The organism is Curtobacterium sp. MCPF17_050, from assembly GCF_003224435.2.
Lineage (GTDB): Bacteria > Actinomycetota > Actinomycetes > Actinomycetales > Microbacteriaceae > Curtobacterium.
Genome location: NZ_CP126250.1, coordinates 2,901,667 through 3,128,155 on the forward strand (window position 1 = coordinate 2,901,667; position 226,489 = coordinate 3,128,155).

Sequence of the window (226,489 nt, forward strand, 5' to 3'; positions counted from 1 at the left end):
CCGGTAAGCAGGTCCTCGCCCTGGTCGAGATCAAGGCGCGCTTCGACGAGCAGAACAACATCACGTGGGCCCGCAAGCTCGAGAAGGCCGGCGTGCACGTCGTCTACGGCCTGGTCGGGCTGAAGACGCACTCCAAGCTGGTGCTCGTCATCCGCCAGGAGGGCGGCACGCTCAAGCACTACAGCCACATCGGCACGGGCAACTACAACCCGAAGACCTCGCGGATCTACGAGGACATGGGCCTCTTCACCGCGGACGACACGGTGGGCAAGGACCTGACGCGCCTGTTCAACGAGCTGTCGGGCTACGCCATCGAGAAGAAGTTCAAGCGACTGCTGGTCGCGCCGCTGCACCTGCGGAAGGGGCTGGTCAAGCGCATCCAGACAGAGGCGCAGAACGCCCGCGACGGGAAGCCCTCGGGCATCCGCATCAAGGTCAACTCGATGGTCGACGAGCAGATCATCGACGCGCTCTACCTGGCGAGCCAGGCCGGTGTCCCCGTCGACGTCTGGGTCCGGGGGATCTGTTCGCTGAAGCCGGGACTCGAAGGGGTCAGCGAGACCATCCGCGTCCGGAGCATCGTCGGACGGTACCTGGAGCACTCCCGGGCCTTCGCGTTCCACAACGACGGCGACCCGGTCGTCTTCATCGGCAGCGCAGACATGATGCACCGCAACCTCGACCGTCGCGTCGAAGCCCTGGTGCGGCTCACCGCTCCCGCGCACATCGACGAGGTCCAGGGGATGTTCGACCTGGCGATGGCCGAGACCACCAGTTCGTGGCACTTGGAGTCGGACGGCGAATGGACCCGCCGCTCGACGGACGAGGACGGTCGACCGCTCGACGATGCCCAGAACGTGCAGATGCGGACGATCTCGGCGCGGAAGCGCTCGACGCGGTGAGTGGAGGGCAGGCAGGCCCGGTCGTCGCGGCCGGGGCCGTGGTGTGGCGCGAGCAGGACGGCGTCCCGCTCGTGCTCCTCATCCACCGGGAACACCACAAGGACGTCTCGTTCCCCAAGGGCAAGGTCGACCCGGGCGAGAGCGTCCCGGAAGCAGCTGTACGTGAGATCGACGAGGAGACCGGGTACCGCGTGTACCTCGGCGCTCCCCTCGGTCGTGCCGAGTACGTCCTGCCCAGCGGGCGCGACAAGGTCGTGCACTACTGGTCGGCACGGGTGAGCCGGAAGGAGTTCGAGCGAGCGGGGGCCTTCCGTCCGAACGACGAGGTCGCCGCCGTCGAGTGGGTGTCGATCGACGACGCCCGCGCGCGGCTCACCTACGAGCGGGACGTCGCGATCCTCGAACGCTTCGCCGAGCGTGCGGCAGCGGGCGAGCACGACACCTTCGCCCTGATCGCCCTGCGGCACGCGAAGACCGTCCCCGGTTCGGACTGGGACGGGCCCGACGCGACCCGCCCCCTCCTGCCGGTCGGACGAGCGCAGGCGAAGGCCGTGGCGGCACCGGTCGCGGCGTTCGGCCCGAAGAAGATCGTCAGCAGCACCGCCGCGCGGTGCCTCGCGACCGTCGAGCCGCTGTCGACCAAGACGAAGCTCGGCGTCTCGGACACCCCGGACATCAGCCAGGACGCCCACGAACGCGGCACCGCCGACATCAAGGGCGTCGTGCGGAAACGCCTCGACAAGGGCAAGTCCGCCGTGCTGTGCTCGCACGGCCCCGTGCTGCCGGACATCATCTCCCGGATCGCGAGCGACACCGCCGATGACCGGGCGCGGTTCGACCTCCGCCGGGCCGCCATGCTCTCCGTCGGGGACTTCGCCGTCCTGCACATCGCCGGCCGCAAGCTCGTCGCGGTCGAGACGCACCGCAACACCGTCAGCGCCTGACCCAGGGCCGGAGCAGCCCGTCAGCGAGCAGGACGGGCAGCCCGGAACCAGTCGTCCGTCATGACGGGCAGCCCGGAACCAGCCGTCCGTCATGACGGGCAGCCCGGAACCGGGCCGTCCGACAGGCCGGGCTGCCACCCGGCCGGGCCGTCGGACAGGCGAAGAGTCCAGCGTGGCAGGACCCGCGTCCGGCACGGACGCCGACCATCGGGACCCACCTCAGCCGGTGACAGGCCCGCGGTGTCCCCCCGAGCCTCCCGGCTGGAGGGCAGCTTGCCCCTGATCCTGCCCGCGCACGCCGACCCGCGTGCGCGACCCGCACCGGGTGAACCCCGCGTTCACCTCCCGTTCACCGGAGAGCGTCATCCCGGTCACCTCTCGTCCCTACAGTCACTCCCGGGTCAGCACCGGCCCGGGGACCACACAGCGGTCCCACTGCACTCACCTCCCGAAGGGACCCCTGTGAACATCAAGCGAATCGGCTCGGTCGCGGCAATCGCGATCGCCGGCGCCGTCGTGCTCTCCTCCTGCGCGGCGAACGAGGACACTGCGGGCAGCGACACCTCGTCGTCCGCCGCCTCCTCGGGTGTCGACTACTCGAACCTCTCCGGCACCCTCACCGGCTCGGGCTCCTCCGCGCAGCAGACCGCCGAGGCCACCTGGGCCGCCGGCTTCCAGGAGCAGGCTTCCGGCGTCACGGTGAACTACACGCCCGACGGCTCCGGTGCCGGGCGCGAGAACTTCATGTCCGGTGCCGCTGACTTCGCCGGCTCCGACGCCGCGCTGAAGGAAGAGGAGCTCTCCGGCGAGTTCAAGAACTGCGCCGCGGACTCCAAGGGCATCGACATCCCCGTCTACATCTCCCCGATCGCGATCGCCTACAAGGTCGACGGCGTCTCGGACCTCACCCTCGACGCCAAGAGCATCGCGGGCATCTTCTCCGGCAAGATCACCAAGTGGAACGACGACGAGATCGCCGCGCTGAACGACGGTGTCGACCTGCCGTCGTCGAACATCACGGTCGTCCACCGTTCGGACGACTCGGGCACCACGCAGAACTTCTCCGAGTACGTCGCAGCGAACGCCCCCGACGTCTGGACCGAAGAGCCCAGCCAGACCTTCCCGTTCCAGGTCGGCGACAGCGCGAAGGGCACCTCCGGTGTGGCCTCGGCCATGCAGGGCGCCTCGAACGCCATCACCTACATCGACGACTCCGGCGCCGGTGACCTCGACAAGGCGAAGCTGATGGTCGGCGACACGGCCACCGAGCTCTCCGCCGAGGGCGCTGCCCAGGTCGTCGCCGACTCCGACATCGCCACGGGCCGCGAGGAGAACGACCTCGCGATCGACATCGACCGCAAGGACACCGCTGAGGGTGCCTGGCCGCTCGTGCTCGTCTCCTACGCCATCGCGTGCCAGGAGTACGAGGACAAGGACAAGGCCGACCTCGTGAAGGCGTACCTCGGCTACGTCGTGTCCGAGGACGCGCAGAAGGCCGCGGCGACGGAGGCCAAGTCGGCCGCCCTGTCGTCCGACCTCGCGGAGAAGGCCGCAGCGGCGGTCGCCTCCATCAAGTAAGTCCCGCAAGCGCCCGGACGCCGGTCCCACCCACCTGACCGGCGTCCGGGCTCTCGCCCGTCCCGACGCGAGCTGCCTCCGCGCCCGTCGCGATCCCCACGAACCACCTCTCCCCCGAACCCTCGCGCTCACCCCGACGCGATCCTCCGACAGGAGCCCCATGACGACCGCACCGGTCCGAGACCAGGACACCGCCACCCCGTCGAAGCCCAAGGCCGTCGTCCGCATCGGCGATCGGGTGTTCTCCACCGCCTCCGTCGTGGCGGGCAGCCTCATCCTCTTCGTCCTCGCGCTCGTGGCCGCGTTCCTCGTGTGGCAGAGCATCCCTGCGTTCTCCGCGAAGGCCGGCGACCTGCCGAACGACGCCGCGAACTTCTGGGACTACGTCGGCCCGCTCGTCTTCGGCACGGTGTGGTCCGCGTTCCTGGCGCTCGTCATGGCCGTGCCGCTGTCGCTCGGCATCGCGCTCTTCATCTCGCACTACGCGCCGCGCCGCCTGGCACCGGTGCTCGGCTACGTCATCGACCTGCTGGCCGCGGTCCCGTCGGTCGTCTACGGTCTTTGGGGCATCGTCGTGCTGGCACGGTTCGTCCGCCCGTTCTACGAGTTCCTCAACGAACACTTCGGCTGGATCCCGCTGTTCTCCGGTCAGGTCTCCGGGACCGGGCGCACCATCCTCACCGCGTCGATCGTCCTCGCGGTCATGGCGATCCCGATCATGACCGCCGTCATGCGCGAGATCTTCCTGCAGGCACCGACCCTGAACGAGGAAGCGGCCCTGGCCCTCGGCGCGACGCGCTGGGAGATGATCCGGATGTCGGTCCTGCCGTTCGCCAAGTCCGGCATCGTGTCCGCGATCATGCTCGGGCTCGGTCGTGCACTCGGCGAGACGATGGCGATCGCGCTGGTCCTGTCGGTGTCGACGAACATCACCTTCAACCTGATCGGGTCGCTCAACCCGTCGACCATCGCGGCGAACATCGCGCTGCAGTTCGCCGAGGCCTCGGGGACGGCGCTCAACGCCCTGGTCGCCTCCGGCCTGATCCTCTTCGTCATCACCCTGGTCATCAACATGCTCGCGCGGTACACCGTCCGCAAGCGAGTCTCCTGACGGGAAAGGTCGCACCCCGATGTCCCTCGCACTCCGTCAGCCCGCCGGCAACGTCTTCGCCAACGGGAAGCTCCACAAGTCCGTCCCGTGGCTGCTCCTCATCGGCAGCTGGGTCGCTCTCGGCCTGGTGTTCGCCCTGCTCGCCGCCAGCGGCGCCACGGAGGACTTCAACATCGTGGCCGCGGTCTTCCTCGGCACCGTCCTGTTCGACGTCCTCATCGTCGTCCTCTCCCGGATCGTCGAGGGTGGGCGGAAGGCCGTCGACCGGCTCATCACCTCGCTCGTCGTCACCGCCTTCGTGATCGCGGTGCTGCCGCTGATCTCTCTCCTCTACACGGTGCTCGCGAAGGGCCTGGCCCGCTTCGACGCCCAGTACTTCTCGTACTCGATGCGCGGGGTCATCTCCGAGGGCGGCGGCGCGGTCCACGCACTCGTCGGCACCCTGGAGATCACGCTCTTCGCAGCGCTCATCAGCGTGCCGATCGGCCTCCTGACCTCCATCTACCTGGTCGAGTACGGCAAGGGTCCGCTCGCCCGGGGCATCACGTTCTTCGTGGACGTCATGACGGGCATCCCGTCGATCGTCGCCGGCCTCTTCGCCTACTCGCTCTTCGCGTTGATCCTCGGCCCGGGCTCGCGCTTCGGCCTGGTGGGCTCGATCGCCCTCGCGGTGCTGATGATCCCGATCGTCGTGCGCTCCACCGAGGAGGTCCTGAAGATCGTGCCGATGGAGCTCCGCGAAGCCTCGTACGCGCTCGGCGTCCCGAAGTGGCTCACGATCGTGAAGGTCGTGCTCCCCACGAGCCTCGCCGGCATCACGACCGGTGTCATGCTCTCGATCGCCCGCGTCATCGGCGAGACAGCGCCCCTGCTCGTCACGGCCGGCTTCACCTCGAGCATGAACTACGACCTGTTCGGGGACCCGATGATGACGCTGCCGGTGTTCGCGTACACGCAGTACTCGCAGCAGGGCGCCAACCCGGTGCCGTTCGTCGACCGGGCCTGGACGGCAGCGCTGCTCCTCATCCTCATCGTGATGGTGCTCAACCTGCTCGCCCGCTTCATCACCCGCCTCTTCGCCCCGAAGCTCCCGCGCTAGCGCGGGACACCGGCATCCCCCTCCACCCGACTTCCCGCCCCGGCGGTTCGACCACCCAACCAGAAGGATCCACGTGTCCAAGCGCATCGAGGTCGACGGCCTCAACGTCTACTACTCGAAGTTCAAGGCCGTCGAGGGCGTCGACATGACGATCGAGCCCCGCACCGTCACCGCCTTCATCGGCCCGTCCGGCTGCGGCAAGTCGACCTTCCTCCGCACCCTGAACCGCATGCACGAGGTCATACCCGGTGCGTACGTCGAGGGCTCGGTCAAGGTGGACGGCGACGACCTGTACGCCCCCGGCGTCGACCCGGTCATCGTCCGTCGTCAGGTCGGCATGGTCTTCCAGCGCCCGAACCCGTTCCCGACGATGTCCATCAAGGACAACGTGCTGGCCGGCGTCAAGCTGAACAACAAGCGCATCTCGCGGTCCGAGGCCGACGACATCGTCGAGCGCTCGCTGCAGGGTGCCAACCTGTGGAACGAGGTCAAGGACCGCCTCGAGAAGCCCGGCATGGGCCTGTCCGGTGGTCAGCAGCAGCGTCTCTGCATCGCCCGCGCGATCGCCGTGCAGCCGGACGTGCTCCTCATGGACGAGCCGTGCTCAGCGCTCGACCCGATCTCCACCCTCGCCATCGAGGACCTCATCGAGGAGCTGAAGAAGGACTTCACGATCGTCATCGTGACCCACAACATGCAGCAGGCCTCGCGCGTCAGCGACAAGACCGCGTTCTTCAACATCGCGGGCACCGGCCAGCCCGGTCACCTCATCGAGTTCGACGACACCGCCACGATCTTCTCGAACCCGTCGGTCAAGTCGACCGAGGACTACGTCTCGGGTCGCTTCGGGTGATCAGCCGCCGGTCGGTCCGCTGACCACCAGCCGGGAGGCCCGGTGCGCGTCCGCCACGGACGGCACCGGGCCTCCTGCCGTTGCGTCCACAGGCCCGGCCCTGCGTCCCACGAGACACACCCGTCTGAGCGGCACGCCCCCGTCCACTCGAGACGCCCCCGTCCCGACGCGACGCCCCCGTCCCCACGGGACGCCCCCGTCCCGGCGCGACGCCCCCGTCTGCGCGGCACGCCCCGTCTGCACGAGACACTCCGTCCATACGGGACGCCCGCGTCTGCACGGCACGCCCCCGTCCGTACGAGACGCCCCGAGCGCAGCGAAGCGCCGCCGTTTTCGGCGGCGTCCGGCCCACTCGGCGGCGTCCGGCCCACTCCGGAGCGTCTCGCTCACTCGGCGGCGTCCAGCCACCCGGCGGCGCGGCCCACCCGGCGGCGTCCGGCCCACCCGGCGGCGTCCGGCCCACCCGGCGGCGTCCGGCTCACCCCGCCGGCGTCCGGGCCGCCCGGCGGCGTCCAGCCCCCGGCGGCGTCTGGCTCACCCGGCGGCGTCCGGCCCGCCCGGCGGCGTCTCGCGTGCCTGGCGGCGTCTCGCCGCTCGGCGGACCGCCCGCACCACGGACGGACGGACGGGAGGCTCCCCTCCAGCTGGTGGGGAGCCTCCCGTCCGTCCGTGGCGCAGGCGCGTCGGCGCTCAGGCCTCCGAGGTGGGCACGGCCACGACCGGCTCGGAGGTCGGCTGGTCCGACCCGCCCGCCGGCTCGACCGTGATGCCGATCGTGTCACCGGCGACCATCGTGCCGCGGAGCACGGCGGACCGGACGCCGCCGTCGACGTCGTGCATGAGCCCGGCTGCCTCGATGGTGCCGCCGGACTGCTGCGAGCCGATGTACCAGAGCTCGTAGGTCTTGCCCTTCGGCGCGGCCTTGACCCCGTCGAGGATGACCGCGGAGCGTCCGAGCTGCCCGGACCACACCACCGTGGCGGTCCCGCCGCCCTTGACCTTCGCGGAGCTGCGCTGGAAGTCCGGCGCCGCGTAGATCTGGTCGAGGCCGGAGGCGGCCTGCGTGGTGGCGGGGGCGCCGCCGTCGTCCGAGAAGAGCGACGGGCCGACGCCGAGGCCGACACCGAGGAAGACGACGGCCACGGCGGCGGCGGCGCTGAGGGCGGCCGCGGGACGCTGGAACCAGCGGGCGCGGGCCTTCGTCGCGGCGCGACCGGAGTCGGAGGCGAGGTCGGCGACGGGCGCGGGCCGGGCCTCCTGGACGGGCTCGACGACGCGCTCTTCGTCGGAGGTGGCCTCCTCGAGCGCCGGCAGCTGCGGCGTCTGGGCGATCTTCGCCATGAGCGAGGCCTTGAGGTCGGCGCGGGGCGTGACCGGGGGCACGGCGTAGGCGAGGGCGAGGGCGGTCTCGCGCAGCGAGTCGGCCTCGAGTCGGAGCTCGGGAGCGGTGCGGAGGGCCTGCTCGACCGAGTGGCGCTCCTCGTCGCTGAGCGCGTCGAGGGCGTGGGAGCCGGTCATCAGCTCCGGGTCGTCGTGTCGTTCGGTCATGAGTTCACCCCCATCTCGTCACGGAGTCGGATCATCCCGTCGCGGAGACGGGTCTTGACGGTGCCGATCGGCACCCCGAGTCGCTCGGCCATCTCGCTGTGCGAGAAGCCGCCGTAGTAGGCGAGTTGCACCGCCTGCCGCTGGAACTCGGTGAGTCGGGAGAGCGCGCGGCTGACGCGTTCGTGCTCGAGTCGGATCTCGACCGACTCGGAAACGGAGTCGAAGTCCGTCTCGAAGTCGCGGATGCCGATCTTCGTGTCCCGGTCGCGGGAGGACTGCGATGCCCGCACCCGGTCGACCGCTCGGCGGTGCGCCATCGTCAGCACCCAGCTGGCGGCGCTGCCGCGGGCCTGGTCGAAGCGCGTGGCCTGCTGCCAGACCTCGAGGAAGACCTCCTGCGTGACCTCCTCCGACTGCGCCCGGTCCTTGAGGAGCCGCGTCACGAGTCCCAGGACCCGGCCGGACAGCTCGTCGTACAGGTCGGAGAACGCAGCCTGGTCGCCGGTCGCGACCCGACTGAGCAGGTCGTCCGCCGACACCGGCACGGGAGCGGCGGGAGTCCAACCATCGATGTCGCCTTCCACGAGAGTGAGCATTGCAGGTTTTCCTCCTTCCCGTGTGTACGGCGTCCTCCGCGCGCACTGGACAGAGCGCTCGGCGACGGCGGTCGCGGTGGTCATCAGTCGGGTCCCGTTCGGATCGGGTGACGGCAGCGGTCGCTGCGCGGGTGGTGCCGGGTTCAGGTGCCGAGGCCCCGTGCGACCCACAGGGAATTGACCCGGGAGCGGGCCCGGGTCGCACGGGGACCTCGTGTGATCGTCGTGCGACGGTCACGCTGATGATTCGGCACCCTCGCGCCGTCGGTTTGGGTGAGGATCGCTTCGGATGTCCGCTGCGGTCGGCGGACAGTCCTGCGGGCGCCGCGGCGGTGGTCGGCGTGCTCTGGACGGGCGTCGGCCGCACCGCGCCGACGCGTCCGTTGCAGGCCCGGTTGCGGGTGCTGACGAGAGGCCCGGTCGCGGGTGGTGCGAGCGAGGCACCGCGGACCGGTTGCGGGCTGGGAGCGCGAGCGGACCCGGAGCGCTGTCCACGGCGCGCGCGGTGGCGGATCTGTCCCCCCAGAGTGAACACCTGGGTACGGACGGGGAGGTGTCTCGTACACTTGATCTCGCCGGGCCGCAGCAAGCCCCGGGCTCCAATATTCGCCGCTCCGAGCGGCCTCGCGCCGAGAGGCGCTTCTGCGGCCCGGTCTTTTCATGTCCGGACTCGGACCCGGGCGACCCGCGTCCGCCCGACGCGGCGCCGTCCTGACGGACGTCTCGGCCGCCGAACGGTGCTCGTGTCCGTCACCGTGCAGGCCAGCGGCAGGATACGAGGGTGGTCAGTCCAGGCTGTCGCGACGCCACAGCGCCGCAGCGGCGGACAGGTCCTCGGCCAGCTCCGCGAGCCGGTACGCGCGCGTCGTCAGCGCCGATGCCCGCTCCTGGGCCGTGCGGTCCGAATCGTCCGCGACCGAGGTCGCCCCCGCGGCGGTCAGCCGCGCGAACGCGGCCCCGCGCTCGAGCGCCACCGCGAAGTCGCCCGTGTACAACCCGTGCAGGATCCGGTCGGACAGGGTGAGGATCTCCGCCGGCCCGGTCGGTTCCTCGGCACCCGCGACGGCCTGGTCGATCGTGCCGATGAGCTGCGTGCCGCGCTCGAAGAGGTAGGCGATCTCCTCGGGGTTCTGCCGGATGACGGTCCGCACCAGGTAGATGCGCCAGAGCGCTCCCGGCAGGGTGTGCGCGCCGACGCGGGCCCACAGTTCGGCGATCGCGTCGATGCCGTGCACGTCCGTGTACGTGACCAGCCGCTCGACGACGGCGGGGTCCGGGTCCTCCCGCACGCGGTGGAGGAGCGCGTTCGCCGTGTCGTGCGCGACGCGGTTCACCAGCGCCGGGTCCTCGCCGCCCTGGATGGCGGCGAACTCGGCGTCGGTGAACTGGACGGGTCGGTGGTGTTCACGAGGCACCGCGACAGTGTAGGCGCTGCTCTCCCGATACCCTTGGTCGCGAGGGCCTCTAGCTCAGTTGGTAGAGCACCGGACTTTTAATCCGAGGGTCGTGGGTTCGAGCCCCACGGGGCCCACCTCTGGTCGGGACGCCCACCGCCCTCTTCATCCGAGGGTCGTGGGTTCAGCCCCACGGGGCCCACCTCCTCGTCGCCTCCCGTTCGACGGCGCCGCCCCGTTCTGGGGTCGGCACGCGTCTCGCGAACGGGACATGATGCTCGTTGTGGGGGTACCACGCCGCCGCGCGCGTGTGGTGTGGTGCTGTCATGCCCAGCGCCACCATGGACTCCGCACAGCACGACGACGTCTTCACCCGCACCCAGATCGTCGATGCGATGATCCGCGTGCTCCACGAACTGCCCCTGCACGAGGTCACCCCCGCTCGCGTCGCCGCAGAGGCCTCGATGAGCGTCGAGACGATGACCGGCTCGTTCCCGAGCTGGGACGGCCTGCTCCTCGCGAGCATCGACCGGTGGAACGACCAGCGCACGACTCCCCTCATGCCCATCGCCGCCGAACTGGGCACGGTCCGGTTCCTCCGCGCGATCGTCATGAAGAACATCGAGAACCCGTCGCTCATGCGGTTCCTCACCGCGACGCTGAACATCGCCGCAGCACCGAACCACCCGCTCGCGCCGATGCTGCACAGCCGGTGGCGCCGGTTCCAGGGCTTTGTGCAGGAGTCCCTCGTGCAGGACATCGCCGTCGGCCGCGAACCGCACACGATGGAGCCGGCTCGCGGAGCCGAGCAGCTGATCGCGACGTACGAGGGCCTGCAGCTGCAGTCGATGGTGCGTCCCGAGATGGACCTGCTCGAGTCCTTCGACCGAGCCGTGACGCGTCTCCGCGAGGGATGGTCCCGGGCCTACGTCCCGCCCGTGTGGGACCTCACGCGCGCGAGCTGATCCCGGGGTACAAGTCGCCCCCAGGTGATCCATGGTGGCCGCACTGTCCACATCGGTGCCCCGCTCAGCAGTCTGTTGGATTCGCCCGGATATGGTCGTTCTGGTTCCGCTCACCGCGGGACGTCAGCACTGAACGAACCACACCGAACGGGGTACACCGTGATCGAGCCCATCGACGCCACGCAGACCAGCTCCACCGGTGACGCGCGCCGCCTCGTGGAGCTCGCCGCCGCGACCGGGACGAGCATGAGCGACGAGCTCCTGTTGGACACCCTCCGACGCAACGCGAAGGTCAGCATCCGGCACATCCGCGCCGACTTCGCGGAGGTCGCGACCGGCACCGCCGTCCTCGGGTACGTCTGCCGACAGCGCAAGGACTTCCTCGCGCTGCGCGGTGACGACCCGGCATGGGCGCAGGAGATCGGCCGCTACCCGAGCGAGTCACTCGCGGTCGAGGCCCTGCGCATGCGTCGAGCCTGACCCGACCGCCGCAAGCGACCGGCCGGCCAGGCTGACCGCGTCACCCAGGTCAGGACCAGACGCGTCGGATCCCCCACGAGCCGGTCCACGTCTCGTCGGCCTCGAGCCACCGCAGCCCCTCCCCCGAGTTGAGCGCGTCCGCGGGTGCGGTCATCGGCTCGACCGCCACGGCGAGCCCCTTCCCGTCACCGCGGGGGAACTCGCGGGACGTGAAGACCTGCACGTAGGGGAACGACGCGTCCTGCCACAGCTCGACGCCGTCGCCCTCGGGCCCGTGCAGCGACGTCCGGCGGATGCCGTCCGCGTCCGGCTGCACGTCCGTGTACGCCGTGTCCAGGTCCGCGTCACCGGCACGGAGCCCCTGGCGCAGGTCGACGTCCGTCCCCTCGACCGGGCGGGTGCCGTTCGGGATCTTCCGCTCGTCGACCGTGAAGGCGGTCGCGGCGTCGAGGCGGATCACCAGGTCCTCCGCCGGGGTGTCGCCGGCCCGGAGGTACGGATGCGACCCGACCGCGAACGGCGCCGGGCGACCGGAGCGGTTCGTGATCGTGTGGGTGATGCGGATGCCGTCCTCCACCAGCTCGTGGTGCACACGCGTCTCGAGGGTGAACGGCCAGCCGTGCTGCGGGTGGATCGTCGCCTGCTGCTCGATCGACGACTCGGTCTGCTCGACGACGCGGTACGGCGCGAAGCGGAGCAGCCCGTGCGAGGCGTTGCCGTACTTCGGCTCCGAGATGTCGAGCTGCTGCGCCGCCCCGTCCAGCTGCCACACGCCACCGGCCACGCGGTTCGGCCACGGCACGAGGACGATGCCGTTCGCCCCGGCCGGGGCCTCGCTCGCGGGGAAGGGCTCGGTGAGGTCGAACCCGGCGACCCGCAACTCGCGGATGCCGGCGGCGACCTCGGTGACGACGGCCTCGACGACGCCGTCGGGCCCCGCGTGCCGCAGGTGGTACTGACCGCCGGTGGGTGCCGCTGTGCTCATGGGTGCTGCTTCCTCTCCGATGTGCGGGTCGTGCCCGCTGGTCCGTCCGCGACCACCACGTGGACCCCGGCCGCCCGGATCGGGTCGACCGCGTCCGCGCTGGCTCCCGCGGTGACGACGACGTCGACGTCCTCCAGCGTGCTGACCACGCCGATGTCGGCCCGGCCGAACTTCGACCCGTCCGCGACCACGACGGTACGCCTGCCCGCCGCGGCGAGGACCCGCTTCGCCTCGGTCTCGGGCAGGTTCACGTTCGTCAGCCCGTGCTCGACGTCCAGCCCGGTCCCGCTGAGGAACACCAGGTCGGCGGACAGCATCGGCAGCACGGTGGCGTTGAAGGGCGCGACGAGCGAGTGCTGCATGGGCCGGAGCGTGCCACCCGTGACGACGACGGTGAAGCGCGGCACCGCCCGTTCGAGCGCGAGGGCGGTGGTGAGCGAGTTCGTCACGACGGTCAGGTCGACGAGGTCCTCGCGTGCGACGAGCGCCTCGGCGACGGCCGCCGGGGTCGTCCCGACGTCGAGGACGATGCACTGCCCGGAGCGCACGAGGTCAGCCGCGGCCCGGCCGATCGCGGCCTTCGCGGTGCTGTTCTCGACGGCCGTCACCTCGAGCGGACGCTCGCGTGAGCCGGCCCCGAGGCGGACCGCACCGCCGTGCACCCGGCGGATCCGGGCCTCCCGGTCGAGGGTCGCGAGGTCCTGCCGGACCGTCACCTCGCTCGTCCCGACCGCAGCGGCCAGGTCAGCGGTCCGGACCATGCCGCGGGCGCCGTCGAGGATCGCCACGATGCGCTCCTGGCGCAGCAGTGCGGGCAGCACGGGAGGCTCGTCGGTCGTCACAGAATGAGTTTCGTCTGCTTCCACTTGCTTTCGCAAGTCTTCGTACCGGAGTACAGTGATGCGGTGATCACGAAACGTGCGACGACGCTCGCGGACGGCCGCGACCTCTTCTACTTCGACGACGCGGACTCGACGCTCCCCGCCGAGCGGAGCATCGACCAGCGCGTCCTCGACCCGCGGCCCGAGACCGCGCGGATGCGGCAGGACGTCCTGACCGGTGAGTGGGTCTCCATCGCGGCGAGTCGGCAGAACCGGGTGTTCCTGCCGCCGGCCGACCAGGACCCGCTCGCACCGCAGACCGCTGCGAACCCCTCCGAGATCCCGAGCCGGTACGACGTCGCGGTGTTCGAGAACCGGTCCCCGTCGTTCGGCCCGCTGCTCGAGGCGGACGACGCTCCGGCGTCCCTCGAGTCCCTGTCGGACGTCGGTCTCGACCGTCAGCTCCGGAGCATCGGCCGCTGCGAGGTCGTGTGCTTCTCCCCGGAGACGAGCGGCTCGTTCGCGTCGATCTCCGAGTCGCGGGCCCGGACGGTCGTCGAGGCCTGGGCCGATCGCACCGCCGCCCTCTCCGCCATGCCCGGCATCCAGCAGGTGTTCCCGTTCGAGAACCGTGGCGAGGCGATCGGCGTCACGCTCCACCACCCGCACGGGCAGATCTACGCGTACCCGTACGTCACGCCGCGCACGCAACGGCTGCTCGCGTCGATCGAGCGCTTCGGCCCGGACCTGTTCGAGCAGCACCTCGCGAACGAGCGCGCGTCAGAGCGCGTCGTCCTGCAGGGCGAGCACTTCACCGCCTTCGTGCCGTTCGCCGCACGCTGGCCGATCGAGGTCCACATGCTGCCGCACCGCCACGTGCCCGACTTCGCCGGCCTGACCGAGGCCGAGAAGGACGAGCTGGCACACATGCACCTGCGGCTCACCCGCGGGCTCGACGCGCTCTACGACACCCCGACGCCGTACATCGCCGCGTGGCACCAGGCGCCGGTGCACACCGCGCGCGACACCGTGCGGCTCATGCTGCAGATCACGTCCCCGCGTCGCGCGGCGGACAAGCTCAAGTTCCTGGCCGGCAGCGAGGCCGCCATGGGCGCCTGGATCGGGGACCTCGTGCCCGAGAAGGCGGCCGAGTTCATCCGAGGAGGGATCGAACGCGCATGACGTTCCAGCAGGTCTACGGGTACGAGCCGGCGGTGCGGTACTCCGCTCCCGGTCGCGTCAACCTCATCGGCGAGCACACCGACTACAACGACGGGTACGTGCTGCCCTTCGCGATCGACCGCCGCACGGTGGCGTCGATCGCCCAGCGGGAGGACCGGCTGATCCGGGTCGCGTCGGCATTCGAGCCGGACGCGGTGCACGAGCTCTCCCTCGACGAGCTGTCCCCCGAGAGTATGGACGGCTGGTCGGCCTACGTCTTCGGCATCGCCTGGGCGCTCCGCGAGCAGGCCGGGGCCGACCTGTCCGGCACGACCGGGTTCGACGTCTTCATCGACTCGGACGTGCCCGTGGGCGCCGGCCTGTCGTCGAGCGCCGCGATCGAGTGCGGCGTCGCGCTGGCGTTCACCGACCTGTGGGAGCTCGGCCTCGACCGCAAGGTCCTCGCGAAGGTCGGGCAGTACTCCGAGAACCACGCCGTCGGTGCCCCCACCGGGATCATGGACCAGTCCGCCTCGCTCCTCGGCGAACAGGACGCCGTCGTGTTCCTCGACTGCCGCACGCTCGACACCGAGGTCGTCGACCTGGCGCTCGAGGCGAACGGCCTCGAGGTGCTCGTCATCGACACCCGCGTCGAGCACGCCCACGCCACCGGTGGGTACAAGGCCCGCCGCGAGTCGTGCGAGCGCGGCGCCGAGGTGCTCGGCGTCCCCGCGCTCCGTGACGTGTCCGTCGAGGACCTCCCGCGCGCGCAGGAGCTCCTGGACGAGGAGACCTTCCGCCGCGTCCGGCACATCGTCACCGAGGACCAGCGCGTCCTCGACACCGTGGAGACGCTCCGCGCGGACGGGCCCCGCGCGATCGGGTCCCTGCTGGTCGCGTCGCACGAGTCGATGCGCGACGACTTCGAGATATCCGTGCCCGAGCTCGACCTGGCCGTCGACACCGCGATGGCGCACGGTGCCGTCGGCGCCCGGATGACCGGTGGCGGCTTCGGCGGTTCGGCCATCGCGCTCGTCGACCGGGAGGCCCGTGAGCGCATCGCCGCGGCCGTCACCGCCGCCTTCGCCGACGCCGGGTACCGCGAGCCGACCGTGTTCACGGTCCACGCGGCGCAGGGCGCCCGGCGCGACGCGTAGCGGCGCGGCCGCGCTGCGCGCCCGGCGCGCGGCCGCGCCGCGCCGCGCGCCCGGAGCGGCGCGCAGCGCACGCTTCGCGCTGAGCGACAGTGCGCGGCCCGGCGGCCGCGCGGGCTGTCGCTGACCGCGAAGGGCCGTGCCAGGCCGGGCCGGGCCAGCCGGGCCGAACCGGGCCGGCACCGGCCGGCACCGGCCGGGCCCGGCACGCCGGGCCGGGCCCGGCCAGCGGTGCCGGACGAGGCCGGCACCGGGCTGACCGTGCCAGCCGGGCCGGCACCGCGCCTCCCGGCCGCCACGCTCCTGCGGACCGCGGCGTCACCTGCATGCGCACAACGAGAACCGGCTCGCGCCACGGACGTCCGTGGCGCGAGCCGGTTCTCGTTGTGCGGGGCCGATCTGCGCCGTCTAACGGGCGGCGGGCCTACCGCGTCCGCGCACCTACTTCAGGTGGCGCTCCGCGGCCTCGACGACGTTCTTCATGAGCATCGCGCGGGTCATCGGTCCGACCCCGCCCGGCGTCGGCGACAGGAAACCGGCGACCGACGCGACCGCGGGGTCGACGTCGCCGCGGAGCTTCGCCTTCCCGGTCGCCGGGTCGACGATGCGACTGATGCCGACGTCGATGACCGCGGCACCGGGCTTGACCCAGTCCGGCTGTACGAGCCCGGCGACCCCGGCCGCGGCGACGATGATGTCGGCGCGACGGCACTCGGCGGCGACGTCCTCGGTGAGCGAGTGCGTGAGGGTGGCGGTCGCCTCGAGGCGGGTGAGCAGCAGCCCGAGCGGACGACCGACCGTCAGGCCCTGCCCGATGATCGTGACGTGCTCGCCCCGGATCGGGACACCGTACGCCTCGAGCATCGCGACGATGCCGCGCGGGGTGCACGGCAGCGGGGCGTCGATCGTGCCGGCACCACCGGGCACCGCGAGCACGAGCTCACCGAGGTTCGTCGGGTGCAGGCCGTCGGCGTCCTTCGCCGGGTTCATCAGCTCGAGCATCGGGATCGGGTCGATGCCCTGCGGCAGCGGGAGCTGCACGATGAACGCGGTGACCCGCGGGTCGTCGTTCATCTGCAGGATCGCAGCCCGGATGTCGGCCGCACTCGCGGACGAGGGCAGGTCGATGCGGACCGAGTCGAGCCCGATCTGCGCCGAGTCCTTGTGCTTGCCGGCGACGTAGGAGACCGACCCGGGGTTCTCGCCGACCATGATCGTGCCGAGCCCGGGACGGAAGCCGTGGTCGTGCAGGCGGTCGATCCGGACCTTCAGGTCGTCGAGTGTGCGCGCGGCGAGAGCGGTGCCGTCGATGCGGACGGCACTGCCCTCCCCCGCCCAACGCTCACGAGGGAGCGCGGCGCTCACGCGTAGAGCGGGAACGCGTCGGTCAGGGCCTTCACCCGCGCCGAGAGCGCTTCGATGTCCGGGTTCGGCATGAGGGTCAGCGCGATGATGTCCGCCACCTCGGTGAACTCGGCGTCGCCGAACCCGCGGGTCGCGAGCGCCGAGGTGCCGATGCGGACACCCGAGGTGACCATCGGCGGACGCGGGTCGAACGGCACCGAGTTGCGGTTCACGGTGATGCCGACCTCGTGCAGCAGGTCTTCTGCCTGCTTGCCGTCGACCTCGGACTCGCGCAGGTCGACGAGCACCAGGTGCACGTCGGTGCCGCCGGTGAGGACGTCGATGCCCGCGGCCTTGGCGTCGTCCTGCGTCAGCCGGTCGGCCAGCGCCTTCGCACCGCGCAGCGTGCGCTCCTGGCGGTCCTTGAACTCGGGCGTCGCGGCGAGCAGGAACGCGGTGGCCTTGGCGGCGATCACGTGCATGAGCGGGCCGCCCTGCTGCCCCGGGAACACGGCCGAGTTGAGCTTCTTGAAGAGCGACTCCTCGTTGGACAGGATGATGCCCGAGCGGGGACCGGCGAGCGTCTTGTGCACGGTCGAGGAGACGACGTGAGCGTGCGGGAGGGGCGACGGGTGCAGGCCCGCGGCGACGAGACCGGCGAAGTGCGCCATGTCCACCCAGAGCGTCGCACCGACCTCGTCGGCGATCTCACGGAACTTCGCGAAGTCGAGCTGACGGGGGTACGCCGACCACCCGGCGATGAGGACCTTCGGCTGGTGCTCGATCGCCTTCGCGCGGATGTCGTCGTAGTCGACCTCGAACGTCTCCGGGTCGACGCCGTAGGACACGGCGTTGTAGATGCGGCCGGAGAAGTTGAGCTTCATGCCGTGGGTCAGGTGGCCGCCGTGGGCGAGCTCGAGGCCCAGGATGGTGTCGCCGGCGGAGGCGATGGCGTGCAGGACCGCGGCGTTCGCGCTGGCGCCGGAGTGCGGCTGCACGTTCGCGTACGCGGCACCGAAGAGGGCCTTCGCGCGGTCGATGGCGAGCTGCTCGGCGATGTCGACGAACTCGCAGCCGCCGTAGTAGCGCTTGCCCGGGTAGCCCTCGGCGTACTTGTTCGTGAGCACCGAGCCCTGCGACTCGAGGACGGCGCGGGGCACGAAGTTCTCGGACGCGATCATCTCGAGGGTGTCGCGCTGACGGCCGAGTTCCTGCTGGAGGACGGCCGCGATCTCCGGGTCGACCTCGGCGAGCGGGGCGTTGAAGGTGGTCCGGGCTGCGTCGGCGGACGCGGCGGCGGGGGTGAGATCGGTGATGGACACGGGACTCCTCGTTGTCTGGCCGCCGCGCACACGCGTACGACGGGGTGGACGGGTGGGCGCGGCCCAGGCGTACGGCTGCGCTCCGTGTCAGGTGTCGCTCCCCGATGGTGACCCATCCAACGCCAGTCGCGACCGTTCGATCGTACCGAGGCCGCAGGTTCGTGTCACCCTTGTCCCCATGACCATGCTGAGTCCGGACCTCGACGAGCGCACGTCGGTGCGGGCCGACGTCCCGTGGACGACCGTGGTGTGGGACGACCCGGTGAACCTGATGTCGTACGTCACCTACGTCTTCGAGTCGTACTTCGGGTTCCCGCGGGCGAAGGCCGAGCGCCTCATGCACCAGGTCGACTCCGACGGTCGGGCGGTCGTCGCGACGGGGCACCGCGAGGAGATGGAGCGACACGTGGAGGCCATGCACGGGTACGGCCTGCAGGCGACCGTCGACCGGGCCCCCGCCGCGTGATCCCCTTCGTCCGTCGCGCCGACGGCGTGCACCTCGGACTGGCCTCCGGCGAGCGCGCCGTGTTGACGTCCCTCGTGGAGCAGTTGCGCCAGGTCCTCGACCACGACCTGGCGACGGACCCGGTGGCGACGCGGATGTTCCCGGACGCCTACCCGGGGGACGACGAGGCCAGCGCCGAGTTCCGCCGGTACACGCAGGACGACCTGCGCACCGCCAAGTCCGCCAACGCGGCCGTCGTGCACGAGTGGCTGACGGGCACCCGGGACGGAGCGCTCACCCGCGCCGACGAGCAGGCCTGGCTCCGGTCGCTGACCGACCTGCGGCTCACCATCGCGGACCGCCTGGGCATCGTGGACCGGGACACCGCGGACAACGGCCTGGACGGGGACGATGGCAGCATCGGCCTGCGGGACGTCTACGACTGGCTCGGGTACGTGCAGGAGCACCTGGTCGTCACGATCTCCTCCCGCTGACGGCCAGGAGGCCCGTTCCACCACCGCCACGTGCCTCCCGTCCGGTCGCGCGCGGACGCGCGCACGCCCCCGGTACCCTGATCCGGTGACGACCCCGACGCCCGAGACCCCCACGCACTGGACCCTGACGCTGGTCTGCGACGACCAGCCCGGCATCGTGCACGCCGTCTCCGGAGCGGTCGTCGCCGCCGAGGGCAACATCACCGAGTCCCAGCAGTTCTCCAGCGCCGACACGGACACCTTCTTCATGCGCCTGCAGGTGATGGCACCGGTGGACCGCCAGACGTTCCAGGAGGCCCTCGCCCCCGTCGTCGAGCGCTACGGCATGCGCGTGCAGCTCGACGTCGTCGGCCGGCCGATGCGCACGCTCGTCCTCGTGTCGAAGGCCGGCCACTGCCTCAACGACCTGCTGTACCGGCAGCGTGGCGGGCAGCTGCCGATCGACGTGCCGCTCGTGCTGTCGAACCACACCGACCTCGCCGAGCTGGCGTCGTTCTACTCGGTGCCGTTCGAGCACCGACCGGTGTCCGACGCCGGGTCGAAGGCCGCGATGGAGCGCCGGATCCTCGAGGCGGTCGAGGAGCACGACATCGAGCTCGTCGTCCTCGCCCGGTACATGCAGATCCTCTCCCCCGAGCTCTGCGCGGCCCTCGCCGGTCGTGCCGTGAACATCCACCACTCGTTCCTGCCGGGCTTCAAGGGCGCCAACCCGTACCGGCAGGCGCACGCCCGCGGGGTGAAGCTCATCGGGGCCACGGCGCACTTCGTCACGAGCGACCTCGACGAGGGCCCGATCATCGAGCAGAACGTCGTGCGGGTCGACCACACCAAGGAGCCCGCCGAGCTTGTGTCGATCGGTCAGGACGAGGAGTCCCGCACCCTGACCCAGGCCGTGCGCTGGATCGCCGAGGACCGCGTGCTCCTCGACGGCGCCCGCACGATCATCTTCAAGTAGGTCCGCCGATGCGCGACGCTCCCCGCAGTCCGGTCGACCCGGGCGACGACCCCGTACCCGCGTCGGCGTCCACGCCCCGTCGTCCGGTGGACGTCTGGACGGTCCTCCGGTTCCTGGTGTGCGCCTTCGGCCTGCTCTCCCTGGCGTACTGGGGCTACCTGGCGTGGCCGTACCCGTTCCCGGCGGTGTTCTTCATCGTCGGCGCCCCGCTCTTCGCGGCCGTCGTCTGGTACCTCTTCCGGTCACCGCGCTCCCCGATCGAGACCGACGTGGTGGGGAAGACCGTCGTCGAGACCGCCCTCGTCGTCGCCGCCGGTGCCACCTGGATCTCGCTCGGCCATCCCGTCGTCGGGCTCGTCTTCGTCGTGGTCGCGGCGGTCAGCGGCGTGGTCGCGTTCCGGCGGGAGACCGCATGACCGACACGGGCCGCGGGGCCGGTCGGGAGGCCCGGACCGCGCTGGTGCGCGCCTCCCACCTGGTCGACGCGGCCGGGTCCGTCGAGGACGGGTGGGTGCTCGTCGGAGGCGACACGATCCTCCAGGTCGGGTCCGGAGCCGCACCCGCGGCGGACGAGGTCGTCGACCTCGGCGACGCCATCGTTGTGCCCGGGTTCGTCGACCTGCACGGACACGGCGGCGCGACCGAGGCGTACGAGGACGCGTCCTCCGCCCGCGCCCTGGCGGTGCACCGCGCGCACGGCACCACCCGGTCGGTCCTGTCGCTCGTCACGAACCCCGTCCCCGCACTCGTCGCGTCGCTGGTGCAGGTGCGGGCCGTCATGGCGACGGACCCGCTCGTGCTCGGCGTCCACCTGGAGGGGCCGTTCCTCTCCCCGCACAACAAGGGCGCCCACAACGAGGACCACCTCCTCGCGCCCACCCCGGCGGACGTCGACACCCTGCTCGAGGCCGGCGAGGGCGTCCTCCGGCAGATCACCGTCGCGCCCGAGCTGCCGGGAGCGATCGACGCCGTCCGCCGGTTCGTCGCCGCCGGCGTCACGGTCGCGGTCGGACACACCGTCGGGACCCTCGACCAGGCGCGTGCCGCGTTCGACGCCGGCGCCACCGTCCTGACGCACGCGTTCAACGCGATGCCCGGGCTGCACCACCGCGCTCCGGGACCGATCGGGGCGGCGGTCGGGGACGACCGGGTCACGCTCGAGCTCATCCTCGACGCCGTGCACGTGCACCCCCTCGTCGCCGAGACGCTGTTCCGCGCCGCCCCGGGTCGGGTCGCGCTCATCACCGACGCCATGGGTGCAGCGGGAGCGGCCGACGGTGACTACCGCCTCGGCTCGCTCGACGTCACCGTGACCGACGGGGTGGCGCGCGTCGCCGGGACGGACACCATCGCGGGGTCGACCCTGACGCAGGACGTCGCACTCCGGAACGCCGTGGCCCTCGCCGGGCGCACGCTGCCCGAGGCCGTGGCGGCGCTCACCAGCATCCCGGCTGCGGCGCTCGGGCTCGGGGACCGGCTCGGCCGACTCGCGCCGGGGTACGCGGCGGACCTCGTGGCGCTGTCGCCGGCGCTCGAGGTGCGGCGGGTGTGGGGCGGCGGGCGGGCGCTGCGCTGACGGTCGGCGGGGACGCTACCGCCGCGCCGGGGTCCTCGCCGTCATGCCCACGGAGAGCAGCGGGGCAGCGAGCCTCACTCAGCTCCCTGCCGCGAGACCAAAATGACTGAGAGCTAGCTGACAAGAACCCTCGGTCTCCGTCTTCAGGCTCTACTTGGCAATGAAGGCAGACCAGTCAGTCGTCGTCTCGACGCCGTCAGCGCCACCCCTGTGGATTGTGAGCCATTCATTAGACGACCCATCTTCCTTGCCCCAGCCCAGGGCCCGTTCAATCTGCCTACGAGTCGGCTCGGAACCGTGGGTAACCACAAGTACCCGGGGCTTGGGATCTCGATCCGAAAACTCGTCACGAAGGCGCGAATTCACTGGCTCGTCCCGGAATGAGTAACCAACGATCAGCCAACTGTCAGCCGTGACCAGTGAGTCGGAAAACATCGAATAAGCAAGGCTGAAGGGGAACTCACGGACGTGAGCAGCCTTATCTCGCTGATTGGCGAGTACGACCACAGGTCGGATATTGGTATCAAGCGCACGCACCGCCTTCCACTGGTTGTGCGTCTCCAAAAAACCGCGGTCGAGCTTGGCGAAGATCGTCCGGTCGGTGTTCGACCAGAAGGTCACCGATCCGTGCAGATGGAGCAGTCTCACGCGCCGATTGGAGGGGAAATCGGACTTTGTCGAACGTAGCGCCGGCACCTTCACGGAAGAGTCCTCCGTTGTCACCGAGACTTGCTTGTAGCCGTGGCCCATGTCGGCCAGGTCGCCCTGGCAGACATTGATCAGGCCGGATAGAAGCAGCGTGTCGTAGTTGAGATTGGCGAACGTGACGCGACCTTCGAACGAGTCGACCACCGCCTGAACGAAGTCATGGAGGTCTTGGGAGTCATGCTGGTAGGCGTGTGACCGCTCAAAAATGACCTGCAAGACGTGCGACAGCCCGTTGTCTCGGACCTCTTCAGCGAACTGCGCGACGCGTTTGATTGCGTCCTTTAGCTCCTCATCCTGGGGCTTTGTCAAGTCCGCAAGGTGCTCGAGATTGCTCATCGTCCTCGACTCAGCCCCGAACGCGCCCACTAATATCTCAAAGTCCTCCTCGCTGGTGACTCCGTTTGGGAGGGCGCGCTCAGCGATTTCCTTCATCGCTCGCACGACATCGCCTCCCTCATCCGAAGCAGCCGCGATCCGACTCACCATCTCCGTGGTGATCGCTCGTAGGTTGAGTGCGGGGTTGAATGCGATTGACAATCCGTTACCTACGAGGACTGCGACGTCGCGTGACCTGCTCATGGAGTTCCCCTCATTAGTGCTTGCTGGCACGCTATCGGGAGTCGAGCGGGATTCGCGTCTTCGTCGTGTACCCTGTTCGAGGGATAAGCCGGTGACCGCGATGATGCATATTCGTTGCGCATTCCACTTCGAGCCGCGCGACAGCGCGGGCAACACCTCGACGCGGAGCACCGAGGCGAGAACTGCGCGCTGCACATTGATCGGAGCGTCGAGGAACGCCTATGCGGGGTCAGGGGCACGCAGCACGGATGATGACACGGACCGGCCGACGCGATCGCCCGTGCGGTCGCCTACGCGGTGGATGAGCGACCCGACGTCGACGTGAACGAGATCATCGTGCGTCCGGTGGGGCAGCGCTGAGCCTGCCGTCCCGACGGGAGGTCGGGGCGCGGTTCCGTGACGGTTCGTGACGCGCGACCACGACGTGGCCGATGGCGCTGCATAGGCTCCCCGCACCGGCGGACCAACCGCCGCCACCCGGAGGAGCCCCGATGCCCGAGCAGTCCATCGCCGAACAGGTCCACACGTTCAACGAGGGCTTCACCGCCCAGATCGGTCCGGAGTTGAGCGCGGTCTTCGACCGGGAGCAGGCGGCTCTCCGTGCAGCCGGTGTGCCGAGCGCCGCGGCCGGCGTGGGCGACACCGTCCCCGACGCCGCGCTGCTGACGGCGACCGGCACCGACACGTCACTGGCCGCCGAGCTCGACGGCTCCCCCGCCGTCGTGGTGTTCTACCGCGGCGCCTGGTGCCCGTACTGCAACCTGACGCTCCGCACGTACCAGCAGGACCTCCTGCCGGAGCTCACCGCCCGCGGGGTGCGGCTCATCGCGATCTCGCCGCAGACGCCGGAGGGCTCGGAGCAGGCGATCGCGAACGGCGAGCTGGCGTTCCCCGTCCTGTCGGACCCGGCGAACGCCCTGGCTGCGCAACTCGGCATCGTCACCGAGCCGGACGGACCCGCGCGGGAGGCCCACACGCAGCTCGGCTTCGACGTCGCCGACAGCAACGCCGACCACACGGCGCAGATCCCGTTCCCGTCGGTGTTCGTCGTCGACGGCGACCGGGTGATCCGGTTCGCCGACGTGCACGTCGACTACACGACCCGCACCGAGGTGGCGGAGGTCCTCGACGCCGTCGACCGCGTCGCCAGCTAGCGGCTCGCCGGGCGTCAGGCGTCAGGCGTCGGGTGTCGGGGGCGCTCGGTCGTCGGGCCGCTCGTAGAGTGCAGCCATGGACCACTCCGACGTCGTGGACGCCCTCGGCACATGGACACCGGACACGACGAAGGACCGGGACCCGGCCTGGCGGGACGCGCTCGCGGGGTGGGTCGGACCGAGTCTCGACCTCGTCGGGGACACCGCGTGGGGCGCGATGGTGCGGGACGCCGTGGGGCTGCCCGTCACTGATCCCCTCGCCTGGGCGAACCGGCGGATCGACCTGCCAGATGGCGGATGGGCCGTCGCCGGCATCCGGTTCCGCGGACGCGACGTCGAGAAGCCCTTCGTGGACGTCATCGCGACGACGGCGACACCGGACGCAGCGGGCCTCGACGACCTCACCGTCCTCATGGACCACTACGCCGCGTTCGCACCCCGGTGTCTGCGGGTCCACCTGCCGGGCGACGTCTCGACGCCCGGCGCCGCTGCTGCCACCCCGCGTGGTGCCACGCTGCGCGCAGACCTGCTGGTCGTCGCTGGCGGGGTCGACGAGATCAGCGCGCAGCCGCCGACCCGTCGGTACGAGGACGTGACGCTCGTCCGGACGAGCCCCGAGGACGCCGCCGGACTGGTCGGCTCGGTCTACCGGGAACGCATCGCCGACCAGCCGGCCTCCGCCGACTGGGCGACACCGGCCGACGCGGAGTCCCTTGCCGAAGCGGACGAGCAGGGCCTCCTGTTCGAGGTCGTCGTGGCGGGCACCGTGGCCGGCCTGGTCGCCGCCGAGCGGGACGACTCGTACGGGCTGACCGGGTTCAGCGTGCAGGAGATCGTGCTCGACGCCGGTCACCGGGGTCGAGGTCTCGGGACGGCGACCGGGCAGCACCTGGCCCGCGCGCTCCCGGCCAGCCCGACGGACGTCCTCTGGGGCCACATCCACCCCGGCAACCGTGCGTCCCTGGCGAACGCCCGGTCCATGGGTCGGCAGGTCGTGTCCTCGCTCGTCTGGGTCACGCCGTCCGGTGCGAGCGGCATGCCCGAGCGCTGAGCCCTGGAGCTGGTCCGGCCGCCCTCAGCGGTCGGCCGGCCCCGCCGTCCCGTGGATCCACGACGCGATCATCGCCGTGGCCGTCGAGAACTCCGTCAGCGCCGGACGGTTCAGGAACGCATGACGGGTACCCGGCAGGACGTGGTGTGCCACGTCGACACCGGCGGCACCGAGCTCCGCCGCGAAGAGGTCACCCGAGGCCGCCATGTTGTCGTGCTCGGCGTTGATGAACAGCGCCCGCGGGAACCCCTCGAGCTCGTGGCCACCGGGGAAGGCGAAGCGGTCCGACAGCCCAGCACCCCGACCGACGTAGTTGCGGTTCATCACGTCCAACGCCCACGGCGCGTGGGTGATCCGGCGGTGCCGACGCGAGCGCCGCCGCGCGTCGTGGTGTCGGGGGTGCACCGGGTGGAAGAACCCGTAGGCGAACACCGCTCCGGCCGGCGGGGAGGACCCGTCGTCGAGTGCGCGGAGCGTCGCGGCGGCCGCCAGGCACGCTCCGGCACTTGCGCCGCCGAGGACCACGCCGTCCGGGGACCGGGCGGCGACCGTCCGGTACGCCTGCAGCACGTCGTCGAGGGGCAGCGGGAACCGCACCCGGGGACGCCCCGCCCGCTGCCGGACCCATGCCAGGCCGGGGACCGGCGCCAGGCGGTGGTCCACCGTGGCCACCGGGACGCCGAGCCGGGCCAGTTCCTGCGCGACCGCGTGCGCCTCGGGCTGGTCGAGCCCGCCCCGGAAGAACCCGCCGCCGTGGAGCCAGAGGAGCGTCGGGGTGTCCGCGGTCCGGGCGGGGGACGCCTCGTACCACCAGATCGGGACGGCGTGGTCGGACTGCCCGGTGGTGCCGCTGACCGCAGGCCCCCCGGCGTGCGTCAGCTGGCGCCGCCTCACCGGTCGCGCGGCCGGTCGCGCTCCGCGGTCGCCCACGTCGTGTCGGCGGTGTCACCGACACGGAGCGACAGCGTGCCACCCCGGTTCACGAACGAGGCCGGCACCCACGACTTCGTGAGGGTCTTCCCGTCGAGCCGCGCGCCCTGCACGTACTGCTCCGTCCCCGAGGACCGGATCACGATCCGCTGCCCGCTCGACCGCCGGATGTCGACGGTGCTGAACGTCGGGCTCCCGATGAGCATCTCGGCCCGGCCGGGCGTCTGCGGGAACAGACCGATGGAGGCGAAGACGTACCAGGCGCTCATCGTGCCGAGGTCGTCGTTGCCCGGCAGGCCGCTCGGCCCGGTGCGGTAGGCGTCGTCGACGACACGGCGCACGGTCTCCTGCGTCTTCCAGGGCTGCCCGAGTGCGTTGTACATCCACGGCGTGTGGATGTCGGGCTCGTTGGTCGGGTCGAACCGCGTCGCGTCGCCACCGGTCACGGCCCAGTTGCCCGAGGCGTCGTGGAAGAACGCGTCGAGCCGGGCGACCGCGGCGGCGTCCCCACCGAGGGCGGACGACAGCCCGCTGACGTCCTGCGGCACGAGCCACGTGTACTGCGCGCTCGTCCCCTGCGCGAAACCGGTGCCGGTCGACGGCGACCACCCGGGCGACCACGACCCGTCGGCCTGGCGCGCGGCCTGGTACCCGACGGCCGCGTTGAACGTGTTCTCCCAGTACTCGCCCCGGGCGGCGAACATCCGGGCGTCGGAGCGCAGCCCGAGCGACGACGCCCAGTACCCGAGGGCGCTGTCGGAGATGGAGTCCTCGAGCGTCTCGGCCGCGCCGCCCCAGCACGAGCAGTCGTCGTTCGCGGCGTAGTGCCGCTGCAGGTACTCGTCGAGCGCGGGCCGCTGCGCCAGGCACTGGCCCGGGCACCCGATGTCGCTCTCGGCGTCGGCGTTCTCGACGGTCGCTTGCTTGCGGAGCGAGGCGTAGGCCGCACGGACGTCGAAGTTGCGGACGCCCATGGCGTACCAGGTGGCGAGGGTCGCAGCCGAGGGGTCGCCGGTCATCACGTGGGTCGGTGCGCCGAGGTGCAGCCACCGGTCCCACACGCCGCCGTTCTGCTCGGCGAACCGCAGCATCGACTGCGCCATGTCCCCGGCGACGTCCGGCCGCAACAGCGCGAGCAGCTGGATCTGCGCCCGGTACTGGTCCCATCCGGAGTACGTGCCGTAGACGGCGCGGTGTCCGCGGTCGATCCGGTGCACCCGCATGTCCGGCCCGAGGTACCGTCCGTCGCGGTCGTTCAGCGTGTTCGGCTGCATGAGTGCGTGGTACACGGCCGTGTAGAGCTGCGTGGTGCGGTCCGCGGTGCCGCCGCCGACCCGGATGCGCGAGAGTTCGCGGTTCCAGGAGGCGCGGGTGTCGGCCGCCACGCTGGCGACGGTGGCGTGCTTCCGCACCTCGGCGTCACGGTTCGCGACGGCGCCGGCGGCGCTGACGTACGAGATGCCGATCTTCGCGTGCACGGTGGCACCCCGGCGCGCGTCGAACCCGACCCACGCGCCGGAGCCGCGTCCGGCCCGGTCGGCGCCGGAGAGGTACCCCTCCCCGCCGGAGGCGCGCGTGCCTCCCGGCTGGACGGCACCGTCCTTCCAGGTGCCGGTGCTCGTGAACGGCTTGTCGAAGGTGGCCGTGAAGAACAGGCGGTAGTAGCTGCGCCGGTCGGGGTTCGTCGCGCCGCCGCCGTTCGCGCGGCGGCTGCAGAAGCCGCCGGTCAGGACGCTGCCGCTGACCGTGCGGGTGCGGGCGTCGACACGGGTGTCGGCGGCCTCGCTGCCGTTGATCGAGTTCGACGTGCGGAAGAGCAGGTTGGCGTCCTGCCCGGCCGGGAACGTGAACTCGCCGATGCCGGCGCGGGTGGTCACGGCGAGGTCGGTGCTGACGCCGTTGTCGAGCGTGACCCCGTAGCGGCCGGGGCTGGCGTGCTCCTGGTCGTGCGAGTACCCGGCGGCGTAGACGGCGTCGGTCGAGTCCGCGGAGGGCGAGGTCGTGACGGGCGTCGTGACCGGCATGATCGGCACGTCGCCCGCGGCACCCGGAGCGCAGCCGGCGCCGTTGAGGTGCGTGAGGCTGAACCCGCGCAGCCGGTTGACGTCGTACGAGTAGCCGTTCGCGACCGGGGTGGAGGTCTGGTCGCCCTTCGTGCCCGTCGGGCTCCACTGGAGCATGCCGAACGGTGCGGTGACTCCGGGCCAGGTGTTGCCGTCGTGGTTGGTCCCGATGAACGGGTCGACAGACGCCGCCGGGTCGGCTCCGTGCCGGGAGGCCGTGGTCACGCCCGCCCCGGACGCTGCGGTCCCCGGGCTGGCTGCGGCCGGGGCGACCACCGCCCCGGTGCCGAGCAGTGCGGCGATCGTGGCCACCGCGGCGAGCGGGACCGGACGGAGGAGCGGGCGACGGTGCGCGCGGGAACGGGTCACGGTCGTGACGCTAGCCCCCTCGGACGGGGGACGCCACCACCGTCACCGGGAGGTCGGCGGCTGTTCACGTGGTGGTCGCCTCGAGCCGTCCGAGCCCGGGACCGGTCACCCTGGTCGCCGGACCCAGGTGCTGCGAGGATGACGACATGAGCGTCATGGTCTCCGTGTTCGATGCCCGCCGGACCCGCACGAGCGAGAAGTACACCGCGTTCGGCCCCGAGGTGCTGCCGATGTTCGTCGCCGAGATGGACTGCGCCCTCGCCGAACCCGTGCGGGACGCCCTGGTCCGGGCGGTCACCGACGGCGACACCGGGTACGTCGGGCACCACCGGGTGCTGCCCGAGGCCTTCGCCGACTTCGCCGCCGACCGGTGGGGCTGGTCGGTGGACCCCGACCTCGTCCGGACCACCACCGACGTCTCGGTCGCGGCGGTCGAGGTCCTCCGCCGGGTGATCGAGCCCGGGGACCAGGTCGTCATCATGCCGCCCGTGTACGCGCCCTTCTGGGAGTACGTCGGCGAAGCCGGCGGGTCCGTCACCGAGGTGCCGCTCCTCGCCCCCGAGGGCCCGGCCGACCCGTTCGACACGACGGCCGGCTGGCGGATGGACCTGGACGGCGTGCGGCAGGCCTTCGCGGACGGCGCCCGGACCGTGCTGCTGTGCAACCCGCACAACCCGCTCGGGCTCGTGCACGACCGGGAGTCCCTGGCGGCACTCGCCCGGCTCGCCGCCGAGTGGGACGCCGTGGTGGTGTCCGACGAGATCCACGCCCCGCTCGTGCACGCAGACGCCGTCTTCACGCCGTTCCTCGACTCGTGCCCGGAGGCCGCGGCCCTCGGGGTCGCCCTGACGAGCGCGAGCAAGGCGTTCAACCTCGCCGGCACGAAGTGCGCCCTCATGGTCGGCGCGTCGGACCGTGCCCGCGGGTGGTTCGACGGACTGCCGGGCGAGGTCGTCGAGCGCACCGGGATCCTCGGGTACACCGCGAGCGTCGCCGCGTTCACGGAGGGCGGCCCGTGGCTGGCGTCCCTGCTCGCCGAGCTGGCGGCGAACCGCCGGGTCCTCGCGGAGGAGCTCGGCGCCGCGCTGCCCGGCGCGGGGTACCGGCAGCCGCAGGCCTCGTACCTGGCCTGGCTCGACCTGCGGCCCCTGCCGTGGGGCGACGACCCCGCGCCGCTCCTGGTGGACCGGGCGCAGGTGGCGCTGTCGAACGGGCGGGACTTCGGGCGGCAGGGCATCGGGCACGTCCGGCTCAACTTCGGCTGCTCGGAGGAGACCCTGCGCGAGGGGCTCGCGCGCCTGGCCGCCGCCCGCTGACCTCCGCGGGGCTACTCGAACCGCTGCCACTCCGGCTTGTTCGCGTACGTGTACCGGTAGTAGTCGGCGAGCTGCAGGCCCGCGGCCGCTTCCTCGTCCACGACGACCGTGGCGTGCTCGTGCAGCTGCAGCGCGGAGCCCGGCACGAAGGACGACAGCGGACCCTCGACGGCGGCGGCGACCGCGCCCGCCTTCGCCGCGCCCTGGGCGACGAGGACGAGCTCGCGGGCCTCGAGGATCGTGCCGAGCCCCTGGGTCATGCAGTGCGTCGGCACCTGGTCGAGCGAGTCGAAGAACCGTGCGTTGGCCTCGCGCGTGGACGGCGCGAGCGTCTTGATGCGGGTGCGGGACGCGAACGAGGACGTCGGCTCGTTGAACCCGATGTGCCCGTTCGCCCCGATGCCGAGGATCTGCACGTCGACCCCGCCGGCAGCGCGGATCGCGGCGTCGTACTCCTTCGCGGCGAAGGCGAGGTCCCCCGCGCGGCCGTCCGGCACGCGCACCCGGGTGGGGTCGAAGCCGAGGGGCTCGACGACGTCGCGGGCGATGACGCTGGCGTACGACTCGGGGTGCTCGAGCGGGATGCCGACGTACTCGTCCAGGGCGAACCCGCGCGCCTGCGCGAACGACAGCTCGCCGGCCTCGACCCGGCGGCGCAGGTCGGCGTAGATGCCCTGCGGGCTCGACCCGGTGGCGAGTCCGACGACCGCCGCGGGCTTCGTGGTGACGACCGACGCGATCTTGGCCGCGGCGACGCGACCGACCTCCGCCGGGGTGGGCAGGATGATGATCTCCACGCCGCCAGCCTACTGGTCATGACCAGTGTCCCGTCAGGGGCGTCCCGCGGCGACGTGCGCAGCGAGGGACCTGCCGTGTGACGGAACGGTTGACACGAGTAAATCCGCACAGCAGTCTGGGTCCGACCGGTCCGACGAGGGACCGGCGTGACACTGCTCAGGAGCCCCCATGACGTTCACGATCGGGATCGTCGGAGCCGGCCAGTTCTCGGCCCACTTCGCCTCCCTCTTCCAGCTGCACCCGGGGGTCGGCGCGGTCTTCGCGACTGACGTCATCGAGGGCCGCGCCGAGCGCCTGGTCGCCGAGCTCGGACTCGCGGGCGCGTACCCGGACCTCGACACGATGCTCGCGGACCCGGCTGTCGACGCCGTGGCGGTCTTCACCCAGCGGTGGACACACGGGCCGATCGTCACCCGGGCCCTCGAAGCGGGCAAGCACGTGTACTCGGCGGTCCCGATGGCGGTGACCGAGGACGAGATCCGCGCGGTCGTCGAGATCGTCGAGCGGACCGGTCTGACCTACATGATGGGCGAGACGAGCCAGTACAACCCGGCGACGGTGTTCGCCCGTCAGAAGCTCGACGTCGGCGCGTTCGGGCGGGTGTTCTACGCCGAGGGCGACTACCTGCACGACATGGACCTCGGCTTCTACGACGCCTACCGGTACAGCGGCGGTGACGGCTGGAAGGCGACGGCGAGCTACCCACCGATGTGGTACCCGACGCACGCGATCGGCGGGGTGCTCGGGGCGCTGCCGACCCACGTCACGAGCGTCAGCTGCATCGGTGTGCACGACGAGCAGGACGACGGGGTGTTCGACACCGAGGTCAGCATGTTCGACAACGACTTCTCGAACATGACCGCGCTCTTCGAACTGGCGGGCGGCGGCTCCATGCGGATCAACGAGTTCCGTCGGGTGGGGTACCCGTCGCCGATCCGGGAGAGCCGCTTCCGGTGGTTCGGCACCGAGGGCAGCTTCGAGCAGCTCGCCACGACGTCCCTCTGGCAGGACAAGCACGGCGTCGAGGACGTCACGGCCCGCCTCGCCTCGGAGCCGTCGATCGGGCTGGACGACCCGCTCCTGGCGGACATCGCGCCGTCCCTGCGCGAGGCCTTCAGCTCCGGGCACGCCGAGGTGCACGCGGAAGAGGCCCGTCGTCTGCCCCGCGAGTTCGACGTCGCACCCGACGGCCACGAGGGCAGCCACCGGTTCCTCGTCGACGACTTCGTCCGCGCGGTCGAGACGCGCACCCTGCCGACCGTGAACGCGTGGGTCGCCGCGCGGTACACGCTGCCCGGCCTGGTGGCGTACCAGTCCGCACTGCGCGGCGGCGAGCGCCTCCAGGTCCCCGACCTCGGTGACGCTCCGGTCGCGGTCGGCACCGCCCTGCCGGCGACCACCGAGGCGGCGTGACCGACGCGGGCCTGGCCGCGTCGTAGGGTGACCACCGGGCCCGGGGCGGACCACGAGCGGAGCCGAGGGAGGCACATGGACACGCGCGGCACCGGCGGCACGAGCGACGCTGCAGGCGCTGCCGGCGGCGCACCCCGGAAGCCCACCCGGCGTGACGTCGCGAAGCTCGCCGGGGTGTCCGACGCGGTCGTCAGCTACACGCTGAACGGCGGCCCCCCGGTGGCCGCGGCGACCGCGGAGCGCGTCCGGGCCGCCGTGGCCCAGCTCGGTTACCGTCCGAACCTCAGCGCACGGGCGCTCCGCTCGGGCTCGGCGAGCACGCTCGTCTTCCTGGTCCCGAGCGGACCCGACCCGGTCTTCGACAACCCCTTCTTCGCCGAGTACGCCGGCACGTTGGAGAGCGCCGCCCGGGAGCGCGGCTACGCCCTGTACACGACGTCGTCCTCGTTCGAGGCGGAGCACGTGCTCGCGCGGTTCCGTGAGTTCGCGTCCCGGCAGGTGGACGGCGTGCTCGTGCTGGCCGGCGGGACGGCGTTCGACCGGCAGGCCCTCGACCAGGTCGGTCTGCCCTGGGTCACCCTGAACGTGGTGACGCCGGAACCCGGGGCGGACACCCTCGGGACGGACCTCCGCGCCGGCGCCGTCGCCACGACCGCACACCTCCTCGACCACGGCCACCGCTCGGTCGGGTTCGTCGGCGAGGACGACCCGACGGAGCCACGTCGTGTCGGGTGGCTGGAGGCGTGTGCGGCGGCCGGCGTCCCCCCGGGCCCGTTCGTGCCCGCGGACCTGACCCGCCGGGGCGGCCACGATGCCGGCGTGCGGATCGCGGACGCGCTGCGGGTCGGCGGCCCCGACGCCGCCCCGGCGTTCTTCATCGCGTCCGACCGGACCGCGATCGGCGTCCTCCGCGCCTTCCACGAGCGCCGGGTCGAAGTACCCGGCCACGTCGCGATCGCCTCGTTCGACGGGTCGTCCGACGCCGAGTACGCCTGGCCCGGGTTGACCTCGTTCCGGCAGCCGATCGAGGACATGGCCCGCAGCGCCGTCAGCCGCGTCCTCACCCCGGGACACGACGGTCGGCACGAGTTGTTCGACGGGCGCCTCGTCGTCCGCGATTCCTGCGGCTGCGGCCACACCGCCTGACCGTGCTGCGGAGGACCTGACGCCGTGGGGTCGGTAGCGTGACGGCATGCCCACTCCCGACTTCGTCCTGTCCCTGCGCGAGAAGGTCGGGAACGACCTGCTCTGGCTCACCGGCGTCACCGCGGTTGTCACCCGCGGCGAGGGCGACGACCGCGAGGTGCTCGTCGTCCGCCGCGCCGACAACGGCGCCCTCACCCCGGTCACCGGCATCGTCGACCCGGGCGAGGAACCCGCCGTCGCCGCCGAGCGCGAGGTCCTCGAGGAGGCCGACGTCGTCGCCGTCGCCGAACGCCTGGCGTGGGTCCGGACGCTCGAGCCGATGACCTACCCGAACGGCGACCGCGCCCAGTACATGGACCTCGTCTTCGCATGCCGCTGGGTCTCCGGCGACCCGTACCCGGCCGACGGTGAGAACACGGAGGCGTTCTGGGCACCGGTCACGAGCCTCCCGGACATGTCGGAGGACATGCGCCGACGGGTCGACGCGGCCCTCACCGGCGAGGTCGCTGCCCGCTTCGAGCGCTGACGGTCGGCGCCGCTGGCGGAACGCCACCGGCGCAGGTACCGTCGTGGGGATCCGCAGTGGTGCGTGACGAGCGCGCCGGAGACCGCGGCTGACGCCGCCGAGCCGCCCTGGAGGCCCGCATGCAGTTCACGACGACCGTCCGGCAGGCGCGCGGCACCGCGACCGGCCTGCCCGTCCCGGCCGAGGTCGTCGAGGAACTCGGGTCGGGCCGGCGTCCCGCGGTCGTCGTCACGATCGACGGCGGGTACACCTACCGGTCGACGGTCGGCGTCATGGGAGGGGAGTTCCTCGTCCCGCTGTCCGCAGAGCACCGGACGGCTGCCGGGATCGCGGCCGGGGACAGCGTGACCGTGTCCCTCGAGGTCGACTCCCTGCCGCGGAGCGTCGACGTGCCCGCCGACCTCGACGCGGCGCTCAGCGCGGCGGGGGTCCGTGCGGCGTTCGACACCCTGTCGGGGTCGCGCAAGCGGGCGCTCGTCGACCCGGTCGAGCAGGCGAAGGCACCGGAGACCCGCGCGCGGCGCATCGAGAAGGCGGTGGCGTCGCTCCGGGGGTGACCCGGTCAGGCGCCGAACTCGACCAGGACCCGCGGGATCTCGCCGAGCAGCTCGCTCGCCAGGTACCCCATCGGCCCGACCTGGACGGCCAGTCGGTCGCCGGCCGCCGCGTGCACCTGCGTCGCCCAGACGGTGGCCTGGGCGACGTCGGCCCCGCGTGCCAGCAGGCCGGTGATCGCGCCGGAGAGCACGTCCCCGCTGCCGCTCGTCCCGAGTCCGCCCGCACCGGTGCCCTTCGCCCACGCCCGGCCGTCCGGCGCGGCGACGACCCCGCCGAGCGACACGACGGCGCCGAAGCGCTCGGCGATCTCCGCCGCGTCGGTGTGGTCGTCGGAGCAGTCACGGCCGAGGAGCCGTTCCGCCTCGCCGGAGTTCGGGGTCATCACGAGTCGTCCGCGCAGGGGCGCGAGTTCGTCCACGAGGTCCGCCGCGACACCGAGCGCGAAGGCGTCGAGCACCACGATGGTGTCGTCACCGACCGCCGCGGCGAGTCCGGCGACGAGGTCACGGCTGCCGTCGGGTTCGTCCAGGCCCGGTCCGACGAGCACGGCGTCCGCGCTCGCGAGGTCGTCCGTCAGGGTGTCGACGGCGCCGACCGCGACGTGGCCGTCGTCGTCCTGGGGCAGCGGTTGCACGCCGGACTCGGGCAGGGCGACGGCGACGTGCGGGGCGACGCTCTCCGCGACGGCGAGCGTCAGTCGGCCACCGCCGACGCGGAGCGCCGCGGTCGCGGACAGCATCGCGGCACCGGGGGTCTTGGCCGCGCCGCCGACGACGAGCACCTGCCCGCGGCCGTACTTGCTCCCGCCGACCTCCGGCAGGGTCCACTCGCGCAGCAGGTTCGGGGTGACGGGGGTGGGTTCAGACACGGGCGTCGTCCTTCCGGCCTTCGTGTTCGGTGACGGTGGCGCCCGGGTCCTCGTCGAGGTGGCCGGTGCCGGAGAACTCCTCGAGGGACCAGCGGCTCCCGAGGCCCTCGCGTCTGAGCCGGGTCAACGAGGCGTTCGCGACGGTGTGCGACTCGGCGAAGTCCATGAGCTCCGGTTCGTCGAGGTCGAGGCAGACGGCGATGACCAGCATGACGACGGCGTCGTGCGCGGCGATGACGAGACGGTCGGCACCGTCGATCCGGTCCACGTCGGCGAGCAGCGAGCGCAGCCGGAGCATGACGTCGACCCAGGACTCCCCGCCCGCGGGTCGGTGGTAGTACTTGCCCAGCCACTGCCGGCGCTGCTCCTCGTCGGGGTGCAGGTTCGCCGAGCCGGTCCGGGTGAGCCGGTCGAGCACGCCGAGCTCCCGGTCGCGGAGTCGCTCGTCGACGCGGCGCGGGGGTTCGGCGAGGCCGCCGGCCTCGAGTGCGATGCCGATCGTCTGCTGCGCGCGTCGGTACGGGGAGACCCAGAGCACGACCGGGACGTCGTCGACCCCGCGTTCGGCGAGTTCCGCTCCGAGCGCTCGCGACTGCTCCTCGCCGAGCGGGCTCAGCGGGACGTCGGCGTCCCGGTGGTCGACCTCGATGACGTCGGCCCCGGCGGCCTCAGCCCGGGCTGCTGCGACGTTGGCGGTGGACTCTCCGTGGCGGACGAGCCAGATCTCGGTGACGGCCATGGCCGCGACGCTAGCCGGGAGGCGCTGGGCCGGTTCCCGGGCAGGCGCGGCCCCGCCTCGACGCTCGGACGCACACGGCACCGCCCGTCGGGGGACGAGCGGTGCCGTGTGCGTCCGGGAGGGGTCGGGGTCAGACGCGGCCTGCGCGACGACGTCGGGCGACGACCGTCAGTCCGAGGCCCGCGGCCAGCAGCACGCCGGCGATGCCGAGCGGGAGCGTCGGGTCGCTGCCGGTGAAGGCAAGGGTCCCGGTGGGCGTCCGACCGGTGCCGGTGCCCACGTCACCGGCGGTCGGCGTCGTCCCGGTCGGCGTCGTCCCGGCCGGCGTGGTGGGGGTCGGCGTCGGCGTGGTGGGCGTCGGCGTCGGGACCGGAGCGGTGGGCGCAGGGGTGGGAGTCGGGGTCGGGGTGGGCGTCGGGGTGGGCGCCAGGACCCGGACGGTGACGACCTGGGTGTCGGCCGGGCCGGTGCCGTTCGAGGCGGTGATCGTCACGGTCGAGGACCCCGGCGCGGTCGGGGTGCCCGAGACGACGCCGGTGGTGCTGTCGATCGTGAGACCGGTCGGCAGGCCCGTGGCGGTGAAGGTCGGCGTCGGCGTCCCGGTGGCGGTCACGGTGTGGCTGTAGGGCTGTCCGGTCGTCGCGTCCGTGGGCGTGCCGGAGGTGATCGACGGCGCGACGTTCGGCGTGGGGGTGGCGGGCGGCGGGCAGGTCTGTGACGGCGTGATCGTGTTCGTGTCGAGCGTCACCGCGCCGTTCAGGGCGAGCAGGCGGCCCTGGACCGTTGCACCGGTGACCGCGGTGACGGACTGCTGGGCGAGGACGGTGCCCTGGAACTGCGCACCGCTCTGGATGGTCGCGGAGCTGCCGACCTGCCAGAAGACGTTGCACGAGCTCGCTCCGCCGGTGATCAGGATCCGGGTGTCCGTCCCGACGACCAACGTGGACGCTGCCTGGAACACCCAGGTCGACTGCGCGTCGCCGTCCAGGGTGAGCGTGTTGCCGTCCGACAGGTCCAGTGCACCCCCGGCGTAGACCCCGGGGACGAGCGGCGCACGGTTGTCGAGGTCGGTGACGTCGACGCCGCTCGGCGTGAGTGCCGCGGCCGCGTCGTACGCGGTCCGGGCGTCCTGCTGCGCCTGCGCGGCCTCGGTGCGGGACCGGACCGTGCCGGTGACGACGCCGTCCGGTGCCGCTCCGAACCCGGTGACCGCGGTGCCGGGCGAGACGCCGAGGTCGCCCTTGACGACGGTCGGTCCGGTGTTGGTGACGGCGCTGGCCCCGAGGACGCCGTAGGTGGCAGCGGTCCCGAGCGTGACGGGCCCGTCGATCTCGGTGGCCGCGGAGGCGCCGGATGACGCCGCGAGGACGAGCGACACTGCGAGGCCCAGACCGGCACCACCCGTCAGGACGCTGCGGAGGAACGGGGACGCGGCCATGGAGGCACCTGTCTGAGAGGGAGAGGCACAGTGCGTTCGTCGACGACGGACGCATGATCTCCGGTCTCCGGAGTATGCGTCACATCTGCTCGGAACGGGGTGGAGGCGCCCAATCCGCCTCGCTCACGGCCGGACTCCCAGGCCGCACACACGCTCGGAGCACCGGGTGCCCCTCGCGGACCCCCAGTGCAGGGGGCACACCACGCACGAGCGGCGCCGGACGGGTGCACCCAGAGCCCCGTCCGACGCCGCGGTCGTCCCGCCCGACTACGCCCGTCGCACCCGCAGGCTGACGATCTCGAACGGCCGGAGCGTCAGCACGACGGGTCCGCCGTCCTCCCACGTCCCGTCGTCGAGCGGTCGTTCGAGCAGGTCCACCCGGGTGACGCCGGCGACGTCGAACCCGAAGTCCACGCCGACGTCGGTCGCCCGACCGCCGAGCGCCTCGTACAGCCGCACGACGACGTCCCCGCTCCGGTCCTCGGCGAGCTTCACGGCCTCGACGAACACCTGCGGCGACGACACGGTGACGAGCGGTTCGACGGCCGTGTCGCCGGGCACCGTCCGCACCGGCAGGTTGAGCCGGTACCCGGAGTCGGCGGCGTCGAGCACCGAGGCGCCGACGCGCAGCACCGTGCGGAACACGTGGTGCCCCTGGTCGGCCTCGGGGTCGGGGAACTTCGGCCCGCGCACGAGGGACTCCCGCACCTGCGTGGTGGTCCCGCCGTCCGCCCGGGTGCTCCGCGTGACGTCGTGCCCGTAGGTCGAGTCGTTCGCGATCGCGACCCCGAAGCCCGGCTCGGCGACGTGCACCCACCGGTGCGCACTCGTCTCGAACCGTGCGAAGTCCCACGAGGTGTTCTGGTGCGTCGGCCGGTCGATGTGCCCGAATTGGATCTCGCTCGACGCCTGGTCGGCCTTGAGGTCGAGCGGGAACGCCAGCTTGAGGAGCTTCTGCTGCTCGTGCCAGTCGACCTCGGTCTCGACGACCAGCTCGGGCTGCCCCTCGGTCGCCGTGTACCGGGTGGTCACGGTCGAGCTGCCGAACGGACGGACGACGACGAGCGCGTCACCCTCGACCGTGACGCTCGTCGCGGTGAGCGCGGACCCGTGGCGCTGGTACGCCCGGTCGATGTCCCACGCCTCCCACTGGTTCGGGGTGTCGCGGAACACGGTGTACTCAGCCGCTGCGGCGCCCGGGGCGACGGCGTCCCGCCCGGAGGCCCGCTCCACGAACGACACGACGTGCCCGGCCGCGTCGACGGTCGCGACGACCGCACCGGTGTCGAAGACGAACCGGTCGCCGTCCGGCTCGGGAGGCACGGCCCGCGCCACGTCGACGGGCGCGGCTCCCAGCGCGGTCACGCCGTCGGCGACCACCGGGGACGCGTTGAACCGGACCTGCGGGGCGGACGCGGCCGGGCCTCCCGGCTGGTCCGCGGTGGCCGTGCCGCCGGTGGCGAGTGCGGAGGTCGCCGTGCCGATCAGCTCCTCGAGGACACCTGCGACGCGGGCGTACTCGGCCTCCGCGTTCTCGTAGACCCAGGCGATGGACGAGCCCGGCAGGATGTCGTGGAACTGCTGGAGCAGCACGGTGTGCCAGGCCGACTCGAGTTCGTCGTACGGGTACGCCTGCCCGAGCCGGACGGCCGCGGTGGAGGCCCAGAGCTCGGCCTCGCGGAGCAGGTGCTCGGAGCGGCGGTTGCCCTGCTTTGTGCGGACCTGCGACGTGTACGTGCCGCGGTGGAACTCGAGGTACATCTCCCCAGACCAGACGCCGGGGGTGGGCAGCGCCTGTTCGAGCTCCTCGAACACCTGCGCCGGCGTGCCGAGGTCGACGCGGGGCGAGCCGTCCAGGTCGTGCTGGCGTCGGGCGGCGGCGACCATCTCGCGGGTCGGACCGCCACCGCCGTCACCGAAGCCGTAGAGCAGCATCGAGGTGTTCGCGACGCCGCGCTCCTTGTTCTGCCGCTCCCCCCGGTGCAGGTCCGCGGGCGAGACGTCGGAGTTGTACGTGTCCGCCGGGGGCAGGTGCGTGAGGACCCGGGAGCCGTCGATGCCCTCCCACAGGAACGACGTGTGCGGGATGACGTTCGTCTCGTTCCACGACGGCTTCTGCGTGACGAACCACTTCGACCCCGCGGCGCGCACGATCTGCGGGAGCGCGCCGGTGTACCCGAACGAGTCGGGGAGCCAGGCCTCGGGGGTGTCGATGCCGAACTCCTCGAGGAAGAACCGCTTGCCGGCGACGAACTGCCGGGCCAGGGCCTCTCCGCCGGGCAGGTTCGTGTCGGACTCGACCCACATGCCGCCGACCGGGATCCACCGCCCCTCGGCGACGCGCTGCTTGATCCGGCCGAACACCTCCGGGTACTCGTCCCGCATCCACGCGTACTGCTGGGCGGACGAGCACGCGAACGTGAAGTCGGGGTCGCGGTCCATCAGGTCGAGCACGTTCGAGAACGTGCGGGCGCACTTGCGCTTCGTCTCCCGCACCGGCCAGAGCCAGGCGGAGTCGATGTGCGCGTGCCCGACGGCGATCGCGCGGTGCGCAGCAGCACTGGCGGGCACGGCGAGCGCCGTCGCCAGCACGGCGCGGGCGTCGGCGGCGGTCCCGGCCACGTCGTCGGGGTCGAGTGCGTCCGCGGCCCGTTCGAGCACGCGGAGCACGTCGGCGCCACGGGTGCCGTCGGTCGGGAGCTCGGCCATGAGACCGCGCAGCACCCAGAGGTCCTGCTGCAGCTCCCACACGGTGTCGTCGCGTTCGACGACCTCGAGTGCGCGGAGCCGGTAGATCGGGACGTCGCCGGCGGTGTGCTTCGAGCCGAGCGGGGTGGCGCCCTGGAAGTCGTCGCCGCCGATGTCGGGGTTCGCGCCGGCCTCGACGTAGAGCTCGAACGACTCCCCCGGGCCGACCTGCAGCGGGACGGTGTCGTTGCGCGGCTCGATGGCCTTGATGGTGGAGCCGTCCGGGCGGAACGCGAGCCCTTCGGCTTGGAACCCGGGCTGGCGCTTGCTGAACCCGAGGTCGACGAGGAGCTCGGCGGTGGTGCCGTCCGCGGTGCCGAAGTCCGCGGGCACGGTGCCGGTGACCCGGAACCACGTGGTGCCCCACGGTCGGGCACCCCACGGCTCGCCGACCGTGAACGGCGTGTACGTCTGCTGCACGGCCTCGGCGAAGGGCACCGGTTCGTCCGGCACCTGCCAGGCCTCGATCGTCACCGGCGATGCCCGTCGGTGGACGTTCGGGTCGACGCGGTCCCGCACGAGTCGCGCGATGCGGGCCTCGACGAGCGGTTCGTCCTGGTGCATGGGGGTCCTTTCGTTCCGCGTGGTGAGCGCGGCTGGGGTGCGGTGGTCAGCCCTTGATGCCGCCGGCGAGGGCGTTGCCCCCACCGAGGCCGCGGGACACGAGCACGTAGAGGGCGATGACGGGCACGGAGTAGACGATCGAGAACGCGGCGAGCTGCCCGTACGCGACGGCCCCGTTCTGACCGAAGAAGTTGAAGATGCTCACCGCGGCGGGCACCTTGTCGGGCGAGAGCAGCAGGACGAAGGGGACGAAGAAGTTCCCCCACGCCTGGATGAACACGAAGATGAACACCACGGCGATGCCGGGTCGCATGAGCGGCACGACGATGCGGGTGAGCGTCGTGAACATCGAGGCGCCGTCGGTCCAGGCCGCTTCCTCCAGCGAGATCGGCACCGAGTCCATGAAGTTCTTCGCCATCCAGATCGCCATCGGCAGGCTGGTCGCGGCGAGGAAGAAGACGCAGCCCCAGATGTTGTCGATGAGGTTGAGCGACACGAAGAGCGCGTAGACGGGGACCATCATCGCGGTGATGGGCAGACCGGTGCCGAACAGGATGCTGTACAGGAACGGCTTGTTCACGCGCAGCTTGTACCGGGACAGCGGGTACGCGGCGAGGAGCGCGGCGACGACCGTCACGACGGCCGTGCCACCGGAGAGCAACAGGCTGTTCGCGAGCGGGATGAACGACAGCTCCGGGGTGAGCACCTGGGTGAAGTTGTCGAGCGTGAACTGCGACGGCAGCTTCACCGACAGCGACGCCTGCGTGTCCACCGACGCGAGCACGAGCCAGAGCAGCGGCACCGCGAAGCACACCGCGATGACGAGCAGGACGATGTTCGACACCCACCGGAGGGTGCGACCCCGGGGCGAGGTCATGTGGACCGCGCCCGGGGCGGTCACCGAGCGGGTGACGTTCGAGACCGGACGGTCAGCGGTGAGGGCCATGGTCAGTCCACCTCCGGCTTCAGTGCCTTGATGTAGATGATCGAGAAGACCGCGCCGACCACGAGCAGGATGGTCGCGATCGCCGTCCCGAAGCCGAGCTGCGAAAACTGGAACGCCTCCTGGTACGCCAGGATCGGCAGGGTCGACGAGTTCGTGCCCGGTCCGCCGCCCGTCATCACGAAGATGAGGGTGAAGACCGACAGGGTCTGCAGCGTCGTGAGCATGAGGTTCGTCGAGATGCTGCGGCGGATGACCGGCAGCGTGATGTAGACGAGACGCTGCCAGCCGGTGGCGCCGTCGACCTCGGCGGACTCGGTGATCTCCTCGGGTACCTCCTGCACGGCTGCCGAGTAGACGAGCATCGAGAACGCCGTCCCGCGCCAGACGTTCGCGAGGATGACCGCGATCATCGGGTACGTGTAGAGCCAGTTCGGCCCGCTGACGCCGAGGGACGCGAGGAACGTGTTCAGCGTCCCCTCGTCGTGGAAGAACGCGTACGCCGCGAACGAGGCGACGATCTCGGGCAGCACCCACGCGGCGACGACGAAGGTGCCGACGACGCCGCGGACGACCCGGTTCGCGCTGCGCATGAGCAGCGCGAGGCCGAGGCCGAGCACGTTCTGCCCCACCACCGCCGAGGCGATGAGGAACACGATCGTCAGGACCACGGACTTCGGGAAGTCCGGGTCCTGGAAGAGCTCGACGTAGTTCTGGAAGCCGACGAACTGCTGGTCCGCGGCGTCGATGCCGGTCAGCGCCGCGTTCGTGAAGGAGCCGTAGAACGACGAGATGACCGGCCCGAGCAGGAACACGACGAGCAGGACGACGGCGGGCAGGAGCGGGACGACGCGCGTCGCGTTCCGCATCGGGCGCCGCTTCCGCGGCGAGGGTGGGTCGGCGCGGTTCGGCGAACCGGGGGCCGACAGCGTCGGCGCGAGGGGGGTGCTGGACACGGTGGATGCCTTCCGGGTGCGGAGAGGGTTCCGGAGATGGGGGCTGTCGGGAGGCGCGGGGCGGACGGGCACCGCGCCTCCCGTCAGGTGGTGCCGGGCGGTCAGCCGGCGACGGTGGCGTCCTTGCCGACGACGCCCTCGACGGCCTTGTCGTAGACCGCCGCTGCCTCGGCGGGCGACTGCTGACCGGTCATCACGGACTCCATCGCGACCTGGATGGCGTTCGAGACCTGTGCGTACTCGCTCGTCGCCGGACGGAAGTTCGTGTGCTCCACGAGCCCGGAGAAGAACTCGAAGGTCGGGTTCGCGCCGGTGTACGCCGGGTCCTCGGCGACGTCCTTGCGGACGGCGATCTGGCTGTTCTCCGAGTCGTACTTGATGGAGCCGTCCTTGTCGAGGAACATCGTGATGAAGTCGAACGCGTCCTGCGGGTTCCCCGACTTCGAACCGACCGCGAGCGTCCAGCCGCCGGACATCGAGTTGTAGCCCGGTTCCTGGCCGTTCTGCGTCGGGAAGGGCGCCTGACCCATCACGTCGTTCCACTCGGCCCACGGGGCGGTGCCGGACTCCAGCCAGGTGCCGGACTGCCACGAACCGTCGAGGTCGATCGCGAGCTTGCCCTCCGGCAGCCACGTCTGCGTGATCGTCGTCCCGATGTTGGTGTCGAGGGCCTGCTGCGGCGTGGGCCCGAGGTCGCCCTGGTAGACGTCCTCGATGAACTGCAGCGAGTCCTGGAACTGCTCCGAGCCGACGACCCACTTGCCGTCGCGGTACAGCGTGTTGCCGTCGCCGTCCGCGCCGTAGAGCAGCATCTCGAAGCCCTGCATGGTCGAGGCCTCGCCCTGCGCCTTGCCGGAGTAGATGTTGAACGGGATGACGTCCGGCTGCTGCTCCTTGATGGTCTTCGCGGCGGCGAGGACGTCGTCCCAGGTCTCCGGCTTCCACGGCACGGGCAGACCGGCCTTCTCGAAGATCTCCTTGTTGTACCAGAGCGCACGGGTGTCGGTGCCCATCGGGACGCCGTAGATCTTGCCGTCCTCCCCCTCACCCGCCTGCTTCGCGTTGTCGTAGAACTGGTCCCACTCGTCCCACTTCTCGGTGAACCGGTCGATCGGCTGCAGGTAGCCGGCATCGGCGTCGGCCTTGATGCGGAACGTGTCCTCGTAGATGACGTCGGGCGCGGTCGCGGGTGCCCGGTTCATCAGCGCGAGCTTCGTGGCGTAGTCGTCCTCCTGCGCCTGGATCGGGACGAGTTCGACCTCCTTGCCGGGGTTCGCCTCCTCGTACTCCTTCTTGACGACCTTCATCTGGGCGTCGAGCTGCTGGAAGGCGCCGAACTTCTGGTAGGCGATCTTGATCGTGTCGCTCGAGGCGGACCCCGAGCTCGAGCAGCCGGCGAGTCCGACCGAGGCGACGGCCACGGCGGCGAATCCGGCGATGATGCGGGTGCGTTTCATCGGTGCTCCTTTGCACGGGTGAAGGTCGCGGACTCCGTTGCCCGCGTTGCCGGTTTAGTCCATCGTATGGATTTGAACGTTGTCAAGCGTTCGACGGGAAGCGCGTCCGGTTCGTGACCTGCGCGCGGCGGGGGCGGTCCGGTCCGGCTTGGTTCGCGCTGCGCGACGTTCTCCGCGTCAGCGAGCACGAACGGTGTCGCTGCGCGCGAAGCGGCCCGTCGGCTCGACTGCGACCGGCCCGGGTCCGTGCCGGGCCCGGGCCCGGGTGGGCGGCTACCGGATCGGGGTGGCCCCGCCGGTGACGGTGACGCCGCCGCTCGCAGGCACGTCGACGAGCAGCACGCTCGGCCGTCCGACGTGCCGCCCCTGCCGGATCACGACCCGGTCACCCGGCACGGCTACGCCGGTCTCCCGCAGGTACGCCCCGACGGACGCGGCGGCCGATCCCGTCGCCGGGTCCTCCGTGATGCGGCCGACCGGGAAGAGATTGCGCGCCTCGTACTCCCCCGGTGTCACCGGGTGCAGCACGGTCACGGTCGCCGGCCAGCCGCTCCGTCGCATGAGGTCGGCGAGCGCCGCGGGGGCGAACCGGAACTGGTGGAACAGGTCCGCGTCGGCGAGGACGAGCACGGGGTGCCAGTTGCCGGCGAAGGCCTCGAGGGGCGGGTGCGCCGCGGCGAGGTCGTCCGGCACGAGTCCGAGCAGGTCGAGCAGCGGCAGCAGCCGGTCGTCGGGCAGCGGCCGGGTCGCGGGCTCGACGCTCGTCATCGCGACGTGTACGACGCCCGCGGACCGGGCCGTGTCGAGCACGACGTCGCCCGACCGTGTGACGAACACCCGCTGCCCCGGCCCCTGCCGCTCGGCGATCGCCACCGCGAGCGCGACCGTCGCGTGGCCGCAGAACGGCACCTCCGCGGCCGGGGAGAAGTAGCGCACCCGGACCCGGTCCCCGTCCGGCCCGGTGACGAAGGCGGTCTCGGAGTACCCGACCCGTTGCGCGATCGCGAGCATCTCGTCGTCGCTGAGGGCCGCGGCGTCGAGGACGACCCCGGCCGGGTTGCCGCCGTGCGCACCGGCCTGCGGGTCGGCGAACGCTGTGTACCGGAGGACCTCGACGTGCTGCACGGTCCGAGGCTACCGAGCGTGCGCGACCCTCAGTGCGCGATGAGCAACGTGCTCGCGCGCGGCGACAGCGCCGCGTCGAGCACCAGGCAGGCCGCCCCGACCGCGGCCACGTCCGCACCGCGCTGGCTCTCGACCACGGTCACGGGGTGCTTCGGGACGAGGATCGGCGACCCGGCGATCGCCGCCGTCGCCGCCGGGAGGGCAGCGGGTGCGATCCGCGACCAGAACGGCCCACCGAAGACGACCCGGTCCACGTCGAGGAGGTTGACGATGACGACCACCGCCCGTCCCATCACCGTGCCGACCTCGGCCGCGAACGCCGACGCGACCGGGTCCCCGGCCGCGACCGCGTCCCCGAGCGCGTCCCACGCCCGGTCGACGGCCGCGAGGTCGACCCCGGCGTCCGCCCCGTCGACCGCGAGCTCGTCCACGTCCCCGAGCGGGACGCCACGCTCCGCCGCGATCCGCACGAGCCGGTCGGGCGTCACGGTGGCCCCGACCTCACCACGCGCGCCCTCGCCGTCGGGCGTGCCGGCGAGGCTCCCCTGGTCGACCATGATGTGTCCGGCGTCCCCGGCGTTCGCCCCGGACCCGCGGACGGGCTCGTGGTCGATGACGAGCCCGACGCCGAACCCGGTGCCGAAGTACACGAACGCGAAGTCCCGCGCCGCTGCCTCCCGCGCCAGGAACAACTCGCCGACCGCCGCGGCGGTGACGTCCTTCTCGAGGAGCACGGGGTACCCGGTCGCGTCCCCGAGGGCGTCCCGGAGCGCCACGTCCCGCCACCGCGGCAGGAACGGCGGGTCGAGCACGATGCCGGCGGCCGCGTCGATCGGCCCCGGCGAGGCGACCCCGACCCCGAGCACGGCGTCGGGGTCGACGTCGGCGCGACGGACGAGTTCGTCGACCGCGGACGCCATCGTCCGGATCACCTGCTCCGGGTCCTCGGCGCTCGGGGTCGACGTGGTGGCCTCGGCCACCACCGCACCCGCCAGGTCGAGCAGCACGTACGTGACGACCGCGGGGTCGACGTGCACCCCGACGGCGAAGCGACTGCGGGCCTCCAGGCGGAGGATCGTGCGCGGCTTGCCGCGCCCGGACACCACCGTGCCGGACTCGACGATCATGCCGGCGTCGATGAGGTACCGGGTGACGTTCGAGACCGTCTGCGGGCTGAGGCCGGTGCGGGCCGCGAGTTCGACGCGGCTCAGCCCGACGGGTGAGCGGCGGACGGCGTCGAGCACGACCGTGCGGTTGAAGCCGCCCAGCGACGGCAGGTTCGCCCCACGTCGATGCTCCGCCACCCGAGCGACGATACCGCCGGAGCACGCTGCCTCCGTCGCACCGCTGGCATCCGACCCGCCCGCACCGTTAGCCTGACCGACATGACGGACCTCCGCCTCGAAGAACTCTCCGCAGCGACCGCCGCAGCGGCCAACTCGCTGACGCTGAAGCCGGGGCAGGAGCAGTTCGTCCAGCCGACCTCGTACGCGCAGGCCGAGTCGGACGTGAAGCCGAGCGCCTCGTGGCCGCGGGTCGTCCTGGACGGGGACGAGGTCGTCGGGCTCATCATCGGCAGCTTCGACGCCGACAACGCGCAGGAAGAACTGCGCAGCTGCATCTGGCGGGTCAACGTCGCCGCGAACGCGCAGGGCCGCGGTGTCGGCCGGTTCGCCGTGCACGGTCTGGCCGAGGAGGCCCGCAAGCGCGGCTTCGAGCGCCTGACCGTGGTCTACGAGCCCGGTGCCGGCAGCCCGGCGGCGTTCTTCGAGGCGATCGGCTTCCGGGTGATCGGCGAGACCCAGTACGGCGACCACTTCGCGGCGCTGACGCTCTAGGCGCCGTCGTGTCGGCCCCGTCGTCCCGCGAGGACGCGGACGACTTCGGTGCCGCCGTCGCGGCGGTCGTCCGTGCCATCCCGCCGGGTCGCGTGATGACGTACGGCGACGTCGCCGCCGTGCTCGGCTCCCGCGCCTCCCGTGCGGTCGGCAAGGTGATGGCCCACGAGGGCGCCGACCTGCCCTGGTGGCGGGTCGTCCGGGCCGGCGGGCTGCCACCGGTCCGCCACGAGGCACGCGCCCTCGAGCACTACCGCGCCGAGGGCACGCCGCTGCGCCCGACGCGAGCGGTCGACGACGACGCGGCCTGGAGGCTCGACATGCGCCGTGCGCGCTGGTCGCCGACCGCGGACGACCGGTCGGACTAGCGCCGCGCGGACGTGGCTGGGCCGGGCGTCGCCGGGCCGGGCTGCAGGTCGAACCGCGTGCCCTTCGGGTTCGACGGCAGCAGGAAGAACACGAAGAGCACGAGCGACCCGATGCCCGGGAGCACGTGCAGGAACTGCCAGAAGCCGGACAGGTTCGCGTCGTGCAGCCGCCGCGCCCCGAGGGCTAGCCCGCCGACGAGCGTCACGAGGGCCCAGAGCACGAACAGGTAGGACCCGACGGGGTTCTCGAGCAGCGGGGCGTCCGGGGTGAACGCCTGCGGCACGAGCTGCAGCACGAGGCCGACCGCGAACGACGTGAGCCACCACCACCAGAACTCGGAGCGGGACGCCCGGCCGGTGAACACCGTGTACTTCCGCCAGAACCGCCGGACGGCCTCGGCGAAGGGGGCGCCGACGAAGGGGTCGCGCAGGGCGACGCCTCCCGGCTGGACGTCGTTGCTGCTCATCCCCCCAGCAAACCACGGCCACTGGCGACGGCCCGGGCGGGACGCACCCCCTTCACGGACATCACTAGACCAGCGAGTCCCGCCAGGCCGCGTGCAACTGCGAGAACCGCCCCGTCCCGGCGATGAGGTCGGCGGGCGTGCCGTCCTCGACGATGCGGCCGTACTCCATCACGAGCACCCGGTGGGCGATCGCGACGGTCGACAGCCGGTGCGCGATGATCACCGCGGTCCGGTCGGCGAGCAGGGTCTCGAGCCCCTCCTGCACGAGCCGCTCGGACGGGATGTCGAGCGACGCCGTGGCCTCGTCGAGGATGAGCACCTTCGGGTCCGCCAGGAACGCGCGGGCGAACGACAGCAGCTGCCGTTGCCCTGCCGACACCCGGCCGCCGCGCTTGTTCACGTCGGTGTCGTACCCGTCCGGCAGTGCCGTGATGAACGCGTGGGCGCCGACCGCCTTCGCCGCCGACACGATGTCCGCTCGGGAGGCTCCCGGTCGACCGAGCTCGATGTTGTCCGCCACCGAGCCGGAGAACAGGTACGCCTCCTGCGTCACCATGACGACCGCCCGGCGCATGTCCTTCGGGTCGAGGTCCCGCAGGTCGACCCCGTCCAGGGTGACCACGCCCGAGGTCGGGTCGTAGAACCGCGCCATGAGCTTCGCGAGCGTCGACTTGCCGGCACCGGTGGACCCCACGAGCGCGATGGTCTGCCCCGCCGGGATGTGCAGGTCGAACTCCGGCAGCACGACGCGGTCCTCCTTGTAGGCGAACGTGACGTGCTCGAAGTCGACCCGGCCGGCCGCGTCCGGCAGCTTCACCGGCTTCGCCGGGTCCGGGACGCTCGGCTGCTCCTCGAGGACGCCGGAGATCTTCTCCATCGCCGCCGAGGCCGACTGGTAGCTGTTGTAGAACATGGCGAGTTCCTGCGCCGGGTCGAAGAACCGCTTGGCGTACAGCGCGACCGCGAGCAGCGCACCGATCTCGAGCGACCCGCCGACGACCCGGAAGCCGCCGACGATGACGACCGCGGCGAGCGTCGCGTTCCCGATGAGCACCAGACCCGGGTCGAAGATCCCGAACAGGTTGAACACGCGGGCGTTCGCCTGCCGGTTCTGCTCGACCTGCTCGCCGTACTCGACCTCGTTGCGGGACTCCTTGCGGAACGCCTGCACCGCGCGGATGCCGGTCATCGTCTCGACGAAGTGCACGATCACGCGGGCACTCGTCGTCCGGGTGGACCGGAAGAGCTGCTGCGAGCGCTGCTGGAACCACCGGGTCAGGAACCACAGCGGCACGAGGGCGACCGCGAGCACCAGGCCGGAGGTCGGGTCGAGGAGCACGAGCGCCACCGCGGTGAAGAGCATGTACAGCACGCCCTGGATGAGCTGGTTCAACCCGGAGTCGAGCAGTTCCCGGATCGAGTCGAGGTCGCTCGTCTGGCGGGAGATGATCCGGCCCGAGGTGTACGTCTCGTGGAACTCGAGCGAGAGCCGCTGCGTGTGCAGGAACACCCGCTTCCGCAGGTCGAACAGGATCGCCTGGCTGATCCGCGCGGACAGCACGGTGTACCAGGCGGTGAGGACGGCACCGACGACCGCGATCGTGATGTACGACCCCACGACGAGGAACGCCGGCGCCCAGTCGTCCCGGTCGAGCACGGTGGGCAGGGCGTGGTCGATGCCCCAGGCGATGAGCGCCGGACCGGCGACCTGCCCGGCGGTCGCGAGCACCACGACGACGGCGATGCCCCAGAGCCGGGCCCGCAGCGGCGCGGCGAGCGAGCCGAGCAGCGCGAGCGACCGGCGCCGCAGGCGACGACTCTCGGCCTTCGTGAAGTCCTCGCGTTCCTCGCCGCGCACCCCGTGCACGGTGATCGAGGCGGTGACCGGGGCCGCTGCCTCGGCCGCCTGCGTGCCGGTGCCGACCTGCGCCACCGGCACCGACCCTCCCGTGGGTTCCTGGTCGACGGTCACGCGCGCGTCCTGGTCGGTCTCGTCGCTCATGCCATCGCCTCCTCTCGGTCGTCCGCGTCGTCGTCGTCGAGCGACGAGATGACGGCGCGGTAGTGCTCGTTCGTGGCCATCAGCTCGGCGTGCGTGCCGACGGCGGTGACGCGGCCGTCCTCCATGAGCGCCACCCGGTCCGCGAGCGTCACGGTCGACGGACGGTGGGCCACGATGAGCGAGGTCGTGTCGGCGAGGACCCGGCGGAGACCGGCCTCCACCCGGGCCTCGGTGTCGACGTCGAGCGCCGACAGCGGGTCGTCGAGGACGAGCACGCTCGGCCGCGCCGCGATCGCCCGGGCGAGCGCGAGTCGCTGCCGCTGCCCGCCGGACAACGACAGCCCCTCTTCTCCGACCCGGGTGTCGACGCCCTCGGGCAGGTCGTCCACGAAGGACGCCTGCGCGATGTCGAGGGCCTCGCGCATGATCCGCTCGGCCTCCGGGCCGGTCAGGTCCGGGCGGCCGAGCAGGACGTTGTCGCGCACGCTCGACGAGAACAGGGTCGCGTCCTCGAAGGCGACCGCGACGTGCCGTCGGAGTTCGGCTCGGGTGAGGTCCCGCACGTCGACGCCGTCGATCGTGACGGACCCGCCGGTGACGTCGTACAACCGGGGCACGAGCGACAGCAGGGTCGTCTTGCCGGAGCCGGTGAGTCCGACGAGCGCCATCGTCTCGCCGGGCTGCAGGTGCAGCTCGACGCCGTCCACCAGGTCGGGGAACTGCGGCGGGGAGTCCTGGTAGCGGAAGTGCGTCGCGTTGAACGAGAGCGCACCGTGCGGCTCGGTGATGGTCTTCGGCTCCGCGGGGTCCGTGATCGTGTTCTCGGAGTCCATGACCTCGAAGTACCGGTCCACGGCGGTGCGGGTGTCGAACGTCATCGACAGGAAGAACCCGATCGACTCGATCGGGAAGCGCAGCACGGTCGCGGTCGCGAAGAACGCGAAGAGCTGCCCGACGCTGAGGTCCCCCTGGCTGGCGAGCCAGATGCCGGCGAGCAGGCAGAGCGCGAACGCCACGTCCGGCACGAGCAGCAGCCACAGCCAGATCGCCGCGATCGCCTTGGCCTTCTCGATCTCGGTGCCGCGCAGCTGCTCGGCCTGCTCGGCGAACTCGTCGAGCTTGTACCGGCCCCGCCCGAACGCCTTGAGCACGCGGATGCCGTGCACCGACTGCTCGACGCTCGTCGCGAGGTCGCCGACCTGGTCCTGGCTGCGGCGGGCGACGATCGAGTACTTCCGCTCGAACAGGACGCTGTTCACCCACACCGGGATCGACGCCACCAGGAAGATGAGGCCGAGCTGCCAGCCGAACGTGAAGAGCACGGCGAACCCGATGACGATCGTCACGACGTTCACGACGAGGAGCACGATGCCGAACGCCAGCCAGCGCCGGATGAGCGACAGGTCGGACACCGAGCGGGACAGCAGCTGCCCGGACTCCCACCGGTCGTGGAACGCGACGGGCAGGTCCTGCAGCTTCGCGTAGAGCGCGTTCCGCATGCTCGCCTCGATGCGGGTCGACGGCCGCATGACGAGCTTCCGGCGCGAGGCGATGAAGAACGCCTCGAGGACACCGAGCGCGAGCACCGCGGCTCCGGCGGGCAGGATGAGTCCGCCGTCCCCGGATGCGAGCGGCCCGTCGACGAGGGCCTGCAGGACGTACGGGATGGCGAGCGCGACGACGGAGGCGCCGAGCGCCGCCAGCATCCCGCCGAGCAGACGCCATCGGTAGGGCTGGACGTAGGGCCAGAGCCGTCCGAGCGCGCGGGCGGTGGACGGTCGCGCCGGGGTCGGCGCCGGTTCCCGATCGGGTCCCTGGGACATGCGTGTGCGTCCTCGTGCTTCGTGCCGGGTCCCGTCGGCCAGGGGCTGGCCCTGTCCGGACGGGAGGCCCGGGGTGCGTTGCGTGGTCTGGTCGGCCGGTTGCCCGGTCACGGTGCCGCGGTCGTCGTCGGGACGGCGTCCGTCGGTGGGCCGGATCGGCATCCGGTCGGAGGCGACGGGGACACGTGTCCCTGGCGCTCGGTCGGGCTGGGCCGGATCCGGCCCGGCGGGTGCGGGAGGCGGCTCTACGCGGTCGGCGTCGCCGGGACGACGGGTGCCCCCGCGGACGGGGACGACGCGACGGCGCGACGGGCGCGTCGTGCGTCGGGAGCGGTCCCGCTGATGGACGTCCGTGTCGTCCGGGCCCCCGTTGCCGTGGTGCCGGTCGTCGTGTCCATCGTCACTCCAGTCGTCGTCTTCGTCACCGTCGTGTCCGCGGTGCCGCCGACCCGTGGAGCAGTCGTCGGCTGAGGCCGCAGAGCCCTGCAGACTATCGGCAGCGACTCTCAGCGCGCAACCAGCAACGCGTGCTGGTCCGCGCGTCGCCGCCGTGCCCGACGGATCGGCGCTCAGTGGAAGAAGTGTCGCTCGCCCGTGAAGTACATCGTGACGCCGGCTGCCGTCGCGGCCGCGATGACCTCGTCGTCCCGGACGCTGCCGCCCGGCTGGGCGACCGCACGCACCCCGGCGTCGAGCAGGACCTGCAGGCCGTCGGCGAACGGGAAGAACGCGTCCGACGCGGCGACCGAACCGGCAGCGCGGTCCCCGGCGCGGTTCACGGCGAGGTGGCACGAGTCGACGCGGTTCACCTGCCCCATGCCGACCCCGACGCTCGCGCCCTGGTTCGCGAGCAGGATCGCGTTCGACTTCACCGCACGGCTGGCCTTCCACGCGAAGGCCAGGTCGACGAGGGTCTGCTCGTCGGCCGGCTCGCCGGAGACCAGGGTCCACGCGGACTGGTCGAACCCGGTGAAGCGGTCGGCGTCCTGCACGAGGAAGCCGCCCGAGATCTGCTTGACCTCACGCTCGGCGAGCGCGAAGTCCCCCGGCAGCGTGAGCAGGCGGATGTTCTTCTTGCGGGACAGGACCTCGAGTGCCTCGGGGTCGAACGCGGGAGCCACGACGACCTCGGTGAAGATGTCGGCGATCGTCTCGGCCATGCCCAGCGTGACCGGACGGTTCGCCGCGATGACCCCGCCGAACGCCGACAGCGGGTCGCAGGCGTGCGCGGCGGCGTGCGCGGAGGCGATCGGGTCGGATGCGTCGGGGGCGGCGACCGCGATGCCGCACGGGTTGGCGTGCTTGATGATCGCGACGGCCGGCTCCGCGAAGTCGTACGCGGCACGGACCGCTGCGTCCGCGTCGACGTAGTTGTTGTACGACATCTCCTTGCCGTGCAACTGGGTCGCCTGCGCGATCCCGGTGCCGTCGGCGCTCGTGTACAGCGCCGCGGACTGGTGGGCATTCTCGCCGTAGCGGAGCGTCGCGGTGCGGTCCGCGGTCAGCGTGAGCTGCTCCGGGAAGGCGCTGGGGGCCTCCCGGTCGTCGGCGCCGGACGCGACCGGTTCGGCGACGACGTCGGACGCGAAGTACGCGGCGACGGCGGTGTCGTACGCCGCGGTGTGGCCGAAGGCCTGCGCGGCGAGGCGCTTGCGGAGGGCGAGGTCGGTGCCGCCCGCACGGACGGCCTCGACGACCTCGGCGTAGGAGGCGGGCGAGACGACGATCGCGACGTTCGGGTGGTTCTTCGCGGACGCGCGGACCATGGCCGGGCCGCCGATGTCGACGTTCTCGACCACGGTCGCGGTGTCGGCGCCCGAGGCGACCGTCTCGACGAACGGGTACAGGTTCACGACGACGAGCTCGAACGGCGCGATCCCGAGGTCGGTGAGCTGCTGCTCGTGCGACTCGAGGCGGAGGTCGGCGAGCAGCCCCGCGTGCACGGCGGGGTGCAGGGTCTTCACGCGGCCGTCGAGCGACTCCGGGAAGCCCGTGACGCTCGCGACGTCGGTGACGGCGTACCCGGCGTCGCGGATGGTCTGCGCGGTGGAGCCCGTGGACACGAGCTCGACACCCGCGTCGGCGAGGGCGCCGGCGAGCTCGAGCAGCCCGGACTTGTCGCTCACCGAGATGAGGGCGCGACGCACGGGCACGACGTCCCGGTCGCGGTACAGGCTGGGGTCGGCGGCGTGCACGCTCATGCGGGGGTGGTGCCCTTCAGGTCGATGTGTCCGTTGGCGATGTCGAGGACGGTCTGGATGAGCAGCCGGCGTTCGACGGGCTTGATGCGGTCGTGCAGGGTCGACTCGGTGTCGTGCGGCAGGACCGGGACGCGCTCCTGCGCCAGGATCGGTCCGCTGTCGACGCCGTCGTCCACGGCGATGACGCTCGCGCCGGTCTCGGTCACGCCGGCGGCCAGTGCGTCACGGACGCCGTGCGCGCCCGGGAACTCGGGCAGGTACGCCGGGTGCGTGTTGATGACCGACGGTCCGAACTCCGCCACGACCGCGGGCGGCAGCAGGCGCATGAGCCCGGACAGCACCAACAGGTCGGGCGTCCACGGGCGGATCTGCTCGGCGAGCGCCTCGCCCCACTCGGCGCGGGTCGCGTAGCGCGTGAACGGCACCGTGAAGGTCGGGATCGAGTACTCCTCGCCGAGCTGGAGGCCCTCGGCGTCACGGTCCGCCCCGATCGCGACGACGCGGGCGGGGTACTCGGCATCGCGGGTCGCCTCGAGCAGGGCCCGGAGGTTCGACCCGGTACCGGAGATCAGGACGACCAGTTCGAGCACGGGAACAACCCTAGCGGGGCTGCGCGCCGGACCGGGCGGTCAGGGGTCCACTCCTCGATCGGTCGTGACATGTGCAATACCAGTAGGTAGGTTCGACGACGGAGGCGATCCGACCTCCGCCATGACGATCGGAGTCATCGTGAACCGTCCATCCATCCACTCGACGACCGTGGGCATCGCGACGGCGAGCGCCGTCGTCGCCGCTGTGCTCCTGCCGGTCGCACCAGCCGGAGCCGCCCCGGAGCGGCCGACGACCTCCGTCGCCACACGGGTCGGGTTCGCCACCGATGCGATGCGCCAGGAGCTGCAGGAACTCGAGGGGACGCAGTCGTCAGCCGAGATCGACCGCATCGTCGACTCCGGCCACCTCGTGGCCACCTACACCGCAGGCACCTCGTCGACCATCGTCGCGGCGGTCGACCTCGGTCCCGCGCAGCGTGCCCTCTCCTTCGTCGGCCCCGGTTGCAGTACGGACAGCCTGTGCATGACGAACACGAGCAACTCCCCCAGCGCCTACACCGGCACCGGCAGCCTGAGCGGGACGTGGAAGCGCATCACGAGCGCGGCAGCCTACGGCCGCAAGGCGCGCTTCACGTGGGACGGTGGAGCGCTGACCGTCGAAGCCGGGCACGTCAACTACTTCGGCGCACCGGTGACGATGAAGAAGGTGAGCCGGTAGCTCAGGCGTCGGTGTCGCCCTTCGGCCTCCGCCACCACGGCAACTCGTCCTCGGGGATCTGGTCGGTCGTGTCCCAGGTCGCCGCACGGGGCGCCGGACGCGCGGGGGGCTCCGGGTCCACGTCGTCCCGCCCGGCGACGAACTCCTCCGTGCTCCACGGGAAGGCCGGCTGCTCGTCGGTCCGCGGCGGGACGGGGCCCGCGGAGCCCGACGGTGCAGGTGCGGCGTCGGTCGTGGGTGGGACGGCACCGCCGGGGCGGTGCCGCAAGGCGTCCGCGCGGTCTCGCAGGTCTCCGGCCCGCTCGCGCAGGTCCCCGGCCCGGTCGCGGGCACCGGTGGCAGCGGCACGGAGGCGTGCCCGGACGCTGTCGACGGCGCCGCCGGCTCGCGTGCGCGGCCCGGCGGCAGCGCCCGCGTGGTCGTCCAGACGCTCGGATGCGACAGCGTCCGTCCGCGCCCAGTCCGGCAGGTCGACGTCGGTGGCCTCGGCGTGCGCGGCCTCGGTCTGGGACGGCGCCGCGTCCGGCGCAGCCGGGAGGCCCGTGTCATCCCGGCCGTGCTCCGCCCCGTCCGCACCGCGTCCGGGCTGGTCGTCGCCCGCCACACGGTCGGACGTCAGCGTCTCGCCGCCACGGTCGAGGTCGGCGCTCGCGCGGGGAGCTGCACCCGAGTCCGTGCTGGCATGCGAGTCCGTGCTGGCGTGCGTCACCGGGTCGTGCACCTCGTCCACCGAGAACCGGTGCACGTCGGTGGTCCGGCCGGCGCCCGCGTGGTCGAGGGCGGCGATGAGCGACCCGTGGTCGGCGCTCGCGTCCGCGGTGGCGACGTCGTCCTCGACCTCGTGCCAGCGCTCACCGATCCAGGAGCGCTCGGGCAGGCGCACCAGGTCGCTGCCGATCGCGAGCGCGACCATCGCGGGGACACCGACCTCGAGTGCGGCGAAGGCTCCGACCACCAGGGCGTCCGGTCCGACGGCGGCCAGGCGCCCCGGTCCCGCCGACCCCGCGGTGAGCCCGGTGACGACACCGGTCAGGACACCGGCGACCAGCCCGGTCACGACCCCGCCGAGCGCCCGGTACAGGGCCGAGTCGGCGGACCCGAGCGCACGGACGAGCCGCGGACGCAGCAGTCCACCGGTGACGAAGCCCGCCACGACGGGCACCAGGATCCAGACCAGGCCGAACGTGTGCCCGGACGTCGGCAGCGCCCCGAGCAACGGCACGGCCGGGAGCGGCCCGAGCACGGTCCCGAGGGGCGACACGGACGACCCGGCGCCGATCGCGAAGCCCGGGCCGACGAGCCACGCCGTCGCCCACCCGACCAGGTCCGGGACGAACGCGAGCTGGCCGACGGTCATGGCGATGCCGCCGACGACACCGGCGTGCGACCGTTCGTAGAGCGTGATGACCTCGGCGAAGGAGCCGAGGAGCGCGAACCCGACCACGACGCCGGCGACCGCCACGACGCACGCGGTCGCGACGGTGCCGGCGCGCAGACCGAAGCCGACGACGCCGCGCCAGAGCGCCGGGATGCGGCCGACCAGGTCCACCACCCGGAGGGTCAGCGGATCGGCCGCCTGGCCACGCCGACGCCGACAGACCTCGGCCGTGACGACGGCCGGGACGCCGAACCAGAGCGCGGGCAGCACGACGGCCTGCCAGATCACCGGGTGGGTGGCGCTCGTGGTCGCGGTGAGGGCGACCAGCAGGCCGAGGGCGGCGACCGCCGCGGTGCCGACCAGGACCCCGGTGACGCGGTGCTCCGTCTCGGCGAACCGGCGTCCGGCCCGGCCGCCGAGCCACGCCGTGACGACGGCGAACCCGAGGGCCGCCAGGGTGACGACGATCGGTGCGGACGCCCCGGGGAGCCCGGTGGCCTCCGCCGCCGCGGAGCCGAGCGTGAACGTGACGTCCACGCCGTGACCGATGAGCCAGACGTTGCCCGCCGCGGTCCAGAAGACGCTCCAGTCGACCTGGAGTCCGTACTCGAACGCCCACAGCAGGGTGAGCGGCACGAGGGCGACGCCCACGCCGACGCCGACCGTCACGATCGCTTCGATCACGGCGAGGAGGGCGGTTCCGAGGCGGTTCATCGCAGCGAGGATACGTGCCCGACCCCGCGCAGGACGGGAGGCTCGGCGCGGGTCCCGCACCGAGCCTCCCGTCCGACAGGAGCGCGCGTCAGCGCGCGGCGATGACCTCGCGCAGCAGCGCGGCCGTCTCGGACGGCGTCTTGCCGACCTTGACGCCGGCCGCCTCGAGCGCCTGCTTCTTCGCCTCGGCGGTGCCGGCGGAACCGGACACGATCGCGCCGGCGTGGCCCATCGTCTTGCCCTCCGGCGCCGTGAAGCCCGCGACGTACCCGACGACCGGCTTCGTGACGTTGGCCTTGATGTAGTCGGCGGCGCGCTCCTCGGCGTCGCCGCCGATCTCACCGATCATCACGATGGCCTCGGTCTCCGGGTCGGCCTCGAACGCGGCGAGCGCGTCGATGTGCGTCGTCCCGATGACCGGGTCGCCGCCGATGCCGATGGCGGTCGAGAAGCCCAGGTCGCGCAGCTCGTACATCATCTGGTAGGTCAGGGTGCCGGACTTCGAGACGAGGCCGATCGGGCCCTTGCCGGTGATCGTCGCCGGGGTGATGCCGACGAGCGACTCCCCCGGGGTGATGATGCCGGGGCAGTTCGGCCCGATGATCCGGGTCTTCCCGCCGAGCGCCTTCGCGTGCGCCCAGAACACCGCGGCGTCCTGCACCGGGATGCCCTCGGTGATGACGACGACGAGGGGGATCTCGGCGTCGACGGCCTCCATCACGGCGTCCTTCGCGAACGCCGGCGGGACGAAGACGATCGAGACGTCGGCACCGGTGGTGTCGATGGCCTCGCGCACCGAGCCGAAGACGGGGAGCTCGACGTCGCCGTGCGTGACGGTCGTGCCGGCCTTGCGGGCGTTGACACCGCCGACGACCTGCGTGCCGGCCTTGAGCATGAGGGCGGTGTGCTTCGTGCCCTCACCGCCCGTGATGCCCTGGACGATGACCTTGGAGTCCTTGTTGAGGAAGATCGACATTGCTCTGGTGCTCCTTACGCCGCGGCCGCGGCGAGCTCGGCGGCCTTCTCGGCCGCATCGTCCATGGTCGCGGCGACGGTGACGAGCGGGTGCGCTGCGTCCGCCAGGATCCGTCGGCCCTCGTCCACGTTGTTGCCGTCCAGGCGGACGACGAGCGGCTTGGTGGCCGCGTCGCCGAGGATGCCGAGCGCGGCGACGATGCCGTTCGCGACGGCGTCGCAGGCGGTGATGCCGCCGAAGACGTTCACGAAGACGCTCTTCACCTGCGGGTCGCCGAGGATGACGTCGAGGCCGTTGGCCATCACCTCGGCCGAGGCGCCGCCGCCGATGTCGAGGAAGTTGGCGGGCTGCACACCACCGTGGCGCTCACCGGCGTAGGCGACGACGTCGAGCGTCGACATGACGAGCCCGGCGCCGTTGCCGATGACGCCGACCTGGCCGTCGAGCTTCACGTAGTTGAGGCCGTGCTGCTTCGCCTTGGCCTCGAGCGGGTCCTCGCTCGCGGTGTCCTCGAGCTGCGCGTGCCCCTCGTGGCGGAAGTCGGCGTTCTCGTCGAGGGAGACCTTGCCGTCGAGGGCGAGGATCTGCCCGTCGCCGGTGCGGACCAGCGGGTTCACCTCGACGAGGGTGGCGTCCTCGCCCGCGAAGACGTCGTAGAGCTTCACGAAGACGTCCGCGACCTGATCCTGGAGCTCGGATGGGAAGTTCGCCTGGCGCGCGATGTCGAGCGCGGCCTCCTTGTTGATGCCCGTGAGCGGGTTCACCTCGACGCGCGCGAGCGCCTCGGGCTTCTCCACCGCGAGCTGCTCGATCTCCATGCCGCCCTCGACGCTGGTGAGCGACAGGTAGGAGCGGTTCGCCCGGTCGAGCAGCACCGAGAAGTAGAACTCCTCGGCGATGTCGGCACCCTGCGCGACCATGACGCGCTGCACGGTGTGGCCCTTGATGTCGAGGCCGAGGATCGCCTGCGCGTGCTCGAACGCCTCGTCCGGGGTCTTCGCGACCTTGACGCCGCCGGCCTTGCCACGGCCACCGACCTTCACCTGCGCCTTGACGACCACGACGCCGCCGATCTGCTCGGCAGCCGCCTTCGCCTGCTCGGGGGTGTCGGCGATGATCCCCTGGAGGACGGGGACGCCGTAGGACTCGAAGAGGTCCCTGGCCTGGTACTCGAAAAGATCCACGCTGTTCTTCTTCCCGCACGGTTCGTGCGATCGGCATCGGTGTCCGGTCGCGCCTCCACATCGAGGGTCGCTCGATGTCGAGACAACGGCCGCGACCGAGCCTAGCGCTGGCAGGTGGACGCGCGGTGCCCCGGTGGAGAACGCGCTGCCCGCGCCGGCCGCCGACCCCTGTCGTCCGGGGTACGCCGTCTCCGGGCGACCGACCAGGCCGGATCGTGCACCGTCGATCGGGTGCAGAACGAACTCCGTACCCGTACCGCCGAGGTCTTCGGTTGGGAACTCCGCGACGCGCAGGAGACCGTGGTCGACGCCGTCCTCGAGGGCCGTGACGCCCTCGCCCTCATGCCGACCGGTTCCGGCAAGTCCGCGATCTACCAGGTCGCCGCCCTCGCACTGGACGGCCCCGTCGTCGTGGTCTCGCCCCTCGTGGCCCTGCAGGAGGACCAGGTCGTGGGGATCGAGGACCACCCGGACGCACCCCGCGCGGTGACGATCAACGCGACCCGGGCGCACCGCGAGCTCGAGGACGCGTGGGACGCCGTCGCGTCCGGGGCGGCCCGCTACGTCTTCCTCGCCCCGGAGCAGCTCGCCAAGGACGAGGTCGTCGACCGGCTGCGGGAGGCCGGGGTCGCGCTGGTCACGGTCGACGAGGCGCACTGCGTCTCGAGCTGGGGCCATGACTTCCGCCCGGACTACCTGGTGCTCGGCGAGGTCATCGAGCGGCTCGGACGTCCTCCGGTGCTCGCGATGACGGCGACCGGTTCGACTCCCGTGCGCAACGAGATCGTCGAGCGGCTCGGGATGCGCGACCCGCTCGTCGTCGCGACGGGCTTCGACCGCCCGAACCTGCGCTTCGAGGTCCAGCGGCACAGTGACGCCGACGAGAAGCGTGACGCGGTCGTCGCCCAGGTGGTCGGGCTCGAGGGCGCGGGGATCGTGTATGTCGCCACCCGTGCCGAGACCATGCTCTACGCGGACGAACTCGTCGAGAGCGGTCGCCGCGCCAAGGCGTACCACGCGGGCCTGCGCGTGCGGGACCGTGAACACGTGCACCACGAGTTCCTCGAGGGCGCCCTCGACGTCGTCGTCGCGACCAGCGCCTTCGGCATGGGCATCGACAAGCCGGACGTGCGCTTCGTCGTGCACGCCGACGTCCCCGAGTCCGTCGACGCCTACTACCAGGAGGTCGGCCGGGCCGGACGGGACGGCGACGTCGGCCTCACGACACTGCACTACCGCTCCGAGGACCTCGGGCTCCGCCGGTTCTTCGCCTCCGGATCGCCCCGGCCCGCGTCGCTCCGGGCGGTCTTCGACGCGGTTCCCGAGGACGGGGTCCTGCCCCGGTCGGAGGTCGCCGAGCGTTCCGGACTCGCCGCCCGCACCGCTTCCCGCGTCGCCAACGCCCTGGTGGACGCCGGCGCGCTGTCCGACGCCGCCGACGGACTCCGCCGTGTCCCGGACGGCCCCGCCGACGCGGACGCCGCGGTCGAGCTCGCCAAGGCGCACGCGAAGGAGCGGGAGCGGGTGGAGGAGTCGCGCATCGAGATGATGCGTCGCTTCGCCGAGACGACCGGCTGCCGTCGGCAGTTCCTGCTCGGGTACTTCGGCGACGAACTCCCCGAGCCGTGCGGCAACTGCGACACGTGCTCTGCGGGCACCGCGACCGACACGGATGCGCACGGGGCGGACGGGTCGCACGACGCCGAGTGGCCGCCGGACGCACCGGTCGAGCACGCCGAGTGGGGCCGGGGCACGGTCATGAGCACCGAGGACGACCGGTTGACGGTGTTCTTCGAGTCCGCCGGGTACCGGACGCTGGCCCTCGCCGACGTGACCAAGCGGCACCTGCTCGAGCGCGTCTGAGGCACGTGCGCCGGACGGTGCGGCGGGGGAAGGCGCGGTCGCTCGACCACCCGTCGGCGACCGCGCTCCACTCCCCCGAGCACACGCAGTAGACACCGCGGGGGTGACCTCGCGGTGTCCCCCAGGTGAACGGCGGGCGAAGCCGACCCGCGCGGCCGCTGTCCGCCTGGGTGCGACCGGCCGTCCCCCGGGCACCACGGACGTTCCCACCGGCACCCGGGTAGCAAGGACCGGTGGGGCCGCGTCGGCGCACGACGGGCACCCGCACGAGCACGCAACACGATCGACAGGAGCGACACATGTCCGACCCCGGCATCACCCCAGGCGACGAGTTCAGCGACGGCGTCAGCGACTCCGACGACGAGGGCCGCGCCGACGACGTGGACCGCGAGTACGTCGGCGCGTACGAGACCGACGACGCCGAGGAGGCGCTCGAGACCGTGACGAACGACGCGGTCGCCGGCGAGACCGTCGAGCCGCAGCTCGGCGACGGCACCGACGACGGCCCGACCGGCGGGGCGCCGCGCGAGGGCTCGCCGGACCTCTGGGAGCACGGCGACGACCGTCCGGACCTCGGCGGCGACCTGGGCACGAAGCCCCTCTGACGTGACCGGTCGACGGACGGGAGGCCCGGAGCACGACGTGCGCGGCCGCTCCCGTCCGTCCCCTGGTCACGACCGCGACCGCGACCGGCCCGGCCACCGGGACCGCGCGCTCCGCCGCTTCATCGCCGACAGCACGCCGGTCATCGCGGGCGGCCGCGCGATCCTGCTGCAGATCGCCGACCCGGTCGTCGCCGCGGGCGTTCGTCGGCACTCCGACTTCGCGGAGCGACCGCAGCAGCGGCTGGCCCACACCCTCATGTACGTGTACGCGGTGGTGACCGGCACCGCGCGGGATGCCGCCGTGGCGCGGTCGTTCGTCGAGCACGCGCACCGGCCGGTCGCGGGAGCGAACGAGGTCGACCGACAGCTGTGGGTGGCCGCGACGCTGTACGACTCCGCGATCCGGACCCACCGGTTGCTCGGCACCCCGGTCGACGCCGAGCGGGCGGAGGCGGTCCTCCGGGCCTACGCGCCGATCGCCACCGCGCTCCGGGTGCCAGCGGACCGCTGGCCGACGTCGGTCGCCGCGTTCGAGGCGTACTGGGCCGACACGCTCGGGACCCTCCGGGTGACGGACGACGCCCGCAGTGTCGTCCGGGACCTCCTGCACCCTCGGGCGGCACCGCTCTGGGTCCGTTCCGCGATGCCCCTCGTGCGGATCGTCACCGTCGGCATGCTGCCGGACGCCGTGCGCGACGACTACGGCTTCGCGTGGGGACCCCGCGAGGAACGACGCTGGCGACGCACCCTCGCCGGCATCCGGGCGGCCCGCGCCGTCGTGCCCGGACCCCTGCTGCGCCTGCCGCGGGTCCTCCTGCTGCGCGGGATGCACCGCACCGCGGCCCGGCACGCGCACCACTGAGCGATCGGGTGTCCGTCCCCCGCGAGCCTGGACGTCCCCGCGCCGACCACGGTTGAGTGGGGCCATGTCCTCCTCCCTGTCCGGTGACGACTCCCTGCTCCTGCCCGAGTTCGACGCGCCGCCCGCGGACCCGCTCGACCTCGCCCGCACCTGGCTCGACCAGGCCGGCGAGCACGAGGTGTCCGAGCCGCTCTCGATGACGCTGGCCACCGCCGGTGCGGACGGCCGCGTCGGTGCCCGGACGGTCGACGTCAAGCGGATCGACGACCGCGGCCTGGTGTTCGGCACCTCGACGCTCAGCCCGAAGGGACGGCAGCTCGCGGAGAACCCGCACGCCGCCCTGCAGGTGTACTGGCGCGAGACGATGCAGCAGCTCCGCTTCGAGGGCCGCGCCGTGCAGCTCTCCGACGCGGAGTCCGACGCGCTCTTCGCCGACCGGTCGCCGAAGTCGCGCGCCGCCACGGCCGTCGCCGACCAGTCCGCGGTGCTCGAGCCCCGGACGCTGCAGGACCTGATCGACGACGCGAACGTGCTCCTCGACGAGTCCGACGACGACGTGCCGCGCCCGGCGGGGTGGGTCGCGTGGCGGCTCGAGCCGGACCTCGTCGAGTTCTGGCACGGCAGCCGCGACCGGATGCACCGCCGCCTGCAGTACGCGCACGCCCACGGCGCCTGGTCGGCGACCCGCCTCCAGCCGTAGCGCCGCGCGCCAGAGGCGCCCCGCCCCGGCAACCGCCGATGGGTCGCGAGCGTGCGGCGACGGGGCGGGTCAGCCCCGCCCGATGGGGTTCGACATCGCCCCCGCCCGGATGAGCGAGGACGACTGGTCCGCCAGGTCGACCATCGCGAGCGTGTTGCGCAGCTGCAGCCGGTTCAGGCAGGAGTGCTCGAACGTCGGCACCCGCAGGTCGAGCGGACGCCGACGGTCCGGGTGCTCCGCCGCGTGCCGGTCAACGCACCCGCCGACGAGCCGCCAGAAGACGTCCCCGGGCAGGACCCCGTCGTCGTCGAGGACCGCTGCCAGGAAGCGCAGCACCCCGTCGAACACGTCGGTGAACACGGCGAGCGCCGCCTCGTCGTCGTCGACCGGGTGCACGATGCGGCGGATGTCCTCGGGCACCGGACGGTCGTCGTGCTCCCCGAGGACCACGACCTCCTCGCCGATGTCCTTCATGAACGCGCCGGTCACGGCCCCGTCGCGCAGGACGAGCACCAGGTTCTCGCCGTGCGGCATGAACGCCAGGTCGTGCACGGTCAGGCAGTGCACGACCGGCCGCAGGTACGCGTCGAGGAAGCGCCGCACCCACGTCGCCGCGTCCAGCCCCGAGGTACGCACGAGCTCGGCGGCGACCGCACGCCCGTCGGCGTCCCGGTGCAGCAGTGCCGCCATCGTCATGAGCTGCTCCCCGGGAGCCGTCCTGGGCACCGGGCTCTCCCGCCACAGCGCCGCGAGCATCTTCCGCTGCGGCGAGGCGACGTCCACCCGGTGGTACGCGTCGCCGGTGTACCCGATCGCCGCGTGTTCGCGCAGCACCCGGAACCCGGCGTCCCGCAGGGTGGTGTCGGCCGCCACGAGCGACGCGACCCAGTCGTTCACCGCTGGGGTCGAGCGCATGTACGCCGGGGACATGCCCCGCAGGAACCCCATGTTCTGCACCGCGAGCGCCGTCTTCACGTACGAGCGCTCGGGGTGGCTGCGGTCGAAGGCGGTGCGGATGGACTGCTGCGGCTGGAACAGGTCCGGACCCTCCCCGAGGTCGACGAGGTCCTGCCGGCCGAGGTCGGGCGCGAACGTCACGGCGATGCGGTGCTGCCACTGCCAGGGGTGCACCGGCAGCCAGACGTAGTCGTCGGGGTCCAGGCCGCGGCGGGTGAGCGTCCGGCGGTGCTCGGCGACCGTGTCGGCCCCGAGTTCCGCGGCCCAGTGCTCCGCCTCGGTCCGGTCCGCGGCGAGCGCCAGGGAGGTGTGCGCCCGACGGGCGGCGAGCCACCGGATGCGGAAGCGGCCGCCGGACTCCGGTGCGTACGCCCGGTACTCGTCCAGGCCGAACCCGATCCGCCCGTTCGCGGCGACGAACGCCGGGTGCCCCTCGGTCATCGCCGCCTCGACGTCCTGGAACCCGGCGACGACGTCCCCGTCCCGTCGGCCGCGGGCGAGCTGTCGGGCCGACGGTCCGCCGCGGCGGTGCTTGGCGGCCGCGCTCGCGAGCGTCGAAGCGACCTCCTCCAGGTACGTGCCGAGCAGGGCGTCCGGGATCCCGAGCACGTCGCGCAGTTCCAGCACGAGGTCCTGCGCGTCGAGCGGCAGCGGCACGGGGTCGGCCGAGGCGGACTCCCGCGTCAGGGTGCGCTCGTCGACGGACCAGTGCTCGAGCTGGTGCTGCCGTGCCCGGAAGCGGTAGCGCGAGCCGCCGGTGTCGAGCAGCCACCCGTCGCCGTCCGGTCGCGGTGTGACGAGTCGCTCGTGCGTGAACTCCGCCACGGCCTTCGCCACCAGGTGTCGTTGCGCGACCGCCAGGTGCTCGGGCCAGAGGTGCGCGGCCGGGCCGTCGTCGTCGGGCACGCCGATCGATGCGGTGTCGAGCACCGAGAGCAGCGCGCGCTTGCCGTCCAGGTCGACCTCGCGGAGCGCCCGGAACCCGACCTCGGCGTTCTTCGCCTGCACCGCGGTGTTCCGCACGTCCGGCTCGACGACCACGCGTCGGGCACCGAGGGCATCACGGCAGTGCTCGACCACGGCGCGCATCACGGCGCTGGTGAGTCCGTGCACCCGGCCTGCCACGGGAGGCGGGGCGACGAGCAGGTGCATGCCGACGTCACCGGGACGTGCGTCCCAGACGTCGACGAGCAGGACCGTCGCCGGGTCGTAGGTCTCGGCGTACGCGCACGGCACCCCGTCGCGCAGCACGAGCCAGCCGTCCTGCGCCGGGTCGGCCTGCACCGCGGTCAGGTACGTCCGCACGCCGTCGACGTCGGCGTGCTGCATGCCCCACCACGACGACGGCGGAGCCGCGAGCCACGACTGCACGCGGGTCGCGTCCCGCTCCGGGTCCACCGGCACCACGGACAGGAGGCCCGGCAGCACGTCCGCCAGACCGGTCCGGTCGTGCTGGACCGCGCTCATGCGCGCACCTCCGCGTGCTCGGCGTGCTCGGCGCGCTCGCCGCGCTCGGCGCGCTCGGCGCGGACCGAGGCGGGCAGACCGAACTCCTGGAAGGCGATCCGGGCCTCCAGGCCGTAGACCTCGCGCCCCGTGACGGACCGGATGATCGACGCGTTCCGCCACGCCCCCATGCCGAGGTCCGGTGCGGTCAGGCCGTGCGTGTGCTCCTCGGCGTTCTGCACCCAGATCCGACCGCCGAGGGTGTCCACGTGGTGGTCGCGGGCGACGGCGAGGCGACCCCGGGCGTCGCGCGCCACGAGGTGCGCGACCGGGTCGAGGAACCGCGGCGGCCGCGGCGCGTACCCGGTGGCGAGGACCAGGCGCTCGACCTCGTGCTCGTACGTTTCGCCGAGCTGCTCGTGCCGGAGCGTCAGCCGGTACACGCCCCGGTCGGCGTCCCAGTCGGCGGCGGTGACGCTCGTCTCGGTGCGCAGCGTCGTCGGGACCGGACCCCTGGCGCTGATCCGGTACAGCGCGTCGTAGACCTCGCCGACCAGGTCCGCGCTGATGCCCTTGTACAGCCCGCGTTGCTCGCGGCCGAGGCGGTCCCGGACGTGCTCGGGCAGCGCGTGGAAGTGGTCGGTGTACTCCGGACTCGTCATCTCGAGGGTGAGCTTCGTGTCCTCCATCGGGAAGAACCGCGGCGACCGGGTGATCCAGTCCAGGCGGTACCCGCCGTCGCGGATGCCCTCGAGGAGGTCGCGGTAGACCTCGGCGGCGGACTGGCCGCTGCCGATCACCGCGACGGACCCGGCGCCACGGAGGGCGTCCCGGTTCGGCAGGTAGTCAGCCGAGTGCAGCACCGGGCCGTCCAGGTCGCGGAGCGCGGCGGGCACCGACGGCTCGGTCCCGACGCCGACCACGACGTGCCGGGCCCGGTACGTCTCGGCACCGTCCGCCGTCTCGGCGTGCACGGTGAACAGGTCCTGCGCGGCGTCGTGCTCGACCGCGACCACCCGGCGTCCCCAGCGGAGGGTGTCGAGCCGGTCGGCGGCCCAGCGGCAGTAGGCGTCGTACTCGCTGCGGAGGGGGTGGAAGTCCTCGCGGATGAAGAAGGGGTAGAGCCGACCGGTCTCCTTGAGCCAGGCCAGGAACGAGAACGACGAGGTCGGGTCCGCCATCGTGACGAGGTCGGCGAGGAACGGCACCTGGATCGTCGCGTCGTCGAGCATCATGCCGTGGTGCCAGGCGAAGCCGTCACGCGCGTCGAGGAACACGGCGTCGAGGTCGTCGATCGGGTCAGTCAGGCAGGCGAGCCCGAGGTTGAACGGGCCGATGCCGATGCCGACGACGTCGTGCATCCGGGTCGTGGCGGTCGCGGTCGCGTCGACGGCGGTCATCGTGCGGCCCCGCCGGTCACGGTCGGCCGGGTCGACGCCGCGCGCAGGCGCTCCGCCGTGGCCACCACGTGGTCGAGGGAGGCCCGCATCTGCTCCGTCGTCGTCGCCGGGTTGAGCAGGGTCAGCTTGTTGCACGGCCGCCCGTCGACCACGGTCTTCGCGATGAGCACCCGTCCCTCGGCCAGGAGCGCCGCGCGGAGCGGTGCCACCATCGCGTCCGACTCCTCGTCGGTGACCCCCGCCGGCTGCCAGCGGAACAGGACCGTGCTCAGCTGCGTCGGCGCCACGAGGACGAGGTCCGGGTCGGCCTGCACGAGCGTGTGCGTGTCGGCGGCCAGGTCGACGACGGCGTCGAAGGCCCGCCCGATCGCCTCCGCTCCGGAGGCACGGAGCGTCGCCCAGAGCTTCAGCGCGTCGAACCGGCGGGTGGTCTGCAGCGACTTGTCGACCTGGTTCGGTTCCGTCGCGTCCTCCGGGTTGAGGTAGTCCGCGTGCCAGGAGGCCCGGCGCAGGTCCGCCGGGTCGCGCACCACGAGCACGCTCGACGACACCGGCTGGAAGAAGGACTTGTGCAGGTCGGTCGTGACGCTGCGGGCACGCTCGATGCCGTCGAGCAGGTGCCGTCGCGTCGGGGACACGAGCAGGCCGCACCCGTAGGCGGCGTCGACGTGCAGCCACACGCCCTCGAGGTCGCACACGTCCGCGATCGGCGCGAGCGGGTCGATGACCCCGCGGTCGGTGGTGCCGGCCGTGGCGACGACGGCCATCGGGGTTCGACCGTCGGCGCGGGCGTCGGCGATCGCGAGGGCCAGTGCGGACGGGAGCATCCGGCCGGACGTGTCGGTCTCGACGTCGACGACCGCGGCGTCGGGCAGGCCGAGCAGGCGGGCGGACTTGCGCACGCTGAAGTGCGTCTCCGCGGTGGCGAACACGGCGAGGTCGGCGAGCGCGGGGGCGGGGGCGGGCGTCGCGGAGGCAGCCGTCGCGGACGCGGCCGTCGCGGACGCGGCCGTCGCGGCCTCCCGCGCCAGGAGGAGGGCCTGCAGGTTGGACTGCGACCCGCCCGACGTGAAGATCCCGTCACCCGCCGGGAAGCCGATCCGCCGGGCCAGCCAGTCGACCACGTGCCGCTCGATGTCGGTCCCGATGCGCGACTGGTCCCACGTGTCGACCGAGGGGTTGACGGCGGCGAGCACGGCCTCCGCGGCGACCGCGGGCAGGGCGACCGGGCAGTTGAGGTGCGCGAGGTACCCGGGCGTGTGGAACCAGACGGCCTCGCGGACGAACAGGTCGTCGAGTTCGGCGAGCGCACGCTCCGTGCCGAGTGCCGGTCCGTCGAGATCGACCGTGGCGACGCGCTGGTGGAGGTCCACCGCGGGGGTGTCGGTCGTCGGGACCTCGGCGACGGCGATGCGGTCGGCGAGTCGGTCGATGGTCGCGCCCACGGCCTGCCGGTAGCGCTGCGCCGTCTCGGGACTGATCAGGTCGAGCGGAGTCGTGTCGAGCGGAGTCGTGTCGAGCGGGGTCATGTTAGGTGAGGCTAACCTCACCTGCTCCCCCTGTCACCCGTCCGGAGCACCGGGCGTGGCGGACGCGAGTGACCCTCGAGTGCGTCCGGGCCGGGGCTCCCGGTACGGTCGGGGCATGGGGCACGTCCAGCAGCTCACCGTCCGACCAGCCGTCGACACGGATGCGCCGGGCATCGCCGACGTGCACGTGCAGGCATGGCGCGAGGCGTACGCCCACCTGCTGCCGGCGGCGTTCCTCGCGTCACTCGACCCCGTCGCGCGCACCACACGGTGGCGGCGGACGATCGCGGGCGCGAGCGCAGCCGGCACGAGCGTGGCGGTCGCCGAGCACGGCGGCGCCGTCGTCGGGTGGGCCACCGCGGGTCCGGCTCGCGACGACCCCGCCATCCGGGACGCCGAGCTCACCGGCATCTACGTCCTGGCATCGGCGCACGGGTCGGGCGCCGGTCAGCTGCTCCTCGACGCCGTCCTCGGCAACGCACCGGCGTTCCTCTGGGTCGCCGACGACAACCCCCGGGCGCAGGCCTTCTACCGGCGGAACGGGTTCCGACGCGACGGAACGACGAAGACCGAACGGCTGGGCGACAACGCGCTCCTCGCCGCCCGTGCGCTGAGCCGTCGGCTAGAGCTTCTCGATCGGCGCGATCTTGATGAGCAGCTTCTTCCGCCCCGCGCTGTCGAACGCGATCTCCGCGATCCGCTTGGCGCCCTGACCGGTCACCGCCGAGACGGTCCCCTGCCCGAAGTCGACGTGCGAGATCCGGTCGCCCGGAGCCAGCTCCATGTCGCCGTTGTCGCGGACCTGCCCGGACACCCGGTTCGCCCACTCCGTCTTCGGCTTCGTCTTCGCCGCGGCGGCCGCACGGTCGTAGGACCCGCCACCCCAGCCGCCACCGCCCCGGTAGCCACCGCCACCGGTGCCACCGCCGAAGCCACCGTCGCGCTTGGCGTTGAGCGCGCGGGGCTGTGTGCCGCCGCGACTGTTCGCCATGCCCGGTGACTGCTTCCACTCGACGAGCCCCTCGGGGATCTCCTGCAGGAAGCGTGAGGGCATCGCCACGTTGACGTCGCCGAACTGCGCCCGGGTCATCGCGAGCGACAGGAACAGGACCTTCTTCGCCCGGGTGATGCCCACGTAGAACAGGCGTCGCTCCTCGGACGGGCCGCCCGGTTCGTTCGCGGACATCCGGTGCGGCAGCAGGTCTTCCTCCACACCGGTCAGGAACACGGCGTCGTACTCCAGGCCCTTCGCGGTGTGCAGGGTCATGAGCGACACCGTGCCGGAGGAGTCGTCGAGTTCGTCGGCCGCGGCCACCAGGGAGACCTCGGTGAGGAAGTCGGCGAGCGTGCCCTCGGGGTTGTTCTTCTGGAACTCCCGGGTCACGGCGACGAGTTCGTCGATGTTGTCGGCACGGGCGGCGTCCTGCGCGTCCGGCGACTTCCGGAGCTGTTCGAGCAGCCCCGAGCCGTCGAGCAGCTGGGTGAGGGTGTCGACCACCGGCTGGTCCGCGGCCTTGGCGGCGACCTCGTCGAGGAGCCCGGCGAACGAGGTGATCGCGGTGCGCACCTTCGGTCCGAACCCGAGCTCGTCCGCGTGCCGCAGGGCCTCGCGCATCGAGACCTCGTGCTCGTCGGCGTACCGCTGCAGGGCGGTCTCGGTGACGGCGCCGATGCCGCGCTTCGGCACGTTGAGGATGCGTCGGAGCGACAGCGGGTCCGCCGGGTTGGCGACCGTGATCAGGTACGCCATCGCGTCCTTGATCTCGGCGCGCTCGTAGAACTTCGTCCCGCCGAGCACCCGGTACGGGATCGCGGCGCGGATGAAGATCTCCTCGAGCGCACGGGTCTGCGAGTTCGTCCGGTAGAACACCGCCATGTCGCGGTAGTCCATGCCGTCCTCGTGCAGACGCTGGATCTCGTCCGCGACGAACTGCGCCTCGTCGTGCCCGGTGTACCCGGTGAAGCCGACGATCTTCTCGCCGGCACCCACGTCCGTGAACAGGTTCTTCGCCTGCCGGTCGAAGTTGTTCGCGATGACCGCGTTCGCGGCGTCGAGGATGTTCTGCGTCGATCGGTAGTTCTGCTCGAGCAGGATCACCTTCGAGTTCGGGAAGTCCCGCTCGAACTCGACGATGTTGCGGATGTCCGCGCCGCGGAAGGCGTAGATCGACTGGTCGGAGTCACCCACGACCGTGAGCGACGCCGGCGCGATCGACCCGTCGGTCTCCCGCATCCGCTCGACGTGCTGCCCGGCGTCCTCGAGCTTGTCGACCTGCTCTACGGGCACGGGACGGGTGAGTTCGCGGATGAGCGCGTACTGCGCGTGGTTCGTGTCCTGGTACTCGTCGACCAGGACGTACCGGAAGCGGCGCTGGTAGAGCGCGGCGATCTCGGGGAACGCGCGGAACAGGAACACGGTCTGCCCGATGAGGTCGTCGAAGTCGAACGCGTTCGCCCGGCGGAGCTCGCTCGTGTACCGCCGGAACACCTCGGTGAACATGACCTCTTGCGGGTCGTCCGTGTTGATGTTGCGCGCGTAGGTGTCGATGTCCTGCAGCTCGTTCTTGAGCTTCGAGATCTTCGACGCCGCCGCCCCGACGGTCAGCCCGAGCGTGTCCGCTTCGAGGTCCTTGATGATCCGCTTGAGCAGCGCCCGGGAGTCGGCCGAGTCGTAGATCGTGAACGACTGCGGGAACCCGAACCGCTCGGCCTCGCGCCGGAGGATCCGCACGCATGCCGAGTGGAAGGTCGAGATCCACATGCCCTCGGCGGCCTGCCCGACCAGGGCCTGCACCCGCTCGCGCATCTCGGCCGCGGCCTTGTTCGTGAACGTGATCGCGAGGATCTGGGACGGCCAGGCCTCGCGGTTGGCCAGCAGGAGCGCGATGCGTCGGGTGAGCACGCTCGTCTTGCCCGAACCGGCACCGGCCACGATGAGCAGGGACTCGCCGCGGTACTCGACGGCTTCCTTCTGCTGGGGGTTCAGGCCCGCGGTGAACGGGTCCTCGTACGCACGGTCACCCGCGCCGGGACCGTGCGTACGGCCGGGCGTCGAGTCGGAGGGGTCGAGCACGATCGTCATGTCCGGGACAGTCTAGGCGCGACCTGCGACACCCATCAGGCCCGCGCAGCGCCGTCCGCGACGAGCGATCGGGCACGGACGGCGAGGTCCGCGTGGTCCGCGAACACCGCGTCCACGCCCGTCCGGACGACCGAGGTGAACCACCGCTCCCAGTCGCCGTGCGCCGCCAGGTCGCCCCCGCGCCGGAGCGCCGCGGGCAGGAACCGGTTCTCCGGTCGGAGCGTCCACGTGTACACCGCGAGCCCGACGGCGTGCGCCCGCTCGACGACGTCGCTCCGCACCGGTCCCGGGTCGTCGACGGCGCGGGTGTCCACGCCTGCCATCAGGATCGGCAGGTCCACGCTGATCCCGTCGAACTCCGTCGCGAGCCGGGCCAGTGCCGCGTCGGTCCGCTCGGTGGCGTACGTGGGGGCCGCGGCGCCGGCTGTGGCGACCTCGTCCGCGGCCGCGCCCCGGGCCTCCTGGAGGTACACCAGGCGCGCACCGGTGCCGAGCGCGGCCACCTCGCGCAGCACGCGCTTCTCGAAGGACTCGACCGTCAGCCGGTCGTCGCCACGCCAGCCGGCCGAGCCGAGGACGCCGTCCAGCAACGAGGCCATCGGGAACCCCGCGGCGGCGAACGCGCTGGCGTGCTTCACCTCGGCGACGAGCCCGACCCGCCGCGGGGCGGCGTCCAGGATCGCGAGCAGGTCCTCCAGGCGCAGGACCGTGTCCTCGCCGTCGTGCTGCCGGGAGGCCCGGCGCAGCTCCGGCAGGCGCTCACGGGTCCGCAGGGTGCGCAGTTCCTCCCACGTGAAGTCCTCGGTGAACCAGCCCGTGACCCGGTGCCCGTCGATCGTCTTCGTCGTCCGCCGGTCCCGGAACTCCGGGCGGTCGGCGACGTCGGTCGTGCCGGACACCTCGTTCTCGTGCCGGAGCACCAGGACGCCGTCCTTCGTCGGCACGAGGTCCGGCTCGATCGCGTCCGCACCGAGCTCGACCGCGAGCTCGTAGGCGCTGCGGGAGTGCTCGGGCCGGTACCCGGAGGCACCGCGGTGGGCGATGACGAGCGGCTGCATGCACGTGACGATACGGACTGCGCGAGGACGTCGCCGACGTTCAGCCAGCGTGGGGACACCGTTCGGTGGACCGACAGCAGCGGTCCATAGGCTCGTCACCAGGAGGGCCCGGGGACGTTCCGCTTCCCGCGAATCCACAGCCATCGAGCACACCTGGCCCGTAGGCTGTGAGGACACGAAGGAACGGCTCCGCCGCACTCCTTCCCGAGCCCACGAGCCGGTGCCATCCGGGTACCGGCTCCACGACTCCACACCAGAGGAAATCAGAGGACACCATGGCCTTCAAGCCCGGTTTCGACCAGTCCCCCGCCTTCAACGACGCGGGCCGGAACGCATGGGGCGCCGGCTCGAACACGCAGCAGGGGTACCCCCAGCAGGGCTACCCGCAGCAGGGCGGCTACCCGCAGGCGCCGTACGGCCAGACCGGCTGGGGACAGGCGCCCCAGCAGCCCGGGTTCTCGCCCGACCAGCTGCGTGACATGTACGACCGCCCCTCGGCGAACAAGGTCGACACGGACCGGATGTCGTACGAGGACACCATCGTCAAGACGCTCCTGGCGTTCGGCGTGCTCATCGTCGGTGCCGTCGCCGGCTGGAACCTCCCGCCGGTGGTCTGGATCGTCGGCGCGCTCGTCGGGTTCGTCCTCGCGCTGGTGAACACCTTCAAGAAGAAGCCGTCGCCCGCCCTGGTGCTGGCGTACTCCTTCTTCGAGGGCCTCTTCGTCGGTGGCATCTCGGGCATGTACAACACCATGTGGGACGGCATCGTCACGCAGGCGGTGTTCGGCACGCTCGGTGTCTTCGCGGTCACGCTCCTGCTCTTCACGTCCGGCAAGGTCCGCGCGACCCCGAAGGCCACGCGGTTCTTCCTCGTCGCGATGGTCGGCTACATGGCGTTCTCGCTCGTCAACATCGTGCTGATGCTCCTGGGCGTGACGCAGTCGGCGTTCGGGCTCCTCGGCGTCACGGTGTTCGGCATCCCGCTCGGTGTCGTGATCGGCATCCTCGTGGTGCTCATGGCGGCGTACTCGCTCGTCCTCGACTTCGACCAGATCAAGACCGGTGTCGAGCGCGGCGCGCCCCGCATCTACGCCTGGACGGCGGCGTTCGGCCTCATCGTCACGCTCGTCTGGCTGTACCTCGAGATCCTGCGCATCCTGGCGATCATCGCCAGCAGCTCGCGCAACTAGCTCGCAGCACACGGAGGGCCCCGGCAGTCGCCGGGGCCCTCCGTCGTTCCCGCGCGCTGGTGTGCGGGCGCCGGCCTTCGAGCCCGCCGCCCGCGTGCCGAGATCGCACGAAACGCCGCCCGCGGTCCGGCGAAATCGCACGAACTGCCGCCGGGCCGGCTGCCTGACGACCGGACGTGCGACCTCGGCGACCAGCACACGGCATGTCCTGCGACCCCGCCGTGCGCGCGTGCCGAGGTCGCACGAGCTGCCGCCCGGCCGTCCGTCCGGCAACAGGACGTGCGACCTCGGCGACCAGCGGACGGCATGTCGTGCGACCCCGAGGTCGGCACCACCAACCAGGAACGAGCGAGGGCCCGGTACGCACTGCGTACCGGGCCCTCGGGCGTCAGGGGAGCCTCACTCCCACTCGATCGTCCCCGGCGGCTTCGACGTGACGTCGAGCACGACCCGGTTGACGTCGCGCACCTCGTTGGTGATGCGGTTCGAGATCTTCGCGAGCACGTCGTACGGCAGGCGCGTCCAGTCAGCGGTCATGGCGTCCTCGGACGAGACCGGACGGAGGACGATCGGGTGCCCGTAGGTACGACCGTCGCCCTGGACACCGACCGAACGGACGTCGGCGAGGAGCACGACCGGGCACTGCCAGATCTCGTCGTCCAGGCCCGCTGCGGTCAGCTCGGCGCGGGCGATCGCGTCCGCGGCCCGCAGGATCTCGAGGCGCTCGGAGGTGACCTCGCCGACGATGCGGATGCCGAGACCCGGGCCGGGGAACGGCTGACGCCCGACGATGACCTCGGGGAGTCCGAGCTCGCGGCCGACCGCGCGGACCTCGTCCTTGAACAGGGTGCGGAGGGGTTCGACGAGCTGGAACGTCATGTCGTCGGGCAGCCCGCCCACGTTGTGGTGCGACTTGATGTTCGCGGTGCCCGAACCGCCGCCGGACTCGACGACGTCCGGGTACAGCGTGCCCTGCACGAGGAACTTGACCTCGGCGTCACCGTCGGACGCGCGCGCTTCGAGCACGAGTGCCTCGGCCGCGGCCTCGAACGTGCGGATGAACTCGCGCCCGATGATCTTGCGCTTCTGCTCCGGGTCGCTGACGCCGGAGAGCGCGTCGAGGAACTGCTCGCGGGCGTCGACCGTGACGAGTCGGACACCGGTGGAGGCGACGTAGTCCTCCTCCACCTGCTTGCGCTCGTCGGCGCGGAGGAGCCCGTGGTCGACGAACACGCACGTCAGCTGGTCACCGACGGCCTTGTGCACGAGCGCCGCGGCGACGGCGGAGTCGACGCCACCGGACAGCCCGGCGATCACGCGGGACGAGCCGACCTGCGCGCGGATTCGCTCGACCTGCTCCTCGATCACGTTCGCGGAGTTCCAGTCGCCCGGCAGCCCGGCAGCCCGGTGCAGGAAGTTCTCGAGCACGGCCTGGCCGAACGCCGAGTGCTTGACCTCCGGGTGCCACTGCACGCCGTAGAGCTTGCGCTCGTCGGAGGCGAAGGCGGCCACGGGCGTCGAGTCGCTGGAGGCGAGGACCGCGAAGCCCTCCGGGGCCTTCGCGACCGAGTCACCGTGCGACATCCAGGTGGTCTGTGACGCCGGCTGCCCGCCGAGCAGGACGCTGTCGGTGCCGCTGACGGTGACGTCGGTCGCGCCGTACTCGCGCAGGCCGGTGTGTGCGACCTCGCCGCCGAGCGACTTCGCCATGGCCTGGAAGCCGTAGCAGATGCCGAGCACCGGGACGCCGAGGTCGAGGATCTCGCTGTCCAGGGCCGGAGCGCCGTCCTCGTAGACGGAGGACGGGCCTCCCGACAGGACGATCGCGGCGGGGTCCTTCGCGCGGATCTCGTCCGCCGTGACGGAGTGCGGGACGATCTCGCTGTAGACGTTGGCCTCGCGGACGCGCCGCGCGATCAGCTGCGCGTACTGCGCGCCGAAGTCGACGACGAGGACGGGACGCTGTTCGGTCTCGCTCACCGAGCGCTCTCCTTCTCCCGCGACTGCTGCGCGGTCAGCTCGTGGTGGGTGGTCATGGCGGCCTTCTGCATGCGGTGCTCGACCACGAAGGACATGAACGGGATGATCCCGCCGAGGGCGATGAGCAGGAAGCGCGACGGCCGCCAGCGCATGATGCTCCAGAGGCGGAAGTCCGCGAAGAGGTAGACGACGTACAGCCAGCCGTGGGCGATGAGGATCGCGACGGACAGGTTGAACGTGCCGGGCGCCTCGCCGGCGGTGCCGTTCGGGACGAAGAACGCTCCCCCGCCGAGCTGCATCTCGCGCTGGATCGGCGTGTACTTGATGACGACCTCGACGATCAGGGCCAGCAGCAGCACACCGGTGATGTACGCGGAGATGCGGTAGAACCGCACGGCCCCCGGGATCTTCGGGATGTCGCGGGTCCGGACGGTCAGAGCCATGCCGTCGATCCTACCGGCGACCCGGCTCGGCCCGGGCGTCGTCCACAGCGGCCTCGTCGGCGGGCGCCTCATCATCAGCGGCGCCACCGGCGGCCGCTTCGGCGGTCTCGCGCTCCTCGTCCTGCTCGCGCTCCCAGGCGTCCTTCACGAAGCGGTACCAGAGGAAGACGGCGAACCCGGCGAAGACGACCCACTCGACCGCGTAGAACAGGTTGAGCCAGTCGAACTGGACCTCGCGCGTGGGGGCCCGGTCGGCGATGGTGCCGAGGTCCGCGGCGTCCGCGACGGCGGCTCCGGCGACGACGTAGCCGCCGTACATCCGGTCGTCGAACGCCTTCCAGGTGTTGACGAACCGGGCCGGGGCGACGGCGGAGTACTCGCCCTGCTCGAAGGCGTCCTGGTCGGGCGACTCGGCCGGGTAGTACCGGCCCTCGACCGTCATGGTCGCGCCGTCGGTCAGACGGTCACCCCCGGCGACGGCGGCCGCCCGCTGGTCGGACCACCCGATCACGACCGGGAGGCTCGCCCCCGTCGCGTCGTCGACCAGGTGTCCGACAGCCTGGTACGTCCCACCCCCGCTGCGGCCGGTGAGGACGGTGGTGTCCCCGGCGACGAAGCGCCCGGAGACGGTGATCTTCTGCCCCGCGAGCGTCGAACCGACGGGCTTCTCGGGGGTCGTGACGTCATCGAGAGCGCGCCGCGTCTCCGTCCCGGCGGGCAGCGGCTTGCCGTTCTCGATGCTGCGCTCGAGCTGCCACTTGCCGAGCGCAGCGAACACGCCCGCCAGCACGATGGCCAACACGAGCAGTGCGATCCACCTCGGACGTCGTGCAACGGCCCACATGCGTGTCAGTACTCCGGATCGCGTGGTCGGACCGGGCGTTCGGGACGCTCGGCTGGGATCTCGATCGACGACGTGCTCACGCGCACGGGTTCCGGTGTGACCGGCTGTGCGCGCGGCGGCGTCGTCTCCGGTTCCCCATTCTCGCGCTCTTCCCTGCCCGCGGCCTCCACGAGGGCGATCTCCTCGGCGAACCGACGGTCGCGCTCGGCCTTGCGCTCGGCGGCGGCCTGCGCTGCCGCCAGCTCGCGCCCGCGGAGCTTCCGCACCCGACCCGGCCGGAGCACGAGCCGACCGATGCGGTCGGAGTTCACCGCGAGCAGCGGACCGAGCACCGCCATGATGAGGACGTAGAGCCCGGCGAACGCGGTGATGCGCTCCTCGAGTCCGGCCGCCGCGGACAGCGTCGCGAGGATGAGCGCGAACTCGCCGCGGTTGACGAGGATGACCGCCGTGTTGATGCCCTGCTGGACGCTGAAGCCGTTCATCCGGGCGACGAGCTGCCCCGCGACGGCGTTGAGCACGACGGTCATGCCGATGGCGGCGACGACCGGCCAGAGCACCTCGCCGAAGGTCGAGACGTCCAGGCCGAGGCCGAAGTTCACGAAGAAGAACGCCGCGAAGACGTCGCGCATCGGGAGCGCCAGCTGTTCGATGCGGTCCCGGTAGCGCGTGGCACCACAGAGCAGCCCGATGACGAACGCACCGATGGCGTCGGTCACGCCGAGCAGGTCCCCGATGCCACCGAACATCACCGCGAGGCCGAAGAACAGCACGGTGAACAGCTCGTCGTCGCGGGTCGCGAAGATCCGTGAGACCTGCTTACCGCCCCAGCGCGCCAGGCTGAACATGACGATGAGGAACCCGAACGCGAGCGCGAGCTTCCCGATCACCGCCCAGACGTTCGTGTCGCCGGAGAGCACCACGGACACGATCGCCAGGTAGACGGCGATGAAGACGTCCTCGATGACGGTGACGCCGAGGATCATCGGTGTCTCGTCGTTCGCCAGGCGCCGGAGCTCGATGAGGAGCTTCGTCACGATGGCGCTCGACGACGTCGCCGTCATCCCCGCGATGATCAGGGCTTCGCGCGTGCCCCATCCGAGTGAGAACCCGAACGCGAACCCGACGCCCATGTTGATCGCGACGTAGGTGCCGCCCGACACGAGGAGCTTGCCGGCGTTGCCGTAGAACTCCTCCTGGTCGAACTCCAACCCCAGGTTGAACAGCAGCAGGATGAGCCCGAACGTGGCGATGAGCTCGATCGTGTGGGACTCGACGCTCAGTCCGATCCACGGGGTGTGCGGGCTCGCGATGAGTCCGACCACCATGTAGACCGGGATCGCCGGCAGGCCGATGGTCTTGCCGAGACGTCCGAGGACGTAGGCGATGAGGAACAGGCCGCCGATGGTCAGCAGCTCACCACCCAGGTGCATCGACTAACTCCCGGGCGGCGCCTCGGCAGCGGCTGCTGCCAACTGACCGCTGCGGTAGAAGGAGAACGCCTTCGCGACCTTCTCGGGCGCGCCGGCGACCACGATCGTGTCCCCGGGGAACACGACGAAGTCGGACGAGGGCGCCGGGTTGGCGCTGTCGCCGCGGACCACCGCGACGACCGTCAGGCCGATGAACCCGGAGTCGTGCAGGTCGCCGAGGGGCTTGCCGGCGATGGCGTCGTCGTAGTCGACGCTGAACCAGTCGATCGACAGGCCGGGGATCTCGTCGAGCTTGTCGAGGCCCTCCGTGATCCGGGTGCCGCCGAGCAGCTCGGCGAGGGTGTGCGCCTCGTCCTCGCTCAGGCGGAGCGAGACCTTCTCGGACTTGTCCGCGCCGTCGGCGACGTCCGCGAACGAGATGAGGTCGGAGTGACCCGACCGGTGCGTGATGACACCGCACTTGCCACCGTCGTCGGTGTAGAAGCTGTGCAGCACGCCGACGCCGGGGAGTTTGACGCGATGGACGTCGACCATGATGGCTCCCTTTCCCAGGACACCCATGCTAACCACCGGGAGGGCTCGGCCATTCCGTTCTCCACAGGTCATCCCGGCGGTGGACGCGGCGGTCCACCCCGCCCGGTGAGGATGGCCGGATGACCTCCAAGACCGTCGTCGCCGTGTCCGGCGCGCTCGTCGTCACCGCCTACGCCGCGCTGCTGGCGGTGAACGCCCTCGTGCTCGACCCGCTCGCAGCGGTGCCGGGGAAGTCGCTGTCGGAGATCTACGCCACCGTCGACGCGATGGGCATGAACTCCCGGCAGGACGTCGTCGGTGTGCTGGTGACGGCCGGCATCGGCGTGGTCCTCGCCGTCGGCTTCGCGATCGCGGCGATCTGGAAGGAGATCCCCGTACCGGTGGCCCTCGTCTGCCACCTCGCCTTGGTCGCGTGCGGCGCCGGCCCCGTCTTCCAGTCGGGCTTCTTCCTCGGCATGGACGTCGCGGACTCCTTCGGGGTGTCCGGCGGCGCGCACGGCATGGGCGCCGCTGTGCTCTACGGCACGAGCCTCGCGGCCCTCGTCGCGATCCCGGCGGTCCTGTTCCTGACGATGGTGCAGACCCTCCGCCGCGCCCGCGCCGCCGCGTAGCCACCCGCGCCCGCGCCGCCGCGTAGCCACCCGCGGCGGCGCGACGACTGCGTCGACGCGCAGCCGCAGCCCGTCGGCGCAGAACGCGGCCGCCGACCGTGCGTGGGGGCGGACGGGAGGCCCGCCCCCAGCTGGTCCCCGGACCCGCGCCGGCCGGTCCCGGACCGACGCACCAGCGGCACGTCCTCGGCCCAGGGTGGGGAGCCTCCCGTCCGGCCCGCGTCAGCTGGGCTCGGTCGTCTTCTCGCCCACGACCTGCTCGTCGGACGCCGTCGCCCCCTCGGCGCCGTCGCTCCGGCCGCCGCCGACGACGACGTCGTCCTCCTCGAACCCGAACGCGATGTCCGGCGCCTCGAGCCGCACGCGGTCAGCGGACTCGTCGTCGGGCTGCAGCTGCGACTCCCGCTCCGCGGCCACCCGCTTGAGGTAGTTCGACACCTCGTTCTCGGTGGTCTCCTGGTCCCAGCCGAGCACGTCCGCCATGAGCCGCGCGGCCACCGGCGCCGCGGATTCGCCGCGGTCCCAGGCCTCGATGGAGATGCGGGTGCGGCGGGCGAGGACGTCCTCCAGGTGCAGGGCACCCTCGTGCGAGGCCGCGTACACGACCTCGGCCCCGATGTAGTCGTCCGCACCGGGCAACGGCTCGGCGAGCGAGGGGTCCTCCTGCACGAGCTGCAGCACCTCGGTCGCCAGGGTGCCGTACCGGTTGAGCAGGTGCTCGATCCGGACCTTGTGCACGCCGAACGTCTTCGCGGTGCGGGCCCGCTTGTTCCACGCGGCCGGGTAGCCCTCGGCGCCGAGCAGCGGGATGTCCTGCGTCGTCGACTCCGGGATCCTGCCGTCCATCGCTGCGGCGGCCTCGTCGATGGCGTCCTTGCCCATCACGCGGTAGGTCGTCCACTTGCCACCGGCGACGACCACGAGGCCCGGGGCCGTGTGTGCGACGACGTGCTCACGGCTGAGCTTCGACGTGGCCTCGGACTCCCCCGCCAGGAGCGGTCGGAGACCGGCGTAGACGCCCTCGACGTCCTCGCGGGTGAGCGGCACGGCGAGCACCTTGTTGACGTGTTCGAGGATGTAGTCGATGTCCGCCGCGGTCGCCGCCGGGTGCGCCTTGTCGAGGTACCAGTCGGTGTCGGTCGTGCCGATCAGCCAGTGGCGACCCCACGGGATGACGAACAGGACGCTCTTCTCGGTGCGGAGGATCATGCCCGAGTTCGACTGGAACCGGTCGCGCGGGACGACGAGGTGCACGCCCTTCGATGCACGCACCTTGAACTGCCCGCGGGTGCCGACCATCGCCTGGGTGTCGTCGGTCCAGACACCCGTCGCGTTGACGACCTGCTTCGCCCTGATGTCGAAGTGCTCACCGGTCTGGATGTCGTGCGCGTGCGCCCCGACGACCCGCTCCCCGACCTTGATGAAGCCCTCGATCCGGACCCGTGAGGCAGCGTGTGCGCCGTACGAGGCCGCCGTGCGGACGAGTGCGGCCACGTAGCGGGCGTCGTCGACCTGCGCGTCGTAGTAGGTCATGCCGCCGACGAACGCGTCCTTCTTGAGGGACGGCATCGAGCGGAGCACCTGCGTGCGGGTGAGGTGGCGGTGGTGCGGCACGCCGGGCGGACGTCCGCCGGACCAGCTGAAGACGTCGTACATCGCCATGCCGATGCCGATGTAGAAGCGCTCCCAGACCCGGTGGTTGAGCGGGTACAGGAACCGGACCGGCTTGACCAGGTGCGGGGCGATGCGCTGGAGCAGCAGGCCGCGTTCGATGAGGGCCTCGCGGACGAGCGTGAAGTTGAGCTGCTCGAGGTACCGGATGCCACCGTGCACGAGCTTCGACGACCGGCTGGACGTGCCCGAGCCCCAGTCGCGGGCCTCCACGATCCCGACCGACAGGCCCCGGGTGACGGCGTCGAGTGCGGCACCACCGCCGACGATGCCGCCGCCGACGACCAGGACGTCGAGCTCCCGGGTCTTCAGGGTCTCGATCGCGGCCTCGCGCTCGTCCGGGCCGAGCTTCGTCGCGGGGTCGAACCCCGCGGTGCTCGACGCACGGTTCGTGACCGTCGTTGTCATGATCGCCTCCATCGCCGTCCGGCGCCGGAGCAGCGCCCGCGGATCGTCCACGGGCGCACCGCGTCAGCGGTGGTAGGGCGCCACGACCACTTCTACTCGCTGGAACTCCTTGACGTCGGAGTACCCGGTCGTCGCCATCGACCGACGCAGGGCGCCGACCAGGTTGGCGCGGCCGTCCCACGACGGGGTCGGGCCGTTCAGGATGCTCTCGAGCGAGCCGATGGTGCCGACCTCGACGCGACGGCCGCGGGGCAGCTCGGGGTGGTGCGCTTCGGCACCCCAGTGGAAGCCACCGCCCGGGGCCTCTGCCGCGCGGGCCAGTGCGGTGCCGAGCATGACGGCGTCGGCCCCCATCGCGATCGCCTTGACGACGTCCCCGGCGGTGTCGAGACCGCCGTCCGCGATGACGTGCACGTACCGCCCGCCGGACTCGTCCATGTAGTCGCGACGAGCGCCGGCGACGTCGGCGACCGCGGTGGCCATGGGTGCGTGGATGCCGAGCGCGGCGCGCGTGGTCGACGCCGCGCCCCCGCCGAAGCCGACGAGCACGCCCGCGGCGCCGGTGCGCATGAGGTGCAGGGCCGCCGTGTAGGTGGAGGCACCGCCGACGATCACCGGGACGTCGAGCTCGTAGATGAACTTCTTGAGGTTGAGCGGCTCGGTGTTCTGCGACACGTGCTCGGCGCTGACCGTCGTGCCGCGGATGACGAACAGGTCGACACCGGCGTCCACGACCGTCTGCGAGAACTCCTGCGTGCGCTGCGGGCTGAGCGAGCCGGCGACCGGGACGCCGGCGGCACGGATCTCGGCCAGACGGCGGGTGATCAGCTCGGCCTTGACCGGCTCGGCGTAGATCTCCTGCATGCGCTTCGTGACGTTGCCGTCGGTCAGCGTGCGGATCTCGGCGAGGTACGGCTCCGGGTCCTCGTAGCGGGTCCACAGGCCCTCGAGGTCGAGGACCCCGAGGACGCCGAGACGCCCCATCTCGATGACGGTCGCGGGCGAGGCGACGGAGTCCATCGGCGCGGACAGGATCGGCGACTCGAAGGTGAACGCGTCGATCGACCACTGGACGTTGACGTCCCGCGGGTCACGCGTCCGCCGCGAGGGGACCACCGCGATGTCGTCGAACGCGTACGCCCGACGTCCGCGCTTGCCTGCACCGATCTCGACTTCGCTCACCCGGCAACCCTACCGGGCGGGGTGTGCGGGTGGCACGGCCGGACGGTCGGCGGGTCAGCGCGTGCGACGTCGGCGGAGCACCCGGAGCGTGAGCCCGAGCAGCAGCGCCAGCACGATGAGCACGACGAGGAGTGCGGCGGCGACCTTCACGAGCAGGGCCGCGCCCACGAAGAGCACGACGAACACCACCCACACGAGGGCGTCCATCGCCCGGGCCGAGAAGCGTTCCACGCTGGAACGGTACCCGACGCGCCGGAGGCGGGGCGGGCCTCCCGGCCGGACGGGGGGCACGGGGTCGCTCCCGCAGACACGCGCGTCTGCGCGAGACGCCGCCGAGTGCGCGAGACGCCGCCGGAACCGGTGGCGTCTCGCCGCTCCGGCGGTGTCTCGGGTGAGACACCGGCGTCTCGATGCGACACCGGCGTCTCCGAGAGACACCGGGTGTCCCGTTCCGACACCGGCGTCCGCCCGCGGCACGAGAGCGGGGCCGTGCGGCGCGCAAGCGCAGCCAGCACGGCCCCGTCCGTCGCGGATGCTGCCCCCACAGCGGCACCCGCGGTGTCGACGACCCTACTTCGTGGCGTCGACGTCCTTGGCGAGCGTTCCGAGGTAGAGCTCGATGACCTTCGGGTCGTCGGCGAGCTCCTTCCCGGTGCCCGAGTACGCGTTCCGCCCCTGGTCGAGGACGTAGCCGCGGTCGCAGATCTGCAGGCACCGGCGGGCGTTCTGCTCGACCATGATCACGGACACGCCGGCCTTGTTGATGCGGCGGGTACGGATGAACGTCTCGTCCTGCCGCACCGGCGACAGGCCGGCGGAGGGCTCGTCGAGCAGCAGCACCTTCGGGTCCATCATGAGCGCCCGCGCCATCGCGACCGACTGCCGCTCACCACCGGAGAGCGACCCGGCGCGCTGGCCCTTGCGCTGTCCGAGCACGGGGAACAGGTCGTAGATGACCTCGAGCCGCTCGGCGAACTTCTTCGGGCGCAGGTACAGCCCCATCTGCAGGTTCTCCTCGATGGAGAGCGAGGGGAAGACGTTGTTCGTCTGCGGGACGAAGCCGACCCCGGCCTGCACGAGCTTGTTCGCCTTGAGGTTCGTGATGTCCTCGCCCTGCAGCGTGACCGAGCCCTCGCGGATGTTCACGAGGCCGAACAGCGCCTTGAGGAGCGTCGACTTGCCGGCGCCGTTCGGGCCGATGATGCCGATGAGCTCGCCCGGGTAGCAGACCAGGTCGCACCCGTTGAGGATGTTGACACCCGGCAGGTAGCCGGCGACGAGGTTGTCGGCACGCATGACCGGCTCGCGGTCCTGCACCGCGGTGGCGCCGCCGGTCGCGGCACGCGGGGTCGTGCTGCCCGGGGTGACGGCCACCGCTGCCGGCTCCGCACTGGAGGCCCGGTCCGCGCCGGTGCCGTTCGTCGCGTCCGTCATCGGGTCGCCTTCCCTTCGTCGGCGGCGTCCGCCGCGTCCTCTTCTGCGACCTCGTCGGCGAGTTCCTCGTAGGTCTCCTCGGTGAGGAGCGAGTCGTCACCGAGGTCGGTGTCGTGGTGGGCGCCGAGGTAGGCGTCGATCACGGCCTGGTCGTCCATGACGGTGGCGGCCGGGCCCTCGGCGACGACCTTGCCCTCGGCCATCACGACGACCCAGTCCGAGATGTGCCGGACCATGTGCATGTCGTGCTCGACGAAGAGCACCGTCATGCCGTCGTCGCGGAGGGACTGGATGTGCCCGAGCAGCGACTGCGTCAGCGCCGGGTTCACGCCGGCCATCGGCTCGTCGAGCATGATCATCGTCGGGTCGGACATGAGCGCGCGGGCCATCTCGAGGAGCTTCCGCTGGCCGCCCGAGAGCGATCCGGCGTAGTCGTCCTTCTTCTCGAGGAGCTTGAAGCGGGCGAGGAGGTCCTCGGCCTTCGCCGTGATCTCCTGCTCACGCTTCCGCCACAGCGGGCTGACCAGCGCGGCGAAGAAGTTCTCGCCCGGCTGGTCCTTGGCGCCGAGCAGCATGTTCTGCATCACGGTGAGGCGCGACAGCGCCTTCGTCAGCTGGAACGTGCGGACCATGCCGGCGCGGGCGACCTTCGCGGCCCCGGTGTTGCCGAGCGTCTTCCCGTTGAACTGCCAGCGGGCCTCCTTGCCGCTCGTCGGCTTGTCGAAGCCGGTGAGCAGGTTGAAGAAGGTGGTCTTGCCGGCGCCGTTCGGCCCGATGAGGGCCGTGATGGCACCGCGCTGCACCTCGAGGTGGTCCACGTCGACCGCGGTCATGCCACCGAAGCGGCGGCTGATGTTGTCGACCGTGAGGATGGCGTCCGGCTTCGGCGAACCGGGGGCGTGCTGCACCGCGGTGAGGGCGGTGGGGACGCCGGGCGTGGTTCCGGTGGGTTCAGACACTGAACGTCAGCTCCTTCTTGTTCCCCAGGAGTCCCTGTGGGCGGAAGACGATGAGGAGCATGAGCGCGACACCGACCAGCACGTAGGAGAACTGCTCGGCCTGCTGGGCGCTCATGATCGAGTTCGGGATGAAGTCACCCGCGAGCGTGCGGATGAAGAGACGGACGACGAAGAACAGGATCGCGCCGAGCACCGGTCCGAACACCGTCGCCGCGCCTCCGAGGATGAGCGCCGTCCAGATGAAGAAGGTCATCGAGCGGCCCATCGCGTCCGGCTGCACCGAACTCGGCAGGACGTAGATGACCCCGGCCAGGGCACCGAGCGCGCCACCGAAGACGAGCGCCTGCATCTTGTAGGAGTAGACGTTCTTGCCGAGGGAGCGGACCGCGTCCTCGTCCTCGCGGATGGCCTTCACGACACGGCCCCACGGGCTGCGCATGAGCAGGAACAGCACGAGGGTGAACAGGGCGACCAGGCCCCAGCCGACGATGCGGATCCACCAGCCGTTGACGCCGTTGTTCGAGTACGTGAACCACAGGATGGTCGTGGTGCCGTCGGGCAGGAAGCTCAGCGCGTTGAACGGCTCGCGGTAGCTCGAGCCGGTGATGCCGTTCGAGCCACCGGTGGTGTCGGTGAGCAGACTCGATCGGCCGACCATGCGGATGATCTCGGCACCGGAGATCGTCACGATCGCCAGGTAGTCCCCGCGCAACCGCAGGGTCGGGATGCCGAGGATGACCGCGAAGACGATCGCGATGGCCAGGGCGATGAGCACCGCGAGCCCGACGGGCAGGCCGTTCGAGATCGAGATCGCGAACCCGTAGGCGCCGAGCAGCAGGAACGCCGCCTGGCCCATGTTGACCAGGCCGGTGAGCCCGAAGTGCACGTTGAGGCCGATCGCCGCGAGCGCGAACGCCGCGGTCGTCGGCGCGAGGGCCTCCTGCGTCAGCGAGGTGAGCAGGGTGAGGATGTAGTCCATGCGGGTGCTCCCTTAGCCGATCCGCTCGGCACGGCCGAAGATGCCCTGCGGCCGGAACAGCAGGATGAGGATGAGGATGACGAGGGCGGTGGCGTACTTGAAGTCACCGGGCAGCACCAGGTTCGTGAGCTCCACGACGATGCCGATGATCATCGAGCCGACGAGCGCGCCGTAGGCCGTCCCGAGACCGCCGAGGGTCACCGAGGCGAACATGAGCAGCAGCAGCTGGAGACCGGTCTGCCAGTTCACGCCGTTCAGCACGAGGCCGAGCATCACACCGGACAGACCGGCGAGACCGGCGGCGAGCGTCCACACGAAGCGGATCACGCGGTCGACGTCGATGCCCGAGGCCGCGGCGAGCGCCGGGTTGTCGGACACCGCACGGGTGGCACGTCCGAAGCGCGTCTTCCCGAGGAACAGCCCCGTGCCGACGAGCACGACGAGCGCGATCCCCATCGCGACGTACGACTGCACCGTCAGCGTGATGCCGGCGAACGTCACCGTCTCCGGGTTGCCCTGCTGGATGCGGACGGTCGATGCCCCGAAGAAGTACTGGAAGGCGTACTGGGCGGCGATCGAGAGACCGATCGTCACGATCATGAGCTGCGTGAGGCTGATCCGGCGCTTCCGCAGGGGCTTCCAGATGCCCGCGTCCTGCAGGTACCCCGTCGCGGCACAGAGCAGCACGGTCACCAGCCCGGCGAGCCAGATGTTCCATCCGAGCTGGTTCGCGAAGACGTAGGCGAGGAGGCCACCGAGGGTCACCTGCTCACCGTGGGAGAAGCTGGACAGGCCGGTCGTGCCGTAGATGAGCGACAGGCCGATCGAGGCGAGGGCGATGAGGAGTCCGAGGCGGATGCCGGAGGCGAACTGCTGCCAGAACCGTGCCGCGGTGACGCTCGTGGCGCCGGTGTCGGTGGTCGCGCCCTCCTGGTCGGAGAGCTGGAAGATCGTGCCGGCGTTGGCGTTCAGGTTGCCCTGCACGGTGCGCTCGGCGTCCTTCGCGTCGGTGAGGTACTGCCCCTTCGGCAGCGAGTCCTGGTCGACCTTGACCGTGTAGGACCCGGCCTCCGAGATGCTGACCGACCAGCGGCCGTCGGCGTTCGTCGTCGAGGACCCCGTGAACGAGCCGGGGCCGGTGACGTCGACGTCGACTCCCGCGGCGGGCTCCCGCTCCGAGTCGAGGATCGTGCCCTGGATGCAGCCGTTCGTCGTGCTGACCACGCAGGGCCCGGTGCTCGCCGGTGCGCTGCTGGCGGAGGGGCTGCTGGTCGCTGCGCCGGCGACGGGCGAGAGCACCACGTCGACGGCGAAGGTGGCCAGGAAGGCGAGGAAGAGCACGGCGGCGAGGACCAGGCGACGACGGCCTGGTGCCCCGCGGCGGAGTCGGCGCGCCAGCGCTGACCCCGGCGGAGTGATGGAACCCACGGATGAGCCTCTCGTTCGGATAGTCGAGGACCCTAGGGATTTTTTGTGTCCCCCGTGTTTCCGGCACGTTCCCTGCACAAATCGTGCCGCAACCGTGACCTTGCACAGGCGAGTCGATTTGCGTTCCCGCGGAGAAGCCTCCCGTCCGGCCGGTACAGCGGCCGATCCCGGCCCTAGGAATGGCGCCTGCGTCGCGCGCGTTACCATGTCCCATCGAGAGCCCACCGGTGCGTTCCCGGTACTGACACCCGTTCACCTCGCCCACGAAGGGGACCCATGGACCAGCCGGATCCGTTCGGATTCATCGGACTCACGTACGACGACGTCATGCTCCTGCCGGGGCACACCGACGTCATCCCGAGCGAGGCGTCCACGACGTCCCGGCTCACCAAGCGGATCTCGGTCAACGTGCCGCTGCTCTCCGCGGCCATGGACACCGTCACCGAGTCCCGCATGGCCATCGCCATGGCGCGCCAGGGCGGCATCGGGATCCTGCACCGCAACATGTCCATCGAGGACCAGGCCGCCTACGTGGACAAGGTGAAGCGCTCCGAGTCGGGCATGATCACCAACCCGGTGACCACCAGCCCGGACGCCACCGTCGCCGACGTGGACGCGCTCTGCGGGCAGTTCCGCGTCTCCGGCCTGCCGGTCGTCGAGGCCGACGGCACGCTCGTGGGCATCATCACGAACCGTGACATGCGCTTCGTCGCACCGTTCGAGATGTCGAGCACGCTCGTGCGTGACGTCATGACGAAGGCCCCGCTCATCACGGCGCTCGAGGGCATCGACCCCGAAGAGGCGATCGCCATCTTCGCGCAGCACAAGATCGAGAAGCTGCCGCTGGTGGACGCCGACGGCAAGCTCCGCGGGCTCATCACCGTCAAGGACTTCGACAAGAGCGAGAAGTACCCGGACGCCACGAAGGACGAGGAGGGCCGACTGCGCGTCGGTGCCGCCATCGGCTTCTTCGGCGATGCCTGGCAGCGCGCCGAGGCCCTCCGCGACGCCGGGGTCGACGTGCTCGTCGTCGACACCGCGAACGGCGAGAGCGAAGGCGTGCTCGACATGGTCCGCCGCATCAAGGCCGACTCGTCGTTCGACGGCATCGACGTCATCGGCGGCAACGTCGCGACCCGTGCCGGTGCGCAGGCGCTCATCGACGCCGGTGTCGACGCCGTCAAGGTCGGCGTCGGCCCGGGCTCGATCTGCACCACCCGCGTGGTCGCCGGTGTCGGCGTGCCGCAGGTGACCGCCGTGTACGAGGCCTCCCTCGCCGCACGCGAGGCCGGCGTCCCGATCATCGCCGACGGCGGCCTGCAGTACTCGGGCGACATCGCGAAGGCCCTCGTCGCGGGCGCGGACACCGTCATGCTCGGCTCGCTCCTCGCCGGCACCGACGAGTCCCCGGGCGACCTGGTGTTCGTCGGCGGCAAGCAGTTCAAGGCGTACCGCGGGATGGGCTCCCTCGGGGCGCTGCAGACCCGCGGCAAGAAGACGTCGTACTCGAAGGACCGCTACTTCCAGGCGGACGTCCCCTCGGACGAGAAGCTCATCCCCGAGGGCATCGAGGGCCAGGTGCCCTACCGCGGCTCGGTCGGCAACGTCGTCTACCAGCTCGTCGGCGGGCTGCGGCAGTCGATGTTCTACGTCGGCGGCCGCACCATTCCGGAGCTGAAGGCCCGCGGCAAGTTCGTCCGCATCACCGCGGCCGGGCTGAAGGAGTCGCACCCGCACGACGTCCAGATGGTCGTCGAGGCGCCGAACTACCGCGGCTGACCCCCGGTTCGACAGAACACGACGAGGGCGGCCCCGCGCAACGAGACACCGTTGTGCGGGGCCGCCCTCGTCGCTTCGTCCGGGACTACGCGCTCCGCCAGTCGTCCGACGTGATGTGGCTGCCGCCGTGCGGGCCCATCTGGAGCATGCCGCCGTCGACGGGCAGCGACACGCCGGTGATGTACGACGACGCGGGCGAGGCCAGGAACGCCACGGCGGCCGCGATCTCCCACGCGTTGCCCGGACGGCCGAGCGGCACCCCGGGACGGGAGATCGTGTGCGGGTCCTCGTCCTCTGCGCCGGTCATCCGGGTCGCGATCTCCCCCGGTGCGACGGCGTTCGCGGTGATGCCGTGCGACGCCAGCTCGATCGCGATCGTCTTGAGCAGACCGCCGAGCCCGTGCTTCGCGGCGTCGTACGCGCTGGAGCCGTACCGCGGCTGGTGCTCGTGCACGCTCGTGATGCCGATGATCCGGCCGCCGGTGCCCTGCGCGACCATGCGACGAGCGGCTGCCTGGATCGTGACGAAGGCCCCGTCGAGGTCGGTCGCGACGGTGTGCCGCCACTGGTCGAGCGTCAGGTCGAGGAACGGAGCGTTGTCGCCCGTGCCCGCGTCGGCGACGATGACGTCGACCCCGCCGAGTTGGGACACGAGGCCGTCGATGACCGCGCCCGCCCGCTCGAGGTCGGTCACGTCGAGCTGCGCCACGTACGCCTGTCGCCCGGCGGCGCGGACCTCGGCCGCGGTCTCCTCGGCCCGGTCGGGCTCGGACAGGTAGGTGATCCCGACGTCCATGCCGGCGGCCGCCAGCGCGACCGCGGTGGCCTTGCCGATGCCCGACTCCGAGCCGGTGACGATGGCCCGCGTGGGCCGGAAGACGGTGGTGGAAGATGTGTCGTTCATGTCTGCGGAACGTACGCCGGGCCTCCAGGACGACCGTCCGGGACCACGGAGACCGTCCAGACGGACTCCTGATCAGGGGTTCCGGTGAGGCCGCTCAGAAGTGTCACGGGTATGTAACGAAACACCCAGGTGTGTACTTCCGTCACACGGGCGAAACACATCGACCCTAGTTTTCTCCTCAATCCCACGCGGAGACGCCGCGCTCGACCCGATGCGGTAGGGCCTCCGCGCAGAGAAAGGGTTCCACGGATGATCAGAACCACCCGCGCCACCACGGCGCTGGCACTGGCGGGAGCGGCAGCGGTGCTCCTCGTCGGCTGCTCCACCTCGAGCAACGCCGGTGACGGCGCGTCCGAGTCGGCCAAGGCCGGCGGCGGGAAGAAGGACCCGGCCGCGAGCTGCGAGGCCCCCTCGTCGCCCAGCACCGACCCGCTGAAGATCGGTACGATCCTGCCGCTGACCGGGTCGCTGGCCTACCTCAACCCGCCGGCCGAGTCCGGCGTCGGCCTCGCCGTCGAGGACATCAACGCCGCGGGTGGTGTGCTCGACGAGGACGTCACCATCGACCCCGCCACCGACTCCGGCGACAGCAACGACATGACCGTGTCGAGCTCCGCCGCGACGAAGCTCGTGGACGCGAAGGTCCCGGTCGTCATCGGTGCCGAGTCGTCCTCCGTCACGCTCAACGTGATCGACCAGCTCACGAGCAACTGCATGGTGCAGATCTCGCCGGCGAACACGGCGACCGACCTGTCCGGCTACTCGTCGCACTACTACCGCACCGCTCCGCCGGACTCCGTCCAGGGTTCCGCGCTGGGCCAGCTCGTCACGGGTGACGGCAACGCCAAGGTCGCGTTCCTCGTCTTCAACGACACGTACGGCACCGGCCTCCGCAACTCCGTCCAGGAGGCCGTCGAGTCCGCCGGTGGCCAGGTCGTCTACGGCGCCAAGGGCAAGGGGCAGGAGTTCCCGCCCGGACAGACCACGTTCTCGTCCGAGGTGACCGCAGCACTCGCGACCGAGCCCGACGCGATCGTCGTGCTGGCCTTCGACGAGACGAAGTCGATCATCCCCGAGCTCGTCTCGCAGGGGAACAAGGCGAAGATCTACATGTCCGACGGCAACACGGCGGACTACTCGAAGGACTTCGACAAGGGCACCCTCGAGGGCGCGCAGGGCACCATCCCCGGTGCCAGCCCGAAGGACGACCTGAAGAAGCGCCTCGTCGACTTCTACAAGAAGTCCTCGAACAAGGACCTCGCCGACTTCTCGTACGCGGCCGAGTCCTACGACGCCACCACCCTCGCCGCCCTCGCCGCGGTGAAGGGCAAGGGCACCGACTCCGGCACGATCCAGGCCAACATGGCTGCGGTCTCCGGGGCGGACGGCGGCACCGAGTGCTCGACGTTCAAGGACTGCAAGGACCTCCTCGACGACGGTGAGGACATCCACTACACCGGTCCGTCCGGCATCGGTCCGTTCGACTCCAAGAACGACCCGTCGAGCGCCTACATCGGCATCTACAAGTTCGACGGCGACAACAAGCCCGTGTACCAGAGCGCCATCCAGGGCTCGGTCTCGAAGTAACGCCCGCACGACCGACGGCCCCCGGGAGCAGCTGCTCCCGGGGGCCGTTCGCGTGGGCGGGGCATGCGGGCGGCTCGGCTGCGGGCGGGAGCGCGGAGACACCGGCGTCAGCACGTCACGCCGCCGAACGGTCGAGACGACGCGGAACAACGCGGCGTCTCGACATCGAAGCGGCGTCAGGGACAGACAGGCGCGTCCCGCAGGCGCGACTCGCTCGCCGGCCGGGAGGCCCGCCCCGCCCCCGCCGGCTCAGGCCGGCTCGGGTACGGCGTCGGGTCGCGCACCCCGCCGCGCAGCGGTGAACGAGTCGACGGTGAGCAGCACGAGCGCCGACCAGACGATCCCGAAGCCGATCCACCGCGAGACCGACATCGGCTCGTGCTGCACGAGCACCCCCACGAGCAGCTGCATCACGGGTGCGAGGTACTGCGTCAGCCCGAGGGTCGACAGGCTCACCCGACGGGCCGAGGACGCGAAGAGCAGGAGCGGCACCGCGGTCGCCGGCCCGGTCAGCACCGTGACGAGGGTGTGCACCCAGCCCTCGCTCGTGAACGTGACCCCGCCGCCGAGCCCGGTGACGCCGAGCACGACCAGCGCCCCCACCGCGAGCGGGAGCAACCACACGGTCTCGATCGTGAGCCCGCTGAGTGCGTCGACCGTGCCGCCCACGCGCTTCTTCACGAGACCGTACGTCCCGAACGAGAACGCCAGCGCCAGCGAGATCCACGGCATCCGTCCGTACCCGACCGCGATGACGACGACGGCCAGGACGCTGACGCCGACGGCGGTCCACTGCAGGGGTCGGAGGCGTTCGCGGAGGACCACCACGCCGAGCGCGATCGTGACGAGCGGGTTGATGAAGTAGCCGAGCGCCGCCTCGACGGTGTGCCCCGTGGTGGCCGCGAGCACGTACACGGTCCAGTTCACCAGGATGAGCCCGGCGGCGATGCCCATGATGCCCATCACCCGCGGCTGCACGAGTAGGGACCGGGTGCGGAGCCATGAGCGGGTCGCGAGGATGGCAACGGCGCAGAACACCAGGCCGAAGACGATCCGCCACGACACGATCTCGAACGCGCCCGCCGGGGCCATGGCCGCGAAGAGCAGGGGCATGAGTCCCCAGAGCCCGTACGCGACGAGGGCCTGCACCACGCCGACGGATGCCTCGCTGCGCGCCGGACGCGTGGGACTCGGTTCACTCACGGAACCATCCTAGGAAGGCGGACCGACGGACGCGGGCGCACCGGGCCTCCCGGCGGTCACCGCGTCCCCGGGACGACGAACGCCCCGCCGGCCAGGCCGACGGGGCGTTCGTGGAGCAGATGTCAGTTCTCGATGACCGCGAGGACGTCGCGGGCGGAGAGGACGAGGAGGTCCTCACCCGAGTACTTGACCTCGGTGCCGCCGTACTTCGAGTAGATGACCTTGTCGCCGACGGCGACGTCGAGCGGCACGCGGTTGCCGTTGTCGTCGATGCGACCCGGACCCACGGCGACGACCTCGCCCTCCTGGGGCTTCTCCTTCGCGGTGTCCGGGATGACCAGACCGGAAGCGGTGGTCTGCTCCGCCTCCACCTGGCGGATGACGATGCGATCTTCGAGCGGCTTGATGCTGACGGCCACGGTGACCTCTTCTTTCTCGGTACGTGTTCGGTACTGACGAAAACCGGGTTGGCACTTCCCTGGGGAGAGTGCCAACCCCAACTGTAGGACGTCACTGGCACTCGGTCAATCCGAGTGCCAGCGCGCCCCGCTCTGCCCGCACCTGGGAGGATCGGGGCATGGACGCCGCCGAACTGACCCAGCTGCTGACCCCGGCGGGGATGGACCTGCTCGACCGTACGCCCTCGGTCTCGGACGGCGGCGAGATCGTCCGGGTGGTGTCCCGCCTCCGGGCCGAGGGGCACGACCCCGCACTCGTCGCGGCGGTCCTCACCCAGGCGAAGCTCCGGCAGAAGGCCCGCGGCAAGTTCGGTGACTTCGCGGCGCGCATGCTCTTCACCGAGGCCGGGCTCGAACAGGCCACGCGGCTGCAGGTGGCCGCGCAGCACGCCGGACGCTTCGCCGCCGCCGGCCTGCAGCGGGTCGCGGACCTCGGCTGCGGGATCGGCGGGGACGCGCTCGCGATGGCGGCGCTCGACCTCGACGTCACCGCCGTCGACCGGGACGAGGTGACCGCGGCGGTCGCGACGCACAACCTCGCACCGTGGCCGAACGCCCGCGTCGAGCTCGGGGACGCCGCCACGTTCGACGTCAGCTCCGTGGACGGGGTCTGGATGGACCCGGCCCGGCGGACGAGCGGGCACTCGGACACCCGACGACTCGCCGACCCGGACGACTGGTCGCCCTCGCTCGACACCGTCTTCGCCGCCGCGACGACGACCCCGACCGGCGTGAAGCTCGGCCCGGGCGTCGACCGCGACCTGATCCCCGACACCGCCGAGGCGCAGTGGACGTCCGTCGACCGCGAGGTCGTCGAGCTCGCCCTGTGGTTCGGTCCGCTCGCCCGTCCCGGAGTCCGACGTGCAGCGACCGTCATCGGTCCGCACGGCATCGCCGAACTCACGGGAGCCGCCGACGCCGAGGACGTCGAGGTCGGGCCCCTCGGTGCGTACCTCTACGAACCCGACGGCGCCGTCATCCGTGCCCGGCTCATCGGGGACCTGGCGCGGTCGATCGACGGCCGGATGCTCTCCGAGGGCATCGCCTACGTGACGAGCGACCGGGCGGTCGGGACACCGTTCGCGCAGGGGTTCCGCGTGCTCGACACGATGCCACTCGACGTCAAGCGGCTGGCGGCACGACTGGCGGCGGACGACATCGGGACCGTCGAGATCAAGAAGCGCGGAGTGGACGTGGACCCGGCCGAGTTCCGCAAGCGCCTGCGACTGCGCGGGCGGGGTCGCGTCACGCTCGTGCTCACCAGACTGGAGGGCCGCCACACCGCAGTCCTGTGCGAGCGCCTCACCGACGTGGCCGGCTGACCAGTCCGGGTGCTGCGCTGCGCTGCGCGACACACGACGACGGGGCACCGCCGTGGTGGCGGTGCCCCGTCGTCGTCCGGTGCGGTCGTCCTGCGGAGCCGCACGTCGAGCAGGTCAGGCGATGACGGCAGCCGTGCTGCTGGTGTCGTAGCCGTTGTAGTCGTCGTAGCCCCCGTAGTTCGGGTTCTGGGCGGCGAAGACCGCGAACAGGATGAACCCCACGACTCCGATCACGGCCAGCGCGGTGATGATCCAGCCGCCGATGATGCCGGCGAGGGCGAGGCCGCGCCCCTGCTCACCGGTCTGCTTGATGCGTCCGAGGGCGACGTGCCCCATGATCGCGCCGGCGGGGCTGGTCAGGATGGTGAGCGGCCCGAACAGGAGTCCGCCGAAGGCGAAGACGATCGACAGGATCGCGAGCACGCTCGTCTTCTGCTGCTGCCCGTAGGCGTACGGGCTCGAGGCCGCGTACGGGTTGTAGCCGGCCGCGGTTCCTTGCTGGGCGCCGTACGACTGCTGGCCGTACTGCTGCTGGCCGTGGGGCTGCTGGCCGTAGGGCGACTGGCTCGAGGCCTTCTGTCCGCCGTACTGGCTCTGGGACCCCGAGGGGTTCTGCCCGCCGTAGGGGTTCGACGCGCCGTACGGGTTCTGCGAGCCGTACTGGCCCTGCCCGGCCTGCTGCGAGCCGTACTGGTTCGAGCCTGCCTGCTGCGAGCCGTACTGGTTCTGCGAGCCGTACTGGTTCTGCGAGCCGTACTGGTTCTGCGAGCCGTACTGGCCCGCCTGCGAGCCGTACGCCGCGTGCGACCCGGACTGGCCGGGCGTCGCGTACGGGCTCTGCTGCGCGCTGGTCGACTGCCCGGAGGAGGCCGCACGTCCGCTCGGGTCGCCCGCCGGATCCGTGACACCCTGCGCTGCCGACCCCTGGCCGGAGGACGCGAACGGGTCCCGCGCCGCCGGGTCGTGCCCGCGCTCCGGATCGGTCGACGCGGACGCCGCAGGCTGGCTCGACTCCTGACCCGACGCCTGGTCCGGCGTCTCGTCCGGCTTCGATCGGTCGTTCTGATCGGACACGTGTCACCCCTCCCGGTGGCCGGTCGACCACCGGCACCGATCCTCCCACACGGCTCCCTGCGTCGTTCAGGAGCGGGAGCGGCCCGGGCCGGCGCCCGTCAGACCTGGACCGTGGTGACCGGCAGGGTCGAGTCCGCCGCGATGCCGAGGTCGCTCGGGGCGTGCCCCTCGGCGACGAGCCGCGCACCGACAGCGGCGATCATCGCGCCGTTGTCGGTGCAGAGGTCGAACGGCGGGATCCGCAGTGCGACCCCGGCTGCAGCGCAGCGTTCCTCCGCCACCTGCCGCAGCCGCGCGTTCGCGACGACCCCGCCGCCGAGCAGCAGCCGCTCGACACCGGTGTCCCGGCAGGCGGCGAGCGCCTTGGTCAGCAGGACGTCGACGACGGCCTCGCGGAAGCTCGCGGCGACGTCGGCGATGGGGACCTCGCGACCCTCGTCTCGGCAGCGCTCGACCCACCGGGCGACGGCGGTCTTCAGGCCGGAGAACGAGAAGTCGTAGCGGTGTGCCGCCATGTCCTTCGGCAGCGTCAGACCCCGGGGGAACCGGATGGCCGTCGGGTCGCCCTCGGCTGCCGCGCGGTCGATCTGGGGTCCGCCGGGGTACGGCAGGCCGAGGAGCCGGGCGACCTTGTCGAACGCCTCACCCGCGGCGTCGTCGATCGTCTCGCCGAGCAGTTCCACGTCGCCGACCAGGTCCCGGACGAGCAGGAGCGAGGTGTGGCCGCCCGAGACGAGCAACGCCACGGTCGGGAGTTCGATCTCGGAGCCGTCCGTGCGCAGGACGTCCGCGCCGACGTGCCCGACGAGGTGGTTCACGCCGTACAGCGGCTTGCCGGTCGCCACGGCGAGCGCCTTCGCCGCGCCGACACCGACCATGAGCGCGCCCGCGAGGCCCGGCCCGGCGGTGACCGCGACGGCGTCGAGCTCGTCGAGGGTGACCCCGGCCTGCTCGAGCGCCTGGTGCAGGGTCGGCGTCATCGCCTCGAGGTGCGCCCGTGCGGCGACCTCGGGCACGACGCCGCCGTAGCGGGCGTGCTCGTCCATGCTCGACGCGATGACGTTCGCGAGCAGGGTGGTCCCGCGCACGATGCCGACGCCGGTCTCGTCGCACGAGGTCTCGATGCCGAGCACCAGTGGTTCAGCCGCGGTCATCGAGCGCCTCCTGTCCGATCGGTCCGGGTCGAGTGGCGTCCGGCACGAGTTCGGCCCGCATCACCCACGCGTCGACGCCGTCGGGCTGGTAGTACCGCGGCCGGACGGCGATCTGCTCGAACCCGGCCGCCGTGTACATCGCCTGCGCCACGGGGTTGTCCGCGCGGACCTCGAGGAACACCTCGTGCACCCCGCGGCGACGTGCCTCGTCGAGGAGTTCCGTGAACAGCACCCGGCCGAGGCCCTTGCCGCGGTGCTCGGCCGCGACCGCGATGGTCTGCACGTCCGCGACCGGGTTGCCCGGCAGCGAGGACAGCCCGGCGTACCCGACGACCGTCGGTGCCGTGCCCTCGTCGGTGGTCTCGATGACGACGTAGTACCCGTGCGGGGAGTGCAGCTCACCGGACATCTGCGAAGCCGACCAGGCATCCGTCGGGAACGAGACCTGCTCGAGCCACATGACGTCGTCGAGGTCCTGCGGGTGCGCGCGACGGAGCCGCAGTCCGTCGGGCAGCACGGCGGTCACCGGGCCACCCGCTTCGGCGCTCCCGGCATCGTCACGTCGGGTTCGCGCAGGTAGACCGGGGTGTCGGCGGCCAGGGGTGCGCCGGAGGCGAGCCGGTCCGCGGCCAGCACCCCGAGCCTCCCGGCCGGGATGGTCGCGGCCGTCACGCGCCGCCAGTCGACGGCCTCCGGACGGGAGGCCCCCAGCACGTCGTCCAGGTCCGCCGGCTTCGCGAGTCCCGGACCTGCGACGCGCGTGCCGTCGGTGTCGTAGGCGCTCCAGGCGACCTCGCGGCGGCGGGCGTCGGTGAGGACGACGAGCGGCCCGGGCTCCCCCGTCGCGACCGCGTCGTGGCTGACGAGCGGGAGGAACGGGACGGCGCGTGCGGCGGCGAAGGTGCGGGCGGCGGCGATGCCGACGCGGAGGCCGGTGAAGGGGCCGGGACCCATGCCGGCGACGACGCCCGTGACGGCCGACGGGGTGACCCCGGCGGCGCGCAGGACCTCGTCGAGGAACGGGCCGATCACCTCGGCGTGCCGGCGGGTGTCGTCGGTCGCGCGCTCGGCGAGGACCTGCCCGGTCGTCGGGTCGACGACGGCGACGGAGGTCCCGGCGGAGGTGTCGATCGCGAGCAGCACCCGTCCATCGTAGGCGCGGTGCCGTGACGGGTCGTTCGTGCTGAGCGACGGTCCGCGGGGCAGCGGCCGCGAACACTGTCGCTCAGCGAGGACCGTGCCCGCCGGCAAGGACGAAGATGGAACTCCCCGACCAGGATCGGGCAACACCTACCGTGCCCAGCAACCATCCCCCGCCAGACGCCGCCGCCGCGCTCGGTCGCCAGCTCGACCTGCACGGACGCCGCATCCTGCGCTACCTCGCCCGCCGGACCGACCTGCAGACCGCGGAGGACATCCTCAGCGAGACGTTCGTGACGGCCCTGGTGCGGTGGAGCTCGTTCGACCCCGAGCGGCAGGAGCCGTTGCCCTGGCTGTTCGGCATCGCGACGAACCTGCTCAGCCGACACTGGCGATCGCAACGCCGGACACAGCGCGCCATGTCCCGTTCCGCCGCCCCGGAGCACTTCGAAGACGAGACCGGTGACCGCGTCGACGTACAGCGTGCCGTGCAGGCGGTGGTCCGGGAACTCGACCGGATGCGCCCCGCCGTCCGGGACACCGTGCTGCTGCACGCCTGGGCCGAGCTCACCTACGAGCAGATCGCGGAGGCGACGGGCGTCCCCGTCGGTACCGTCCGCTCCCGACTGAACCGCGCCCGCACGGCCCTCCGCGCCGTCCCGGGTGCCACCGACCCCCTGAACGGACCCCTCCATGTCTGACGACGACTTCGCCGCCCTCCGTCTGCTGCGTCGGGAGGACGTACCGCCCGAGGTCCTCGAAGCTGCCCTCGACCGTGCGCGCCACCGGTTCGACGCAGCAGCGCAGGCGGCGGCGACCGCCCCGTCGACGGAAGGCGCTGCGGCGGCCAGCACCGTTCCTCCCGTCCGTCGGCGTCATCGGCTCCGCCCCGTCCTGGTCGCCGGTGCCGCGGTCGTCGCTGCCGGCGTGCTGGTCGCCAACGGCATCGGGACCACGCACTGGTCGTCACCGGACCGCGCTGCCGCGGCCACCCTGCACGAGGCGGCCCGTGCGGCCGCGGCAGACAGGGCACCGGTCGGCTCGTACACGCGGATCGTGGAGACCGAGCGGGCACTGGGGTACGCGTCGTCGGACGGCGAGCACTACGACGAGGGCTACCTGGCACGGCGGACGAGCACGACGTGGGTGCCCGCGGACGTGACCGACACCTGGGTCCGCGAGAGCTGGTCCGAGCCGGCGACGACCTTCTACGGCGGAGCGGCCGCTCGGGAGGCCGCGGCGGACGACTACGCGACCGAGGCCCACCGCGACGACCCGCAGTGGGAGCGCGCTGCCGGCGGCGACTTCACGGTCGGGGAACTCGGCGGTGTGCGTCCGGGGACCATCGCCGTGACGGACATCGAGGGCCTGCCCCGGGACCCTGCCGCGCTCGTGCGGCGGATCGGCGCCGCACCTCGCCCGGTGGACACGACCGACGCGGAGCACGTCTTCGACACCGTCCGTTGGCTCCTCCGCACCGGGCTGGTGCCCGCCGACCTCCGTGCCGTCATGTACGAGGCCCTGGCGACCCTGCCGGGCATCGTCGTGACCGAGGAGCAGGCGTCCCTCGACGGACGGGTCGGAACCGCGATCGGACTGCCGGCGCGGACGGGGAAGGAACGCCAGGACGTGATCATCGACCGGGCGTCCGGCACCTACCTCGGCGAGCGGACCGTACAGACACAGCGCACGGGCAGCATCCCGGCCGGGGCGGTGATCGACTCGGTCGCCGTGCGGACCGCACCGGTGGACGTCGTGCCCTGAGCGGCGCGGTGCCGGAGGCCCGGTTCGCGGTCGGCGACAGACCACGGAGCTCCAGACCCACGGACTGTCGCTGGGTGCGAACGGCGCCCGGACCGGGCCGACGGACCGGGAGCACAGGCGGCACCAGCAGACTGGGACGTCGACCGACCAGCCACGTCCGGCACCGGTCGACCCGGACAGGAGGCCCGTGATGGTCGTGTACGACAGCCGACCGCTCCGACGTGTCCGCCAGGTCGTCGCCGACCTCCTCGTCCTCGTCGGTCTGGTCCTCGCCGTGGTGGTCGGCAGGGAGGTCGCCGGCTCGATCGAACGGCTCGCGTCCATCGGCACCCGGGTGCAGGACGAGGGCTCGGCGTTCCAGCGGCAGCTGTCGGCGACCGCACGGGCCCTCGCGGACATCCCCCTCGCCGGCGACGCCGTGAGTGCGCCCCTGCGGAGGGCGAGCGAGCACGCCGGCGCCGTGGCGGCCGCGGGAGCGCAGCAGCACGACACCGCCGTCCACCTGGCGCACCTCGTCGGCGGCGGCCTCACCGTCGTGTTCGTCGTGGTCCTGCTCCTCGTCTGGACGCGCACCCGTGGGCGGTTCGTCCGTGCCGCGACCGCCACCCGCGAGGTCGACCGTGGACCGGACGGGACCGAGGTCCTGGCACTCCGGGCACTCGTGGGACGCGATGCCGTGACGGCGCTCGGCCCCGGTGTCGTCGACCGGTGGCGGGAGCGGGACCCGGCGACGATCGCGGCCCTCGCCGACCTCGAGCGGCGCAGCTGCGGGCTGCGGAGCCGACCCGGTCGGCCCTGACCGATCGGTCTCTTGCCGAGCGCAGTGCTCGGCGGTACCGTTCCGGCATCGACGGAGGAGTCCCGATGCCTGCGCGCTTCGTGTACTGGATGAACGTCTCGCTCGACCTGCTCATCGAACGGGACCGCGGCGACCACAGCGGCCTCGAGGGGCCCGACTGGCTCCACATCGACGGCCCCCTGCACCGCGAGTTCAACGACCGTGCCCGCGCGATGACGATGTTCGTCGAGGGCCGTGTCGTCCGCGACATGATGGACCCGTTCTGGCCGGACGCCCGCGACGACGACTCGCTGCCGGAGTGGTTCCGCGAGTTCGGGCACATCTGGACCGACATCCCGAAGGTCCTGGTGTCGCGGACCCGGGAGAGGGCCGACCACCACACCCGGGTCATCGGCGGTGACGACGCGATCGCACAGCTCGCGACCCTGCGGCAGGAGTCCGAGGGGGACATCGCGGTCGGCGGTGCGACCCTCGCCACGCAGCTGCTCGCCGCGGGGCTCGTCGACGAGCTCCTGCTGTACACGCACCCCGCGGTCCTCGGCAGCGGTCGACCGCTCTTCGACGAGCCGGTCCCGGAGCCCCTGCTGCTCGACCTCCTCGAACAGCGCGCGTTCGACAACGGGGTCACCCTGCACCGGTACGCGGTCCGGGGAGCGACGGCGTGACGACGACGACTGTGCTGCACGCCGCGGCGTCCTGTGCGTCCGATGCCGTGCCGTGCGACGACGGTGGCGCGACCGACGTGACCGGGCTGTTCGTCACCGTGGTCCTCGTCGTGTCGGCCCTGGTGCTGCTCGGCATCGTGCTGCTCGGCCGCCAGCGCCGCTGACGCGCCCTGCACCCCCACGACCCGGACGTCGGACCCGTCGGACCCGTCGGACCCGTCGGGCGAGGGTCGAGGGCGCTCGCGGCAGGTTCGGGTCTCCGCGACGAGCGCCCTCGCGCTACGACGCCGTCGGGTACGACGCGTGGTCACGACGAGGTCAGCCCGGGAACAGGGATCGGGCATCCGCGGCCAGGGTCCGCGGTGTAGCGCGGGCGACGCTACGCCGTCTGCGCTCGATACCCAAGCGTTTCGAGCGAGTTGGCCGATCTCCGCGTGCCCCGGACGGGAGGCCCGCCCGGCGTCACGGACGTCGGTGCGGTTCACGGGCCTCCCGTCCGGCGGACGCCGGGGACCCGCCGCGGACGCCCGTCCCGGGGACGGGACACGGGTCAGAGGGTGATGCCCTGCCAACGCGGGCCGCTGCCGGTGACGACGACGCGGCGCGGCTCATCCGGGACGTCGTCGGGGTCGACGTCGTCCCCGGCCCCGACGGCACCGCCGGTCGCGCGGACGATCTCGACGTCGAGGACGCTGTCGCTGACCCCGTCGACCATGCCACGGCCCCACTCGACGACGACGATCGAGCCGTCCCAGTCGAGGTCCAGGTCGTCGAGTTCCACCGGGTCGGACAGCCGGTACGCGTCGACGTGCACCAGGTCCGGTCCGGCCGTCGTCGGGTGGGTGCGCGCGAGCACGAACGTCGGACTCGACACCTGCCCCCGCGCCCCGAGTGCTGCGCCGAGGCCGCGGGTCATCGTGGTCTTGCCGGCGCCGAGCGGCCCGGTCAGCACGACGAGGTCACCGGCGCGCAGGACCGCCGCGAGCCGTGCGCCGAGCGCGCCCATCTGCTCCGTCGTGTCCACCGTGGTGTCGAGCAGGACGGTCACGCCCGCTCCCCGCGCAGGTAGGCGCCGACACGGCCCTCGGCCGAGTGTCCCTCGTGGACACGCTGGACCCGGCTCCCGATCCGGCAGACGACCTCCTCGCCGATCGTGTCGATCGCGCTCGCCCACTCCAGGACGGTCATCTCGCCGTCCTCGCCGGTGCCGAACAGGGTCACCGGGTCGCCGACGCGGACGTCGTCGTCACCGACGTCGACCAGGAACTGGTCCATGGCGACCCGGCCGGCGATCGGGTACCGCGTGCCGTTGACCGCCACCTCGACGCGCCCCTGCGCCGCCCGCGCCACGCCGTCCGCGTAGCCGACCGGGACGAGCGCCAGGGTGGTCTCGGCGTCGGTGCGGTACGTGTAGTCGTAGGAGACGCCCGTGCCGGCGGGGACGCGCTTCGTCTTCGCGACGGAGCTCGTGACCGTCATGACCGGTGTCAGACCGAGATCGGCGGCGGTGACCCCGTCGGCGCCCGGGATGCCGAACAGGTTCGCCCCCATCCGGACCATGTCCTTCCGGAACTCCTTGCGCTCGAGCCCGGCGAGCGAGGCGGCGACGTGCTCCCAGCGGATGTCGAGCCCGAGGTCCTCGGCCTGCTCCACCATCGCGTCGAAGTGCGCCACGGCAGCTGCGTCGTCCTCGTCGGACGACTCGGCCAGGTGCGTGTACGCCGCGACGACCTCGATGCGCCCGTCGCGCTGCGCGTCCCGGGCGGCCTCCACCAGCGCCGGCCAGGCGTCGGCGGTCGCGCCGTCCCGGTGCAGGCCGCTGTCGACGCCGAGGTGCACCCGGGCCGGTCGGTGGTCGACCGCGGCCACGATGCGCTGCAACTCGGCGACGTCCGAGACGCCGAGGTCGACGCCGGAGTCGACCGCGTCCCGGAAGTCCAGGCCGGGGTCGTGCTGCCACGTGAACAGCCGGACGTCCTCGCCGACGCCGATCGACCGGAGGCGCAGGGCAGCCGGGACCGTCAGGACCCCGATCCACCGGATGCCGGCGTCGACCGCGGTCAGGGCGATGGCCTCGAGCCCGTGGCCGTACGCGTCGGCCTTCATGACCGCCATCAGCTCGACGGGGTCCATCCACGAGCGGACGAGGTCGAGGTTGGCACGGTACGCGTCCAGGTCGATGACCGCGCGGCGGAGTGGTGCGCTCACGTCGTCCTCCGTTCCACGCTGCGGCCGACCCTGGCGACCACCTCGTAGTTGATCGTGCCGATCGCGTCGGCCCACTCCTCCACCGCCGGGTCGCCGTTCGCGGGGTCGCCCCAGACCACGGCCTCGTCCCCGACGGAGACGTCGGCGTCCCCGATGTCGATGTGCATCGCGTTCATCGCGATCCGGCCGACGACCGGGAACCGACGGTCACCGATGCGGACGGACACGGCGCCTCCGGCACCGCGGTCGAACCCGTCCGCGTACCCGAGACCGATCACGGCGAGCCGGGTGTCGTGCTCGGCACGCCACGTGTACCCGTACGAGACACCGTCACCCGCGGGCACGGGGACGATCCGGAGGACCGCAGCGGTCACCCGCATGGCGGGACGGAGTCCGAGGTCGGCCGAGGTGCGGTCCGGGAACGGGCTGAGCCCGTACAGCGCGAGTCCGACCCGGACCAGGTCGCGCCGGGTCTCCGGGAGCGCCAGGCTGCCGGCGCTCGCGGCGAGGTGCACGACCTCCGGCCGGATCCCGACCGCCGCCAGACCGTCCAGTGCCCGCTGCAGTGCGGCGTCCTGGTCGAGGTCGTCCACGCGCGACGCGTTCGACAGGTGGGACATGACGCCCTCGATCCGGGTGCGGTCCCCACCGCGGGCCAGTGCCGCCGCGGTCGCGAAGAGCTCGGGCCACTCCGACTCGACCGCGCCGTTGCGGCTCAGGCCGGTGTCCAGGACGAGGTGCACGGCCGGGACGTCGGCGTCGGCCGCGGTCGAGAGCTGCTCGACGCTCGACACCGCCGGGGTGATCCCGTACCGGGCCGCGCGGCGGAAGTCCTCGTCGGGGGCGTGCAGCCACGCGAGGATGCGGACGCCCTCGTCGATCCCCGCCTGCCGGAGCGCCACCGCCTCGTCGAGGTCGGCGACGCCGAGCCAGTCCGCGCCGGCGTCGACCAGTGCCCGGGCGACCTCGACGGCACCGTGGCCGTACCCGTCCGCCTTCACCACGCCGATGACGCCCGCCGGAGCGACCTGTTCCGCGACCGTCGCGTAGTTGGCGATGACAGCCTCCCGGTCGACGGTCACCCCCGTGAACGCGCTCACGCGGCCGCTCCTTCCGTTGCGGGCCGGTCCCGGCCCTCGATGACGACGAACGCCGTCGCGATCCCGCCGTCGTGGGACAGCGAGAGGTGCACGTGCGAGACGCCCCGGTCGTCCGCGACCCGCTGGGCGCCGGCGTGCAGCGTGAGCGACGGGTTGCGCTGGTCGTCCGCGACGACCTCGAGCTCACGCCAGCTCAGCCCGGCGCTCGACCCGAAGGCCTTCACGAGCGCCTCCTTCGCGGCGAACCGGGCGGCGAGCGACGCGATCGGACGGGGTTCGCCGTCGCGCAGCTGCTCGGCGTCGGTGAACATCCGCGTGCGCATCGCGGGCGTCCGTGCGAGCACCCGCTCGAACCGTTCCAGGTCGACCACGTCGACCCCGATGCCGATGATCACGTCCGACTACTCGACGGTGACCGACTTCGCGAGGTTGCGCGGCTGGTCGACGTCCAGGCCCTTGGCCGCGGCGAGCTCCATGCCGAACATGTGCAGCGGTGCCACGGCGAGCAGCGGCTCGAACAGGGGCGTCGCGAGCGGGATCCGGAGGACCTCGTCGGCGAAGGGCAGCACGGCGGCGTCGCCCTCCTCCGCGATGGCGATCACCCGGGCACCGCGCGCGCGGATCTCCTGGATGTTCGACACGACCTTCGGGTGCAGCGAGCGGGCGTCGCGCGGGGACGGCACGATGACGAAGACGATCTGGCCGGGCTCGATGAGCGCGATCGGGCCGTGCTTGAGCTCACCGGCGGCGAAGCCCTCGGCGTGGATGTACGCGAGCTCCTTGAGCTTGAGGGCGCCCTCGAGGGCGATCGGGTACCCGACGTGGCGGCCGAGGAACAGCACGCTCCGGGTGTCCGCCATCCACTTGGCCAGCTCGGCGACCCCGGAGGCGTCCTCGATGGTCTGCTGGAGCTTCTCCGGCAGTCCCTCCAGTTCGGCGACCTGGGTGGCGATCTGCTCGGCGGTCAGCGTGCCGCGGAGCGTGGCGAGGTGCAGGCCGAGCAGGTACAGCGCGACGCCCTGCGCCAGGAACGCCTTCGTCGACGCGACCGCGACCTCCGGTCCGGCGTGCGTGTAGATCACCGCGTCGGACTCGCGCGGGATCGTGGCGCCCTGGGTGTTGCAGATCGAGAGGACCTGCGCGCCCTGCTCGCGGGCGTACTTGACGGCCATGAGCGTGTCCATCGTCTCGCCGGACTGGCTGATGGAGACGACCAGGGTGCGGTCGTCGAGCACCGGGTCGCGGTAGCGGAACTCGTGCGCGAGCTCGACCTCGACGGGGACGCGCGCCCACTGCTCGATCGCGTACTTGCCGAGCATGCCGGCGTAGGCCGCGGTCCCGCAGGCGATGACGATGACGCGGTCCACCTGCTGCAGCCGCTCGGCGATCGGGTCGAGGTCGGTCAGCGTGATCGCGCCCTCGTGCACGCGGCCGAGGATCGTGTTGCGCACGGCCTCGGGCTCCTCGCTGATCTCCTTCGCCATGAACGAGGACCATCCGCCCTTGTCGGCGGCGGAGGCGTCCCAGTTCACCTCGAACTCGCTCGGCTCGGCAGGGGTGCCGTCGAAGTGGATGACGTCGACGCCGTCCGGACGGATCGTGGCGATCTCGTCCTGACCGATCGACAGGGCCCGCTGCGTGTACGCGACGAACGCGGCGACGTCCGAGCCCATGAAGTTCTCGCCGTCGCCGAGGCCCACCACGAGGGGCGAGTTGCGACGGGCGCCGACGACGACGCCCGGCTGGTCGGCGTGCACGACGAGCAGGGTGAACGCGCCCTCGAGGCGGGCCACCGTGCGTCGCATCGCCTCGGTCAGGTCCTGCGTCTCGCGGAACTCGCGCGCGACGAGGTGCGCGGCGACCTCGGAGTCGGTCTCGCTCTCGAAGGTGACGCCCTCGGCGAGCAGCTCGTCCTTGAGCGGGGCGAAGTTCTCGATGATGCCGTTGTGGATGAGGGCGAGCTTGCCGCCGTCGGCCAGGTGCGGGTGCGCGTTGCCGTCGGTCGGGCCGCCGTGGGTCGCCCAGCGGGTGTGGCCGATGCCGGTGCCGCCGTCGGGGACGGGGTTCGCCTCGAGCTCGTCGACCAGCATCTGGAGCTTGCCGGCCTTCTTCGCCGAGGTCATGTCACCGGTGGGGTCGATCACGGCGATGCCCGCCGAGTCGTAGCCGCGGTACTCGAGACGGCGGAGGCCCCCGAGGAGGACGTCCGTGCTGCTGTTGCTGCCGACGTAGCCGACGATTCCACACATGGGACCGATCCTACGGGCAGTGCCGGGAGCACCCTGCGAGCCGCCCCGGAGGCGGGGGTAGCTTCCGACCATGGGACGCTTCGACGACATCGCCATCACCACCCTGCAGGGCGAGCAGACCACCTTCGGCTCGTACGCCGACAAAGCCGTGCTCGTGGTGAACGTCGCGTCACGCTGCGGCCTCGCCCCGCAGTACGAACAGCTCGAGGAACTCCAGCGGACCTACGGGCCGCGGGGCTTCACCGTCCTCGGCTTCCCGAGCAACCAGTTCCTCCAGGAACTCGGTTCGTCGGAGGCCATCGAGGAGTACTGCTCCGCAACCTGGGGCGTGACCTTCCCGATGTCCGAGAAGGTCAAGGTGAACGGCGGCGGCGCGCACCCGCTCTACAAGGAGCTGAAGCAGACGCCGGACGGTGCGGGCAAGGCCGGTAGCGTCGCGTGGAACTTCGAGAAGTTCCTCGTGGCGCCGGACGGCACGGTCACGCGCTTCCGGCCGACGACCAAGCCGGACGCTCCCGAGGTCGTCGCCGCCATCGAAGCGGCACTCCCCGCCTGACGGGCGGGTGCCGGACGGGCGGCCCGCTCCACCGGACCGTCGTCGCGGGCGGTTGCCGGGCCTCCCGGCTGGGTACGCTCGACCCCATGCCGATCCCGGAGACGACCGTCGCGCACCCCACTCCCTTCGTGGAGATCCCCCGGGACGAGTGGTCGCAGCTCGCGCCGAAGGAGCACCTCTCCCTCACCGAGACCGAGATCGTGCAGCTGCGCGGCCTGGGCGACCGCCTCGACATCACCGAGGTGCAGGACGTCTACCTGCCGCTCTCCCGGCTCCTGACGCTGTACGCCGCCGGCGCACGCGACCTGCACGCCGAGACGAGCCGGTTCCTCGGCGAGCGTGCGAGCCGGACCCCGTTCGTGATCGGCGTCGCCGGGTCGGTCGCGGTCGGCAAGAGCACCGTCGCGCGCCTCCTCCGCGAGCTGACGAAGCGGTGGCCGGACACCCCCCGCGTCGAGCTCGTGACGACCGACGGCTTCCTGTACCCGAACGCGGAACTCGAGCGCCGCGGGATCATGGACCGCAAGGGCTTCCCGGAGTCGTACGACCGTCGGTCGCTCCTCCGGTTCGTCAGCAACGTGAAGAGCGGTGCGGCCGAGGTCCGGGCGCCGTACTACTCGCACTTGGTCTACGACATCGTGCCCGACGCCGAGATCGTCGTGCGGCAGCCGGACATCCTCATCGTCGAGGGGCTCAACGTGCTCGCGCCGCCGGTCCACGGCCGCCTGGCCCTGTCCGACCTGTTCGACTTCACGATCTACGTCGACGCGAAGACGAAGGACATCGAGTCCTGGTACGTCGACCGGTTCCTGGCGTTGCAGGAGCAGGCGTTCTCGAGCCCGGACTCGTTCTTCCACCGCTTCGCCGAGCTGTCCCGCGAGGACGCCGTCCGCACCGCGACCGAGGTGTGGCGGGCGATCAACGAGCCGAACCTGCTCGAGAACGTCCTGCCGACGCGCTCCCGGGCGACCCTCGTGCTCAAGAAGGCCGCCGACCACAAGGTGACGAGCGTCCTGCTCCGCAAGATCTGACCGCGTCCCGCGGCGCCTGCCGTCCCCGCACAACCGAAGCCCGTCCGAACCACGCGAGCGCGCAGTTCGGACGGGTTTCTGTTGTGCGGATGCGATCCACGCCAGCGGGGCGCGAGCGCGGCCGCCGAGGCCGGCGCGTGCGGCCGACGCAGGCCCGACCCCGCGCGGCTACGCGGCGTCGAGCGTCAGGCGCGCACGCACGACGTCGGCGAGCTCCTCGGCGACGCGCTGGGCGTCCTCCTGCGAGGCCGCCTCGACCATCACGCGGACGACCGGCTCCGTGCCCGAAGGACGCAGCAGCACCCGACCGGAGTCACCGAGTGCGTCGGTGGCGTCGGTGATCGCGTCCTGGACGCCCTGGTCGTCGAGCCCGTGCCGGTCGACGCCCTTCACGTTGAGGAGCACCTGCGGGAACACCGTCATGCACGCGGCGAGCTCGCCGAGCGTCTTGCCGGTGCGCGCCATCTCCGCCACGAGGTGGAGGCCCGTCAGGACCCCGTCACCGGTCGTCGCGTAGTCGCTGAAGATGATGTGGCCGGACTGCTCGCCACCGAGCGAGAACCCGCCCTCGGTCATCTTCTCGAGGACGTACCGGTCCCCGACACCGGTCTCGAGGACCGTGATGCCCGCGTCCGCCATGGCCCGCTTGAGCCCGAGGTTCGACATCACCGTGGCGACGAGGGTGTCGTCGACCAGGCGTCCGCGCTCCTTGAGGGACAGCGCGAGGATCGCCATGATCTGGTCGCCGTCCACCGCGTTGCCGTCGGCGTCCACGGCGAGGCAGCGGTCGGCGTCACCGTCGTGCGCGATGCCCACGTCGGCGCCGGCCTCGAGGACCGCGCGCGCCAGGTTGTCGATGTGGGTCGAGCCGACGCCGTCGTTGATGTTGATGCCGTTCGGGTCGGCACCGATGAGCGTGACCTTCGCGCCCGCGTTGACGAACACCTCGGGCGAGACCCCGGAGGCGGCACCGTTGGCGCAGTCGAGCACGACGTGGATCCCGTCGAGTCGGTGCGGCAGCGTGCCGAGCAGGTGGACCACGTAGCGGTCCTCGGCGTCGGCGAAGCGCGTGATGCGCCCGACCTCGGCACCGGTGGGGGTCGGCGCGGACTGGTCGTGCATGGCCGCTTCGATGCGGTCCTCGACCTCGTCCGGCAGCTTGCGACCACCAGCGGCGAAGAACTTGATCCCGTTGTCCGGGGCGGGGTTGTGCGAGGCGGAGATCATCACGCCGAAGTCGGCGTCGACGTCCGCGACCAGGTACGCCGCTGCGGGAGTGGGGATGACCCCGGCGTCGAGAACGTCGACGCCGGCGGAGGCGAGCCCGGCTGCCACGGCGGCACCCAGGAACTCCCCGGAGACGCGCGGGTCACGCGCGAGCACGGCCCGGGGGCGCGTGCGACCGGACGCTCGACGAGCGTCCGCGTGGTGTCCGTGCGTGAGCACGGCCGCGCTCGCCTGGGCAAGACCCAGTGCGAGCGCGGCCGTCAACTCGCCGTTGGCGAGGCCACGAACGCCGTCGGTACCGAACAGACGCGGCATGCGATCTCCCGCCGTCAGGCGATCAGCGCTTCGAGAACTGCGACGCCTTGCGGGCCTTCTTGAGACCGGCCTTCTTGCGCTCGATGACGCGGGCGTCACGGGTGAGGAAGCCGGCCTTCTTGAGGGTCGCGCGGTTGTTCTCGCGGTCGATCTCGTTCAGGGTGCGGGCGATGGCGAGACGGAGCGCGCCGGCCTGACCCGAGGGGCCGCCACCCGTGATGCGGGCGGTGACGTCGTAGGCGCCGAGGAGCTCGAGCACCTTGAACGGGTCGTTGATGAGCTGCTGGTGCAGCTTGTTCGGGAAGTAGTCCTCGAGCGTGCGGCCGTTCACCGAGAAGGTGCCGGAGCCGGGGACCAGGCGGACGCGCGCGATGGCCTCCTTGCGGCGCCCGACGGCACCGCCCGAGACGTTGAGGATCTGACGGGGAGCCGCCTCCGACGCGACGGGCGCGCTCTCGGTGGTGAAGGTCTCCGGGGTCTGGTCGATGGAGTCAGCGATCTGAGCCATGAGTGTTTTCTCGTTCCTGGAAGTCGTCGTGGCCGCTGTTACTGCGAGACCTGGTCGAAGGTGTACGGCTTGGGCTGCTGCGCCGCGTGGGGGTGCTCAGCGCCTGCGTAGACCTTGAGCTTCTTGAGCTGCTCGCGACCGAGGGTGTTCTTCGGCAGCATGCCGCGGATCGCCTTCTCGACGGCGCGCGTCGGGTGCTTCTCGAGCATCTCCGGGTAGGTGGTGGCCGTGAGGCCGCCCGGGTAACCGGAGTGGCGGTAGTAGACCTTCTTGGCGAGCTTCGACCCGGTCAGGGCGACCTTGTCGGCGTTCACGATGATGACGTAGTCACCCATGTCCATGTGCTGGGCGAAGGTGGCCTTGTGCTTGCCGCGGAGGAGGGCGGCGACGTGCGAAGCGAGGCGGCCGAGCACGACGTCGGTCGCGTCGATGACGATCCAGTCGTGCTGGACGTCTGCCGGCTTCGGGGAGAACGTACGAGTCACAGGAGTGCTGCTTTCGTGTCGAGGTGAGGAGTCCGTGAATCCCACTCCGGTGGGCGTTCTCGCGGGCAGACGCCCGGCGAACGACCCGGTGGAGGGCCCATCTGACTGTCTGGCGCAACAGAGCGCGCAGACCAAGGTGAGAGCCTAACGGACGCCGCCCGCTGCGGTCAAACGGTGGCCACGACGGACGGGAGGCGCGGTGCCAGCCGGCACCGCGCCTCCCGTCCGTCAGGTGACCCGTCGGTCAGCCCAGCAGGCTGCGCAGCCAGGCGATCAGAGCGGCGATCGCCGCGAGCGCGTTCGCGATCGGGTTGCCGTGCCCCTGGCCCCCACCGTGGCCAGGGTCGCTGCCGTGTCCGGGGGTCCCGCCACCCGGCGCCGTGAGGCCGGGCAGGTCGATGCCGACCAGGATCGGGTCGTGGTCACTCGCCCGGCGGACGTCGTTGCGGTACAGGTCGGTGACGTTGTAGTCGTACCGGCTGTACTCGAGGCCGACGGACTCCACCGAGTTGATGTTCCAGATGTCCACACCGGTGACGGTCGCGAGGGCCGCCTTCGACGCGAACACGTGGTCGAGCGAACCGCTCAGGCCGTTGAACACGTAGGACCACTCGGCAGCGTCGCGAGTCGGGCCGAGGTCGGTGTAGCCGGCCTGGCGGAGGACCACCGCCGGGTCCTCCTGGCTGTACGCGTTGAAGTCACCGAGCATGAAGACCTTGTCCGTGCCGGACTGCCGCTGCATCGCCGTGGAGAACGCCACCAGGGCGTTCGACTGCGCGACGCGGGAGGCGTTCGACGCGCCCTGCCCGTCGCCCTGGTCGGCGTCCGCCGCGGAGCCGGAGCCCTTCGACTTGAAGTGGTTCGCGATCACCAGGAAGGTGTCCTTCGCGGACGGCTTCGGGGCCTTCCCCTTGCCGGGCTTCGTCACGACCGGTGCGAAGGCCTGCGCGAGCGGCTGCCGGGCGTTGGCGAACGCCGTCGAGTCGGTCAGGATCGTGGAGGCGCCGACGGTCTGCACGCGGTCCTTCTTGTAGATGATCGCGAGCCGGATGACGTCCTCGCTCGCCGGCAGCGCCGTGGGCGACCCCGCGTACGCCCAGGTGTCCTTGCCGGTCGCGGCGTTCAGCGCGGCCACGAGGGTCGCCACCGCGGCGTCACGGTCCTGGCCGAAGCGTGCCGAGTTCTCGATCTCCTCGAGGGAGACCACGTCGGCGCCCAGCCCGTTGATCGCCTTCACGATCTTCACCTGCTGCCGGGCGAGGTCGTCCGCGTTCGCGGCACCGCGGGCGTCGCAGCCACCGCGCACCGTGACGGGGTCGCCGTCGCGGTCGGTGTAGTACGTGCAGCCGGTGAGCTGGTCACCGGTCGTCGGGAAGTAGTTGAGGACGTTGAAGCCGGCGAGACGGACGTCACCGCCGACCTGCTCCGGGGCGGCGGTCCGCACGTCCGAGAAGGCCGCCGGCAGCGCCGCGGCCGGGGTGGCACCGGTGATCGGCGACGTCGGCTGGAACTTCCACGAGTCGTTGCGGTAGTCGAGGACGACGGGCTTCGTGAAGGTCGCCGCAGCGCCGACCGTCACCGGACCCTGGGTGAGCCACGAGACCGGGATCGACTGGTTCACCGCGCTGAGGAAGTTCCTGCTCGCACCGTCGTCGAGGACGACCTTGCGGGCTGCGTTGTCCGCCGTCACGGCGGCCGCCTCGGCGCTGCCCGGGCGGGCCACCTCGGTCGGCTGCAGGAGGCGCTTCGTGCCGGTCGCGAGGACGACCTCGCCGTACTGGTTCGTCGTGTAGTTGTCGGCGACCGTGTAGTCACCCTGCGGCGCGACGAGCATGCTCTCGAGCGACTCGCGCTGTGCGTCGGCGCGAGGGAAGGCGACGGCGGCGGGCAGCGGCGCGACGGCCGGTGTGGCGAGCTTCGTCAGTCCGGCGGCGCTCGAGACCGTGAGTTCGGTGAGCCCGTTGAACTCCGACACGGAGCCGGTGAGCTCGACGGCGTCACCGATCGTCACGCTGCCGGCGGTGGCGGCCGAGTAGACGAACACGGCGTCCGAGGCGGTGTGCGTCCCGAGGTCGAGCGCGCCCCCAGTGCCGGCGGTCTGGACCGTGTAGCCGGCGAAGCCGCCGGTGGCGTAGACCGCGGTGACGACGCCGGTCGTGGTGACGGTCTTGCCGACGTACGGTGATGCGTCGCCGGTGCCCTGCAGCTGCGCGATGCTGATCCGTTCGGCCGGGGGCGACGGCTCGGTCGGCGTCGTCGGGTCGGTCGGCGTGGTCGGGTCCGTCGGCTGCTCACCGTCGCCCGCGGCGTTCTCCGGCGTGACCGTCGACGTCACCCGGAAGTCGGCGGCGTTCGAGTCGGTGTCCGTCGTGCCCGCGCGGGTCAGCGCGTCGGGGACGGAGTTCGCCGTGCCGGCGGTCGCGACCGCGGTCTCGAACGTGTTCGACGTGCCGTAACCCAGCAGGTCCACGACCCCGGGGGTGCCGGCGGCGACCGGCCCGGCGGGGAGCGACAGCGCTGCGGCCTGGTTCGCCAGCACGAGGGTGCCCGTCGACCCGGAGGGGTTCAGGCCGGTGACAGAGTCGGGCTCGGGCAGTGCCACGCCGTTCGTGCCGTTCGAGCCCATCTGCACCAGGTAGGTGCCGTGCGCCGGGACGGAACCGGAGAGCTTGCCGACCGTCGGGGCTCCGGTGCCCGTGGCCGAGCGGTACTGCACCGACCAACCGTCGACGGCGACGGGGCTGTCGGTGGGGTTGCCGAGCTCGACGAACTTGTTCGTGAACGGCTGGTTCGCGCTGCCGCCCTTGAGGTACGCCTCGGTGATCACGAGCCCGGTACCGACCGGGTCGGCGGAGGCCGCGGTGACGGAGACGAGCGGGGCCACGAGGAGCGCCGTGGCAGCGGTGGCGCACAGCAGGGTGCGTCCGACGGATCTCTGCATGGCCGCACGCTACCGACCTGCGGCACCGCTCAGGTTTCCAACGGGTGAACGATCCGTTCCACCCCAGATCGGGGCTCGTGGCAGGGACGCCGAGCAGCGGACCGGGCGGCCCGTCACGCCTCGATCGGCACCCACTCCGACCCGACCCGGTGCACCGCCGGACCGTGTCCGGGCAACACGATCGCCGGGTACGGCAGCACGCCCGCGGACTCCACGGCGAGCGCCTGGTCGGCCGTGAAGAACGGCGTGATCATGCGCGGCCGTGGTGCCCACGAGGCCGGCTGGGTGTCGTGGTGGGTGACGACGGCGTCGCCCGTGACGATCGCATCGGCGGCCGGCAGCAGGTACGCGGTGGACCCGGCGGTGTGGCCGGGCGCGGGCAGCGGGGTCATCGCGCGACCGTCGAAGTCCCGCGCGGTGAACGCGCGCGCGGACGGGACGGTGGTCGGCCGGAGCGCGTCCGAGGCGATCGCACGCCCGAGCCACCGCAGCACCCGGGGAGCGGCGAGCCGTCCGCCGATCTCCGCCGGGGTGACCTGCTGGCGCCCCGGTCCACGGACGTTGGCGAGTTCGTCCGCGTGCGCGAGGACCTCGACGTGCGGGTGACGCTCGAGGATCCCGGGCAGGCCGCCGACGTGGTCGACGTGGCCGTGGGTGACGTACACGCGGCGGAGCTCGTCGAGGTCGTGGCCGGCGAGCAGCACGCTGTCCAGCACGAGGTCGGTGTCGGCGGGGTACCCCGCGTCGATGAGGGCGACGCCGTCCTCCTCGGCGAGGACGACCCAGTTGGACACCGGCCCCTCGACGAACACCACGCCGGGTGCGACGGAGACGACGGAGCGCGGAGCACGAGGAGCCATGCCCCGACGGTAGCGCCCTGCGCCGGGACGCGACGCGGGTGCCTGCCGCTCAGTCGCCGGGCCGGTGTCCCTCCGCGTCGCGACGGGCGCGCGTCTGCACGGCACGGGCCTCCAGGGCGTCGTCGTCGGGGTACCCGACCTCCGTCAAGGTGAGCCCACGGGCCGGGGCGACCGTGAAGGCGCTCGTGCGCTCGGCGGCGATCCGCAGCTCGTCGAGCCGGTCCGGCGTCAGGCGGCCCTCACCGACGGCGAGGCAGCCGCCCACCATGGCGCGCACCATGGAGTGGCAGAAGGCGTCGGCCTGGAGGCTCGCCACCAGCACGCCGTCCGGCTCGCGGTCCCAGCGGAACTCCTGCAGGGTCCGGATGGTGGTCGCGCCCTCACGCGGCTTGCAGAACGCCGCGAAGTCGTGCAGCCCGAGCAGGCGGAGCGCACCGCGCTCCATCACCGCCCGGTCCAGGCGCCCCGGGTACCAGGCCGTGTGTCCGCGACGGAGCGGGTCACGGGCGGCATCGAGGTCGGCGACCCGGTACCGGTACCGCCGCCAGACCGGTGAGAACCGCGCGTCGAACCCCGGCGGGGCGACCGACGCCCGGGTGACGACGACGTCCCCGTCCGGCCCGGCGAGCCCGTTCAGGCGGCGGACCAGCCCGGCGAAGGGGTCCCGCGTGGTGCCGTCGGCGGCGGGACGGCGGGGACGGGAGAGCGCGGCCCACTGCTCGTCGCTGAGGTCGAGGTGCGCGACCTGCCCGGTGGCGTGCACACCGGCGTCGGTGCGGCCGGCGACCGTGAGCTGCGGCGGTGTGCCCCAGCGGGTGAAGACGGTGGCGAGGGCGGACTCGAGCGCGCCCTGCACGGTCCGGAGTCCGGGCTGTCGGGCCCACCCGGAGAACGCCGCTCCGTCGTAGGCGATGTCGAGCCGCAGCCGCACGCCGGCCTCGCCCTCGGTCCGGCCGGTCTCGCTCACGCCTCCACGGTACCGACGTCAGCGCGACGTCAGTGCCGTCGGACACGCTCTGCGGGATCGAGGTCGGTACCGGACCGTGATGTGCGCTCGCGTGCGAGCCGGTCGCGCGTCTCCATACTGAACACATGCACAAGAAGACCGTCACGAGGGGGGTCGTGGCCGTCGCACTCCTGGCTGCGCTGAGCACCGGCATGACCGCCTGCACACCCACGACGAGCGCCGACCCGACGCCCATCCCGACCGACGCGAGCCCCTCCTCGTCACCGACCTCGGACCACACGCCCGCCACGACCGACTTCGGCACCGAGCCCTCCGCCGGCGGCGCGCCCGCGTGTGACGCCCTCCTGCCGGACGACCTCGTCCGCGCGCTCGTCCCCGATGCCGAGCCGGTCGACGCCATCACCGAACTGGCCCACCCGGCCGCCACGTGGAACGCCACCAGGCTCGCCGGCGGGACGGGATGCTGGGCGTCCAACGGCAGCTCCCCGCTGGACGACCGCGCCGCGCGCACGGCCGACGAGCCCGCCTACGAGGGCGTCCGGGTCGCCGTGCTCCCGGACGCCGCTGCCGCGTTCCGGACCGCCGGCACCGACGCGACCGCTCCCGCGGAGAGCGCGACCACGGTGCGCTGCGCCGCGAGTGATGCCGCACGGGTGTACTGCAACGGTGGTGTGCTCGCCGGGACGGCCTGGGTCGACGTCGCGGTCGTGCGTCTGCAGACCGCCTCGGACGCCACCCCCGAGGCGATGCAGCCCGAGTACGAAGCGCTCCTCGAGCACGCTCGGGAGACCGTCGCCGCGTCCCCGGCTGCATCGGTGGACGGCGACGACTCGGACGACTGGTCGTTCACCGACTGCACGACGGACGGGGTCGCGGCCGTCGCCGACACCACCCTCCGCGACTCGGTGACGCTGACCGACACCCCGCCGACCATCGACGAGTTCGCCCAGAGCCGGGTCGGCGGCAGCACGTGCCGCTTCGTCGGCCCGGAGTACGCCACGGGCGCGGTGTACGCCTCGGTCCCGGACAGCGGGTGGGTCGTCGAGCAGCGGCTCGCGGCGGGCACCGTCGACCGCGACGGAAGGGTCGACCTCCCGGGGCTCGGCGCACGCGACGCCGCATGGCGCACGTGTGACGAGCTCGCCTGCACGGTCGACGTGGTGCACGACCGCACCTGGACGCAGTACCTCCTGACGACCGAGGCGGCATCGGACACCGCCGCCGCGGTCGAGCGGTGGGCGGCGTCGTCGTTCGGCTCGTGACGCGTCGGCGTCAGCCCCGCTGACCGCCGTGCCCGCGTCGGCGCACGAGCCGGTCGCGGATGCTCGTCGGCTCGGCAGGGCCGGTCTCGGTGTCGGCGTCCCGGGTCGCCCGGCGCTCCGACTCGACGATGCCGCGGAGCGCCACCAGCGCCGTGGCGGTCACGGCGACGTCCGACGGGAACTCGTGCGAGGCGTCGAGCGCCTGCTCGAGCTCCGCGATCGCCCGGTCGCCCTCGTCCGGCGGGTGGTCGCCGCGGACCATCGACGCGACCTGCCGGACGGCGTGCACGAGCGGCGTCGTGAACGCCTCGTCCGGACGTCCGAGGTTCGCCGACACCGGACCGGAACGGGCCACCAGCTCCGTCAGGTCGGTCGTGTACCAGGCGACCCGCTCGAGCGCGCGGAAGCGGGCGCCGTCGCGCTGCAGGCGGGCACGTGAGCCGCGGAGCGCACCGCGGGGGTTGATGCGGCGGCTCTCCTGGGCGATCGACACCCGAGCCCGGACGTCGGCGATGGCACGGTCGAGGCGGTCCTGCGCCTGGTCCCACGCGCGCTCGTCACGCTCGCCCTGTTCGAGCACGTCCGCCAGGCCGTCCAGGTGCGTGGCGAGGACGGTGTTCACCTGGTCGATGCGGCGCTCGGCGTCCCAGAAGCGCAGGGGCGGGAACACCAGGAAGTTCACGAGGAGCCCGACCACCACGCCGACGGCCATCTGCACCAGGTACCCGAGCGAGTACCCCTCGGCGTGTGCACCGCCGACGAGCAGGACGAAGAGCGCCGCCGTCGACACCCAGGAGCTCCCCTCGCCGAGGACCCGGAACCCGCCGACGAGGACGCCGACGCCGACCGTGATCGCCACGGCCAGGACCCCGGGGTCGCCGACCCACATCGTGAAGGCGGCGACCGCGATGCCGAGCGCGATCCCGACCAGGGTCTGCAGCCCGCTCCGGAGTCCGGCGAACACCGTCGTCTGCATCGCCACGACCGCACCGAGCGGGGCGTAGTAGGGGTACTCCGCTGCCACACCGGGCACGTTCTGCGCGACCAGCCAGGCGATGGTGGCCGCCGCAGCCGCCTTCGCGGCGTGCAGCAGCCGGGGCTGCGTGCCGGAGTCCCGGCTCCACCGCCACAGTCGGGTGCCGACGCCGGCGACGTGCTGGAACTGCATCGGGTACCTCGTCTCTCGGTCGGCACGATGTGGGGGCGGACGCTGGTCGGGCCTCCCGGGCCTCCCGGGTCTGCCGGGCCCGCCGGGTGGTCCGAACCGCGTGGTCAGGAGCCTGCGCGGTGGAACAGGAAGGCCCCTGCAGCAGACGCTGCAGGGGCCTTCCTGTGGTGCGGTGCGACTACTTGGACGCGTCCGCGGCGTCGTCCGACTTCGCAGCGGCGTCGGCCTCGACCTCGGCAGCAGCGTCGGTCGTGGTCTCGTCGGCGACCGGGGTCGACTCCTCGGTGGTCTCGGTCTCCTCGACCGGGGCCACCGTGGTCTCCTCGGACGTGGTGTCCTCGGCGACCGGCGCAGCGGCGGCCGGGGCAGCGTTGCGCGTGACGGGAGCCGGCGAGCTCGAGACGGGCTCGAGGACGAGCTCGATCGAGGCGAGCGGCGCGTTGTCGCCCTTGCGGAAGCCGAGCTTCGTGATGCGGGTGTAGCCGCCCTGGCGGTCGGCCACCTGCGGCGCGATCTCCGTGAACAGCGTGTGCACGACGGTCTTGTCGCGCAGGGCCGCGATCACGCGACGACGCGCGTGCAGGTCGCCGCGCTTCGCGAACGTGATGAGCCGCTCGGCGACCGGACGGAGGCGCTTGGCCTTCGTCTCGGTCGTCGTGATGCGACCGTGCGTGAAGAGGGCGTTGGCGAGGTTGCTCAGGAGCAGGCGCTCGTGGGCGGGACCGCCACCGAGGCGGGGGCCCTTGGTGGGCTTCGGCATGTCAGTTCTCCAGTGGTGATGGTGGTGCGCCCCGTGTCAGGAGCGCGTGCGCGTCAGCGCGAGGTCAGTTGCTGGACTCGTCCTCGTCGTACCCGCTGTAGAAGTGGGCACCGTCGAATCCGGGGACGGTGTCCTTGAGGGACAGGCCGAGCTCGGTGAGCTTGTCCTTGACCTCGTCCACCGACTTCTGACCGAAGTTGCGGATGTTCATGAGCTGCGTCTCCGACAGGGCGACGAGCTCGGACACCGTGTTGATGCCCTCCCGCTTGAGGCAGTTGTAGCTGCGCACCGACAGGTCGAGGTCCTCGATCGGGGTCTGCAGCTCGTTCGAGAGCACGGCGTCGACCGGCGCGGGGCCGATCTCGATGCCCTCAGCCGCCGTGTTCAGCTCGCGGGCGAGACCGAACAGCTCGACCAGCGTGCGACCGGCCGACGCGATGGCGTCGCGCGGCGTGATCGCGGGCTTCGACTCGACGTCGACGACCAGGCGGTCGAAGTCCGTGCGCTCACCGGCACGCGTCGCCTCGACGCGGTAGGTGACCTTGAGCACGGGCGAGTAGATCGAGTCGATCGGGATCTGACCGGCCTCGCTGAACTCCGAGCGGTTCTGGGTCGCCGAGACGTAGCCGCGGCCACGCTCGATCGTCAGCTCCAGCTCGAAGCGCGCGGAGTCGTTCAGGGTCGCGATGACGAGGTCCGGGTTGTGGATCTCGACACCGGCCGGGGCGGAGATGTCCGCCGCGGTGACCTGGCCCGCACCCTGCTTGCGCAGGTACGCGGTGATCGGCTCGTCGTGCTCGCTGGAGACGACCAGGCTCTTGATGTTCAGGATGATCTCGGTGACGTCCTCCTTGACACCGGGAACGGTGCTGAACTCGTGGAGGACACCGTCGATGCGGATGCTCGTGACGGCAGCACCGGGGATGGACGAGAGGAGCGTGCGGCGCAGCGAGTTGCCGAGGGTGTAGCCGAAGCCCGGCTCGAGCGGTTCGATGACGAAGCGCGAGCGGAACTCGGAGATCGACTCCTCGTTCAGGGTGGGGCGCTGTGCAATGAGCACTGTGGAATTCCTTTCGGCGAAGTGTCCGCTATATGACACTTGGCGGTACGACGGGGCCGGCCGGGCCCCGACGGGTCTGTTTCAGTTGTGATCACGCGCACTGGAGTGCGCGATCGAACGACCAGGAATGGCCGACCCCGCTCGTCCCGGTCAGGGAACGAGCGGGGAACGGCCGGTTGCTCCTCGCGTCAGACGCGGCGGCGCTTCGGCGGGCGGCACCCGTTGTGCGCCTGCGGCGTGACGTCGTTGATCGAGCCGACCTCGAGGCCAGCGGCCTGGAGGGAACGGATCGCCGTCTCGCGACCCGAGCCCGGGCCCTTGACGAAGACGTCGACCTTCTTGACGCCGTGCTCGGCGGCCTGACGGGCGGCCGACTCGGCGGCGAGCTGCGCCGCGAACGGCGTCGACTTGCGCGAGCCCTTGAAGCCGACGGCGCCCGAGGACGCCCAGCTCAGGACGGCACCTGACGGGTCGGTGATGCTGACGATGGTGTTGTTGAACGTGCTCTTGATGTGGGCCTGGCCCACGGCGACGTTCTTCTTCTCCTTGCGGCGCGGCTTGCGCGCGGCGGTCTTGGGGGTAGCCATCGTGATCTCCTATCGAGCCTTCTTCTTGCCTGCCACGGTGCGCTTCGGGCCCTTGCGGGTACGAGCGTTGGTCTTGGTGCGCTGACCGCGCACCGGGAGACCACGACGGTGGCGGAGACCCTCGTAGCTACCGATCTCGACCTTGCGGCGGATGTCGGCGGCGACCTCACGGCGGAGGTCACCCTCCACCTTGAACGTGCCCTCGATGTAGTCGCGGAGGGCGACGAGCTGGTCGTCGGTGAGGTCCTTGACGCGGATGTCGCCGGAGATGCCGGTCTCCGCGAGCGTCTGGACGGCGCGGGTACGGCCGACCCCGTAGATGTAGGTGAGTGCGATCTCCACGCGCTTCTCGCGCGGGATGTCGACGCCTGCTAGACGTGCCATTGTGCTGGCTGCTCCTGTTGTCGATGGAGGTGTGGCGCAGTACCGGTGCCCGGGCCTCCGCCCCGAGGTGTCCCCCACCCGCCGAGGCGGATGGGTTCTGGTACTGCGTTGTCGATCTTCAGTTGTGGTTCGTGCTCGAGCCGCAGGCGGTCTGACGACCGGCGACCCCGCTCACGCGGCAGGCTCCCGGAGGAGCCCCACAGGGACTAGCCCTGGCGCTGCTTGTGACGCGGGTTGCTCTTGCAGATCACCATGACGCGGCCCTTCCGGCGGATCACTCGGCAGTGCTCGCAGATGGGCTTGACGCTGGGGTTGACCTTCATTGTTCGTTCCTCGTGCTCGCTGGCTTCGTGCTCGGCGGGTTCGCCGGGCCGTTCCTTTCCAGCTCGCGGATCACTTGTAGCGGTAGACGATCCGGCCGCGGGTCAGGTCGTACGGGCTCAGCTCCACGATCACGCGGTCCTCGGGGAGGATGCGGATGTAGTGCTGGCGCATCTTCCCGGAGATGTGCGCGAGGACCTTGTGTCCGTTGGTCAGCTCAACGCGGAACATCGCGTTGGGCAGAGCTTCGAGCACCGAGCCCTCGATCTCGATGACGCCGTCTTTCTTGGCCATAGCCTCACTGTCGCTTGGTTGGATTACCGGTGTGATCCCCGAGCCGGTCTGCGGGTCGGGCGCCACGCCAGAGGGCATGGCACACCAAAGATCGATCTTATGTGGTAGACCGCCAATTGCCAAGTGCGCCTGCATGTCGGAGCGGCGCGGGCACCCCAGTGCAGGGGACGAGCCGCCCGGATCGGCCCGCAGATCCGCTGTTCGACAGGTTCTCCACAGCCGGAGCGATGCCGGAACAGGGCCCGGCCCCGTACGGTGACGAGAGCAGTCACCGAAGGAGGACCCCCGTGCCCGACGCCCCCGGCCGCGCGCGCCCCGTCGCCCGCCACGGCCGACTCCCCCGCCGCCGTGCCTGGACGACCCTCCTGTCCGTCGTCGCATCCGCAGCCGCGGTCCTGCTCGTCAGCGGCACCAGCGTCGCCGCGATCGCCGGCGCCCAGCTCGCCGCGGCGCCGCAGACGGTGCAGCTCAGCACCGACGACCAGAGCACCGCGGAGACTGCCGACGTCACCGCCATCGAGGGTGGCGCGAACATCCTGCTCATCGGGAGCGACACCCGCGTCGGGCAGTTCGACTCCGACGAGGACGTCGAGGGCGCCCGCAACGACGTCACGATGCTCGTGCACGTGTCCGAGGACCACCAGCAGCTCACCGCGGTCAGCTTCCCCCGGGACCTGATGGTGCCGATCCCGGCCTGCACCAACCCCGAGACCGGGACGACCTACCCCGCAGCGGAGTCCGCGCAGTTCAACACCGCGCTCGGCAACGGCGGTGTCTCCTGTGTCGTCGACACGGTGGAGAACCTCACCGGCCTCACCGTGCCCTACGCCGGGCTCATCACCTTCGACGGCGTGATCGAGATGTCGAACGCCCTCGGCGGGGTCGACGTCTGCGTCGCGACCCCCATCGACGACACCTTCACCGGGCTGCACCTGACCGCCGGCGCGCACTCCCTGCAGGGCTCGGACGCGCTCGCCTTCCTCCGCTCGCGCCACGGCGTCGGCGACGGCAGCGACCTGGCCCGCATCAGCTCCCAGCAGGTCTTCCTGTCCGCACTGCTCCGCCAGGTGACGGCGGACGGCACCCTGTCGAACCCGATCACCCTCTACAAGCTCGCCGGCGCAGCGCTGTCCAACATGACGCTGTCCGACGGCCTCGCGCAGACCCGGACCCTCGTCGGCCTCGCATCGACCCTGCGCGGCATGAGCACCTCGAGCATGCTCTTCGTGCAGTACCCGGTCGTCGACGACCCCGCCGACGCGGCGCGCGTCGTCGTCGACGAGGCCGCCGCCCACACGCTCAACGTCGCCCTGCAGACGGACGAGCGGACCTCGCTCAGCGACTCGTCGACCGGTCGCGCCTCGCAGGAGTCGTCCGACACAGAGACCCCGGCTCCGTCCGCGAGCCCGTCCGATGCCGCGCCGTCGGACGCCGCGACCGCCGCTCCGAGCGCGTCGGCCACGCCGGACGGACAGACGACCACGACGAGCAGCCCCTCCTCGACGCCGCTGCCCTCCTCGATCAGCGGACAGAGCGCTGCCGAGGAGACCTGCTCCGTCGGGAACTGAGGGACCGCGCGACGGACGGTCCGGGGTCGGGGACGCCGGGCCTCCCGTCCGGCCCCGACTCGTCGGCGCCGTCGGCAGGGCCACCGACCCACGCCGACGGAGCGCGTCGCCTGACGGCGGCGGGTGGGAGATGCGCGGCGAAGCCGCACTGAACCAGCCACGTCCTGCCTGGAGGCCCGTCCCGCGTCACCAGGGTCGACCCGCGTTCCGGGTCCTGCAGCCTGGACGGCAGCACGCGGTGCCGGGCCGGACGGCCTCCGTGCCCGGAGCTGGAGACGCGGTCCGGAGACGCGGTCGGAAGGCGCGCTACGGGACCGGGACCGGCGTGACGCCGAGGGGTGCCAGCCCGGCGGCCCCACCGTCGGCGGCGGTCAACACCCAGATGCCGTCGGCGTGCACCGCGACGCTGTGCTCCCAGTGGGCGGCATCGGACCCGTCGAGCGTCCGGACCGTCCACTCGTCGTCGTCGGTCGAACTGTCGATCGTGCCGGCGGTGACCATCGGTTCGATGGCGACCGCGAGGCCGGGCTGCACGGCAGGGCCGGCACCGCGGACACGGTGGTTGAAGACCGGAGGCTCCTCGTGCATCGACCGGCCGATCCCGTGGCCGGTGAAGTCCTCGACGATGCCCCACGCCCCGGTCTCGTCGATGGCGTCCTCGACGGCCGAGCCGACCTCGTGCAGGTTCCGTGCGTGCGCGAGCGCTGCGATGCCGTGCCACAGCGCGCGCTCGGTGGTGTCGGACAACTTCTGCCGGGCGGCCGCCACGGTGGGGTCGCCGCCGGGCACGACCACGGTGAAGGCGCTGTCACCGTTCCAGCCGTCGACCTCGGCCCCGGCGTCGACCGACACGATGTCGCCGGCCTGCAGCACCCGTGCGCTGGGGATCCCGTGCACGATCTCGTCGTTCACCGAGACGCAGAGCGTGTGGCGGTAGCCCGGCACGAGCTGGAAGTTCGGGATGCCCCCGCCGTCGCGGATCGTCCGCTCGGCGATCGCGTCGAGCTCCGCCGTGGTCGTCCCGGGCCGGATCGCTGCTCGGACGGCGTCCAATGCCTGCGCGGTGAGGAGACCCGGGCGCACCATGGCGCGCAGCTCCTCGGGCGACTTGTAGATGGAGGGCTTCCGCCGACGCACCGGACCGACCCCGGTCAGACGGCGGCCGTGAGACCGCGGGTCGTCAGGGCCTCCGCGATGCGGTCCCCGACCTCGTCCACGGTGCCGAGACCGTCGACGTCGGCGACGAGCCCGCGCTCCTGGTAGACGGCGATGATCGGCGCGGTCTGCTCCTGGTACACCTGCTGGCGACGACGGATCGTCTCCTCGGTGTCGTCGGCGCGACCCTGCTCCCCCGCACGCTTGAGCAGGCGCGCCACGAGGGCCTCCTGGTCGGCGACGAGCTGCACGACGAGGTCGATCGCCGCACCCTGCTCCGCGAGGAGCGCGTCGAGGTACTCGACCTGTGCGGTCGTGCGCGGGTACCCGTCGAGCAGGAACCCCTGCTCGGCGTCCGGCTCGGCGAGACGGTCCCGGACCAGCGCGTTGGTCAGGTCGTCCGGCACGTACTCGCCGGCGTCCATGAGCGCCTTCGCGCGCTGCCCCAGGGGCGTGCCGTCGGCGACGTTCTTGCGGAAGATGTCGCCCGTGGAGATCGCGGGGATCCCGAGTGCCGACGCGATGCGGCCGGCCTGGGTGCCCTTGCCCGCTCCGGGAGGTCCGACGATGATGAGGCGTGCGCTCAACGGAGGAGCCCTTCGTAGTGACGTTGCTGCAGCTGCGAGTCGATCTGCTTCACGGTCTCGAGGCCGACACCCACGATGATCAGGATGCTGGCACCGCCGAACGGGAAGTTTTGGTTCGCCCCGAACAGCGCCAGTGCTGCGAGCGGGATGAGCGCGATGAGACCGAGGTAGAGCGCACCGGGCAGCGTCACCCGGGTGAGGACGTAGTCGAGGTACTCGGCGGTCGGACGTCCGGCTCGGATGCCCGGGATGAACCCGCCGTACTTCTTCATGTTGTCGGCGACCTCTTCGGGGTTGAAGGTGATCGCGACGTAGAAGTACGTGAAGCCGACGATGAGCAGGAAGTACAGGACCATGTAGAACCAGTTGTCGCCCGAGGTCAGGTTGCTCTGGATCCAGGTCACCCACGGGGCCGGCGCGGAGCCGTCCGAGGGCTGGTTGAACTGTGCGATCAGCGCCGGCAGGTACAGCAGCGAGGACGCGAAGATGACGGGCACGACGCCGGCCATGTTCACCTTGATCGGGATGTACGTGTTGTTGCCGCCGTAGGTGCGGCGCCCGACCATGCGCTTGGCGTACTGGACCGGGATGCGCCGCTGCGACTGCTCGACGAACACGACGGCCATCATGATGACCAGGCCGACCAGGATGACGAAGAGGAAGAGCTCGAAGGACTGCGACTGCTCGATGGCCCAGAGCGCCGACGGGAACTGCGCGGCGATCGAGGTGAAGATGAGCAGCGACATGCCGTTGCCGATGCCGCGCTCGGTGACGAGCTCGCCCATCCACATGATCAGGCCGGTGCCCGCGGTCAGGGTGATGACCATCAGGAGGATCGCGTACCAGCTGTCGTTCGAGATGATCGACGTGCAGGAGGCCGAGGCGCTCGTGCCGAAGAGGGCACCCGAGCGGGCGACGGTGATCAGGGTGGTGGACTGCAGCACGCCCAGCGCGATGGTGAGGTAGCGCGTGTACTGCGTCAGCTTCGCCTGACCGGACTGACCCTCCTTGTAGAGGGAGTCGAAGTGCGGGATCACCACGCGCAGGAGCTGCACGATGATCGACGACGTGATGTACGGCATGATCCCGAGCGCGAAGACCGAGAGCTTCAGGAGCGCGCCGCCGGAGAACAGGTTGATCAGGTCGTACAGGCCACCGGACGACGACGCGGACGCCAGGCAGGCCTGCACGCTGGCGTAGTCCACGAACGGTGCCGGGATGTACGAGCCGAGGCGGAACAGCGCGATGATCGCGAGGGTGAAACCGATCTTCTTCCGAAGATCTGGGGTGCGCATGATGCGCGCGACCGCTCTGAACACGAGTTACTCCGAACTTCTGTGACCGGTTGACCGGTCGAGCCGGGCGAGGTCGCCCGTGGCCGGAAGCGCCGACCCCGTGGTCCGGCACGCACGTCGAATGACGCCGTGTTCCGGACCTGCCATCAAGGAAACCGTAACGGCGGCCCGCGCGCAATGCGCGGGCCGCCGCCGACGGGGACTACTTGGTGACGGTGCCGCCCGCCGCCACGATCTTCTCCTCGGCGGATGCCGAGACCTTGTCGACCGTGACGGTGATCGCCACGCTGATGTCACCCTGACCGAGAACCTTGACCTTCTCGTTCTTGCGGACGGCGCCCTTGGCGACCAGGTCCGCGACGGTGACGTCGCCACCGTTCGGGTAGAGCTCCGCGATCTTGTCCAGGTTCACGGGCTGGTACTCGACGCGGAACGGGTTCTTGAACCCGCGGAGCTTCGGGGTGCGCATGTGCAGCGGCATCTGCCCACCCTCGAAGCCGACCTTGACCTGGTACCGGGCCTTCTGGCCCTTGGTGCCACGGCCGGCGGTCTTGCCCTTCGAGCCCTCACCACGGCCGACGCGGGTGCGGTCCTTCTTGGACCCCGCTGCCGGACGAAGGTGGTGGACCTTCAGGATCTGGACGCGCTCGTTCTTCTCGTCGCTCATGCGTCGACCTCCTCGACCTTCACGAGGTGCGCAACCGTCGCGATGTACCCGCGGTTCTGGGAGTTGTCCTCACGCAGGACCGTACGGCCGATGCGCTTGAGACCCAGGCTGCGGAGCGTGTCGCGCTGGTACTGCTTCTCGCTGATGACGGACTTCGTCTGCGTGATCTTCAGCATCGCCATCACGCACCTGCCTTCTCGTTCGCAGCCGTACGAGCGGCCGCCTCGGCGTGCAGCAGACGGGCCGGGACGACGTGGTCGACGGGCAGACCACGACGGCTGGCGACGGCACGCGGCTCTTCGAGCTGCTTGAGCGCCGTCACGGTCGCGTGCACGATGTTGATGGTGTTCGACGAACCGAGCGACTTGCTCAGGACGTCGTGGATGCCGGCGCACTCGAGCACGGCGCGGACCGGACCACCGGCGATGACACCGGTACCGGCAGCGGCCGGACGCAGGAGGACGACGCCAGCGGCGGCCTCACCCTGCACCGGGTGCGGGATCGTGTTGCCGACGCGGGGGACGCGGAAGAAGTTCTTCTTCGCCTCCTCGACGCCCTTCGAGATGGCGGTCGGGACCTCGCGGGCCTTGCCGTAGCCGACGCCCACCAGACCGTTGCCGTCACCGACGACGACGAGCGCGGTGAAGCTGAAGCGACGACCACCCTTGACGACCTTGGAGACGCGGTTGATGGTGACGACGCGCTCGAGGAACTGGCTGTCGCCGCCGCGACCGTTGCGGTCGTTGCCGCCACGGCCACCCTGCTGACGGTCACGCCCGCCACCGCTGCCGCCACCACGACGGCCACGGTTGTCGACGGAGTCGCGGTTGTTCGATGCCGAACCCGCAGCGGTCTCGACGGGACGCTCGACGACCGGGACGTCGGGCTCCTTGGCCGCGGGGGCCTTCGCCTCGGTCGCGGTGGTCTCGGCGTCGGTCGTCTCGACCTCGGTCGTGGCCTCGGCGTCGTCGTTGGTGTTCGCGATGTCGCTCACAGGTTCAGCCCTCCTTCACGGGCACCATCGGCGATCGCGGCGACGCGACCGGCGTACTTGCTACCGCCGCGGTCGAAGACCACGGCCTCGACGCCAGCCGACTTCGCGCGCTCGGCGACGAGCTCGCCGACGCGACGGGCCTTGGCGGTCTTGTCGCCGTCGAACGAGCGGAGGTCGGCCTCCATCGTCGATGCGCTGGCGAGGGTGTGACCCTTGGCGTCGTCGATGACCTGGACGAACACGTGACGTGACGAACGGGTGACGGCGAGACGGGGACGGGTCTCGGTCCCGGTGATCTTCTTCCGGAGACGGTTGTGGCGACGCGCCTTGGCAGCCGCCTTGCTCTTGCCTCGAGTACGAGTTCCGATGGCCATGATCACTTACCTGACTTTCCGGCCTTGCGGCGCACGATCTCGCCGGCGTAGCGGACACCCTTGCCCTTGTAGGGCTCGGGCTTGCGCAGCTTGCGGATGTTGGCCGCGACCTCACCGACGAGCTGCTTGTCGATGCCGTTCACGGTGACCTTGTTGTTGCCCTCGACGGCGAAGCTGATGCCGGCCGGCGGGTTGACCGTGATGGGGTGGGAGTACCCGAGCGCGAACTCGAGGTCGCTGCCCTTGGCCGCCACGCGGTAACCGGTCCCGACGACCTCGAGGCCCTTGGAGTAGCCCTGGGTGACGCCGATGATCTGGTTCGCGATGAGCGAGCGGGTCAGGCCGTGCAGCGCGCGGGAGGAACGCTCGTCGTCCGGGCGGCTGACGAGGACCTGGTTGTCCTCGACCTTCGCCTGGATGGGCTCAGCGATGACGAGCGAGAGCTCGCCCTTCGGGCCCTTGACGGCGACGTTCTGGCCGTCGACCGAGACGGTCGCTCCGGCCGGGATGTCGATGGGGAGACGTCCGATACGAGACATGATCGATCACCAAACGTAGGCGAGGACTTCCCCACCCACGCCCTTCTGCTCGGCTTCGCGGTCGGTCAGGAGCCCCGAGGAGGTCGACAGGATCGCCACGCCGAGGCCACCGAGGACCCGGGGGATCTCGGTCGACTTCGCGTAGACGCGGAGGCCCGGCTTCGAGACGCGCTTGATGCCGGCGATCGAACGCTCGCGATCGGGGCCGTACTTGAGGTCGATGGTCAGGGTCTGCCCGACGCGGGCGTCCTCGACCTTCCACTCGCTGATGTAACCCTCGCGCTTGAGGATGTCAGCGATGGTCTGCTTGAGCTTGGAGCTCGGAAGCGAGACGGCGTCGTGGTGCGCCGAGTTCGCGTTCCGCAATCTGGTCAGCATGTCTGCGACCGGATCGGTCATCGTCATGATGCGTTTCCGTCCTTCGTCCGGTTTCGACACCCGTTCCACGAGTGCCGACCTCGACGATCGATGTGATCCCAGGGCGGTTCCCCGGGATCGGTGTGACTTCGTGCGAGCGGGCCGGAGGAGAAACTCCTCCGGCCCGCACCGCCCGGAGTAGCTTAGACCGTCTGCTCGGCAGAACGGAACGGGAAGCCGAGCTGGCGGAGCAGCGCGCGGCCTTCGTCGTCCGTCTTCGCGGTGGTCACGACGGTGATGTCGAACCCACGCACGCGGTCGATGCGGTCCTGGTCGATCTCGTGGAACACGCTCTGCTCCGAGAGACCGAAGGTGTAGTTGCCGTTGCCGTCGAACTGGCGGTCGCTCAGGCCGCGGAAGTCGCGGATGCGCGGGAGCGCCAGCGACAGCAGGCGGTCCAGGAACTCCCACGCGCGGTCACCGCGGAGGGTGACGTGCGCGCCGATGGCCTGGCCCTCACGCAGCTTGAACTGCGCGATGGACTTGCGGGCAAGCGTGACCTGCGGCTTCTGACCCGTGATCGCCGTGAGGTCCTTGATGGCCCCCTCGATGATCTTCGAGTCGCGCGCGGCCTCGCCGACGCCGGTGTTGACGACGACCTTGACCAGGCCGGGGACCTGGTTGACGTTCGCGTAACCGAACTGCTCGGTCAGCGCCGCCTTGATCTCGTTGCGGTACTTCTGCTTGAGGCGCGGCTGAACTTTCTCAGCAGTCGCGGCAGTCGTGTCGGTCATCAGAGCTTCTCACCAGACTTCTTGGCGTAGCGGACGCGGACGGTCTTGGTGACGCCGTCCTTCTCCACCTGTTCGTTGCGGAAACCGACGCGGGTCGGCTTCTTGGTCTTCGGGTCGACGATCGCGACGTTCGACACGTGGATCGGGGCTTCGTGCTGCTCGATGCCACCGGTCTTCGAACCGCGCTGGGTCTGACCGACGCGAACGTGCTTGGTCACGAAGTTGATGCCCTCGACGACCAGACGGTCGCCGCGGACCTCGATGACCTTGCCCTGCTTGCCGCGGTCGCCGCCACGCTCCTGCGTGGCGCCCGTGATGACCTGGACCAGGTCACCCTTCTTGATGTTCGCCATGGCTTACAGCACCTCCGGCGCGAGCGAGATGATCTTCATGAACTTCTTGTCACGGAGCTCGCGACCGATCGGCCCGAAGATGCGGGTACCGCGCGGGTCGCCGTCAGCCTTGAGGATCACTGCCGCGTTCTCGTCGAACTTGATGTAGGAGCCGTCGGGACGACGGGTCTCCTTCTTGGTGCGAACGATGACCGCCTTGACGACGTCACCCTTCTTCACGTTGCCGCCGGGGATGGCGTCCTTCACCGTGGCGACGATGACGTCACCGAGGCCGGCGTAGCGACGACCCGAGCCACCGAGCACGCGGATGGTCAAGATCTCCTTGGCACCCGTGTTGTCGGCGACCTTCAGGCGGGATTCCTGCTGAATCACTGCTGTCTCCTATTCCGAAGCGGGCCGAGGCCTACTTGGCCTTCTCGAGGATCTCGACCAGGCGCCAGCGCTTGGTGGCGCTGAGGGGACGGGTCTCGCTGATGACGACCAGGTCGCCGATGCCGGCGGTCCCGAGCTCGTCGTGGGCCTTGACCTTCGACGTGCGACGGATGACCTTGCCGTAGAGGGGGTGCTTCACGCGGTCCTCGACCTCGACGACGATCGTCTTGTCCATCTTGTCGCTCGTCACGTAGCCGCGACGGGTCTTCCGGTAGCCGCGGGTGAGGGCTGCGGAGTCCTTCTCTTCGGTCGCCATCAGTTCTCCTCGGCGGTCTCGGCCTCGGTCGACTCAGCCGGCTTCTCGGCCTTCTTCGACGACTTCTTGGCCTTCGGGGCGGTCTCGACGGGGGCGGGCGTGGCACGGATGCCGAGCTCGCGCTCGCGGAGCACGGTGTAGATACGCGCGATGTCGCGCTTGACGGCACGGAGACGGCCGTGGCTCTCCAGCTGGCCGGTGGCCGACTGGAAGCGGAGGTTGAACAGCTCCTCCTTGGCCTTCTTCAGCTCGTCAGCGAGACGCTCGTTCTCGAAGGTGTCGAGCTCAGTGGGACGGAGCTCCTTGGAACCGATCGCCATTATGCGTCGCCCTCCTCGCGCTTGATGATGCGTGCCTTGAGGGGCAGCTTGTGGATTGCACGGGTCAGTGCCTCGCGGGCGATCTCGTCGCTCACGCCGGAGAGCTCGAAGAGCACACGACCCGGCTTGACGTTCGCGATCCACCACTCGGGGGAACCCTTACCGGAACCCATTCGGGTCTCAGCCGGCTTCTTGGTGAGCGGACGGTCCGGGTAGATGTTGATCCACACCTTGCCGCCACGCTTGATGTGACGCGTCATCGCGATACGAGCGGACTCGATCTGACGGTTGGTCACGTAGGCCGGGGTGAGCGCCTGGATACCGTAGTCACCGAAGGAGACCTTGGTGCCACCGGTCGCCTGGCCCGAACGCTTCGGGTGGTGCTGCTTGCGGTGCTTGACTCGACGGGGGATAAGCATGGTTACGCCTCAACTCCTGCGCCGGCCGGCGCGTCCTGCGGGGCCTGCTGCTCGCGACGGTCGCCACCGCGCTCGTTGCGGTCGCCACGGGGGCCGCCGCCACGACGGTCGCCGCCACGACGCTCGGGGCGGGACGAACGCTGGTTCGCCTGCTCGCGAGCGAGCTCCTTGTTCGTGATGTCGCCCTTGTAGATCCAGACCTTCACGCCGATGCGGCCGAACGTGGTCCGGGCCTCGTAGAAGCCGTAGTCGATGTTCGCGCGGAGGGTGTGCAGGGGCACACGGCCTTCGCGGTAGAACTCCGAACGCGACATCTCCGCGCCGCCGAGGCGGCCCGACACCTGGATGCGGACACCCTTGGCGCCGGCGCGCTGTGCACCCTGCAGGCCCTTGCGCATGGCGCGACGGAACGCGACACGAGCGGAGAGCTGCTCGGCGATGCCCTGCGCGACGAGCTGGGCCTCGGTCTCGGGGTTCTTGACCTCGAGGATGTTGAGCTGGATCTGCTTCTTGGTGAGCTTCTCGAGCTCGCTCCGGATGCGCTCCGCCTCGGCGCCGCGGCGACCGATGACGATGCCCGGGCGCGCCGTGTGGATGTCCACGCGGACGCGGTCACGGGTGCGCTCCAGCTCGATGCGGGCGACGCCCGCGCGGTCGAGGGTCTTCGTCAGGAACTGACGGATCTTGACGTCCTCGGCCACGAAGTCGGCGTAGCGCTGACCCTTCTTCGTGCTGTCGGCGAACCAGTGGGAGATGTGGTCCGTCGTGATCCCGAGACGGAAGCCGTACGGGTTGACCTTCTGGCCCATTACTTGCTCGCCTTCTTGCTCGTCGCGGCGGCCTCGGCCTCATCCGGCGTCGCGAGGACGACCGTGATGTGGCTGGTGCGCTTGTTGATGCGGAAGGCGCGGCCCTGGGCGCGCGGCTGGAACCGCTTCAGGGTCGTGCCCTCGTCGACGTAGACGCTGCTCACGTAGAGGTCGCGCTCGTCGAGGAAGCTGTTCGTCGAGTCCGCCTTGACACGTGCGTTGGCGATCGCCGAGGCGACCAGCTTGTACACGGGCTCCGAAGCGCCCTGGGGGGCGAACTTCAGGATGGCGAGCGCCTCGTGGGCCTGCTTGCCGCGGATCAGCTGGATGACGCGACGGGCCTTCTGAGGCGTGACGCGGATGTGTCGCACGCGTGCGATCGACTCCACCATTTCGTTCCTCCTCTTTCGTCGCCGCCTCAGCGGCGACGGCCCTTCTTGTCGTCCTTCACGTGGCCGCGGAAGGTGCGGGTCGGCGCGAACTCGCCGAGCTTGTGACCGACCATCGACTCGGTGACGAACACCGGGATGTGCTTACGGCCGTCGTGCACCGCGATGGTGTGACCGAGCATGTTCGGGACGATCATCGACCGACGCGACCAGGTACGGATCACGTTCTTGGTGTTGGCCTCGTTCTGCGTGACGACCTTGCGGAGCAGGTGCTCGTCGACGAAGGGGCCCTTCTTCAGACTGCGTGGCATCTTCGGAACTCCTACTTGCGCTTCTTGCCGGCGTTACGGCGACGGACGATGAGCTTGTCGCTCGGCTTGTTGGGCTTGCGCGTGCGACCCTCGGCCTGGCCCCAGGGGCTGACCGGGTGACGACCACCGGACGTCTTGCCCTCACCACCACCGTGCGGGTGGTCGACCGGGTTCATCGCGACACCACGCACGGTCGGGCGGACGCCCTTCCAGCGCATGCGGCCGGCCTTGCCCCAGTTGATGTTCGACTGCTCGGCGTTGCCGACCTCGCCGATGGTGGCGCGGCAGCGCGCGTCGACGTTGCGGACCTCGCCCGACGGCAGACGGAGCTGCGCGTAGGGGCCGTCCTTGGCGACGAGACGCACCGAGGCACCGGCGGACCGGGCCATCTTCGCGCCGCCACCGGGGCGGAGCTCGATCGCGTGGATCACGGTACCGACGGGGATGTTGCGCAGCGGCAGGTTGTTGCCCGGCTTGATGTCAGCGCCGGGGCCCGTCTCGACGACGTCGCCCTGCTTGAGCTTGTTCGGAGCGATGATGTAGCGCTTGGTGCCGTCCACGAAGTGCAGGAGCGCGATGCGCGCCGTGCGGTTCGGGTCGTACTCGATGTGCGCGACCTTCGCGTCGACGCCGTCCTTGTCGGCACGACGGAAGTCGATCACGCGGTACTGGCGCTTGTGGCCACCACCGATGTGACGCGTCGTGATGCGACCCGAGCTGTTCCGGCCACCGGTCTTCGGCAGCGGACGGAGCAGGGACTTCTCCGGGGTCGAACGGGTGATCTCGGCGAAGTCGGCGACCGAGGAGCCGCGACGACCGGGAGTCGTGGGCTTGTAGTTACGAATAGCCATGATTTATCCCTCTGGTCCTCAGCCGACAGCCGTGAAGATGTCGATCGAACCGGACTTGAGCGTCACGATGGCGCGCTTGGTGTCCTTGCGCTTGCCGATCCCGAACTTGGTCCGGCGGGTCTTGCCCGGACGGTTCAGCGTGTTGATGCCGGCGACCTTGACGTCGAAGATCTTCTCGATCGCGAGCTTGATCTCGGTCTTGTTCGCACGGGGGTCCACGAGGAACGTGTACTTGCCCTGGTCGATGAGGCCGTAGCTCTTCTCCGACACGACCGGCGAGATGATGATGTCGCGCGGGTCCTTGTTGAAGCCGCTCATGCGGTGATCTCCTTCGCGGTCTTCGACGCGATGAAGGCGTCGAGTGCGCTCTTGCTGAAGACGAGCGCGTCGGCCTTGAGCACGTCGTAGGCGTTGAGCTGGCCGTACGAGAGCGCGTGGACGTTCGGCAGGTTGCGGATCGACTTGAGCGTGAGCTCGTCGCCCGACTCGAGCACGACGAGCACGTTCTTGACGGGCGCGACCTTCTCGAGCAGCGTGCGGGCGACCTTCGTCGACGGCGTCTCGGCCGCGATGAAGCCCTCCACAGCGGAGATGCGGCCACCGCGGGCGCGGTCCGAGAGCGAGCCGAGCAGGGCTGCGGCGATCATCTTCTTCGGGGTGCGCTGCGAGTAGTCGCGGGGGGTCGGTCCGTGGACGACGCCACCACCGGTGTGCTCCGGAGCGCGGACCGAACCCTGACGGGAGCGGCCGGTGCCCTTCTGCTTGAACGGCTTGCGACCGGCACCGCGGACTTCGCCACGGTTCTTGGTCTTGTGGGTGCCCTGGCGCGCGGCGGCGAGCTGCGCGGTGACCACCTGGTGGATCAGCGGGACGTTGGTCTCGACGTCGAAGATCGCTGCGGGGAGCTCGACGGTGCCGGACTTCTCACCCGTGACGTCGAGGACGTCGATCGTGGTTGCGGTCGTGGTGGCCATGATCACTTACCCTTCACGGCGGTGCGGACGAAGACGGAACGGCCACGAGCACCGGGGATGGCGCCCTTGACGAGCAGCAGACCCTTCTCGGCGTCGACGGCGTGGACCGTGAGGTTGAGGACGGTCACGCGGTCGCCACCCATCCGACCGGCCATGCGCATGCCCTTGAAGACACGCGACGGGGTCGAGGAGGCGCCGATCGAACCGGGCTTGCGGTGGTTGCGGTGCGAACCGTGCGAGGCGGAGACACCGGCGAAGTTGTGACGCTTCATGACACCGGCGAAGCCCTTGCCCTTGCTGGTGCCGACGACGTCGACCTTCTGGCCCGCTTCGAACAGGTCGACCGTGAGCTCCTGGCCGAGCGAGTACTCGGCGGAGTCGTTCGTCCGGATCTCGGTGAGCGTGCGGCGCGGGGTGACCCCGGCGGCCTCGAAGTGGCCAGCGGCCGGCTTGTTCACCTTGCGGGGGTCGATCTGGCCCGCGGCGATCTGGATCGCCTCGTAGCCGTCGCGCTCGACGTTGCGGATCTGGGTGACCACGTTCGGGCCGACCTCGATCACGGTGACGGGGATGAACTTGTTGTTCTCGTCCCACACCTGGGTCATCCCGAGCTTCTTGCCGAGGAGGCCCTTGACGGTCTTGGTTGAGTTCGCCATGAGTTCCAGCCCCCTTACAGCTTGATCTCGATGTTGACGTCCGCCGGGAGGTCGAGTCGCATGAGCGAGTCGACGGCCTTCGGCGTCGGGTCGACGATGTCGATGACCCGCTTGTGCGTGCGCTTCTCGAAGTGCTCGCGCGAGTCCTTGTACTTGTGGGGAGAACGGATCACGGGGATCACGTTCTTCTCGGTGGGGAGCGGCACCGGGCCGACCACGGTCGCACCGGCACGGGTCACCGTGTCGACGATCTTCCGGGCCGACGTGTCGATGACCTCGTGGTCGTACGACTTGAGCCGGATGCGGATCTTCTGTCCCGCCATGTGTTTTCCTGTCCTCTCTGCGCCGCGCACCCGCAGGCCGCCTGACGCCGCCGGGACTCCGCTGTCGCGTGCCCGGCTGTTTACGTGAACCACCGGCTCCGCCCGGAGGGGATGACCGCTGTTCTCCTGTCAACCGCGCGAGGGCCTGGGCCACCCGCGCGGACATGTCGTCACCCACACCCGGCCCAACTGCGCCGTGGTGCACGAGGATGACGATCGTGTTCTGCTGCCTGCGGCCCAACCCAGCCCTGCTTCACAAGGGGGTTGTGCACTGCCAGAGCAGTGACCCTGCGGGCGCGAACGCCCGCGGAATTTCGGAACCGGACAAGTCTCCCATAGGCCCCGCGTCGGTGCAACCCGGGCGTGTCGCGATCACAGCGGCGTGTCGGACACGGCCCTCCGGGCCTCCCGGGTCCGTCGTCCCGGGCTCCTCAGCGTCCCGACGCACGGCCTGGAGGCCCGCCCGCAGCGGTCGGGTCGACGCGCGCCGGACGCTCGGTCGGCGGCCGCTCCCGGGGCGGCGTCCCGCGCCGCTGCTAGCCTTCGCGCATGCCGGAACCCGAAGTGCTCACCGACCAGTCCGACCCCGCGGTGCAGCGTCTCGCCGACCTCGCGAAGCCGGCGCGCGGCGCCGTCCGCACCGCGATCGTCGAGGACCTCGAGCCCCTCGTGCAGGCCCTCCGCGCCGGCGTCCGCTTCGTCGAGGTGTACGGCGACTCGAGCCGGGAGTTCCCCGCCGACCTCGCCGCCCTCTGCACCGAGCACGGGGTGCCGGTACGGCTCGTCGACCCGGCCGTCCTGACCAAGGTGTTCCGCTCCGAGAAGCGTCCGAAGGTCTTCGGCGTCGCGAACGTCCCGGCACCGGCCCGCTTCTCCGCCCTCGCCGAGGGCACCGGGGACGTGCTCGTCCTGGACGGCGTGAAGATCGTCGGCAACATCGGTGCCATCGTGCGCACGGCCGTCGGCCTCGGCGCACGGGGCGTCGTGCTCGTCGACAGCGACCTCCCCACGATCGCCGACCGTCGTGTCGTGCGCGCCAGCCGCGGCCACGTGTTCTCGGTGCCGGTCCTGCTCGAGACCCGCGAGCGCGTCGCCCGGTGGCTCGGCGAGTCCGGGCTCCGCGTGGTCGACGTCGACATGGACGGCTCCCTCTCCCCCGAGTCGCTCGGGGACCTCGACGAGGACGTCGCCCTGCTGCTCGGCGCCGAGAAGACCGGGGCGTCGGACGTCCTGCAGGACCTCGCGACGCAGACGGTGTCGGTGCCGATCGACAGCCGGGTGGAGTCGCTCAACGTCTCCGTCGTCGCCGGCATCGTGCTCTACGCCCGCTCCCGTCGACGTCCCTGACCACACGGCACGCAGGACGCCCCGGCTCCCACTCGGGGAACCGGGGCGTCCTGCGTGGCATGAGCGTCGCGAGCGGCGTCAGTCCTCGGGGAGCGGCGGCACGAACCACGGCGGGAACACCGCGACACGGGGCGACGGTCCGCCCTGCTCGGCGAAGACGGCCTTCACCTGCTGCCGGACGCGGTCGTTCGGCACGCCCACGAGCGCGACCGACGACAGCGGCACCTGCGGGCCGGCGAGCAGCTCGACCCCGTGCATGGACGGGTCCGTGATGTCGGTGCGACGGAGGAGGTTCGTGGCCGCCTCCGGGCCGACGGCGAAGCGGACGTCCGGGTCCTCGGCGTCCGTGTCCGCCAGGATCACCGACGCACCGAACGCGGTGGTCGGGACGACGAGGACGACGAACTCCGTCGCACGCGTGCGCCTGGCCGCGTCCGACCAGCGGTCCTCCTCCGCGCCGGAGCGGAGTTCGTCCCACCGGCGCGCGTCCGGCGAGAGCGTGAAGGGCACGTGCCCGGCCACGCTGGAACCGTCGGGTGCGAGCGCCGCGCCACGGGCCTCCCGGGTGGCGGCGGAGCTGACGTCGACGGAGGGCGTCGCGCGGTCGGCGGCGAGGATCGCGCCCTCGGCGACGATCGAGGCGAGGTTGTCGACGTGCGTGACGTGGTGCGCACGCAGCGCCGCGAAGTCGCGGGTGGCGGGCAACGTCGGCTCGACGGCCTTCCCGTTGGCGTTCGTCGGGGCGGACCGCAGCGACGTCGTCACACGCGTGCGTCGTGGCGTCGGGGTCTTGGTGATGGTCTCCGGGTCACGCTGCCGTGGGGAGCAGATGTCGCAGAGCTCGATGGGGAAACCGTGGATGCACTCGTCGGTCACGACTGATGGGTCCTTCCGTGCCTCGTGGGGTGGGCGGGCACGACGACCAACGCTACGTCATCCGGGAACCGCGGGCGACCGATCACGTCACTGCCGGTAGAGCAGGGCCCGGACCTCGGACTCGGCGGCGTGCAACCGGGCCGGGTCGATGGTCTCGCCGTGCTCGTACGCATCGAGCAACCGGGGGTCGATGTAGCTCTGGCGGGCGACGGTCGGCGTGTTGCCGAGGACCTCGCTGGCGGCCTTCACCGCGTGCGAGATCGCCTTCTTGCGCTTCGCCTGGCTCGACAGGACACCGGTCTGGGCCAGGTCGACCGCGGCCGCGACCGTGCCGTGCAACGTGCGGAAGTCCTTCGCCGTGAACTCATCCCCGGCACGCTCCTTCACGTAGGCGTTGATGTCCTCCGCGGTCACCGGTTGCCACTCGTCCCCCCGCCGCTCGCGGAAGGAGAGCAGCCGAGCGTTCGCCCCCCGCCGTTTCATCCCCACCAGGACACGGGCGAGGTCGGCGTCGTGGATCGTCGAGGACCACGCCTGGTGGCTCTTGCCGGGGAAGCCGAGCTCGATGTCGTCCCCGGAGATGTGGGCGTGCGAGCAGAGGAGTGTCGACAGGCCGTGGCTGCCGTGCTCCGTGGCGTACCGCTCCGACCCGACGCGGAGCGAGCCCTGGTCGAGCATCCGGAAGGCTGCGGCCAGCGCCCGACGGCGGTCCGGGTCCGGTCGGCGCAGGTCCTGGGTCACCATCCGCCGGGCGGCCGGGAGCGACTCGGCCAGCGCGAGGGCCCGGTCGTACTTGATCTTGTCCATCCGGTCGCGCCACGACGGGTGGTACATGTACTGCCGGCGACCCGCACCGTCGATGCCGGTGGCCAGGATGTGGCCGTTCTCGTACGGCGAGATCCAGACGTCGTCCCACGCGGGCGGGATGACGAGGTCCTCGAGCCGCTGACGCACCTCCGGGTCGGAGACCGTGGTGCCGTACGGGTCGCGGTAGGAGAAGCCCTTGCCGCTGCGGACGCGGTGGTACCCGCGACCCTTGGTCGAGGAGCGGCGCAGACGTGTCACGACCCGATGCAACACCCTCGGCGCTGCCGGACGCTGCAGGAACGTACCCCGCGGGCGCCCTCTGCCGCCTCCCGGTGCGGAGACGACGAAGAGCGGGGCCAGACCCGAAGGCCCGACCCCGCTCTCGTGGAGCAACCGGAGTTACTTGATGATCTTCTCGACCGTACCGGCGCCGACCGTACGACCACCCTCACGGATGGCGAAGCGGAGGCCCTCCTCCATGGCGATCGGCTGGATCAGCTCGACGGTCATGGCGACGGTGTCACCGGGCATGACCATCTCGGTGCCCTCGGGCAGCGTGATGACGCCGGTGACGTCCGTGGTGCGGAAGTAGAACTGCGGACGGTAGTTCGCGTAGAACGGGTTGTGACGACCGCCCTCTTCCTTGTTCAGGATGTACGCGTTCGCGGTGAACTCGGTGTGCGGCGTGACCGAACCCGGCTTCACGACGACCTGGCCGCGCTCGACGTCCTCGCGCTTGAGGCCACGGATGAGCAGACCGGTGTTGTCACCGGCGACTGCCTTGTCCAGCAGCTTGCGGAACATCTCGATGCCCGTGACCGTGGTCTTCTGGGTCGCCTTGATGCCGACGATCTCGACCTCGGAGTTGATGTCGAGCTCACCGCGCTCGACACGGCCGGTGACGACGGTTCCACGACCGGTGATCGTGAAGACGTCCTCGATCGGCATGAGGAACGGCTGGTCGGTGGCGCGCACCGGGTCCGGGACGTTCTCGTCGACGGCGGACATCAGGTCCTGGACGGACTTGACCCACTTCTCGTCGCCCTCGAGCGCCTTGAGCGCCGAGACCTGCACGACGGGGGCGTCCTCGTCGAACTCCTGCGAGCCGAGGAGCTCGCGGACCTCGAGCTCGACGAGCTCCAGGATCTCCTCGTCGTCCACCATGTCGGCCTTGTTGAGGGCGACGACGATGTAGGGGACGCCGACCTGACGGGCGAGCAGGACGTGCTCACGCGTCTGGGGCATCGGACCGTCGGTCGCGGCGACCACGAGGATCGCGCCGTCCATCTGGGCCGCACCGGTGATCATGTTCTTCACGTAGTCGGCGTGACCAGGAGCGTCGACGTGCGCGTAGTGGCGCTTGTCGGTCTGGTACTCGACGTGCGAGATGTTGATCGTGATGCCGCGCTGGCGCTCTTCGGGAGCGTTGTCGATCTGCGCGAAGTCACGGGCCTCGTTGAGGTCCGGGTACTGGTCGTGCAGAACCTTGGTGATCGCCGCCGTGAGCGTGGTCTTGCCGTGGTCGACGTGACCGATGGTTCCGATGTTGACGTGCGGCTTGGTCCGCTCGAACTTGGCCTTGGCCACTGTGGGTCCTCCTCAGGACTCGGATGCGTCGCCCCCGGCAGGACCTTGGTCGGCCCTGCGCTGTTGGCGCGCGGTGTGTGTGTCTCTACTTTACTTGGTGACGAGGGGCCCGTCGCCGGGCACCCTCGCCTGGGGATGACGCGGGAGCGTCAGGCCCCGGTGCTCTTCTGGATGATCTCGTCCGCCACGTTGCGCGGGACCTCGTTGTAGGTCTCGAACACCATGGAGAAGACAGCACGACCAGAGGTCTTGGAGCGCAGGTCGCCCACGTACCCGAACATCTCGGACAGCGGGACGCTCGCGCGGACCACCTTGACGCCCGACGCATCGGTCATCTCGGAGATCTGACCGCGACGCGAGTTCAGGTCGCCGATGACGTCGCCCATGTACTCCTCGGGCGTACGGACCTCGACGGCCATGATCGGCTCGAGCAGCACCGGACCGGCCTTGCGGGCCGCTTCCTTGTACGCGATCGAACCGGCGATCTTGAACGCCATCTCGGACGAGTCGACGTCGTGCGCCGCGCCGTCCTTGAGGATCGCCTTGACACCCACGGTCGGGAAGCCGGCGAGCACGCCCACCTGCATCGCGTCCTGGATACCGGCGTCGACCGACGGGATGTACTCGCGCGGGACGCGACCACCGGTGACGGCGTTCTCGAACTCGTACACCTTCTCGGCGGTGACGGGCATCGGCTCGAGCGCGATCTGCACCTTCGCGAACTGACCGGAACCACCGGTCTGCTTCTTGTGGGTGTAGTCGTAGCGCTCGACGACCTTGGTCAGGGTCTCGCGGTAGGCCACCTGCGGCTTGCCGACGTTCGCCTCGACCTTGAACTCGCGCTTCATTCGGTCGACGAGGATGTCGAGGTGGAGCTCGCCCATGCCCTTGATCGTCGTCTGACCGGTCTCGGCGTTGAGCTCGACGCGGAACGTCGGGTCCTCTTCGGCGAGCTTCTGGATCGCGGTGGAGAGCTTCTCCTGGTCGGCCTTGGTGTTCGGCTCGATCGCGACCTCGATGACCGGCTCCGGGAACGTCATCGACTCGAGGACGACCTGGTTCGACGGGTCGCACAGGGTGTCACCCGTGGTCGTGTCCTTGAGGCCGATGACCGCGTAGATGTGACCGGCGGTGACCGAGTCGACCGGGTTCTCCTTGTTGGAGTGCATCTGGAAGATCTTGCCGATGCGCTCCTTCTTGCCCTTGGTCGAGTTGATGACCTGGGCACCGGAGTCGATGTGACCGGAGTACACGCGGACGTAGGTGAGGCGACCGAAGAACGGGTGCACCGCGACCTTGAACGCGAGCGCGGAGAAGGGCTCGGAGGCCTCCGGCTTGCGGATGATCTCGACCTCTTCGTCCTTGACGTCGTGGCCGATCATCGGCGGGACGTCGAGGGGCGACGGCAGGTAGTCGATGACCGCGTCGAGCATCGGCTGCACGCCACGGTTCTTGAACGCCGAGCCGCAGAGGATCGGGTAGACCTCGGAGTTGATCGTCAGCTTGCGGATCGCGGCCTTGATCTCGTCCTTGGAGAGCTCTTCGCCACCGAAGTACTTCTCGAGCAGTGCGTCGTCGGTCTCCGCGACACGCTCGACGAGCTTCGCGCGGTACTCCTCGGCACGGTCCTTGAGGTCCGCGGGGATCTCCTGGACCTCGTACTGGGCGCCCATGGTGACGTCACCCTTGGCATCGCCCGGCCAGACCTTGGCGTGCATCTCGATCAGGTCGATGACGCCGACGAAATCGTTCTCGGCACCGATCGGGAGCTGGAGCACGAGCGGCTCCGCACCGAGGCGGTTGATGATCGTGTCGACGGTGAAGTAGAAGTCCGCACCGAGCTTGTCCATCTTGTTGACGAAGCAGATGCGCGGGACGTTGTACTTGTCCGCCTGACGCCACACGGTCTCGGACTGGGGCTCGACGCCCTCCTTGCCGTCGAAGACGGCGACCGCACCGTCGAGGACGCGGAGCGAACGCTCCACCTCGACCGTGAAGTCCACGTGACCCGGGGTGTCGATGATGTTGATCTGGTTGTTGTCCCAGAAGCACGTCGTCGCGGCCGACGTGATCGTGATGCCGCGCTCCTGCTCCTGCGCCATCCAGTCCATGGTGGCTGCGCCGTCGTGGACTTCACCGATCTTGTGCGTGATGCCCGTGTAGAACAGGATGCGCTCGGTGGTCGTGGTCTTGCCGGCGTCGATGTGCGCCATGATGCCGATGTTGCGGACCTTGTTCAGGTCGGTGAGCACGTCCTGTGCCACAGGGTTCCTCCGAGAGAGTTGTAGGAGAGGGTGGCGGCCGTCCGGGTGCCGCGGCTGTTGACCGAGGCACCCGGACGGTGCCGGATGACTACCAGCGGTAGTGCGCGAAGGCCTTGTTCGACTCGGCCATCTTGTGGGTGTCCTCACGGCGCTTGACCGCGGCACCGAGACCGTTCGACGCGTCGAGGATCTCGTTCATGAGACGCTCGGTCATCGTCTTCTCGCGACGGGCCTTGGCGTACGAGGTCAGCCAGCGCAGCGCGAGCGTGTTCGCACGGTGCGGCTTGACCTCGACCGGGACCTGGTAGGTCGAGCCACCGACGCGGCGGCTGCGGACCTCGAGGGTCGGACGGACGTTGTCGAGCGCCTTCTTGAGCGTCGTGACGGCGTCCTGGCCGTTCTTGGAGGAGACCCCTTCGAGTGCGTCGTAGACGATGCGCTCGGCGAGGCCCTTCTTGCCGTCGAGGAGGATCTTGTTGACGAGCTGGCTGACGACGGGGGCGCCGTAGACCGGATCGGCGACGACGGGGCGCTTCGGGGCGGGACCCTTACGAGGCATCTAACTCAACCCTTCTTCGCACCGTAGCGGCTGCGGGCCTGCTTACGGTTCTTGACGGCCTGGGTGTCCAGGGCACCACGGATGATCTTGTAGCGCACACCCGGGAGGTCCTTCACACGACCGCCGCGGACGAGCACCATCGAGTGCTCCTGGAGGTTGTGGCCCTCACCGGGGATGTAGGCCGTGACCTCGGTGCCGTTCGAGAGCTTGACACGAGCGACCTTGCGCAGTGCCGAGTTCGGCTTCTTCGGGGTGGTGGTGTAGACGCGGGTGCACACGCCACGCTGCTGGGGGTTCGCCTTCAGGGCGGGCGCCTTGGTCTTGACGACCTTCGGCGTACGACCCTTGCGAACGAGCTGCTGGATGGTAGGCAACTGTTCTCCTGGTTCTTCGCTCGTGCTCTCTGGCCGACGCGGTCCGTCGGCTTCCTCATCCCACGCGGACCACCGCCTGACGGCGGAGGGAGATGGGGGATGGAGTGATCAGGAGGCCGGAGGCCTGCAGGATCTGGGCGCGCCCGAAGGCGCACACCCGGGAGAGCCTAGCCGCCACGCCCGCTGAAATCAATCCACGGTGGGCCCGACGGCGGCCCGTTCGCCCCGGGCGAGAACCGCCCGGGGACGCGGGACGAGGGCGGTCAGGAGCCGGAGTCGGTCTGGCCGTTCGCGACCGCCGGGACGAAGGTGGCGCCGTCGTCCCCGAAGCCGGTGATCCAGCCGGACGCGTTGACGTCGATCGGCCCGGCCGTCGCGGTCCCACGACCGCTCGGCCCGGTGAACTCCGCGGTGAACGTCGCCGACCCCGGAGCGCGGGTCTCGACGAGCCATCCCCTCGAGGACCAGTCGCCGACGCCGACCGACGGCCTGGTGTCGAGTGTCCACTTCTGGTTCGTGTAGGTGTTCGCCGGGTTCTCCCCGTAGGCGTAGAAGCTGCAGCCGTCGGGCGTGGCCGTCTGGGCCGCGACGCAGCCGTCCACCCAGGAGTCGACGGCCTTCGTCGCGGCCTGCTGGCCGGCGTCCGTCAGGGTCGTGGCGAGCACGACCGGGGTCCCGGGCGTCCCGAACCCCCGCACGGCGGCCGTCGAGGCGTCGGCGGCGAACCACTTGCCGCCCTCGGACGACACCTCGTACGAGCCGGGGAACGCCCGCAGTGCGACCGCGCCGAGCTCACCGGTCGTCGCCTCCGCTCCGGCGACCCGGACGGTGCTGTCGGTCGGTCCCTGCACGACGACCTCGACCGAGCCGAGGGACGGCGGCTGCAGTTCCCAGACGGGGAACACACCCCAGTCCGTCCCGGTGCGCTCGAGTTCGAACGTGGCCGGCACGCTCCGACCGGCCTGGGTCAGCAGCGCGTGCACGGTCGCGCGGTCGTCGCCCTGGTCGACCGAGGTGATCCGGTGGGCGGTGATCTTGTCGTTCGCCTGCGCGTAGGCGGCGTCGGTGAGGAGGACGTCGTCGTCGTCGCGGTCGATGCCGGCGGCGTCGAGCGCGTCCGTGAGGCGACCGCCCTCGACGTCCTGCAGGAACGCCTGCACGGGGCGGTCCGCGGAGTGGCTGTCCGACCCGACCGACCACCCGATGCCGCCCGCGACCACGAGGAGCACGAGCGCTGCGGCTCCGGCGACGATGCCGATCACCGCACCCTTCCGGAGGCCACGGCGAGGTCGACCGGCCGCGTACCCCGGGGCAGACGCGGTCGGGCCGGCGGTCATCACCGCGGGCAGCGCACGGTCGCCGCGGAGAGTGTCCGCCCCCGGCACCGATTCCCAGCCCCGCGAGTCGTCAGGTGCGTCCGTCATGAGTCCCCCAAGGCGCCGTCGTTCAGCTCGTCCCGGAATCGTACCGAACGCGGCGGACGCGGGCCGGGCCTCCCGTCAGTCCTGTGGACGGATCGGCGACGACTGCTGCCCCTGTGGACGGGAGCCCTGCCACCGGACCGCGGAGATGCCGCCGACGACCGTGACGAGCGCCACGACGACCCCACCGACCACGAACGGACTGAGGGCGTAGCCCGCCGGGAAGACGAGCAGTTCCGCGGCGTCGGACCGGACGAGGGCGTAGCCGACCGCGCCCACGCCGAGCATGACGAGGTACGTCGTCGCCGCGGCGACGAGTCCGGTGACGACGGGGCTCCCCTCGCGGGCGCCCATCGCGGTCGCGAGGAACACGGCGACACCGGCGCCGACGACCATCGCCGGACCGAGGTAGGGGGTGGCGTCCGGCTGCCGGATCGCCTCGACGTCGGCGAGCAGGGCCTCGAAGCCCGTCACGGCGATGACGAGCGCGATGAAGAGGACCGACGCCATCGTCGCCACCAACCACCGGGACATGCGCCGATCGTAGCGCTCCGCGTCGGTCCTGGTCCGGCAGCTACGGGGCGTCAGCGGGTTCCGGCTGCGTGGTCTGCTGCTGCGCGGCCTCCTGCTGGGCCGCGTGCTGCTGGTGTGCCGCCTGGACGAGCGCGAGGGCGATGGTCGCCGTGATGACCGGCACCGTCTCCGTCATCGGAGCGGGCGCGTCGGTGCCCGTGGCGGCGAGGCTCGTGGCGTCCGTGCCCGTGGCGTCCGTGCCCGTGCCGTCCGTACCCGTCGTGCGGCCGGCCGGGAGGCCCGTGGGCGCGTCCTCGACGAGGGTCCCGTCGGGCCGGTGGCCGGTCTCCGGCTGGTCGGGCTCCGGCTGCTGGTGCGCCTCGGAGCGGTGGTCCGCATCGGAGCGGTGGTCCGCCTCCGACTGGTGGTCGCGGAGGGCCGGGCCGACCACCGGCAGGACTGCCGTCGTGGTGGGGGGTTCCGCGTGCAGCTCCGGAGCCGGCTGCACGCCGGCCGACGTGCCCCGTCGGCGGCGGACGACCATACGCGCGAGGACCACTGCCGCCACGGCCGCCCAGATGCTGTTCACGATCGTCGAGGGGACGGCGTGGTGCGCGGCCACGTTCACCGCGATCGCGACGCCACCGACCAGGTTGAACAGCTGGTACACCGGGCCGTTCGCGATCTTCCCGAGCGAGAAGAGGACGTACCCGACGAGGACCGTTCCGGCCCCGAACCAGCCGAGGAACTCCACGACACCGACCAACACGAGCGACTCCGGGCACGACGAGGGACGCCCGTTCCGAGGGACGTCCGAGAGGGAGATGGGCAGCCGCGAGCGCAGGCCCGAGCAGCATGGTAGAGGCACGGAACGCCCCGGCGGAAGCGGGTCCGGCGTGGCGGCGGGACCCCTTCCGGGGGGGCGTTCGGTGGAGGATGCGGGTCGCGAGCTCAGCTGTCGTCTGACGTGTCCGACGGCGTGTTGCCCGCCCCCACTGCCGACGGGTCGAGGACGTACACCGACCCACCGAACGTCCATGTCGACGTTCCAGATGCGGTTCCGTCGTCACCGCTCTGCTGAGTCGAGGACACCGCGGTGATCAGGAACAGTCGTTCTCCCGACTGCAACCCGCTCACGAACCGGAGGGCCTCGTCGAAGCTCCCGTCCACGGCGACCGTGACCGGGACGACAGAGAAGTTGCCCGAGGTGATCGTCGGGTCGGTCGTGACGCTCGGGGCGGCGGGGGCTGTAGCGGGGGCGGTGGCCGACGGCGTCGACGGAGGAGTGGTGTCCTCCGTCGACTGCGTCGGCTCCACAGCGGCAGGCGGCGCGTATGGAACCGCGTCACTGGTCGTGTACGACGCCACGACCACGCCGGCCTCCGAAGCGACGCGGTCGATCTCGTCGATGAAGCCCGGCACGTCGGTGCCCTCGGGCACAGAGGCGCGCAACTGTTTCAGGCGCGCCTCCATCTCCGGGAGCTTCTCGGCCTGCGCGCGGAGTCGATCCAGCTCCTTCCGACTGACGGCGTTGTTCTCCTCGACCGTCATGCGCTGCTCATGGGCCGCGCTGGCCTGCGCGAGTTGTGGTTGAACAGCGAGGAAGAAGCCGACGACGACGACGACGACCATCGCCACGATCGCGACGACCAGGTTCAGCCGGTTCCGGGACATCCCGTTCAGCCCTTCTTGGCGGCGTAGCGGTGGTCGTACGCCTTCTCATCGAGGTGGATGGTGAGGTTGACGGTGTACGCCCCGGCGTCGTCACGCGTCACCGTGTTCGTGGTGGCATCGACGAAGCCCGGCACGTCGCGGACGGCGACGAGCCAGTCGGGGACCGAGGGCAGCGTCGTGCTCTTCGCGTCGATCGTCATCGTCGCGACACGAGATCCCTGGAGCGGGTCATCCGACTGCGCGTACGCGGCGGTGGCTGTGGCGGAGTCGATGGCGACCCCAGAGATGACCACGCCCATCGGAAGCGCCCGTTGGACGGCGCCGAGGGTCGCCGACCAGTCGATCTCGGTGCTGCCTCCGACCTCCTGAGCGGATTCGAGCAGGATCGAGTCACGCTCGGCCGCTCGGACCTCCTCGAACTGGAGCTGCTGTTGCAGCAGCGTGGACGTCTCTGCCTCTGCCGCCGTGAGGTCGTCCTGAGCACTCATCCGCGTTATCCCCGCCGCGCCGCCAGCAAGGCCGACCGCGATCGCCACGGCGACGACACCAGCCCACGCTCGACGTGCGGCAGCCCGTTGGCGCCGATCGACGTGTACTTCACCCGGCAGTAGATCAGCACGCGGATCGGCACCGACCACGAGTGGTTGGTGCCCGCGATTGGCACGAGGGGCGCGATCCGGAGTGTGCGGAGAACGATCCGGAGTGTGCGCAGAATACGTCGACGGAGTCGACCGGCCGCGGAAGGGGCGACGCTGCGTGGGCTTGCTTGCCTCGACGGTCACAGCTGAGATCCCGCTCATGCTGCCCTGCTCCCGACTGCGAGACTCCATGCGACCGAGATCGCCGAGCGTCGCTGCTCGAGGTCCTCCGACGAGATACCGCGGCCGACGCGTGACGCTGCGAACGGATGACCGTCCGAGACCGGGAGTCCGGTCAAGTCGTACAGCGCTTCATGGAAGCCGGGGAGCGCCGTGCCACCGCCCGTCAGCACCAGTCCGCGAACGTGTTCGTCCTCGTGCGTGTTCGCGAAGTAGTTCACGGTGTTGCGGATGCTCTGCGTCAGCTCGCCAACGGATTCCCGCGTCGCGGCGATCGCCCGCAGGTCGTCGGGCGTCCGCGGCTGTCCGGCGAGACCGAAGTGCCGCTTGACCGCTTCTGCTTCCTCCGTCCCGATCTCGAGACGTGCCGCGATCGCCTTCGTGATGTCGGTGCCCCCCGTCGGGATGATACGGACGAACTTCGGCACGCCGTCGGTCGCCAGCACAACCGAAGTGGTGTTGGCGCCACAGTCGACGATGGCGACCGTGCCTGAGCCGGTCACGCGCGGAGCGAGGACGCGGGTGAGCGCGAACGGGATCAGATCCACCCCGACCGGATTGAGGCCTGCCAACTGGACCGCGCGCACGTTCGCCAGGACGGCGTCCTTGACCGCGGCGATGAGGAGCCCGTGGACGACCGGACCGTGCTCGCTCTCTGACTCCTCGGTCGGGTAGAAGTCGAGGATGGCATCACCCACCGGCACCGGGAGCATGTCCTGGACCTGGAACGGCAGCGACTCGCGGATCTGGGAGAGCGGCGCCTTCGGGACCGTCAGGTCGCGTGAGAGGACGCGTTGGTTGCCCATGCCGAGAACCACGTTCTTGCTCCGGAACTTCCCGAGCGCCCACAATCCCCTGATGGCCCCGGCCACGGTGTTCGCTTCGAGGACCTCACCGTGCTTCGTGGCCCCGTCAGGTACGGCGACCTCAGCGAACCGCAGGATCGTCGGCTCGGGCTTGTCGACGTCGATGACCTCCACCGCGCGGATTGCGTCCGCTCCGATGTCGATGCCGACGATGCTCTTCGCCATGTCGTTGTTCCTTCCGAGGCCTAGGCCAAGCCGATGAGACGGAGGTAGGCGTCCCAGATGGTGCCGCCGGAGAAGATGCCGGTCCACGCGCCGACGAGCATCCACGGCCCGAACGGGATCCCGCTCGAGCGGTTCACCCGGCGCAGGAGCAGCAGTCCGACCCCGAAGCTACCGCCGAGGAGGAAAGCCGCGAAAGCACCCACTGCGAGGGGGCCCCATCCGAGGTACGCGAGTACGAGACCCAGTACGCCTGCGAGCTTGACGTCTCCGAACCCCATCCCGCGTGGGACCGCGAGGGCGAGGGCGAGGTAGGCACCTCCGAGTATGAATGCTCCGACAGATCCTCGGGCGAGTGCACCCCAGTCCCCTGTGGCGATGGTCACGCCGACGAGGAGGAGCGCCACGACCGGGTACATCGGGAGGACGATCCGGTTCGGCAGGGTGTGCGTGTCCAGATCGATGAGTGCCAGGGCGACGCTGCACGCCATCAGGTACAGAAGAACGACCAGCAGGACGATCTGACCGATCAGCATCGACGGAACCTCCCCACTCATGGGGAGGAAGGAGAACACGACGACCACGAACAGGACGGCGGTCGCCGTCTCGACGAGCGGGTAGCGCATCGGTATGGGCGCCTCGCAGTCGCGGCAGTGACCGCGCAGGATCAACCACGAGAGCACCGGGACGTTGTCGAAGCCGCGGATCGAGCGTCCGCAACGTGGGCATGCTGACGCGGGCGCGACCACCGATCGCCCTGCCGGCACGCGGTGCACGACGACGTTGAGGAACGAGCCGATCGCGGATCCGAAGACCGCGACGAACGCCGCGATCGCCACACTGAAGGGCGTGAGAACGGCGATCACGGGATAGCCGCCCCGTTCGCGGTGTACGCGGTCTTCGATTCGACCTGCGTCGCAACCCGGTACGTCGTGACAGTCGGACGGGGGAACTTCGGAGGTGTGTAGGTCGCGAGGCTCGGGTCGAACTTGTAGGCCTTGTCGTACCCCTGACCGTTGCCGAGACCGACGGCTCCGCGGAAGTTCTGACTGATCGAGCCGTAGAGCGTCAGCGTTCCGCGACCACTCGTCGGCCCCTTGGTCCAGTTCTGCACCACGAACGTGCCCTGGTTTGACAGCACCGCTGCATCGATCTCGCGGTTCGCCGGCCGGAAGGTGGTGCCGTCCGCGTTGACGGGGTTCCACACCCAGACGGCCCGCTGGCCGATCAGCCCCAACACCGTGGACGGGCTCCGCGTCGTCGGGTAGGAGATGTCGCCAGTGATGTACACGTAGTTCTCTGCCGCGATCGTCACTGCCTTGTCGACCGTTCCCTGCACGAAGACGTCGCCACGATCGCACCCGTACGGCGTCTGGACGGCCGCGCCGCCGCCAGCGGTCGGAGCCGCTTCCGACGTCGAGCGCACGCCCGTGGACTGTGGGAATCCGACTCCGTTCGACCGCAGGTTCGTCCAGTCGTTCGCCCGGTCGGTCGAGTCACAAGCGTTCGGGAGGTTCTTGTAGGCCGATGCGTCCCAGTAGTTCGGGTCCTGCGCGTTCCCCGCCCGCGCCGCGGGCTCGTTCTGCACGAAGACCATGTTGTTCTTCGGAATAGGCACTCGAGCGCCAGCGGCGCTGTGGAGGTCATCGATCGCGCCGCATTTGCTCGATACCTGTCCGTCCGTGATGAGCGCACCAGACACAGCGCTGGCCCCCTTGATCACCGTCTTGATGGTGAGCGGCGACACGACTGTCATCGTGCCGTCCCCGTTGAACCTGATCCTCGTGGGCCCCGTGTACAGGCACCCCGTCCCTTCGATCGTGTCCGTCGTGGACGGGAGGTCGTACCGCATGGCATCACGGAGGTCCCCGATCGTCGACGGCGGGGTGAGCGTCGACACGGTCGTCGGGTTCGAAGCGAACGTCGCCGCACGGGTGCCGCAATTCGCACTCGTCCAGCTGTAGACACTCTGAACGGTGCTGCCGAAGGTCGATCCGCAGATCTTGAGTTGGTCGTTGGAGCGGACGGGACCTGCCAGGTTGTCGTCCGGGCCGAACTGGATCACACCACACGTGTTCGCTGTGGAGGCCGGACGATAGGCGGTCGTGCAGGGCACGGACCCGTTCTTCTCGTTCGTCACTGTCGGGTCGCCCGACTCGTAGTTCGTGAAGTACAGGTAGTTGGAGAAGCCATCCGGTCGCACGTTCGCGACGATCGTGCGGGTCGTCCCGGCGGATCTTCCGGTTGCCTGCAACCGGATGACGCCCTGTGTGGAGAGCTTGCTGTTGTCGACCGCGTAGCGGAACGACGCGTCTGTCGCGGTGCCGTCCGAACCCGGCACGGTCACCCACGCCGCGCCCGCCTGGTAGTTGAACGCCGGATTCCCTCCGGGCCCCTTCGGGAACATGCTTCCGGAATCGTGACTGAACGGGGCAGATTCCTGCCCGTAGTTCCCGTAGGTGTTGTCCGCGTTGAGCCGGGACTGATAGTCCGCGACACCCGCGTAAGCAGCAGCGATCGCCCGGTTCCACGCAGTGTCAGTCGTCGTCACACGTGCACCGGTCGTCGCGATCGTCACCATCGTCGCGACGAGGAGCATCACGACAGCACCGATTCCGACGACCGCGACGAGCGCCACACCGCGTTCGTCATCGCGAGAGCGGAGCATGCGCAGCAGACGGATCATCACGGGGCTCCCATCACGATGTTCGGCAGACTGGCGGAATTGACGAGCGTCACCGCGCTTGGGTCGGATGCCGTCGTGCCGACTGTGACAGCGACGGTGACGGTGCGGATGTTCGGGAGGTCCGCGGCCGCAACAGGATCACTCGGTGATCCCAGGACCCGCCCGGTTCCGTCCCTGAAGACGAACATCGACCCGTTGACGACAGATGAAGCCAGGGTTCGAGTCGTCGTCGGCGCTGCCGACAAGGCAGGGCCGGAGCCGAGCGGGAACGAGAAGTACGAACTGTTGCCGGCGACGGCGACCCCCCTCCACTTCGTCTCCGTGAGTGTCTTCCGCGTGGGATCGAGGGTGAGCTGCACTTCGACCGCCTGCGAAAGGGTCGACTCGAGGTTGACGTAGGCGAAGAACCGAACGGAGTTCGCACTGGCGTACTGGAAGGCGAACTGCGAGTCGTCGCCGGTCGGGACGGGATTGTCGGTCGCCGCACGGAGCAGACGCCCGACGGCGTTCATCGCGTTCGCTGCGGTACGGGTGTTCGCGCTCACCGAGCTCGCCGTGTTCGTCGCCCGCTGTGACGAGACCAGGAAGGATCCTGCGACCGTCAGGACGATGAGGCTGAGGGACATCGCGACGAGCAGTTCGATGAGTGTCAGACCCCGCTCGTCGGAGCGCAACCGCGCCCGCAACCGCTGCTCGGGCGCCTTCACGAGCCACCGACGGTGCGCGGGTCCAACGAAACGACGTCGCCCGTCACGGCGACGTTGACGTTGCTCACCCTGGGGTTCGCAGCGACGGAGGGGATGTTCTTGCCCGAACTGCCGACCGAAGTGGAGCTCCGGATCGTCCAGGTACCGAACGGGAGCGCGATCGTCGTCGCGGAAGTCGAGTTGATGCCGGTGAACCAGTAGGTGATCGACGGCGCACAACCAGGGTCTCCACCCGCCACCGCACTGGTGTTCTTGACGGTGGCCGAGACGACGGTGTCCGGACCCGTCGTCGTCACGTCGAAGATCCCCATCGGTGCTCGTGCCGTCGCTGTCGTATCGCTGGTCGCGAGGAAACCAGGTTGGCCGGTCTTGTCGCTGAAGACGTCCGGTGAGACGACCAGGCCGTTCAACGGGGTCGTCCACGAGGTCGGGTCGACGTTCGTGCACGTGCTCGTGTATGAACCCGCCACCGTGGTCCAGCCATCGGTGTACGGGAAGAGCGTCGTCGACGTCGTCGAGACGGTCTTCACGACGTCGTCGTGGCGGAAGCTGGTCTGGATGGACGTCGGCAGTTTCGGGGGCGCCCCCACGATGTTCACCGGCGTCCCCACGTTGACGCTCAACCCTCGGTCGTACAGGAACGACTTGTTGCCGACGCCGCCCTGCGAGGTGGTGATGTCGTACGTCGGAGACGTCTTGTACTCCGTGTCGATGTTGCCGGCCTTGTTGATGGTGATCCTGTAGGTCCCGGGCTTGACGCCAAGTGCGTAGCTGCAGCCGTTGCCGTCGGTGGGGGCCGGTTGCGCGGCGAGACTGGTCGCACCTCCGGAGATCGGCGTGATGGTCACCGTCACACCTTCGTTCGGTCCGCCGTTCGCCCTCTTGACACCGACGACGATCGTGGAGGCAGTCGCGCTGGAGACCGCCGACCCAGGAGAGACGAGGGTGTCGAGCGCGACTTCCTTCTCCCGAGGAGAGGTACCGCTCCGCCACGAGACCGAGATCGAGACACGCTTGTACGCGAGCACCCCGGACCCTGCACCGCAGGAGTTGTCCGTGCCGTCCGAGTTGATCCAGTTGGTCGTGCGGCTGATCGTGTAAGTCTGGTTCCCGACCGTCTGTGCACTCGTGTCGTTGTCGAGCGTGAAGACGTCCTTCGTGCTCCGGGCGGCATCGAGCGCCTGGTTCGCGAGGTTGAGAGCAGCCTCGCGGGAACGGTTGTCCTGCGTCAGGTAGAGCGTCGAAGCGATGCCGGCAGCAACACCGGCAGCGATGATCGCGAAGACGGTCATCGCGACCATCACCTCGATGATCGTGAAACCGCTCTGGTCATCGCGGGCCGCTCGGAGGCGGTCGACGATCGTCAGCAGCATGCTGGACCTCTCTGGCGGGAAACGGGGCGCGAGTGCGGCGACGGGCCGTGACATCCGTCACGGCCCGTCGCCACCGGTCGTCGGATCAAGCCGGGCAGGCACCGTCCGTCACGCCCTGGCTGTCCGACGCGTGGAACGTGTGGTCCGTGCCGCCGACAACGCTCTCCGCCTGGATGCAGAACGTCTTGTCGGCCTTCAACGTGTAGCTCAGCGTCTTGGTGTTCGAGCTGATGCTGCCACCCTGTGCCTTGATCGCCGGCGGCACGTTGGCGCTGCTCGTGATGCTGGCGGCCGTTGCCGGAAGCGCGCCGTCATTGGTCTGGACTGCGATGACCGCGGTCTTCCAGTTGGTGATGTCGGACTTCGCGGCACTGTCCTTCGCGTTGTTCGTGATGCCCAGGTACACCGGGATCGCGATCGCAGCCAGGATGCCGATGATGATGACGACCACGAGGAGCTCGATCAGCGTGAAGCCCTTCTCCTTGTCCTCGAGGAGACCCTTACGGCGAGCGTCGAGCTTGCCCATGAGAGCGAAGTACATGATGATTTCCGTTCTTGGGAATGCAATGGGGGATTGTGCCGGGGACTGCTCCGCCGCCGTGTCAAAACTAATCGCAGACGGTACGCCGCATAATCCCGAGAACGGGGGGCAGATGAGATCAAAATACCCCCATTACCGGGGACATGATGGTGCCGTTCTCCCCCCGATGAGGGGACGCAGCGGCACTACTTGACGAGCGAAGAGATCTGGAAGATCGGAAGGTAGAGCGCGACGATCATGCCGCCGACAACGACACCCAGGAAGGCGATGAGCAGCGGCTCGATCAGCGAGGTCAGCGCCTCTGTCGTCGTCTCGACCTCGTTGTCGTAGAAGACGGCGATCTTCTCGAGCATGATCTCCATCGAACCCGCATCCTCACCGACTGCGATCATCTGCGAGACCATCGACGGGAAGACCTTTTCCCGCTCCAGCGGGCCCGCTATCGAATCGCCTTTACGGACAGCTTCAGAAACGCGCCCGAGTGCATTCTGAACGACGTGATTACCGGAGACCTGCCCGGCGATCTGTAATGCCTGGAGAATGGGGACACCAGCCCCGATCATGCTCGACAGGTTCCGCGAGAAACGAGCCATCACGATCTTCTTGTTGAGATCGCCGAACACGGGCAAACGCAACTTCATGGGGTCGACGAAAGCTCGCACCCGAACGGTGTTCTTGTTTGCGCGCCACCAGAAGGCACCGACGATGAGGACGACTGCGAGGACCGGACCGACGTACACCATCGCATGTGACAGGTACACGAGCATGAGCGTCGGCAGTGGAAGTTGCCCACCGAGGGACTCGAACATGCTCTGGAAGATCGGCACGATGAAGACGAGCATGATCACGACCGCCGCGAGCGACATGAACAACACGACGACCGGGTAGGTCATCGCCGACTTGATCGTAGACCGGAGCTTGTGCTCCTTCTCGAAGTTCGTCGCGATCGAGTCCATCGCCTGGTCGAGGAACCCGCCGGTCTCCCCCGCGCGGATCATGTTGATCATGATCGGCGGGAAGTCGACGGGGTACTTCCCCACGGCGTCCGAGAAGGACACGCCCTGCTCGACCTCGTCGCGCACCTTGCCGAGGATGCCCTTGAGCTTCTTGCTCTCGGTCTGGTCGGCCAGGATCGTCAACGTGCGGAGCAGTGACAGCCCCGACGACAGCATCGTCGACGCCTGCCGGGACATGATCGCGAGGTCCTTGAGACCGACGCCCTTCTCGAAGCCTGGGATCTTGATCTCGGTCTGCAGACCGGTGCCGGCCTTGGCCTCGGTGATCGCGATCGGCGAGACGCCCATCCCCCGGAGCCGCTGGACGACGGCCCCCTCGGAGGCGGCGTCGAGCCGACCCTTGACGAGCTTGCCGGAGCCGTCGCGGCCCCGGTAGTCGAACGCGAGGGACATCAGTAACCTCCGGAGAACTTGTCGCCGAAGTCGATCCCGCTCGCGGCGATCGCGTCGGCGGACGCGTCGGACGGTGATTCGACGCGCTGCACCAGCCGGTCGAAGCCCTCGAGGTCGTGGACCTTCTCGAGCGCCGCCTTGCGGGTGATGGTGCCCACGTTGACCAGTTCGGCCAGGTCCTGGTCCATGGTGTGCATGCCCGCGTCCCGCCCGGCCTGCATGGCCGAGGTGATCTGGTACGTCTTGCCCTCGCGGATGAGGTTTCCGATGGCGGGGGTGGTCTTCATGATCTCGGTGGACACGATGCGCCCGGTGCCGTTCGCCTTCGGGACGAGGGTCTGGCAGACGACACCTTCGAGCGTCGCCGCGAGCTGCGTGCGGATCTGCCCCTGCTGGTGCGGCGGGAAGACGTCGATGACGCGGTCGATCGTGCCGGGAGCGCTCTGCGTGTGCAGGGTCGCGAAGACGAGGTGGCCGGTCTCGGCGGCGGTCAGCGCGACCGAGATTGTCTCGAGGTCGCGGAGCTCGCCGATGAGGATGACGTCCGGGTCCTGGCGGAGGACGTGCTTGAGCGCGCGGGCGAAGGAGTGGGTGTCCGCTCCGACCTCCCGCTGGTTGATGATCGCCTTCTTGTGCTCGTGCATGAACTCGATCGGGTCCTCGACCGTGACGATGTGGTCGGCACGGGTCTCGTTGACGAGGTCGATGAGCGCGGCGAGGGTCGTCGACTTGCCGGATCCGGTCGGCCCGGTGACGAGGACGAGTCCGCGGGACAGCTTGGAGAACTCCCCGACGTGCTCGGGGATGCCGAGCTGCTTGAGCGTCTTGATCTTCGTGGGGATGATGCGGAAGGCCGCTCCCCAGTTGCCGCGCTGCTGGTAGAAGTTCACGCGGAAGCGGTACTCCGGCGAGAGCGAGTACGCGAAGTCGAGTTCCTGCTCCTGGTCGAACTGCGCCGCCTGGTCACCGGACAGGAGTGTCTTGAGGGCGGCGATGACCTTGTTGCGGGCCCACGGGCCTCCCGGCACGGCGGGTCGGAGCGACCCGTCGACCCGCACGGTCGGCGGGGCGTCCGCGGTCACGTGCAGGTCCGATGCGCCCTGGTAAACGACCTGCGCGAGGGCGGTGATGAGGTCGGAGTCGGCCACCTCGCGCGCGTGGCGGGTGAAGTTGATCTCGGGGCTGCCGGTCGGCGTGACCACCTGGGTCGGCGCGTGCGACGCGACGCTCGGGAGGCTCGTGGTCGCGGCCGCGGGCGCCACCGGCAACCGCTCGGTCGCCTGGTACGGGTCGTAGCCGTAGCTGGCGGTCGACGGCGGGACCGCGGCCGGCGGGGTCGCCGGCACGGCCTGCGGCTGCGCGACGGGGACGGCGACGGGCTGCCCGACCGGCGCGGACCATGCGGCCAGGTCGTCGCCGAGGTCGTAGACGGCCGCCGACGACACGGGTGCCGCGGCGGGCGGGTACGAGGTCGGTGCCGCCTGCGCGGCCTGCGCGAGGCGTGCGGCACGGCGACCGCCGACCTCGACCCCGGGCATGCCGGGCGTCCCGGGGTGCCAGCCAGCCACCGGCTCGTCGCTGGCGGGCGTCACGTCGTAGACGGACTCGGTCATCTGCTCGTCCTCCAGGGCTACGCGACCACGCGCAGGATCTCGTCGACGCTCGTGAGTCCGAGCTTGACCTTCTCCCACCCGTCCATCCGGAGGGTGAGCATGCCCTGCTGCTGGGCGACACGGCCGATCTCCGCGCTCGAGGCACGGGCGACGGCGAGCCGCTCGATCTCCTCCGTGACGGTCATCACCTCGTGCAGTGCGATGCGTCCGCGGTACCCGGTGTTCGAGCACACAGCGCAGCCGAGGGGGGCGAAGAAGTCCGGGACGGCGGCGTTGGGCGCGTCGAGGAACCCGAGGGCGTGCAGCTGCTCGGCCTCGTACACGGCGGGCACCTTGCAGCGGTCGCACAGCTTGCGTGCGAGGCGCTGGGCGACGACGCAGTCGAGGGCCGATCCGACGAGGAACGGTTCGATGTCCATCTCCGTGAGGCGCGTGACGGCCGAGGGAGCGTCGTTCGTGTGCAGGGTGGAGAGCACGAGGTGGCCGGTGAGGGACGCCTCGATCGCGATCTGCGCGGTCTCGTGGTCGCGGATCTCACCGAGGAGCACGACGTCCGGGTCGGACCGGAGGATGCTCCGGAGTGCGGACGCGAACGTCAGACCGGCCTTCGGGTTGACCTGCACCTGGTTGACGCCGGCCATCCGGTACTCGACCGGGTCCTCGACCGTGATGACGTTGATCTCCGGCTTCGCGACGGCGTTCAGCGTCGTGTACAGCGTCGTGGACTTGCCGGAACCGGTCGGGCCGGTGACCAGGATCATGCCGTACGGCTTCGAGTAGGACTTCTGGTACGCCGCCGCGTTGCGGTCGAGCAGGTTGAGGTCCTTGAGGGTCAACGACGTGTTCGTGTTGTCGAGGATCCGCATGACGACCTTCTCGCCCCACACGGTCGGCAGGGTCGCCACGCGCAGGTCGATCTGCCGACCACCGTGCCGCACGGACATACGGCCGTCCTGCGGCTTCCGACGCTCGGCGATGTCGATGTCGCTCATGATCTTGAGCCGGCTGATGACGCCGTTCTGGATGTTCTTCGGCGCCGGGGTCATCTCGTGCAGCACGCCGTCGATGCGGTAGCGGACCCGGACCTCGTGCTCGCCGGGCTCGATGTGGATGTCGGACGCGTGGTCCTGGATCGCCTGGGACACGAGCAGGTTCACGAAGCGCACGATCGGCACGTCGTCCAGGGAGCCGTCGCCGATGTCCGCCTGCTGCTCGTTCGAGCGCGAGGCCTCTTCCTCGAGCGAGGAGGTGAGGTCGTTGAGCTCGTCGTCGGCACGGAGGTACCGGTCGAACGCGGCGAGCAGGTCGCGCTCGTCGACCTGCAGGGGCTTGATCGGGCGACCGGAGGCCGCGCGGGCGTCGTCGATCGCCAGGACGTTCGCCGGGTTCACCATGGCGAGCACGAGGGTCTCCCCCTCGAACCCGATCCCGAGGACCGAGTGCCGGCGGCAGAGCGGTGCGGGCAGCACCGAGACCGCGGTGCCGTCGACCGGGTAGTCGGTCAGCGGGACGGTCTTCGAGTTGTGCGAGGCGGCGCGCGCGGTGATGTACTGCGCCTCGCTCACCACGCCCTGTTCGACCAGGGAGCGGATCGCCTGCTCGTCGACGTCCTCGTGGCCGGTCATGGCGTCGAGGTACTCGATGGGGAGCGCACCGTTGAGGATGAGGATCTCGGACAGGGTTGCCATGAGCCCTGTACCTCCTTGCTGCCGGGCGCGCCGAAGCGGCGTGGTTCGATGCGCGCCGCCAGGGGTACGACGCTCGTCCACGGTACGTCCGGGCACGCTCCCGGAGCAGTCCCAGAAGGAGGGGGCGGAGGAGTTGGTGCTGGACCCAGAACAGGGGTACCGACGGGTATCGAGGTGACGGCGAACGCGCATGACCGACAGCATCAGCCCCACCGATCGCGTCGCGTTCCCGACCGGATCGTCCTGTGGACGGTCGGCGCGCGGAACCGGCTGTGGCGGGGAAGTCGCGACCCCTCGACGCGCCCGGTGAGCAGGGACCATGATGAGGCATGGACATCACGAGCGTGACCGTGGGGCTGCCCGTCACCGACCTCGAGGCGTCCTGCCTCTGGTACGGCGCGGTGTTCGAACGGCTCGAGCCGGACCTCGAACCGACTGAGGGCGTCGTCGAGTACGAGGTCGGCGGAATCTGGATCCAGCTCCTCGAGGACCCCGATGCCGACGTCACCCCGGCGACCGTCCGCTTCGGCGTCGACGACGTGGCCGCCCAGCACGTCCGGATCGCCGCGCTGGGCATCGACGTGGGTCCGGTCGAGTGTGTCGACGGTGCGGTCGACTGGTTCGACGTCCGCGACCCGGACGGCAACGTCCTCAGCCTGTACTCGCTCGCCGACGAGCGCGGGCGCGGATCGGGTGGCCGCGACAGCGGCGCCGGTCGCTCTGTCTAGAAATCTAGACCGCAGGCCGGGAGGCCCGTGACGGGGCCGCCCCGGGCCTCCCGTCCGGCTCCGCCTACAACGGGCTCCGCCCACTACGGGGAAGGGCCCCGCATCCTGACGGATGCGGGGCCCTTCCTGGGGGTCACTCGGTTCAGTTGTACGTACCCGGCGTGAAGTCGTCCGACGAGAAGCTGTCGAAGTCGACGAAGCTCAGGTCGGCGTCCGAGAACGACGAGTCGTCCGCGAAGATGCGGTTCGGGTACCGCTCCGCCTTCGCTTCCTCCGTCGCGTTCACGTCCACGTCGCGGTACCGGCTGAGGCCCGTGCCGGCGGGGATGAGCTTCCCGATGATGACGTTCTCCTTGAGGCCGACGAGCTGGTCCTGCTTGCCCTCCATGGCCGCCTGCGTCAGGACGCGGGTGGTCTCCTGGAAGGACGCGGCGGACAGCCACGACTCGGTCGCGAGGGACGCCTTCGTGATGCCCATGACCTCCTGGCGAGCCGAGGCGGTCTTGCGACCCTCCTGCAGCGCCGCCCGGTTGATCGCGTTGTAGCGCGACCGGTCGACGAGCTCACCCGGCAGCAGGTCGGTGTCGGCGTGGTCGACGACGGTGACCTTGCGGAGCATCTGGCGGACGATGACCTCGATGTGCTTGTCGTGGATCGGCACACCCTGCGAGCCGTACACGTCCTGCACGCCGTTGACCAGGTGCTTCTGGACCTCACGGACACCCTTGACCCGGAGGACTTCCTTCGGGTCGACGGTGCCGGCGATGAACTGCTCGCCGAGCTCGACGTGCTGCCCGTCCTCGATGAGGAGGGTCGCACGCTTGAGCACCGGGTAGATGAACGGCTCGTCGCCGTTGTCCGGCGTGAGGATGATCCGACGACCCTTGTCCGTGTCCTCGATCGTGGCGCGGCCGGGGGCCTCGGCGATCGGGGACGCGCCCTTCGGGGTGCGGGCCTCGAAGAGCTCGGTCACGCGGGGCAGACCCTGCGTGATGTCGTCGGCCGAGGCCGAACCACCCGTGTGGAAGGTACGCATCGTCAGCTGGGTACCGGGCTCACCGATGGACTGGGCGGCGATGATGCCGACCGCCTCACCGATGTCGACCAGGTTGCCCGTGGCGAGCGAGCGGCCGTAGCACTGCGCGCAGACACCGACGGCCGACTCGCAGGTCAGGACCGAGCGCACCTTGATGCTCTCGACACCGGCAGCGAGCAGCTTGTCGAGGAGGACGTCACCGACGTCCTCGCCGGCCTCGGCCACCACGGTGCCCGAGGCGTCGACGGCCTCGGTCGCGAGGGTGCGCGAGTAGACGGTGTTCTCGACGCGCGGGTCGCGGACGAGCCCGCCGTCCGCACCGACCGTCGCGATCGGCAGCTCGAGGCCACGGGTCGTCCCGCAGTCGTCCTCACGGATGATGACGTCCTGCGACACGTCCACGAGACGACGGGTCAGGTAGCCCGAGTCAGCGGTACGGAGTGCCGTGTCCGCCAGACCCTTGCGAGCACCGTGCGTGGCGATGAAGTACTCCGCCACGGTCAGGCCCTCGCGGTACGAGTTGATGATCGGGCGGGCGATGATCTCGCCCTTCGGGTTGTTCACCAGACCACGCATACCGGCGATGTTGCGCACCTGCAGCCAGTTACCACGAGCACCGGACGACACCATGCGGTTGATGGTGTTGTCGACCGGGAAGTTGTCGCGCATCTCCTGCGCGATCTCGTTCGTGGCCTCGGTCCAGATCTTGATCAGGTCGGCGCGACGCTCGGAGTCGGTGATCAGACCCTTGTCGAACTCGCCCTGCACCTTGGCGGCCTGGACCTCGTAGCCCGCGATGATCTCCTTCTTGCGAGGAGGCGTCACGACGTCCGACAGGGCGACGGTCACACCGGAGCGGGTGCCCCAGTAGAAGCCGGCGTCCTTGATCCGGTCGAGCGCGGCGGCCGTCTCGGTCTTGGAGTAGCGCTCGGCGAGGTCGTTGACGATCGCGGAGAGCGTGCCCTTGTCGGTGACCCGCTGCACGAACGGGTAGTCCGCCGGCAGGGTCTCGTTGAAGAGCGCGCGGCCCAGGGTGGTCTCGAGGAGGATCGGCTGACCGACCTCGTAGCCCTCCGGCGCCTCACCCTCGGCGAAGTGGACACCCGTCATGCGGATCTTCACCATCGCGTTGAGGTGCAGCGTGTTCTGGTCCTTCGCGAGGATCGCCTCGGCGACCGAGGAGAACGCCCGGCCCTCACCCACGGCGCCCTCGCGGACGGTCGTCAGGTGGTGCAGACCGATGATCATGTCCTGCGCGGGCAGGGTCACCGGACGGCCGTCGGACGGCTTGAGGATGTTGTTCGAGGCGAGCATCAGGATGCGGGCCTCGGCCTGGGCCTCGACCGACAGCGGCAGGTGCACGGCCATCTGGTCACCGTCGAAGTCCGCGTTGAACGCAGCACAGACCAGCGGGTGGAGCTGGATGGCCTTGCCCTCGACGAGCTGCGGCTCGAACGCCTGGATGCCGAGACGGTGCAGCGTGGGCGCACGGTTCAGCAGCACGGGGCGCTCGCGGATGATCTCCTCGAGCACGTCCCACACCTGGGCGCGCGAACGCTCGACCATGCGCTTGGCCGACTTGATGTTCTGCGCGTGCGACAGGTCGATCAGGCGCTTGATGACGAACGGCTTGAACAGCTCGAGCGCCATCTGCTTGGGCAGACCGCACTGGTGGAGCTTGAGCTGCGGGCCGACGATGATGACCGAACGGCCCGAGTAGTCGACGCGCTTGCCGAGCAGGTTCTGGCGGAAACGACCCTGCTTGCCCTTGAGCATGTCGCTCAGGGACTTCAGGGCGCGGTTGCCGGTACCCGTGACCGGACGTCCACGACGACCGTTGTCGAACAGCGCGTCGACCGCTTCCTGCAGCATGCGCTTCTCGTTGTTCACGATGATCTCGGGGGCACCGAGGTCGAGCAGGCGTCGGAGACGGTTGTTGCGGTTGATCACACGACGGTAGAGGTCGTTGAGGTCCGACGTGGCGAAGCGGCCACCGTCGAGCTGCACCATCGGGCGGAGCTCCGGCGGGATGACCGGCACGACGTCGAGCACCATCGCGGCCGGCGAGTTGCCGGTGGCGAGGAAGGAGCTGACGACGCGCAGGCGCTTGATCGCACGGATCTTCTTCTGGCCCTTGCCCTCGGCGATCTGCAGACGCAGCGCCTCGGCCTCGGCGGCCAGGTCGAAGGCCTCGAGCCGCAGCTTGATCGCCTCGGCGCCCATGTAGGCGTCGAAGTAGATCCCGAAGCGGTCCTGGAGCTCGTGGAAGACGGCGTCCTCGGGCTTGAGGTCGCCCACCTTGAGGTTGCGGAAGTCCTCCCACACGCGCTCGAGGCGGGTGATGTCCTCGTCGAAGGACTTGCGGACCTGGGACATCTCCTTCTCGGCGGTGTCCTTGGTCCGGCGCTTCACGTCGGCCTTGGCGCCCTCCTCTTCAAGGGCTGCGAGGTCGTCCTCGAGCTTCTTGAGGCGGTCGGCGATGATCGAGTCGCGCTGGTTCTCGAGGTTCTTGATCTCGAGGCGCATCTCGTTCTCGAGGCCGGGCATGTCGGCGTGACGGCCCTCCTCGTCGATGCTGATGATCATGTACGCGGCGAAGTAGATGACCTTCTCGAGGTCCTTCGGCGCCATGTCCAGCAGGTAGCCCAGGCGCGACGGGACGCCCTTGAAGTACCAGATGTGCGTGACGGGCGCGGCGAGCTCGATGTGGCCCATGCGCTCACGGCGGACCGAGGACTTGGTGACCTCGACGCCGCAGCGCTCGCAGACGATGCCCTTGAAGCGGACACGCTTGTACTTGCCACAGGCGCACTCCCAGTCGCGGGAGGGACCGAAGATCTGCTCGCCGAACAGACCGTCCTTCTCGGGCTTCAGGGTGCGGTAGTTGATGGTCTCCGGCTTCTTGACCTCGCCGTACGACCACTGGCGGATGTCCTCGGCGGTCGCGAGACCGATCCGAATGGCATCAAAGGAAGTTGCTTCGAGCAATGTTCTTCTCTCTTGCTGAGTTCGAAACGTGTTCGGTACGGGAGGGATCAGATGTCGTCGACGGACGACGACTCGAACCGCGAGGAGATGTTGATGCCGAGCTCTTCAGCGGCACGGAAGACCTCGTCGTCCGTGTCGCGGAGGCTGACCGCCTGGCCGTCCGCCGAGAGGACCTCGACGTTCAGGCAGAGCGACTGCATCTCCTTCATGAGGACCTTGAACGACTCCGGGATGCCGGGCTCCTGGATGTTCTCGCCCTTGACGATCGCCTCGTAGACCTTCACGCGGCCGAGGATGTCGTCGGACTTGATCGTCAGGAGCTCCTGGAGGGCGTACGCGGCACCGTATGCCTCGAGCGCCCACACCTCCATCTCACCGAAGCGCTGTCCACCGAACTGCGCCTTCCCACCCAGCGGCTGCTGCGTGATCATCGAGTACGGGCCGGTCGAACGGGCGTGGATCTTGTCGTCGACCAGGTGGTGCAGCTTCAGGATGTACATGTAGCCGACCGAGACGGGCTCCGGGAACGGCTCGCCGGAGCGACCGTCGAAGAGCTGCGCCTTGCCCGAGGAACCGATCAGGCGCTCGCCGTCACGGTTCGGGAGCGTGGAGTCGAGGAGGCCCTCGATCTCGCGCTCGTACGCACCGTCGAACACCGGGGTGGCGACCTTCGTGCCGGGGGCTGCGCTGTGCGCGGCCTCGGGCAGGGCGGAGGCCCACTCCTGGATGCCCTCGACGTTCCAGCCCTGCTTCGCGAGCCACCCGAGGTGGATCTCGAGGACCTGGCCAAAGTTCATGCGGCCGGGGACGCCGAGCGGGTTGAGGACGATGTCGACCGGGGTGCCGTCCGCGAGGAACGGCATGTCCTCCACGGGCAGGATCGTCGAGATGACGCCCTTGTTGCCGTGGCGGCCGGCGAGCTTGTCACCCGCGGTGATCTTGCGCTTCTGGGCGATGTAGACGACCACGCGCTGGTTGACGCCCGAGCCGAGCTCGTCGTCGCCGTCCTGCGAGTCGAACACCTTGACGCCGATGATCGTGCCCTCTTCACCGTGGGGCACCTTGAGCGAGGTGTCGCGGACTTCGCGCGACTTCTCGTTGAAGATGGCACGGAGCAGGCGCTCCTCGGCACTCAGCTCGGTCTCGCCCTTCGGCGTGACCTTGCCGACCAGGATGTCGCCGGGGCGGACCTCGGCACCGATCCGGATGATGCCGCGCTCGTCGAGGTCGGCCAGGAGGTCCGGGCTGACGTTCGGGAGGTCGCGGGTGATCTCCTCTTTCCCGAGCTTCGTGTCGCGGGCGTCGACCTCGTACTCCTCGATGTGGATCGAGGAGAGCGTGTCGTCCTTCACGAGGTTCTGCGACAGGATCATCGCGTCCTCGTAGTTGTAGCCCTCCCACGGCATGAACGCGACGAGGAGGTTCTTGCCGAGCGCGAGCTCGCCGTTCTCCGTCGCGGGGCCGTCGGCGATGACCTCGCCCTGCTCCACACGCTCACCGGCGCTGACGATCACGCGGTGGTTGTAGCTGGTGCCCTGGTTCGAGCGGTCGAACTTGCGCAGGTAGTAGGTCTGCGTGCCGCCCTCGTCGAGCTGCAGGGTCACGGCGTCGGCCGAGACCTCGGAGACGACGCCCGCCTTGTCGGCGGTGACGACGTCCCCGGCGTCGATGGCGGTGTAGCCCTCCATGCCGGTGCCGACGAGCGGCGACTCGGAGCGGAGGAGCGGCACGGCCTGGCGCTGCATGTTCGCACCCATGAGGGCGCGGTTCGCGTCGTCGTGCTCGAGGAACGGGATGAGCGAGGTCGCGACCGACACCATCTGGCGCGGCGAGACGTCCATGTAGTCGACCTCGTCCTTGCCGACGAGCTCGACCTCCCCGCCCTTCTTGCGGACGAGCACCTTGTCGTCCTGGAAGTGGAAGTCGTCGGTCAGCGGGGCGTTGGCCTGCGCGACGACGAAGTCGTCCTCTTCCGAAGCCGTGAGGTAGTCGATGGTCGTGGTGACCTGACCGTTCACGACCCGGCGGTACGGGGTCTCGATGAAGCCGAAGGAGTTGATCCGACCGAAGGACGCGAGCGAACCGATCAGGCCGATGTTCGGGCCTTCCGGGGTCTCGATCGGGCACATGCGGCCGTAGTGCGACGGGTGGACGTCGCGGACCTCGACGCCGGCACGCTCACGGGAGAGACCACCCGGGCCGAGGGCCGACAGACGCCGCTTGTGCGTCAGGCCCGCGAGCGGGTTGTTCTGGTCCATGAACTGCGACAGCTGGCTGGTCCCGAAGAACTCCTTGATCGCAGCGACGACGGGACGCACGTTGATGAGCGTCTGCGGCGTGATGGCCTCGATGTCCTGCGTGGTCATGCGCTCGCGGACGACGCGCTCCATGCGGGACAGACCCGTGCGGACCTGGTTCTGGATGAGCTCGCCGACCGCGCGGATACGACGGTTGCCGAAGTGGTCGATGTCGTCCACGTCGAGGCGGAGCTGGACCGGCTCGCCGTCACGGATGCCGTCCATCGTGGTGCGCTCGGCGTGCAGCGACACGAGGTACTTGATCGTCGCGACGATGTCCTTGACGGTGAGCACCGAGTCGGACAGCGGGGCGTCGATGCCGAGCTTGCGGTCGAGCTTGTACCGACCGACCTTGGCCAGGTCGTAGCGCTTCGGGTTGAAGTAGAAGTTGTCGAGGAGCGCACGCGCGGCCTCGGCGGCGACCTGCTCGCCCGGACGGAGCTTCCGGTAGATGTCCTTGAGCGCCTCTTCCTTCGTGAGGACGGCGTCCTTCTCGAGGGTCGACTCCATGGACGCGAAGCCCTGGAACTCCTCCATGATCTCTTCGCTCGTCAAGCCGAGGGCCTTGAGGAAGACGGTCACGGACTGCTTGCGCTTGCGGTCGATGCGCACGCCCACCTGGTCGCGCTTGTCGATCTCGAACTCGAGCCACGCACCGCGCGACGGGATGATGCGAGCGGAGTAGATGTCCTTGTCGGACGTCTTCTCCTGGGCGCGCTCGAAGTACACGCCCGGCGAGCGGACGAGCTGCGAGACGACGACACGCTCGGTGCCGTTGATGATGAACGTGCCGCGCTCGGTCATGAGCGGGAAGTCGCCCATGAAGACCGTCTGCGTCTTGATCTCACCCGTCATGTGGTTCATGAACTCGGCGTTGACGTACAGCGGAGCGGCGTAGGTCTTGCCGCGCTCCTTGCAGTCGTCGATCGAGTACTTCGGGTCCTCGAGCTCCGGCGACGTGAACGAGAGCTGCATGGTCTCGCCGAGGTCCTCGATCGGGGAGATCTCCTCGAAGATCTCCTCGAGGCCGGAGTGCAGCGCGAGGTCGGTGCGACCCTGCTCCTGCCCTTCGGCGAGGCGGGCCTTCCATGCGTCGTTGCCGACGAGCCAGTCGAAGCTCTCCGTCTGGAGGGCGAGCAGATCAGGAACCGTGAGGGTGTCCGTGATCTTGGCGAACGAGAGTCGCGAGTGGTTGCGACCGTTCTTGGGGTTGGTGGATGCGTTGGGCGCAGCAGCCAAGGGTTTGACCTCCGGTAGGCCCCGTCGGGCCGACACTGACGAGCAGTGTGTAGGTGAGTGGATTGATCGCTCGGCGCAACCCGATGATCACGACACGAGTACGGTGAGGCTCCGGGTCCGGAGCCGCCTGTGGGATGATCGGTGAGCGGGCCCCGCCGCCATATACGGGACCGGCATCACCAGGCGTGTTCTGCGAAGCACCTGCTGAGAGGCGTCTTCGAGGAACTCGGTCGACCGCAATATGACGACACGGATGCCAGGGAGCGCGAACTGTCATCATAGGTCGGGGACGAGTGCGCTGTCCAGTCCTGGCTTGACCGAGATCGAGTCCGGCGTGTATAAGCCCCGCCGGGCCGGTCTCATTCCCCCGCGCGGTCACCGCCGGCGGCCCCCTCGCCGAGTGCACGGACCGCGTCGCACGGTCGGTCGCTCCGCACGAAGGTCGTCCGCCCCGCGTCGTCGGTGATCTCCACCCCGGGCCCCGGCGTCAGCACGAGTGCCCGGCGGCGGCGCCCGATCCGGAGACCGACCCCGCCGTAGGTGGCGGCGTCCGCCTCGGTCACCCGGACCCTCGTGATCCGCCGTCTGGCGATCCGGCGGGGCGGGAGCGGCCGGAAGTGCAGCACGACGGCGTCCTCGGTGACGGTGAACCCGGCGCGGGCGGCGAGGGCGAGTGCGCCGACCACGACGGCGACGAGCCCGGGGACGACGAGCGCCGACTCGGGCGCGTCCCCCGGCCAGGCGAGGACCGCCGCCGTCAGCGCGAGCCCGGCGGCCAGGACGACCCCGCCGACGACGCGCATCCAGACCGGCGCGCTCTGGCGGTCCTCGACGAGCGGCCGGGAGGCCCGCCCCGGCTCCGTCGTGCGGCGTGCGCGAGCGGTCGCGCGCGCCGGATGTCCGGCGCGTCCGGGTCGGACGGGGATCGAGAGGGTGTCGGTGGACATGGTCGGGCTCCTTCGGGCGCGGGACGCCCGGACGTGGTGCGGCGGTGCGGGGCGGACGGCGGCACGGCGAGGAGGCCCGCGACGAGGGCGGGGCTCGTCGTCGGGCTGCGTCCGGAGCGGTCGGGAACGGCGGCGGACGGGCTCCGGTGGGACCGGGGCGGGCGTCGACGGCGTCGGGCCGACCGTGGCGACGGACACGACCGGGGGTGGGGGTGGTCACGTCGTTCGTCGCCCGAGGACACCGGGACGGTACGTTCTGCACCTCGGCGTCTCCTGACTGTCCATGCAGAGGCATGGATCAGCGGCGGCCAGCGTCCATCGGACGACCGGTCGGCCGGCGCGCGTGCGGTTCGTATCCTGGTCGCATGCCCAGTCTCTCGAGCGAGGAGCTCTCCAGCTGGATCGCGGAGTTCCGTGCGCACGACGCCGGCGACGCTGCCGACCCACGGGCGATCGACGTGTCGTGGGACGGTTCCCTCATCGACACCGCGCTCATCGTGGCCCGGCTGGGCACGTCCGGCACCGAGGTCTACCTGAAGCGTGAGATCGGCGGCTCGCCGGAGTGGACCGTGACGTTCGAGGCCCGCGAGACCGACGCGCAGGTCTCCGCGGAGCAGGTGATGACCCTGGCCACCGAGGTCCTGGCGGTCGGCCGGCTGTGCGCGTTCCTCACGGAGCGGACCGCGCAGCACCTCCGCGAGGTCGCGGGCCGCGATGGTGTTCCATCGACCCATGGCTGATGCGTTCGACGGGTTCCGGGTCGGTGCTGGGTACGCGGTGGTCGAGCCGGACAAGCACCGGCCGGGCTCGTTCACCCTGGTGGTCGACGGCACGCCGCAGTCACACGTCGACCTCGAGGACCCGACACACCTGGCGTTCGAGTACATCCGGCGGATCGGGCACGCGATCGACCTCCTGCCGCCGGGGCCGGTCACCGCACTGCACCTCGGCGCCGGCGCATTGACCCTGCCGCGGTACGTCGCGGTCACCCGACCGGGTTCGCGGCAGCAGGTCATCGAGGTCGAGCGGGACCTGATCGACCACGTGCGGGACGCCCTGCCGTTCCCCCGCGGCGCCTCGATCCGCGTGCGGTACGGCGACGCCCGCGAGGTCCTCGAGAAGCTGCCGGCCGGTCTCCGCGGCACCGTGGACCTGGCCGTCGTCGACGTCTTCAGCGGCGCACGCACCCCCGCGCACGTGACGAGCGTGGAGTTCTACCGCTCGGTCGCCTCCTTCCTGTCCCCGACCGGCATGGTCGCGGTGAACGTCGCCGACGGTGCCGGCCTGGCCTTCGCCCGTGGGCAGGCAGCGACGCTGCAGTCGGTGCTGCCGTCCGTCGCGGTGGTCGCGGACACCGGGATGCTCAAGGGCCGGCGGTTCGGCAACATCGTGCTGCTCGGGTCCCCCGGTGCCCTGCCGATCGCGGAGATGCCGCGGCGGTACTCCTCCGACCCGCTGCCGAGCAAGGTCGTGCACGGCGACGAGCTGCGGTCCTTCATCGCGGGGGCGCCCATCGTCACCGACACCACGGCCGTCGGGTCGCCCGAGCCGAACCGGTCCGTCTTCGGCGCCTGAGCAGCGGCTGCGGACGGCGTCCCTCGCGGTGCGGACGCTGCCAGGATGGGGGCACGCCGCGCCAGCGCGCGACCGCACACCACGAGGAGGCCGCCGATGACCAACGACGATCGCACCCCAGCCCCGCAGGGCCACGGCGAGCAGGACCAGCCGCGCTACGGCGAGCGCATCACGCCCGAGCACGGTTCGGCACCGCGGTACGAGGACCAGCCGACGCAGCAGTACGGCCAGCAGTCCGCGCCGCAGTGGGGCCAGCAGCAGCACGGCGACCAGCAGTACGGGCAGCAGCAGCACGGCGACCAGTACGGGCACCAGCAGCACGGGCAGCAGCAGTACGGGCAGCCGCAGCAGTGGGACCAGCAGCACGGCGCCGCTCCCGCCTGGCAGGCGCACGACGGCTCGGTGAAGCGGAAGCGCACCCTGGGGGTCGTGGCGTTCGGCCTGGGGATCGTGGCCCTCGTGCTCGGTGCCGTCGGCGGCTGGTTGTTCGGCAGCGGCATCGGGGCGAGCGAGTCGTTCCGGGAGCTCATGCGCAGCGGCGGATCCGGCACCGTCGACCAGCAGCAGATGTCGCAGGAGCTCATGTCGGACCCCGCCGTGATGGGCGCCGTCGGCAGCGCCTTGGTCGTGGCGGGCATCGGCTTCGTCATCGGGCTCTGGGCCCTCGTGCAGGGCATCATCGCCACCGCCACGGGACGCGGCCGGGTGTGGGGCGTCCTGGCGATCGTCCTCGCCGTCCTCGCCGGCATCGCGTTCTTCGTCGCCTACGGCGCCTCGATCGCCGCCGCCGTCGCCGGGGCTCGCTGACCGCTCGACGCCGACCGACACGGCCCGTCCCGGTGCATCCGGGGCGGGCCGTGCGCGTTCCGTGCGCGTGGCACGGGGACCTCAGGGGATCGCGCGGATACCCTCGACCGTGATGTCCCTCCCGCCCGACGAACGCCGAGACCACGACCGGACCGACCAGGCCCGGGAGCCCCGTCATGCCGCCCCGGTGACCGCCGGGGTCAGCCCGGGCAGCACCTTCGCGCCGATCAGCCTCCGCCCGGCCGTCGACGTCCAGGTCGTGCAGGACCGCCTGCGCGACCTCGGCCAGAGCCGGAGCACCGACGCCCTCGCCGAGCGCGCCGAACTGCTCCGTCTGCTCGGCCGCCTGGACGAGTCGCTCACCGTGGCCGAGGAGGTGTTCCGGCTGACGATGTTCACCGGGGAACGCCAGGACAAGGTCGGCGCACGCATCCGCCGCGCCCACGTCCTGCACGACCTCGGGCGCTACGAGCGCGCCGCCACCGAGGCCTCGATGGCGCGCGACACGGCCGCGACCGAGGAGTGGCCGGAGCTGGAGGGCGCCGCCGCCGAACTCGAGGGCTGGTCCCTCTACGAGCTCTCCCGGTTCGAGGAGGCACGCGCCGTCCTCAGCCGCGCGTACGACGCCTTCCGCGCTGCCGGAGCACCGTCCGAGCGCACCGAAGCGCTCCGCACGGCCGTCGAGGCCGCACTCCGGGCCTCCATGGCGCAGCCCGCCCCGGAGCCGGAGGCCGCTCGACCGCGGACCGCCCGCGAGGTCGCGGTCCGCACCGAGGGCGAACCGCAGACGCGCATGGCCGAACCGGAGAAGCAGATCCCGCCGATCCGACGCCGCGTGCTCGGTGCACCCGACGCCGCCCGGACCGAGGGCGACTCGCTCTGGGGCCGCCTGTCCGCCCGGAAGGACCGGTCCGACGAGGGCCAGGGTCCGCTCGGGGAGCAGTGACCGCACTCGACCACGTCCGGTCCCGGGCTGCCGAGCTGATGGGCGCCCACCTGCCCGACGGCTCCTGGACCTTCGCGTTCGACAACGCGAAGACCCGAGCCGGCCAGTGCGACTTCGCCCGGCACCGCATCACCGTGAGCCGGCACCTCGCCGTCCGGTTCGCTCCCGACGACGTCGAGCAGGTCCTCCTGCACGAGATCGCGCACGCCCTGAGCGGGCCACGCGCCGGCCACGGGCCCTCGTGGCGCCGGACGGCACGCGCCCTGGGGTACACCGGGTCGCGACTGCACGACGGACCGATCGCGAGCGAACTGGCGCCGTGGGTGGGGCACTGCCCGGCCGGACACGAGCACTTCCGGTACCGGACCCCCACGCGCCCGCTGGCCTGCGCCCGGTGCTCGCGCCGGTTCGACGAGCGGAACGTCATCGCATGGACGCGACGCCTGCCCGGGACGACGGAGACGACTAGCCCAGCCCCGGCAGATCGTGTCGGAGGCGCGCCGCACACCCGTTAGCCTGGGCGGATGCGAACAGGGCAGGACATCCGGACCGATGCCGGGTCCTCGTGGTTCTTCGACGCGGGACGCATCGCCCTGGACTTCGCGCACACCGGCGGGTTCACCGACGACCCCGACCGGCGCCGTCCGCGCGGGCACCTCGGTGAACTGCTCGCGACCCCGGCCGACCTGGACGAGTGGCTCGGCCTGCACACCGAACCGATCGACGTCGGCGCCACCGCGCGCGAACTGCAGGACGCCCGTGCGCTCCGCGCCGCGATCGCCCGCCTCGCCGTCGCCGCAGCACCCGCCGCCGCCGACTCCGCGGGCGAGCGCACCGCCGTCGCCGCGGGCCTCCGTGCCGGGACCGGACGCACCCGTCCCGTGCCGGACGACATCGACACCGTCAACCTGTTCGCCGCACTGCCGGACGTGCCCCCGAGCCTCCCGGGTGGTCGACGCCGTGCCGGGGCGAACCGCGTCCGGCTCGCGCAGGCGCTCTCGAGCGTCGCCCGCGACGCCGTCGCCCTGCTCACCGAGGTCGGCTTCGACGACCTCGAGGCCGAGGGCCGGTCCGCGCGGCTCAGCCGGTGCTCCGCGCCGGACTGCGGCCTGGTGTTCTACGACTCCTCGCGCGGCGGCACCCGACGCTGGTGCTCCATGCAGCGCTGCGGGAACCGGGCGAAGGTGCGTGCGCACCGGGCCCGCCGCGCAGGCGTCTGACCGACACCGAGCTGCGAGCAGCGGGTCCGGCAGCGGGTCCGGCAGCGGGCCGCGGTCCGCCCGATCTGGCGCGGCACCGAAACCCTGGATTCGGTGCACCGAACTCTCTGGCATGCTGACCGCATGACGGACACCGCCGCCCCGGTCGTGAGCCAGCGCCCGCCCGGTCGACGTGCCGCCGGGCTCGGACTGCTCGGACCGGCCTTCGTCGCCGCCATCGCCTACGTCGACCCGGGCAACGTCGCCGCGAACCTCACCGCCGGCGCCCGGTACGGGTACCTGCTGCTCTGGGTGCTCGTGGCCGCCAACGCGAGCGCGGTCGTGGTGCAGTACCTGTCGGCGAAGCTCGGCATCGTCACCGGGAAGTCGCTGCCGGAACTGCTCGGCCTGAAGATGCGCCGCACGCCGCGCCTGCTGTTCTGGGCGCAGGCCGAGGTGGTCGCGGCGGCGACCGACGTGGCCGAGGTCATCGGCGGCGCACTCGCCCTGCACCTGCTCTTCGGCGTGCCCCTCGTCGCCGGCGGGCTGATCACCGGCGTCGTCTCGATGGCGATCCTCCTGCTGCAGAACCGCCGGGGCGCCCGGACCTTCGAGGCGGTCGTCACGGCGATGCTCGCGGTCCTCACGATCGGGTTCTGCGCCGGGCTGCTGTTCGCGCAGGTGTCCCCCGACGAGCTCGTCGCCGGCATCGCGCCCCGGTTCGCCGACTCCGGGTCCGTGCTGCTCGCCGCCTCGATGCTCGGCGCGACCGTCATGCCGCACGCCGTGTACCTGCACTCCGCCCTGGCCCGCGACCGGCACGGGGACGTCCCGGCCGGTCCCGAACGGCACCGGATCCTCGTCGCCACCCGCTGGGACGTCGGCCTGGCCCTGGTCGTGGCCGGCGGCGTGAACATCAGCATGCTCGTCCTCGCCGCCGCCACGCTGCAGGGCGTCGACGGCACCGACTCGATCCCCGGGGCCCAGCGGGCCATCGCCGAGAACGTCGGTCCGGTCGTCGGGGTGCTGTTCGCGATCGGACTGCTCGCGTCGGGGCTGGCGTCGACCTCGGTCGGCTGCATGGCCGGCGCGGAGATCATGCACGGGCTGCTGCGCGCGCGGGTGCCGCTCGTGGTGCGGCGGCTCGTCACGCTCGTCCCCGCGATCGTCCTGCTCGCGCTCGACGCCGACGCCACCCAGCTGCTCGTCATCAGCCAGGTCGTGCTGAGCTTCGGCATCGCGTTCGCGATCGTGCCGCTCGTCGCCTACACGTCCCGGCGGAGCGTGATGGGTGCCGACGTCAACGCCGTCGGCACCCGGGTCGTGGCCTGGCTCATCGCCACGGTGATCGTCGCCCTCAACGTGGCGCTCATCGTGCTCACCGTCACGGGCTGAGCCGCGCGGCTGCTAGGAGACCCGCACGTCCTTCCAGAACGCCACGTAGCCGCTGTAGTCCTGGCCGACGCGGTCGAACGACGACGGGATCGGCTCCGGGTAGGACCAGGCGTTGTCCACGTGCTCCTGCCCGTCGACCGTCACGGTCCAGTACTGGGTGTCGCCCTTCCACGGGCAGTGGTACTGGGTGGGGCTCTCGCTGAACAGCTCGGTCTTCACGCTCGCCGGCGGGAAGTACCAGTTGCCCTCGATCTGGATGAGGTCCGCCTCCGGGGCCTCCGCGATGACGGTGTCGCCGATCACTGCCTGCATGACTTCCTCCTCGTTCCGGCCGTCGGTCCGACGGCGTCCGACCGGGACCCTACGCCCGTGCGGTGGACGGTCGCAGCGTGACCAGGTCGGGACCCACGGCGAGCGCCGCGTGCACCTGCTCGGCGCCGAGCACGGCGGCGGACTCGGAGGCCGTGACGAGGTGCTTCGCCGCCCGACGGAGGCCCGTCCAGGCGGCGCACGCCGCCGCGGCCTCCGGGGACGTGTGGTCGATGCCGGACTCGACGAGCGCGTCGACGACCGCGCCGGCGCCGAGCAGGTCCTCCACGGCGAACTCCGGGACCGTCCGGACGTCCGGTGCCTCGCCCGCCTCGGCGGCCGCGTCGCCGCCGACGGGTCCGTCGACGTGGCCGGCCGCGACCACCGCGACGACGCAGCGGTCGCCCCGCTCGGCCTGGAGGCGCGCCACCCGTCCGGCGACCGCCGCGGTGTTGCCGAGGTGGCCGAGCACGACCTCCGGCCCGTCGGGCAGCTGCCCGAGCGGCACACCACGGTGGTCGTCGCTGCGGACGTCATCGGGGCGGACGTCGTCGGGGAGGGCGGCCGCAGGGAGCACGTCCACCCACACGAGCAGGTGCGCGTCGGCGGCGACCCGCGCCGCTCCCGGGACACCCCACCCGAACCGCACCTGGTACCGCTGCTGTCCTCGTTCCTGCACGCCGACACGATAGTCGCGGCGGGGCCTCGGCCGGTCACGCTCCGAGCGGTCCCGCGCAGCTGCCGTGTCCGGTGTGCCCGGTACGATCCCCTGCCATGGAGACCGACCCCGCGCCCACCCTCACCGGCGACCGCGTCACGCTCGAGCCCCTGTCGCACGAGCACGCGGACGACCTGCGGGCGGCCGTCGCGGACGGCGACCTCTGGCGCGCCTGGTACACCCGCGTGCCCGCGCCGGCGGGGGTCGACGAGGAGGTCGACCGGCGACTCGCCGAGCAGGCCGCCGGTCGGATGGTGCCGTTCGCCGTGCGGGACCGCCCCACCGGACGGGTCGTCGGCGCCACCACGTTCCTCGACATCGACCGGGACAACCGCCGGGTCGAGATCGGTGCGACGTTCCTCGGCGCCTCCGCCCAGCGCACCGGCATCAACACCGAGGCGAAGCTGCTCATGCTCTCGCACGCCTTCGACGTGTGGCAGTGCATCGCGGTCGAGTTCCGGACGCACTGGCACAACACCCGGTCCCGCGCCGCCATCGCGGGCCTCGGCGCGAAGCAGGACGGGGTGCTCCGGAACCACGCCCTCGGCCGCGACGGCAGCCTCCGCGACACCGTGGTGTTCTCGGTCATCCAGTCCGAGTGGCCGACCGTCCGGCTCTCCCTCGCTGAACGTCTGCGCAGCCATGACCGCGCAGAAGGGTCGCGCCGCCGCTCCGCCCGGCACGCCTGACGGTCCCGGCGGTGGCCCTCCCGCCGCCGACGCCGTGCCGTGCCCGCGCCCGTGCCCGTGCCCGCGCCCGTGCCCGCGCGACGGCACCCCAGCACGCCCGGGTAGCGTCCGCCCCATGCACGTCGGACTCCGCATCGAACTGGACGCACCCGTGGACGCCGTCCGGGACGCCCTCCTCCGGCCGTCCGTCATGGTCGCCGTCACGAAGCCGTTCCTGGTCTACCGGTCGCTCGACCCCGACGGGTTCCCCGAGCACTGGACACCGCACGACCCGCACCCGATCAGCGCGTCGACGTTCGGTGTCCTCCCGAGCGGCTCGAGCCACGTCGACATCGACCTGCACGAGACCGAGGGCGTCCCCGTGCAGGTCGACCGCGGCGGCGGCACGAGCGGGCTGTTCGCCCGGATGGACATGCGCCACCGGATGGCCGTCTCCGCGCTGCCGGGCGGGCGCACGCTGTTCCGCGACCGGCTGACCTACCGGACCCGGCCGGCGCTCCTCGGAGTGGCGCTCTGGCCCGGTATGTGGGTCATCTGGCAGTGGCGGGCGTTCCGGATGCGGGCCCTCGCGCCCACCTGGCGGGCGTGACCCGAGCAGACCCCGCGACCGCGCCTCCAGGCCCGGAGCGGCGTCACCGGCCGGGCGTACGCTCGGCGACGTGACCCAGACGGAGACCGCCGACCGCGTCCGAAGCACCCTCGCCACCGTCGACTGGCGGCGTCGGACCTTCGACCTGTACCGGCGGGCGCGGGCCGCCGCGACCCCCGAGGCCGCACACGCGCTGTGGCGCGAGGGTCGCGACGCCATGTTCGCCGGACACCCCGCGAGCCCGCTCCTCCCCGAGGACGCAGCCGCGTTCTCGTCCCTCCCCGTCCCCGACTACGACCCCGCGTGGCGCTTCCGGCTCCGCATCGAGGAGGCGGCCCCGCAGTCGCTCGACGTCGAGACCGGCACCGACGGCGTCGTGCACTTCGACCGCCTCGGCGTCGTGGAGGTCCCCGGCGTCGGCACGCTCGACGTGTGGTCGCACGGCGGCTACGCGGGCGGGCTGTTCGTCCCGGTGAAGGACGCCGGTGCCGGGAAGCCCGGCGGGACCTACGGCGGCGGCCGCTACCTGCTCGACACCATCAAGGGCGCGGACCTCGGCGGCGTCGACGGGGAGCTCGTGCTCGACTTCAACTTCGCGTACAACCCGTCGTGCGCGTACGACCCGGCGTGGGCGTGCCCGCTCGCGCCGCCCGGCAACACCGTGCCCGTGGCGATCCCGGTCGGCGAGCGGTACGGCTCCTAGGGTGGACCGCATGTCGGGATTCGTCGCGATCGACGCCGGCGGCCGCGTGCCGCCCTTCGAACAGGTGCGGTCGCAGCTCGCCGCGCAGATCACCGCCGGCTACCTCGTGGACGGCGAGCGGCTGCCGAGCGTCCGCGGGCTCGCCGCCGAGCTCGGGCTCGCAGCCGGCACGGTCGCCAAGGCCTACCAGCTGCTCGAGGAGGCCGGGCTCGTGCACACCGCGCGAGGCGCCGGCACACGCGTGGTGCGACCGGCCGAGGTGCCGGAGAGCGTCACCGCCGCGGCGGCCGCGCTCGTGACTGCTGCGCGCGAGGCCGGCCTGTCGGCGGACCAGGCGGCCGCCGCGCTGCGGGACGCCTGGCCGGCGTAGCGGTCCGGAGCGCGCCGACTCCGCGCCGGGCGACACCGCTCGTACCGGGAGGCGCGTGTCCCGTCGCCGAGTGCGATCGGTGCCCGCGGCGCGACGCTCAGCAGTGCTCGAAGACGTACCCGTCGTCGCCGGCCGGCACGAGGTCCCGGTCGCGGAGGATCGTCATGCGTGGGCGGTCCGGCATCGCACACACGTCCGACCAGTCCTGCTCCAGCGTGTCCGCGTACTCGACGTCCACCACGCGGTCGCCGTACACGTCCGTGTAGGCGGCGCACTCGTCGTACTGCACGCACTCCTCGGCCACCGCGAAGTCGAACCCGGTGCGCTGCTGCCCGACCGTGCCGAGCTGCGGGGTGTTCTTCTGCGCGGCGGCCAGACCCTCGTCGTGCGCCGCCCGGACGAGCGCGGCGGCGAGCGCGAGGTTGCCGGAGCGGGTGAGCCTGCCGCCGGACCGGGTCCAGGAGTCGAGGTTGTCGAACTCGACGGCGTCGAACCCACGGTCCGCGCACCGGGCGATCGTCCGCCCGAGGACCGCGGTGATGGTCGCGCGCGCCGCTGCCGTCCGGGTGTCGAGCAGCATCTCGTCCGGCCACCCCGGATCGCGCACGGGGGTGCCGGCCGCCGTCCGGAGGACCGCTCCCGGGTGGTCGGACAGCCAGGAACCGCGGTCACCGGGCTGGGTCTGGAAGCCGTTGACGTAGCAGATGCCGTACGTGTCGGCTGCCGGTCGCTCGGTGCTGTCCCGTGCGACGACGGTGACGCCGGCGGGCGGGGCGTACCCGCCGCCGAGCTGGTAGTCGGGGATGCCGGTCGTCGGGAGCGGCCGGGGAGCCGCAGCGGCGGACCCGTCGGCGTGCGCGGTGGCACCACCCGCCAGCGCGGTCTCGCCGCCCGCGCCCGCACAGCCCGCCGAGGCGAGGGTGACGAGGGTCACGAGGGCGGCCATGACGACGGGGATCCGGGTGCGCACGAGGCATCCTCGCACGCTCATCGCGAACGCCCCCTCCCGCTCCGGGTCCCCGGCCCGCTATGCTGGGACCACTCGAGGCGCCGATCGCCTCGTGCGTCGTACGGACGCCCCCGAAACTCCCGGTGTCCCGCACCGAGCCCCAGCGGCTCACACGCGGAACCGACACCGATGTATCGCGCACCTCCCCTCCTCCCGGAACCCGTCCGGGAAGACGGAACCGGTGCCAGGCTCTCTGCTGCGGCGACAGCACCCGTCCACCAGCGCCGTCTCCTCCGGGACACGGACCGCTCACGGGTGCGCTCCCGCCCGCGCCGGCCTCGACCGCGCGCCTTCCCGGCCGGCAACGGCCCGAGAGGTCACCATGACCACCCAGAACACCACACAGGACCCCCACACCGCCGACGTCCGGTTCGCCGACCTCGGTGTCCCCGCCCCGATGGTCGACGTCCTCGTCGGCCAGGGCAAGGAGAACGCCTTCCCGATCCAGGTCGACACGCTCCCGGACTCGCTCAAGGGCAAGGACGTGCTCGGCCGTGGCCGCACCGGCTCCGGCAAGACGATCGCGTTCGCGATCCCCCTCGCCGCCCGTCTCGCCGCCGCACCCCGCCAGCGCCGCGCCGGTCGCCCCCGTGCCCTCGTGCTCGCCCCGACCCGTGAGCTCGCGACCCAGATCGACGCGACGCTCGCCCCCCTCGCCAAGGCGATGGGCCTCAACACCACGACCATCTTCGGTGGCGTCGGCCAGGGCCGTCAGGTCGAGGCGCTCAACCGCGGCGTCGACATCGTCGTGGCCTGCCCGGGTCGCCTCGCCGACCTGATGCAGCAGGGCCACGTGCACCTGGACGCCATCGAGGTCACCGTCCTCGACGAGGCCGACCACATGGCCGACATGGGCTTCCTGCCCGGTGTGACCAAGATCATGCAGGCGACGCCGGTCAAGGGCCAGCGCCTCCTGTTCTCCGCCACGCTCGACAACGGCGTGGACAAGCTCGTCAAGAAGTTCCTGCACGACCCGGTGATGCACTCCGTCGACGACGAGACCAGCCCGGTCGAGGCGATGACCCACCACCTGTTCGAGGTCGCCGACGCCGACGCGAAGAAGGACCTCGTCAAGGCCCTCGCCTCCGGCACCGGCCGCCGCATCCTCTTCATGCGCACGAAGCACCACGCCAAGCGCCTGGCCAAGCAGCTGTCGAGCCAGGGCATCCCGGCCGTCGACCTGCAGGGCAACCTGTCGCAGGGTGCCCGTGAGCGGAACCTCGCCCGGTTCTCCTCCGGCGACGCACTCGTCCTCGTGGCCACCGACGTCGCCGCCCGCGGTGTGCACGTCGACGCCGTCGAGCTCGTCGTGCACGTCGACCCGCCCACCGAGCACAAGGCGTACCTGCACCGTTCCGGCCGCACCGCCCGTGCCGGTTCTTCGGGTGACGTCGTCACGGTGGCGATGCCCGCCGAGCGTCGTGACGTCGCGCAGATGATGCGCGCCGCAGCGATCAAGGTCACCCCGCAGCAGGTGACCGCGACCTCCCCGGCCGTGACCGAGCTCGTCGGCGAGGTCGCCCCGTACCGCGAGGACACCACCCCCGTGGTCCAGCAGCAGCAGCCGCGTCGCCAGTCCTCCGGTGACGCCGCCGGCCAGGGTCGTGGCCGCTCGCGTGGTCGTGGCGCCCCCGTCGGTGGCACTGGCGGCCGGTCGGGAGGCTCGTCCTCCGCCGGGCGCTCCGCTGCCGGCACCGACACGGCTGGTTCGGGTTCCCGTCGTGGTGGTCGGTCCGACGCGGCCGGTCGCGACGACCGCCGTGGCGCGTCGACCGGCGGTGCCGCCTCCGGCCAGCGCCGTGGCGCACCGCGCCGCGCCGCTTCCGACACCACCCGCGGCGGTTCCGCGTCGGTGTGGTCGTCGGACGGCGGCTACGCCGCCGGTCGGTCCCCGCGTGACGACGCTGCGCCCGCAGCCCGTCGTGGTGGGTCCCGCCGCGCCTCCCGTCCGGCCGGCAGCGGTCGCTGACCCGGTCCAACCTCAACGTCTCCTCCGAGCGGCCCGGTGTCGCCGCGTACGGTACTGGTCACCGGCGGATGCGCGAGCGTCCACCGGGGAATCGTCCGTCGTCGGAAGGAGCACGTATGGCTGGGATCGAAGACATCAAGAACGCCGCTGAGAAGGCGGCCGGCAAGGCCAAGGAAGGCTTCGGCAACGCCACCGACAACGACCGCCTGAAGGCCGAAGGTCAGACCGACCAGGGCAAGGCCTCGGCCAAGCAGGGCGTCACCGACGTGAAGGACGCTGCACACGGCGTCGCCGACTCCTTCAAGAACGACAAGTAACGAAGCCGGTCCCGTACCGCGCTGCGAAGCCCCCGGATCCGATCGGATCCGGGGGCTTCGTCGTGTGCGGGGGACGCCGTTAGTGCAGGGCGCCCACCGAGGCGAGACCGGCACGGAGCAGCGCACCGCGACCGCCCTCCATCTCGTCTGCGACGGCGTCGGACGCGGCCTCCATCGGACTCATCCAGGTCAGTTCGAGGGCGTCCTGCCGGGGTTCGCAGGTCCCGGTGACCGGCACGACGTAGGCGAGCGAGATCGCGTGCTGCCGCTCGTCCGTGAACACCGAGGCGCCGGGCAGCGGGAAGTACTCCGCGACCGTGAAGGGGTTCGGGCTGGGCGGCAGCTGCGGGAACGCCATCGGCCCGAGGTCCTTCTCGAGGTGACGGAACAGCGCGGTGCGGATCGACTCGCCGTACATCACGCGACCGGAGACGAGCGTCCGGGCGATCGATCCGCTCGGGGACACGCGCAGCAGCACGCCGACCTCCGTGACGACTCCGAGGCCGTCGGTGCGCACCGGGACGGCCTCCACGTAGGTGATGGGCATGCGACGGCGGACGGTCGCGAGTTCCTCGTCCGACAGCCAGCCGGAGCCGGAGTCGGGGTCGGGGTCGGGGGTGCGGAGCGAGGCCATGCACCGTTCCTACCAGGCCAGGCGGCGAATCCGGTGCCGGAGGAGCACGGCGGTGGACGGATACCGTTGTCCCCATGGTGGATGCGGACGTCGTGCAGTGGACCCGATCGGCAGCGGACCGCGTCGGGACCCCGCTCCTCGTCGCCCTGCACGGGGTCGGGTCCCACGAGCACGACCTGCTCGGTCTGGCACCGGCCCTGCCCGCGGCGTGGACGGTGGCAGCGCTCCGGGCACCGGACCCGTGGGGGCCCGGCTTCAGCTGGTACCCGCTCGGGACGCCCGGGTCACCGGACCCCGCCGCCGCCGACGCGTCCGCGACCGCCGTGCTCGACTGGATCGACGCCGTCGCGGCCGACCACCCGCGGATCGGTCTGCTCGGCTTCTCGCAGGGCGGGTCGATGGCCCTGCAGCTCCTGCGCACGCGACCGGAGGCGTTCGCGTTCGCCGTCTCGCTGTCCGGCTTCGTGGTCCCCGGTGTCGACGACGGTCGTGACGACCGGCTGGCCGCCGTCCGACCACGGGTGTTCCTCGGACACGGGGACGCCGACACGGTCATCCCCGCCGAGGCCACCGCCAGGACCAGCGCGTGGGCGGCCGCACACACCCGGGTGACCGATCGGAGCTACCCGGGTCTGCCGCACGCGGTCTCCGCGGCGGAGCTGGCGGACGTCGCGGCGTTCATCGGCGACTGAGCCGGGACGGACGGTCAGTCCGCGAGGATCTGGAGGAGGTCCCGGCGCAGCTGGTCGACCTTCGCGGTGGCGGCGGTGAGTTGCGCCTCCGTGGCGGTGGTCCGGTACATGTGCAGCACGCCCATCGCCCTGCGGAGGGACTCGACGAACGCCCGCTGCGAGTCGGGGATGCCGGGCGTGGACTCCCACGCGGCGGCGATCTCGTCGGCCTTCGCCTCGACCTCGGCGCGTCCGGCGTCGGTGAGTTCGAAGAGCGTCTTGCGGCCGTCGCCCGTCGAGACGACGAGCTCTTCGTCGACGAGCTGCTGGAGCGTCGGGTAGACCGAACCGGGGCTCGGCTTCCATGCGCCGCCGGTGCGCTCGGCGATGGTCTTGATGACGGCGTACCCGTTCTGCGGGCCCTCGCCGAGGAGGCCGAGGACGGCGAGCCGGACGTCGCCGCGACGGCGGCGCTCGCGACCGGGGCCGAAGCCGCCGCCGAAGCCCGGGCCGAACCCGGGTCCGCCGAAGCCGGGTCCGCCGAAGCCCGGACCGGAGCCGCGACCGCCACGGCCGGCGGAGTCGTGGTCACGGCCCGGGAACCCGACGCCGTGGTGCTGGCGGGCGCCGCCGAAGCGGGGTCCGCGGGGCCCGCGACCGAAGGGGCCGCGGGGGGACGTGGTGCTGGTGTGGTCGTCCATGGAGTGCATGACGACTCCTTTCGTGGAGGATGGTCCACGACCAGGTTCGTACCGGTCGTGATGCTGTAACGATAGATCGGTACTGTTCGTTCTGTCAAGCAACGCCCGCATCAGGACGCTGTCGGTGGTGAGGAGCAGGATGGACCTGACCATGACGGACGTCTTCGAGCGCTTCTCCCCCGCCACCGCCGAGTGGTTCCGGGGTGCCTTCCGCGAACCGACGGCAGCGCAAGCCGGGGCGTGGGACGCCATCTCGACCGGACAGCACGCGCTCGTCATCGCCCCGACCGGCTCCGGCAAGACGCTGGCCTCGTTCCTCTGGTCGATCGACCGGCTCATCGCCTCGACCGACACCCCGCCGGCGAAGCAGCGGACCCGGGTGCTCTACGTGTCCCCGCTGAAGGCCCTCGGAGTCGACGTCGAGCGCAACCTCCGGAGCCCGCTGGTCGGCATCACCCAGACCGCCAAGCGGATGGGCCTGGAACCCCCGGACGTCACGGTCGGGGTCCGGAGCGGGGACACCCCCTCGTCCGACCGGCAGAAGCTCCTGCGGCTGCCGCCGGACATCCTCATCACGACGCCCGAGTCGCTGTACCTCATGCTCACGTCGAAGGCCCGCGAGACGCTCGTCAACGTCGACACCGTCATCGTCGACGAGGTGCACGCGGTCGCGTCGTCGAAGCGCGGCGCCCACCTCGCCGTCTCGCTCGAGCGCCTCGACGACCTGCTCGAGAAGCCCGTACAGCGCATCGGCCTGTCCGCGACCGTGCGTCCGGCGGAGGAGGTCGCCCGCTTCCTCGGTGGTCGTGCGCCGGTGCAGATCATCGCGCCGCCCGCGCAGAAGACGTTCGACCTCCGCGTGGTCGTCCCCGTCGACGACATGACCGAGCTCGGCGCCCCACCGGTCGGGGCGGACGCGACCTCCAGCCCGACGAACGGATCGATCTGGCCGCACGTCGAGGAGTCCGTGGTCGACCTCATCGAGCAGCACCGGTCGACGATCGTCTTCGCCAACTCCCGACGACTCGCCGAACGCCTGACCGCCCGGCTCAACGAGATCCACGAGGAACGGGCGCTCGCGACGACGGAGGTGGCCGAGCCCGTGGCCGCCGGCGTCGGCGCCGTGGCGGTCGCGCAGTCCCCGGGGCGGGCGTCTGCGCACGCGCCGGTGGCCCAGCCGAAGCGCCCCCCGGCCCAGCTCGTCGGCGGATCCGGACAGACCGAGGGCGGCGGCTCGGACCCGAGCGTGCCGGTGCTCGCCCGCGCCCACCACGGCTCGGTGTCCAAGGACCAGCGCGCGATCATCGAGGACGACCTGAAGTCCGGGCGGCTGCGCTGCGTGGTCGCCACCAGCTCGCTCGAACTCGGCATCGACATGGGCGAGGTCGACCTCGTCATCCAGGTCGAGGCACCGCCGTCGGTCGCGAGCGGCCTGCAGCGCGTCGGCCGCGCCGGGCACCAGGTCGGCGAGATCTCCCGCGGTGTGCTCTTCCCGAAGCACCGGGCCGACCTCGTCAACAGCGCCGTTGCCGTCGAGCGGATGGTCAGCGGGCAGATCGAGTCGATCTCGGTCCCCGCGAACCCGCTCGACGTCCTCGCGCAGCACACCGTCGCCGCCGGAGCGGTCGACACCGTCGACGTCGAGCACTGGTTCGACCTGGTCCGGCGCAGCGCCCCGTTCAGCGGCCTGCCCCGCTCGGCCTTCGACGCGACGCTCGACCTCGTCACCGGACGGTACCCGAGCGACGAGTTCGCCGAGCTGCGCCCGCGCCTGGTCTGGGACCGCGTGCACGGCACCCTGACCGGTCGTCCCGGTGCTCAGCGACTCGCCGTCACGAGCGGCGGGACCATCCCCGACCGCGGGATGTTCGGCGTCTTCATGGTCGGGGAGCGGGCCTCCCGCGTCGGGGAGCTCGACGAGGAGATGGTCTACGAGTCCCGCGTGGGCGACGTCTTCGCGCTCGGGGCCACGAGTTGGCGGATCGAGGAGATCACCCACGACCGCGTCCTGGTCAGTCCGGCGTTCGGGCAGCCCGGCCGCGTGCCGTTCTGGAAGGGCGACGGCCTGGGCCGACCGGCGGAGCTCGGCCGCGCGACCGGTGCCTTCGTGCGCGAGGTCGAGTCCGCCTCGGACGAGGACGCCCGCGCGCGGGTGGCGGGCGTCGGACTCGACGACCGCGCGGTCACGAACCTCATCACCTTCCTCCGCGACCAGCGCGCCGCCACCGGCCACGTGCCGAGCGACACGACGCTCGTCGTCGAGCGCTTCCGCGACGAACTCGGCGACTGGCGCCTCATCCTGCACTCCCCGTACGGCATGACCGTGCACGCGCCGTGGGCCCTCGCGGTCGCGGCCCGCCTGCGGGAGCGGCACGGGATCGACGGCGGGGCGATGGCCGCCGACGACGGCATGGTGGTGCGGATCCCGGAGACCGACGCCGAGCCTCCCGGAGCGGACCTGTTCGTCTTCGACCGCGACGACCTCGAGGCGATCGTCACCGACGAGGTCGGCGGGTCCGCGCTGTTCGCCGCCCGGTTCCGCGAGTGCGCCGCCCGGGCGCTCCTGCTCCCCCGCCGCGACCCCGGCCGCCGCTCGCCGCTCTGGCAGCAGCGCCAGCGGGCGTCCCAGCTGCTCGAGGTCGCCCAGAAGTACCCGACGTTCCCGATCCTGCTCGAGACCGTGCGCGAGGTCCTGCAGGACGTGTACGACGTCCCGTCCCTGCTCGGGATCGCGGACGAGATCGCCCGACGGCGCATCCGGCTCGTCGAGAGCGAGACCGAGCAGCCGTCACCGTTCGCCCGGACGCTCCTGTTCGGCTACGTCGCCGCCTTCATGTACGAGGGCGACTCCCCGCTCGCCGAACGTCGCGCTGCCGCCCTGTCGCTCGACTCGACGCTGCTCAGCGAGTTGCTCGGTCGGGCAGAGCTGCGTGAGCTCCTCGACCCCGCGGTCATCGAGGGCGTCGAGCGCGACCTGCAGCGGCTCTCCCCGGACCGCCGGGCGCGGGACGTGGAGGGCATGGTCGACGTCCTGCGGCTCGTCGGCGCGCTCGACCTCGAGGAGCTGCTCGACCGCAGCTGGCTCGCGGACGCCCCCGACCGGACCGAGGCGGGCACCACCCTGCGCACGGCACTCGAGGGGCTCGAGCACGACCGCCGGGTCCTGACCTTCTCGCACGCCGGCGCCACCCGGTGGGCCGTCATCGAGGACGCGTCCCGGCTTCGCGATGCGCTGGGCGTCCCGCTGCCGATCGGTGTCCCGACCGCGTTCGTCGAACCGGTCGCGGACCCGCTCGGGGACCTCGTCGGTCGGTACGCCCGCAGCCACGGACCCTTCAGTCTGCAGGAGGCAGCCGGTCGGCTCGGTCTCGGTGTCGCGGTCGTGCAGGACACGCTGCGTCGCCTGGTCGCCGACCGACGGCTGGTCGAGGGCGAGTTCCGACCGGACCGACAGGGCGCCGAGTGGTGCGACTCCGAGGTGCTCCGACGCATCCGCACGAAGTCGCTCGCGGCGCTCCGGCACGAGGTCGAGCCGGTGTCCCCGGACACGCTCGCCCGGTTCATGCCGGCGTGGCAGCACGTCCGCGTCCCCGGCACCCGCGGTGGGCTGCGCGGGATCGACGGCGTGCTGCAGGTCGTCGACCAACTCTCCGGTGTCGCCCTGCCCGCCAGTTCATGGGAGTCCCTCGTGCTGCCTGCCCGGGTGTCCGACTACGCCCCGAGCATGCTCGACGAGCTGACCGCCACGGGCGAGGTCCTCTGGTCCGGCGGCGGGACCCTGCCCGGCAACGACGGCTGGGTGCGCCTGCACCTCGCCGACACCGCGGCGACGACCCTGGCCGAGGCCGCCGGGGACGAGACGACCGAGCTGCAGCGGGACGTGCTCGGTGCCCTCGCCGGCGGTGGCGCCTACTTCTTCCGCCAGCTCGGCCAGGCCGTCGGGAGCACCGACGACAAGGCGCTGACGACCGCGCTGTGGGACCTCGTCTGGGCCGGACAGATCACGAACGACACCTTCGCACCGCTCCGGGCGATGCTCGGCGGCGCGGCGCGCACGTCCGCCGCGCCCCGGGCCCGGGCGTACCGCGGGCGTCGTCGGCCGACGCTGCCGACCCAGTCCGGACCGCCGAACGTCGGCGGCCGCTGGTCGCTCCTGCCGCTCGCCGAACCCGACGCGACCGTCCGGGCCGCGGCGACCGCCGAGCTCCTGCTCGAGCGCTACGGCGTCGTCACCCGCGGGGCCGTGCAGGTCGAGGGCGTCCGGGGCGGCTTCGCCGGGGTCTACCGGGTGCTCGCGAAGTTCGAGGAGTCCGGCCGCGCCCGACGCGGGTACTTCGTCGAGGGGCTCGGAGCGGCGCAGTTCGCCACCGGGCCGACCGTCGACCGGCTCCGCACGTACGCGAAGGACCTGGACGACGAGGAGCGGGCCGACCCGGACCGCACGCGAGAGGCGCTCACCCTCGCCGCCACCGATCCGGCCAACCCCTACGGGGCGGCGTTGCCGTGGCCGCACGACGCCGCTGACGAGGACGCCGACGGCTCGACCGGCACGGAGGCCGCGGGCACGTCCCCGGCGACCACCACCCCGCCCACCAAGACCGGACGGGGGCACCGACCCGGCCGCAAGGCGGGCGCGCTCGTCGTGCTCGTCGACGGCCAGCTCGCCGTCTACGTCGAACGCGGCGGCAAGAGCGTGCTGACCTTCACCGAGGACCCGGCCGACCTCGCGTCGGCGGCGACGTCGATCGCGGCCACCGTGCGGTCCGGGCTCGGCAAGCTGTCGGTGGAGCGGGTCGACGGGGAGTTCGTCCTCGAGTCGGCGCTCGGCACGGCGCTCCGCAGGGCGGGCTTCACCGCCACCCCGCAGGGACTGCGACTCCGTGCCTGAGTGGATCAGGCCTGAGGTGGATCGTGCCTGAGGGCGACACCGTCTTCCGCGCCGCGGCCCGCCTGCACGCCGCACTCGCCGGGAAGGTCCTGACCCGCAGCGACTTCCGTGTGCCCGCGTTCGCCACGCTCGACCTGGTCGGGCGGACGGTGGACGAGGTCGTGCCACGAGGCAAGCACCTGCTGCACCGGATCGGCGACCTCACCGTGCACTCGCACCTGAAGATGGAGGGCCGGTGGGACGTCTACCGGCCCGGCGAGCGATGGCGGCGTCCCGCGTTCCAGGCGCGCGTGGTGCTCGACGCCGCGGACGTGTCGACCGTCGGGTTCACGCTCGGGGTCCTCGAGGTCGTCCCGCGCGACCAGGAGTCCACCGTCGTCGGACACCTCGGTCCGGACCTGCTCGGCCCGGACTGGGACGCCGACCTCGCCCTCGCGAACCTCACCGCGGACCCCGAGCGACCGGTCGGCCTCGCCCTCCTCGACCAGCGGGTGATGGCGGGCCTCGGGAACGTCTACCGCAACGAACTCTGCTTCCTGCGGGGCGTGCTGCCCACGCGCCCCGTTAGCGAGGTGCGCGACCCCGCGCGGATGGTGACCATGGCCTCCCGGCTCATCATCGCCAACCGCGACCGGAGCAACCGCGTGACCACGGGCGTCGACCGCCCGGGGCAGCGGTTCTGGGTCTACAACCGGGCCGGCAAGCCCTGCCTGCGCTGTGGCACGCGTGTCCGGTCGGGCGACCTGGGCGAGTCGGAGCTCACGCTGCGGGACACCTACTGGTGCCCGCGCTGCCAGACCTGACTCAGTGGTCGACGGCCTCGACGATGCAGCTCTGGACCTGCTTCGCGGCCTTCGACGTCTCGGAGAAAGCGGACGGTGCTGCGGTCGCGGAGCCCTGCTCGTCGGCGACGACGTCCTCGGCGACCTTGTTCACCGGGAAGACCAGGCCGTCGAAGTCCTCGGCGGTGGGGTCCTCTTCCGTACCCCAGATGCCGACCTCGTCGTCGTTGGGGTCGTCGCTCGTGTTCGGGGCGACCGAGACGCCGAGGTACCAGCCCTCGTCGCTCTCCGTGACGCTGACGACGTCGGTGCCGTCGTGCGGGCCGACCGCCTCGTCGATCGCGTCGACGGCGGCGCTCGAGGCGACCCCGCACGGCGCACTGTTGCGCTGACCCGGGTCGGAGCGGGTCGCGGACTCCTCCGAGCCCGGCACCTTCCCGACCGGGTTGCCGTTCTGGGCACCGGCGTTCGAGCAGCCGCCGAGCAGCAGGCCGACGGTGGCGAGGCCGACGAGGGTGGCGGTGGTCTTCGCGCGCAAGGTGGTCATGCTCCCGACGGTAGGCCGCCTGAGGTGTGCCGGAGCCCAGGAGCGCGTCCCCCGACCGCGCTCCCGGTCCGGCACCCGCTACCCGCGCGCCATGATCCAGGCGAGCAGGTACGAGCGGGTGTTGCCGGTGTCGATGTCCTCCGCCGGCAGGTCCCGCGCGGCGGCCAACGCGGCCGTCGCCTGGCTGCCCGAGGCGAGCGCCCGGTACATGAGCAGGTAGTCCCCGAACTGCACCGCGTAGTCGCCCTCCGGCACGGCCTCGTCGAGGACCCGGGCGATCTGCCGCTTCCCGCCGGCCGCGACGTACTCCGTCGCGACCGCTGGCATCGGGATGAGCTCGATGCCCGCCGGAGCCGCCGGGTCCGCGCTGAACCACGTGGCGTGGTCCCGCTTGCCGCCCCAGTTCAGCGAGACGATCGTGTGCTCGAACCCGGGGAACGCCCGCAGGTCGGGGTCGAGCACGTCGCGCTGCGCGGACACGGCCTCGTTCGCGAGCAGCCAGCTGCCGAGTTCCGCGGTCGACCGGGAACCCGAGACCGTCCCCCAGCGGGCGAGCCCGTTCCAGGCGGACACGGCCTCGGACGAGGACTCCTGGTTGTTCCCGTCCGCGAACGGCGAGTACCCGGAGGCCCACGAGTGCTGCGCGTACGGGTCGTACACGCGGAGCTCCGGGAAGGACGCCGTCGCCTCCGGGGACGCGATGTCCGCGGCGACGAGGTCGAGCACGGGTGCCCACTTCGCCACGAGGTCGTCCGACCCGTCCGCCACGACCGCCGCTGCGGACAGCAGGTAGCCGTAGTGGAAGTGGTGGTCGTTGAACTCGTCCGACCCGTAGGAGGGCGCCTGACCGACCAGGCCCTTCACGGTGTCGTCGTAGCGGAAGCACCGCGTGCCGCTGACGCCGCAGCCCTCCGGGTCGGTCCACTGGTCGATCTGCGTGACCACCTGCTCCCGCAGGCCCGCGGCGACGTCGTCGAGGTCGAGCTGCGTGGCGAGCCGGTACAGGTTCGCGACCCGGTACAGGTCCTTGCCGCCGCCGTAGCTGTCGGCGCCGAAGGACGCCTCCGAGACCGCGCCGGCGTCCGCACGGACCTGACCGGTCAGCTCGTCGCGTTCGGACGAGGACAGCCGGGACAGGTCCAACCGGTCGTCGGCCTGGAGGCTCGGGGCCGCGAACCGGAGCACGTCACCGGTGCAGACGGGGGCGTCCCCGGTGATGGTCGCGTAGTGCAGACCCGTGCAGTCCAGACCCGTCGCGCCCTGACCGGGCTGCGGCACGATGACGGTGTCGCCCCGTGCCGCGGTGCGGTACCCGAGAGCGGTCCGCTGCTCGCCGTGGGTCGCGGTGCCGGTCGACGAGCGGGCGAGGGTGACCTGCTGCAACGGGGACGCCGCCGCGGTGGACAGGGCACGCACCTGCTTGCCGGTCGCGTCGTCGGGCACGGGGAAGAGGACGACGGTGCCCCCGCGACCGAGCTCGATCGCGCTGCCGCTGACGTCGCCGCTGGTGACGACGCCCCACGTGCGACCGTCGGCGGCGATGGTGCCCGTCGTCGTGCCGTCGGGGCCGTCACCGGTCGCGGTGATGCTCGAGGTCGCGCGCACGGTCTGTCCGGCCTTCGCCGTGTAGGACACGAGCGGGGACCCCTGCGCGAGGACGGTGTGCCCGACGACCCGGTCGCCGTCGCGGTGTTCGACCGTCACGGACACCTGGTCGTACGCGGACACGAGGGTCCGGTCGGCGCCGAGGTCGAGCCCGACCTGCTGCACCGCACCACCGGCGATCGTCTTCTCGGTGGCGCTCACCACGGGCAGCCCGGCGGCGAACCCGTCGTCGGTCACCTGCCACGAGATCGGGGTCGGGAAGACCGGCTGCGGTGCGGCGCCGTAGACCAGGCCGGAGAACCACCGGTTCGTCGGCGGGACGAGCCCGTCGGCGAGACGCATGGTGCCCGCGGTGGTCGTCGTCACGGCACCGAGGACGGCCAGGGCGCGGGCTTGGTCGCGGGCCTGTTCCCGGTCCGGACCGTCCGCGGACGGTGAGCCGGTCCCGGTGGCGCGGTCCGGGCCTCCCGTCCCGGTCTCGGTGCCGGTCCCGGTGCAGGCGGTGAGGACGAGCGCGGACGCGGCCACGAGGGCGACGGCAGCGGCACGGAGCCGCACGCTCAGATCCCGATCTGACGGAGGAAGTCGCGGAACGCGTCGGTGACACCGGCCAGCCGGCCGTCGTCGCGGAGGTGCAGGGTCGCGTCCACCGGGGTGCCCGGGCTCGTGACCCCGGACGACGGCGACGCCGACAGCTCCGGGCTCTCCACGGACACGGTCGTCTTCGCCTGGCCGTCGGCGTCGGTCACGACGCTGACGTTCTTGACGGTCCCCTCGATCGAGCGGTCGTTCGGCAGGCGCAGGTCGACGGTCGCACCGTCGGTGATCCGGCCGTAGTCGCGCGGGCTGACGAGGAACTCGGACGTGACGAACAGGCTCTTCGCCTTGTGGATCGTGCCGAGCTCCGAGCCGGCCTGCACGTACCCACCGGCCTTCACGTCGAGCTTCGCGACGGTGCCGGAGACCTCCGCCTTGAAGGTGATCAGGCCGTCGGGCTCGATCTCGTACGCGCTGGTGGTGGTGTCCGCGCCGACGACGCCCTTCCGGATGTCCTGGGCGAGTTGCAGGCTCTGGACCTGCATGAGCTCCTGCCCCTCGCGGACGGTGTCACCCTCCTCGACGTACTCCTCGGTGACCGTTCCGCCGTAGTCGGTGCCGACGGCGTACTCCTGTGCGGTGATGGCGGCCGAGGCACTCGTCACGGCGCTCCGCCGCTGGTTGAAGACGAGCGTGCAGGCCGCGACGACGACGAGCACGACCAGGATGCCGCCGTACAGGCGGAGTCGGTTGGTCCAGGTCATGATGCGACCTCCACGGCCGTCGGGGTGCCGGAGGCGGCGCTGGCGGTGATGACGTCGCGTGCGTTCTGCAGCGAGTCGGGGCGGACGACCTGGGTCCGGAGGGCGGGCGCGGGCTCGAGGCCGGCCGTGGCGAGGACGAAGACCGGAGCGGTGTCCGCGTCACGCTCCTGCCGGGCGGCCCGCCGGTTGACCGACTGCTCACGGAACGCCGTGACGATGAAGGCGCCGAAGATGACCGAGTTCGTGATGTTCCACGCGGTGGCGAGCGTCAGCTGCCCGTTCGACACGTCACGCCAGATCGCGACGACGCTCGTCAGGGACAGGAACACGAAGACGAGCACCTGCGGCACGATGAAGTTGAACGGCGACGGCGCCCGGCCCCGACCGGCTCCCGTGACGTGCCAGGCCTGCTCCTTCCCGCAGAGCACGTTCCACAGCGCACGGGCGTAGATCGGGAACGACACCGCGGCCAGGAGCAGGGTCTCGTACCGGAACGACCCGAGGGCGTAGAACGCCAGGACGACCTGCATGAGGTAGAAGCCGAGGTAGAACAGCACCCACTCGCCGACCCCGATCGACATGTTCATCGGGCGGAGGTCGAAGAAGATCTCGAGCGGCGGGACGAGCAGCAGCAGGCCGGGGACGATGCCGGTCAGGTAGAAGCTCGCGGTGACGAAGTACTGCAGGCGCTGGTCCATCGTGAGCTTGCGCTTCGGGTTGAACGGGAAGTGCGTGAGCAGGATCTCGAATCCGCCGGTGGCCCAGCGGAGCTGCTGCTTGCTGTACGCCTCGATCGTCTCCGGGGCGTCGCCGACCGCCAGGGTCATCGGGATGAAGACCGACTTCCAGCCGCGCTCGTGCAGGTGCAGGCTCGTCCAGACGTCCTCGGACTTCGAGTCGGTGTGGATGCCGCCGACGTCGTCGATCGCCGCACGGCGGAAGATCACGTTCGTGCCGACGCAGAAGGCCGCGTTGAACCGGTTCCGGCCGGGCTGGATGAAGCGGTAGAACACCGTCTGCATGTAGCCGGCGCCGCGGGAGACGAGGTTGTGCAGGTTGCCGTACGTCTGCGGGGTCTGCACGAACGCGATCGACTCGTCCGCGAAGAACGGGACGGTCTCGAACAGGAAGTCCTTCGCGGGCACGAAGTCGGCGTCGAAGACGGCGAAGTAGTCGCCCTTCGCGAGCGTCAGTGCGTGGTTGATGTTGCCCGCCTTCGCGCCGTTCGAGGACAGCCGACGGACGTACCGGGCGCCGAGGCGGTCGGCGAGGGCGCGCACGTCGTCGCTCCGGCCGTCGTCGAGGATCCACGTGCGGTGCTCGCCGCGCATCGCGACCGCGGCGGCGACGGTCGCGGCGATCTTCGTCAGCTCCTCGCCGTACACGGTGATGAAGACGTCGACGACGACCCGCTTGCCGCGGACGCGCATCGGCCAGCGGTGGCTGCGCTCGGCGAGCCCGTCACGGGCGATCTCGTCGGGGTCGAAGAGCGTGTCCTGGGTGTTGTGGAACGCGAAGTCACGCGGGTCGGTACCGCCGGACAGGATCGTCCACATCGACAGCAGGGACTGCCCGACGAGGACGCTCTCCGCGATGATGACGAGCCCGTAGGGCAGGAAGTCCCCGCGGTTGGCGGGGTTGAGCAGGAACACCGCGTAGGTGACGACGCCGAGCGTCGCCAGCAGCACGATGAGCACCATGACCGGGCTGTGGGCCCGGGTGTCGCGGTTGCGGGCGGCGGCGGGCTGCTCGGTCACGTGGACGACCGGTGCGGCCGGGCGGTCGGCGCCTTCGGCGCCTCGGGCGCCGCCGGCGACGAGGCCGCCGGAGGACCGGCGACCGGTCCGGCGACGGGGCTGCCCGTCGGCCGGGACCTCGATCACGGTGCGGTCGTCGGGTTCGGTCAGGGGTGCAGTGGTCGTCCGGGGTCGCCGGACGTCCGTGGGTGCGGACATGCGCGTTCTCCTGTCGGGTGTCGGAGATGTCGATCCGTCGTGCTCGCGGGGCACGACGGACGACGGGTGTCGGCGACGTCGGCGACAGGATCCGGACGCGGTGGTCCGGCACGGACGGAGGCCAGGGTTCCTCGTCCGGGGCACGGTGCTCGCCGTGGGTGCGGCGTGCACCGGAGGGTCCGCCCTCGGGAGGCGGGACCGTGTTCGGTGGGTTCGGGTCGAGCTGCTGACGGCCCGCGCCGTCAGTGGTGCGATCGTACGACACGACCCGCGACCGCCATGTGACGATCGTGTGAACAGACCCCCAGGTCAGGGGGCACGGGCGCGGCGCGGCGCTGCTCGTGCGTTCCGCGGACATCGGTCCGCTTGGGCGCGTCACCGGTCCCGCACCGCAGGTCAAGCCGGCCGATGCAGCCGTTCCGCAGCGACCGACCGCACGGCGTCCGTGACGCGTTCGAGCAGTGGTGACGCCGTCGTCCACCGCTGCCACCACAGCGCGACGTCGGCCCGCCGCCCCGGGGTGAGCTCGACGAGCGCACCTGAACGAAGCGCGTCGAGGCACTGCGCCTCGGGCAGGAGCCCCCATCCGAACCCGAGCTGCACCGCGCGCGCGAAGTCGGCGGAGTTCGGGACGTAGTGCCGTGGACCGCGCGGGGCGTGCCCGAGGACCCGCCGGAGGAATCCCTGCTGCAGGTCGTCGTCACGGTCGTAGTCGACGAGCGGTACCCGGTCGAGTCTGGTTGTCATGCGCCGCTCGGTGTCGGCGCCGTCCAGGTACCGACGGACGAAGGACGGCGCGGCGACCGCCCGGTAGCGATCGACGCCGAGCGGGACGGAGGAGCAGCCCTGGACCGGTGCCGCCTCCGCCGTGACCGCCGCCATGACCGTGCCGGAGCGCAGCAGTTCGGCCGTCCGGTCCTGGTCCTCACGGTGCAGGTCGAAGACCACCTCGGTGTCGTGCCGCACCAGGGCGAGGGCGTCGAGGAACCACGTGGCGAGCGAGTCCGCATTCACGGCGAGGGGGATCGAAGGGGTGTGTCCCGCCCCGTCGGCGCCCGGCATGGCGAGTGCACGCGAGGTCTCCTCGTCGAGCAACCGCACCTGCCTCGCGTGCCGGAGCACGACCTCGCCGTCGGCCGTGGGCGTGATCGGGGTGGTCCGCTGCAGCAGCACCCGCCCGACGAGTTGCTCCATCGCCTTGACCCGCTGTGAGACCGCCGACGGCGTGATCGACAGGGTCCGCGCGGCCGCGTCGAAGGTGCCCGTGTCGACGGCGGCAAGCAGTGTCTCGAGGTGGTCGCGCTGGAACTGCACCATGAGCGCAGCTTACGGCGCACCACGATCATGAGCTGTGCTGATCCAGCTCAGCACCGTACGGTTCCCCTGTGACCGCTCTCCTCCCCGCTCTCTCCGGCCTCGGCACCGGCCTGGCCCTCATCGTCGCGATCGGGGTCCAGAACACCTACCTGCTGCGGCTCGCGGTCAGCGCGCGTCCGGGTGTGGTGGCGGTCGCGGTGGCCGTGTGCTCGCTGTCGGACGCCGCCCTCATCGTCGCCGGGGTGCTCGGTGTCGGCGTGGTGGTCGAGCGGGTGCCCGTGGCGCTGCTCGTCATCCGGTTCGTCGGGGCGGCGTTCCTGCTCACCTACGGGGTGCTCGCGGCCCGGCGGGCGCTGCGCCCCTCGGACGAGGCGATCCGGCTCGAGGACCGTGCCGCAGACGACGGCACGCCGCCCGCCCGGCTCGGCGCGGGCCGTCCGGGTGGGCCGACCATGCGGGCCGCGGTCCTGACGATGCTCGTCTTCACGTGGGCGAACCCGCACGTGTACCTGGACACGCTGGTGTTCCTCGGGTCGGTGGCGAACCGACAGGGCGTCGACGACCGGTGGTGGTGGACCGTCGGTGCGGTGGCGGCGAGCTGCCTCTGGTTCGGTGCGCTCGGGTTCGGCGGACGGCTGCTGCGACCGCTGTTCGCGAAGCCGGTGACGTGGCGCGTGTTCGACGCCCTCGTCGCGGTCGTCATGCTCGCGTTCGGCGTGGCCCTGCTGCTCGGCGCCTGACGCCGCCGTGGCAAGGGCCGCCGCGGTTCGGACCCGTCCCTGCCGTACGCCGCGGTTCGACGCCCGCGGTTCGGGCCGGTCTGACGCAACGAGAGCCGGATCGAACCACGGTGTTCCGTGGTTCGATCCGGCTCTCGTTGTGCGGGTCCGGTCGGCGCTGGGACAGCGGCGGGTCCGGTCGGCGCTGGGTCCGGTCGGCGCGGGGACAGCGACGACCGAGCGCGGGCACCGGGCGGCGGTCAGTGCTCGCCGCGACCGACCCGGCTGTGCCGACGGCTGTAGCCGAAGTAGATCGCGAAGCCGATGACGAGCCAGACGACGAAGCGCAGCCAGGTCTCGACCTCGAGGTTGAGCATCAGCCAGAAGCACAGCACGGCGGACAGGATCGGGATGACCGGGGACCACGGCACCCGGAAGGCGCGCGGTGCGTCCGGACGCGACCTCCGCAGCACGATGATGCCGACCGACACGAGCACGAAGGCCGAGAGCGTGCCGATGTTGATCATGCCCTCGAGGTTCTCGACCGGCGTGAACCCGGCGAGGAACGCGACGATGATGCCCGCGACGACCTGCACCCGGACCGGGGTCTGCGTCTTCGGGTTCGTCACCGAGAACCAGCGCGGCAGCAGGCCGTCACGGCTCATCGAGAAGACGATGCGGGACAGGCCGAGCAGCAGCACCATGACGACGGTGGTCAGGCCGACGAGCGACCCGATCGCGATGATGCCCGCCGCCCAGGGCAGCCCGACGAGGTCGAACGCCGACGCCAGGGAGGGCGCGTCCTCCTGCGCGAGCTGCTTGTACGACACCATGCCGGTGATGACGATGCTGACGCCGACGTACAGCAGGGTCACGATGCCGAGCCCGATGAAGATGCCGCGCGGCAGGGTCTTCTGCGGGTTCTCCGTCTCCTCGGCACTCGTCGCGACGACGTCGAAACCGATGAACGCGAAGAAGACCAGGGAGGCGGCGGCGAGCAGGCCGAAGACGCCGTACTGCGCGGGCTCGGACCCGGTGGCGAAGGACACGAGCGACTGCGTCCAGACACTGCCCTCGGCACCCTTCGCCGGCTCCGCCGCGGGGATGAACGGCGTGAAGTTCGCGGCCTTGACGAAGAAGGCGCCGACCACGATGACGAACAGGACGATCGCGACCTTGATGATCGTGATCACCGCGGACACCCGGCTCGACAGGCGGGTGCCGAACGCCAGCAGCGCCGTGAAGACGCCGACGATGAGCACCGGCCCCCACGTGAAGCCGATCGGGCCGAGGGCGATTGTGCTCGGCAGCGTGATGCCGAAGACGTCGAACGCGGTGCTGAGGTAGATGCCCCAGTACTTCGCGATCACGGCACTGGCCGTCAGCGTCTCGAGGATGAGGTCCCACCCGACGATCCAGGCGAGCAGCTCGCCCATCGTGGCGTAGGTGAACGTGTACGCGGACCCGGCGACCGGGATCGTCGAGGCGAACTCGGCGTAACACATGATCGCCAGGCCACACGTGACCGCGGCGAGGATGAACGAGATGATGACGCCGGGTCCGGCGAAGTTGGCGGCGGCGTTCGCGCCGACCGAGAAGATGCCGGCACCGACCGCGACGGCGATCCCCATCGCGGCGATGTCGAACGTCCCCAGCGAGCGCTTGAGCGAGCGCCCCTTCTCGTCGGCGTCGGCGAGCGACGCTTCGATGGACTTGGTGCGGAGGGCCATGGGACGTTCCCGTCATCGGAGCAGGCGGACCCCGGAAGGGTAGTGGTGTACCACGAGCGTCCGCAAATGGTGACGCCGGTCAGGCGGTCGCATGGTGGCGCCGGTCAGGCGGTCCGCCACTCCCGCAGGAAGCGCGCACCGGCCTCGTCGTGGATGACACCCTCCGGCGCGGTCAGCACGGGGTACGGCGTCTCCGGGACGCCGTCGGCCGGCCGCACGTCGACGTGGGCGACCCGGTGTCCGTTCGCGTGCAGCCAGTCCGCCATCGCGTAGTCGCTCCGGGAGTCGCCGACCGTCCGCCACTCGAGTGGCAGGGCCCCGTCCTCGGCCAGGAGCTCGAGCGCACGCTCGGCACCCAGGTCCTTGCCGCTCCGGTCGGACTCGATGTCCGTCGAGATGATCGTGGGGTCGACGCGCCAGTCCACCGCACCGTGCTCGTCCGGTCGCACGTCGTCGAGTCGACGGACGCCGAGTCCCCGCCGCTCGAGCGCTGCCATCGCCTGCGCGTCGAACGCCGGCTGCCGGGCGAGGTAGGCGGCGTTGTCGACCTCGACGAGCTGCTCGATCGAGACCATCGCGCGCTTCGTCTCGTCGAAGAACACCAAGTCGGCGTACTCGTCCCGGACCAGGTCGCGCATCTCGTCGGCGAAGTCGCGCGGCAGGGCCAGGTCCTCGGCGACGGTGAGCTCACCCATGCCGTCCGGGAACTGCGGTCCGATCGAGCACCAGACGGCGCCCTTCTCGCAGATCGCGTGCACGCGACCGCCGGCCGCGAGACCTCCGGCGAGGAGCGGTCCGACGACCTGCTCACGGATGAAGGCGTCGCTCCGGCCGGTGTTGAACACGACCGGGATGCCCTCCGCGGCGAGCGCGACGAGGTCCTCGATGATGCTCGGGATCGCGATCGTCCGCGAGAGCGGGCTGGCGATCGGGCCGTCGACGTCGAGCAGGAGTCCGAGGCGGGGTGCGTTCACCCGTCCATCCTGGCGCAGGACCGCGCCGGGCTGCGCAGACCGTGCGGCTCCCACCGTCCGGTGCGACTCCGGCTGGTCAGTGGTGCTCGGGCTGGTCAGTGGTGCTCGGGCTGGTCAGTGTTGCTCGGGCTGGTCAGTGGTGCTCGGGCTGCGTTCGCCGAGGAGGAACGCGTCCACGGCTTCCTTCAGGACGACGGGGTCCGGCACGTGCCCCTGCCCCTCGAGGACCACGGACGTGGACCCGGGAACGCTCTCCACCACCGCGCGGGCAGCCCCACGGGCCCACACCGCGCCCGCGGTGCCGGCCGCGACGAGCACGGGGACGCCGATCGCGGCGAGCACCCGCTCCGGCACGACGAGCCCGCCGAGGACCCGGACGTCGCGACCGAGGACGCCGGCGTCGGCGAGCAGCGCCTTCCAGAGCTTCGGCTTGAGGGGCACGGCGGACACCTGGAGCATCGGCACCCCGAGGACGCGGGTCAGGTACGCACGCACCGCGGCAGCCCGTCGGCCGCCGGCGATCATCTCGTCCAGGCGGTCGGCGAACAGGACGTCGTCCGCCCGGGCGTCGGCACTCGCGCGGTAGGGCGGCTCGTAGAGGACGACCCGACCCACCGGGACGCCAGCGGCGACGGCGTGCAGGACCACGGCGGCCCCCACGCAGATGCCGAGCAGGTCGACCGGTCCGTCCGCGTCGGCCACGACCGCTGCGAGGTCGTCGACCTCGCGCTCGACGGACCACGGCCGGGTGTCGCCGCTCTGCCCCCGACCGCGCCGGTCGTACGTGACGACCCGGTAGCGGTCGGAGAACGCCGCGACGACGGCGTCCACGTACGGGGTTCCCCGGTGGTCGAAGGCGCCGCCGACGAGGACGAGCACGGGGCCCGAACCGCTCGACGAGACCGCGATCTGCGTGCCGTCCGCAGACGTCACCGATCGTCCGGTGCTGGTCGTCATGGCGTCCTCGTTCGTCCCCGACGTCGTGTGGTCCGTCCCCGGGCGGATGGCACTGGTCGGTACCACGCACAGCTCGGGCGACGCTGATCTCGGCCCCCGCTGGTCGTGGGCCACGCCGTCGTCGCGAGTCTGACAGGCGGAGCCCCGAGAGTCACCACCCGCGTCCTGGGGGAGCGCTCTGTGATCCCTGTGGACGGCGGCACGTTTCCTGTGGACGACAGCACGGCTCCTGTGGACACCGGTGCCGTCGGACGCGGGTCAGACCAGCGCGTCGACGCCCACGGACTCACGTTCGAGCAGGGCGCGCTTGACGTCGAGTCCCCAGGCGAAGCCGCCGAGGGAGCCGTCCGAGCGCAGGACCCGGTGACACGGGACGAACAGCGCCGGGGCGTTCCGGGCGCAGACGCTCGCCGCTGCCCGGACGGCATCCGGTCGACCCATCGCGCTCGCGAACGCGGTGTACGTCAGGGTCGACCCGGCCGGGATGTCCCGCAGCCGCCGCCACCCCTCCGTGAACAGGTCGGTCCCGACCTGGTGGACGGGCACCTGCATGGCGTGGTCCGTCTCCCCCGCGTAGTAGGCGTCGACGGCGTCGGCCGCGGCGACCCGTCCCTCGAGGACCCGCGGAGGCCGGTGTCGCTCGGCGATCCGGGCGAGGACCCGCTCGACGTCGGCGGTCCACCCCGAGGCGAGGACCCGACCGCGGTCGTCCTCGAGCATGGTGAAGGGTCCGTCGGGGGTGGTCAGGGTGGTGCAGACAGCGTCGGTCATCGGGGGTCCTTCCCGGAGGTCGTGGAGGTCGCAGCGGTCCGGTCCATCGCGCGATCGACGATCGGCCGCCAGCAGTGCATCGTCAGGTAGCTCCGCCAGGGGGCCACCCGTTCCGACCATAGGGAGAGTTCACGCGCCGTCCCGGGCAGTCCGAGTTCCTGTGCACCGTTCCGGACGGCGAGGTCACTGTGGAGGAACAGATCGGGGTGGTGCCGCACCCGCAGTGCGACGTAGTCGGCGGTCCATGGCCCGATCCCCTTCACGGCGAGCAACCCCGATCGCAGGTCGTCGAGGGACTGGCCGCCGTCGACCACGAGCGACCCGTCGGCGAGCGCCGCCGCGACGCGCATGATCGTGTCGACGCGGGCAGCGGGGCCACGGAGGACCTCACGACCACGCTCGGCGACCACTGCGGCGCGCGGGAACGTCCGCGCGACGGCCGCACCCGGCACGAGCCCCTCCGGCACCGGCGTCCCGAGCGCGGCGACGAGCCGGGTCTGTGCGGTCCGCGCCGCCGCGACGGACACCTGCTGCCCGATGAGGGTGCGGAACACGACCTCATGCGGGTCCACCGCCCCGGGCAACCGCATGCCGGGGACGCGGTCGACCACCGGTGCGAGTGCGGGCACCGCGGCGAGCGCGTCGTCCACCGCCACCGGGTCCGCGTCCAGGTCGAAGAGCGCCCGCACCCGGGCGACGAGCGTCGGCAGGTCGGACAGGTCGGTCAGGCGCACGAGCAGGTCGAGGCCGACGCGACCCCTGCCTCGCGGTGCCGTCCCACGACGACGGCCGGATCGCGACCCGGCCCCGTCCGCTGCCGCCGCGGACGCGCGGAACCAGGCCGGGCCTCCCGGCAGGTCCAGCACCCGACCGTAGGACGTGACCCGACCGTCCGCCCCGGTCCCGACCTGCTCCATGCCGGGGAGCGCGTGCAGTGCATGCCACTCGAGCAGGCCCTGCACGTCGAAGGGCGGCCGGGCCGGCAGGTGCACCCGCAGCGCCCCGTCGGACCCGGGTGCCGAGCGTCGGTGGGCACGGAGCTCGGTCGGCGTGAGCGCGAAGACCTCGCGCACGGTGTCGTTGAACTGGCGGATGCTCGTGAACCCGGCGGCGAACGCGACGTCCGCGACGGGCAGGTCGGACCCGGTGAGCAGCGTCCGGGCGGTCTGCGCCCGGTGTGCGCGGCTCAGGGCCTTCGGGCCGGCGCCGAGCTCCTCGGTCATGATGCGGTTCAGTTGCCGCTCGGAGTAGCCGACCCGGCGGGCGAGGCCGGGCACGCCCTCCCGGTCCACGACGCCGTCGACCACGAGGCGCATCGCGCGACCCGCGACGTCCTCGCGCAGGTCCCACTCGGGGCTGCCCGGGGTCGCCTCCGGCAGGCACCGGCGGCAGGCGCGGAACCCGGCGAGGTGCGCGGCGGCGCTCGTCCGGTAGAAGGTCACGCCGGTCGACCGCGGGGTCCTGGCCGGACAGCTGGGTCGGCAGTAGATGCCGGTGGAGTGCACGGCGGTGACGAACTGCCCGTCGAACCGGGCGTCCCGCGAGGCCGCGATGCGGTACCGCTCGTCGTGCAGCGCTCCGGCTCCGGTCGTCATCATGCGGTCAGCCTGACACGAGCCGACGACAGCGGACCGGCGGAGATCGGACATCGCAGCGGGCGGGGGCCGGGGTGACGGGGCGACGGCCGGCCGGGAGGCACGACTACCGTCGTGCGCATGGGTCCCGGTTCCGACACGCTCGCGTCCGACGCGCTGCCGCATGCCCGCGAGGTCGAGGTCGTGATGCTCCTCGCCTCCCGGCGGCACCGCTACGAGGGACGTCCGGCCGACGGTTCCGCCCCTCCGCAGCCGGGGGAACGGGAACTCCGGGAACGGATCGACCTGCGGGCCGGGCTGGGCATCGTCGGCGACCGCTACTTCGCGGCCCGGGCGCACGTGCACGCGACCGTGACGGTGATCGGCGTCGAGGGACTCGAGCAGGTCGGCCGCGAGCTCGGCACGCCGATCGACCTGGCGGCGACCCGGCGGAACGTGTTCCTGCGCGGCGTCGACGTCGAGGCGCTGCGCGGCGAGCCGTTCTCGCTCGACACCGGCGACGGGCCCGTGCGCTTCCGCGGGTACCGGCCGGCGAACCCGTGCGCGTGGATGGACACGCAGGTGGCACCGGGGGCGTTCCGCGCGATGCGGGGACACGGCGGGGTGCGGTGTGACCCGGAGTCCGACGGCGTGCTCTCCCTCGGCGCGGCGGTGCTCCGCACGGCCCACCCGGTCCCGGACCCCTGACCGCGACGAGGCGGCCGCGACACGCAACGTGGACGGCACCGCGCAGCGGAACACCGCTGCGGGTGACCGCCCACGTCGCGCCCCGTGAGGGGTCAGACGAGCGCTGACTCGATCGCGTCGACGAAGGCCGGCAGGTCGTCCGGCGTGCGCGAGGTGATCACGGTGCCGTTCGTCGTGTCGACCTGGACCTCCTGGTCGACCCACTCGCCGCCGGCGTTGCGCACGTCGGTCTGCAGCGACGGGAACGACGTGATCGTGCGACCCGGCAGGACACCGGCCTCGACCAGGGTCCACGGGCCGTGGCAGATCGCCGCGACCGGCTTGCCCGCGTCGACGAAGGCCTTCACGAGCCCGACCGCGGTGCTGTCCTGGCGGATGGTGTCGGCGTTGATGGTGCCGCCCGGGACGACGAGCGCGTCGTAGTCGCCGGCGGAGACGCCGTCGTAGGTGGTGTCGGTGTCGACGCTCTTGCCCGGGTCCTTGTCGCCGACGAGGGTCTCGATCGAGCCGGACTCCTTCGCGGCCACGGTCACGGTGGCGCCACGCTCACGGAGCTGGTCGGTGGGGACGACGATCTCGTCCTGCTCCACGCCGTAGTTCGTCGCGATGACGAGGATCTTCTTGCCGTCGAGGGCTGCCATGGTCACTCCTTCCGCGGACCGGGGTCTCCGGGGCCGCGCACACCACGGTCGTCGCCCCGCGCTGGACGCGCTCGCAGTGCGCAGCCGACGTCCAGCGAGCGGTGCGCGGAGCGGACCGGAGGCTCAGCCGCGGATCCGGAACCCGTCGCCCTCCGGCGTGACCGTGATCCCGTCGTACCCCGTGATGCGCGGGAGGTCGGGGGCCACGTCGGCGGCGAGCACCCCGACGGCGACCGTCGTCGCGCCGGAGGCGACCGCAGCCTCCAGGCCGGCCGGCGCGTCCTCGAAGGCGAGGCAGTCCGTGGCGGCGAGCCCGAGCAGGGCGGCCCCGCGGAGGTAGCCGTCCGGGTGCGGCTTGCCGTGCTCGACGTCCGCGGCGGAGACGAACGCGTCCGGGACGGGCACGTCCGCGGCCCGCATCCGGTTCACGGCGAGGTCCCGCGGGGCGCTGGTGACGAGCGCCACCGGCACACCGGCGTCCTGCAGCCGTCGGACGAAGGCGCCGGCACCGGGGACCTCGACGATGCCGTCGGTGTTCTCGACCTCGTCGTTCACGAGTTCGAGCGCGACCCGGCGCTGCTCGTCCGGGGACAGGTCGGGCAGGAACCGCCGGATCGTGTCGATCGTCTGACGGCCGTGCGAGAAGGCGAGGATCGTCTGCGGGTCCAGGTCGTGGTCGGCGCCGAACCGTCCCCAGGCACCCTCGACGATCGCGGTCGAGTCGACGAGCGTCCCGTCCATGTCGAACAGGACCCCGGACACCACGACGTCGATCACGTGCCGACCCTACCGCCGGCCGTCCCCGTGAGGCCGGACGGCGACGGCGAAGACAAGCGCCGCCAGCAGGAGCGTGAGCGCTGCACTCCAGACGACGATCGGCGCCTCTCGGAGCGGCGGGAGGAGCCTGCCTGCGAGCATGACCAGAGCCGCTGCGATCGCGAGTACCGGTGGAACCATCCGTCGTGTCGTCTTCGTGGTGCGGGTCATCCCCGACTCGCCTTCCCCGCACAGAACGAGATCGTTCCACTGGTCACTGCGGACGCCGCGGTCAAGCAGGCGATGCAGCCGACACCAGCAGTCACGACACAGGCGGCCGAACAAGCGATCGACAGCGCGGTGATCGCCCATGCAGCAACACCGGCACCACTGAGGCACGACGAGAAGCGACTCCACCACGACGAGCGGACCACCGGCGCGGTCGCCTCCACGATCCGATCGATGCGGCGCGTGCCATCGACCCACGTTCGGAGGCGTCCGGAGTCTGCCGACCGAGGGATGAGCACCATCTCACTCCACCCGAGCACCGTGTTCCCTTCGACCACGGCGGACAGGTTGGACTGCGGGAGCACCCCGGCTGAGGACGCGAACGGGATCCTGAGTACCGTCCCCCCGGAGGTACGGAATGCCCTGGCGGCCTCGACGTCGAGTTGCAGACCGCTCGCAGATCGACCCGTTCGCTCCGTCCACGTCCCAACCGCAGTCGAGGTGGCCTCCTCCGACAGCGGCTTCCACGTCTCGGCTTCCCGCACGATGTCCTGGAGGTCCTGCTCCACCGACGGTGCGTCGCTCATCGCACTCGGAGCGTTGGTCGCGGTCGAGACCGCGGCGCTCGTCGGAGATGTACCGACCGAGAGTGTGGCGCTGACGGCGAGCACCGTCGAAGCGGCAGTCAGGAGCATGAGACGGGGCGGAACACTGAACGGTGGCATGCACCGATCGTACTGAAATGATACATGTCAGACAACGATGCTGAGCGATCGGTCCAGCCGCAAGCCGTCAGCGCGCCCGGACGTACCTCGTGAGCAGCACGTCGCCCGCCCCGCGCAGCACGTGCGCCAACCGCATCCGCCGCAGCTCCGGGGACGAGCCGTGGACGATGCGTCCGCCGGCCCCGCCCTCGAGCGACGGGTCGATCGACAGGCACAGCTCGTCGACCAGGTCCGCCGCGACGAGGGACCCGAGGAACGACGGACCGCCCTCGCAGTGGATGCGTGCGAGGCCGCGGTCGACGAGGGCAGCGCGGACGAGCACCGGGTCGACCGAGTCCTCGCCGCAGGACACGACGTCGGCCACGGCCTCGAGGGCCCGGCGGCGCTCGGGGTCGGCTGCGGAGGTCGTGAGCACGATCGGCCGGACGGGCGCCTCGGTGAACACGCGGGACGCCGGGTCGAGGCCGAGCGACCCCGTGACGATCGCGAACACCGGGTGGTCTGCCGCCCCGCGCGCCCGGCGCCAGGCCACGTCCGGGTCGTGCAGGACCATCGGCCCGTAGCCCTCGTCGCGCACGGTGCCCGCGGCGACCAGGACGACGTCGGCCGCTCGCCGCAGCAGGTCGAACACGCGCAGGTCGTCGGGGCCGCCGAGGGAGCCGGACCTCCCCGCCGCCGTGGCGGAGCCGTCGAGCGAGCTGACGAAGTTGACGCGGAGCCAGCCCCCGCCCGCGGTGCCCTCGGCGCCGTCCGTGTAGGCGGCGAGCAGGTCGTCGTCGGACAGGTCGTCGACGGAGCCGGGCAGGTGGGTCACGTGTTGTGCCTCGCTTCCAGGGGTTCCCGCCAGCCGAGGACGGCCTCGACCATGCGCATCGCGTCGACGGCCTCGGGGACGTCGTGCATCCGGACGATCCGCGCGCCGAGCAGCGCGCTCATGGTCGCGGCGGCGAGGGACCCGGACAGCCGCTCACCGCGCGGTCTGCCGAGGGTCTCCCCGACGAAGTCCTTGTTCGACACCGCCGCGAGGACGGGGTAGCCGAGCGCGACCACCTCCGGCAGGCGCCGGGTCAGCTCGAGGGTGTGCACGGTGGTCTTGTTGAGGTCGTGCCCGGGGTCGATGACGATCCGCTCCTCGGGGATGCCCGCGGCGAGCGCCCGGTCGACCCGGAGCCGGAGGAACGCCGCGACCTCACCGGCGACGTCGGCGTACTGCGGCTTCGGGTACTCCTGCCGGGGCGCGGCGAGCGAGTGGGTGATGACGACGGTGGCGTCCGAGTCCGCGACGACCTCGGCCATCCGCGGGTCCGTCAGCCCGGTGGTGTCGTTCACGACGCTGGCACCGGCGGCGATCGCGGCGGCGGCGACCTCCGGCCGGAAGGTGTCGACGCTGATCGTGACGTCGGACTGCTGCGCGACCTGCGCGACGACGGGCACGACGCGGTCGATCTCGTCCGCCGCGGACAGTTCGGGTCCGGGCGCGAACTTCACGCCGCCGATGTCGACCCAGTCGGCGCCCTGCTCGGCCGCGGTGACGGCGGCCGCGACGGCACGGTCGAGCGCGAAGGTGCGGCCCTGGTCGTGGAAGGAGTCCGGGGTGCGGTTCACGATCGCCATGACGGCGATGCGGGAGTCGAAGTCGATCGTGCGGCGGCCGATGGTGCGGACCGGGGCGCGCAGCTCGGGGACGACCCAGCCGGAGGGTCCGGACGGGAGGCCCGACGCGGGTCCGAGGCGCATCAGGCGTCCGTCCCGTGGCCGGCGTCGGCCGCAGCGGCCGTCCCGTTCCCGGTCCCCGCACCGATGAGCGCGATCGCCTCCGCGCGGCCGGCGGCCTCGGACAGGATCCCGCTCGCCGCGACCGTCACGGTCGTGGAGCCCGTCTGCCGCTCGCCCCGGGTCGTCACGCACTGGTGCTGGGCGTCGAGGACGACGAGGACGCCGCGCGCCTCGAGGCCGTCCTGCACGGCGGCGACGACCTGTTCGCCGAGGCGCTCCTGCAGCTGCGGACGCGAGGCCAGGGCCTCCACCACCCGCGCGAGCGTCCCGAGGCCGATGAGCCGCTCCCCCGGCGCGTACGCCAGGTGCGCGGTCCCGAGGAACGGCAGCAGGTGGTGTTCGCACACCGACCGGAACCGGATGTCCCGCACGACCACCAGGTCGCCGCGCTCCCCGTCGTCGGCGGGCACCGTGCCGTCCCGGGCGATCTGCGTCGCGTCGAGGTCGAGCCCGTGGAAGAACTCGGTGTAGGCGTCCGCGACCCGCTGCGGGGTGCGTTCGAGTCCTGGTCGGTCGGGGTCCTCGCCGATGCCCGCCAGCAAATCGCGCACGGCGGCCTCGACACGGGCACGGTCCATGCGCTGCGTCACCCGCTCATCCAACACCGGTCATGCGGTGCGGTCCTGACCGGAGAACGCGGTGACGTACCCCGATCACCAGGAACGGGCCTCCCGGCAGGACTAGCATCCCGTCGCGACGTGCCGGTCGGTCCGGCCGTCCTCTAAACTCCACCGGTGAGCGCCCCGCAGACATCCAGCCCGCCCCGGAACAGCGTCGCATCCGGTCTCGACCGCTTCTTCTCCATCACGAAGCGTGGATCGACCATCCCGCGCGAGGTCCGTGGTGGCGTCGTGTCCTTCGTGACGATGGCCTACATCGTCATCCTCAACCCGCTCATCCTGGGCGGCTTCAGCGCTGACCAGGCCGCCAAGGACGTGAGCGGCGGTTGGCTCGAGAACGCTCAGGTGGCCGCGGCCACCGGCCTCGTCGCGGGCCTGATGACCATCGCGATGGGCGTCATCGCGAACCTGCCGTTCGGCATCGCGGCCGGTCTCGGGATCAACTCGTTCCTGGCCGTCAGCGTCGTGCAGCAGGTGACGTGGGCCGAGGCGATGGGCCTCGTCGTCATCAACGGCGTCATCATCGTGCTGCTGGCCCTGACCGGGATCCGGACGCTGATCTTCACGGCGGTGCCCGCACAGCTCAAGGCCGCGATCACCGTCGGCATCGGCCTGTTCATCGCGTTCATCGGGCTCGTCGACTCCGGGTTCGTGCGCTCGTCGGGGCTCGCGTCGCCGCCGCTGCAGCTCGGCGAGGACGGGTCCATCGGGGCACTGCCGACCATCGTGTTCCTCATCGGTCTGGTCATCATCGGCACGCTGATGGCCCGCCGCGTCAAGGGCGCGCTGCTCATCGGCATCGTCGCGACGACCGTCATCGCCATCATCCTGCAGGCCGTGTTCCAGGTGCCGACGTCCGTCGAGTCGAAGACCGGCTGGAACCTCAACGCCCCGGGGCTGCCGAGCGCACTGTTCGCCCTGCCCGACCTGTCCCTCGTCGGCCAGTTCGACTTCGGCGCCTTCGCCCGGATCGGCCCGCTCGCCGCGTCGATGCTCGTCTTCACGCTCGTCTTCACGAACTTCTTCGACGCGATGGGCACGATGACCGGCCTGGCGAAGGCGGCGGGGGTCGCGGAGAAGGACGGGACGTTCCCGCGCCTCCGCGCCGCACTCGTCGTCGAGGGTGCCGGCGCGATCGCCGGCGGTGGCGCCTCGGTGTCGTCGAACACGGTGTTCATCGACTCGGCGTCCGGCATCGGTGAGGGCGCCCGCACCGGCATGGCGTCGGTCGTGACCGGCCTGCTGTTCCTGGCGTCGATGTTCCTCACGCCGCTGACCCAGGTCGTCCCGCTCGAGGTCGCCGCCGCCGGGCTCGTCGTCGTCGGTGCCCTCATGGTCGCCCAGGTCGCGGACATCGACTGGACGGACTTCGGGTCGGCGCTGCCGGCGTTCCTCACGATCGTCGTCATGCCGCTGACCTACTCGATCGCGAACGGCATCGGTGCCGGCTTCATCAGCTGGGTCCTCATCAAGGCGCTGTCCGGCAAGGGCCGCCAGGTCTCGTGGCTGCTGTACGTGGTCGCCGCCGGCTTCCTGCTCTACTTCGCGCGCGGTCCGCTGGAGTCGCTCCTCGGCGTCGGCTGAGGTCCGGCCGCGGCGCCGATCGGCTCGGCACGACAGAAACCGGCCCACACCACGGACGTCCGTGGTGTGGGCCGGTTCCTGTTGTGCGCTGTCGGTCCGCGCTGCGCCGATGACGCCTGGTGCCGCTCGGCCGGGAGGCGCGGATCAGTCCGGCAGGTCGGCCGGCGTGGCCTCGTGGTGGGGCAGACCCGGCGTCCGCCGGTCCTCCTTCATGCTCGCCTCGAACAGGTGGCGCCTGCCGCCGACGAGCTGCTCACGCGCGGTCCGCTCGAGCTCCTTCGCGGTGGCGTAGTAGCCGTCGTCGTAGTCCTCCATGATCTGGAACGTCCACCGCCCGGCGATGACGTTCCGCCCGACGAGTTCGGTGTCGATCCGCTCGGCGAGCTCGATGTGCCCGGCCTTCCGCAGCTGCTCGACCGCCTCGCCGATGTTCAGGTCGGCGGTGCCGGTCAGTCGATGGAAGCCGTAGAGGAGTCCGCGTGCGTGTTCGATGACCTCGATCGCCGCGGAGAGGCTGCCGAGTGCCTCGACGGTCGCCTCGGACACCCCCTCGGGGACCTGGTGTGCGGAGTCGGGACCCTGCCCGTCGTCGTTCGTCATGCTGCTCGTCTACACGACCGCTCCTCGCGTCGTCCTGGGCGTGCTCCGGAGGACGAACGCGGCACGCCGGGGCGCTTGCAGCTGTCGGAGGGGCCGACCTAGCATTCGAACACACATTCGAACGAGGAGGCTCCTGATGATGATCGTCGACACCGCTGCCACCGTGTGGTGGACCGGCGGCGCACCCGCCCGACTGGTGTGGCTGGGCCGGCGCTGGCGCGTCTCCGACGTCCCGACCCGGCTGACCACGACGCCGACCGACCTGCCCACCGCGATCACCCACGCACCCGAACGCACCGCCGGGTGGCGCTTCCAGGCGACCGCCGAGGACGGCGAGACCCTGGTGGTCGACATCGTCCCGGACGCCGACGGGTGGAGCGTCGCCCGGACGTGGACGTGATCGTGGACGCCCCGTACGGCCCGCGCTACCGTCACCACATGACGAGGTGGGTGGCGCTCCTGCGCGGAGTGAACGTGAACGGGATCACCATCCGCAGCGCCGAGCTGGCCGAGCTCGTCCGCGGCCTCGGGCACACCGACGTCCGGGCGGTCCTCGCGTCGGGGAACGTCCTCTTCACCGCGGACGACGCCGCCGACGCGGACGCACTCCGGACGGCGGTGGAGCAGGCACTCCGCGATCGCTTCGGGTACGACGCCTGGATCGTCCTCGTCCCGCACGCCGCCGTGGCCGGGATCGTCGCGGGCTTCCCGTTCCCGTCTGCAGCGGACCGGCACGACTACGTCGTGTTCGGATCCGAGGACGCCGCGCTCGACGACCTGCTCGACGGCGTCACGGGCGGCGGCGTCGAGCAGGTCGCGCGCGGTGACGGCGTCGTCTACTGGTCGTGCCCGAAGGGGTCGAGCACCTCGACGCCCTTCGCGAAGCGCGCCGGGGCCGCCCGCTTCAAGCGCACCACGACGACCCGGAACACGAACACGCTCCGCAAGCTCCTCTGAGACAGACGGCGGCCCGCACTCGCGTCACTTCGTCTGGTTCGGGTGACGCGTGTGGACGTCGAGCAGGTGCACGACACGCTCCTCGGGGTCGACCACGAACCAGACCCGGGCTCCGCGCTTCAGTTCCAGCTGCCGACGGACCCACGACCGGCCGAGGTAGGCCACCGACCCCAGCGCACCACGCAGTGCGTGGCAGGTGAGGTCTTCGGTCAGCGGATCCGTTGCCAGCCGCTCCCATGCCGCGACGACGGCGTTCCGTTGCGTCGCGACGAGGTCTCGCCACCCTTGCTCCGCCGACCTCGTCGCGAGCACGATCGTGTATTCGTCCGTGCGGACCGGACGGGGCACCGCATTCCGTCGTGCCGCCACGACTCAGGGCTTCTCGACGACGACCGGTTCCTGGAGGAGCTCGGGCTCCGCGGCGGCCCAGCCGGCCGCGATCGCCTCGGCCGAGTTGCGCCACGCCTGCATCTCGAGCAGGAGCTTGCGGGGCTGCCGCAACGCGAACGAACCCCGGGCGACCTCGACGATCTCCCGCGCGAACTGTCGCTGGTCGTCACGGCTGAGCATGGCGATCCACGGGTACGGGATCGCGAGACGCTCGTGCAACGGCAGGTGTTCGTTCACCGTGACGGCGGCGATGAGCTCCGCGGCGATGTCGAGGACGGCATCGTCGTCGTCGGACCGCGCCTTGGTGGTGAGCACGAGCGGAGCGCCGTCGCGGCGCGTCACTTCGAGCGGCTCCTGCTCGGCCGCTGCGAAGACGTCCTTCGCGTGCCGGGACAGGTCCGACGACTGGACGATCCGCCGACGTCGTGGTGGAGCGAGGAGAGTCATGAAGACATTGTCTTCAGAACGTGTTCTGAACGCAAGGTCAGGCCTGCGGCGGCTGCCCGTTGCTCGCCGTCGTGCCGCCGTCCACGGGCAGGACCGCGCCGGTGATGAACGACGCGTCGTCGCTCGCCAGGAACAGCACCGCGGCCGCGACCTCCTCCGACCGGCCCCCGCGACCGAGGGCGATCCGCTCGGCGAACGCGGCCTTGAGCTCCTCGTCCTCCGCCTGGGACGTCGTGAGGTCCGTCCAGATGAGTCCCGGCGCCACCGCGTTCACCCGCACGCCGTGCTGGCCGTTGTCGAGCGCTGCGGCCTTCGTGAAGTTCGTCACGCCGCCCTTCGCCGCGTTGTACGGGCTCATCCGCCAGTCGGCCGCCAACCCGGACACCGACGAGGTGTTCACGACGGACCCCTTCGTGTCCCGCAGGGCCGGGAGGGCCGCCCGCGTGCCGTAGAACACGCTCGACAGGTCCGTCTCGACGACCCGGCGCCACTCCTCGGGCGCGATCTCGGTGATGTCGCCCGACGTGAACGTGCCGGCGTTGTTCACGAGCACGTCGACGCGCCCCCACCGGTCGATCGCCGCGTCCACGACGGTCGGCCATGCGTCCGGGTCGGCGACGTCCGCCTGCAGCCAGAGCGCCTGCTCGGTCGGCAGGGAGTCGGCGACGTCGCGGACCTTCTCCTCGACGCTGTCCACCAGGACGACGCCGGCGCCCTCGGCGACGAACGCCCGCGCCGTGGCCTCTCCGATGCCGGATCCCGCGCCCGTGACGATCGCGACCTTGCCCTCGAACCGCTTGCCCATGATGTGCTCCTCTCGCGACGGTCGTGCCCGGGGTGGGACGTCATCGGCCCGGAGGGGCACGGGAGACCACGCTGCCCGCCCCGGCCTGGACGGTGGTCCAGGCGGAAGCGGGCAGCGGGGCGGACGGAGGGCGGGCCTCCCGACCGGTCAGGAGGTGACGTCGTCCTCCTCGTCGCGCTCCAGCGAGATCGTCGGGATGGAGGCGGTGATCACCGATCCGTCGGCACGGAGCGTGCCCTGGATGTCGCTGGTCGTCGGCGCGTGTCCGCTCATCCGCGGCCCCTGGTGCGGCAGCGGCACGACGGTCGGCTCGTCCGGACGTACCTGGATCGGGGCGTTGTGCACCCACGCGTCGAACCCGCCACCGGTCTCGACCGTGAACGTGAGCGCCTCCTGCGTCAGGTCGACACGGACCCGAGACCCGTTCACGGTGATCCGGAAGGTCAGGCGCTCCCAGTCCACCGGCAGCCGCGGGTTGAACGTGAGCCGGCCACCGTGGTCCCGCATGCCGCCGAAGCCGTTGACGAGCGCACCCCAGATGCCGCCGGTGGACGCGATGTGCACGCCGTCGGTGGTGTTGCCGTGCAGGTCGGCCAGGTCGACGTAGAGCGCGGTCTGGAAGTACTGGTCGGCGAGCTCGTGGTAGCCGACCTCGGCGGCCATGATCGACTGCACGACGGCGGACAGGGTCGAGTCGCCCGTCGTGAGCGCGTCGTAGTAGTCGAAGTCACGGCGCTTCTCGGCGGGCGTGAACTCGTGGCCCTGCAGGAACAACGCGAGCACGACGTCGGCCTGCTTGAGCACCTGGAACCGGTAGATCACCAGCGGGTGGTAGTGCAGGAGCAGCGGGCGCTTCGACTCGGGCGTGCGCTCGAGGTCCCACAGCTCCTTGTCGAGGAACTGGGCGTCCTGCGGGTGGATGCCGCGGTGCGGGTCGAAGGGGATCTCCATCGACTCGGCGGCGTGCTCCCAGTTGACGATCTCCTCGGCGTCGAGGCCGGTGCGACGGACCATGCGGGCGTACTCGTCCGGGTCGTCGACCGCGAGCTGCCGGCAGGCGTTCACCGCGGACCACAGGTTCGCCCGCGCCATGACGTTCGTGTACATGTTGTCGTCGACGACCGTCGTGTACTCGTCCGGGCCGGTGACGCCGTCGATGTGGAACTTCTGGTCGCCGTTCGAGCGCCAGAACCCGAGGTCCTCCCACAGCCGGGCGGTCTCGACGAGGATGTCGATCGCACCGCGCTTCAGGAAGTCGGTGTCCCCGGAGGCCCGCACGTACTGCATGAGGGCGTGGGCGATGTCCGCGTCGATGTGGTACTGCGCGGTGCCGGCCGCGTAGTAGGCGCTGGACTCCTCGCCGTTGATCGTCCGCCACGGGAACAGCGCGCCCCGCTGGTTCAGCTCGCGGGCCCGGGAGCGGGCGGCGTCGAGCATGTTGTAGCGGAAGCGGAGGGCGTTCCGGGCGACGATCGGCGCCGTGTACGACAGGAACGGCAGGACGTAGATCTCCATGTCCCAGAAGTAGTGCCCGCCGTAGCCGGAGCCGGTGACGCCCTTCGCCGCGATGCCGTGCCCGTCGGTGCGGGCCGTCGCCTGCGCGAGCTGGAACAGGTTCCAGCGGACGGCCTGCTGGATCTCCGGCTGGCCGGCGACCTCGACGTCGCTGCGGGCCCAGTAGTCGTCGAGCCACTTCCGCTGCTCGCCGAAGACCTGCTCGACGGACTCGTACTTGGCGCGGTCGAGCGTGCGGTCGCAGCGGTCCGCGAGTTCACGCGCCGGGACGCCGCGGGAGGTGTGGTAGACGATGCTCTTGACGAGCCGGATCGGCTGCCCGGCCTTCGCCTGCACCCGGTAGACGTGCTTGGCGAGGTCGTCCTCGATGCTCGAGGTCTCGTCCCAGGCGTTCTCGGTCTCGAGCCGGTGCTCGACGCCGACGCAGATCGTCATGCCGGAGCTCGACGCCTGGTAGCCGAGCAGGGCGCGGGAGCCCGCGTTCCGCTTCAGCCGCGGCTGCAGGACCCGGTCCGTGAACGACTCGGCCTTGCGCGGGTCGAACGCGGCGGCCGCGGCCTTCATGCCGGCGTGGTACTCGTCGGCGACGTCCTGACGGTTGAGCACCTGGCTCGACAGCAGCACCGACGCGTCGTGGTCGAGCATCGTGACCTCGTAGTCGATGACGGCGAGGTGCCGCTCGACGAAGGACACGAGGCGCCGGGAGCGGATGAGGACCCGCTTGCCGGACGGCGTCGACCACTCGGTCTCGCGCAGCAGGTAGCCGCCGCGGAAGTCGAGCCGGCGGCTGTGGCGGAGGATGTCCGCCTCGGACAGGACGAGCGGCTCGTCGTCGACGTACAGGCGGATGACCTTGGCGTCGGGGACGTTGATGATCGTCTGCCCGGTCTTCGCGAACCCGAAGGCGGTCTCCGCGTGCCGGATCGGCCACGTCTCGTGGAACCCGTTGATGTACGTGCCGTACTGGACGCCGCCGCGGCCCTCGTCGAAGTTGCCGCGGAGGCCGAGGTACCCGTTGCCGACCGCGAAGTTCGTCTCGTCGACGCCCTGCTCGTCGGCGTACTCGGTCTCGATCAGGGCCCACTCGTCGACCGGGTACCGGACGCGGTCGAGGGGGTCTTCGGTGATGGGGTTCATGCGGTCTTCCGGGGGTCGACGGGAGGCAGGTCGGCAGCGGGCGCGTCGGGGCCCGCACCGCGCAGGTCGGCAGCGGGCGCGTCGGTGCCCGCCCCGCGCAGGTCGGGCAGCAGGTCGGCGAGGTCGGACACGACGACGTCGGCGCCGTGCTCGCGGAGGGCGTCGACCCCGGCACCGCGGTCCACCCCGACCACCAGGCCGAAGGCACCGTTCCGGCCGGCTTCGACGCCGCTCGTCGCGTCCTCGACCACGACGCACTCCGCCGCGGTGAGCCCGAAGCGGGTCGCCGCGTCGAGGTACGTGTCGGCGGCGGGCTTGCCGGCGAGCCCGTCCGCGCGCGCGACGGCGCCGTCGACGATCACGTCGAAGCGGTCGATGATGCCCGCGGTGCGGAGCACGTGCTTCGCGTTCGCGGAACTCGACACCACGGCGACCTCGTAGCCGGCGGCGATCGCTGCGGTGAGGAAGCGCACCGACCCCGGGTACGCGGCCACGCCGTGCTCCTCGAGCTCCGCGGTGAACTCGGCGTTCTTCCGGTTGCCGAGCCCGCAGACGGTGTCCAGGGTGGGGTCGTCCGCCGGGGTGCCCTCGGGCAGGTCGATCCCGCGGTCGTGCAGGAGCGAGCGGACCCCGTCGTACCGCGGCTTGCCGTCGATGAACCCGAAGTAGTCCTGCTCCGTGTACGGCGCGACCCCGTGTGCGGCGAGGTACGGCGTGAAGAGGCGGCTCCAGGCACGCATGTGCACCTCGGCCGTCGGCGTGAGCACACCGTCGAGGTCGAAGAGGAGCGCCCGCTGGTCCGCGAGGCGAGCAGGGGTTCGCCGATCCGACGACGTCATGGGGCAGACCTTCCAGGGAGCGGTGTCGAACACGAGTGCTGCGCGTCCCACTCTAGGACCGGCACGCGGCGCTGTCCTCCAGCGGTGGCCGATGCCCACGGGTACCGGTCCGGTCCGCACAACGCGGACCTGTGGACGCGTCCAGCGACTGGCAGAGACGCTCGCGCTCATGACATCCGACACCACCGCACGGCCGCAGGACGGGACCGGCTCGAAGCTGAAGCAGGCGATCACCGGTCCCCTGCTGTTCCTGTTCATCCTCGGCGACGTCCTCGGCGCGGGCATCTACGCCCTCATGGGGACGCTCTCGAAGGACGTCGGCGGTGCGCTGTGGGCCCCGCTCGTGCTCGCACTGCTCCTGGCCCTGCTCACCGCGGGCTCGTACGCCGAGCTCGTCACGAAGTACCCGAAGGCCGGTGGCGCCGCGGTGTTCGCCGAGCGTGCCTACAAGGTGCCGCTGGTGTCGTTCCTGGTCGGGTTCTCGATGCTCGCCGCCGGTGTGACGAGCGCGGCTGGGCTCTCCCTCGCGTTCGCCGGCGACTACCTCGGCACGTTCATCGACGTCCCGCCCGTGCCCGCCGCGATCGTGTTCCTCGCCCTCGTCGCCTGCCTGAACGCCCGCGGCATCTCGGACTCACTCCGCAGCAACGTCGTGATGACGATCATCGAGCTCTCCGGCCTGGTCATCGTCATCGTGTCGGTCGCCCTGATGATGGGCGGTGGCGGCGGTGACGTCTCCCGCGTCGGGGCCTTCCCGGCGGAGGCGAACCCGGCACTCGCGACCCTCAGCGCCGCGATCGTCGCCTACTACTCGTTCGTCGGCTTCGAGACCTCCGCCAACGTCGCCGAGGAGGTCCGCGAGCCGGCCAAGGTCTACCCCCGTGCGCTGTTCGGCTCCCTCGCCACCGCCGGCGTCGTCTACGTGCTCGTCGCGCTCGCCAGCTCGATCGCGTTGCCCGCGTCGGAGCTGTCCGACTCGAGCGGCCCGCTCCTGGCGGTCGTCGCCGCGACCGGCGTCGGCATCCCGGACGTGGTCTTCAGCCTCATCGCCCTGGTGGCGGTCGCGAACGGTGCCCTGCTCACCATGATCATGGCGAGCCGCGTCACCTACGGCATGGCCGAACAGCGTCTGCTGCCCAGCCTGCTCGGCAAGGTGCTCCCGAAGCGGAAGACGCCGTGGACCGCGATCATCGCCACCACCGTGGTCGCGATGCTCCTCACCCTCGTCGGGGACGTCGGCACGCTCGCCGAGACCGTCGTGCTCCTGCTGCTCTTCGTGTTCATCAGCACGAACGTCGCGGTCCTCGTGCTCCGCAAGGACAAGGTGGAGCACGAGCACTTCCGGGTGTGGACCTTCGTCCCCGTGCTCGGCGTCGCGTCCTGCATCCTGCTGCTCACGCAGCAGAGCGGACAGGTCTGGCTGTACGCGGCGATCCTGCTGGCCGTCGGCGTGGTGCTGTACTTCATCGCCCGCGCGACCCGCGGCCGCGACCGGACCGCCTCGGGCACGGACGCCCGCTGACGGGGCCGGGACGGGCCTCCCGGCCGACCGCCGGGAGACCCGCCCCGCGTCGGCCGTGCCCCCCGCGGTCCGTCCAGCGGTCACGTCGCGCACCCGCCGGTCAGCGGAGGTCGCGGACCCAGCTCTCGACGGCGGCGGTGATCGCGCGGCCGGACTCGCGGCGGGAGACCGTCGCGGGGAGGTCGCCGGGCTGGGCGCCGTAGGCCCCGAAGGCGGCGTGGTCCGCGCCGGCGATCTCGGTCATCGTCGCGCTGGCCGGGAGCAGGTCGCGGGCGGCAGCCACGTCCTCGGGCGTCGACAGGCCGTCCCGCGAGCCGGAGACGCTGAGCACGTCGAGGTCGCTGTCCGAGCGGTCGTCCGCGCAGTAGCTGCCGAGCAGGAGGAGCCCGGCGACGTCCCGGTCCTCCGCGAGCTGGCACGCCCGCACGCCCCCGAGTGAGTGCCCGCCGACCGCCCACGTCCGGACGTCGGGCGCGTGCGCCTCGAACCGGGTGAGCGGGCGCCGGTCGAAGAACGCGAGGTTGAGCGTCGGCTTCGTGATGACGACCGTCGTGCCGTCCGCGACCACCTGCCGGAACGTCGCCATGTAGGCGTAGGGGTCGACCTTCGCACCGGGCACGAACACGATCCCGACGCCGTCCGCGATGCCCGTCGGGGTCATCACGACGGCGTCGCCCGCGTCCCGCACGGACACACGGTCGTCCCGCCAGACCGTGAGGGCGGCCGACCGGGTGCCCTGCAGGACGATGTGCGCCCAGACGAGGAACACCAGCACGAGCACGAGCAGGACGGCGAGGACCCACGAGACGATCCGGAGGAGCCGTCGCCTCCGGGTCGGACCTCGGCGGTCGGAGCGGGGAGCGGTGCTCATAGCCCGACCGTACCGAGGGCACCCGTGCTGCCGCTGCCGGGCCGGATCAGCGCGGGGACCGCCGGGTGCCCGGGGCGTCAGTCGTCGGTGTCGACGGTGTTCGTGACGACCTTCCCGCTGCCGGCGTCGATGCGGATGCTGTGGGTCGTGCCGGAGCCGTCGAGGACGTCGCCCTCCCAGACCACCGTGCCGGCGTGGTCGTCGAGGCCGAGCTCGGTGACCGTGCCGCGGACGGTCTTCGTCAGGGTCGACGCCGCCTGGGCGACCGACAGGTCCGCGGCGCCGACGAACCGCTCGTTCTCCGCGACGTCGTCCGCATCGGCGGTCTCCTCGGTCGGACCGGCGGTGGTGCGCTCACCGTCGGCGTCGACGTGGACCTCCTGCTCGGCACCGTCGGAGGTGACGACGATGACCTCCCACGAGGTCCCGCCGGCCTCCTGCTCGACCGAGGTCACCGTCCCGGAGCCGACGGCCTTGCGCGCCGTGGCCGCCGCGGCGACGAGGGCGTCCTCCCCGGGCGCGGCGGCGGCGTCGGTGGTCGTGTCGTCGTCGCCGGTCGCGCCCTCGGTGGCGGAGACGGACGGGGCGGAGGCCGCCGGGGCTGCGACGTCGTCGCGGTCGTCGTCGTCGGTGGCGCACCCGGCGAGCGCCAGCGCTCCGACGAGCGGGAGGGCGGTGACGAGGGCGATGCGGCGGGCGGTGGTCTTCTTCGTGGTCTGCATGGTGTCAGCCTGCCGAGCGGGCACTGAAGCAGACCTGAAGCGACCTGGGGCGACGCCGCACCAGCCGGCGACCGGGCACCGGGCGCGACTCAGTCCCGCAGGAGTGGCAGCCGCACGGTGAACCGCGCTCCCCCGTCGGGCGCGGCCGACACCGCGACGGACCCGCCGTGCCCGCGGACCACGGCGTCGACGATCGCGAGTCCCAGCCCGGAGCCCCCGGCGTCCCGCGCCCGGCCCTCGTCGAGCCGCACGAACCGCTCGAACACGCGCGTCCGGTCGCCCTCGGGGATCCCGCGCCCGTCGTCGTCCACGGTGAGCACCGCATCGCCCGCGACGCTCCCGAGCGCGACGGTCACCGCCCGGTCCGCGTGTCGGACGGCGTTGTCCACGAGGTTCCGCACGACCCGTCCGAGCAGCCGGTCGTCGCCGCGGACCCGGGCCGGTGCGACCCCGGACACGTCGACGTGCACGGTCGCCCGCGGCCGTGACGCCTCCGCGAACACGAGGTCGTCGAGATCGACGGCACGGTCCCGGTCACGTCCGCGTTCGTCCAGGCGGGTGAGCAGGAGCAGCGACTCGACGAGCTCCTGCAGACGGGCTCCCTCGTCGAGCACGACGTCGGCCAGGTCAGCGGTGTCGGTGACCTCGGGGTGCGCCCGTGCGACCTCGGCGTGCTGGCGGATCGTCGCGAGCGGGGAGCGGAGTTCGTGCGAGGCGTCGGAGACGAACCGCCGCTGCGCCTGCTGGGACGCCTCGAGCCGGCCGAGCATGCGGTTCATGGTCACGGCGAGCCGGTCGACCTCGTCCCCGGAGCCCGGTTCGTCGACCCGGGCGTGCAGGTTCGTCCCCTCGACGTCGTCGACCTCGCGGCGCATGCGGTCGACCGGACGGAGCGAACGGCCGACGACGAACCAGGTCACGAGTGACATGAGCGCCACGACGACCGGGACGGCGACGACCAGCAGCACGGTCACCGTCTGCACGGCGGCGTCGGCGTCCTCGAGCGGGGCGCCGACGACGAGGACGCCGCCGGTGCCGTCCGGCAGGTCGACGTCGTCGGCGACGAGCAGCCACCGTTCACCGTCGTGCCGGTACCGGGACTCCTCGGCGGTGCCGAGCGGCCGGCCGGGGCTGTCCTCCGCCCGGGCCAGCACGCGGCCGTCGTCGTCCTGCAGCTGCGCGAGCACGTCGTCGTCCTCCGCCGTCACCGCACCGGCTCCGTCCGCCTCCACCCGGGTGGCGAGGCCGTCGAGCGTCTGCTCCGCCGACGACCGGACGCCGTCGGACAGCGAGGTCCGCAGGACCCCGACGAACGCGACCGCCCCGATCACGAGGGCGACGAGGACGACGAGGGCCGCGCCTCCCGTCGCACGCGCGCGGATGGAACGGGGGCGACGGGACGGACGCGACCGGTCAGCCACCGTCGGCGGCGAGACGGTACCCGGCCCCGCGGACGGTCTCGATCGCCGACCGGCCGAAGGGCCGGTCGACCGTGCGGCGGAGGTGCCCGACGTAGACCTCGACGATGTTCGGGTCCCCCGTGAAGTCGTCGTCCCAGACGTTCGCGATGACGTCCCGCTTCGACAACACCTGCCCGGGGTGGCGCATGAGGTACTCGAGGACGGTGAACTCCCGGCTCGTCAGGTCGAGCAACGTCTCGCCGCGCCAGACACGACGCTCCGCCGGGTCGAGCCGCAGGTCGCCGGCCTGGAGGACCGTGGGACGTTCCCGGGATCCGCGCCGGACGAGCGCACGGAGGCGTGCGACGAGCACCGGGAACGAGAACGGCTTCGTCACGTAGTCGTCGGCGCCGGCGTCGAGGGCGTCGACCTGGTCCCACTCGCCGTCCTTCGCGGTCAGCATGAGCACCGGGGTCCAGTCCTGCTCGGCGCGGAGGGTCTCGCAGACCTTCCAGCCGCTCATGCCCGGCATCATCAGGTCGAGGACGATGGCGTCGTACGGGTTCTCGCGGGCGTACCAGAGCCCGTCGACCCCGTCGTGGGCGACGTCGACGGCGAACCCCTCGGCCTGCAGGCCCTTCCGGATGCCGTCGGCGAGCCGCACCTCGTCGTCGACCACCAGCACGCGCATCGTCCGAGCATGGCGGCGCGGCCTGAACCGGCGCTGAAGCCGGGCCGCGCCGGGGTCTCTCGGACACTCACCAGACAGCCCGCATCAGCGGTTGAGCGACCACGTCTGCATGCCCTGCATGACGAGCGCGACCCCTACCGTCATGCCGACGGCGCTGAGTGCCATGGCGACGGCCGGGCTCCACCGCGCCCGACGTCGACGGGACGACCAGGCGGCGGTCGCGAACAGGACGAGCATCACCGGCAGGGTCGTCAGCTGGAGCATGCCCCACAGCCCGTGGATGTGCTCGAGCTGGTCGGGGGAGGTACCGGCGACGGCGGCCGGCATCAGGCCGCCGAGCGGGACGTCCCGTGTTGCGGCCACTGGGCGACGAGGCACAGTCCCGCGATCCACAGCACGACGCCGATGCTGGTCAGGACTGCCAGGAGACGGGCACCCTCTCGTGACGGGCGCGGTACCCGCTCGGCGATCTCCCGCTGCGCTCTGGACGGCCGAGCCGTCCAGCGTTCCCAGTCGTCGTCCTGCCCCCACGCGTCCCACCCTGAAGTCATGCCCTCACGCTAGGGAGCAGGGCGAGGCGGTGACATCGGCCGAACGGCGGTGCCCGGTCATCCGAGCGGGTGAGCCGGCCACGACCAGCCGGCTGCTGCGACGCCCCCGTCTCCCCGTGACGCCCTGTCCACCTCGAGACGCCGCCGGACACCGCGGCGTCTCGCCAGCACCGCGGCGTCTCGGAGGAGGAACGGCGTCTCGGAGGAGGAACGGCGTCTCGGGGAACGCAACGTGGCGGCACCGCGCAACGGGATCCCGGTGCGTGGTGTCGCCCACGTGACGTGTTGCGAGGGGACTACGCGGCGTCGATCGCGGCGCGGATCTCGGCGGCGGCAGCGCCGACGTCCGAGGCGCTGTAGATCGCGCTGCCGGCCACGGCCACGCGAGCGCCGGCGGCCTTGACGGAGGCGACGGACGACGCCTTCACGCCACCGGCGATCGAGAACGGCACACCCGAGGCCTTGCCCTCGTCGAGGAGCGTGTCGAAGGTGAAGCCCTCCTCGGCCTGCTCGTCGAGGCCGGCGTGCACCTCGACGAACTCGACGCCGAGCGCGGTCACCTCGCGGGCACGAGCGGCCTTGTCGGGCACGCCGATCAGGTCGACGACGATGCCCTTGCCGTGCTTCTCCGCGGCGGCGACCGCACCGACGATCGTGCTGTCCCCGGCGACGCCGAGCACGGTGACGAGGTCGGCCCCGGCCTGGAACGCCATGTCGGCCTCGAGCTCGCCGGCGTCCATCGTCTTGAGGTCGGCGAACACGATCTTGTCCGGGTGCGCCTCCTTCATCGCGGTGATCGCGGCGACGCCGGCGCTCTTCACGAGCGGGGTGCCGAGCTCGAGGATGTCGACGTGCGGGGCTGCCTGGGCGGCGAGCTCGAGCGCGGTCTCGGTGGACAGGGTGTCGATGGCGAACTGCAGCTGCATGCTGGTGCTTCCTTCTTCCGTGGGGGTCATTCGAGGTTGGCGTGCCGCGGCCAGAGGTCGTCGGCGGAGTGTCCGCTGCGCTGCCAGAGCGCGTGGAACAGCGCGTCGCCGAGCAGGACGACGCCCTGCTCGAACAGGCTGCCCGCGTACTGCGCCGATGCGGTGCCGGAGCGGTCGGTCTTCGTCGCGGCCGGCAGGACGAGGGTGACCTCGGCCAGCTCGGAGAGCGCCGACGAGGCCGTGGTCGACACGGCGACCACCTGCGCGCCGACGTCCACCGCGGTCCGTGCGGCCTGCACGATGCTGCCGGTGGTGCCCGAGCCGCTCGCGGTGAGCAGGACGTCGCCCGACTCGATCGCGGGGGTCGTCACCTCGCCGACGACGTGGACGTCGAGCCCGAGGTGCATGAGGCGCATCGCGGTCATGCGCAGCGCGAGCCCGGACCGTCCGGCACCGTGCACGAAGACGCGCTCGGCGCCGTCGAGCAGGTCGAGGGCGCGTGCAGCGGGCTCCGGGTCGCTCTCCCCGACCGCGTCGACGAGGTCGTCGAGTTCGTGGCTGACGAGGTCGAGCGCGGCGGTGAGGGTCTGTTCGGACATGTCCCGAGCCTGCGCCTGACGGGAGTGGTGCGCCGCTACCCGACACGGCGGGCTTCCCGTCCGAACGGGTGGGTCGGGTCGTCGCGCAGAGCAGGGCGGGTAGGTTCGGGCTCGTGGACGACGAGACGGACCCGGAGACCGGCCGGGAGGCGCGCACCGCCCCCGACGACCAGGTGACGTCCGTCGGGGGGCCGGGCCAGGCCTCCCGTCCGGCGCTCCCCGCACCCGCCGGTGGTGCCGTCGCCCACGCCAGCCGCGCGGAGGCCGCGGAGCACGCCCGCGTCGTCGCGGACCTGACCGACCGGCACTCGCTCACCCTCGAGTCGGTGCTCGCGGTCCTGCGCTCCCCCCGCGTCGGCGACGCCGCGGCCCGTGCGGAGGCGGTCGAGGTCGCGTCCGCAGCCCTCGTCGACCTGCGGACGTCGAGCGACCGCCAGCGGGAGGTCCTGCTCGAGCCGGTGACGGGGGCGTTCTCGCGCCTGCGCGCCGACCTGCGTCCGCTCGTCCGGTTCGGTGACCTCGACGTGCAGTTCGTCGAACCGCCCGCGACGGGCCGCGCGCTCCCCGGCGGCGTCGCGCACGCTGCCCGGGCGATCGTCCGGAACGCGGTGCTCACCCTCGTCGACGAGGGCAACGCGAACCGGGTCCGCATCCAGTGGGACTGCGACGGGCGCAACCTGCTCATGCAGTTACGGGACGACGGTGCCGGGACGCACGACGTGCAGGACGACGCGATGCGGCCGATCGCCGAGCGCGTCGGGGTCCTCGACGGACGGATGCACGTCGACTCGACGCCGGGCTGGGGGTCCGTGCTCGACATCACGATCCCGCTCGACCCCGCCCCCGGATCGGTGCCGAGCCCGGACGAAGCCGACCTGACACCCCGCGAGGCCGAGGTCCTGCGGCTCGTCGCGACGGGGGTCGGCAACCGTGAGATCGCGGACGGCCTCGGCATCTCCGTCAACACGGCGAAGTACCACGTGGCGAACCTGCTCCGGAAGCTCGGGGCACGGACCCGGGCGGAGCTCGCGGCGCACGTGCACGCCAGCTGAGGCGGGAACATCCGGGCGGCGGCGTCCTACCGACGGCGCGGTGGCGTCCTGCCGACGGCTCTGGCACGATCGGACCGAGGGAGGCGCGATGAACCCGCGTGTGCTGTTCCAGGACGTCAAGCCGGTCGACGTCGTCGCCTCCCTCGACGACCTCCACGGTCCGGCAACCGGTCCGCTCGTGCTCCCGCTGGAGGTCTACTGGGGCCCGGAACCGCTGGTCGACCTGGCATCCACCTCGGACGTCGCCAAGGCGTACCAAGCGGTCCTCCGCGAAGGCGACACCAGAGCCCAGGCTGCCCTGCTCGATCGGGAGCTGCTCGTCCGGACATGGCCGGATCTCCTGCTGCCGAACCGCGTCCGCGCAGCGTGGGAGGCGCGGTTCCCGGAGTTGACGGCATGACCGACCTCCGCGCTGCCCAGCGGGAGGCCACCGCGCTCGTCCTGAGGACGGTCGGCGGACAGGGCTTCGTGCTCGCCGGCTCCGGCGCGATCCGCGAACACGGTCTCGTCGACCGGTCGACCCGCGACATCGACCTGTTCACCGACCGGTACGACCGCGAGTTGTTCCGTACCGCAGTCGAGGACGCGGTCGGCGTCCTCTCCGGACACGGGTACCGGGTGGACGTCCGACGGCACGACGAGCTGTTCGCGCAGCTCCTGGTGACGTCCGCGCAGGGTGACCGTGTGGAGATGGACCTCGGGTACGACTGGCGCGGCCATGCCCCGGCGGATCTCCCGATCGGGCCGGTGCTGGCCGCGGACGACGCCGTCGCCTCCAAGCTCGACGCGCTCTACGGCCGCCTCGAGGTGCGCGACTTCATCGACGTCGACGCGATCCGGGCCTCCGGCCGGTGGACGGACGCCGATCTCCTGCGTCTCGTCGCTGAGCGGGACGACGGGTACGACCCCGTCGTCTTCGCACAGCAGCTCCGCCTCGTGACCCGCGTCGCGGACGACCGGTTCGCCGAGTACGGCGTCGCTCCGCCGGAGGTCGCCGCCCTCCGGCAGCGCGCGCTCGCCTGGGCGGGCGAGTTGGAGGACGAGACCGGGGGTCAGCCCGCCGGCGCGAACCGGTAGCCCATCCCCGACTCCGTCACGAGGTACCGCGGGTGCGACGGCTCCGGCTCGAGCTTCCGCCGCAGCTGCGCCATGTACAGCCGCAGGTACCCGGAGTCGGTGCCGTGCGTCGGACCCCACACCTCGGTGAGGAGCATCTCCCGCGTCAGCAGTCGGTCGGGGTTCGTCACGAGGACCTCGAGCAACCGCCACTCGGTCGGGGTGAGCCGGATCGCCGGACCGTCGGGAGCGGTGACCTGCTTCGCGACGAGGTCCACCACGAGGTCGCCGACCCGGATCGTCGGGGCCGCCTCCCCGCCCGCGGGAGCCCGCCGCCGACCGAGCGCCCGGAGCCTGGCGAGGAGCTCGTCCATCTCGAACGGCTTCGTCACGTAGTCGTCGGCACCGGCGTCGAGCGCGTCGACCTTGTCGCCCGAGTCCGTCCGCCCGGACAGCACGAGCACGGGCACCTGCGACCACCCGCGGATCCCCTCGAGCACCCCGATGCCGTCGAGCCGCGGCATGCCGAGGTCGAGCATGACGATGTCCGGCCGCTCGGTGATGACGGCGTCGATGGCCGC

224 protein-coding genes, 1 tRNA gene, 2 pseudogenes and 1 riboswitch (2 of these 228 running past the window's edge) are annotated in these 226,489 nt (G+C 71.3%); of the genes and pseudogenes, 73 read left to right on the forward strand and 154 right to left on the reverse strand.

The genetic code is table 11. From position 1 onward, the window contains the following. The 6 genes from DEJ34_RS13790 to pstB all read left to right on the forward strand — a co-directional run. Positions 1-902, forward strand: the 3' portion of a protein-coding gene (locus DEJ34_RS13790; RefSeq protein WP_110824134.1) for an RNA degradosome polyphosphate kinase. The gene continues 1,264 nt to the left of window position 1, outside the view; the window shows 902 of its 2,166 coding nt (coding positions 1,265-2,166); the start codon falls outside the window, past its left edge; its stop codon occupies positions 900-902. Further along, positions 899-1,846: an NUDIX hydrolase gene (locus DEJ34_RS13795; protein WP_181420447.1), complete on the forward strand. Its 948-nt coding sequence runs from the start codon at positions 899-901 to the stop codon at positions 1,844-1,846. The genes DEJ34_RS13790 and DEJ34_RS13795 overlap by 4 nt, the downstream gene beginning before the upstream one ends. Positions 1,847-2,308: 462 nt before the next feature. After that, entirely contained in the window at positions 2,309-3,424 is a 1,116-nt protein-coding gene (locus DEJ34_RS13800) for a phosphate ABC transporter substrate-binding protein PstS (RefSeq protein ID WP_110891092.1), read from the forward strand. Between the two features lie 160 nt (positions 3,425-3,584). Further along, positions 3,585-4,535: a phosphate ABC transporter permease subunit PstC gene (gene pstC, locus DEJ34_RS13805; protein ID WP_110911831.1), complete on the forward strand. Its 951-nt coding sequence runs from the start codon at positions 3,585-3,587 to the stop codon at positions 4,533-4,535. 19 nt (positions 4,536-4,554) lie between these two features. Beyond that, positions 4,555-5,634 carry a phosphate ABC transporter permease PstA gene (pstA, locus tag DEJ34_RS13810; protein ID WP_110824138.1) on the forward strand — a complete coding sequence of 360 codons (1,080 nt, stop codon included), beginning with the start codon at positions 4,555-4,557 and terminating at the stop codon, positions 5,632-5,634. A gap of 73 nt (positions 5,635-5,707) precedes the next feature. Next, positions 5,708-6,487 (forward strand): phosphate ABC transporter ATP-binding protein PstB, encoded by a 780-nt coding sequence (pstB, locus tag DEJ34_RS13815; protein ID WP_110824139.1) that lies wholly within the window; start codon positions 5,708-5,710, stop codon positions 6,485-6,487. 690 nt (positions 6,488-7,177) lie between these two features. On the opposite strand, the gene DEJ34_RS13820 is transcribed toward pstB, so the two are convergent. The 3 genes from DEJ34_RS13820 to DEJ34_RS13830 form a co-directional block, all read right to left on the reverse strand. Beyond that, positions 7,178-8,035, reverse strand: coding sequence for an anti-sigma factor (locus DEJ34_RS13820; protein ID WP_110911832.1), 858 nt, complete (start codon positions 8,033-8,035; stop codon positions 7,178-7,180). After that, entirely contained in the window at positions 8,032-8,631 is a 600-nt protein-coding gene (gene sigK / locus DEJ34_RS13825) for an ECF RNA polymerase sigma factor SigK (protein WP_110900964.1), read from the reverse strand. The genes DEJ34_RS13820 and sigK overlap by 4 nt, the downstream gene beginning before the upstream one ends. A 785-nt stretch (positions 8,632-9,416) precedes the next feature. Next, positions 9,417-10,046: a DNA-directed RNA polymerase subunit beta gene (locus DEJ34_RS13830; RefSeq protein ID WP_110824142.1), complete on the reverse strand. Its 630-nt coding sequence runs from the start codon at positions 10,044-10,046 to the stop codon at positions 9,417-9,419. 43 nt (positions 10,047-10,089) lie between these two features. Between DEJ34_RS13830 and DEJ34_RS13835 the strand changes: the two genes are divergently transcribed. From DEJ34_RS13835 to DEJ34_RS13845, 3 genes are all read left to right on the forward strand, one after another. Continuing rightward, a tRNA-Lys gene (locus DEJ34_RS13835) sits at positions 10,090-10,162 on the forward strand. A gap of 189 nt (positions 10,163-10,351) precedes the next feature. Next, entirely contained in the window at positions 10,352-10,990 is a 639-nt protein-coding gene (locus DEJ34_RS13840; protein ID WP_110900966.1) for a TetR/AcrR family transcriptional regulator, read from the forward strand. Between the two features lie 159 nt (positions 10,991-11,149). Continuing rightward, positions 11,150-11,470 (forward strand): hypothetical protein, encoded by a 321-nt coding sequence (locus DEJ34_RS13845; RefSeq protein ID WP_110824144.1) that lies wholly within the window; start codon positions 11,150-11,152, stop codon positions 11,468-11,470. A gap of 49 nt (positions 11,471-11,519) precedes the next feature. Here the strand turns inward: DEJ34_RS13845 and DEJ34_RS13850 are convergent, their stop codons facing one another. Both DEJ34_RS13850 and DEJ34_RS13855 read right to left on the reverse strand, forming a co-directional pair. Further along, entirely contained in the window at positions 11,520-12,455 is a 936-nt protein-coding gene (locus tag DEJ34_RS13850; protein ID WP_110911833.1) for an aldose 1-epimerase family protein, read from the reverse strand. Beyond that, positions 12,452-13,297 carry a DeoR/GlpR family DNA-binding transcription regulator gene (locus tag DEJ34_RS13855; protein WP_110891098.1) on the reverse strand — a complete coding sequence of 282 codons (846 nt, stop codon included), beginning with the start codon at positions 13,295-13,297 and terminating at the stop codon, positions 12,452-12,454. Before DEJ34_RS13855 ends, DEJ34_RS13850 begins: the two co-directional genes overlap by 4 nt. Before the next feature lie 3 nt (positions 13,298-13,300). Here DEJ34_RS13855 and galT point away from each other — a divergent pair, with 3 nt between their 5' ends. Both galT and galK read left to right on the forward strand, forming a co-directional pair. Beyond that, positions 13,301-14,458, forward strand: coding sequence for a galactose-1-phosphate uridylyltransferase (gene galT / locus DEJ34_RS13860; RefSeq protein WP_110911834.1), 1,158 nt, complete (start codon positions 13,301-13,303; stop codon positions 14,456-14,458). After that, positions 14,455-15,594, forward strand: a complete 1,140-nt coding sequence (galK, locus tag DEJ34_RS13865; protein WP_110911835.1) for a galactokinase — start codon at positions 14,455-14,457, stop codon at positions 15,592-15,594. The genes galT and galK overlap by 4 nt, the downstream gene beginning before the upstream one ends. Positions 15,595-16,032: 438 nt before the next feature. Here galK and DEJ34_RS13870 read toward each other — a convergent pair whose 3' ends face one another. Together DEJ34_RS13870 and glyA are read right to left on the reverse strand one after the other, a co-directional pair. After that, positions 16,033-16,956, reverse strand: a complete 924-nt coding sequence (locus DEJ34_RS13870; protein WP_110911836.1) for a tetrahydrofolate dehydrogenase/cyclohydrolase catalytic domain-containing protein — start codon at positions 16,954-16,956, stop codon at positions 16,033-16,035. Next, positions 16,953-18,257, reverse strand: a complete 1,305-nt coding sequence (glyA, locus tag DEJ34_RS13875) for a serine hydroxymethyltransferase (protein WP_284180686.1) — start codon at positions 18,255-18,257, stop codon at positions 16,953-16,955. The genes DEJ34_RS13870 and glyA overlap by 4 nt, the downstream gene beginning before the upstream one ends. A gap of 54 nt (positions 18,258-18,311) precedes the next feature. Then, positions 18,312-18,397, reverse strand: a riboswitch (ZMP/ZTP riboswitch). 38 nt (positions 18,398-18,435) lie between these two features. Between glyA and clpS the strand changes: the two genes are divergently transcribed. The 5 genes from clpS to nagA all read left to right on the forward strand — a co-directional run bounded on the left by clpS (position 18,436) and on the right by nagA (position 21,727). Then, positions 18,436-18,723 (forward strand): ATP-dependent Clp protease adapter ClpS, encoded by a 288-nt coding sequence (gene clpS / locus DEJ34_RS13880; protein ID WP_110824150.1) that lies wholly within the window; start codon positions 18,436-18,438, stop codon positions 18,721-18,723. After that, positions 18,720-19,196 (forward strand): DUF2017 domain-containing protein, encoded by a 477-nt coding sequence (locus DEJ34_RS13885; protein ID WP_110824151.1) that lies wholly within the window; start codon positions 18,720-18,722, stop codon positions 19,194-19,196. The genes clpS and DEJ34_RS13885 overlap by 4 nt, the downstream gene beginning before the upstream one ends. An 85-nt stretch (positions 19,197-19,281) precedes the next feature. Beyond that, complete coding sequence (gene purU / locus DEJ34_RS13890) at positions 19,282-20,151, forward strand: formyltetrahydrofolate deformylase (RefSeq protein ID WP_110891102.1); 870 nt, start codon at positions 19,282-19,284, stop codon at positions 20,149-20,151. 8 nt (positions 20,152-20,159) lie between these two features. Further along, the gene (locus DEJ34_RS13895; RefSeq protein ID WP_110911837.1) at positions 20,160-20,567 is read left to right on the forward strand and encodes a YrdB family protein; all 408 of its coding nucleotides are present in this window, start codon (positions 20,160-20,162) and stop codon (positions 20,565-20,567) included. Continuing rightward, entirely contained in the window at positions 20,564-21,727 is a 1,164-nt protein-coding gene (nagA, locus tag DEJ34_RS13900) for an N-acetylglucosamine-6-phosphate deacetylase (protein WP_110911838.1), read from the forward strand. The genes DEJ34_RS13895 and nagA overlap by 4 nt, the downstream gene beginning before the upstream one ends. Positions 21,728-21,877: 150 nt before the next feature. Here the strand turns inward: nagA and DEJ34_RS13905 are convergent, their stop codons facing one another. Then, positions 21,878-23,014: an SIR2 family protein gene (locus DEJ34_RS13905; RefSeq protein ID WP_110911839.1), complete on the reverse strand. Its 1,137-nt coding sequence runs from the start codon at positions 23,012-23,014 to the stop codon at positions 21,878-21,880. Positions 23,015-23,505: 491 nt separating this feature from the next. Between DEJ34_RS13905 and DEJ34_RS13910 the strand changes: the two genes are divergently transcribed. Both DEJ34_RS13910 and DEJ34_RS13915 read left to right on the forward strand, forming a co-directional pair. Beyond that, complete coding sequence (locus DEJ34_RS13910) at positions 23,506-24,168, forward strand: peroxiredoxin-like family protein (protein WP_110911840.1); 663 nt, start codon at positions 23,506-23,508, stop codon at positions 24,166-24,168. 76 nt (positions 24,169-24,244) lie between these two features. Continuing rightward, complete coding sequence (locus DEJ34_RS13915) at positions 24,245-25,219, forward strand: GNAT family N-acetyltransferase (protein ID WP_110911841.1); 975 nt, start codon at positions 24,245-24,247, stop codon at positions 25,217-25,219. A 24-nt stretch (positions 25,220-25,243) separates the two neighbouring features. On the opposite strand, the gene DEJ34_RS13920 is transcribed toward DEJ34_RS13915, so the two are convergent. Next, positions 25,244-26,113 carry an alpha/beta hydrolase gene (locus tag DEJ34_RS13920; protein ID WP_181422282.1) on the reverse strand — a complete coding sequence of 290 codons (870 nt, stop codon included), beginning with the start codon at positions 26,111-26,113 and terminating at the stop codon, positions 25,244-25,246. Next, on the reverse strand, positions 26,110-28,581 hold the full coding sequence (locus DEJ34_RS13925) for a GH92 family glycosyl hydrolase (protein WP_220032836.1): 2,472 nt from the start codon (positions 28,579-28,581) through the stop codon (positions 26,110-26,112). The genes DEJ34_RS13920 and DEJ34_RS13925 overlap by 4 nt, the downstream gene beginning before the upstream one ends. A gap of 146 nt (positions 28,582-28,727) precedes the next feature. Between DEJ34_RS13925 and DEJ34_RS13930 the strand changes: the two genes are divergently transcribed. Next, a complete protein-coding gene (locus DEJ34_RS13930) occupies positions 28,728-29,897 on the forward strand; it encodes a MalY/PatB family protein (RefSeq protein WP_110911843.1) in 1,170 nt (389 codons plus the stop codon). Positions 29,898-29,908: 11 nt separating this feature from the next. Here the strand turns inward: DEJ34_RS13930 and nagB are convergent, their stop codons facing one another. Continuing rightward, a complete protein-coding gene (nagB, locus tag DEJ34_RS13935; RefSeq protein ID WP_110911844.1) occupies positions 29,909-30,694 on the reverse strand; it encodes a glucosamine-6-phosphate deaminase in 786 nt (261 codons plus the stop codon). A 169-nt stretch (positions 30,695-30,863) separates the two neighbouring features. Between nagB and DEJ34_RS13940 the strand changes: the two genes are divergently transcribed. The 4 genes from DEJ34_RS13940 (at position 30,864) to DEJ34_RS13955 (ending at position 34,337) form a co-directional block, all read left to right on the forward strand. Next, positions 30,864-32,108: a Gfo/Idh/MocA family protein gene (locus DEJ34_RS13940; RefSeq protein WP_110911845.1), complete on the forward strand. Its 1,245-nt coding sequence runs from the start codon at positions 30,864-30,866 to the stop codon at positions 32,106-32,108. Positions 32,109-32,183: 75 nt separating this feature from the next. Next, positions 32,184-33,254 (forward strand): LacI family DNA-binding transcriptional regulator, encoded by a 1,071-nt coding sequence (locus DEJ34_RS13945; RefSeq protein ID WP_110911846.1) that lies wholly within the window; start codon positions 32,184-32,186, stop codon positions 33,252-33,254. A gap of 46 nt (positions 33,255-33,300) precedes the next feature. Further along, positions 33,301-33,780 carry an NUDIX hydrolase gene (locus tag DEJ34_RS13950; protein WP_110900986.1) on the forward strand — a complete coding sequence of 160 codons (480 nt, stop codon included), beginning with the start codon at positions 33,301-33,303 and terminating at the stop codon, positions 33,778-33,780. Positions 33,781-33,899: 119 nt separating this feature from the next. Beyond that, positions 33,900-34,337, forward strand: a complete 438-nt coding sequence (locus tag DEJ34_RS13955) for a YdeI/OmpD-associated family protein (RefSeq protein ID WP_110911847.1) — start codon at positions 33,900-33,902, stop codon at positions 34,335-34,337. A gap of 5 nt (positions 34,338-34,342) precedes the next feature. On the opposite strand, the gene DEJ34_RS13960 is transcribed toward DEJ34_RS13955, so the two are convergent. The 9 genes from DEJ34_RS13960 to DEJ34_RS14000 form a co-directional block, all read right to left on the reverse strand. Further along, the gene (locus DEJ34_RS13960; protein WP_110891113.1) at positions 34,343-35,206 is read right to left on the reverse strand and encodes an NAD(P)H-hydrate dehydratase; all 864 of its coding nucleotides are present in this window, start codon (positions 35,204-35,206) and stop codon (positions 34,343-34,345) included. Then, on the reverse strand, positions 35,199-35,945 hold the full coding sequence (locus DEJ34_RS13965) for a histidine phosphatase family protein (RefSeq protein ID WP_110911848.1): 747 nt from the start codon (positions 35,943-35,945) through the stop codon (positions 35,199-35,201). Before DEJ34_RS13965 ends, DEJ34_RS13960 begins: the two co-directional genes overlap by 8 nt. Before the next feature lie 130 nt (positions 35,946-36,075). Then, positions 36,076-37,383 carry an ice-binding family protein gene (locus tag DEJ34_RS13970; protein ID WP_284180687.1) on the reverse strand — a complete coding sequence of 436 codons (1,308 nt, stop codon included), beginning with the start codon at positions 37,381-37,383 and terminating at the stop codon, positions 36,076-36,078. A 267-nt stretch (positions 37,384-37,650) separates the two neighbouring features. Continuing rightward, positions 37,651-40,695: an alpha-mannosidase gene (locus DEJ34_RS13975; RefSeq protein WP_110900457.1), complete on the reverse strand. Its 3,045-nt coding sequence runs from the start codon at positions 40,693-40,695 to the stop codon at positions 37,651-37,653. Positions 40,696-40,741: 46 nt separating this feature from the next. Continuing rightward, positions 40,742-41,641 (reverse strand): carbohydrate ABC transporter permease, encoded by a 900-nt coding sequence (locus DEJ34_RS13980; protein WP_110900456.1) that lies wholly within the window; start codon positions 41,639-41,641, stop codon positions 40,742-40,744. Positions 41,642-41,643: 2 nt separating this feature from the next. After that, positions 41,644-42,594: a carbohydrate ABC transporter permease gene (locus DEJ34_RS13985; protein ID WP_110824166.1), complete on the reverse strand. Its 951-nt coding sequence runs from the start codon at positions 42,592-42,594 to the stop codon at positions 41,644-41,646. A 101-nt stretch (positions 42,595-42,695) separates the two neighbouring features. Next, positions 42,696-44,051, reverse strand: coding sequence for an extracellular solute-binding protein (locus tag DEJ34_RS13990; protein WP_110824167.1), 1,356 nt, complete (start codon positions 44,049-44,051; stop codon positions 42,696-42,698). 273 nt (positions 44,052-44,324) lie between these two features. Next, positions 44,325-45,176, reverse strand: coding sequence for a PhzF family phenazine biosynthesis protein (locus DEJ34_RS13995; RefSeq protein WP_110910483.1), 852 nt, complete (start codon positions 45,174-45,176; stop codon positions 44,325-44,327). A gap of 29 nt (positions 45,177-45,205) precedes the next feature. Beyond that, positions 45,206-46,480, reverse strand: a complete 1,275-nt coding sequence (locus DEJ34_RS14000; RefSeq protein WP_110910484.1) for an ROK family transcriptional regulator — start codon at positions 46,478-46,480, stop codon at positions 45,206-45,208. A gap of 81 nt (positions 46,481-46,561) precedes the next feature. Here DEJ34_RS14000 and DEJ34_RS14005 point away from each other — a divergent pair, with 81 nt between their 5' ends. Continuing rightward, positions 46,562-47,014: a GNAT family N-acetyltransferase gene (locus DEJ34_RS14005; RefSeq protein ID WP_110824170.1), complete on the forward strand. Its 453-nt coding sequence runs from the start codon at positions 46,562-46,564 to the stop codon at positions 47,012-47,014. A gap of 8 nt (positions 47,015-47,022) precedes the next feature. Next, entirely contained in the window at positions 47,023-47,382 is a 360-nt protein-coding gene (locus DEJ34_RS14010) for an MGMT family protein (RefSeq protein WP_110910485.1), read from the forward strand. Here the strand turns inward: DEJ34_RS14010 and DEJ34_RS14015 are convergent. From DEJ34_RS14015 to DEJ34_RS14025, 3 genes are all read right to left on the reverse strand, one after another. Next, positions 47,379-47,849, reverse strand: a complete 471-nt coding sequence (locus tag DEJ34_RS14015) for a DUF805 domain-containing protein (protein WP_110910486.1) — start codon at positions 47,847-47,849, stop codon at positions 47,379-47,381. The genes DEJ34_RS14010 and DEJ34_RS14015 overlap by 4 nt on opposite strands. 64 nt (positions 47,850-47,913) lie before the next feature. Beyond that, positions 47,914-49,722, reverse strand: a complete 1,809-nt coding sequence (locus DEJ34_RS14020; protein WP_110910642.1) for an ABC transporter ATP-binding protein — start codon at positions 49,720-49,722, stop codon at positions 47,914-47,916. A gap of 125 nt (positions 49,723-49,847) precedes the next feature. Further along, positions 49,848-51,674, reverse strand: a complete 1,827-nt coding sequence (locus DEJ34_RS14025; protein ID WP_110824433.1) for an ABC transporter ATP-binding protein — start codon at positions 51,672-51,674, stop codon at positions 49,848-49,850. Positions 51,675-52,016: 342 nt separating this feature from the next. On the opposite strand from DEJ34_RS14025, the gene DEJ34_RS14030 reads away from it, so the two are divergent. Further along, a complete protein-coding gene (locus tag DEJ34_RS14030) occupies positions 52,017-52,145 on the forward strand; it encodes a hypothetical protein (protein ID WP_258365820.1) in 129 nt (42 codons plus the stop codon). 98 nt (positions 52,146-52,243) lie between these two features. On the opposite strand, the gene purH is transcribed toward DEJ34_RS14030, so the two are convergent. Further along, on the reverse strand, positions 52,244-53,875 hold the full coding sequence (gene purH, locus DEJ34_RS14035; RefSeq protein ID WP_110910487.1) for a bifunctional phosphoribosylaminoimidazolecarboxamide formyltransferase/IMP cyclohydrolase: 1,632 nt from the start codon (positions 53,873-53,875) through the stop codon (positions 52,244-52,246). Continuing rightward, positions 53,872-54,465, reverse strand: a complete 594-nt coding sequence (gene purN / locus DEJ34_RS14040) for a phosphoribosylglycinamide formyltransferase (protein WP_110889233.1) — start codon at positions 54,463-54,465, stop codon at positions 53,872-53,874. The genes purH and purN overlap by 4 nt, the downstream gene beginning before the upstream one ends. Positions 54,466-54,604: 139 nt before the next feature. Between purN and DEJ34_RS14045 the strand changes: the two genes are divergently transcribed. Further along, complete coding sequence (locus tag DEJ34_RS14045) at positions 54,605-55,144, forward strand: hypothetical protein (RefSeq protein ID WP_146236854.1); 540 nt, start codon at positions 54,605-54,607, stop codon at positions 55,142-55,144. A 1-nt stretch (position 55,145) separates the two neighbouring features. On the opposite strand, the gene DEJ34_RS14050 is transcribed toward DEJ34_RS14045, so the two are convergent. From DEJ34_RS14050 to sucC, 3 genes are all read right to left on the reverse strand, one after another. After that, on the reverse strand, positions 55,146-57,236 hold the full coding sequence (locus DEJ34_RS14050; RefSeq protein WP_110910489.1) for a cell division protein PerM: 2,091 nt from the start codon (positions 57,234-57,236) through the stop codon (positions 55,146-55,148). A gap of 88 nt (positions 57,237-57,324) precedes the next feature. Continuing rightward, on the reverse strand, positions 57,325-58,212 hold the full coding sequence (gene sucD / locus DEJ34_RS14055) for a succinate--CoA ligase subunit alpha (protein WP_110824176.1): 888 nt from the start codon (positions 58,210-58,212) through the stop codon (positions 57,325-57,327). A gap of 14 nt (positions 58,213-58,226) precedes the next feature. After that, positions 58,227-59,396 carry an ADP-forming succinate--CoA ligase subunit beta gene (sucC, locus tag DEJ34_RS14060; protein WP_110910490.1) on the reverse strand — a complete coding sequence of 390 codons (1,170 nt, stop codon included), beginning with the start codon at positions 59,394-59,396 and terminating at the stop codon, positions 58,227-58,229. A gap of 231 nt (positions 59,397-59,627) precedes the next feature. Here sucC and DEJ34_RS14065 point away from each other — a divergent pair, with 231 nt between their 5' ends. The 4 genes from DEJ34_RS14065 to DEJ34_RS14080 all read left to right on the forward strand — a co-directional run bounded on the left by DEJ34_RS14065 (position 59,628) and on the right by DEJ34_RS14080 (position 63,426). Next, positions 59,628-61,259 carry a RecQ family ATP-dependent DNA helicase gene (locus DEJ34_RS14065; protein ID WP_110910491.1) on the forward strand — a complete coding sequence of 544 codons (1,632 nt, stop codon included), beginning with the start codon at positions 59,628-59,630 and terminating at the stop codon, positions 61,257-61,259. 299 nt (positions 61,260-61,558) lie between these two features. Continuing rightward, entirely contained in the window at positions 61,559-61,864 is a 306-nt protein-coding gene (locus DEJ34_RS14070; protein WP_110824179.1) for a hypothetical protein, read from the forward strand. Position 61,865: 1 nt separating this feature from the next. Further along, positions 61,866-62,726 (forward strand): oxygenase MpaB family protein, encoded by an 861-nt coding sequence (locus DEJ34_RS14075; RefSeq protein WP_110910492.1) that lies wholly within the window; start codon positions 61,866-61,868, stop codon positions 62,724-62,726. Positions 62,727-62,790: 64 nt separating this feature from the next. Then, entirely contained in the window at positions 62,791-63,426 is a 636-nt protein-coding gene (locus DEJ34_RS14080) for a pyridoxine/pyridoxamine 5'-phosphate oxidase (RefSeq protein ID WP_110889239.1), read from the forward strand. 69 nt (positions 63,427-63,495) lie between these two features. On the opposite strand, the gene DEJ34_RS14085 is transcribed toward DEJ34_RS14080, so the two are convergent. From DEJ34_RS14085 to DEJ34_RS14095, 3 genes are read right to left on the reverse strand one after another with little or no spacing between them, the layout of a single operon-like run. Further along, the gene (locus DEJ34_RS14085) at positions 63,496-65,850 is read right to left on the reverse strand and encodes a GNAT family N-acetyltransferase (RefSeq protein WP_110910493.1); all 2,355 of its coding nucleotides are present in this window, start codon (positions 65,848-65,850) and stop codon (positions 63,496-63,498) included. After that, positions 65,847-67,229 carry a lysine N(6)-hydroxylase/L-ornithine N(5)-oxygenase family protein gene (locus DEJ34_RS14090; protein ID WP_110910494.1) on the reverse strand — a complete coding sequence of 461 codons (1,383 nt, stop codon included), beginning with the start codon at positions 67,227-67,229 and terminating at the stop codon, positions 65,847-65,849. The genes DEJ34_RS14085 and DEJ34_RS14090 overlap by 4 nt, the downstream gene beginning before the upstream one ends. After that, positions 67,226-68,758, reverse strand: a complete 1,533-nt coding sequence (locus DEJ34_RS14095; protein ID WP_110910495.1) for a pyridoxal phosphate-dependent decarboxylase family protein — start codon at positions 68,756-68,758, stop codon at positions 67,226-67,228. Before DEJ34_RS14095 ends, DEJ34_RS14090 begins: the two co-directional genes overlap by 4 nt. Positions 68,759-68,873: 115 nt before the next feature. Between DEJ34_RS14095 and DEJ34_RS14100 the strand changes: the two are divergent. Then, positions 68,874-69,266 (forward strand): annotated as a pseudogene (locus DEJ34_RS14100) (GNAT family N-acetyltransferase); the annotation flags it as partial. A 114-nt stretch (positions 69,267-69,380) separates the two neighbouring features. Here DEJ34_RS14100 and DEJ34_RS14105 read toward each other — a convergent pair. Next, positions 69,381-71,840: an ATP-dependent helicase gene (locus DEJ34_RS14105; RefSeq protein WP_110910496.1), complete on the reverse strand. Its 2,460-nt coding sequence runs from the start codon at positions 71,838-71,840 to the stop codon at positions 69,381-69,383. A gap of 35 nt (positions 71,841-71,875) precedes the next feature. Next, positions 71,876-72,898 carry a glycerophosphodiester phosphodiesterase family protein gene (locus tag DEJ34_RS14110; RefSeq protein WP_110910497.1) on the reverse strand — a complete coding sequence of 341 codons (1,023 nt, stop codon included), beginning with the start codon at positions 72,896-72,898 and terminating at the stop codon, positions 71,876-71,878. Positions 72,899-73,173: 275 nt separating this feature from the next. Here DEJ34_RS14110 and DEJ34_RS14115 point away from each other — a divergent pair, with 275 nt between their 5' ends. Further along, positions 73,174-74,088 (forward strand): Bax inhibitor-1/YccA family protein, encoded by a 915-nt coding sequence (locus tag DEJ34_RS14115; RefSeq protein ID WP_110910498.1) that lies wholly within the window; start codon positions 73,174-73,176, stop codon positions 74,086-74,088. Between the two features lie 399 nt (positions 74,089-74,487). Here DEJ34_RS14115 and guaA read toward each other — a convergent pair whose 3' ends face one another. Genes guaA through DEJ34_RS14140 form a run of 5 tightly spaced genes read right to left on the reverse strand, consistent with a single transcriptional unit; the run spans position 74,488 to position 79,322 of the window. After that, complete coding sequence (guaA, locus tag DEJ34_RS14120) at positions 74,488-76,068, reverse strand: glutamine-hydrolyzing GMP synthase (RefSeq protein ID WP_110910499.1); 1,581 nt, start codon at positions 76,066-76,068, stop codon at positions 74,488-74,490. Then, positions 76,065-76,511, reverse strand: a complete 447-nt coding sequence (locus DEJ34_RS14125) for a DUF3817 domain-containing protein (RefSeq protein ID WP_110824190.1) — start codon at positions 76,509-76,511, stop codon at positions 76,065-76,067. Before DEJ34_RS14125 ends, guaA begins: the two co-directional genes overlap by 4 nt. Before the next feature lie 10 nt (positions 76,512-76,521). Further along, entirely contained in the window at positions 76,522-77,313 is a 792-nt protein-coding gene (locus tag DEJ34_RS14130; protein WP_181422162.1) for an SURF1 family cytochrome oxidase biogenesis protein, read from the reverse strand. A gap of 47 nt (positions 77,314-77,360) precedes the next feature. Continuing rightward, a complete protein-coding gene (locus DEJ34_RS14135; protein ID WP_110910501.1) occupies positions 77,361-78,788 on the reverse strand; it encodes a cation:proton antiporter in 1,428 nt (475 codons plus the stop codon). 3 nt (positions 78,789-78,791) lie between these two features. Beyond that, positions 78,792-79,322 carry a cation:proton antiporter regulatory subunit gene (locus DEJ34_RS14140; RefSeq protein WP_110824193.1) on the reverse strand — a complete coding sequence of 177 codons (531 nt, stop codon included), beginning with the start codon at positions 79,320-79,322 and terminating at the stop codon, positions 78,792-78,794. A 119-nt stretch (positions 79,323-79,441) separates the two neighbouring features. On the opposite strand from DEJ34_RS14140, the gene DEJ34_RS14145 reads away from it, so the two are divergent. Continuing rightward, positions 79,442-79,933, forward strand: a complete 492-nt coding sequence (locus tag DEJ34_RS14145; protein WP_110900434.1) for a hypothetical protein — start codon at positions 79,442-79,444, stop codon at positions 79,931-79,933. Positions 79,934-80,155: 222 nt separating this feature from the next. On the opposite strand, the gene DEJ34_RS14150 is transcribed toward DEJ34_RS14145, so the two are convergent. The 7 genes from DEJ34_RS14150 to DEJ34_RS14180 form a co-directional block, all read right to left on the reverse strand. Next, positions 80,156-82,012, reverse strand: coding sequence for a glycerol-3-phosphate dehydrogenase/oxidase (locus DEJ34_RS14150; RefSeq protein WP_110910643.1), 1,857 nt, complete (start codon positions 82,010-82,012; stop codon positions 80,156-80,158). 63 nt (positions 82,013-82,075) lie between these two features. Then, complete coding sequence (locus DEJ34_RS14155; RefSeq protein ID WP_110824195.1) at positions 82,076-83,194, reverse strand: GuaB3 family IMP dehydrogenase-related protein; 1,119 nt, start codon at positions 83,192-83,194, stop codon at positions 82,076-82,078. A gap of 54 nt (positions 83,195-83,248) precedes the next feature. Beyond that, on the reverse strand, positions 83,249-83,425 hold the full coding sequence (locus DEJ34_RS14160) for a hypothetical protein (RefSeq protein ID WP_181419459.1): 177 nt from the start codon (positions 83,423-83,425) through the stop codon (positions 83,249-83,251). A 339-nt stretch (positions 83,426-83,764) separates the two neighbouring features. Beyond that, entirely contained in the window at positions 83,765-84,628 is an 864-nt protein-coding gene (locus DEJ34_RS14165; RefSeq protein WP_110824196.1) for an ABC transporter ATP-binding protein, read from the reverse strand. Then, on the reverse strand, positions 84,625-85,587 hold the full coding sequence (locus DEJ34_RS14170) for an ABC transporter ATP-binding protein (RefSeq protein WP_110824197.1): 963 nt from the start codon (positions 85,585-85,587) through the stop codon (positions 84,625-84,627). Before DEJ34_RS14170 ends, DEJ34_RS14165 begins: the two co-directional genes overlap by 4 nt. Beyond that, positions 85,580-86,566: a branched-chain amino acid ABC transporter permease gene (locus tag DEJ34_RS14175; protein ID WP_110824198.1), complete on the reverse strand. Its 987-nt coding sequence runs from the start codon at positions 86,564-86,566 to the stop codon at positions 85,580-85,582. Before DEJ34_RS14175 ends, DEJ34_RS14170 begins: the two co-directional genes overlap by 8 nt. 12 nt (positions 86,567-86,578) lie before the next feature. Continuing rightward, the gene (locus tag DEJ34_RS14180; protein WP_110889252.1) at positions 86,579-87,907 is read right to left on the reverse strand and encodes a branched-chain amino acid ABC transporter permease; all 1,329 of its coding nucleotides are present in this window, start codon (positions 87,905-87,907) and stop codon (positions 86,579-86,581) included. A gap of 363 nt (positions 87,908-88,270) precedes the next feature. On the opposite strand from DEJ34_RS14180, the gene guaB reads away from it, so the two are divergent. Beyond that, complete coding sequence (guaB, locus tag DEJ34_RS14185) at positions 88,271-89,773, forward strand: IMP dehydrogenase (protein WP_110824200.1); 1,503 nt, start codon at positions 88,271-88,273, stop codon at positions 89,771-89,773. Positions 89,774-89,858: 85 nt separating this feature from the next. Here guaB and DEJ34_RS14190 read toward each other — a convergent pair whose 3' ends face one another. Then, the gene (locus tag DEJ34_RS14190; RefSeq protein ID WP_110900432.1) at positions 89,859-90,677 is read right to left on the reverse strand and encodes an SDR family oxidoreductase; all 819 of its coding nucleotides are present in this window, start codon (positions 90,675-90,677) and stop codon (positions 89,859-89,861) included. A 249-nt stretch (positions 90,678-90,926) separates the two neighbouring features. Between DEJ34_RS14190 and DEJ34_RS14195 the strand changes: the two genes are divergently transcribed. Continuing rightward, entirely contained in the window at positions 90,927-92,264 is a 1,338-nt protein-coding gene (locus DEJ34_RS14195; protein ID WP_110910502.1) for an ABC transporter substrate-binding protein, read from the forward strand. 249 nt (positions 92,265-92,513) lie between these two features. On the opposite strand, the gene rarD is transcribed toward DEJ34_RS14195, so the two are convergent. Next, positions 92,514-93,467, reverse strand: coding sequence for an EamA family transporter RarD (gene rarD, locus DEJ34_RS14200; RefSeq protein ID WP_110910503.1), 954 nt, complete (start codon positions 93,465-93,467; stop codon positions 92,514-92,516). 122 nt (positions 93,468-93,589) lie between these two features. After that, complete coding sequence (gene groES / locus DEJ34_RS14205) at positions 93,590-93,886, reverse strand: co-chaperone GroES (protein WP_110824204.1); 297 nt, start codon at positions 93,884-93,886, stop codon at positions 93,590-93,592. Between the two features lie 158 nt (positions 93,887-94,044). Between groES and DEJ34_RS14210 the strand changes: the two genes are divergently transcribed. Continuing rightward, positions 94,045-95,247: a class I SAM-dependent methyltransferase gene (locus DEJ34_RS14210; protein WP_110910504.1), complete on the forward strand. Its 1,203-nt coding sequence runs from the start codon at positions 94,045-94,047 to the stop codon at positions 95,245-95,247. Positions 95,248-95,361: 114 nt separating this feature from the next. Here DEJ34_RS14210 and DEJ34_RS14215 read toward each other — a convergent pair whose 3' ends face one another. The 4 genes from DEJ34_RS14215 to tsaB all read right to left on the reverse strand — a co-directional run bounded on the left by DEJ34_RS14215 (position 95,362) and on the right by tsaB (position 98,618). Further along, complete coding sequence (locus DEJ34_RS14215; RefSeq protein WP_110900429.1) at positions 95,362-96,321, reverse strand: DUF4190 domain-containing protein; 960 nt, start codon at positions 96,319-96,321, stop codon at positions 95,362-95,364. 98 nt (positions 96,322-96,419) lie between these two features. Beyond that, entirely contained in the window at positions 96,420-97,475 is a 1,056-nt protein-coding gene (gene tsaD / locus DEJ34_RS14220; RefSeq protein WP_110900428.1) for a tRNA (adenosine(37)-N6)-threonylcarbamoyltransferase complex transferase subunit TsaD, read from the reverse strand. Then, on the reverse strand, positions 97,462-98,001 hold the full coding sequence (gene rimI, locus DEJ34_RS14225) for a ribosomal protein S18-alanine N-acetyltransferase (RefSeq protein ID WP_258368132.1): 540 nt from the start codon (positions 97,999-98,001) through the stop codon (positions 97,462-97,464). The genes tsaD and rimI overlap by 14 nt, the downstream gene beginning before the upstream one ends. Further along, entirely contained in the window at positions 97,998-98,618 is a 621-nt protein-coding gene (tsaB, locus tag DEJ34_RS14230) for a tRNA (adenosine(37)-N6)-threonylcarbamoyltransferase complex dimerization subunit type 1 TsaB (protein WP_110910505.1), read from the reverse strand. Before tsaB ends, rimI begins: the two co-directional genes overlap by 4 nt. Positions 98,619-98,770: 152 nt before the next feature. Between tsaB and DEJ34_RS14235 the strand changes: the two genes are divergently transcribed. The 5 genes from DEJ34_RS14235 to DEJ34_RS14255 all read left to right on the forward strand — a co-directional run bounded on the left by DEJ34_RS14235 (position 98,771) and on the right by DEJ34_RS14255 (position 102,007). After that, a complete protein-coding gene (locus DEJ34_RS14235; RefSeq protein WP_181422163.1) occupies positions 98,771-99,316 on the forward strand; it encodes an RNA polymerase sigma factor in 546 nt (181 codons plus the stop codon). Continuing rightward, a complete protein-coding gene (locus DEJ34_RS14240; protein WP_110910507.1) occupies positions 99,309-100,379 on the forward strand; it encodes a CU044_5270 family protein in 1,071 nt (356 codons plus the stop codon). Before DEJ34_RS14235 ends, DEJ34_RS14240 begins: the two co-directional genes overlap by 8 nt. Positions 100,380-100,569: 190 nt before the next feature. Then, positions 100,570-101,178 carry a hypothetical protein gene (locus DEJ34_RS14245; protein ID WP_110910508.1) on the forward strand — a complete coding sequence of 203 codons (609 nt, stop codon included), beginning with the start codon at positions 100,570-100,572 and terminating at the stop codon, positions 101,176-101,178. 65 nt (positions 101,179-101,243) lie between these two features. Continuing rightward, the gene (locus DEJ34_RS14250; RefSeq protein ID WP_110910509.1) at positions 101,244-101,843 is read left to right on the forward strand and encodes a dihydrofolate reductase family protein; all 600 of its coding nucleotides are present in this window, start codon (positions 101,244-101,246) and stop codon (positions 101,841-101,843) included. Then, a complete protein-coding gene (locus DEJ34_RS14255) occupies positions 101,840-102,007 on the forward strand; it encodes a hypothetical protein (RefSeq protein WP_181422164.1) in 168 nt (55 codons plus the stop codon). The genes DEJ34_RS14250 and DEJ34_RS14255 overlap by 4 nt, the downstream gene beginning before the upstream one ends. Before the next feature lie 386 nt (positions 102,008-102,393). Here the strand turns inward: DEJ34_RS14255 and tsaE are convergent, their stop codons facing one another. Genes tsaE through glmS form a run of 5 tightly spaced genes read right to left on the reverse strand, consistent with a single transcriptional unit; the run spans position 102,394 to position 107,400 of the window. Next, positions 102,394-102,849, reverse strand: coding sequence for a tRNA (adenosine(37)-N6)-threonylcarbamoyltransferase complex ATPase subunit type 1 TsaE (tsaE, locus tag DEJ34_RS14260; protein ID WP_110889553.1), 456 nt, complete (start codon positions 102,847-102,849; stop codon positions 102,394-102,396). Positions 102,850-102,887: 38 nt separating this feature from the next. Then, positions 102,888-104,051, reverse strand: a complete 1,164-nt coding sequence (alr, locus tag DEJ34_RS14265) for an alanine racemase (protein ID WP_181420293.1) — start codon at positions 104,049-104,051, stop codon at positions 102,888-102,890. Beyond that, complete coding sequence (gene alr, locus DEJ34_RS14270; protein WP_110824214.1) at positions 104,048-105,151, reverse strand: alanine racemase; 1,104 nt, start codon at positions 105,149-105,151, stop codon at positions 104,048-104,050. Before alr (DEJ34_RS14270) ends, alr (DEJ34_RS14265) begins: the two co-directional genes overlap by 4 nt. Next, on the reverse strand, positions 105,148-105,546 hold the full coding sequence (locus DEJ34_RS14275) for a holo-ACP synthase (RefSeq protein ID WP_110910510.1): 399 nt from the start codon (positions 105,544-105,546) through the stop codon (positions 105,148-105,150). The genes alr (DEJ34_RS14270) and DEJ34_RS14275 overlap by 4 nt, the downstream gene beginning before the upstream one ends. Before the next feature lie 6 nt (positions 105,547-105,552). Next, positions 105,553-107,400, reverse strand: a complete 1,848-nt coding sequence (gene glmS / locus DEJ34_RS14280; protein ID WP_110910511.1) for a glutamine--fructose-6-phosphate transaminase (isomerizing) — start codon at positions 107,398-107,400, stop codon at positions 105,553-105,555. A gap of 70 nt (positions 107,401-107,470) precedes the next feature. On the opposite strand from glmS, the gene DEJ34_RS14285 reads away from it, so the two are divergent. Beyond that, the gene (locus DEJ34_RS14285; protein ID WP_110910512.1) at positions 107,471-107,956 is read left to right on the forward strand and encodes a glutathione peroxidase; all 486 of its coding nucleotides are present in this window, start codon (positions 107,471-107,473) and stop codon (positions 107,954-107,956) included. Between the two features lie 86 nt (positions 107,957-108,042). Beyond that, entirely contained in the window at positions 108,043-108,987 is a 945-nt protein-coding gene (gene coaA / locus DEJ34_RS14290; RefSeq protein ID WP_110824218.1) for a type I pantothenate kinase, read from the forward strand. A gap of 168 nt (positions 108,988-109,155) precedes the next feature. Here the strand turns inward: coaA and glmM are convergent, their stop codons facing one another. The 6 genes from glmM to truA form a co-directional block, all read right to left on the reverse strand. After that, positions 109,156-110,529: a phosphoglucosamine mutase gene (gene glmM / locus DEJ34_RS14295; RefSeq protein WP_110824219.1), complete on the reverse strand. Its 1,374-nt coding sequence runs from the start codon at positions 110,527-110,529 to the stop codon at positions 109,156-109,158. Between the two features lie 22 nt (positions 110,530-110,551). After that, positions 110,552-111,037, reverse strand: a complete 486-nt coding sequence (gene rpsI, locus DEJ34_RS14300; protein ID WP_110824220.1) for a 30S ribosomal protein S9 — start codon at positions 111,035-111,037, stop codon at positions 110,552-110,554. A gap of 38 nt (positions 111,038-111,075) precedes the next feature. After that, on the reverse strand, positions 111,076-111,522 hold the full coding sequence (gene rplM / locus DEJ34_RS14305; RefSeq protein ID WP_110824221.1) for a 50S ribosomal protein L13: 447 nt from the start codon (positions 111,520-111,522) through the stop codon (positions 111,076-111,078). Positions 111,523-111,766: 244 nt separating this feature from the next. Beyond that, the gene (locus tag DEJ34_RS14310) at positions 111,767-114,463 is read right to left on the reverse strand and encodes an ExeM/NucH family extracellular endonuclease (protein WP_110910513.1); all 2,697 of its coding nucleotides are present in this window, start codon (positions 114,461-114,463) and stop codon (positions 111,767-111,769) included. Between the two features lie 113 nt (positions 114,464-114,576). After that, complete coding sequence (locus DEJ34_RS14315; protein WP_110900417.1) at positions 114,577-115,323, reverse strand: MBL fold metallo-hydrolase; 747 nt, start codon at positions 115,321-115,323, stop codon at positions 114,577-114,579. A 49-nt stretch (positions 115,324-115,372) separates the two neighbouring features. Beyond that, positions 115,373-116,290 carry a tRNA pseudouridine(38-40) synthase TruA gene (gene truA / locus DEJ34_RS14320; protein WP_258368136.1) on the reverse strand — a complete coding sequence of 306 codons (918 nt, stop codon included), beginning with the start codon at positions 116,288-116,290 and terminating at the stop codon, positions 115,373-115,375. Between the two features lie 125 nt (positions 116,291-116,415). Here truA and DEJ34_RS14325 point away from each other — a divergent pair, with 125 nt between their 5' ends. Further along, complete coding sequence (locus tag DEJ34_RS14325; RefSeq protein ID WP_110910514.1) at positions 116,416-117,552, forward strand: hypothetical protein; 1,137 nt, start codon at positions 116,416-116,418, stop codon at positions 117,550-117,552. Positions 117,553-117,562: 10 nt separating this feature from the next. On the opposite strand, the gene DEJ34_RS14330 is transcribed toward DEJ34_RS14325, so the two are convergent. The 7 genes from DEJ34_RS14330 to infA all read right to left on the reverse strand — a co-directional run bounded on the left by DEJ34_RS14330 (position 117,563) and on the right by infA (position 122,126). Further along, positions 117,563-118,720, reverse strand: coding sequence for an FUSC family protein (locus tag DEJ34_RS14330; RefSeq protein ID WP_110910515.1), 1,158 nt, complete (start codon positions 118,718-118,720; stop codon positions 117,563-117,565). Positions 118,721-118,898: 178 nt separating this feature from the next. Then, positions 118,899-119,480 (reverse strand): 50S ribosomal protein L17, encoded by a 582-nt coding sequence (gene rplQ / locus DEJ34_RS14335; protein WP_110910516.1) that lies wholly within the window; start codon positions 119,478-119,480, stop codon positions 118,899-118,901. 64 nt (positions 119,481-119,544) lie between these two features. Continuing rightward, positions 119,545-120,540, reverse strand: coding sequence for a DNA-directed RNA polymerase subunit alpha (locus tag DEJ34_RS14340; protein WP_110824226.1), 996 nt, complete (start codon positions 120,538-120,540; stop codon positions 119,545-119,547). A 188-nt stretch (positions 120,541-120,728) separates the two neighbouring features. Then, complete coding sequence (gene rpsK / locus DEJ34_RS14345) at positions 120,729-121,127, reverse strand: 30S ribosomal protein S11 (protein ID WP_110824227.1); 399 nt, start codon at positions 121,125-121,127, stop codon at positions 120,729-120,731. 9 nt (positions 121,128-121,136) lie between these two features. Continuing rightward, positions 121,137-121,511 (reverse strand): 30S ribosomal protein S13, encoded by a 375-nt coding sequence (gene rpsM / locus DEJ34_RS14350; RefSeq protein WP_110824228.1) that lies wholly within the window; start codon positions 121,509-121,511, stop codon positions 121,137-121,139. 206 nt (positions 121,512-121,717) lie between these two features. Further along, the gene (gene rpmJ / locus DEJ34_RS14355) at positions 121,718-121,834 is read right to left on the reverse strand and encodes a 50S ribosomal protein L36 (protein ID WP_022903266.1); all 117 of its coding nucleotides are present in this window, start codon (positions 121,832-121,834) and stop codon (positions 121,718-121,720) included. A 70-nt stretch (positions 121,835-121,904) separates the two neighbouring features. Further along, complete coding sequence (gene infA, locus DEJ34_RS14360; RefSeq protein ID WP_017885509.1) at positions 121,905-122,126, reverse strand: translation initiation factor IF-1; 222 nt, start codon at positions 122,124-122,126, stop codon at positions 121,905-121,907. Positions 122,127-122,413: 287 nt separating this feature from the next. Between infA and DEJ34_RS14365 the strand changes: the two genes are divergently transcribed. Further along, positions 122,414-123,694 carry an LCP family protein gene (locus DEJ34_RS14365; protein ID WP_258367445.1) on the forward strand — a complete coding sequence of 427 codons (1,281 nt, stop codon included), beginning with the start codon at positions 122,414-122,416 and terminating at the stop codon, positions 123,692-123,694. A 306-nt stretch (positions 123,695-124,000) separates the two neighbouring features. On the opposite strand, the gene map is transcribed toward DEJ34_RS14365, so the two are convergent. The 23 genes from map to rpsJ form a co-directional block, all read right to left on the reverse strand. Further along, positions 124,001-124,780, reverse strand: coding sequence for a type I methionyl aminopeptidase (gene map, locus DEJ34_RS14370; RefSeq protein ID WP_284180731.1), 780 nt, complete (start codon positions 124,778-124,780; stop codon positions 124,001-124,003). A 65-nt stretch (positions 124,781-124,845) separates the two neighbouring features. Next, the gene (locus DEJ34_RS14375) at positions 124,846-125,436 is read right to left on the reverse strand and encodes an adenylate kinase (RefSeq protein ID WP_110910519.1); all 591 of its coding nucleotides are present in this window, start codon (positions 125,434-125,436) and stop codon (positions 124,846-124,848) included. Then, positions 125,433-126,755, reverse strand: a complete 1,323-nt coding sequence (gene secY, locus DEJ34_RS14380) for a preprotein translocase subunit SecY (RefSeq protein WP_110824231.1) — start codon at positions 126,753-126,755, stop codon at positions 125,433-125,435. Before secY ends, DEJ34_RS14375 begins: the two co-directional genes overlap by 4 nt. A 178-nt stretch (positions 126,756-126,933) precedes the next feature. Further along, entirely contained in the window at positions 126,934-127,398 is a 465-nt protein-coding gene (gene rplO / locus DEJ34_RS14385) for a 50S ribosomal protein L15 (protein ID WP_110824232.1), read from the reverse strand. After that, positions 127,395-127,580: a 50S ribosomal protein L30 gene (gene rpmD, locus DEJ34_RS14390; protein ID WP_082517835.1), complete on the reverse strand. Its 186-nt coding sequence runs from the start codon at positions 127,578-127,580 to the stop codon at positions 127,395-127,397. Before rpmD ends, rplO begins: the two co-directional genes overlap by 4 nt. Beyond that, positions 127,580-128,392, reverse strand: a complete 813-nt coding sequence (gene rpsE / locus DEJ34_RS14395; RefSeq protein ID WP_181419464.1) for a 30S ribosomal protein S5 — start codon at positions 128,390-128,392, stop codon at positions 127,580-127,582. Before rpsE ends, rpmD begins: the two co-directional genes overlap by 1 nt. Next, on the reverse strand, positions 128,389-128,766 hold the full coding sequence (rplR, locus tag DEJ34_RS14400) for a 50S ribosomal protein L18 (RefSeq protein WP_110824233.1): 378 nt from the start codon (positions 128,764-128,766) through the stop codon (positions 128,389-128,391). The genes rpsE and rplR overlap by 4 nt, the downstream gene beginning before the upstream one ends. A gap of 2 nt (positions 128,767-128,768) precedes the next feature. Next, positions 128,769-129,305, reverse strand: a complete 537-nt coding sequence (gene rplF, locus DEJ34_RS14405) for a 50S ribosomal protein L6 (RefSeq protein WP_110824234.1) — start codon at positions 129,303-129,305, stop codon at positions 128,769-128,771. Positions 129,306-129,311: 6 nt separating this feature from the next. Next, positions 129,312-129,710, reverse strand: coding sequence for a 30S ribosomal protein S8 (gene rpsH / locus DEJ34_RS14410; RefSeq protein WP_110824235.1), 399 nt, complete (start codon positions 129,708-129,710; stop codon positions 129,312-129,314). A gap of 155 nt (positions 129,711-129,865) precedes the next feature. Beyond that, positions 129,866-130,456: a 50S ribosomal protein L5 gene (gene rplE, locus DEJ34_RS14415; RefSeq protein ID WP_110824236.1), complete on the reverse strand. Its 591-nt coding sequence runs from the start codon at positions 130,454-130,456 to the stop codon at positions 129,866-129,868. Further along, complete coding sequence (gene rplX, locus DEJ34_RS14420) at positions 130,456-130,809, reverse strand: 50S ribosomal protein L24 (protein ID WP_110824237.1); 354 nt, start codon at positions 130,807-130,809, stop codon at positions 130,456-130,458. The genes rplE and rplX overlap by 1 nt, the downstream gene beginning before the upstream one ends. 3 nt (positions 130,810-130,812) lie before the next feature. Then, entirely contained in the window at positions 130,813-131,181 is a 369-nt protein-coding gene (rplN, locus tag DEJ34_RS14425) for a 50S ribosomal protein L14 (RefSeq protein ID WP_110824238.1), read from the reverse strand. Between the two features lie 31 nt (positions 131,182-131,212). Further along, positions 131,213-131,497 carry a 30S ribosomal protein S17 gene (gene rpsQ / locus DEJ34_RS14430; protein ID WP_110824239.1) on the reverse strand — a complete coding sequence of 95 codons (285 nt, stop codon included), beginning with the start codon at positions 131,495-131,497 and terminating at the stop codon, positions 131,213-131,215. Next, the gene (gene rpmC / locus DEJ34_RS14435) at positions 131,497-131,817 is read right to left on the reverse strand and encodes a 50S ribosomal protein L29 (protein ID WP_110824240.1); all 321 of its coding nucleotides are present in this window, start codon (positions 131,815-131,817) and stop codon (positions 131,497-131,499) included. The genes rpsQ and rpmC overlap by 1 nt, the downstream gene beginning before the upstream one ends. Continuing rightward, positions 131,817-132,236, reverse strand: a complete 420-nt coding sequence (gene rplP, locus DEJ34_RS14440) for a 50S ribosomal protein L16 (RefSeq protein WP_110824241.1) — start codon at positions 132,234-132,236, stop codon at positions 131,817-131,819. The genes rpmC and rplP overlap by 1 nt, the downstream gene beginning before the upstream one ends. A 2-nt stretch (positions 132,237-132,238) precedes the next feature. Then, positions 132,239-133,045: a 30S ribosomal protein S3 gene (rpsC, locus tag DEJ34_RS14445; protein WP_110824242.1), complete on the reverse strand. Its 807-nt coding sequence runs from the start codon at positions 133,043-133,045 to the stop codon at positions 132,239-132,241. Beyond that, complete coding sequence (gene rplV, locus DEJ34_RS14450; RefSeq protein ID WP_110824243.1) at positions 133,045-133,437, reverse strand: 50S ribosomal protein L22; 393 nt, start codon at positions 133,435-133,437, stop codon at positions 133,045-133,047. Before rplV ends, rpsC begins: the two co-directional genes overlap by 1 nt. 26 nt (positions 133,438-133,463) lie before the next feature. Further along, on the reverse strand, positions 133,464-133,745 hold the full coding sequence (gene rpsS, locus DEJ34_RS14455) for a 30S ribosomal protein S19 (RefSeq protein ID WP_017885529.1): 282 nt from the start codon (positions 133,743-133,745) through the stop codon (positions 133,464-133,466). An 11-nt stretch (positions 133,746-133,756) separates the two neighbouring features. Beyond that, the gene (gene rplB / locus DEJ34_RS14460) at positions 133,757-134,596 is read right to left on the reverse strand and encodes a 50S ribosomal protein L2 (protein ID WP_110824244.1); all 840 of its coding nucleotides are present in this window, start codon (positions 134,594-134,596) and stop codon (positions 133,757-133,759) included. Positions 134,597-134,614: 18 nt separating this feature from the next. Further along, entirely contained in the window at positions 134,615-134,914 is a 300-nt protein-coding gene (gene rplW / locus DEJ34_RS14465; protein ID WP_110824245.1) for a 50S ribosomal protein L23, read from the reverse strand. Then, positions 134,911-135,570, reverse strand: coding sequence for a 50S ribosomal protein L4 (gene rplD, locus DEJ34_RS14470; protein WP_110824246.1), 660 nt, complete (start codon positions 135,568-135,570; stop codon positions 134,911-134,913). The genes rplW and rplD overlap by 4 nt, the downstream gene beginning before the upstream one ends. Positions 135,571-135,572: 2 nt before the next feature. After that, the gene (rplC, locus tag DEJ34_RS14475; protein WP_110910520.1) at positions 135,573-136,226 is read right to left on the reverse strand and encodes a 50S ribosomal protein L3; all 654 of its coding nucleotides are present in this window, start codon (positions 136,224-136,226) and stop codon (positions 135,573-135,575) included. Between the two features lie 14 nt (positions 136,227-136,240). Next, entirely contained in the window at positions 136,241-136,549 is a 309-nt protein-coding gene (gene rpsJ / locus DEJ34_RS14480) for a 30S ribosomal protein S10 (protein ID WP_110824248.1), read from the reverse strand. Between the two features lie 549 nt (positions 136,550-137,098). On the opposite strand from rpsJ, the gene DEJ34_RS14485 reads away from it, so the two are divergent. After that, on the forward strand, positions 137,099-137,896 hold the full coding sequence (locus tag DEJ34_RS14485) for a TrmH family RNA methyltransferase (protein WP_110889275.1): 798 nt from the start codon (positions 137,099-137,101) through the stop codon (positions 137,894-137,896). Positions 137,897-137,974: 78 nt separating this feature from the next. Here the strand turns inward: DEJ34_RS14485 and DEJ34_RS14490 are convergent, their stop codons facing one another. From DEJ34_RS14490 to DEJ34_RS14585, 21 genes and pseudogenes are all read right to left on the reverse strand, one after another. Next, positions 137,975-138,772, reverse strand: coding sequence for a DarT ssDNA thymidine ADP-ribosyltransferase family protein (locus DEJ34_RS14490; protein ID WP_110889276.1), 798 nt, complete (start codon positions 138,770-138,772; stop codon positions 137,975-137,977). 87 nt (positions 138,773-138,859) lie between these two features. Then, a complete protein-coding gene (locus DEJ34_RS14495; protein ID WP_110824251.1) occupies positions 138,860-139,837 on the reverse strand; it encodes a DNA topoisomerase IB in 978 nt (325 codons plus the stop codon). Positions 139,838-139,978: 141 nt separating this feature from the next. After that, positions 139,979-141,166 (reverse strand): elongation factor Tu, encoded by a 1,188-nt coding sequence (gene tuf / locus DEJ34_RS14500; protein ID WP_110824252.1) that lies wholly within the window; start codon positions 141,164-141,166, stop codon positions 139,979-139,981. 149 nt (positions 141,167-141,315) lie between these two features. Next, positions 141,316-143,430: an elongation factor G gene (gene fusA / locus DEJ34_RS14505; RefSeq protein ID WP_110824253.1), complete on the reverse strand. Its 2,115-nt coding sequence runs from the start codon at positions 143,428-143,430 to the stop codon at positions 141,316-141,318. Positions 143,431-143,518: 88 nt separating this feature from the next. Then, positions 143,519-143,989, reverse strand: coding sequence for a 30S ribosomal protein S7 (gene rpsG, locus DEJ34_RS14510; protein ID WP_110824254.1), 471 nt, complete (start codon positions 143,987-143,989; stop codon positions 143,519-143,521). 5 nt (positions 143,990-143,994) lie between these two features. Next, positions 143,995-144,363: a 30S ribosomal protein S12 gene (gene rpsL / locus DEJ34_RS14515; protein WP_058728453.1), complete on the reverse strand. Its 369-nt coding sequence runs from the start codon at positions 144,361-144,363 to the stop codon at positions 143,995-143,997. A gap of 263 nt (positions 144,364-144,626) precedes the next feature. After that, positions 144,627-145,787 (reverse strand): hypothetical protein, encoded by a 1,161-nt coding sequence (locus DEJ34_RS14520; RefSeq protein WP_110900407.1) that lies wholly within the window; start codon positions 145,785-145,787, stop codon positions 144,627-144,629. A 75-nt stretch (positions 145,788-145,862) separates the two neighbouring features. Continuing rightward, positions 145,863-146,318 (reverse strand): DUF6121 family protein, encoded by a 456-nt coding sequence (locus DEJ34_RS14525; RefSeq protein ID WP_110910521.1) that lies wholly within the window; start codon positions 146,316-146,318, stop codon positions 145,863-145,865. Between the two features lie 40 nt (positions 146,319-146,358). Beyond that, a complete protein-coding gene (locus DEJ34_RS14530) occupies positions 146,359-147,066 on the reverse strand; it encodes a CBU_0592 family membrane protein (RefSeq protein ID WP_110910522.1) in 708 nt (235 codons plus the stop codon). Positions 147,067-147,248: 182 nt separating this feature from the next. Further along, complete coding sequence (locus DEJ34_RS14535) at positions 147,249-147,848, reverse strand: type IV pilus inner membrane component PilO (protein WP_181422165.1); 600 nt, start codon at positions 147,846-147,848, stop codon at positions 147,249-147,251. Positions 147,849-147,976: 128 nt separating this feature from the next. Further along, a complete protein-coding gene (locus tag DEJ34_RS14540; protein WP_110910524.1) occupies positions 147,977-148,459 on the reverse strand; it encodes a hypothetical protein in 483 nt (160 codons plus the stop codon). 308 nt (positions 148,460-148,767) lie between these two features. After that, a complete protein-coding gene (gene pilM, locus DEJ34_RS14545; RefSeq protein WP_284180688.1) occupies positions 148,768-149,907 on the reverse strand; it encodes a type IV pilus assembly protein PilM in 1,140 nt (379 codons plus the stop codon). Continuing rightward, positions 149,841-150,683 carry a prepilin peptidase gene (locus tag DEJ34_RS14550; protein WP_258368139.1) on the reverse strand — a complete coding sequence of 281 codons (843 nt, stop codon included), beginning with the start codon at positions 150,681-150,683 and terminating at the stop codon, positions 149,841-149,843. Before DEJ34_RS14550 ends, pilM begins: the two co-directional genes overlap by 67 nt. After that, positions 150,680-152,503 (reverse strand): hypothetical protein, encoded by a 1,824-nt coding sequence (locus tag DEJ34_RS14555; protein WP_110910526.1) that lies wholly within the window; start codon positions 152,501-152,503, stop codon positions 150,680-150,682. Before DEJ34_RS14555 ends, DEJ34_RS14550 begins: the two co-directional genes overlap by 4 nt. Next, positions 152,503-153,015, reverse strand: a complete 513-nt coding sequence (locus DEJ34_RS14560; protein ID WP_284180689.1) for a hypothetical protein — start codon at positions 153,013-153,015, stop codon at positions 152,503-152,505. Before DEJ34_RS14560 ends, DEJ34_RS14555 begins: the two co-directional genes overlap by 1 nt. Positions 153,016-153,126: 111 nt before the next feature. Beyond that, positions 153,127-153,210, reverse strand: a pseudogene (locus DEJ34_RS15765) (prepilin-type N-terminal cleavage/methylation domain-containing protein); the annotation flags it as partial. Next, positions 153,207-154,583 (reverse strand): type II secretion system protein, encoded by a 1,377-nt coding sequence (locus DEJ34_RS14565; protein WP_181422167.1) that lies wholly within the window; start codon positions 154,581-154,583, stop codon positions 153,207-153,209. The pseudogene DEJ34_RS15765 and the gene DEJ34_RS14565, both read right to left, overlap by 4 nt. 85 nt (positions 154,584-154,668) lie before the next feature. Continuing rightward, positions 154,669-155,124 carry a type II secretion system protein gene (locus DEJ34_RS15695; RefSeq protein ID WP_349775004.1) on the reverse strand — a complete coding sequence of 152 codons (456 nt, stop codon included), beginning with the start codon at positions 155,122-155,124 and terminating at the stop codon, positions 154,669-154,671. 185 nt (positions 155,125-155,309) lie between these two features. Further along, a complete protein-coding gene (locus DEJ34_RS14575) occupies positions 155,310-156,533 on the reverse strand; it encodes a type II secretion system F family protein (RefSeq protein WP_110910529.1) in 1,224 nt (407 codons plus the stop codon). After that, complete coding sequence (locus DEJ34_RS14580; protein WP_284180690.1) at positions 156,533-158,146, reverse strand: type IV pilus twitching motility protein PilT; 1,614 nt, start codon at positions 158,144-158,146, stop codon at positions 156,533-156,535. Before DEJ34_RS14580 ends, DEJ34_RS14575 begins: the two co-directional genes overlap by 1 nt. 17 nt (positions 158,147-158,163) lie before the next feature. After that, positions 158,164-159,834 carry a GspE/PulE family protein gene (locus DEJ34_RS14585; RefSeq protein ID WP_110910530.1) on the reverse strand — a complete coding sequence of 557 codons (1,671 nt, stop codon included), beginning with the start codon at positions 159,832-159,834 and terminating at the stop codon, positions 158,164-158,166. 329 nt (positions 159,835-160,163) lie between these two features. Between DEJ34_RS14585 and DEJ34_RS14590 the strand changes: the two genes are divergently transcribed. Further along, the gene (locus DEJ34_RS14590) at positions 160,164-160,562 is read left to right on the forward strand and encodes a VOC family protein (RefSeq protein WP_110910531.1); all 399 of its coding nucleotides are present in this window, start codon (positions 160,164-160,166) and stop codon (positions 160,560-160,562) included. Positions 160,563-160,704: 142 nt separating this feature from the next. On the opposite strand, the gene DEJ34_RS14595 is transcribed toward DEJ34_RS14590, so the two are convergent. The 3 genes from DEJ34_RS14595 to DEJ34_RS14605 all read right to left on the reverse strand — a co-directional run bounded on the left by DEJ34_RS14595 (position 160,705) and on the right by DEJ34_RS14605 (position 169,069). After that, the gene (locus DEJ34_RS14595; protein ID WP_110824268.1) at positions 160,705-164,586 is read right to left on the reverse strand and encodes a DNA-directed RNA polymerase subunit beta'; all 3,882 of its coding nucleotides are present in this window, start codon (positions 164,584-164,586) and stop codon (positions 160,705-160,707) included. Between the two features lie 47 nt (positions 164,587-164,633). Continuing rightward, positions 164,634-168,122, reverse strand: a complete 3,489-nt coding sequence (gene rpoB, locus DEJ34_RS14600) for a DNA-directed RNA polymerase subunit beta (protein WP_110824269.1) — start codon at positions 168,120-168,122, stop codon at positions 164,634-164,636. 359 nt (positions 168,123-168,481) lie between these two features. Continuing rightward, on the reverse strand, positions 168,482-169,069 hold the full coding sequence (locus tag DEJ34_RS14605) for a hypothetical protein (RefSeq protein ID WP_110900396.1): 588 nt from the start codon (positions 169,067-169,069) through the stop codon (positions 168,482-168,484). Between the two features lie 365 nt (positions 169,070-169,434). Here DEJ34_RS14605 and DEJ34_RS14610 point away from each other — a divergent pair, with 365 nt between their 5' ends. The 7 genes from DEJ34_RS14610 to DEJ34_RS14640 all read left to right on the forward strand — a co-directional run bounded on the left by DEJ34_RS14610 (position 169,435) and on the right by DEJ34_RS14640 (position 174,991). Next, a complete protein-coding gene (locus DEJ34_RS14610; protein WP_110824271.1) occupies positions 169,435-169,809 on the forward strand; it encodes a hypothetical protein in 375 nt (124 codons plus the stop codon). After that, positions 169,802-170,644, forward strand: a complete 843-nt coding sequence (locus tag DEJ34_RS14615; protein ID WP_110910532.1) for a spermidine synthase — start codon at positions 169,802-169,804, stop codon at positions 170,642-170,644. The genes DEJ34_RS14610 and DEJ34_RS14615 overlap by 8 nt, the downstream gene beginning before the upstream one ends. Before the next feature lie 96 nt (positions 170,645-170,740). After that, positions 170,741-171,451, forward strand: coding sequence for a DUF4064 domain-containing protein (locus DEJ34_RS14620; protein ID WP_110910533.1), 711 nt, complete (start codon positions 170,741-170,743; stop codon positions 171,449-171,451). 112 nt (positions 171,452-171,563) lie between these two features. Continuing rightward, positions 171,564-172,397 (forward strand): hypothetical protein, encoded by an 834-nt coding sequence (locus DEJ34_RS14625; RefSeq protein ID WP_110824274.1) that lies wholly within the window; start codon positions 171,564-171,566, stop codon positions 172,395-172,397. Further along, positions 172,394-172,912, forward strand: a complete 519-nt coding sequence (locus DEJ34_RS14630; protein ID WP_258368142.1) for a SprT-like domain-containing protein — start codon at positions 172,394-172,396, stop codon at positions 172,910-172,912. The genes DEJ34_RS14625 and DEJ34_RS14630 overlap by 4 nt, the downstream gene beginning before the upstream one ends. A gap of 9 nt (positions 172,913-172,921) precedes the next feature. Further along, positions 172,922-173,617, forward strand: coding sequence for a CGNR zinc finger domain-containing protein (locus tag DEJ34_RS14635; protein WP_110824275.1), 696 nt, complete (start codon positions 172,922-172,924; stop codon positions 173,615-173,617). A 123-nt stretch (positions 173,618-173,740) separates the two neighbouring features. Continuing rightward, complete coding sequence (locus DEJ34_RS14640) at positions 173,741-174,991, forward strand: Nramp family divalent metal transporter (protein ID WP_110910534.1); 1,251 nt, start codon at positions 173,741-173,743, stop codon at positions 174,989-174,991. Between the two features lie 12 nt (positions 174,992-175,003). Here the strand turns inward: DEJ34_RS14640 and DEJ34_RS14645 are convergent, their stop codons facing one another. Together DEJ34_RS14645 and DEJ34_RS14650 are read right to left on the reverse strand one after the other, a co-directional pair. Continuing rightward, a complete protein-coding gene (locus tag DEJ34_RS14645; protein WP_110824277.1) occupies positions 175,004-175,303 on the reverse strand; it encodes a DUF427 domain-containing protein in 300 nt (99 codons plus the stop codon). A gap of 49 nt (positions 175,304-175,352) precedes the next feature. Continuing rightward, entirely contained in the window at positions 175,353-175,979 is a 627-nt protein-coding gene (locus DEJ34_RS14650) for a hypothetical protein (RefSeq protein WP_110910535.1), read from the reverse strand. 95 nt (positions 175,980-176,074) lie between these two features. On the opposite strand from DEJ34_RS14650, the gene DEJ34_RS14655 reads away from it, so the two are divergent. The 4 genes from DEJ34_RS14655 (at position 176,075) to DEJ34_RS14670 (ending at position 178,369) form a co-directional block, all read left to right on the forward strand. Beyond that, positions 176,075-176,707, forward strand: coding sequence for a GNAT family N-acetyltransferase (locus tag DEJ34_RS14655; protein ID WP_110910536.1), 633 nt, complete (start codon positions 176,075-176,077; stop codon positions 176,705-176,707). 115 nt (positions 176,708-176,822) lie between these two features. Beyond that, a complete protein-coding gene (locus DEJ34_RS14660) occupies positions 176,823-177,296 on the forward strand; it encodes a hypothetical protein (protein ID WP_110900392.1) in 474 nt (157 codons plus the stop codon). A 70-nt stretch (positions 177,297-177,366) separates the two neighbouring features. Then, on the forward strand, positions 177,367-177,999 hold the full coding sequence (locus DEJ34_RS14665; protein ID WP_110900391.1) for a DUF1684 domain-containing protein: 633 nt from the start codon (positions 177,367-177,369) through the stop codon (positions 177,997-177,999). 10 nt (positions 178,000-178,009) lie between these two features. Continuing rightward, positions 178,010-178,369, forward strand: a complete 360-nt coding sequence (locus tag DEJ34_RS14670) for a GntR family transcriptional regulator (protein WP_110900469.1) — start codon at positions 178,010-178,012, stop codon at positions 178,367-178,369. A 97-nt stretch (positions 178,370-178,466) separates the two neighbouring features. Here the strand turns inward: DEJ34_RS14670 and DEJ34_RS14675 are convergent, their stop codons facing one another. Beyond that, a complete protein-coding gene (locus DEJ34_RS14675; protein WP_258368145.1) occupies positions 178,467-179,339 on the reverse strand; it encodes an endo alpha-1,4 polygalactosaminidase in 873 nt (290 codons plus the stop codon). A 361-nt stretch (positions 179,340-179,700) separates the two neighbouring features. Here DEJ34_RS14675 and DEJ34_RS14680 point away from each other — a divergent pair, with 361 nt between their 5' ends. Both DEJ34_RS14680 and DEJ34_RS14685 read left to right on the forward strand, forming a co-directional pair. After that, entirely contained in the window at positions 179,701-181,347 is a 1,647-nt protein-coding gene (locus DEJ34_RS14680) for a DEAD/DEAH box helicase (protein WP_110910537.1), read from the forward strand. Positions 181,348-181,463: 116 nt separating this feature from the next. Next, on the forward strand, positions 181,464-181,664 hold the full coding sequence (locus DEJ34_RS14685) for a CsbD family protein (protein ID WP_110824283.1): 201 nt from the start codon (positions 181,464-181,466) through the stop codon (positions 181,662-181,664). A 79-nt stretch (positions 181,665-181,743) separates the two neighbouring features. Here the strand turns inward: DEJ34_RS14685 and DEJ34_RS14690 are convergent, their stop codons facing one another. Continuing rightward, positions 181,744-182,298, reverse strand: a complete 555-nt coding sequence (locus tag DEJ34_RS14690) for an NUDIX hydrolase family protein (protein WP_110824284.1) — start codon at positions 182,296-182,298, stop codon at positions 181,744-181,746. 74 nt (positions 182,299-182,372) lie between these two features. Here DEJ34_RS14690 and DEJ34_RS14695 point away from each other — a divergent pair, with 74 nt between their 5' ends. Further along, the gene (locus DEJ34_RS14695) at positions 182,373-182,990 is read left to right on the forward strand and encodes an alpha/beta hydrolase (protein ID WP_110824285.1); all 618 of its coding nucleotides are present in this window, start codon (positions 182,373-182,375) and stop codon (positions 182,988-182,990) included. A 14-nt stretch (positions 182,991-183,004) separates the two neighbouring features. On the opposite strand, the gene DEJ34_RS14700 is transcribed toward DEJ34_RS14695, so the two are convergent. Next, positions 183,005-183,679, reverse strand: coding sequence for a PadR family transcriptional regulator (locus tag DEJ34_RS14700; protein WP_258368146.1), 675 nt, complete (start codon positions 183,677-183,679; stop codon positions 183,005-183,007). Positions 183,680-183,821: 142 nt separating this feature from the next. Between DEJ34_RS14700 and DEJ34_RS14705 the strand changes: the two genes are divergently transcribed. Then, positions 183,822-188,558, forward strand: coding sequence for an ATP-dependent helicase (locus DEJ34_RS14705; RefSeq protein ID WP_110910649.1), 4,737 nt, complete (start codon positions 183,822-183,824; stop codon positions 188,556-188,558). 23 nt (positions 188,559-188,581) lie between these two features. Continuing rightward, positions 188,582-189,361 (forward strand): DNA-formamidopyrimidine glycosylase family protein, encoded by a 780-nt coding sequence (locus DEJ34_RS14710; protein ID WP_110910538.1) that lies wholly within the window; start codon positions 188,582-188,584, stop codon positions 189,359-189,361. A 1-nt stretch (position 189,362) separates the two neighbouring features. Here the strand turns inward: DEJ34_RS14710 and DEJ34_RS14715 are convergent, their stop codons facing one another. The 5 genes from DEJ34_RS14715 to DEJ34_RS14735 form a co-directional block, all read right to left on the reverse strand. Next, complete coding sequence (locus tag DEJ34_RS14715) at positions 189,363-189,887, reverse strand: hypothetical protein (RefSeq protein ID WP_110889306.1); 525 nt, start codon at positions 189,885-189,887, stop codon at positions 189,363-189,365. A 78-nt stretch (positions 189,888-189,965) separates the two neighbouring features. Then, the gene (locus DEJ34_RS14720; protein WP_110910539.1) at positions 189,966-192,050 is read right to left on the reverse strand and encodes a glycosyl hydrolase; all 2,085 of its coding nucleotides are present in this window, start codon (positions 192,048-192,050) and stop codon (positions 189,966-189,968) included. Positions 192,051-192,052: 2 nt separating this feature from the next. Further along, a complete protein-coding gene (locus DEJ34_RS14725) occupies positions 192,053-192,793 on the reverse strand; it encodes an efflux RND transporter periplasmic adaptor subunit (RefSeq protein ID WP_110900387.1) in 741 nt (246 codons plus the stop codon). Further along, positions 192,790-194,748, reverse strand: coding sequence for a glycosyltransferase family 2 protein (locus DEJ34_RS14730; protein ID WP_258368147.1), 1,959 nt, complete (start codon positions 194,746-194,748; stop codon positions 192,790-192,792). The genes DEJ34_RS14725 and DEJ34_RS14730 overlap by 4 nt, the downstream gene beginning before the upstream one ends. Positions 194,749-195,144: 396 nt before the next feature. Then, positions 195,145-196,065 carry a LysR family transcriptional regulator ArgP gene (locus DEJ34_RS14735; protein ID WP_220032781.1) on the reverse strand — a complete coding sequence of 307 codons (921 nt, stop codon included), beginning with the start codon at positions 196,063-196,065 and terminating at the stop codon, positions 195,145-195,147. Positions 196,066-196,133: 68 nt separating this feature from the next. On the opposite strand from DEJ34_RS14735, the gene DEJ34_RS14740 reads away from it, so the two are divergent. Then, positions 196,134-196,805 (forward strand): LysE/ArgO family amino acid transporter, encoded by a 672-nt coding sequence (locus DEJ34_RS14740; RefSeq protein WP_110910540.1) that lies wholly within the window; start codon positions 196,134-196,136, stop codon positions 196,803-196,805. A 239-nt stretch (positions 196,806-197,044) separates the two neighbouring features. Here DEJ34_RS14740 and DEJ34_RS14745 read toward each other — a convergent pair whose 3' ends face one another. The 5 genes from DEJ34_RS14745 to DEJ34_RS14765 all read right to left on the reverse strand — a co-directional run bounded on the left by DEJ34_RS14745 (position 197,045) and on the right by DEJ34_RS14765 (position 202,814). Next, entirely contained in the window at positions 197,045-198,514 is a 1,470-nt protein-coding gene (locus DEJ34_RS14745) for an APC family permease (protein WP_110910541.1), read from the reverse strand. A 104-nt stretch (positions 198,515-198,618) separates the two neighbouring features. Next, the gene (locus DEJ34_RS14750; protein ID WP_110910542.1) at positions 198,619-199,488 is read right to left on the reverse strand and encodes an HAD family hydrolase; all 870 of its coding nucleotides are present in this window, start codon (positions 199,486-199,488) and stop codon (positions 198,619-198,621) included. A gap of 114 nt (positions 199,489-199,602) precedes the next feature. Continuing rightward, positions 199,603-200,445, reverse strand: a complete 843-nt coding sequence (locus DEJ34_RS14755) for an alpha/beta fold hydrolase (protein ID WP_146236856.1) — start codon at positions 200,443-200,445, stop codon at positions 199,603-199,605. Positions 200,446-200,703: 258 nt separating this feature from the next. Continuing rightward, positions 200,704-201,216, reverse strand: coding sequence for a methylated-DNA--[protein]-cysteine S-methyltransferase (locus DEJ34_RS14760; RefSeq protein ID WP_110910544.1), 513 nt, complete (start codon positions 201,214-201,216; stop codon positions 200,704-200,706). Beyond that, positions 201,213-202,814, reverse strand: a complete 1,602-nt coding sequence (locus DEJ34_RS14765; RefSeq protein ID WP_110910545.1) for a DNA-3-methyladenine glycosylase 2 family protein — start codon at positions 202,812-202,814, stop codon at positions 201,213-201,215. The genes DEJ34_RS14760 and DEJ34_RS14765 overlap by 4 nt, the downstream gene beginning before the upstream one ends. A 117-nt stretch (positions 202,815-202,931) precedes the next feature. On the opposite strand from DEJ34_RS14765, the gene DEJ34_RS14770 reads away from it, so the two are divergent. Then, positions 202,932-203,498, forward strand: a complete 567-nt coding sequence (locus DEJ34_RS14770; protein WP_110910546.1) for a molybdenum cofactor biosysynthesis protein — start codon at positions 202,932-202,934, stop codon at positions 203,496-203,498. Between the two features lie 92 nt (positions 203,499-203,590). On the opposite strand, the gene DEJ34_RS14775 is transcribed toward DEJ34_RS14770, so the two are convergent. From DEJ34_RS14775 to folE, 7 genes are all read right to left on the reverse strand, one after another. Then, the gene (locus DEJ34_RS14775; protein ID WP_110824298.1) at positions 203,591-204,139 is read right to left on the reverse strand and encodes a type 1 glutamine amidotransferase domain-containing protein; all 549 of its coding nucleotides are present in this window, start codon (positions 204,137-204,139) and stop codon (positions 203,591-203,593) included. A 123-nt stretch (positions 204,140-204,262) separates the two neighbouring features. Next, complete coding sequence (locus DEJ34_RS14780) at positions 204,263-204,916, reverse strand: HAD-IA family hydrolase (RefSeq protein ID WP_110889315.1); 654 nt, start codon at positions 204,914-204,916, stop codon at positions 204,263-204,265. Between the two features lie 9 nt (positions 204,917-204,925). Then, positions 204,926-205,126 (reverse strand): hypothetical protein, encoded by a 201-nt coding sequence (locus DEJ34_RS14785; protein WP_110910547.1) that lies wholly within the window; start codon positions 205,124-205,126, stop codon positions 204,926-204,928. Continuing rightward, positions 205,123-205,848, reverse strand: a complete 726-nt coding sequence (locus tag DEJ34_RS14790; protein ID WP_146236857.1) for a hypothetical protein — start codon at positions 205,846-205,848, stop codon at positions 205,123-205,125. Before DEJ34_RS14790 ends, DEJ34_RS14785 begins: the two co-directional genes overlap by 4 nt. Positions 205,849-205,915: 67 nt before the next feature. Further along, complete coding sequence (locus DEJ34_RS14795; protein ID WP_110910549.1) at positions 205,916-206,662, reverse strand: pyrimidine reductase family protein; 747 nt, start codon at positions 206,660-206,662, stop codon at positions 205,916-205,918. Then, complete coding sequence (folP, locus tag DEJ34_RS14800; protein WP_110910550.1) at positions 206,659-207,585, reverse strand: dihydropteroate synthase; 927 nt, start codon at positions 207,583-207,585, stop codon at positions 206,659-206,661. The genes DEJ34_RS14795 and folP overlap by 4 nt, the downstream gene beginning before the upstream one ends. Beyond that, entirely contained in the window at positions 207,585-208,202 is a 618-nt protein-coding gene (folE, locus tag DEJ34_RS14805) for a GTP cyclohydrolase I (RefSeq protein ID WP_110910650.1), read from the reverse strand. The genes folP and folE overlap by 1 nt, the downstream gene beginning before the upstream one ends. A gap of 156 nt (positions 208,203-208,358) precedes the next feature. Between folE and DEJ34_RS14810 the strand changes: the two genes are divergently transcribed. Further along, positions 208,359-209,828 carry an NCS2 family permease gene (locus DEJ34_RS14810; RefSeq protein WP_110910551.1) on the forward strand — a complete coding sequence of 490 codons (1,470 nt, stop codon included), beginning with the start codon at positions 208,359-208,361 and terminating at the stop codon, positions 209,826-209,828. Positions 209,829-209,972: 144 nt separating this feature from the next. On the opposite strand, the gene DEJ34_RS14815 is transcribed toward DEJ34_RS14810, so the two are convergent. Continuing rightward, on the reverse strand, positions 209,973-210,428 hold the full coding sequence (locus DEJ34_RS14815; RefSeq protein WP_110910552.1) for a hypothetical protein: 456 nt from the start codon (positions 210,426-210,428) through the stop codon (positions 209,973-209,975). 136 nt (positions 210,429-210,564) lie between these two features. On the opposite strand from DEJ34_RS14815, the gene DEJ34_RS14820 reads away from it, so the two are divergent. Beyond that, positions 210,565-210,828, forward strand: coding sequence for a hypothetical protein (locus DEJ34_RS14820; protein WP_110824305.1), 264 nt, complete (start codon positions 210,565-210,567; stop codon positions 210,826-210,828). A 38-nt stretch (positions 210,829-210,866) separates the two neighbouring features. Next, positions 210,867-211,385 carry a DUF1697 domain-containing protein gene (locus DEJ34_RS14825; protein WP_110910651.1) on the forward strand — a complete coding sequence of 173 codons (519 nt, stop codon included), beginning with the start codon at positions 210,867-210,869 and terminating at the stop codon, positions 211,383-211,385. 24 nt (positions 211,386-211,409) lie between these two features. Here DEJ34_RS14825 and DEJ34_RS14830 read toward each other — a convergent pair whose 3' ends face one another. From DEJ34_RS14830 to DEJ34_RS14850, 5 genes are all read right to left on the reverse strand, one after another. Then, positions 211,410-211,733, reverse strand: a complete 324-nt coding sequence (locus tag DEJ34_RS14830; RefSeq protein WP_110910553.1) for a hypothetical protein — start codon at positions 211,731-211,733, stop codon at positions 211,410-211,412. A 24-nt stretch (positions 211,734-211,757) separates the two neighbouring features. Then, entirely contained in the window at positions 211,758-212,222 is a 465-nt protein-coding gene (locus tag DEJ34_RS14835; protein ID WP_110910554.1) for a prevent-host-death protein, read from the reverse strand. A 37-nt stretch (positions 212,223-212,259) separates the two neighbouring features. Next, positions 212,260-213,027 (reverse strand): meso-2,3-butanediol dehydrogenase, encoded by a 768-nt coding sequence (gene budC, locus DEJ34_RS14840; RefSeq protein WP_110824306.1) that lies wholly within the window; start codon positions 213,025-213,027, stop codon positions 212,260-212,262. 147 nt (positions 213,028-213,174) lie between these two features. Continuing rightward, positions 213,175-215,679, reverse strand: a complete 2,505-nt coding sequence (locus DEJ34_RS14845) for a glycoside hydrolase family 65 protein (protein WP_110889320.1) — start codon at positions 215,677-215,679, stop codon at positions 213,175-213,177. Beyond that, the gene (locus tag DEJ34_RS14850) at positions 215,676-216,518 is read right to left on the reverse strand and encodes an HAD family hydrolase (RefSeq protein WP_110910652.1); all 843 of its coding nucleotides are present in this window, start codon (positions 216,516-216,518) and stop codon (positions 215,676-215,678) included. Before DEJ34_RS14850 ends, DEJ34_RS14845 begins: the two co-directional genes overlap by 4 nt. 169 nt (positions 216,519-216,687) lie before the next feature. On the opposite strand from DEJ34_RS14850, the gene DEJ34_RS14855 reads away from it, so the two are divergent. Continuing rightward, positions 216,688-218,040: an APC family permease gene (locus DEJ34_RS14855; protein WP_110910555.1), complete on the forward strand. Its 1,353-nt coding sequence runs from the start codon at positions 216,688-216,690 to the stop codon at positions 218,038-218,040. Between the two features lie 100 nt (positions 218,041-218,140). Here the strand turns inward: DEJ34_RS14855 and DEJ34_RS14860 are convergent, their stop codons facing one another. The 8 genes from DEJ34_RS14860 to hxlB all read right to left on the reverse strand — a co-directional run bounded on the left by DEJ34_RS14860 (position 218,141) and on the right by hxlB (position 223,800). Then, positions 218,141-218,911: an alpha/beta hydrolase gene (locus DEJ34_RS14860; RefSeq protein WP_110910556.1), complete on the reverse strand. Its 771-nt coding sequence runs from the start codon at positions 218,909-218,911 to the stop codon at positions 218,141-218,143. Positions 218,912-218,988: 77 nt separating this feature from the next. After that, positions 218,989-219,633 (reverse strand): PepSY domain-containing protein, encoded by a 645-nt coding sequence (locus DEJ34_RS14865; protein WP_110910557.1) that lies wholly within the window; start codon positions 219,631-219,633, stop codon positions 218,989-218,991. Positions 219,634-219,722: 89 nt separating this feature from the next. Next, complete coding sequence (locus DEJ34_RS14870) at positions 219,723-221,054, reverse strand: sensor histidine kinase (protein WP_258368150.1); 1,332 nt, start codon at positions 221,052-221,054, stop codon at positions 219,723-219,725. Next, positions 221,047-221,724 (reverse strand): response regulator transcription factor, encoded by a 678-nt coding sequence (locus DEJ34_RS14875; protein ID WP_110824311.1) that lies wholly within the window; start codon positions 221,722-221,724, stop codon positions 221,047-221,049. The genes DEJ34_RS14870 and DEJ34_RS14875 overlap by 8 nt, the downstream gene beginning before the upstream one ends. An 84-nt stretch (positions 221,725-221,808) precedes the next feature. Continuing rightward, entirely contained in the window at positions 221,809-222,087 is a 279-nt protein-coding gene (locus DEJ34_RS14880; protein WP_110910558.1) for a DUF998 domain-containing protein, read from the reverse strand. Beyond that, positions 222,051-222,275: a hypothetical protein gene (locus DEJ34_RS14885; RefSeq protein WP_181422169.1), complete on the reverse strand. Its 225-nt coding sequence runs from the start codon at positions 222,273-222,275 to the stop codon at positions 222,051-222,053. Before DEJ34_RS14885 ends, DEJ34_RS14880 begins: the two co-directional genes overlap by 37 nt. Positions 222,276-222,571: 296 nt before the next feature. Continuing rightward, on the reverse strand, positions 222,572-223,201 hold the full coding sequence (gene hxlA, locus DEJ34_RS14890) for a 3-hexulose-6-phosphate synthase (protein ID WP_110824313.1): 630 nt from the start codon (positions 223,199-223,201) through the stop codon (positions 222,572-222,574). A 26-nt stretch (positions 223,202-223,227) separates the two neighbouring features. After that, positions 223,228-223,800, reverse strand: a complete 573-nt coding sequence (hxlB, locus tag DEJ34_RS14895; protein WP_110910559.1) for a 6-phospho-3-hexuloisomerase — start codon at positions 223,798-223,800, stop codon at positions 223,228-223,230. A 113-nt stretch (positions 223,801-223,913) separates the two neighbouring features. Between hxlB and DEJ34_RS14900 the strand changes: the two genes are divergently transcribed. The 3 genes from DEJ34_RS14900 to DEJ34_RS14910 all read left to right on the forward strand — a co-directional run bounded on the left by DEJ34_RS14900 (position 223,914) and on the right by DEJ34_RS14910 (position 225,929). Then, positions 223,914-224,852, forward strand: coding sequence for a LuxR C-terminal-related transcriptional regulator (locus DEJ34_RS14900; protein ID WP_258368151.1), 939 nt, complete (start codon positions 223,914-223,916; stop codon positions 224,850-224,852). Positions 224,853-224,940: 88 nt separating this feature from the next. Continuing rightward, positions 224,941-225,252, forward strand: coding sequence for a transcriptional regulator (locus DEJ34_RS14905; protein ID WP_146236858.1), 312 nt, complete (start codon positions 224,941-224,943; stop codon positions 225,250-225,252). Beyond that, entirely contained in the window at positions 225,249-225,929 is a 681-nt protein-coding gene (locus DEJ34_RS14910; RefSeq protein ID WP_181422170.1) for a nucleotidyl transferase AbiEii/AbiGii toxin family protein, read from the forward strand. The genes DEJ34_RS14905 and DEJ34_RS14910 overlap by 4 nt, the downstream gene beginning before the upstream one ends. Here DEJ34_RS14910 and DEJ34_RS14915 read toward each other — a convergent pair. Beyond that, positions 225,905-226,489 carry the 3' portion of a response regulator gene (locus DEJ34_RS14915; protein ID WP_110889327.1) on the reverse strand. It continues 102 nt past the right edge of the window, so 585 of the gene's 687 nt are visible here — the last part of the coding sequence; the start codon falls outside the window, past its right edge — the gene reads right to left on this strand; the stop codon is at positions 225,905-225,907. The two genes, DEJ34_RS14910 and DEJ34_RS14915, sit on opposite strands and share 25 nt — an antisense overlap.

Bases quoted from the DNA above. Each gene is read 5' to 3' on its own strand.
- pstC (WP_110911831.1), top strand. From the start codon at position 3,585: ATGACGACCGCACCGGTCCGAGACCAGGACACCGCCACCCCGTCGAAG.
- pstA (WP_110824138.1), top strand. From the start codon at position 4,555: ATGTCCCTCGCACTCCGTCAGCCCGCCGGCAACGTCTTCGCCAACGGG.
- DEJ34_RS13820 (WP_110911832.1), bottom strand. From the start codon at position 8,035: ATGACCGAACGACACGACGACCCGGAGCTGATGACCGGCTCCCACGCC.
- sigK (WP_110900964.1), bottom strand. From the start codon at position 8,631: ATGCTCACTCTCGTGGAAGGCGACATCGATGGTTGGACTCCCGCCGCT.
- DEJ34_RS13840 (WP_110900966.1), top strand. From the start codon at position 10,352: ATGCCCAGCGCCACCATGGACTCCGCACAGCACGACGACGTCTTCACC.
- DEJ34_RS13850 (WP_110911833.1), bottom strand. From the start codon at position 12,455: ATGAGCACAGCGGCACCCACCGGCGGTCAGTACCACCTGCGGCACGCG.
- galT (WP_110911834.1), top strand. From the start codon at position 13,301: ATGAGTTTCGTCTGCTTCCACTTGCTTTCGCAAGTCTTCGTACCGGAG.
- galK (WP_110911835.1), top strand. From the start codon at position 14,455: ATGACGTTCCAGCAGGTCTACGGGTACGAGCCGGCGGTGCGGTACTCC.
- clpS (WP_110824150.1), top strand. From the start codon at position 18,436: ATGACCATGCTGAGTCCGGACCTCGACGAGCGCACGTCGGTGCGGGCC.
- DEJ34_RS13895 (WP_110911837.1), top strand. From the start codon at position 20,160: ATGCGCGACGCTCCCCGCAGTCCGGTCGACCCGGGCGACGACCCCGTA.
- nagA (WP_110911838.1), top strand. From the start codon at position 20,564: ATGACCGACACGGGCCGCGGGGCCGGTCGGGAGGCCCGGACCGCGCTG.
- DEJ34_RS13905 (WP_110911839.1), bottom strand. From the start codon at position 23,014: ATGAGCAGGTCACGCGACGTCGCAGTCCTCGTAGGTAACGGATTGTCA.
- DEJ34_RS13910 (WP_110911840.1), top strand. From the start codon at position 23,506: ATGCCCGAGCAGTCCATCGCCGAACAGGTCCACACGTTCAACGAGGGC.
- DEJ34_RS13915 (WP_110911841.1), top strand. From the start codon at position 24,245: ATGGACCACTCCGACGTCGTGGACGCCCTCGGCACATGGACACCGGAC.
- DEJ34_RS13930 (WP_110911843.1), top strand. From the start codon at position 28,728: ATGAGCGTCATGGTCTCCGTGTTCGATGCCCGCCGGACCCGCACGAGC.
- DEJ34_RS13940 (WP_110911845.1), top strand. From the start codon at position 30,864: ATGACGTTCACGATCGGGATCGTCGGAGCCGGCCAGTTCTCGGCCCAC.
- DEJ34_RS13945 (WP_110911846.1), top strand. From the start codon at position 32,184: ATGGACACGCGCGGCACCGGCGGCACGAGCGACGCTGCAGGCGCTGCC.
- DEJ34_RS13950 (WP_110900986.1), top strand. From the start codon at position 33,301: ATGCCCACTCCCGACTTCGTCCTGTCCCTGCGCGAGAAGGTCGGGAAC.
- DEJ34_RS13955 (WP_110911847.1), top strand. From the start codon at position 33,900: ATGCAGTTCACGACGACCGTCCGGCAGGCGCGCGGCACCGCGACCGGC.
- DEJ34_RS13965 (WP_110911848.1), bottom strand. From the start codon at position 35,945: ATGGCCGTCACCGAGATCTGGCTCGTCCGCCACGGAGAGTCCACCGCC.
- DEJ34_RS13970 (WP_284180687.1), bottom strand. From the start codon at position 37,383: ATGGCCGCGTCCCCGTTCCTCCGCAGCGTCCTGACGGGTGGTGCCGGT.
- DEJ34_RS13975 (WP_110900457.1), bottom strand. From the start codon at position 40,695: ATGCACCAGGACGAACCGCTCGTCGAGGCCCGCATCGCGCGACTCGTG.
- DEJ34_RS13980 (WP_110900456.1), bottom strand. From the start codon at position 41,641: ATGGCCCTCACCGCTGACCGTCCGGTCTCGAACGTCACCCGCTCGGTG.
- DEJ34_RS13990 (WP_110824167.1), bottom strand. From the start codon at position 44,051: ATGAAACGCACCCGCATCATCGCCGGATTCGCCGCCGTGGCCGTCGCC.
- DEJ34_RS14005 (WP_110824170.1), top strand. From the start codon at position 46,562: ATGACGGACCTCCGCCTCGAAGAACTCTCCGCAGCGACCGCCGCAGCG.
- DEJ34_RS14015 (WP_110910486.1), bottom strand. From the start codon at position 47,849: ATGAGCAGCAACGACGTCCAGCCGGGAGGCGTCGCCCTGCGCGACCCC.
- DEJ34_RS14025 (WP_110824433.1), bottom strand. From the start codon at position 51,674: ATGTCCCAGGGACCCGATCGGGAACCGGCGCCGACCCCGGCGCGACCG.
- DEJ34_RS14030 (WP_258365820.1), top strand. From the start codon at position 52,017: ATGGACGTCCGTGTCGTCCGGGCCCCCGTTGCCGTGGTGCCGGTCGTC.
- purH (WP_110910487.1), bottom strand. From the start codon at position 53,875: ATGAGCGTGCACGCCGCCGACCCCAGCCTGTACCGCGACCGGGACGTC.
- DEJ34_RS14050 (WP_110910489.1), bottom strand. From the start codon at position 57,236: ATGAACCGCCTCGGAACCGCCCTCCTCGCCGTGATCGAAGCGATCGTG.
- sucD (WP_110824176.1), bottom strand. From the start codon at position 58,212: ATGTCGATCTTCCTCAACAAGGACTCCAAGGTCATCGTCCAGGGCATC.
- DEJ34_RS14070 (WP_110824179.1), top strand. From the start codon at position 61,559: ATGTCCGACCCCGGCATCACCCCAGGCGACGAGTTCAGCGACGGCGTC.
- DEJ34_RS14080 (WP_110889239.1), top strand. From the start codon at position 62,791: ATGTCCTCCTCCCTGTCCGGTGACGACTCCCTGCTCCTGCCCGAGTTC.
- DEJ34_RS14085 (WP_110910493.1), bottom strand. From the start codon at position 65,850: ATGAGCGCGGTCCAGCACGACCGGACCGGTCTGGCGGACGTGCTGCCG.
- DEJ34_RS14090 (WP_110910494.1), bottom strand. From the start codon at position 67,229: ATGACCGCCGTCGACGCGACCGCGACCGCCACGACCCGGATGCACGAC.
- DEJ34_RS14095 (WP_110910495.1), bottom strand. From the start codon at position 68,758: ATGACCCCGCTCGACACGACTCCGCTCGACACGACTCCGCTCGACCTG.
- DEJ34_RS14105 (WP_110910496.1), bottom strand. From the start codon at position 71,840: ATGACGATCGTGCTCGACCCCTCCGACTCGACGCCCGGCCGTACGCAC.
- DEJ34_RS14110 (WP_110910497.1), bottom strand. From the start codon at position 72,898: ATGCAGCCGCTCGTCATCGCCCACCGCGGTGCCTCCGGGTACCGGCCC.
- DEJ34_RS14115 (WP_110910498.1), top strand. From the start codon at position 73,174: ATGGCCTTCAAGCCCGGTTTCGACCAGTCCCCCGCCTTCAACGACGCG.
- DEJ34_RS14125 (WP_110824190.1), bottom strand. From the start codon at position 76,511: ATGGCTCTGACCGTCCGGACCCGCGACATCCCGAAGATCCCGGGGGCC.
- DEJ34_RS14135 (WP_110910501.1), bottom strand. From the start codon at position 78,788: ATGCACCTGGGTGGTGAGCTGCTGACCATCGGCGGCCTGTTCCTCATC.
- DEJ34_RS14140 (WP_110824193.1), bottom strand. From the start codon at position 79,322: ATGGTCGACGTCCATCGCGTCAAACTCCCCGGCGTCGGCGTGCTGCAC.
- DEJ34_RS14145 (WP_110900434.1), top strand. From the start codon at position 79,442: ATGACCTCCAAGACCGTCGTCGCCGTGTCCGGCGCGCTCGTCGTCACC.
- DEJ34_RS14150 (WP_110910643.1), bottom strand. From the start codon at position 82,012: ATGACAACGACGGTCACGAACCGTGCGTCGAGCACCGCGGGGTTCGAC.
- DEJ34_RS14165 (WP_110824196.1), bottom strand. From the start codon at position 84,628: ATGACGGACGCGACGAACGGCACCGGCGCGGACCGGGCCTCCAGTGCG.
- DEJ34_RS14175 (WP_110824198.1), bottom strand. From the start codon at position 86,566: ATGGACTACATCCTCACCCTGCTCACCTCGCTGACGCAGGAGGCCCTC.
- guaB (WP_110824200.1), top strand. From the start codon at position 88,271: ATGGACCAGCCGGATCCGTTCGGATTCATCGGACTCACGTACGACGAC.
- DEJ34_RS14190 (WP_110900432.1), bottom strand. From the start codon at position 90,677: ATGAACGACACATCTTCCACCACCGTCTTCCGGCCCACGCGGGCCATC.
- DEJ34_RS14195 (WP_110910502.1), top strand. From the start codon at position 90,927: ATGATCAGAACCACCCGCGCCACCACGGCGCTGGCACTGGCGGGAGCG.
- DEJ34_RS14210 (WP_110910504.1), top strand. From the start codon at position 94,045: ATGGACGCCGCCGAACTGACCCAGCTGCTGACCCCGGCGGGGATGGAC.
- tsaD (WP_110900428.1), bottom strand. From the start codon at position 97,475: ATGACCGCGGCTGAACCACTGGTGCTCGGCATCGAGACCTCGTGCGAC.
- DEJ34_RS14240 (WP_110910507.1), top strand. From the start codon at position 99,309: ATGTCTGACGACGACTTCGCCGCCCTCCGTCTGCTGCGTCGGGAGGAC.
- DEJ34_RS14245 (WP_110910508.1), top strand. From the start codon at position 100,570: ATGGTCGTGTACGACAGCCGACCGCTCCGACGTGTCCGCCAGGTCGTC.
- DEJ34_RS14250 (WP_110910509.1), top strand. From the start codon at position 101,244: ATGCCTGCGCGCTTCGTGTACTGGATGAACGTCTCGCTCGACCTGCTC.
- tsaE (WP_110889553.1), bottom strand. From the start codon at position 102,849: ATGGGCGCGCTCGGCGCACGGCTCGCGGCGGTCCTGCGCGCCGGTGAC.
- glmS (WP_110910511.1), bottom strand. From the start codon at position 107,400: ATGTGTGGAATCGTCGGCTACGTCGGCAGCAACAGCAGCACGGACGTC.
- DEJ34_RS14285 (WP_110910512.1), top strand. From the start codon at position 107,471: ATGGGACGCTTCGACGACATCGCCATCACCACCCTGCAGGGCGAGCAG.
- coaA (WP_110824218.1), top strand. From the start codon at position 108,043: ATGCCGATCCCGGAGACGACCGTCGCGCACCCCACTCCCTTCGTGGAG.
- glmM (WP_110824219.1), bottom strand. From the start codon at position 110,529: ATGCCGCGTCTGTTCGGTACCGACGGCGTTCGTGGCCTCGCCAACGGC.
- rpsI (WP_110824220.1), bottom strand. From the start codon at position 111,037: ATGGCTCAGATCGCTGACTCCATCGACCAGACCCCGGAGACCTTCACC.
- DEJ34_RS14310 (WP_110910513.1), bottom strand. From the start codon at position 114,463: ATGCAGAGATCCGTCGGACGCACCCTGCTGTGCGCCACCGCTGCCACG.
- DEJ34_RS14315 (WP_110900417.1), bottom strand. From the start codon at position 115,323: ATGGCTCCTCGTGCTCCGCGCTCCGTCGTCTCCGTCGCACCCGGCGTG.
- DEJ34_RS14325 (WP_110910514.1), top strand. From the start codon at position 116,416: ATGCACAAGAAGACCGTCACGAGGGGGGTCGTGGCCGTCGCACTCCTG.
- DEJ34_RS14330 (WP_110910515.1), bottom strand. From the start codon at position 118,720: ATGCAGTTCCAGCACGTCGCCGGCGTCGGCACCCGACTGTGGCGGTGG.
- rplQ (WP_110910516.1), bottom strand. From the start codon at position 119,480: ATGCCGAAGCCCACCAAGGGCCCCCGCCTCGGTGGCGGTCCCGCCCAC.
- rpsK (WP_110824227.1), bottom strand. From the start codon at position 121,127: ATGGCTACCCCCAAGACCGCCGCGCGCAAGCCGCGCCGCAAGGAGAAG.
- rpsM (WP_110824228.1), bottom strand. From the start codon at position 121,511: ATGGCACGTCTAGCAGGCGTCGACATCCCGCGCGAGAAGCGCGTGGAG.
- rpmJ (WP_022903266.1), bottom strand. From the start codon at position 121,834: ATGAAGGTCAACCCCAGCGTCAAGCCCATCTGCGAGCACTGCCGAGTG.
- infA (WP_017885509.1), bottom strand. From the start codon at position 122,126: ATGGCCAAGAAAGACGGCGTCATCGAGATCGAGGGCTCGGTGCTCGAA.
- map (WP_284180731.1), bottom strand. From the start codon at position 124,780: ATGGTGCGCCCGGGTCTCCTCACCGCGCAGGCATTGGACGCCGTCCGA.
- rplO (WP_110824232.1), bottom strand. From the start codon at position 127,398: ATGAGCGACGAGAAGAACGAGCGCGTCCAGATCCTGAAGGTCCACCAC.
- rpmD (WP_082517835.1), bottom strand. From the start codon at position 127,580: ATGGCGATGCTGAAGATCACGCAGACGAAGTCCGTCATCAGCGAGAAG.
- rplR (WP_110824233.1), bottom strand. From the start codon at position 128,766: ATGGCCATCGGAACTCGTACTCGAGGCAAGAGCAAGGCGGCTGCCAAG.
- rplF (WP_110824234.1), bottom strand. From the start codon at position 129,305: ATGTCTCGTATCGGACGTCTCCCCATCGACATCCCGGCCGGAGCGACC.
- rpsH (WP_110824235.1), bottom strand. From the start codon at position 129,710: ATGACGATGACCGATCCGGTCGCAGACATGCTGACCAGATTGCGGAAC.
- rplE (WP_110824236.1), bottom strand. From the start codon at position 130,456: ATGACCGACACGACTGCCGCGACTGCTGAGAAAGTTCAGCCGCGCCTC.
- rplX (WP_110824237.1), bottom strand. From the start codon at position 130,809: ATGGCGAACATCAAGAAGGGTGACCTGGTCCAGGTCATCACGGGCGCC.
- rpsQ (WP_110824239.1), bottom strand. From the start codon at position 131,497: ATGGCGACCGAAGAGAAGGACTCCGCAGCCCTCACCCGCGGCTACCGG.
- rpmC (WP_110824240.1), bottom strand. From the start codon at position 131,817: ATGGCGATCGGTTCCAAGGAGCTCCGTCCCACTGAGCTCGACACCTTC.
- rplP (WP_110824241.1), bottom strand. From the start codon at position 132,236: ATGCTTATCCCCCGTCGAGTCAAGCACCGCAAGCAGCACCACCCGAAG.
- rpsC (WP_110824242.1), bottom strand. From the start codon at position 133,045: ATGGGCCAGAAGGTCAACCCGTACGGCTTCCGTCTCGGGATCACGACG.
- rplV (WP_110824243.1), bottom strand. From the start codon at position 133,437: ATGGTGGAGTCGATCGCACGCGTGCGACACATCCGCGTCACGCCTCAG.
- rpsS (WP_017885529.1), bottom strand. From the start codon at position 133,745: ATGCCACGCAGTCTGAAGAAGGGCCCCTTCGTCGACGAGCACCTGCTC.
- rplB (WP_110824244.1), bottom strand. From the start codon at position 134,596: ATGGCTATTCGTAACTACAAGCCCACGACTCCCGGTCGTCGCGGCTCC.
- rplW (WP_110824245.1), bottom strand. From the start codon at position 134,914: ATGAGCGGCTTCAACAAGGACCCGCGCGACATCATCATCTCGCCGGTC.
- rplD (WP_110824246.1), bottom strand. From the start codon at position 135,570: ATGGCCACCACGACCGCAACCACGATCGACGTCCTCGACGTCACGGGT.
- rplC (WP_110910520.1), bottom strand. From the start codon at position 136,226: ATGGCGAACTCAACCAAGACCGTCAAGGGCCTCCTCGGCAAGAAGCTC.
- rpsJ (WP_110824248.1), bottom strand. From the start codon at position 136,549: ATGGCGGGACAGAAGATCCGCATCCGGCTCAAGTCGTACGACCACGAG.
- DEJ34_RS14485 (WP_110889275.1), top strand. From the start codon at position 137,099: ATGCCGGAACCCGAAGTGCTCACCGACCAGTCCGACCCCGCGGTGCAG.
- rpsG (WP_110824254.1), bottom strand. From the start codon at position 143,989: ATGCCTCGTAAGGGTCCCGCCCCGAAGCGCCCCGTCGTCGCCGATCCG.
- DEJ34_RS14520 (WP_110900407.1), bottom strand. From the start codon at position 145,787: ATGACGGACGCACCTGACGACTCGCGGGGCTGGGAATCGGTGCCGGGG.
- DEJ34_RS14525 (WP_110910521.1), bottom strand. From the start codon at position 146,318: ATGTCCCGGTGGTTGGTGGCGACGATGGCGTCGGTCCTCTTCATCGCG.
- DEJ34_RS14535 (WP_181422165.1), bottom strand. From the start codon at position 147,848: ATGACGGTCGAGGAGAACAACGCCGTCAGTCGGAAGGAGCTGGATCGA.
- DEJ34_RS14540 (WP_110910524.1), bottom strand. From the start codon at position 148,459: ATGAGTGCTCAGGACGACCTCACGGCGGCAGAGGCAGAGACGTCCACG.
- DEJ34_RS14555 (WP_110910526.1), bottom strand. From the start codon at position 152,503: ATGATCCGTCTGCTGCGCATGCTCCGCTCTCGCGATGACGAACGCGGT.
- DEJ34_RS14560 (WP_284180689.1), bottom strand. From the start codon at position 153,015: ATGAACGCCGTCGGGCGTCTGCTCCGTGCGGCGACCGACAATCCCGTC.
- DEJ34_RS14565 (WP_181422167.1), bottom strand. From the start codon at position 154,583: ATGCTGCTGACGATCGTCGACCGCCTCCGAGCGGCCCGCGATGACCAG.
- DEJ34_RS15695 (WP_349775004.1), bottom strand. From the start codon at position 155,124: ATGTACTTCGCTCTCATGGGCAAGCTCGACGCTCGCCGTAAGGGTCTC.
- DEJ34_RS14575 (WP_110910529.1), bottom strand. From the start codon at position 156,533: ATGTCCCTCGCGTTCGACTACCGGGGCCGCGACGGCTCCGGCAAGCTC.
- DEJ34_RS14580 (WP_284180690.1), bottom strand. From the start codon at position 158,146: ATGACCGAGTCCGTCTACGACGTGACGCCCGCCAGCGACGAGCCGGTG.
- DEJ34_RS14585 (WP_110910530.1), bottom strand. From the start codon at position 159,834: ATGGCAACCCTGTCCGAGATCCTCATCCTCAACGGTGCGCTCCCCATC.
- DEJ34_RS14590 (WP_110910531.1), top strand. From the start codon at position 160,164: ATGGACATCACGAGCGTGACCGTGGGGCTGCCCGTCACCGACCTCGAG.
- DEJ34_RS14605 (WP_110900396.1), bottom strand. From the start codon at position 169,069: ATGTCCACCGACACCCTCTCGATCCCCGTCCGACCCGGACGCGCCGGA.
- DEJ34_RS14610 (WP_110824271.1), top strand. From the start codon at position 169,435: ATGCCCAGTCTCTCGAGCGAGGAGCTCTCCAGCTGGATCGCGGAGTTC.
- DEJ34_RS14615 (WP_110910532.1), top strand. From the start codon at position 169,802: ATGGCTGATGCGTTCGACGGGTTCCGGGTCGGTGCTGGGTACGCGGTG.
- DEJ34_RS14620 (WP_110910533.1), top strand. From the start codon at position 170,741: ATGACCAACGACGATCGCACCCCAGCCCCGCAGGGCCACGGCGAGCAG.
- DEJ34_RS14625 (WP_110824274.1), top strand. From the start codon at position 171,564: ATGTCCCTCCCGCCCGACGAACGCCGAGACCACGACCGGACCGACCAG.
- DEJ34_RS14635 (WP_110824275.1), top strand. From the start codon at position 172,922: ATGCGAACAGGGCAGGACATCCGGACCGATGCCGGGTCCTCGTGGTTC.
- DEJ34_RS14640 (WP_110910534.1), top strand. From the start codon at position 173,741: ATGACGGACACCGCCGCCCCGGTCGTGAGCCAGCGCCCGCCCGGTCGA.
- DEJ34_RS14645 (WP_110824277.1), bottom strand. From the start codon at position 175,303: ATGCAGGCAGTGATCGGCGACACCGTCATCGCGGAGGCCCCGGAGGCG.
- DEJ34_RS14655 (WP_110910536.1), top strand. From the start codon at position 176,075: ATGGAGACCGACCCCGCGCCCACCCTCACCGGCGACCGCGTCACGCTC.
- DEJ34_RS14660 (WP_110900392.1), top strand. From the start codon at position 176,823: ATGCACGTCGGACTCCGCATCGAACTGGACGCACCCGTGGACGCCGTC.
- DEJ34_RS14670 (WP_110900469.1), top strand. From the start codon at position 178,010: ATGTCGGGATTCGTCGCGATCGACGCCGGCGGCCGCGTGCCGCCCTTC.
- DEJ34_RS14680 (WP_110910537.1), top strand. From the start codon at position 179,701: ATGACCACCCAGAACACCACACAGGACCCCCACACCGCCGACGTCCGG.
- DEJ34_RS14685 (WP_110824283.1), top strand. From the start codon at position 181,464: ATGGCTGGGATCGAAGACATCAAGAACGCCGCTGAGAAGGCGGCCGGC.
- DEJ34_RS14690 (WP_110824284.1), bottom strand. From the start codon at position 182,298: ATGGCCTCGCTCCGCACCCCCGACCCCGACCCCGACTCCGGCTCCGGC.
- DEJ34_RS14695 (WP_110824285.1), top strand. From the start codon at position 182,373: ATGGTGGATGCGGACGTCGTGCAGTGGACCCGATCGGCAGCGGACCGC.
- DEJ34_RS14700 (WP_258368146.1), bottom strand. From the start codon at position 183,679: ATGCACTCCATGGACGACCACACCAGCACCACGTCCCCCCGCGGCCCC.
- DEJ34_RS14705 (WP_110910649.1), top strand. From the start codon at position 183,822: ATGACGGACGTCTTCGAGCGCTTCTCCCCCGCCACCGCCGAGTGGTTC.
- DEJ34_RS14715 (WP_110889306.1), bottom strand. From the start codon at position 189,887: ATGACCACCTTGCGCGCGAAGACCACCGCCACCCTCGTCGGCCTCGCC.
- DEJ34_RS14725 (WP_110900387.1), bottom strand. From the start codon at position 192,793: ATGACCTGGACCAACCGACTCCGCCTGTACGGCGGCATCCTGGTCGTG.
- DEJ34_RS14730 (WP_258368147.1), bottom strand. From the start codon at position 194,748: ATGTCCGCACCCACGGACGTCCGGCGACCCCGGACGACCACTGCACCC.
- DEJ34_RS14735 (WP_220032781.1), bottom strand. From the start codon at position 196,065: ATGGTGCAGTTCCAGCGCGACCACCTCGAGACACTGCTTGCCGCCGTC.
- DEJ34_RS14745 (WP_110910541.1), bottom strand. From the start codon at position 198,514: ATGGCCCTCCGCACCAAGTCCATCGAAGCGTCGCTCGCCGACGCCGAC.
- DEJ34_RS14755 (WP_146236856.1), bottom strand. From the start codon at position 200,445: ATGACGACCAGCACCGGACGATCGGTGACGTCTGCGGACGGCACGCAG.
- DEJ34_RS14760 (WP_110910544.1), bottom strand. From the start codon at position 201,216: ATGACCGACGCTGTCTGCACCACCCTGACCACCCCCGACGGACCCTTC.
- DEJ34_RS14765 (WP_110910545.1), bottom strand. From the start codon at position 202,814: ATGATGACGACCGGAGCCGGAGCGCTGCACGACGAGCGGTACCGCATC.
- DEJ34_RS14770 (WP_110910546.1), top strand. From the start codon at position 202,932: ATGGGTCCCGGTTCCGACACGCTCGCGTCCGACGCGCTGCCGCATGCC.
- DEJ34_RS14775 (WP_110824298.1), bottom strand. From the start codon at position 204,139: ATGGCAGCCCTCGACGGCAAGAAGATCCTCGTCATCGCGACGAACTAC.
- DEJ34_RS14785 (WP_110910547.1), bottom strand. From the start codon at position 205,126: ATGACCCGCACCACGAAGACGACACGACGGATGGTTCCACCGGTACTC.
- DEJ34_RS14790 (WP_146236857.1), bottom strand. From the start codon at position 205,848: ATGCCACCGTTCAGTGTTCCGCCCCGTCTCATGCTCCTGACTGCCGCT.
- folP (WP_110910550.1), bottom strand. From the start codon at position 207,585: ATGCGCCTCGGACCCGCGTCGGGCCTCCCGTCCGGACCCTCCGGCTGG.
- folE (WP_110910650.1), bottom strand. From the start codon at position 208,202: ATGGACCGTGCCCGTGTCGAGGCCGCCGTGCGCGATTTGCTGGCGGGC.
- DEJ34_RS14815 (WP_110910552.1), bottom strand. From the start codon at position 210,428: ATGACGAACGACGACGGGCAGGGTCCCGACTCCGCACACCAGGTCCCC.
- DEJ34_RS14820 (WP_110824305.1), top strand. From the start codon at position 210,565: ATGATGATCGTCGACACCGCTGCCACCGTGTGGTGGACCGGCGGCGCA.
- DEJ34_RS14825 (WP_110910651.1), top strand. From the start codon at position 210,867: ATGACGAGGTGGGTGGCGCTCCTGCGCGGAGTGAACGTGAACGGGATC.
- DEJ34_RS14835 (WP_110910554.1), bottom strand. From the start codon at position 212,222: ATGACTCTCCTCGCTCCACCACGACGTCGGCGGATCGTCCAGTCGTCG.
- budC (WP_110824306.1), bottom strand. From the start codon at position 213,027: ATGGGCAAGCGGTTCGAGGGCAAGGTCGCGATCGTCACGGGCGCGGGA.
- DEJ34_RS14845 (WP_110889320.1), bottom strand. From the start codon at position 215,679: ATGAACCCCATCACCGAAGACCCCCTCGACCGCGTCCGGTACCCGGTC.
- DEJ34_RS14850 (WP_110910652.1), bottom strand. From the start codon at position 216,518: ATGACGTCGTCGGATCGGCGAACCCCTGCTCGCCTCGCGGACCAGCGG.
- DEJ34_RS14855 (WP_110910555.1), top strand. From the start codon at position 216,688: ATGACATCCGACACCACCGCACGGCCGCAGGACGGGACCGGCTCGAAG.
- DEJ34_RS14860 (WP_110910556.1), bottom strand. From the start codon at position 218,911: ATGAGCACCGCTCCCCGCTCCGACCGCCGAGGTCCGACCCGGAGGCGA.
- DEJ34_RS14865 (WP_110910557.1), bottom strand. From the start codon at position 219,633: ATGCAGACCACGAAGAAGACCACCGCCCGCCGCATCGCCCTCGTCACC.
- DEJ34_RS14875 (WP_110824311.1), bottom strand. From the start codon at position 221,724: ATGCGCGTGCTGGTGGTCGACGACGAGGTGCGGCTCGCCGACGGCATC.
- DEJ34_RS14885 (WP_181422169.1), bottom strand. From the start codon at position 222,275: ATGACTTCAGGGTGGGACGCGTGGGGGCAGGACGACGACTGGGAACGC.
- hxlA (WP_110824313.1), bottom strand. From the start codon at position 223,201: ATGCAGCTGCAGTTCGCCATCGACACCCTGTCCACCGAGACCGCGCTC.
- hxlB (WP_110910559.1), bottom strand. From the start codon at position 223,800: ATGTCCGAACAGACCCTCACCGCCGCGCTCGACCTCGTCAGCCACGAA.
- DEJ34_RS14905 (WP_146236858.1), top strand. From the start codon at position 224,941: ATGAACCCGCGTGTGCTGTTCCAGGACGTCAAGCCGGTCGACGTCGTC.
- DEJ34_RS14910 (WP_181422170.1), top strand. From the start codon at position 225,249: ATGACCGACCTCCGCGCTGCCCAGCGGGAGGCCACCGCGCTCGTCCTG.